The sequence below is a fragment of the Sorangium sp. So ce834 genome (assembly GCF_051521425.1).
In the GTDB taxonomy this organism is placed as follows: Bacteria; Myxococcota_A; Polyangia; order Polyangiales; family Polyangiaceae; genus Sorangium; species Sorangium cellulosum_D.
In genome coordinates this window covers 4137672-4368357 of sequence record NZ_CP150351.1, presented here as the reverse complement: position 1 = coordinate 4368357, position 230686 = coordinate 4137672, and the positions used below count along the sequence as shown (strand labels likewise).

At 71.9% G+C, this 230686-nt stretch carries 175 protein-coding genes and 2 pseudogenes (2 of these 177 only partly in view); 76 read left to right on the top strand and 101 right to left on the bottom strand.

What is annotated here, in order from left to right:
- The 4 genes from WMF20_RS15985 to WMF20_RS15970 form a co-directional block, all read right to left on the bottom strand.
- Positions 1-336 carry the 5' end (the start) of a hypothetical protein gene (locus WMF20_RS15985; protein WP_437614552.1) on the bottom strand. The gene continues 1173 nt to the left of window position 1, outside the view, so the window shows 336 of its 1509 coding nt (coding positions 1-336); the start codon lies at positions 334-336; its stop codon lies off the left edge, out of view.
- A gap of 195 nt (positions 337-531) precedes the next feature.
- Positions 532-1758, bottom strand: a complete 1227-nt coding sequence (locus WMF20_RS15980; RefSeq protein ID WP_437617133.1) for a cytochrome P450 — start codon at positions 1756-1758, stop codon at positions 532-534.
- 491 nt (positions 1759-2249) lie between these two features.
- Positions 2250-2822, bottom strand: a complete 573-nt coding sequence (locus WMF20_RS15975; protein WP_437614550.1) for a sigma-70 family RNA polymerase sigma factor — start codon at positions 2820-2822, stop codon at positions 2250-2252.
- A 430-nt stretch (positions 2823-3252) separates the two neighbouring features.
- Positions 3253-4671, bottom strand: coding sequence for an RNA polymerase sigma factor (locus WMF20_RS15970; protein WP_437614548.1), 1419 nt, complete (start codon positions 4669-4671; stop codon positions 3253-3255).
- 563 nt (positions 4672-5234) lie between these two features.
- Here WMF20_RS15970 and WMF20_RS15965 point away from each other — a divergent pair.
- Positions 5235-6497 (top strand): hypothetical protein, encoded by a 1263-nt coding sequence (locus WMF20_RS15965; protein ID WP_437614546.1) that lies wholly within the window; start codon positions 5235-5237, stop codon positions 6495-6497.
- A 115-nt stretch (positions 6498-6612) separates the two neighbouring features.
- Here the strand turns inward: WMF20_RS15965 and WMF20_RS15960 are convergent, their stop codons facing one another.
- Positions 6613-7647 (bottom strand): hypothetical protein, encoded by a 1035-nt coding sequence (locus WMF20_RS15960; protein ID WP_437614544.1) that lies wholly within the window; start codon positions 7645-7647, stop codon positions 6613-6615.
- A 652-nt stretch (positions 7648-8299) separates the two neighbouring features.
- On the opposite strand from WMF20_RS15960, the gene WMF20_RS15955 reads away from it, so the two are divergent.
- Positions 8300-9118 (top strand): hypothetical protein, encoded by an 819-nt coding sequence (locus WMF20_RS15955; RefSeq protein ID WP_437614542.1) that lies wholly within the window; start codon positions 8300-8302, stop codon positions 9116-9118.
- 78 nt (positions 9119-9196) lie between these two features.
- Here WMF20_RS15955 and WMF20_RS15950 read toward each other — a convergent pair whose 3' ends face one another.
- From WMF20_RS15950 to WMF20_RS15930, 5 genes are all read right to left on the bottom strand, one after another.
- Positions 9197-9826 (bottom strand): class I SAM-dependent methyltransferase, encoded by a 630-nt coding sequence (locus WMF20_RS15950; RefSeq protein ID WP_437614540.1) that lies wholly within the window; start codon positions 9824-9826, stop codon positions 9197-9199.
- A gap of 14 nt (positions 9827-9840) precedes the next feature.
- Positions 9841-10794, bottom strand: a complete 954-nt coding sequence (locus tag WMF20_RS15945) for a LysR family transcriptional regulator (RefSeq protein WP_437614538.1) — start codon at positions 10792-10794, stop codon at positions 9841-9843.
- 403 nt (positions 10795-11197) lie between these two features.
- Positions 11198-11854: a glycine-rich domain-containing protein gene (locus tag WMF20_RS15940; protein ID WP_437614536.1), complete on the bottom strand. Its 657-nt coding sequence runs from the start codon at positions 11852-11854 to the stop codon at positions 11198-11200.
- A gap of 14 nt (positions 11855-11868) precedes the next feature.
- Positions 11869-12885: a hypothetical protein gene (locus WMF20_RS15935; protein WP_437614534.1), complete on the bottom strand. Its 1017-nt coding sequence runs from the start codon at positions 12883-12885 to the stop codon at positions 11869-11871.
- Positions 12882-13538: a hypothetical protein gene (locus WMF20_RS15930; protein ID WP_437614532.1), complete on the bottom strand. Its 657-nt coding sequence runs from the start codon at positions 13536-13538 to the stop codon at positions 12882-12884. Before WMF20_RS15930 ends, WMF20_RS15935 begins: the two co-directional genes overlap by 4 nt.
- A 274-nt stretch (positions 13539-13812) precedes the next feature.
- On the opposite strand from WMF20_RS15930, the gene WMF20_RS15925 reads away from it, so the two are divergent.
- On the top strand, positions 13813-13965 hold the full coding sequence (locus WMF20_RS15925) for a hypothetical protein (protein WP_165374012.1): 153 nt from the start codon (positions 13813-13815) through the stop codon (positions 13963-13965).
- Positions 13966-14242: 277 nt separating this feature from the next.
- Here WMF20_RS15925 and WMF20_RS15920 read toward each other — a convergent pair whose 3' ends face one another.
- From WMF20_RS15920 to WMF20_RS15870, 11 genes are all read right to left on the bottom strand, one after another.
- The gene (locus WMF20_RS15920; RefSeq protein ID WP_437614530.1) at positions 14243-16372 is read right to left on the bottom strand and encodes an ATP-binding cassette domain-containing protein; all 2130 of its coding nucleotides are present in this window, start codon (positions 16370-16372) and stop codon (positions 14243-14245) included.
- On the bottom strand, positions 16369-19107 hold the full coding sequence (locus tag WMF20_RS15915) for an ATP-binding cassette domain-containing protein (protein ID WP_437614528.1): 2739 nt from the start codon (positions 19105-19107) through the stop codon (positions 16369-16371). Before WMF20_RS15915 ends, WMF20_RS15920 begins: the two co-directional genes overlap by 4 nt.
- Positions 19104-20255: an HlyD family secretion protein gene (locus tag WMF20_RS15910; RefSeq protein WP_437614526.1), complete on the bottom strand. Its 1152-nt coding sequence runs from the start codon at positions 20253-20255 to the stop codon at positions 19104-19106. The genes WMF20_RS15915 and WMF20_RS15910 overlap by 4 nt, the downstream gene beginning before the upstream one ends.
- A 1-nt stretch (position 20256) precedes the next feature.
- The gene (locus WMF20_RS15905; protein WP_129575171.1) at positions 20257-21222 is read right to left on the bottom strand and encodes a sigma-54 interaction domain-containing protein; all 966 of its coding nucleotides are present in this window, start codon (positions 21220-21222) and stop codon (positions 20257-20259) included.
- Positions 21223-21913: 691 nt separating this feature from the next.
- The gene (locus tag WMF20_RS15900) at positions 21914-22351 is read right to left on the bottom strand and encodes a hypothetical protein (RefSeq protein ID WP_437614524.1); all 438 of its coding nucleotides are present in this window, start codon (positions 22349-22351) and stop codon (positions 21914-21916) included.
- 110 nt (positions 22352-22461) lie between these two features.
- Positions 22462-22899: a hypothetical protein gene (locus tag WMF20_RS15895; RefSeq protein ID WP_437614522.1), complete on the bottom strand. Its 438-nt coding sequence runs from the start codon at positions 22897-22899 to the stop codon at positions 22462-22464.
- A 267-nt stretch (positions 22900-23166) separates the two neighbouring features.
- Complete coding sequence (locus WMF20_RS15890) at positions 23167-26025, bottom strand: CHAT domain-containing protein (RefSeq protein WP_437614520.1); 2859 nt, start codon at positions 26023-26025, stop codon at positions 23167-23169.
- A complete protein-coding gene (locus WMF20_RS15885; RefSeq protein ID WP_437614518.1) occupies positions 26022-27110 on the bottom strand; it encodes a hypothetical protein in 1089 nt (362 codons plus the stop codon). Before WMF20_RS15885 ends, WMF20_RS15890 begins: the two co-directional genes overlap by 4 nt.
- Entirely contained in the window at positions 27107-27844 is a 738-nt protein-coding gene (locus WMF20_RS15880; RefSeq protein ID WP_437614516.1) for an RNA polymerase sigma factor, read from the bottom strand. The genes WMF20_RS15885 and WMF20_RS15880 overlap by 4 nt, the downstream gene beginning before the upstream one ends.
- A 298-nt stretch (positions 27845-28142) precedes the next feature.
- Complete coding sequence (locus WMF20_RS15875) at positions 28143-28358, bottom strand: hypothetical protein (protein WP_437614514.1); 216 nt, start codon at positions 28356-28358, stop codon at positions 28143-28145.
- Positions 28359-28438: 80 nt separating this feature from the next.
- Positions 28439-28972 carry an LEA type 2 family protein gene (locus WMF20_RS15870; protein WP_129575164.1) on the bottom strand — a complete coding sequence of 178 codons (534 nt, stop codon included), beginning with the start codon at positions 28970-28972 and terminating at the stop codon, positions 28439-28441.
- A 203-nt stretch (positions 28973-29175) separates the two neighbouring features.
- Between WMF20_RS15870 and WMF20_RS15865 the strand changes: the two genes are divergently transcribed.
- A complete protein-coding gene (locus WMF20_RS15865; RefSeq protein ID WP_437614512.1) occupies positions 29176-30204 on the top strand; it encodes a phosphotransferase family protein in 1029 nt (342 codons plus the stop codon).
- A gap of 110 nt (positions 30205-30314) precedes the next feature.
- Here WMF20_RS15865 and WMF20_RS15860 read toward each other — a convergent pair whose 3' ends face one another.
- Positions 30315-30581, bottom strand: a complete 267-nt coding sequence (locus WMF20_RS15860) for a hypothetical protein (protein ID WP_437614510.1) — start codon at positions 30579-30581, stop codon at positions 30315-30317.
- Complete coding sequence (gene ltrA, locus WMF20_RS15855; protein ID WP_437614508.1) at positions 30578-31789, bottom strand: group II intron reverse transcriptase/maturase; 1212 nt, start codon at positions 31787-31789, stop codon at positions 30578-30580. The genes WMF20_RS15860 and ltrA overlap by 4 nt, the downstream gene beginning before the upstream one ends.
- 1244 nt (positions 31790-33033) lie before the next feature.
- Between ltrA and WMF20_RS15850 the strand changes: the two genes are divergently transcribed.
- The gene (locus WMF20_RS15850) at positions 33034-34470 is read left to right on the top strand and encodes a nucleotide-binding protein (RefSeq protein ID WP_437614506.1); all 1437 of its coding nucleotides are present in this window, start codon (positions 33034-33036) and stop codon (positions 34468-34470) included.
- A 633-nt stretch (positions 34471-35103) separates the two neighbouring features.
- Positions 35104-37284, top strand: a complete 2181-nt coding sequence (locus WMF20_RS15845; RefSeq protein WP_437614504.1) for a hypothetical protein — start codon at positions 35104-35106, stop codon at positions 37282-37284.
- A gap of 214 nt (positions 37285-37498) precedes the next feature.
- On the opposite strand, the gene WMF20_RS15840 is transcribed toward WMF20_RS15845, so the two are convergent.
- Positions 37499-37690 (bottom strand): hypothetical protein, encoded by a 192-nt coding sequence (locus WMF20_RS15840; RefSeq protein WP_437614502.1) that lies wholly within the window; start codon positions 37688-37690, stop codon positions 37499-37501.
- A gap of 62 nt (positions 37691-37752) precedes the next feature.
- On the opposite strand from WMF20_RS15840, the gene tnpA (WMF20_RS15835) reads away from it, so the two are divergent.
- Genes tnpA (WMF20_RS15835) through tnpC (WMF20_RS15825) form a run of 3 tightly spaced genes read left to right on the top strand, consistent with a single transcriptional unit; the run spans position 37753 to position 40167 of the window.
- Positions 37753-38088, top strand: coding sequence for an IS66 family insertion sequence element accessory protein TnpA (gene tnpA / locus WMF20_RS15835; RefSeq protein ID WP_437606002.1), 336 nt, complete (start codon positions 37753-37755; stop codon positions 38086-38088).
- Positions 38082-38558 carry an IS66 family insertion sequence element accessory protein TnpB gene (gene tnpB / locus WMF20_RS15830; protein WP_437605159.1) on the top strand — a complete coding sequence of 159 codons (477 nt, stop codon included), beginning with the start codon at positions 38082-38084 and terminating at the stop codon, positions 38556-38558. The genes tnpA (WMF20_RS15835) and tnpB (WMF20_RS15830) overlap by 7 nt, the downstream gene beginning before the upstream one ends.
- Complete coding sequence (tnpC, locus tag WMF20_RS15825; RefSeq protein ID WP_437606001.1) at positions 38500-40167, top strand: IS66 family transposase; 1668 nt, start codon at positions 38500-38502, stop codon at positions 40165-40167. Before tnpB (WMF20_RS15830) ends, tnpC (WMF20_RS15825) begins: the two co-directional genes overlap by 59 nt.
- A gap of 291 nt (positions 40168-40458) precedes the next feature.
- Here tnpC (WMF20_RS15825) and tnpC (WMF20_RS15820) read toward each other — a convergent pair.
- From tnpC (WMF20_RS15820) to tnpA (WMF20_RS15810), 3 genes and pseudogenes are all read right to left on the bottom strand, one after another.
- Positions 40459-42042: pseudogene (gene tnpC / locus WMF20_RS15820) on the bottom strand (IS66 family transposase); the annotation flags it as partial.
- Positions 42043-42185: 143 nt separating this feature from the next.
- Complete coding sequence (gene tnpB, locus WMF20_RS15815; RefSeq protein ID WP_437614500.1) at positions 42186-42527, bottom strand: IS66 family insertion sequence element accessory protein TnpB; 342 nt, start codon at positions 42525-42527, stop codon at positions 42186-42188.
- An 11-nt stretch (positions 42528-42538) separates the two neighbouring features.
- Complete coding sequence (tnpA, locus tag WMF20_RS15810) at positions 42539-42847, bottom strand: IS66 family insertion sequence element accessory protein TnpA (protein ID WP_437614498.1); 309 nt, start codon at positions 42845-42847, stop codon at positions 42539-42541.
- Between the two features lie 648 nt (positions 42848-43495).
- Here tnpA (WMF20_RS15810) and WMF20_RS15805 point away from each other — a divergent pair.
- From WMF20_RS15805 to WMF20_RS15785, 5 genes are all read left to right on the top strand, one after another.
- The gene (locus tag WMF20_RS15805) at positions 43496-44275 is read left to right on the top strand and encodes an alpha/beta hydrolase family protein (RefSeq protein ID WP_437614496.1); all 780 of its coding nucleotides are present in this window, start codon (positions 43496-43498) and stop codon (positions 44273-44275) included.
- Between the two features lie 9 nt (positions 44276-44284).
- On the top strand, positions 44285-44800 hold the full coding sequence (locus WMF20_RS15800; RefSeq protein WP_437614494.1) for an anthrone oxygenase family protein: 516 nt from the start codon (positions 44285-44287) through the stop codon (positions 44798-44800).
- A 236-nt stretch (positions 44801-45036) separates the two neighbouring features.
- Positions 45037-46545 carry a serine/threonine-protein kinase gene (locus WMF20_RS15795; RefSeq protein WP_437614492.1) on the top strand — a complete coding sequence of 503 codons (1509 nt, stop codon included), beginning with the start codon at positions 45037-45039 and terminating at the stop codon, positions 46543-46545.
- Positions 46535-47533 carry a hypothetical protein gene (locus WMF20_RS15790; protein ID WP_437614490.1) on the top strand — a complete coding sequence of 333 codons (999 nt, stop codon included), beginning with the start codon at positions 46535-46537 and terminating at the stop codon, positions 47531-47533. The genes WMF20_RS15795 and WMF20_RS15790 overlap by 11 nt, the downstream gene beginning before the upstream one ends.
- Entirely contained in the window at positions 47533-48360 is an 828-nt protein-coding gene (locus WMF20_RS15785; protein WP_437614488.1) for a hypothetical protein, read from the top strand. The genes WMF20_RS15790 and WMF20_RS15785 overlap by 1 nt, the downstream gene beginning before the upstream one ends.
- Positions 48361-48411: 51 nt before the next feature.
- Here WMF20_RS15785 and WMF20_RS15780 read toward each other — a convergent pair whose 3' ends face one another.
- Complete coding sequence (locus tag WMF20_RS15780) at positions 48412-49020, bottom strand: nuclear transport factor 2 family protein (protein ID WP_437614486.1); 609 nt, start codon at positions 49018-49020, stop codon at positions 48412-48414.
- A gap of 327 nt (positions 49021-49347) precedes the next feature.
- The gene (locus tag WMF20_RS15775; protein WP_437614484.1) at positions 49348-50481 is read right to left on the bottom strand and encodes an STAS domain-containing protein; all 1134 of its coding nucleotides are present in this window, start codon (positions 50479-50481) and stop codon (positions 49348-49350) included.
- Positions 50482-51257: 776 nt separating this feature from the next.
- Between WMF20_RS15775 and WMF20_RS15770 the strand changes: the two genes are divergently transcribed.
- Positions 51258-53087 carry a PQQ-dependent sugar dehydrogenase gene (locus tag WMF20_RS15770; RefSeq protein WP_437614482.1) on the top strand — a complete coding sequence of 610 codons (1830 nt, stop codon included), beginning with the start codon at positions 51258-51260 and terminating at the stop codon, positions 53085-53087.
- 7 nt (positions 53088-53094) lie between these two features.
- Here WMF20_RS15770 and WMF20_RS15765 read toward each other — a convergent pair whose 3' ends face one another.
- The 3 genes from WMF20_RS15765 to WMF20_RS15755 all read right to left on the bottom strand — a co-directional run bounded on the left by WMF20_RS15765 (position 53095) and on the right by WMF20_RS15755 (position 55754).
- Positions 53095-54129, bottom strand: coding sequence for a zinc-dependent alcohol dehydrogenase (locus tag WMF20_RS15765; RefSeq protein ID WP_437614480.1), 1035 nt, complete (start codon positions 54127-54129; stop codon positions 53095-53097).
- Positions 54130-54635: 506 nt separating this feature from the next.
- Positions 54636-55238 (bottom strand): GrpB family protein, encoded by a 603-nt coding sequence (locus tag WMF20_RS15760; RefSeq protein WP_437614478.1) that lies wholly within the window; start codon positions 55236-55238, stop codon positions 54636-54638.
- Positions 55239-55346: 108 nt separating this feature from the next.
- The gene (locus WMF20_RS15755; protein WP_437614476.1) at positions 55347-55754 is read right to left on the bottom strand and encodes a hypothetical protein; all 408 of its coding nucleotides are present in this window, start codon (positions 55752-55754) and stop codon (positions 55347-55349) included.
- A 318-nt stretch (positions 55755-56072) separates the two neighbouring features.
- On the opposite strand from WMF20_RS15755, the gene WMF20_RS15750 reads away from it, so the two are divergent.
- Both WMF20_RS15750 and WMF20_RS15745 read left to right on the top strand, forming a co-directional pair.
- Complete coding sequence (locus WMF20_RS15750; RefSeq protein ID WP_437614474.1) at positions 56073-57869, top strand: glycoside hydrolase family 15 protein; 1797 nt, start codon at positions 56073-56075, stop codon at positions 57867-57869.
- 23 nt (positions 57870-57892) lie between these two features.
- Entirely contained in the window at positions 57893-58936 is a 1044-nt protein-coding gene (locus tag WMF20_RS15745; RefSeq protein ID WP_437614472.1) for a glucose 1-dehydrogenase, read from the top strand.
- A 63-nt stretch (positions 58937-58999) separates the two neighbouring features.
- Here the strand turns inward: WMF20_RS15745 and WMF20_RS15740 are convergent, their stop codons facing one another.
- Entirely contained in the window at positions 59000-59860 is an 861-nt protein-coding gene (locus WMF20_RS15740) for a hypothetical protein (RefSeq protein ID WP_437614470.1), read from the bottom strand.
- Between the two features lie 493 nt (positions 59861-60353).
- On the opposite strand from WMF20_RS15740, the gene WMF20_RS15735 reads away from it, so the two are divergent.
- Positions 60354-60761, top strand: coding sequence for a hypothetical protein (locus WMF20_RS15735; RefSeq protein WP_437614468.1), 408 nt, complete (start codon positions 60354-60356; stop codon positions 60759-60761).
- Between the two features lie 85 nt (positions 60762-60846).
- Entirely contained in the window at positions 60847-61407 is a 561-nt protein-coding gene (locus tag WMF20_RS15730; protein ID WP_437614466.1) for a tyrosine-protein phosphatase, read from the top strand.
- Positions 61408-61431: 24 nt separating this feature from the next.
- Here the strand turns inward: WMF20_RS15730 and WMF20_RS15725 are convergent, their stop codons facing one another.
- Positions 61432-62982 (bottom strand): outer membrane protein assembly factor BamB family protein, encoded by a 1551-nt coding sequence (locus tag WMF20_RS15725; protein WP_437614464.1) that lies wholly within the window; start codon positions 62980-62982, stop codon positions 61432-61434.
- A gap of 259 nt (positions 62983-63241) precedes the next feature.
- On the opposite strand from WMF20_RS15725, the gene WMF20_RS15720 reads away from it, so the two are divergent.
- Entirely contained in the window at positions 63242-64330 is a 1089-nt protein-coding gene (locus WMF20_RS15720) for a HisA/HisF-related TIM barrel protein (RefSeq protein ID WP_437614462.1), read from the top strand.
- Between the two features lie 13 nt (positions 64331-64343).
- On the opposite strand, the gene WMF20_RS15715 is transcribed toward WMF20_RS15720, so the two are convergent.
- Together WMF20_RS15715 and WMF20_RS15710 are read right to left on the bottom strand one after the other, a co-directional pair.
- Positions 64344-65813, bottom strand: a complete 1470-nt coding sequence (locus WMF20_RS15715) for a protein adenylyltransferase SelO (RefSeq protein WP_437614460.1) — start codon at positions 65811-65813, stop codon at positions 64344-64346.
- A gap of 140 nt (positions 65814-65953) precedes the next feature.
- Entirely contained in the window at positions 65954-66382 is a 429-nt protein-coding gene (locus WMF20_RS15710) for a hypothetical protein (RefSeq protein ID WP_437614458.1), read from the bottom strand.
- Between the two features lie 517 nt (positions 66383-66899).
- On the opposite strand from WMF20_RS15710, the gene WMF20_RS15705 reads away from it, so the two are divergent.
- Genes WMF20_RS15705 through WMF20_RS15695 form a run of 3 tightly spaced genes read left to right on the top strand, consistent with a single transcriptional unit; the run spans position 66900 to position 69520 of the window.
- Positions 66900-68546 carry a di-heme-cytochrome C peroxidase gene (locus tag WMF20_RS15705; protein ID WP_437614456.1) on the top strand — a complete coding sequence of 549 codons (1647 nt, stop codon included), beginning with the start codon at positions 66900-66902 and terminating at the stop codon, positions 68544-68546.
- 34 nt (positions 68547-68580) lie between these two features.
- Positions 68581-69258, top strand: coding sequence for an FAD-binding protein (locus tag WMF20_RS15700; protein WP_437614454.1), 678 nt, complete (start codon positions 68581-68583; stop codon positions 69256-69258).
- Positions 69230-69520 carry a hypothetical protein gene (locus WMF20_RS15695; RefSeq protein WP_437614452.1) on the top strand — a complete coding sequence of 97 codons (291 nt, stop codon included), beginning with the start codon at positions 69230-69232 and terminating at the stop codon, positions 69518-69520. Before WMF20_RS15700 ends, WMF20_RS15695 begins: the two co-directional genes overlap by 29 nt.
- 76 nt (positions 69521-69596) lie before the next feature.
- On the opposite strand, the gene mnhG is transcribed toward WMF20_RS15695, so the two are convergent.
- From mnhG to WMF20_RS15660, 7 genes are read right to left on the bottom strand one after another with little or no spacing between them, the layout of a single operon-like run.
- On the bottom strand, positions 69597-70214 hold the full coding sequence (gene mnhG, locus WMF20_RS15690) for a monovalent cation/H(+) antiporter subunit G (RefSeq protein ID WP_437614450.1): 618 nt from the start codon (positions 70212-70214) through the stop codon (positions 69597-69599).
- A complete protein-coding gene (locus WMF20_RS15685; protein ID WP_437614448.1) occupies positions 70211-70477 on the bottom strand; it encodes a monovalent cation/H+ antiporter complex subunit F in 267 nt (88 codons plus the stop codon). Before WMF20_RS15685 ends, mnhG begins: the two co-directional genes overlap by 4 nt.
- On the bottom strand, positions 70474-70947 hold the full coding sequence (locus tag WMF20_RS15680; RefSeq protein ID WP_437614446.1) for a Na+/H+ antiporter subunit E: 474 nt from the start codon (positions 70945-70947) through the stop codon (positions 70474-70476). The genes WMF20_RS15685 and WMF20_RS15680 overlap by 4 nt, the downstream gene beginning before the upstream one ends.
- On the bottom strand, positions 70944-72455 hold the full coding sequence (locus WMF20_RS15675; RefSeq protein ID WP_437614444.1) for a proton-conducting transporter transmembrane domain-containing protein: 1512 nt from the start codon (positions 72453-72455) through the stop codon (positions 70944-70946). The genes WMF20_RS15680 and WMF20_RS15675 overlap by 4 nt, the downstream gene beginning before the upstream one ends.
- Positions 72452-72799 (bottom strand): Na+/H+ antiporter subunit C, encoded by a 348-nt coding sequence (locus WMF20_RS15670; protein ID WP_437614442.1) that lies wholly within the window; start codon positions 72797-72799, stop codon positions 72452-72454. The genes WMF20_RS15675 and WMF20_RS15670 overlap by 4 nt, the downstream gene beginning before the upstream one ends.
- Positions 72796-73215, bottom strand: a complete 420-nt coding sequence (locus WMF20_RS15665) for a Na+/H+ antiporter subunit B (protein ID WP_437614440.1) — start codon at positions 73213-73215, stop codon at positions 72796-72798. Before WMF20_RS15665 ends, WMF20_RS15670 begins: the two co-directional genes overlap by 4 nt.
- A gap of 3 nt (positions 73216-73218) precedes the next feature.
- Positions 73219-75507 carry a putative monovalent cation/H+ antiporter subunit A gene (locus tag WMF20_RS15660; RefSeq protein ID WP_437614438.1) on the bottom strand — a complete coding sequence of 763 codons (2289 nt, stop codon included), beginning with the start codon at positions 75505-75507 and terminating at the stop codon, positions 73219-73221.
- 407 nt (positions 75508-75914) lie between these two features.
- Here WMF20_RS15660 and WMF20_RS15655 point away from each other — a divergent pair, with 407 nt between their 5' ends.
- Positions 75915-78869: a UPF0182 family membrane protein gene (locus WMF20_RS15655; RefSeq protein WP_437614436.1), complete on the top strand. Its 2955-nt coding sequence runs from the start codon at positions 75915-75917 to the stop codon at positions 78867-78869.
- Between the two features lie 325 nt (positions 78870-79194).
- Here WMF20_RS15655 and WMF20_RS15650 read toward each other — a convergent pair whose 3' ends face one another.
- The 7 genes from WMF20_RS15650 to WMF20_RS15620 form a co-directional block, all read right to left on the bottom strand.
- The gene (locus WMF20_RS15650; RefSeq protein ID WP_437614434.1) at positions 79195-80265 is read right to left on the bottom strand and encodes a PDDEXK nuclease domain-containing protein; all 1071 of its coding nucleotides are present in this window, start codon (positions 80263-80265) and stop codon (positions 79195-79197) included.
- The gene (locus WMF20_RS15645) at positions 80262-80720 is read right to left on the bottom strand and encodes a restriction endonuclease subunit S (RefSeq protein ID WP_437614432.1); all 459 of its coding nucleotides are present in this window, start codon (positions 80718-80720) and stop codon (positions 80262-80264) included. The genes WMF20_RS15650 and WMF20_RS15645 overlap by 4 nt, the downstream gene beginning before the upstream one ends.
- Before the next feature lie 248 nt (positions 80721-80968).
- Positions 80969-82036, bottom strand: coding sequence for a hypothetical protein (locus WMF20_RS15640; protein ID WP_437614430.1), 1068 nt, complete (start codon positions 82034-82036; stop codon positions 80969-80971).
- A 49-nt stretch (positions 82037-82085) separates the two neighbouring features.
- Positions 82086-82595 carry a hypothetical protein gene (locus WMF20_RS15635; RefSeq protein WP_437614428.1) on the bottom strand — a complete coding sequence of 170 codons (510 nt, stop codon included), beginning with the start codon at positions 82593-82595 and terminating at the stop codon, positions 82086-82088.
- 72 nt (positions 82596-82667) lie between these two features.
- Positions 82668-84137: an FG-GAP repeat domain-containing protein gene (locus tag WMF20_RS15630; RefSeq protein ID WP_437614426.1), complete on the bottom strand. Its 1470-nt coding sequence runs from the start codon at positions 84135-84137 to the stop codon at positions 82668-82670.
- Between the two features lie 316 nt (positions 84138-84453).
- Complete coding sequence (locus WMF20_RS15625; protein ID WP_437614424.1) at positions 84454-85905, bottom strand: sigma-54-dependent transcriptional regulator; 1452 nt, start codon at positions 85903-85905, stop codon at positions 84454-84456.
- A 331-nt stretch (positions 85906-86236) separates the two neighbouring features.
- Entirely contained in the window at positions 86237-87631 is a 1395-nt protein-coding gene (locus WMF20_RS15620; protein WP_437614422.1) for an SGNH/GDSL hydrolase family protein, read from the bottom strand.
- A gap of 266 nt (positions 87632-87897) precedes the next feature.
- On the opposite strand from WMF20_RS15620, the gene WMF20_RS15615 reads away from it, so the two are divergent.
- From WMF20_RS15615 to WMF20_RS15605, 3 genes are all read left to right on the top strand, one after another.
- Positions 87898-89427 carry a sigma 54-interacting transcriptional regulator gene (locus tag WMF20_RS15615; protein ID WP_437614420.1) on the top strand — a complete coding sequence of 510 codons (1530 nt, stop codon included), beginning with the start codon at positions 87898-87900 and terminating at the stop codon, positions 89425-89427.
- A gap of 100 nt (positions 89428-89527) precedes the next feature.
- Positions 89528-91093 (top strand): serine/threonine-protein kinase, encoded by a 1566-nt coding sequence (locus WMF20_RS15610; RefSeq protein WP_437614418.1) that lies wholly within the window; start codon positions 89528-89530, stop codon positions 91091-91093.
- A 10-nt stretch (positions 91094-91103) separates the two neighbouring features.
- Positions 91104-91964: a hypothetical protein gene (locus WMF20_RS15605; protein WP_437614416.1), complete on the top strand. Its 861-nt coding sequence runs from the start codon at positions 91104-91106 to the stop codon at positions 91962-91964.
- A 46-nt stretch (positions 91965-92010) separates the two neighbouring features.
- Here the strand turns inward: WMF20_RS15605 and WMF20_RS15600 are convergent, their stop codons facing one another.
- The gene (locus WMF20_RS15600; RefSeq protein WP_437614414.1) at positions 92011-92493 is read right to left on the bottom strand and encodes an SRPBCC domain-containing protein; all 483 of its coding nucleotides are present in this window, start codon (positions 92491-92493) and stop codon (positions 92011-92013) included.
- A 172-nt stretch (positions 92494-92665) separates the two neighbouring features.
- Here WMF20_RS15600 and WMF20_RS15595 point away from each other — a divergent pair, with 172 nt between their 5' ends.
- Entirely contained in the window at positions 92666-92989 is a 324-nt protein-coding gene (locus WMF20_RS15595; protein ID WP_020735210.1) for a helix-turn-helix domain-containing protein, read from the top strand.
- 337 nt (positions 92990-93326) lie between these two features.
- Here the strand turns inward: WMF20_RS15595 and WMF20_RS15590 are convergent, their stop codons facing one another.
- The 3 genes from WMF20_RS15590 to WMF20_RS15580 all read right to left on the bottom strand — a co-directional run bounded on the left by WMF20_RS15590 (position 93327) and on the right by WMF20_RS15580 (position 97947).
- Entirely contained in the window at positions 93327-95072 is a 1746-nt protein-coding gene (locus tag WMF20_RS15590) for an ABC transporter ATP-binding protein (protein WP_437614412.1), read from the bottom strand.
- 511 nt (positions 95073-95583) lie between these two features.
- Positions 95584-96477, bottom strand: a complete 894-nt coding sequence (locus WMF20_RS15585) for a sigma-70 family RNA polymerase sigma factor (protein WP_437614410.1) — start codon at positions 96475-96477, stop codon at positions 95584-95586.
- Between the two features lie 168 nt (positions 96478-96645).
- Positions 96646-97947 carry an MBL fold metallo-hydrolase gene (locus WMF20_RS15580; protein WP_437614408.1) on the bottom strand — a complete coding sequence of 434 codons (1302 nt, stop codon included), beginning with the start codon at positions 97945-97947 and terminating at the stop codon, positions 96646-96648.
- A 406-nt stretch (positions 97948-98353) separates the two neighbouring features.
- On the opposite strand from WMF20_RS15580, the gene WMF20_RS15575 reads away from it, so the two are divergent.
- Positions 98354-98833 carry a carboxymuconolactone decarboxylase family protein gene (locus WMF20_RS15575; protein ID WP_437617132.1) on the top strand — a complete coding sequence of 160 codons (480 nt, stop codon included), beginning with the start codon at positions 98354-98356 and terminating at the stop codon, positions 98831-98833.
- Positions 98834-98977: 144 nt separating this feature from the next.
- On the opposite strand, the gene WMF20_RS15570 is transcribed toward WMF20_RS15575, so the two are convergent.
- Positions 98978-99436, bottom strand: a complete 459-nt coding sequence (locus WMF20_RS15570) for a DUF6968 family protein (protein ID WP_437614406.1) — start codon at positions 99434-99436, stop codon at positions 98978-98980.
- A gap of 275 nt (positions 99437-99711) precedes the next feature.
- On the opposite strand from WMF20_RS15570, the gene WMF20_RS15565 reads away from it, so the two are divergent.
- Positions 99712-100095 carry a M48 family metallopeptidase gene (locus tag WMF20_RS15565; protein WP_437614404.1) on the top strand — a complete coding sequence of 128 codons (384 nt, stop codon included), beginning with the start codon at positions 99712-99714 and terminating at the stop codon, positions 100093-100095.
- 129 nt (positions 100096-100224) lie between these two features.
- Here WMF20_RS15565 and WMF20_RS15560 read toward each other — a convergent pair whose 3' ends face one another.
- The 3 genes from WMF20_RS15560 to WMF20_RS15550 all read right to left on the bottom strand — a co-directional run bounded on the left by WMF20_RS15560 (position 100225) and on the right by WMF20_RS15550 (position 105468).
- Positions 100225-100581: a hypothetical protein gene (locus tag WMF20_RS15560; RefSeq protein WP_129575119.1), complete on the bottom strand. Its 357-nt coding sequence runs from the start codon at positions 100579-100581 to the stop codon at positions 100225-100227.
- A gap of 382 nt (positions 100582-100963) precedes the next feature.
- Positions 100964-101350: a fucose-binding lectin II gene (locus tag WMF20_RS15555; RefSeq protein WP_437614402.1), complete on the bottom strand. Its 387-nt coding sequence runs from the start codon at positions 101348-101350 to the stop codon at positions 100964-100966.
- Positions 101351-102117: 767 nt separating this feature from the next.
- Positions 102118-105468: a PQQ-dependent sugar dehydrogenase gene (locus tag WMF20_RS15550; RefSeq protein ID WP_437614400.1), complete on the bottom strand. Its 3351-nt coding sequence runs from the start codon at positions 105466-105468 to the stop codon at positions 102118-102120.
- 491 nt (positions 105469-105959) lie between these two features.
- Between WMF20_RS15550 and WMF20_RS15545 the strand changes: the two genes are divergently transcribed.
- Together WMF20_RS15545 and WMF20_RS15540 are read left to right on the top strand one after the other, a co-directional pair.
- Positions 105960-106697: a dienelactone hydrolase family protein gene (locus tag WMF20_RS15545; protein ID WP_437614398.1), complete on the top strand. Its 738-nt coding sequence runs from the start codon at positions 105960-105962 to the stop codon at positions 106695-106697.
- A 333-nt stretch (positions 106698-107030) separates the two neighbouring features.
- A complete protein-coding gene (locus tag WMF20_RS15540; RefSeq protein ID WP_437614396.1) occupies positions 107031-107774 on the top strand; it encodes a hypothetical protein in 744 nt (247 codons plus the stop codon).
- 95 nt (positions 107775-107869) lie between these two features.
- Here the strand turns inward: WMF20_RS15540 and WMF20_RS15535 are convergent, their stop codons facing one another.
- Both WMF20_RS15535 and WMF20_RS15530 read right to left on the bottom strand, forming a co-directional pair.
- Complete coding sequence (locus WMF20_RS15535; RefSeq protein WP_437614394.1) at positions 107870-108370, bottom strand: MGMT family protein; 501 nt, start codon at positions 108368-108370, stop codon at positions 107870-107872.
- Positions 108371-108462: 92 nt separating this feature from the next.
- The gene (locus WMF20_RS15530) at positions 108463-109230 is read right to left on the bottom strand and encodes a thaumatin family protein (protein ID WP_437614392.1); all 768 of its coding nucleotides are present in this window, start codon (positions 109228-109230) and stop codon (positions 108463-108465) included.
- Positions 109231-109537: 307 nt separating this feature from the next.
- On the opposite strand from WMF20_RS15530, the gene WMF20_RS15525 reads away from it, so the two are divergent.
- Positions 109538-110179: a hypothetical protein gene (locus WMF20_RS15525; protein ID WP_437614390.1), complete on the top strand. Its 642-nt coding sequence runs from the start codon at positions 109538-109540 to the stop codon at positions 110177-110179.
- A 38-nt stretch (positions 110180-110217) separates the two neighbouring features.
- On the opposite strand, the gene WMF20_RS15520 is transcribed toward WMF20_RS15525, so the two are convergent.
- The 6 genes from WMF20_RS15520 to ptsP form a co-directional block, all read right to left on the bottom strand.
- Positions 110218-111384: a hypothetical protein gene (locus WMF20_RS15520; protein WP_437614388.1), complete on the bottom strand. Its 1167-nt coding sequence runs from the start codon at positions 111382-111384 to the stop codon at positions 110218-110220.
- Entirely contained in the window at positions 111381-114134 is a 2754-nt protein-coding gene (locus WMF20_RS15515) for a family 20 glycosylhydrolase (protein ID WP_437614386.1), read from the bottom strand. Before WMF20_RS15515 ends, WMF20_RS15520 begins: the two co-directional genes overlap by 4 nt.
- Before the next feature lie 9 nt (positions 114135-114143).
- Complete coding sequence (locus WMF20_RS15510; RefSeq protein ID WP_437617131.1) at positions 114144-115154, bottom strand: SIS domain-containing protein; 1011 nt, start codon at positions 115152-115154, stop codon at positions 114144-114146.
- Between the two features lie 16 nt (positions 115155-115170).
- The gene (gene nagA / locus WMF20_RS15505) at positions 115171-116268 is read right to left on the bottom strand and encodes an N-acetylglucosamine-6-phosphate deacetylase (RefSeq protein ID WP_437617130.1); all 1098 of its coding nucleotides are present in this window, start codon (positions 116266-116268) and stop codon (positions 115171-115173) included.
- Positions 116268-117995 (bottom strand): N-acetylglucosamine-specific PTS transporter subunit IIBC, encoded by a 1728-nt coding sequence (gene nagE, locus WMF20_RS15500; protein ID WP_437614384.1) that lies wholly within the window; start codon positions 117993-117995, stop codon positions 116268-116270. The genes nagA and nagE overlap by 1 nt, the downstream gene beginning before the upstream one ends.
- 75 nt (positions 117996-118070) lie before the next feature.
- A complete protein-coding gene (gene ptsP, locus WMF20_RS15495) occupies positions 118071-120650 on the bottom strand; it encodes a phosphoenolpyruvate--protein phosphotransferase (protein WP_437614382.1) in 2580 nt (859 codons plus the stop codon).
- Positions 120651-120772: 122 nt separating this feature from the next.
- Between ptsP and WMF20_RS15490 the strand changes: the two are divergent.
- Both WMF20_RS15490 and WMF20_RS15485 read left to right on the top strand, forming a co-directional pair.
- Positions 120773-122644: pseudogene (locus WMF20_RS15490) on the top strand (glycosyl hydrolase family 18 protein).
- Positions 122645-122884: 240 nt separating this feature from the next.
- Positions 122885-123262 carry a DUF1304 domain-containing protein gene (locus tag WMF20_RS15485; RefSeq protein WP_437617129.1) on the top strand — a complete coding sequence of 126 codons (378 nt, stop codon included), beginning with the start codon at positions 122885-122887 and terminating at the stop codon, positions 123260-123262.
- A 43-nt stretch (positions 123263-123305) separates the two neighbouring features.
- On the opposite strand, the gene WMF20_RS15480 is transcribed toward WMF20_RS15485, so the two are convergent.
- From WMF20_RS15480 to WMF20_RS15465, 4 genes are all read right to left on the bottom strand, one after another.
- Positions 123306-124418, bottom strand: coding sequence for a hypothetical protein (locus WMF20_RS15480; RefSeq protein ID WP_437614380.1), 1113 nt, complete (start codon positions 124416-124418; stop codon positions 123306-123308).
- Positions 124419-124532: 114 nt separating this feature from the next.
- Complete coding sequence (locus tag WMF20_RS15475; protein WP_437614378.1) at positions 124533-125081, bottom strand: hypothetical protein; 549 nt, start codon at positions 125079-125081, stop codon at positions 124533-124535.
- An 83-nt stretch (positions 125082-125164) separates the two neighbouring features.
- Complete coding sequence (locus WMF20_RS15470; RefSeq protein ID WP_437614376.1) at positions 125165-126469, bottom strand: extracellular solute-binding protein; 1305 nt, start codon at positions 126467-126469, stop codon at positions 125165-125167.
- A 554-nt stretch (positions 126470-127023) separates the two neighbouring features.
- On the bottom strand, positions 127024-128481 hold the full coding sequence (locus WMF20_RS15465) for a right-handed parallel beta-helix repeat-containing protein (RefSeq protein ID WP_437614374.1): 1458 nt from the start codon (positions 128479-128481) through the stop codon (positions 127024-127026).
- Between the two features lie 439 nt (positions 128482-128920).
- On the opposite strand from WMF20_RS15465, the gene WMF20_RS15460 reads away from it, so the two are divergent.
- Complete coding sequence (locus WMF20_RS15460) at positions 128921-130093, top strand: hypothetical protein (protein ID WP_437614372.1); 1173 nt, start codon at positions 128921-128923, stop codon at positions 130091-130093.
- On the opposite strand, the gene WMF20_RS15455 is transcribed toward WMF20_RS15460, so the two are convergent.
- A complete protein-coding gene (locus WMF20_RS15455) occupies positions 130090-130668 on the bottom strand; it encodes a TetR/AcrR family transcriptional regulator (RefSeq protein ID WP_437614370.1) in 579 nt (192 codons plus the stop codon). The genes WMF20_RS15460 and WMF20_RS15455 overlap by 4 nt on opposite strands.
- A gap of 129 nt (positions 130669-130797) precedes the next feature.
- Between WMF20_RS15455 and WMF20_RS15450 the strand changes: the two genes are divergently transcribed.
- The gene (locus WMF20_RS15450; RefSeq protein ID WP_437614368.1) at positions 130798-131817 is read left to right on the top strand and encodes a hypothetical protein; all 1020 of its coding nucleotides are present in this window, start codon (positions 130798-130800) and stop codon (positions 131815-131817) included.
- Positions 131818-131883: 66 nt separating this feature from the next.
- Here WMF20_RS15450 and WMF20_RS15445 read toward each other — a convergent pair whose 3' ends face one another.
- Positions 131884-134115 (bottom strand): ATP-binding cassette domain-containing protein, encoded by a 2232-nt coding sequence (locus WMF20_RS15445; protein WP_437617128.1) that lies wholly within the window; start codon positions 134113-134115, stop codon positions 131884-131886.
- Positions 134116-134461: 346 nt separating this feature from the next.
- Positions 134462-135475 (bottom strand): hypothetical protein, encoded by a 1014-nt coding sequence (locus WMF20_RS15440; protein ID WP_437614366.1) that lies wholly within the window; start codon positions 135473-135475, stop codon positions 134462-134464.
- A gap of 95 nt (positions 135476-135570) precedes the next feature.
- Here WMF20_RS15440 and WMF20_RS15435 point away from each other — a divergent pair, with 95 nt between their 5' ends.
- Positions 135571-136218: a TetR/AcrR family transcriptional regulator gene (locus tag WMF20_RS15435; protein ID WP_437614364.1), complete on the top strand. Its 648-nt coding sequence runs from the start codon at positions 135571-135573 to the stop codon at positions 136216-136218.
- A gap of 61 nt (positions 136219-136279) precedes the next feature.
- Here the strand turns inward: WMF20_RS15435 and WMF20_RS15430 are convergent, their stop codons facing one another.
- Positions 136280-137917 (bottom strand): hypothetical protein, encoded by a 1638-nt coding sequence (locus WMF20_RS15430; RefSeq protein ID WP_437614362.1) that lies wholly within the window; start codon positions 137915-137917, stop codon positions 136280-136282.
- Between the two features lie 300 nt (positions 137918-138217).
- Here WMF20_RS15430 and WMF20_RS15425 point away from each other — a divergent pair, with 300 nt between their 5' ends.
- Positions 138218-139534, top strand: coding sequence for a sensor histidine kinase (locus tag WMF20_RS15425; RefSeq protein WP_437614360.1), 1317 nt, complete (start codon positions 138218-138220; stop codon positions 139532-139534).
- Between the two features lie 179 nt (positions 139535-139713).
- Here WMF20_RS15425 and WMF20_RS15420 read toward each other — a convergent pair whose 3' ends face one another.
- Positions 139714-140118: a hypothetical protein gene (locus WMF20_RS15420; RefSeq protein WP_437614358.1), complete on the bottom strand. Its 405-nt coding sequence runs from the start codon at positions 140116-140118 to the stop codon at positions 139714-139716.
- A 195-nt stretch (positions 140119-140313) separates the two neighbouring features.
- Entirely contained in the window at positions 140314-142302 is a 1989-nt protein-coding gene (locus tag WMF20_RS15415; RefSeq protein WP_437614356.1) for a PAS domain-containing hybrid sensor histidine kinase/response regulator, read from the bottom strand.
- A gap of 396 nt (positions 142303-142698) precedes the next feature.
- Here WMF20_RS15415 and WMF20_RS15410 point away from each other — a divergent pair, with 396 nt between their 5' ends.
- Entirely contained in the window at positions 142699-143535 is an 837-nt protein-coding gene (locus WMF20_RS15410; protein ID WP_437614354.1) for a hypothetical protein, read from the top strand.
- 54 nt (positions 143536-143589) lie between these two features.
- Here WMF20_RS15410 and WMF20_RS15405 read toward each other — a convergent pair whose 3' ends face one another.
- Entirely contained in the window at positions 143590-144075 is a 486-nt protein-coding gene (locus tag WMF20_RS15405; protein WP_437614352.1) for a hypothetical protein, read from the bottom strand.
- A gap of 237 nt (positions 144076-144312) precedes the next feature.
- Between WMF20_RS15405 and WMF20_RS15400 the strand changes: the two genes are divergently transcribed.
- The 4 genes from WMF20_RS15400 (at position 144313) to WMF20_RS15385 (ending at position 147613) form a co-directional block, all read left to right on the top strand.
- Complete coding sequence (locus WMF20_RS15400) at positions 144313-144771, top strand: hypothetical protein (RefSeq protein ID WP_437614350.1); 459 nt, start codon at positions 144313-144315, stop codon at positions 144769-144771.
- A gap of 86 nt (positions 144772-144857) precedes the next feature.
- On the top strand, positions 144858-146102 hold the full coding sequence (locus WMF20_RS15395) for a winged helix DNA-binding domain-containing protein (protein ID WP_437614348.1): 1245 nt from the start codon (positions 144858-144860) through the stop codon (positions 146100-146102).
- Positions 146099-146554 (top strand): ADP-ribosylation/crystallin J1, encoded by a 456-nt coding sequence (locus tag WMF20_RS15390; protein WP_437614346.1) that lies wholly within the window; start codon positions 146099-146101, stop codon positions 146552-146554. Before WMF20_RS15395 ends, WMF20_RS15390 begins: the two co-directional genes overlap by 4 nt.
- Before the next feature lie 105 nt (positions 146555-146659).
- On the top strand, positions 146660-147613 hold the full coding sequence (locus tag WMF20_RS15385) for a class I SAM-dependent methyltransferase (protein WP_437614344.1): 954 nt from the start codon (positions 146660-146662) through the stop codon (positions 147611-147613).
- Between the two features lie 58 nt (positions 147614-147671).
- Here WMF20_RS15385 and WMF20_RS15380 read toward each other — a convergent pair whose 3' ends face one another.
- Positions 147672-148667, bottom strand: a complete 996-nt coding sequence (locus tag WMF20_RS15380) for a TetR/AcrR family transcriptional regulator (protein WP_437614342.1) — start codon at positions 148665-148667, stop codon at positions 147672-147674.
- A gap of 90 nt (positions 148668-148757) precedes the next feature.
- Between WMF20_RS15380 and WMF20_RS15375 the strand changes: the two genes are divergently transcribed.
- Positions 148758-150110 carry a hypothetical protein gene (locus tag WMF20_RS15375; protein WP_437614340.1) on the top strand — a complete coding sequence of 451 codons (1353 nt, stop codon included), beginning with the start codon at positions 148758-148760 and terminating at the stop codon, positions 150108-150110.
- A 59-nt stretch (positions 150111-150169) separates the two neighbouring features.
- Here the strand turns inward: WMF20_RS15375 and WMF20_RS15370 are convergent, their stop codons facing one another.
- The 3 genes from WMF20_RS15370 to WMF20_RS15360 all read right to left on the bottom strand — a co-directional run bounded on the left by WMF20_RS15370 (position 150170) and on the right by WMF20_RS15360 (position 153523).
- A complete protein-coding gene (locus WMF20_RS15370; RefSeq protein WP_129575065.1) occupies positions 150170-151375 on the bottom strand; it encodes an MFS transporter in 1206 nt (401 codons plus the stop codon).
- Positions 151376-151551: 176 nt separating this feature from the next.
- Positions 151552-152661: a Kazal-type serine protease inhibitor family protein gene (locus tag WMF20_RS15365; RefSeq protein WP_437614337.1), complete on the bottom strand. Its 1110-nt coding sequence runs from the start codon at positions 152659-152661 to the stop codon at positions 151552-151554.
- Between the two features lie 136 nt (positions 152662-152797).
- Positions 152798-153523 (bottom strand): hypothetical protein, encoded by a 726-nt coding sequence (locus WMF20_RS15360; RefSeq protein ID WP_437614335.1) that lies wholly within the window; start codon positions 153521-153523, stop codon positions 152798-152800.
- Positions 153524-153648: 125 nt separating this feature from the next.
- On the opposite strand from WMF20_RS15360, the gene WMF20_RS15355 reads away from it, so the two are divergent.
- The 3 genes from WMF20_RS15355 to WMF20_RS15345 all read left to right on the top strand — a co-directional run bounded on the left by WMF20_RS15355 (position 153649) and on the right by WMF20_RS15345 (position 160134).
- Positions 153649-158796 carry a sigma 54-interacting transcriptional regulator gene (locus WMF20_RS15355; protein ID WP_437614333.1) on the top strand — a complete coding sequence of 1716 codons (5148 nt, stop codon included), beginning with the start codon at positions 153649-153651 and terminating at the stop codon, positions 158794-158796.
- A 323-nt stretch (positions 158797-159119) separates the two neighbouring features.
- Positions 159120-159566 (top strand): BON domain-containing protein, encoded by a 447-nt coding sequence (locus WMF20_RS15350; RefSeq protein ID WP_437614331.1) that lies wholly within the window; start codon positions 159120-159122, stop codon positions 159564-159566.
- Positions 159567-159588: 22 nt separating this feature from the next.
- Positions 159589-160134, top strand: coding sequence for a DUF3341 domain-containing protein (locus tag WMF20_RS15345; protein WP_129575061.1), 546 nt, complete (start codon positions 159589-159591; stop codon positions 160132-160134).
- A gap of 69 nt (positions 160135-160203) precedes the next feature.
- Here WMF20_RS15345 and WMF20_RS15340 read toward each other — a convergent pair whose 3' ends face one another.
- Positions 160204-160803 (bottom strand): cysteine hydrolase family protein, encoded by a 600-nt coding sequence (locus WMF20_RS15340; RefSeq protein WP_129575060.1) that lies wholly within the window; start codon positions 160801-160803, stop codon positions 160204-160206.
- A gap of 232 nt (positions 160804-161035) precedes the next feature.
- Here WMF20_RS15340 and WMF20_RS15335 point away from each other — a divergent pair, with 232 nt between their 5' ends.
- Entirely contained in the window at positions 161036-161974 is a 939-nt protein-coding gene (locus WMF20_RS15335; protein WP_437614328.1) for a Ku protein, read from the top strand.
- Between the two features lie 118 nt (positions 161975-162092).
- Positions 162093-163316, top strand: coding sequence for a putative sensor domain DACNV-containing protein (locus WMF20_RS15330; protein ID WP_437614326.1), 1224 nt, complete (start codon positions 162093-162095; stop codon positions 163314-163316).
- Positions 163317-163334: 18 nt separating this feature from the next.
- Here the strand turns inward: WMF20_RS15330 and cheB are convergent, their stop codons facing one another.
- From cheB to WMF20_RS15295, 7 genes are read right to left on the bottom strand one after another with little or no spacing between them, the layout of a single operon-like run.
- The gene (gene cheB, locus WMF20_RS15325) at positions 163335-164369 is read right to left on the bottom strand and encodes a chemotaxis-specific protein-glutamate methyltransferase CheB (RefSeq protein WP_437614324.1); all 1035 of its coding nucleotides are present in this window, start codon (positions 164367-164369) and stop codon (positions 163335-163337) included.
- Positions 164366-165196 (bottom strand): CheR family methyltransferase, encoded by an 831-nt coding sequence (locus tag WMF20_RS15320; RefSeq protein WP_437614322.1) that lies wholly within the window; start codon positions 165194-165196, stop codon positions 164366-164368. The genes cheB and WMF20_RS15320 overlap by 4 nt, the downstream gene beginning before the upstream one ends.
- A gap of 10 nt (positions 165197-165206) precedes the next feature.
- On the bottom strand, positions 165207-167564 hold the full coding sequence (locus WMF20_RS15315) for a HEAT repeat domain-containing protein (RefSeq protein WP_437614320.1): 2358 nt from the start codon (positions 167562-167564) through the stop codon (positions 165207-165209).
- Positions 167561-170098, bottom strand: a complete 2538-nt coding sequence (locus WMF20_RS15310) for a methyl-accepting chemotaxis protein (RefSeq protein WP_437614318.1) — start codon at positions 170096-170098, stop codon at positions 167561-167563. The genes WMF20_RS15315 and WMF20_RS15310 overlap by 4 nt, the downstream gene beginning before the upstream one ends.
- Complete coding sequence (locus WMF20_RS15305; protein WP_129575053.1) at positions 170088-170525, bottom strand: chemotaxis protein CheW; 438 nt, start codon at positions 170523-170525, stop codon at positions 170088-170090. The genes WMF20_RS15310 and WMF20_RS15305 overlap by 11 nt, the downstream gene beginning before the upstream one ends.
- A complete protein-coding gene (locus tag WMF20_RS15300) occupies positions 170522-172732 on the bottom strand; it encodes a chemotaxis protein CheA (protein WP_437614315.1) in 2211 nt (736 codons plus the stop codon). Before WMF20_RS15300 ends, WMF20_RS15305 begins: the two co-directional genes overlap by 4 nt.
- Complete coding sequence (locus WMF20_RS15295; protein ID WP_129575051.1) at positions 172729-173112, bottom strand: response regulator; 384 nt, start codon at positions 173110-173112, stop codon at positions 172729-172731. The genes WMF20_RS15300 and WMF20_RS15295 overlap by 4 nt, the downstream gene beginning before the upstream one ends.
- 532 nt (positions 173113-173644) lie before the next feature.
- Here WMF20_RS15295 and WMF20_RS15290 point away from each other — a divergent pair.
- Complete coding sequence (locus WMF20_RS15290) at positions 173645-176182, top strand: hybrid sensor histidine kinase/response regulator (RefSeq protein ID WP_437614313.1); 2538 nt, start codon at positions 173645-173647, stop codon at positions 176180-176182.
- Positions 176183-176240: 58 nt separating this feature from the next.
- Here the strand turns inward: WMF20_RS15290 and WMF20_RS15285 are convergent, their stop codons facing one another.
- The 3 genes from WMF20_RS15285 to WMF20_RS15275 form a co-directional block, all read right to left on the bottom strand.
- Positions 176241-176765, bottom strand: a complete 525-nt coding sequence (locus tag WMF20_RS15285; protein WP_437614311.1) for a hypothetical protein — start codon at positions 176763-176765, stop codon at positions 176241-176243.
- A gap of 527 nt (positions 176766-177292) precedes the next feature.
- Positions 177293-177673: a response regulator gene (locus WMF20_RS15280; protein WP_129575048.1), complete on the bottom strand. Its 381-nt coding sequence runs from the start codon at positions 177671-177673 to the stop codon at positions 177293-177295.
- Positions 177674-177757: 84 nt separating this feature from the next.
- Entirely contained in the window at positions 177758-180916 is a 3159-nt protein-coding gene (locus WMF20_RS15275; RefSeq protein WP_437614309.1) for an ATP-binding protein, read from the bottom strand.
- A 227-nt stretch (positions 180917-181143) separates the two neighbouring features.
- Here WMF20_RS15275 and WMF20_RS15270 point away from each other — a divergent pair, with 227 nt between their 5' ends.
- From WMF20_RS15270 to WMF20_RS15245, 6 genes are all read left to right on the top strand, one after another.
- A complete protein-coding gene (locus tag WMF20_RS15270; RefSeq protein ID WP_437614307.1) occupies positions 181144-182430 on the top strand; it encodes a P1 family peptidase in 1287 nt (428 codons plus the stop codon).
- 307 nt (positions 182431-182737) lie between these two features.
- Complete coding sequence (locus WMF20_RS15265) at positions 182738-183811, top strand: hypothetical protein (protein WP_437614305.1); 1074 nt, start codon at positions 182738-182740, stop codon at positions 183809-183811.
- A 349-nt stretch (positions 183812-184160) separates the two neighbouring features.
- The gene (locus WMF20_RS15260; RefSeq protein ID WP_437614303.1) at positions 184161-185657 is read left to right on the top strand and encodes an SBBP repeat-containing protein; all 1497 of its coding nucleotides are present in this window, start codon (positions 184161-184163) and stop codon (positions 185655-185657) included.
- Between the two features lie 217 nt (positions 185658-185874).
- The gene (locus WMF20_RS15255; RefSeq protein WP_437614301.1) at positions 185875-187512 is read left to right on the top strand and encodes an FAD-binding protein; all 1638 of its coding nucleotides are present in this window, start codon (positions 185875-185877) and stop codon (positions 187510-187512) included.
- Positions 187509-187844 (top strand): 4Fe-4S dicluster domain-containing protein, encoded by a 336-nt coding sequence (locus WMF20_RS15250; protein WP_129575035.1) that lies wholly within the window; start codon positions 187509-187511, stop codon positions 187842-187844. The genes WMF20_RS15255 and WMF20_RS15250 overlap by 4 nt, the downstream gene beginning before the upstream one ends.
- Positions 187845-188062: 218 nt before the next feature.
- A complete protein-coding gene (locus tag WMF20_RS15245; protein ID WP_437617127.1) occupies positions 188063-189826 on the top strand; it encodes an ABC transporter ATP-binding protein in 1764 nt (587 codons plus the stop codon).
- 60 nt (positions 189827-189886) lie between these two features.
- On the opposite strand, the gene WMF20_RS15240 is transcribed toward WMF20_RS15245, so the two are convergent.
- Positions 189887-190912 (bottom strand): phosphatase PAP2 family protein, encoded by a 1026-nt coding sequence (locus WMF20_RS15240; RefSeq protein WP_437614299.1) that lies wholly within the window; start codon positions 190910-190912, stop codon positions 189887-189889.
- A gap of 1384 nt (positions 190913-192296) precedes the next feature.
- On the opposite strand from WMF20_RS15240, the gene WMF20_RS15235 reads away from it, so the two are divergent.
- Positions 192297-192686: a KGG domain-containing protein gene (locus WMF20_RS15235; RefSeq protein ID WP_437614297.1), complete on the top strand. Its 390-nt coding sequence runs from the start codon at positions 192297-192299 to the stop codon at positions 192684-192686.
- A gap of 124 nt (positions 192687-192810) precedes the next feature.
- On the opposite strand, the gene WMF20_RS15230 is transcribed toward WMF20_RS15235, so the two are convergent.
- Positions 192811-194718 carry a PE-PGRS family protein gene (locus WMF20_RS15230; protein ID WP_437614295.1) on the bottom strand — a complete coding sequence of 636 codons (1908 nt, stop codon included), beginning with the start codon at positions 194716-194718 and terminating at the stop codon, positions 192811-192813.
- A 508-nt stretch (positions 194719-195226) separates the two neighbouring features.
- Here WMF20_RS15230 and WMF20_RS15225 point away from each other — a divergent pair.
- From WMF20_RS15225 to WMF20_RS15195, 7 genes are all read left to right on the top strand, one after another.
- Positions 195227-196525 (top strand): endonuclease/exonuclease/phosphatase family protein, encoded by a 1299-nt coding sequence (locus WMF20_RS15225; RefSeq protein WP_437614293.1) that lies wholly within the window; start codon positions 195227-195229, stop codon positions 196523-196525.
- Positions 196526-196670: 145 nt separating this feature from the next.
- Positions 196671-198323 (top strand): FAD-dependent oxidoreductase, encoded by a 1653-nt coding sequence (locus WMF20_RS15220; RefSeq protein ID WP_437614291.1) that lies wholly within the window; start codon positions 196671-196673, stop codon positions 198321-198323.
- Positions 198324-198538: 215 nt separating this feature from the next.
- Positions 198539-199576 carry a hypothetical protein gene (locus WMF20_RS15215; RefSeq protein ID WP_437614289.1) on the top strand — a complete coding sequence of 346 codons (1038 nt, stop codon included), beginning with the start codon at positions 198539-198541 and terminating at the stop codon, positions 199574-199576.
- A gap of 17 nt (positions 199577-199593) precedes the next feature.
- Entirely contained in the window at positions 199594-201033 is a 1440-nt protein-coding gene (locus WMF20_RS15210; RefSeq protein WP_437614287.1) for a hypothetical protein, read from the top strand.
- Positions 201034-201064: 31 nt separating this feature from the next.
- Positions 201065-202657, top strand: coding sequence for a thrombospondin type 3 repeat-containing protein (locus WMF20_RS15205; RefSeq protein ID WP_437614285.1), 1593 nt, complete (start codon positions 201065-201067; stop codon positions 202655-202657).
- Positions 202658-203132: 475 nt separating this feature from the next.
- Positions 203133-204212: a hypothetical protein gene (locus tag WMF20_RS15200; RefSeq protein WP_437614283.1), complete on the top strand. Its 1080-nt coding sequence runs from the start codon at positions 203133-203135 to the stop codon at positions 204210-204212.
- Positions 204213-204460: 248 nt separating this feature from the next.
- Positions 204461-205807 carry a hypothetical protein gene (locus WMF20_RS15195; RefSeq protein WP_437614281.1) on the top strand — a complete coding sequence of 449 codons (1347 nt, stop codon included), beginning with the start codon at positions 204461-204463 and terminating at the stop codon, positions 205805-205807.
- Positions 205808-205848: 41 nt separating this feature from the next.
- Here WMF20_RS15195 and WMF20_RS15190 read toward each other — a convergent pair whose 3' ends face one another.
- Both WMF20_RS15190 and WMF20_RS15185 read right to left on the bottom strand, forming a co-directional pair.
- Positions 205849-210216 carry a hypothetical protein gene (locus WMF20_RS15190; RefSeq protein ID WP_437614279.1) on the bottom strand — a complete coding sequence of 1456 codons (4368 nt, stop codon included), beginning with the start codon at positions 210214-210216 and terminating at the stop codon, positions 205849-205851.
- Between the two features lie 279 nt (positions 210217-210495).
- Positions 210496-211122, bottom strand: coding sequence for a TetR-like C-terminal domain-containing protein (locus WMF20_RS15185; RefSeq protein WP_437614277.1), 627 nt, complete (start codon positions 211120-211122; stop codon positions 210496-210498).
- A gap of 77 nt (positions 211123-211199) precedes the next feature.
- Between WMF20_RS15185 and WMF20_RS15180 the strand changes: the two genes are divergently transcribed.
- The 7 genes from WMF20_RS15180 to WMF20_RS15150 all read left to right on the top strand — a co-directional run bounded on the left by WMF20_RS15180 (position 211200) and on the right by WMF20_RS15150 (position 221338).
- On the top strand, positions 211200-211676 hold the full coding sequence (locus tag WMF20_RS15180) for a hypothetical protein (RefSeq protein WP_437614275.1): 477 nt from the start codon (positions 211200-211202) through the stop codon (positions 211674-211676).
- Positions 211677-211681: 5 nt separating this feature from the next.
- On the top strand, positions 211682-212260 hold the full coding sequence (locus WMF20_RS15175; protein WP_437617126.1) for a hypothetical protein: 579 nt from the start codon (positions 211682-211684) through the stop codon (positions 212258-212260).
- Positions 212257-213129, top strand: coding sequence for a hypothetical protein (locus WMF20_RS15170; protein WP_129575022.1), 873 nt, complete (start codon positions 212257-212259; stop codon positions 213127-213129). Before WMF20_RS15175 ends, WMF20_RS15170 begins: the two co-directional genes overlap by 4 nt.
- Before the next feature lie 124 nt (positions 213130-213253).
- Positions 213254-213436, top strand: a complete 183-nt coding sequence (locus WMF20_RS15165) for a carotenoid oxygenase family protein (protein WP_437614273.1) — start codon at positions 213254-213256, stop codon at positions 213434-213436.
- 512 nt (positions 213437-213948) lie between these two features.
- Positions 213949-214872: a transposase gene (locus WMF20_RS15160; protein ID WP_437617125.1), complete on the top strand. Its 924-nt coding sequence runs from the start codon at positions 213949-213951 to the stop codon at positions 214870-214872.
- A gap of 426 nt (positions 214873-215298) precedes the next feature.
- Positions 215299-219426 carry a transcription-repair coupling factor gene (gene mfd, locus WMF20_RS15155; RefSeq protein WP_437614271.1) on the top strand — a complete coding sequence of 1376 codons (4128 nt, stop codon included), beginning with the start codon at positions 215299-215301 and terminating at the stop codon, positions 219424-219426.
- Positions 219427-219568: 142 nt separating this feature from the next.
- The gene (locus tag WMF20_RS15150) at positions 219569-221338 is read left to right on the top strand and encodes a metallophosphoesterase (RefSeq protein ID WP_437614269.1); all 1770 of its coding nucleotides are present in this window, start codon (positions 219569-219571) and stop codon (positions 221336-221338) included.
- Between the two features lie 82 nt (positions 221339-221420).
- On the opposite strand, the gene WMF20_RS15145 is transcribed toward WMF20_RS15150, so the two are convergent.
- On the bottom strand, positions 221421-221687 hold the full coding sequence (locus WMF20_RS15145) for a hypothetical protein (RefSeq protein WP_129575019.1): 267 nt from the start codon (positions 221685-221687) through the stop codon (positions 221421-221423).
- Positions 221688-221986: 299 nt separating this feature from the next.
- On the opposite strand from WMF20_RS15145, the gene WMF20_RS15140 reads away from it, so the two are divergent.
- Both WMF20_RS15140 and WMF20_RS15135 read left to right on the top strand, forming a co-directional pair.
- On the top strand, positions 221987-222430 hold the full coding sequence (locus tag WMF20_RS15140) for a PA2169 family four-helix-bundle protein (RefSeq protein ID WP_129575018.1): 444 nt from the start codon (positions 221987-221989) through the stop codon (positions 222428-222430).
- A 67-nt stretch (positions 222431-222497) separates the two neighbouring features.
- Positions 222498-223472, top strand: coding sequence for a hypothetical protein (locus WMF20_RS15135; protein ID WP_437614267.1), 975 nt, complete (start codon positions 222498-222500; stop codon positions 223470-223472).
- Between the two features lie 134 nt (positions 223473-223606).
- On the opposite strand, the gene WMF20_RS15130 is transcribed toward WMF20_RS15135, so the two are convergent.
- The 4 genes from WMF20_RS15130 to WMF20_RS15115 all read right to left on the bottom strand — a co-directional run bounded on the left by WMF20_RS15130 (position 223607) and on the right by WMF20_RS15115 (position 228497).
- Complete coding sequence (locus WMF20_RS15130) at positions 223607-224335, bottom strand: hypothetical protein (RefSeq protein WP_437614265.1); 729 nt, start codon at positions 224333-224335, stop codon at positions 223607-223609.
- Positions 224336-224972: 637 nt separating this feature from the next.
- The gene (locus WMF20_RS15125) at positions 224973-225437 is read right to left on the bottom strand and encodes a single-stranded DNA-binding protein (RefSeq protein WP_237245348.1); all 465 of its coding nucleotides are present in this window, start codon (positions 225435-225437) and stop codon (positions 224973-224975) included.
- A 270-nt stretch (positions 225438-225707) separates the two neighbouring features.
- Positions 225708-226736 (bottom strand): recombinase RecA, encoded by a 1029-nt coding sequence (gene recA / locus WMF20_RS15120; protein WP_129575008.1) that lies wholly within the window; start codon positions 226734-226736, stop codon positions 225708-225710.
- A 156-nt stretch (positions 226737-226892) separates the two neighbouring features.
- Positions 226893-228497: a YifB family Mg chelatase-like AAA ATPase gene (locus WMF20_RS15115; protein WP_437614262.1), complete on the bottom strand. Its 1605-nt coding sequence runs from the start codon at positions 228495-228497 to the stop codon at positions 226893-226895.
- A gap of 525 nt (positions 228498-229022) precedes the next feature.
- Between WMF20_RS15115 and WMF20_RS15110 the strand changes: the two genes are divergently transcribed.
- Positions 229023-229502, top strand: a complete 480-nt coding sequence (locus tag WMF20_RS15110) for a hypothetical protein (RefSeq protein WP_437614260.1) — start codon at positions 229023-229025, stop codon at positions 229500-229502.
- A gap of 356 nt (positions 229503-229858) precedes the next feature.
- Positions 229859-230686, top strand: partial view of a hydantoinase/oxoprolinase family protein gene (locus WMF20_RS15105; protein ID WP_437614258.1) — the 5' portion only. The gene runs 1233 nt beyond the window's last position; 828 of the gene's 2061 nt are visible here — the first part of the coding sequence; it begins with the start codon at positions 229859-229861; its stop codon lies off the right edge, out of view.

Below are 230686 nucleotides of genomic sequence, written 5' to 3'. Positions count from 1 at the left end.
CATGGGCCGGTGGGTGAGCCGAGAGGTCGAGCCGTCCGGATTCCGGATCTGGCCGTCGTACACCGACTCGGGCACGTCGACGCCAGGAGGGCGCGGAGCGAGGGTGATGTCGCCGTGGGTGACGAGCACGAAGAAGCCCGCCTGCGTCGTCGCCGCGGCGCCCGGCAGGAGCGCCGGGTTGAAGAACGCGGCCTCCGGTCCCCGCGCGAGCGCCCGCGCGTTCAGCCCATTGGCGCTCGTGGGAGCGCCCGTGAGCTCGAGCGCGCCCGACGCGCGCGCGGTCCCGGCCTCGAGGAGCAACGCGGATGCCAGCGCGAACGGTGTGGTGATGCACAATTTTGGCAGCATAGGTCCGCGAGGCGCGGGAGTCTGCCGGGAGGCCGGTCGCGAGGTCAAGCCCTGCGCGTCGGCCCGGCGGACCGCGCGCTTCGGCGGGCCCCTCTCGTGGCCCCCTCCTCCGGTGCATGATCCGCGACAGGGTGAACGGCTCGCCCGCGCCGGGGCCGGCCGACGCCTAGGACGCCGAACGGGTCAACGGACGATCACGCGCACCGGAGCGCCAGGCAGCCCCTGCAGCCCCACCGGCACTGGCTTCTTGGACACGAGCTCGAAGCTGTAGCGCCGCAGCAGCGTGCCCAGGATCAGCTTCATCTCGTACAGCGCAAAGGCGGCCCCGATGCAGCGCCGATTGCCGCCGCCGAACGGCAGGAATTCGAAGGGGGAATAGGTCCGCTCCAGGAATCGTTCGGGCCGAAACACCTCCGAATCCGGAAATACCGCGGGATCGTGGTGGGCCCAGATGATCTGCGCGAACACGCCTGCTCCGGCCGGCAGCTCGTAGCCCGCGATCTGCATCGGCCTATTCAGCTTGCGTCCCACGCCCGGCGTGGGCGGGCGCAGGCGCAGCGTCTCGTTGCACACCGCTTCCAGGTACGGCGCCTTGGCCAGCGCCTCGGGCTCCGGATCCGCGCCCAGCGCCGTCAGCTCGTCCTGCAGCCGGCGCAGCGCGGCGGGCGCGTGTCCGAGAAAATAGAGCACCCAGGAGAGCGCGCCCGCGGTCGTGCTGTGCCCGGCGAAGAGCAGCGTGTGCAGCTGCTCGAAGATCTGCTGGTCGTCGAGCGCCGTCCCGTCTTCCTGGCGGGCTTCCAGGAGCAGGCTCAGGATGTCGGTGCGCTCGGCGGGCTCGGCGCGGCGGCGGGCAATCTCCGGATCGAGGAAGCTGCGCAGGTCCTGGGTCGCGCGCAGCCTGCGCGCCCACGGGCCGAAGCCCCCGAACTCCCGGCGCAGCGCGGGGATGACGAGGGTGACGTTCAGGCCGATGGAGAAGGACTTGCGCAGCTCCTCGAGCAGCGTCTCGAGGCGCGCCACCTCCGCCGGCGCGGTGACCCCGAACACGAGGTGGATGATCGTCTGCAGCGAGATCTTGTGCATGAGGTCCTGCGCCGAAAGCTGCAGGCCCGGCTTGAGGTCCTGGGAGCACTGCAGGGTCAGGTCGCAGATCTGCTTGCCATACAGGCGCATGCGCTGCCCGTGAAACGGCGGCATGAGCAGCTTGCGCATGGCCGCGTGCCGCGCGCCCGAGAGCGCGAACAGCGACGACTCTCCCATCGCCGCGGTGAAGCTCTCGCCCAGCATCTGGTCGAGGGCTTCCGGCGGCACCGCGAACACGGAGCGCAGCCCCTCCACGCTGCCGGTGGCCAGCACCGGTTTGCCGTTCATCTTCGGGAGCGACATCGGATCGCCGTAGCGCTTCCGCATGCGCAGCGTGAAGCCGATCGGGTCGAGGATCCCCCGCACGTTCATCAGGAGGCTGCTGGTGAGGCCATCGGGCAAAGCGGTCATGGGGCGCGTCCCTTCGGTTGTACGGCTTCCGCTGTTCGATGCAGGTGACGTGGGCGCAGAATCGCTGGCGATCGCCGATCGTCGCCCGTCGATGTGGATTGTTCCGGGCTCGATCGCGGGGCGGGATCCTCCGCGAGATCGCCCGCCCCGTCAATCCGACCTGCGGAGCTCGCCGAAAGCGCGGCCCCGCCGCCACCTCGAGTCGACGACGCCGCGCTCGAGGAATTCCGGTGCAGCGCCGAGAAGGCTTGTCGCGGACATCGGGCGATGATGAAGGATGCTCCGAGCGCGTGTCTGGCCGAGAGAGAGCGCCGGCGGCTGACTCCGTGCTTCGTCGTGTCGTCAGAGAGGAGCTGCCTCGCGCGTCACGGCCGACGAAGCGTTCCGGAGCGGCGGCGGCGCCTGGATTACCAGCTACGCCGCGCGATCCGATCGGCGAGCGCCCTTCGGGCGGCCTGCAGCCTGCGGGCGGTGGTGGCCGGGTTCAGCCCGTGCGCCCTGGCGCGGGCGGTGATGGTCTGGGGACCTGCCGCGGCGAGGAGGAGCTCGCCGTGCTGCGCGGGCAGCTCGACGAGCGCGCGGAGCGCGGCGCGGGCCAGGAGCCTCCCCTCCAGGTCGACGCAGCCTTCGCCGACCAGCGCGCGCGGGTCGTCGACCGGGATCTCTCGGCGGACGTGGGCGCGCTCCAGGTGATGGCCCGCCTGCCGCCACGTGATGCCGTGCAGCCAGCCCTGGAGCGCGCGGCGCGGATCGGCCCGCGGATCAGGGCGGTATCTGCCCTCCTGGACGCCTCTCCAGGCGGCCATGAGCACGTTCTGGAGCACATCCTCGCGATCGCGCGCGTGGACGCCGCAAGCGACGACCATGGCCGCGATCAGGCGCCGCTCCGCGACGAGGGCGTCGATGGGCGGCGAGGCCGCGGGACGCCGCGGCGTCGAGCGCGCCGGAGCAGGCGGCGCGCCGCGCGTGCGACGGCTCATCGGGATCTCCGGCGCACCGCGCCTCGGCTGGCCGCCGGCAGGCAGCGGGGCGAGCGTTCGCGATGGAGAGTGGGTCTTCCGGCGGCGCGCCGCAGCACGCCGGTGTTGCGTTCCAGGGTGATCCATCGCCGCTCGTCGAATGACGCATCCATGCGCGCGAGTTCCCCGGCGATCTCGCGCTTCGCTGCGAAATCGATCAGGCACGCTCGTTTTCACGCCCGTGACGCCGGCGCGGCGCTCGCGCCGGCGCGGTGACGGATCGAGCGCGATCTCGGGCGGAACGGGCCAGAGGGAGACAGAGAGAGGGTCGAGAGGCATCAAGACGTCATCGACGCCCGCCGGAGAAGCAGATCTCCTGGTGCTCACGGTGCCTTGACGGCTCGCTGTTGCGATCGAGGACGCGAGCGGGCGTGGGGGCGTGGGCTCGCCTTCACGGAGCGCCGTTCAACGCGTCCTCGATGGCGGGCAGGTAGGCGCTGCCGGGGAACGCCTCGCGGAACCGGGCGGCTCGCGCCGCGGCCTCCGCGCGCCGGCCGCTCTGGTCGAGCGCCTGGATCGCCAGGGTCTCGCGTTGCTGGGCTCTCGGGCTGCGCGGGTAGCTCCGCGCGTGGCGGTCGAGCGCCTCGAGCGCCTCGGTCGCTCTTCCCGCTCCGAGCGCGGCGATCGCGCGCTGGATCAGGGTCAAGTCGGTGTCCATCGGCGGGACGGCCGCCTTGGCGCCGGTCGCGGCAGGCGGCGCCGGCGCCGGCGAGGACAGGGCCGCCGGGACGTCGGCGAGCGCGGCCGTCGCGCCCGCGCGCGCCGGGAGCGCCGCGAGCACGTCGCCGCGGACGAGGGCGCTCTCCGGCGGGGCCGGGCGCGGGAGGGCCGCGTAGAGCGCGCCGGCGCCGGTGCCGGCCCCGCCCAGGAACAGCGCCGCGCCTGCTGCGGCGAGCTTCGCCCGCGTGACCCGGATGCCCGCCCGCGCGAGGCTCGCCGGGGCGCGGCGCGCTTCCCACCCCAGGACGGCCTCCGCCGCGCCGTCGCCGGGCGGGAAGGCGCGCGCAGCCTCGGCGGCCGGCGCGCCCCCGTCGCCCTCCGGGAGGGCGAGCCGCGCCTGAAGCCGCGCCCAGAGCAGCTCGCCGTGGCCTTCCGGCAGGTCGAGCCGGGCGTCGCCGAGCTCGAGCAGCAGCGGCCCGTGGGCCAGGGCGAGCGGCGCCAGCGCGGAGCGCGCGTGCACGCCGAGCGCGTCGCGCTCCTTCGCGCCGAGCCGCATGACCGCGGCCGCGAACTCCTTGCGGGCCCGCCGCAGCCGGTCCCACGCGGTGTTCTCCGGGATCTCGAGCGCCGCGGCGATATCGCGCATCTCGATCCCCTCGAGCTCGTACAGGAGGAACACGACGCGCCGGTCGCCCTCGATGCGCTGGACGAGCGCCCGGACGATCCGCTGCGTCTCGGCCTGTGCGAACCGCTGCTCCGCGTCGTCGCTCGGGTCCACGACGTCGATGCGCTCGGCCTCCGAGCGCGCGAGCAGCTCCCGCCGGTTCCGGGAGAGCCGCTGGTGCCGCAGGGCGAGGTGCGACGCGATGCTCGCCACCCACGCCTTCATGGAGAAGCGAGGGTCGTAGTCCTCGAAGCGGCGGTGGACGACCAGGAACACCTCCTGGGCCACATCGCGCAGGTGCCGCGCCGGAACCCCCATCCGCCAGAGCACCCGGAGGACGTACCGGAGCAGGCCCGTGTAGACCTCCTCGAAGGACGGCCGCGGGGGCGGCTCGGGCGCCGGTCCGGGGTCGGTGTCGGCTGCCGGTCCGGGGTCGGTGTCATGGGCGGGGGCCAGCGGAGGCCGGGGGGGTTGAGGCTCCGTCATCGCTGCTTCTTCCCGCTAGACTGGCCGGATTGTGGCGAAATCGTACGCGGGGCAGAAAAAAAATCGGGGGTGCGCGGCCTTGGACGGTGGCGGGGGGGCATGACGCCTGAGCTCGGCGGCGGTGGACTCGCCGGGGGAGCACGTGGCACCTCGCGCGCGGCGCCCTATGGACTGGACAGAGGGCCGCTCTGGCGGCCCTGCCTCGCTCGTGAAGAGCTCCTCCCCAGACGTTGCCCTGCTTCCTCGTGCGTTGTCGTATCGCTCTAAGTCTCCTCGTTTCGCTTCAAAATCGACCCGACGCACGCGCAGGAGCGTACTGAGGAGACTCTCTCGGAGCAGTCCCGCGCGCTCGATGTCGCCCGGCGTCCGCAAGGGCGGTACGCGAGCGCTGTCGAGCAAACCGATCTGAGAAAAGCAGTTCGAGCTCCGCAATGCGGAGACGCGAAGCTCGCGAGGCGCCGGTCTTGTCGCGAAGCTCGCCTTGTGGTCTCGTGGCTCACGTCATCGACCTCGGTGCGTCGGATCGGTGGTGACGCGAGCTTGACAAGGGAGACGGCAACGACATGCCAAGGCTGAATCGTCGCTGGAAGTACGGGATCGTGGCGGCAGGGGGCGCCGCGTCGCTCGGCCTGGGGGCGTTGGCTGGCGGATGCGAGGTCCATGGGTACGGCACTTTCGTGGACGTCTGCGAGGATCCGACCCTCCCGGGTGCCACTGACCCGGGCGGTCCCTGTTATGATGCCCGCACCGACGCGTCCGCGTGCGGGGATGCCGGCTCGGACGCAGGAGAGGACTGCGCGGACGGGGATGCCGGCACCGATTTCGACAGCGCGACGGTCCCCGAGCTCGACACCAGCACGCCGGCGGCCTGTCCGGGGCAATGCGTGCCGAGGGAGCCGTTCGGCTGGTCCGAGCCGGCGCTGCTCTGGATCGGCCCGGAGGACCGAGCACCGGGGTGCCCCGCCGCCGCGCCCATCGTCGCCTACGAAGGCCGCGCGGACTTCACGGCGGGGGGGCCGCGCCCATGCCCGGCCTGCCTGTGCGACCCGCCGGACGCGTCGTGCGAGCTACCGGCGGCGTGGAGCACCTACGCCAGCTTTCCGTGCGACGTCCCCGGCGCCGCCGAGACGCCGTTCGCTGCTCCCGGAGGTTGGGACGGGTCCTGCACCTCGGCCGGCGCGATCGCCGCCGGACAGATGTGCGACGGCGCCCTGTGTGCGCAGTCGCTCGAGATCCCGGCCCCCCGCGTGCTCCCGGGGAGCTGCGCGCCGAGGATCGCGGAGGGACCCGGGGAGCCGGAGGAGCTTGAAGGCGCCGGGAGCTTCGCGACCTTCGCCCGGGCGTGTACCGGCACCGCGTTCGCGCCGTGCGCCGATCCCGGGATGACCTGCACCCCGGCGCCGCCGGCCGGCGATGCCGCACCGCCCGAGGGGTTCCTGACGTGCATCCACCGCGAAGGAGAGCGGGACTGCCCGGCGACCTACCCGGACCGGCACGTCTTCTACGCGGGCGCCGAGGACACGCGCGGCTGTGCCCCCTGCGGCTGCGCCGAGCCTACCGGCGGCACCTGCAGCGTCCTGGCGTCGGCGTTCAGCGATGAGGCGTGCTCGCAGCTCGCCGTCGGCGTGGTGGTGAGCTCCGCGGCCCCCTTCTGCGGCGCGATCTCCCCCGGGACGGCGCTCGGGAGCAAATCGGCGAGCGTCGTCAGCCTCGATGCGGGGACGTGCGAGCCGACGGGCGGCGGGCCGACCGGCGGCGTCGCGCTGCTCGGCGCAGCGACGCTCTGCTGCCGCCCTGCGCCGATCCCTGATCCGGTACCTGCCTGAGGCGGGTGGACCTGGGTCCTCACGGCTGCGTCCACGCGGAGCCTCATCCACATCCTTCCAGCACACGCGATGCTCCAGGCCCGCGCGCTCCGATCGGCGAACAACCGAGCCCGGATCAGAACGAAGCGACGAGGTGCAAGCCTCCCGCCGTGGAGGTGCCGGCCACGGACAAATTCTCACCGCCAGCGAGATGAAGCGTGGGACGCGCGAGGTTGGCCACGAGCTCGCCAGTGAGCCGCGCGGCAAGGTCGTCCGAGAACGGCACCTCAACGCCGCCGCGCAGCCCGAGCGCCGCGTAGGGCTGCAACGCCTCCCCCGCGACGTTGACCATACCGAAGTGCCGCACGCGGCCCGCCGTGGCGAGGCCGCAGCCGAAGAGCCAGGCCACGTGCCCGCAGGGGACGACCGAGCCGCCAAGCGAGGACACCCCGAAGATCCTCCCCTGATACGGCTTGGCGGCGACCGGCAGGTCCACGCGTCCCTCCAGCGAGAGCGAGAACGCCTCCCACCGGCCCCCCACGAACCCCGAGAACCCGACCGCCGGGGCCGGCGCTAATCCCTCGCTGATCAGCGCCCCCACGCCGACCTGAAGCCGCAGCCCGGCCAGCGCGGCGTCACGGCGCTCCACGGGCCGCGCCGGCGCGACGGGCCGGCACGGCGGGGCCGGCGCTGCGGCCGGCGCGTGCGGCGAACCCGCCGGCGCCGCTCGCGGGGAGGCCGTCTCGGGCAGCTCCGGCGCGGAGGCTGTCTCCGGCGGCGCCGTCGCCTCCGGCGCCGCCTGAGACGGCGCCGGCTCCCGCGCCGATCGCACCGGGCGCAGCACGATGGCGAGGGCGGTGCCGACGTCCTCCACCAGCGCCCCGCAGGCCGCGCTCGTGAGCTCCTGGCCGCCGAGCCGCCGGCCGTCGCCGTCGTACAGCGCGATCTCTCCCAGGAAATGCCGCCCCTTGCGCGCGAGGACCACCTCGACCCGCCGGCCGCCGCCGCCGTCCACGAACGGATCGGTCCCGCCGAGCTGCGCGGCGACGACATCCCGGAGCGCCTGCTCCTCGGGGCACCCCTCCGCGCCCGGGCCGCGCGTGTAGGACAGCCGCGCGCCGCCCGGCGGGACCTGACCGAGGGCCGGCGGCGCGGCCAGCGCCAGGGACACGGCAAGACTCCACCCGATGGCGTTCAGACGTGGATGGCGCAAGGGACTCCGCTCGAGCGTCAGGCAAGGGCCGCAGGTCGACGGCGAGGGGCCACGGCCGGCTGCGACCTGCACCGACTGGAATTACGGACCACGACCCGCATCCGGCAACGGATTTTTCCGGGCCGCGGCGACCCGCCACGCCCGCGCCGGCGGGCGCCGGAGGCCTCGAGGTCTGCCGGACGGGTCGATCACCCGTTCCGGGAGGCCTCCCGGCCTCTCCAGCAGGTCGACGACCTCCGGAAAGAGCCCGATCGGCCCGCGCCAGCGCGACGGCGACCCGTTCCGAGACGCCCCGGGGTATCTCCCCGCCTGCCGGCGACCCGTCGAGCGACCCCCGGGGTATCTCCCCGCCTGCCGGCGACCCGCCGAGCGACCCCCGGGGTATCTCCCCGCCTGCCGGCGACCCGCCGACGAGTCTCCGGAAGCGGGTGGCCCCCTGGCGACCGCCCCGCCCTCGTCCGGGATCGCCCCGGCCCTCCCCGCCCGTGCGAGGCCCCGCGCTCCAGCACCTCGGTGGACATCCGCTGCGCCGCGCACCCGCGCGGCCGATAGCACATTAACGACGACAGGAGCGCTGGACGTGGGAGAGCGCCATGCTCATCGTGCCACGATGGACTCAACGTTTGATGCTTCGATCTACGTTCGCGCTCCCATCATCAACATCGCCAATGGCGTGACCCTCGCCAACGCGCTGGTCGCAGCCTGTCCGGAGGTGGTGCCCGAGAACGTCGCCAAGGCGTGTACGAAGCTGAAGGCCGCCGGGGAGGCAGGCCAGAGGGCGCTCACCGCGCGCCGCCGGGTGAACGGCGCCCTGTCCGAGGACGACGTGCGGGGGCTCGACCGGGAGGCCGACGGGAGCTTCGGGGCGCTGCGCATGCGCCTCATCGCGACCTCGATGCTGCCCGAAGCGCGCTACCCGCAGGCGCGGCGCGCCGGAGAGCTGGTCAAGGAGCTCTTCGGCGATGACGGCCTCTCGTTCCTCACGGCCGAGTACTCCGTGCAGAACACGGTCATGGCCTCCATCCTCGCGCACATCGAGGAAGCGGGCCTGAAGCCGGAGATCGACGCGCTCGCCGGGCCCGAGTTCCTCGAGCAGATCGGCAATGTCCTGCCGCGCTACGACGCGATGGTGCGGGACAAGCTCCAGAAGGAGGCCGCCACGACATCGAACCTCGCCACGCACGTGCGCGCCATCCAGACTGCCATCGTCAATTACGCGACAAAGGTCGCCGCCATGGTCGATGAGGACGAGCCCGCGACCATCGAGGCCGCCCGGAAGGCCCTCCGCCCGCTCGACGTGCACCGCGAGGCCGGCGCGCGGCGGGCCCATGGCGGCGCCAAGGGCGAGGCCACGAGCGGCGCCCCGCCCGCGCCGGCCGCCCCGCCGGCGACCGGCGCGGCCGCCGACGGCGCCGGCGAGCCGGCCTGACTCGCGCGCCGCGTGCGCATGCGCGACGCCACCATCGCGATCGCCGGCTCGCTTTCTTCGGTCGCAGCGAGCTGCGCGCTACCCCGGCTTCTTCGCTACGACGAACGCAACCATCCCCCCAGCACCAACCTCCCTCTCCTCGATCTCGACGAACCCTACCTCGCGCATCTCGCGGAGGATCGTCTCGCGATCGTAGACATAGACGACCGGCGCCTTCCCGAACCAGCGCATCACCGTGATGATCACGCCGTAAGGCACCCAGGTGCTGCCGAGGCAGACGTTGGACGAGATGAACGAGCCGCCAGGCTTGAGGAGGTCGAAGATTGCCTTGAGGGTGCGCCTCCGATCGGGGACGAGGTGGAGGAGGGAGTAGGCCCAGGCGCTGTCGAAGTGCTCGGGCTCAACCGGAGCACGTCCGTCGAGCGTGCCCTGGCGAAAGGTGACGTTGGTCACGCCTTGGACCTGCTTCTTCTGGTCGGCGATGCGGATCATCTCGGACGAGACGTCCATCGCGTGGATGTGGCCGGCGAACGGCGACATCTCCAGGGCGAGCGAGCCGGTGCCGCAGCCGATCTCGAGGACCGTCGAGCCCGGGCGCAGGTGCTCGCGGGTGATGGCCTTCTTGCGCTCGAAGGCCGTGACGTTCCCCACCGGCTTGGCGGCGTACTTCTCGGCGATGCCGTCCCAGAACTTGGCGTCGGTGCTCATCGTGGTCGACGATTCTATGCACGCGGCGCGTCTGCGCCCGGTGCAAGTTCGTGACGCAGGGGCGCAGTTTCGCGCCACCCCTCGGCCTCGCCGCGGAACAGCGCTGCGCGCTCTGTCATCGCCGCGGTGATGCCGTCGCGCGCGGCCCGCAGGCGCGCGTTGTCCCGGAGGTCGCGGTGGCTGAGGAGCCAGAAGTCGCCGACGTAGCGCAGGTCCGGCTTCGCGAGGCGGTGGAGCCCTGGCTCCGGATCGCCGGCGTAAGTGGGTAGCATCACGAAGCCGAGGCCCGCGTGTGCGGCCTCCATCATGATCGCCATCGACTCGAACGTGCCCCAGATCGGAACCTCGGGATAGCTCGACGACGCGACGAGCTCCTCGGCGATCTTGCGCAGGTTGGATCCGAGCCAGCGCGCGGGCCGCGCGCCGCGCTCGGGGTCGAGCTGGGCAGCGTGCGCGGTCGCGACGTAGTTGCAGAGGGTGATGGGGACGAGCCGCCGCCCGATCAGGTGCTCCGGCGGGGACGCGCTCGGAACGAGCGCGCGCACCGCGATGTCGGCCTCGCGCTTCGACAGATCCAAGTTCTTGGCATCGGCATCCAGCTCGAGCTCGATGCCGGGATGCTGCTCGCAGAGACCGGCCAGGGCGCGGAGGAGGATCTTCGCGATGAAGGGGTCGGTGCAGGTCACCCGCACGGGCCCCTCGAGCCGCGCGTCTTGCCCGGCGAGGCCGCGCTCCAGCGCGGCCATCTCCCGCTCGACGCGCTCCGCCCCCGAGACCATCTCGTTGCCCGCGTCCGTCAGCAGGTACCCATCGCGGTGCCGGTCGAACAGCTTCACGCCGAGCCGCGTCTCGAGGGCCTCGACCCGCCGCGCCACGGTCGAGTGGCTCACGCCGAGCATCGAGCCCGCCGCGCGAACGGAGCCCGTTCGAGCGAGCGCGAGAAAATGGCGCACGTCATCCCAGTCCACGATGCCCGCCAGCATACCCCTCGCGGGTGCGCGCGACAGATGCACACACGAGCCGCCGTGACCGAGGGCGCCGAGGCGCCGCGGGTCGACGTGGCGGCCGAGGCGCGCGTCAAGAAGAACGCCCAGTCGAGGAGGAAACCATGTGAACTGGGTGGAGTCCGCTCACGTACAGCGATGCGCGCCAATTTATCAATACAGCGGCACTTTCCCAGGAGCGAGCGGATCGCGTAAGGGATCTTCTGTCCCCCTGAGGTGAGCACGGCAATTTGCCCTGGACATCCTCGATTCCACCCCCAGCGCCGGACAGGCGAGCAAGCTACGGCCGATGGCCGGGCCGGTTGCCCGCGGCGGTTCACCGCGAGCGGCTTCACCAGAGCCGCTCCTTGCGGCGCGACGGCGCGGGCTACGGAGCGACGCGGAGCGTCCGCGACGCGACGAGCGCCCGGCAGAGGGCGATCCGGTCGTCCAGGTCGAGCCCGGGGAGCTCGCGCACGTAGAAGATGCCGTGCCGGGCGATGAACCGCAGCGCGGGCTCGCCCCAGGCGTCGACGCGCACGAGCACCGCCTCGCCGTCGACGAGCTCCGCCTTGCCGCCGTTCAGCCGGACCGACACCTCGCGATCGCGGATCACGCGCCGCGGGCCGCAGACCGACGCCGCGTCGCTCCACACCTCGGGCGGCGGCTCGCCGTAAAGAGCGCTGTACGCGGCCGCGAACTCGTCCCACGTCGCCTCGGGGACGGCGTGCGCGACAGGCGCGTTGGCGGGCGCGTGGTGCAGGAAGCGACCGAAGAAGCGCTGACAGAAATCGGCGTACTCGATCGTGAAGAGGACGAACTGGTGCCAGGCCTCGTCGACGCGCAGCGAGAACATCGGGTAAGCGCGCGTGCGGTCGGACTCGACGAGCCAGAGGTAGCGCGCGAGCTCGCGGAACAGCGCCTCCGCCTCGCGCTCGGTGGCCACCGTCTTGTTCATGAGCAGCTTGTCGAGCACGAATTGCGCCCGGTAGGCAAAGAGATCGGGCCGCCTGCGCGCGCTCGCCGTCACCACATCGGTTTGCATGGGTTGCATCATGGTCAGTTCTCCTGGGCTGCGAAGGGCTGAAATGTCCCCCAGTCGACGAGCGCGCGGGCCAGCGCGAGCTGCTCCGCCTCGGCGAGGCCGGGGATGTCGCGGGGCCTGAGCTCGCTCGCCGCCGCGAGCGCGCGGAGCGCGGGCTCGGCCCACGCCTCGACCCGCACGAGGAGCTGCGCGCGCTCGCCGCAGCGCGCGCGGAGCTCGGCGCGACCCGCGCTCCGGATCACGTCGAGGTCCACGCCCGGCCAGCGACGCACGAGCGCGGCGCGGGCGTCGAGCTCCTCGGGCCGGCCGAGCGCGCGGGCGGCGCGCGCTCGGGTGCCGGCGTCGCCGCGGGCGTGGAGGCGCGCGAGGAGCGCGGCGGCGCGCGGGCCGCGCTGGGCGAGGGCGTCGATCTGCGCCCGGCGGACGCACTCGCGCTCGTGCGCGAGGAGCGCCGCCGAGAGCGCGTCGTCCGCGGCGGCGGGCCGCGGGGCCGCGGGGGTCAGCCCCTCGACGGGGCCCACCTGCGCCTCGAGCACCGGGCCGTCGCTCGGGCCGAACAGGTGCAGCGAGATCGACCAGCTCGCGGTCGGGTTCCGCGGGTCGTGGATGCACGGCCCGTAGATGTGGCCGACCCGGCCCGCCTCCGCGGAGAAGAGGCGCTTCGGGACGAGCCGCCGGGCGCGGGCCGTCGCGTCCCAGTCGAAGGTCGCGACGTCGAGCGCGTTGTGGAACACCGCCGTGACCGTCCAGTCCGAGTGCTCGTGCGCGCCGGCCGCGCGCCCGGGCCGCCAGTACGCGAACGCGACGCGGACGCCGACCTCGGGGACCACGTGAAACGGCGCGAGCTCCGGCGCGCCGTCCCGACGCTCGATCTCGAGCGCGAGGAGCTCCAGCGGGAGCTCGTCGTCCGAGAGCCCGGCCCGGACCGCGCCCTCGACCGCGCGCACGTGATCGCGCGGCGGGCGGGCGTGGCCGTCGGACCGCGGGAAATCGAGCTGCCCGAAGAGGGCGGTGAGCTCGGCGAGCCTCATGGCGCGATCCGGAGGAAGTCGCCCTTCACGAGCGGACGGCAGAGCGCCACGCGCTCCGGGTCGTCGAGGCCGGGGAGCTCGCGGACGTAGAAGTGATCGCAGTCGACGATGAACTGCAGCGCGTCCTTCGCCCACGCGTCGATGCGCAGGAGGACGCGCGGCGGCTCCAGCGACCACACGAGATCCGCCCTCCCCTCCTCGACCCGCACGAAGATGGGCCGGCCGAACTTGACGCGGATGAGGCGCGTGTCGGGCGTCACGGCGAGCTCGTCCCTCCACGCCGGGGAGATGGGCCCGAAGAGCGCCTCGTACTCGGCGCGGTACTGGTCGAAGGTCATCTCGGGGCGCGCGCCGAGCTCGCCGCGAGGGGCGGTGTTGGCGGTGTGGTGCACGAACTCGCCGAAGAAGCGATGGCCGAACGCCGCGTACTCCTCGGTGAAGAGCACGAACTGGTGCCAGACCTCGTCGATCCTCCGGGAGAACATGGGGACTTGCCGGGTCCGGTCCGCCCTGCAGACGAAGATGTATTTCTTCACCTCGTCGAAGAGCCGCGCCGCCTCCTCGCAGGAAGGAGCCATCCGGTCCTTGACCAGCTTCTCTTCGAGCCACGGCGCACGGAACGAGAGCAGCTCGGGGATCATCGATGTGTCCATCGGCTGACGCTAATGCCAGTTTCATGCCCGCCCGCACGCGCCGCGCTCGGGGGCCCTGCGCGCCTCAAGGGAACATCGGTTCCCGAGGCGCTTCCCCAATTGGGAAACGGGTTGCTCAACGGGGGCCGCCGCCCTGCGAAAACAGGCCTCCGCGGCGCGAAAACAGCGGCCTTCGCCGCGGAGAGACGGCAGTGGCACGGCCGCTGCAATAGCCCATCTCGCGAGACGTCGAGTCCGCAACCGAAATAACCAACCCAGCTACGGAGCAATCACCATGAACGAGCAGATCAAGGTCGAGGTCGAGGTCGAGACGAAGCAGGAGACCGTCGAGGAGCGCCCTGCGCGCCTGACGGTGGAGGTCCCCACGGAGCTCCAGGCTGGCGTGGGGCCGGCCGTCTGCACCTGTCCGCCCGGCTGCTGCTGCTGAACCGCCCGCGAGGGGCCGGGGGCCGCATCCAGCGGCGACCGGCCCCTCGATCCTGACGACACGACCGCGGAGGCCCGCGCTGCGATGAGCAGCGGCGGGCCTTTCGCGTTTGGCACGCCCCGTTGGTTGCCCCTACAACGCCGATCACGTTGAAGATTCATGGGAAGAGGACCGCAAGGGCGCAAGGGGCGCAAGGGGAAGAGATGAATACAATTTCATCTCTGTCCCATTGCGCCCGTTGCGCCCCTTGCGGTCTCTCCTCTTACTGCATGGCTGGTCAGGGGTGCGCGATGACGACCAGCGCGGGGGCCCGCTCGAGCACGGCGCCGACGCACTCGCGGGCCGTGAGCGGATCCAGCGCGCCGAAGCTCTCGTCGAGGATGACCGCGTCCGCGCGCTGGAGCAGCGCGCGCGCCAGAAACAGCCGGCTCCGCTCGCCGTGCGACAGCTGCCACCCCGTCTCGCCGACGACCTGATCGAGCCCCGACGGCATGCGATCGAGCAGCGGGCCCAGGCCGAGCTTGCGGCACACGAGCTCCGCCTCCCGCCGGTCCTCCGGCGACGCGGGCCACGCGCGGCCCATCAGCAGGTTGAACCCGAGCGTCCCCGAGAGCACGTGGTTGTCGTGGAACTGCGGCGCGCTCGCGACGCGGCTGCGCCACGCGGCGCCGCCCAGCGTCCGCCGATCGAGGCCGCGGAGGAGCACGAGGCCCGACGAGGGGGCGTGGAGGCCGCTGAGCACCGCCGCGAGCGTCGACTTGCCGCCCCCGGAGCGCCCCTCGAGCAGCAGCCGGTCGCCCTTCGCGAGGACCAGGCCGCAGTCGCGCAGGACGGGCTCGCCGCGCTCGCCGCCATAGCGGAACGAGACGCCCCGCGCCTCGAGCACGACGTCCGACGCCGCGGGGCGCCCGAGCACGGCCTGCGGGATCCCGGGCGGCTCGCGGGCCTCGGCCGCCGCGAAGAGCCGCGCGATCGAGCGCCACGAGACGGCGGCGGAGAGCAGCGCGCCGAGGCTCGTCGCAAGCGTCGCGAACGCCGCCTGCGCCTGCAGGATGCCGCCCGTGGCGACGACGAGCGGGCCGACGCCCACCCCGCCGAGGACCGCAGGGACCAGGCCGAGCAGCCCGAGCGCGAGCCACCCGCGCGCCGGGAGCGACGCGAGGAGATCGCCCACGCGATCCATCGCGCGCGAGGCGGCGTGGTAGCGCTCGAGCACCGCGTCCTCCTCGACGTGGTGGAGGTGCGGGGCCTGCTGGGCGACGCGCGTCCGGTGCCCGACGACGTTCTCGACGAAGCCGCTCGTGATCGCGAACCGCTCGCGCGTCCACGCCGCCCGCCGCCGGGCGAACCGGCGGGCGAGCAGCGCCACGGAGGCCGTCCACCCGGCGAGCAGCGCGACGTGGAGGCCGCCGCCGGCGCCGGCGGAGAGGACCAGCGCGGCGCTCGCGAGCTGCACGAGCGCCACGACCGCCCCGAGCGCGCCGCCGAGGCCCGCGGTCTCGACCGCCTCGGACTCGGACACCATGGCGAGGAGCTCGCCCGCGCCGCGCGCCCGGATCGCGGCCGGATCGAGGCGGAGCGCGCCGCAGAGCAGGCGCTGCTTGAGGAGCGCGGCGACGTCGATCGTGAGCAGCCCGCCCGTCCAGGAGGCGAACAGCTGCACGAGGATGGCCGAGAGCGACAGGAGCACCCACGCGAGCAGCCAGCCGGGCTGCACCGCGCCGTCGAGCGCGCCGGCGCCGATCAGCCACCAGGCGAGCACCCCGAGGGCGACCTGCGCGGCGGCGGCGGCGAGGAAGAGCGCGCCCCGGCGGAGCGCGCCGCGCATCGAGAGCAGGCGCCGGAAGCTCGATCCGGGATCGGGGCGGAGCAGCCACATGCCCGCGATGGGGCGGTCCGCGACGAGCTGGGCGAGGAGCTCGGCGCGCGCCCGCGCGGCGCGCCGCGGCGGGATCTGCGCGGCGGCGAGCCACTTGTCGACGTGCGACGCGGGGCGGTCCTCGAGGTGGGCGGAGAGCGCCCGGCGCACGGCCTCCAGCGGGATCCGCGCCCGCGTGAGCGCCGGCGTCAGCACCGAGAGGCCCCGGCGGCCCGCGGAGACCACCGCGAGGTAGCCGTGATCGAGGCGGACGATCGAGGGGCCGAGCGACGCGATCGCGCGCGGCAGATCGGCGAAGCTCGACTGGACCGCCTCCGCCTCGACGCCCATGCAGCCCGCGTAGGCCTCGATCCACGCGGTGGGGTCGCCGTCCGGCGGCGCGCCGGGCGACGGCGCCGCGCCGCTCGCGAGCCCGCACGCGGCGGTGAGCGCGCTCATCGCGTGCCCGAGCGCGGCGGGCTGCCACGCCACCTCGGCCAGCGCCGCCGCCGGCGCGGCCGCGTTCGAGCTCGTGTCCGTCGCCTTCATGCTGCCCCTTCGATGAGCCGGCCGCTCTCCATCGTCGCGCTCCGGAAGCGCCCCTTCGACCAGACCTCGTCGCGCGCCCGCGCGTCCGCCTCGGCGAGCGCGCGGTAGCGGCTCCGCGGGTCGTCCATGAGGGCGCGCGGCGCGCCGTCCTCCACCACCCTGCCCCCCTCGACCACGAGCACGCGATCGAAGCCGAGCGTGTCCATCACGTCGTGGCTGACGAACACGAGCGTCGCGCGCGCCCAGCGCTCGCGCGCGCGGGCGAGGAGCGCCCGGCGCCGCTCGCGCTCGAGCCCGCGGAACGGCTCGTCGAGGAGCACGAGGCGCGCGTCGGCCTTCATCAGCGCCCGCGCGAGGCGGACGCGCTGCCCCTGCCCCCCCGACAGCCGCGCGCCGCCCTCGCCGATGGCCGAGAGGAGCCCGTCGGGCAGGCTCTCGAGCACGCCGGTGAGATCGGCCTGGCCCATCGCGAGGGGCACGCGCGCGAGGGCGTCGCCGGCGTGGCCGAAGGTGATGTTCTCGAGGAGCGTGCGGTTCCAGAGCTGGACGGCCGGGTCGACCCACGCCGTCGCGCCGCGCAGGCGCGCGACCGCCGCGTCGTCGAACGGCTGCCCGTCGACGAGCACCTCCCCCCGGGACGCCCGGAGCCACCCGAGCAGCAGCGAGAGCAGCGACGACTTGCCCGCGCCGGACGTGCCCACGATGGCGACGTGCGACCCCGCCGCGAGGCTCAGCGAGACGTCGGACAGGAGCGTGTGGCCCCCGGCCTGGACGCTGACGCCGCGGAGGTCGATCGACGCGGCGCCCGGCGCGGCGGCGCCGGCATCCTCGGCGACGGGCGCGCGGGGGAGGTCCATCTCCGGCGCCGCGAGCGGCGCGAAGAGGCGCACGGAGGCGTTGCGCACGTTCTTCCAGCCGACGAGCGCGGCGACCAGCTCCTGCGCCACCACGGGGAGCCGCAGCGACCAGAACACGAGCAGGAGCAGCGCCGCGGCAGGGCCGCCGGAGACGACGTAGCCGCCGACGATCGCGACCGCCACGGCGGTGCTCGCGAGCCCCTGGACGGCCTGCATGGCGGTGGCCTGGGCGTGCGCGAGGCGGCCGGTCCGCGCCCACTCGACGAGCAGCGCCTCGTGCTCGCGCCGCACCGCGCGCTCGGCGCCGTGGACGCGGATGGGCACCGCGCCGAGCAGCGCGTCGAGGTAGAACCGCTCGAGCGACGCGGCGTGCGTGCGCAGGCGCATGAGGCTCTCGACGAGCGGCCTGCGCGCGAGGTACGGGGCGGCGAGCGCGACCGCCGCCGCGACGAGCGAGAGCCACGCGCCGCCCGGGTACAGCCAGAGGACGCCGACGAGCGTCGCGGCGAACGACAGCGCCGCGCGGGCGATGCGCGAGAAGAGCGCCGGCGCCTCGCGCATCAGGTGCATCGCGTGGCCGCGCGCGGTCATGTCCGAGGTGGGCCGGCTGCGCAGGTAGCGATCCTCGAGCCGCGGCAGCTTCTCGAGGAAGGCGGCCCGGAAGCGCACCTCGAGGGCGCGCCCGAGGCGCGACACGGCGTGGGCCGCGAACAGCTCGAGCAGGAGGGCCCCGGCGGCGAACGCGACGAGGGCGAGGAGCCCGAGCGCGCGCTGGTACTCGACGGTGACGTGCTTCACGGCGTCGAACAGCCCGCGCAGGACGACCACGTCGATCGCGGCGATCGCCGCGCTCGCCGCGAGCGCCACCCCGACCAGGGCGAGGGCCCGGCCCGCGTCGGCGCGGAGCATCGACAGGAAGAGGCGCGAAGGCGACGGCGACGGCCGCTCGAGCTCGCGGCGGACGGGCGCCGGGAGCACCGCGGTCGCGACCGCGCGCGGCGCCTGCTCGACCGGCGGGGCCGCCGGCGCGGCGCTGCCGCGGTAGCTCGGCGGGGGCGGCGGCGCGGCCGGGCGCGCGGCGCCTTCGGGGGCGCGGGCGGGCGCGGGGGCGCGGGCGGCGAAGTGGACGATGACGGCGCCGTGCACGAGCAACTTGCCCGGCGCCTTGCCCTCCGTGGCCCAGAAGAACCCCTTCGGGATGGCGCCCGCCTCCCCGGCGAGCGCGCGGTCGAAGACGCCCTCGAGCACGCGCTGCGCCTCGCCTCCGCGCGCGATCGCGCCGCCGCGGACGAGGCGCGCGGCCATCCGCACGGCGGCGTCGAGGGCCGCGAACGAGCGCCACCCCGGGTCGGCGTCGGCCCGCGCGATGAGCGCCTCCCCGCGCGCGCCCAGCGCCCGCAGCTTCGCGCGGAGCGGGGCGAGCGCGTCCTCGGACGACGCCCACCGCCGGAACCGCTCGATCGAGATCGGGATCGGGAAGTGCGGCATGTCCTCCAGGAAGCGCTCCGCGCGCACCCAGCGGCGCCCGCTGCCGGGGTCGAGGATCTGCACGAACGGCCCGAGCCGGCGCCAGACGACGAGGAAGTGGAGCGCGTCGCCGGCGCCGCGCTTGACCACGATCGCGGGGAGGCAGTCGGCCTCGGGCAGGAGGAAGCTGTCGTGCGGGACCACCACCTCGGACGTCGCGAGCCCGAGCTCCTGCCCGAGCGCGGCGAGCGCGTCGATCGAGGTCCCGTCGACGTCGGTCTGGCAGCGGTCGCGGAGCCACTCGTAGTGCACCTCCACGCCGAACCCCTGGAGCACCGCCTTGAGCGCGGCGGGCCCGCAGTCCATGAGCGACGTCTGGAGCACCTCGGGGACGAGGAAGGCGCGCTTCATCGCGGGCCTCCCGGCGCCACGGCGCGCAGGAGGAGCGTCCACGGAGAGACGCGCTCCACCTCGACCTCGGTGGTCCCCGGCATCCCGTGCTGCACCGGGATCGACGCGGCGCTCTCCGGCCGCACGAGGAGCTCGACGCGGATCGCGCCGTCGAACGGCTCGCTGGCGACGTTGGAGACCTCGCCCTCGAGCATGCCGAACTGCGTCCACGCGAACCCGTCGAGGCGCATCCGCGCCTTCTGCCCGGGGACGATGCGCCCGACCGCGTCGGACGGCGCGAAGAGCGCGACCGCGTGCACGTCCTCGCCCGGGACGACCGTCGCCACGAGGTCGCCGGGCTTGAGCACGTCGCCCGCCTGGAGCGCGGCGATGTTCCCGAGCTTGCCCGCGATGGGCGCGCGGATCTTGCGCCGCTCGATCTGCGCGAGCGCCGTGTGGACCGCGGCCTCGGCCGCCCGCTGCTCGGCCACGAGGTCGCCGAGCGCGCGCTCGAGCTCGGCGAGGTGGGCCGCCGCCTGCCGCTCGTCGTGGCGCCGCGCGACCGACAGCCGCTGGAGATCGGCGCGGGCCCCCTCGGCCTTGAGGAGCTCGTCGGCGGCGCGGGTCTTCGCCTCCAGGTGATCGGCGGTCGACGCGAGCCGCTCGTCGTGCAGCCGCTCGGAGATGGCGCGGAGCTCCTCGCCGTGCGCGGCGGAGAGGTCGCGCTGGCGCAGGTCGATCCGGGCGCGCGCGATCGACGCTTCGGAGAGCTTCTCCTGCCAGGCGCGCACCTCCTCCTCGACGGCGATCTGGCGCCGCAGCGCCTCGAGCTTCGGCGCGAGCACGGCCACCCGCGTGCGCTCCTCCTCCAGGCGCTTCTCCTCGACGGACGCGTCGAGCTCGACGAGCACCTCGCCCGGGGCGACGTCGCGCCCGAGCTCCACCCGGACGACCGCCACGCGCCCGGCCTCGGCGGCGGCCACGCGGTGCGCCATCCGGCTGACCTCCAGGCGCGCCTTCGCGGTCGTGGCGTAGACCGACACGCGCGCCGCGTGCATCCAGGCCGCCCAGGCGCCGAGCACGGCGAGGGTCGCGGCGAGGCGGATCCAGGTCCGCGCGCCGCGCTCGAGCTCGAGCGACCGCATCGTGCGGTGGAACGGCGAGGCCACGTCAACAGCCCTCCAGCGCGATTTTCTTCCGGGGCCGCGCGATGCCGTAGGCGTTGAGCTTGTTGGTGAGCGTGCGCCGCGACACGCCGAGCAGCTCGGCGGCGCGCGTCTGGTTCTGGCGGGTCCGGTCGAGCGCGGCGACGATGCGGTCCCGCTCGAACGAGCGCAGATCGCCCCTGATCCCGGCCTCGGCCTGCGCGCGCGGCGCCTCCAGCATCAGGTGGTCCGCGACGATCGGCCCCCCCTTGGACATGACCACCGCGCGCTCGATCACGTGGCGCAGCTCCCGGATGTTGCCCGGCCAGGTGTGCGCGAGGAGCGCCGCCGTCGCCTCGGGCGCCAGCCGCGGCGCCGGGCGGCCGAGCCGCCGCGCGAGGCGCGCCGCGAAGAGCTCCGCGAGCGGGAGGATCTCGGTGGTGCGGGCCCGGAGCGGCGGGATCCGCAGCGTGACCGCGTTGAGGCGGAAATAGAGGTCCTGGCGGAAGTCCCCGTCCCCGACCATCTGCTCGAGATCGCGGTGCGTCGCCGCGATCACCCGGACGTCCACGCGCCGCGGCCGCGTGCTGCCGACGCGGACGATCTCGCCATACTCCAGCGTGCGGAGGAGCTTCGCCTGCGTGCGCGGGGACAGCTCCCCGACCTCGTCGAGGAAGAGCGTGCCCTCGTGGGCGGCCTCGAACAGCCCTTCGCGCGGCGCCACCGCCCCGGTGAACGCGCCGCGCTCGTGGCCGAAGAGCTCGCTCTCGACGAGCGACTCCGACAGGCTCGCGCAGTTCACCTTCACGAACCGCTCGCGCGGGTGCCGCGACATGCCGGCGATCCACTCCGCCACGACCTCTTTGCCCGTCCCCGTCTCGCCGAGGATCAGGACCGGCAGCGGCGTGGGGGCCACGGTCTCCAGGGCATCCCGCAGGCGCCGCATCTCCGGATCGATCGCAAGAAAACCGGGTTGACAGTCATCCACCATGAACGCTCCTCATCACGACGAAAGGGCGTGATTCATGTCTCTCACGTTCCGTCGCCGCCGGGGTCCGGCGCTGACGCCGGTACCGGCTGCGGCTCCGATGACGATTCCGATGCTGCGAACGACCTTGTGAGGCGGCGTGGGCGGTGCCTCCGCGAGGGCCGCGCTGGCGCTCGGTGCGTCGCGGCGGCGACGGGACGGGTGCGACTCGAAGCAAGTCGGTGGCCAACGCCTCAGCCCGCCGGCGGGCGCGCGGCGCGCCGTGGAGCCAGCGGAGCCCTCCGGTCGAGCCTGGACGACGAGTTGCGCAAGGATGCGCGACGAGTTGCGCAAGGACGGCGCAATCTGACGCAAGGCCGCACATTCCGTGCTGCCCTCGCGGAACGCCGCGACGCGACCCCTGGACCGGAAGGAAGCGCGGCGGCGCTCCGGGGCTGTCTGTGGCGCGGAGCACCGCCGCTCCGGTGAGGGCGTGTCCGGCGAGATGTCCCGAGCGGCCCCGCGCGTCGAGGTTCGTCGCCCCCCTGGAGGCTGGAGCCTCCACCTGAGGGCTGACGCCACCACCAGCGCGGATGGCTGGAGAACGTGAGAGGAGAGGAATGGAGACGAGGGCGGCGCGGGCGCGCCGCTGTCATGGAGTCGAGCTCAGCGTCGATGTGGCTGGCCGGCCGGCCGGCCGGCCAGCCAGCGCAGGCTACTCATCGCATTGCGGCCCGGCGCCATCGACGGTGACCGCCACGGTCCGGACGTGGCCGTAGGGGTTCGTCCAGCGCGCCACGCCCGAGCCGACGTCCCTGGTCGGCCCTTGCGGCACGGAGTACACGACATAGGCCTTGTCGGCCTGGATCGGCTTCAGCGATCCATAGGTGCCCGCGCCGCTGCCGTCCGGCTCGTAGAGCTCGAGGACGACCGCCGGTATCTGATCGAACTTGGCGACGGACACGTAGAGCAGCCGATTCTGCATGTTGTAACAGGCGCCGCACGGGGTCGTGGGAGGCTGGATGTCCGGCGGGATCTCCAGGACCGAAGGCCCCGTCTCCGCCGCCGCGGCCCCGGGGCCCGCGAAGCCGAGGGCCGTCACGGCGGTCCCGGCGAGAAACAGACCCGCTGCTTTGATGCGTCGCAGAATCATCCCTGGCTCCTCCTGGCGTTCGCTCGACGGTCGTCCCCGTCCCTCTTCGCTCGCCGGCGCGCGAGCCCGCGCCCGTCCTCGCGCCGCCCGGCCTCGTCCTGTCGATCGTTCTACTGCGCCCCGCCGCTGGTATCCACGGAGACCCCCATGCGTAGATACTTCCCGTTCGAGCTCGTCCAGCGGATCGAGCCCCCTCCGACGTCCTCGATCGGGCCTTGCGGCACCAGGTACACCACGTAGCCGTTCTCCACGCGGTACGGCGCCAGCAGCTCTCGATAGGTCCACTGGCCGTCGCGCGGCGCGTCGAGCTCGAGCGATATCGCCCTCGCGCTGCCGATGGCATCGAGGGACACATACAGCCGCTGCTCCTTCGTCCTGTAACAAGCGCCGCACGGGGTGACGATGGGATTGGGATCGTCGGTCGCCGGTCCGTGGCGCACCGTCGACGCTCGCGCCGCCGCCATCGCGTCGGTGGCGGCGATGCCGAGCGCCGACACGACGCCCGCGGCGAGAAGGAGACAAGCTGCTCTGAGACTGTTCCGAATCATGGCGAGATCCTCCGTGGCGTCCGGCCTGGGATCGTCGTGTCCCCCGCCGGCCGCCGGCGCTCCTCGATCCGCGCAGCGGGTCGATCCCGCTGCGCGGCCCCGAGGTTCGCGGGGCTTGATGGTTCGAGACCCGCGATCGATACGCGCCGCCGCGCCGGATCCTTCCGCGGCTCCCCCGCTGCGCCGGAGCCGCCCCGGTGAGCCTGCCGCCGCCCGCCGGCGAGCCTCCTCGCGCCGGTCCGCGGGGTCGCGCCTGCCGCGGCCCGCTCACGGCACCAGCGCCCGGAAGCTCGCCCAGTCGGACGAGGGGGTCGCGCGCAGCGCCGCGAGCGTCGCCTCGCGCAGCTGCGCGCCGGGGTCCTCCTGCCCGGCGGCGACCAGCGCCGCCATCATCCGCTCCGCCAGCGCGTCGTCGACCGGGCGCGTCGCCGCGATCACCGACCCGGCGCCGGCGACGAGGAACGCCTGCGCCAGGCCGAGCCCGAGCCCCCGGGCCCCGGGCGCCGCCCCGGTGCGCGCCGTGTCGCAGCCGGACAGGACGACCTGCGCCGGCGCCCGCCGCAGCGCCAGGATGTCGCTCACCGCGAGCTGGCCCCCGCCGGCGAGCGGGAGGCCGCTGTCCCAGCCGTCGATCCCGCCGAAGGAGCCGTGGCCCGCGTAGTGGAACAGCGCGATCCCGGGCTGCTCCAGCGCGAAGGCGACCGCGGCGTGCGTGGCCAGGCCGCCCGAGAGGCGCTCCACCGCGCGCCCCTGCCCTTCGAGCGCCGCGGCCACCGCGTCGGCCTCGCGCCGCGCGGCCGGCAGATCGCGCTGCGGATCCGCGACCACGAGCGCCCCGCGCGCCGCGCCGGCGCTTCCCGCGCCCCGGGCGGCGCCGCCCGGCAGATCTAGGCCGTACACGACGGGCATCCGCGCGACGAGCGGCGCGCCGTCCCAGGGCAGGGCGTGGACGTCGATCCGCTCGAGCTCGCCGTAGGCCGAGACCCGCAGGCGCCCGGCCGCGCGGAGCGGCGCCTCGAACGGCCCGAGCAGCCGCGCGGCGAGCGTCGCGGCGGGGGCCGCGAGATCCAGCGCCGGCAGCCGGCGCGCCGCGACGCCGTCCCGGGTGACCGCGAAGCCGGCCCACCCCTCGCGGATCGGGTGGAAGGCCAGCATCAGCTCGCCCTCGGCGACGAGCGGGGCCTCCGCGAGCTCGGCCGCCGCCGGCTCCCCGCGCCTCACGAGCAGCAGCGCCTCGTCGAACCGCGCCCGGATCGACCGGCCGCGCGCCTCGCGGGCCGCCCGCGCCGCCTCGAGCTCGCCCGACGACAGCCGCCAGTCGTCGCGGCCCTCCTCGTCGAGGGCGGCGCGCTCGCGGCGGTACGCCGAGAGCGCGGCCTCCCAGCGCGCCCGCGCGTCGCCGTCCAGCGACGCGATGCGGTCGACCCACCGGAGCGCCGCGAGCGCGAGGGCGCGCGACCGCCGGGCGGCCGCGAGGGCGCGGCCCGGATCGCGCTGGAGCAGGAGGTCGACGGCGCGGCGGGCGCCCTCCTCCAGGCGGCCGAGGAAGGCGCCCCTGCCCTCGCCGAGGGGCGCGAGCAGGCTGAGCTCGCCCCGCAACGCCTCCGCGGCCTCGTAGGCCGCGAGGGCGCGCTCGGGCTGCCTCAGGGCCTCGAGCGCCCGCCCGCGGCCGAGCGCCGCCCGGTAGCGCCCCTCGGAGAGCGCGCTCGCCTCCGCGAGCCGGGCGAGCCGCTCGTACCGCCGCAGCGCCCCCGCGGCGTCGCCGCTGGCCAGCGCGAGGCGCCCCTCGATGTCGAGCCAGTACATCGCGACCCCGGGGTCGGGGCTCGCGTCGGTCCGGCGCGCCTCGTCGAGGAGCGCGCGCGCCCGCGCCGTCTGCCCGGCCGCGAGCTTCGCCAGCGCGAGGTTGGTCAGCGCGTTCGCCCGCTCGGCCGGCCTCGGGCACGGCCCGCCGTACAGCGCGAGCGCGGCCTCGAGCGCGGCCTCGGCGTCCGCGAGGGGCGCCCCGGGCGAGGCGTTCGCCCACGCCACCTGGAGGGCGCCCCAGCCGAGGTTGTTCTGCAGGGCGGCCAGCTCGCACGGCGGGCTGCCGGCGGGCAGGGACGCCTCCACCTCGCGCAGGAGCGCCTGCGCCTCGAGCGGCCGACCCAGGATCTGGAGGCCCTCGGCGCGCTTCTGCAGGACGTGGCGCCGGTGGTCGCGGAGGCCCAGGCGCTCGGCGGCCGCGGCCGACGCGTCGAGCTGCCGGAGCGCCGCGCGCAGATCGCCGGACTCGAACGAGAGCAGCGCGGCGTAGTACGGCTTCAGCGCGCGCCCCTCCGGGTGGCTCGCCTCGAGCGGCGCGAGCGGGTCGAGCGCGGCGCGCGCCTCCGCGAACCTGCGGCCGTTGTAGAGGAGGGTGTAGGCCAGCGCGAAGCGATCGAGGAACTCGTCGGACAGCCGCCCTGCGGCGCGGTGCGCCCGGATCGAGGCCTCGAAGCGCGCGATCGCCTCCGGGATCCGCCCGCGCGCGAGATCCACGCGCGCGAGCTTGCCGATCGCCAGGGCCTTCAGGGTGGGATCCTGGCCCGACGCGAGGCCGCCCAGGGCCGACGCCGCCTCGTCGAGGCGGCCCTGCCGGCGCAGCGCCTCGGCCTGCGTCAGGGCGGGCGCGGCGAGGGGCGGGAGCAGCGGCAGGCGAACGACCGCGCGCCCGCCGTTCCGCTCGGCGGTCACCGAGACGGCGGCGGCGCCGTCGGGCACGGGGACCCGGACGAGCAGGCCGCCCTGGATCGGCGCGCCGTCGAGCGGGATCGGGGTCGCGCCGGCCTCGACGGCGACGCGCGCGCCCTCGGGGGCCTTGATCCAGAGGCGGATCGCCCGATCGTCGGGGAGGGCGCAGGCGGGGCCGGCGAGCACGGCGCCGCAGCCGGCGAACTCGACCTCCAGGGGCGGCGGTGGCGCCGCGGGGGTCGCCGGGTCGTGCGCGTCGCCGGCGGAGGGCGCTGCAGGGTCGCCCGCGCCGCCGGAGGGGGCGGCGCCGCCGAGGGCGCCGCTCCTGGAGACGAGCGCCGCCGCGCCGAGCAGCGCCGGGACGAGGAGCGCCGCGCCGAGCCCGGCGGCCCGGATCGCCCGGCGGCGGCTCATGGAGCCTGCGGCGGCGGGGCGGGCGGCGGCGGCGCCGCGCCGGGCAGCAGGCGCACCTTGAGGCGCAACACGCGGAATGCCTTGGGGTTTTCGCCTTCGCCCGGCGGCCCGTCCGCGAGCTCGGCGGGCCTGTCCGGCAGCGCCTCGGGCCGCCCGATCGCGATCGCGATCTCCCATTCGCCCTCGGGCACCCCGCGGAAGAGCGCCTCCGTGTCGCCGGCGATGCGCGCCGCGCCCTGCGCCGACACCTCGGCGCGCACGTCCCAGGGGAGCGCCTTGTCCCCCGCGATCAGGAAGGCGCGCACCGCGACGGGGCCCTCGACCCGGGTCGCGGGCCGGAGGGCGATCTCGAGCCTCGACCCCGGGCCGAGGCGCGCGATTCCGGGCGCGACGGCGTCGCCGTTCGCGGACCGTTGCCCGGCCTCGCCGCCCGCGATCGAGACGGCGTAGTCGGGCACCGAGGCGGGCGCCGCGAGGAGGGTCAGCGCGCCCGGCTCGCCGCCGGTCGCGCCGGCCTGGTGGCGGCCGGGACCTAGCCGCGCGACGAGGACCCACGCTGCGGCCGCCGCCAGGACCGCCGCGGCGGCGATCCAGCGCCCGCGACCCGGCGCAGCGGCCAGCGGGATCACCCGGCCCGCGGGGGTTGCCTGGGGGCTCGCGGCCGACCGCGGCCTATCGGTCGCCTCCGCGCGTGGATCGCCGGTCGTCTCCGCGCGCGGCCCGTCGGTCGTCTCCGCGTGCGGCGCGCTCGCCGCCGGCCCGCCCGCGCTCGCCGCCGGCCCGCCCGCAGTCACCGCCGGCCCGCCCGCAGTCGCCGCCGGTGCGCCGCGCTCCGCTCCGTTCGCCTGCAGCCCGGCCAGGATCCGATCGGCGATCCGCGCCCGCGCCTCGCCGTCCAACGGGCGCGACGCCTCCCAGGCTTCGCGGTCCTCGGCGGAGCGCTGCGCGAGCGCCTCCAGCGCGTCGAGCTCGCCCTGCGCGAGCGCGCCGTGCACCCTCGCCGACCAGCGCGGATCGCTCGCCCGATCCTCCGCGCGCGCGGCGCTCGCCAGCGCCTTGAGCAGCTCCTCGTCCCTGTCGGTCATCGTGCGCGCTCCGGGGTGGTTGGGTCTGCCGCGGGCGCCCGTCCCGGCGCCTCGGCCTCGGCGGCGAGCTCCGCGGCGATCTGCCGGACCAGCCGGCCGATGCGGCTCCGCCAGGCATACACGGCGTCCGCCGTCATGCCGGTGAGGGCGCACGCGTCCTCGGTGGATCGCTCGTCGACGAGCAGCAGATAGAACAGCTCGAGCCCGCGCTCGCTCAGCCGGTCGCGCAGGCGGACGGCGAGGGTCGCGAGCAGTTCGCGCGAGATCGCCGCCGGCTCGGGCGAGACGGACGCGCTATCGGCGCGCTCGAGCGCGTCGTCCTCGGTGGGCTGCTCGGTCCAGGGGTTCCGGCGGCGGCTGCGCAGGATCGAGCACGCCTCGCGCTCGGCCACGAGCCCGACGAAGCTCGTGAGCGAGAGCCCCCGGGCCGGGTCCCACTGGCGGAGCGTGCGCCCGCCGTCCGCGAAGAGCGCGAGGAACACGCTCTGGGTCATGTCCTCGACCTCCTGCCGCACGTCGCGGTGCCCCGCTGCCCGGCGGCGGCGGAGCAGCGGCCGCATGACGCGCTCCTGGATGGTGGGCGTGAGCAGATCGACGAGCGCCCTGACCGCCGCCGGCTCCCCGCCCACGGCCCGCGCGATCAGCGCGAGCGCCGCCTCGGCGGTCGCCGCCGCCCCGGGCTCCCGCCAGGGGCCGTCGGCGGGCGTCCACGGCTGCGCGGGCGAGGGGGACATCGATGGCATCAACGCACACGGATAGACGCGCGCAACACGCCCGTCAATCGAAGCAGGGTCTCGCCGGACGACTCGACCCCTGCGAGCCCGCGATTTTTGTCGAGCCCCGTGTCAGAAACCGCGGGGGCGCGGCGAAGCGATCTACGGACGGATGGACATTCAGGCAGGCAGAGGGCTCGGACGAGCCTGGGGTCGGCCCCTGTCCATCGTTCGTCGTTTCGTCGTTTGGTCGTTGCAGAGGGGCGCCGCCCGGGGCGCGAGCGGTGCATGGCGAGGCTCGATGCGATGCGGACTCACGTCATCCAGGATAGGCTGTCTTGCGCTTCTCGCCGCCTCGCACGCTCTCCCACTCCCAGAACCACATCACGATGCCGTCGGCCGCCGCGGCGCCGGTCATCGTCCATCTCCCATCGGCCCTCACGTGGTCGGGCTCCTGCGGATCGTCGCAATAGGCATTGCCGTTCGCGAGCCTGCCGTAACGTCCCAGGGTCGTCGCTCGTATCACGCCGCTCATGCAGCCACCGCCTTTCGTCGCGTCGTGGGGGCGCGCCCGGCCGCCTGCTCGCGGGCGTCCGGCGCTCTGCGCCGCGGAGCCTATCGCAGGATGCCGAGGGCGAGCTCGATCTGCTGGCGGGAGAAGACGCCGTGGTCGTCGACCGAGTAGTCGTCTGCCTCGAGCCGGAAGGTGCGCGTGGCCGTGACGTCCGCGCGGCCGCTGAAGCGGTACGGGATGACGGGCGAGGCGAACGACTCGCGGACCAGCTGGAGGCCGAGATCGACGGGGATGCTGATGGGGACCCGGACCTGGGTCGTGCGGTCGGAGGGGAGCCAGACGCCGTCGCCGTCGGCGCGGAAGTCGACCGGCAGCGGGTAGCGGCCGGCGAGCACGACCTGACCGCGGACCGCGCGCACGGCGACGTCGTACGAGTTCGGGTTGTGGACGTTGACGACCACGGTCATGAGGACGCCGAGGCTCGGCGGGAAGCCGATGCGGATGCCGGTGATCTCGGCATGATCGAGCTGCATCGTCGGCTTGCTGACGCAGGCGGGACCGGCGATCGCCGTCAGCGCTGCGAACGCGAGCGCGGGCAGGCGGCGCAGGAGGTGGTTCTTCCGGGGGCTCGGCACGGGCGGGAGCTTAGCCGCGCAGGGACGCGCCGTCACCTCGCAGCGTGGCGGCGGGCGAGGCGCCGGCGAGGGGGCGGCGTTGACGCGCGGCCCTGCGGCGGGGATGCTCCGGCGCGCGTCGAGGCTCGCGACGAGATCCCCCTGCCCTTCGACCCCTTGCCCTCTCCGGCGTCCCCGCGCTCCGCGACCTGCGAGGAGATTTGATGGAGCTCACGACGATCGAACGTGCGCCCGCGGACGCGCATCGCGCGCTGACGGCCGAGCAGATCGCGGCGATGTGCCGGCGCGCGTTCGGGGAGAGCGCCCTTGTCGCGTCCGCCCGGGAGCTGGGCGGCGGCACCTTCAATACGACGTACCTGGTCTCGCTGGCGCTGGCGCAGGCCGAGGAGCGGCGGGTCATCCTGCGGGTCGCGCCGCCGGACTCGGCCGCGCTGTCGTGGGACGAGGCGGCGCTCATGCGCCGCGAGCTGCACATCCAGCCGTACTTCGCCGCCCTCTCGACGCTGGCGCCGCGCACGCTCGCGGCGGACTTCACGCGCCAGCTCATCGATCGCGACTACGTGTTCCAGACCTTGCTCCCCGGTGAGCGCTGGGACGACGTGGCCGACGCGCTGTCGCCGGACGAGTCGCTGTCGCTCTGGGAGCAGTTCGGCCGCATCACGAGGACGATCCACGGGACGGCCGGCTCCGCGTTCGGCGGGCCGTTCCCGGTGCCCGAGTTTCCCGCGTGGAGCGAGGCGGTGCTGTACCGCCTGGGCTGCTCGCTGCGAACCGTGGCGGGGGCGTCGCTGGACGTGACCGACATGGCGGCGGCGATCGAGATCATCCGCGGGGGCGCGGCCGTGCTCGACGAGATCCGGGAGCCGCGGCTCTTGCACGGCGATCTGTGGCTGTTCAACCTCCTGATCGAGCGCGGGGCGGAGGGTCCCAGGATCGTCGGGGTGATCGACGCCGATCGGGCGTTCTGGGGCGATCCGATGGCCGACTGGACGATGTTCGTGCTGTCCAAGTCCGCGTCGCCGGCCAACCGGCCGCTGTACGATCGCTTCTGGGAGGCGTATGGCCGGCCGCCGCAGACGCGGGCGAGCGCGTTCCGGGCGGCCGCGTACGAGGCGATGAACGTCGGGATAGCGCTCCCCTGGGCGGCGCGGCACGGCCACGGCGACCTGGTGGAGCGGGGGATGCGCGAGCTGCGCGAGGCCCTGGAGGCGCTGCGGCGGCTCCGGCCGTAGGCCGTCCGGATGCCGTGGAGGATGCGCTGTCCGGGGGCCGTCGCCGGGGGAGCGGGGCAGCGAAGGCTGGAGCTGGAGCGCACGCGCTGGATGGCGTCGTCGCGCGGCGGTCAGGACGAACGCCCGGGGGGAGCGGCGGAGAGGGCGTCGTCCACCTCCTCGCGTGTTCCCGTGCCGGCGAGGACGAGCCATGTCCGGAGCGTAGGCAGGTCGCGCATGGCTTCGACGGCGGAGCGAAGCGATGGAGGCATGGGGCCGAAACGAGCTTCGTACAGCGCGATGGTCCCCTGGGCGATCCCCAGCGCCACTCCCTGCGCCATCCCCTGTGTGCGTCCCTGCTCGATGAACTGCTCGACGAGCTCCTGGGTGGTCATCACGAACGACTGCGTAGTCCCCGTCTGGCCTCATGGATCAGGAGCGCGATGCTCCGGAAGTTACCATTGACGCCAAAGTAGTTGCAGTGCTCGACGATGCGTCGTGTGAGCGCGGCGTGCTGCTCCTTGAGCGGCCGGTGCCGATGGCGTCGGCAGAAGTCCGCGACGGCCGTGATGGCCCGTCGGAGGCGCGCCTTGCGTGTCTTCATGCCCGGCATCCATCGGCCCGATCGGCTCCGCCGCCAGTAGTGCGTGAAGCCGAGGAAGTCGAAGGTCGCCGGCCCCTTGCCCCCGGGCTTCCGGCTGTCCGGGCGCCCGAAGGGCAGCAGGCGGGTCTTGTCCGCGTGCAGCTTCAGTCCGTACCGCTCGAAGCGCCGTCCCAGCACCCCCATCACCCGCTTCGCGTCGTCCTCCCTCTCGAAGCCGATGATGAAATCGTCGGCGTAGCGGATCAGGGTGGCCTTGCCCACGAGCCGCGGTAGCGCGTCGCGCTCGATCCAGAGGTCGAGCACGTGGTGAAGGTAGACGTTGCCCAGCAGCGGCGACAGGACCGAGCCCTGCACCGTCCCGTCCTCCGGCTCGGAGAGCTCCGTTCCGTCGAGGACTCCCACATGCAAGCACTTGCCGACGAGCCGCAGCAGCGACTTGTCGGCGACCCGGGCCTGGAGCATCTCCATCAGCTTCGTGCGGTCGATGCTGTCGAAGAAGGACTCGATGTCCGCCTCGAGGATCCATTCCACCCCGCTCAGCAGCATCCGGTTCAGGGCTCGCAGCGCGTCGTGCGCGCTGCGACCGGGCCGAAACCCGTACGAGATGTCTCGGAAGACCGGCTCGTAGACGGCCTCCAGTACCTCACGCACCGCGGCCTGGACGATCTTGTCCTCGGTGCATGAGATGCCGATCGGTCGCGTCTTGCCCCGTTCCTTCGGGATGTTCACCCGCCGGATGGGCTGGTGCCGGTAGCGCATCGACTTCATCCGCGCGTGCAGATCGCCGAGATTGCGCTCCAGGTCCTGCCCGTACTGCTCCTTCGTGATGCCATCCACGCCCACCGCCGCCTCCTTGCGAAGGCCGCGATATGCTCGCTGCAGCGCCTCCTCGTCGATGAGGTGCGCCAGCGCGAGGAGGACCCCATCCGGGTCTCGCTCCGCTCTCTCCCTTACCTTCAACAGTCCCGGTGACATGGCTTCCGCCGTCGTGGCAGCGGTCATGGTTCCCTCCTGAAGTTCCTCTCGACACGGGTCCGCTTTGCTCGACGGGCTCCGGTGCCTTCCGTTCGCCCGCGTCGTCGCTCGTACTGGACACTCCGACTCCCTCGTCTCCGTCGGCTTCGGCTCCGGTTCCCCTTGCTGTGGGCCTACCGCGAGGCGGATGCGCGCTTTCTTGCGGAGCCACTGGGCTCGGCCGCGAGGCACGCGCATCCGCTGCGCGCCTCGCCCCGGGGACGGATCACCGGCTCCCCGTCGTACCGGCGTTTCTCGTGGAGAGACGAGGGCCTCCCAGGTGCCTGGGCCGTCCTCTTGCTGCGCGCCGCGGCCAACTACCCCGCCGGGTGTGTCCCCCTCCCGCCCTGACGAGGGAGGACACTGTTGCCTTCGGGCAAAAGAACACCCTGGGCACCCGGAAACCTAAAGATTTCGTGGCTGGCACGCCGCGGCTCGCCCACTCGCCTGCCTACGCATCGCCGTACCCCTCACGCGGTCCGTCGCAAGGCTGGCTTCCGGCTGGTCGGGCGTGACCTTGGCCGGGCGGGATTCGCACCCGCTGGACGACAACCCCGATTTCAGAAGCTACCGCTCACTCCTTTCCCTCGGGACCAGCCTTGCCTGGTCGCACTCTTCTTGCTTTTGTGTGACCTGCGTGTGACCTGACAAATTTCGACGACGCTGGATTGGGGCGGGTCCGGTGTGAGCGAGACCGCCGGGAGCAGGCGCGGCAGGTGACGCGAGGGTATGGGGCTCCACGGAGCTCCTCGGCGGGCACCAGGCCGACGGGACCGACCCCGGATCCGAGCCTGCGGCGCCGAATCCCGCCAGCGAGGCCGAGCAAGCGGACACGGATGCGCCGGGTGATGTAGGCACCTGTGCGGTCGCTTCCCTACCGCCCGCCCCCTACCCCTGGCGGTGGCTCCCTGCTGCCGGACGGGCCCCTCTTGACACGGGACGGTATCTCCGCTGGCCTTGGAGAGCGGGGTAGCTATGTGGATAGCTGGACGCGTGGCGAGGATCAAAGAGATATTTTCGGACGCTCGCACGAGGCGGTGGAGAGCCCACACCGTCGCTCAGCTGAAGCGGCTGGAACCGCGGCGACAGGATGGCCCTCGTTCGGTTGTTCGCCTAACCGAAACGCCACCGATCGAAGATAATCGAGCGCCAATTCCGTGACCTCGACGCAATGCGGGCGCCGAGCGCCGCCACCCTTCGCCTCGGTGCCCCCATTAATAGCAGGCCAAGCGATGATTGATTCGGACACGACGACCAGCCGACACCAGAAGATCAAAGCGGTTGAGCGTATCATATCACTCGGTCGTCAGACACTACATCAGGACAGGGAGGCCAGGCTCAGGCGCCTTACACCAAAAACTTTCCAAGTGGCGGCAGACGAGTGGCGGAAGAAGGCACTGGAGCAACTTAACGCTGCCGCCATCTCGGAGCAATGGAAGAGCGCCATCAACGAAGCTCCACCGACACACATCGGCGTAAAGCTTGCGCTCGAGAACCTGCATGTATTGAAGTGGCGACTCAGAGACCGAGGCGACGATACACTGAGCGACGACGAACGCAAAGCGATTAGCATCCAAGCGTGGCTAGACACGTGGGGCTCGATACTAGTCGCACACGCATGCAGACACAACCCAATGGAGCACATCTGGGACGAATGCGCCGCATTCGCCACCGAACTTCGCTCAGCTACGGAAGCAGCGACAAATTTCGCGAGCAATCAGGGCCAGCCTATCTATGACATCATGGCGAAGTCAGTAGCGATCATAAACAATCGCTACGACCAACAGAGCCCTCCCTACCAGTTGCGCGCAGTCGATGCTTGGCACGTCGGGTGGGCGATGATGGAACTCGCTTGGCTGCTTGCTGATACCGCAGGACGGACGCTCCCATACGGCAACAATCGCGCGTGCACGTTTCCCGAAGCCCAAGCCGCACGCATTACTTATCGAGACACCGGAATCATTCTATGTCCTCGATGTGGGATCAACCTAACTCCAGTCCATCGCGCCCGAACATTGCCAAGACCCGACTTCAACACCACTGCCGCCGAATGCAAATCATGTGAACTAATGATACATTTCCCCGATCAGGCGCTCCCTGATAGCGTCTGGAACGGTCCGCGCCTCAGCCCTGCAGCGAAGATTGAGACACAGATCAGTGGAAGTGTAGATTCCAGCGCCATGCCCCCACAAGAAGCAAGACCAACACACAAGCCGCGCATATTCATTGGGTCATCTGTCGAGGGCTTGAACATCGCTGACCACATCCAGCTTGGCTTAGAGCACTACGCCGAGTGCACTATTTGGCACCAAGGGGTGTTCGGCCTATCTGATGGAACACTGGACAGTCTCATCAAAGCGGTCAAGAATTTTGAATTCGCCGTGTTGGTTCTTACCCCTGACGATCTCGTACACAAACGCGGCACTGCAAAGAATAGCCCACGCGACAACGTTTTATTCGAATTGGGCCTATTCATGGGGGCGCTAGGACGAGAGAGGACGTACATTGTATACTGTCGCGACGAAAAACCTGATCTCCCGACTGATCTAGCAGGCGTCACGCCCGCCACTTTCGCCAAACGCTCCGACGGAAATCTGCAAGCTGCCCTCGGTTCCGTGTGTACGCAAATTAGGCTCGCGATCGGTGCAGCGAAGTCGGGCGAAGTGTAATGGTCTCCCTCTCCGCGCACACCGCACTGGCATAGCAGCCGTTGTACCACCCACAAGACGGCACATGTTTCGGCTTCCCCACGTGGGAATGCTCCGGGCGGGCGACATGGGCAGTGCTCGGCAACGTGAACCTGCCCCCGCCCGCTGGCACGCAACCGGCGTCCCCGTCCCGCCGATACCTCGGACATGATCGACCCTGACGAGCTCGACGCCATCGCTGAAGCTGTCCTCGCGGAGGAAGACGAGACCCTCTCCCTGCCCGTCGCGCCCGGCCTCGTGCTGGACTCGCCTACGACAGCTCCGGCCTGTTCGCCGCGACCTGGCGGGCCGGGTCATCGTGGCGGGCGATCGAGATCGGGGAGGCGTGAGGCCTTGGCCTTGCGGCGGGAGCCGGGAAGCCACGTATGCCCACAGCGTAACGACCCAGGAATCGGTCGCCGGGAGCATGGCGGCCGGGCGCCCCCTGCGGGAGCATCCGTGCCGGAGGTACCGGAGGCGGGCCGCTCTTGACACGGAGCGTTGTCTCTACGGGCCTAGGAGAGGAACACAACCATACGTGTATTCGGCCAAGGTCGATCGTCGACAGAAGCGACAAGAACCAGTGACAACTAGTCTATTTGAGGAACCCAAGCAGTGAAGAAGAACCGCACCAAGAAGGCTCCGGGCGAGCACACACCTGTCGCGCTTGCTTCTCTCGATTCTGCCTTGATTGCAGAGGACGAGCGTTTGGGAACTGTGGCACTTGGCGACTTAGTTGCGAATCACGCAAACTGGACACGATTGCTTGCTCGTCTCAAATCACTATCTGATCCGGCGAACCCCAAGACTGATCCGGAGACAACAATACGACGCTGCATGGTCTTATTCAAGTCCGCCATAAATATTTCCGAATCCGCATCCATATCGGCATCAGATATACTTTGGGTCAAAACGCTCGCCATTACCACAATCAGAAACATCGCATCGTTGGCGCGGCTTCGAGAGCTACTGAGAACATTGACATTTTTCTCGGACTCTTTGTCCACACAGACTTTCCGTCTAGCCGTGCTGCTTGAGCATCAGCATCGTCAATTACATAAGCTTGCCATTGAACGTGGCCTAAGCCAAGGCACATACCATCCGTACGCTGTTCTCGATCATTTTCTTCCAACGAGGACCGGTGGCAATGCGAATCTTCTTGGTGCGTACGAGGAGTTGGTAGAAGCGGTCGAGCTTGCACTTCGATACTCCCATCACTCCGCTCCACTCACTGTGCGCAACGGTCCACTCGTCCCGAAGGTTCCATTCTTGGACCCGGATCTGCAGCGCACAATCATCGCAGCAGGAATCTGGCGCGCAATTGTCGATATCCATGGTGCGGTCAAGTATGCTGGCTGGTCCACGCATGAATTGTCTTCCGACCATGCCTGCTACGCACCGCGCGATGAGGCCGAATACCTTCGCCACCGGGTCGGCGACGTACGAGAGCAAGCAATACTTACACAGTTCTCCTCCGAGGCGACGGATCTAACACAGGTGCGCGCACACCACCGAGCACTTTTGGCAATAAGACCGATGATCAAGTATCCAGGCCCCGGAGAGACGTGGAACGGCAAGTACCCAAAGGAGCTAGGCACATTAATAAAGGGAGAAACAGAATTTTCGGCTGCAGCTCTAGCGTGGATCAGGTTTCGTCATTACGAGCCGTTTGCGCGTGCCATTCGCATCGATGGGGGTAAGGTAGGTTGGGAGCCATGGTTCCTCGCAAGGAGTGCAATAAACGTTCTTGCAACACTGTTTGCTTTCTACTTGTCACCGCCAGGTCAAGAACGCGCCGACGACGACTGGCGTCGATACGTTGTCATCGTTCGCAAGAGAGATCTCGTTGAGGTCGCTCGAGAATCTGGTATCACAAAAGGAGAAGCTGAGGCCGCCGTCGACTCAATGACGTTTGACCAAAAGAGGACGTCGTTAGAGCTATGGGACCAACCACTGCTGCCGATCTCAGGGGAACGACTGATTCTTGTTCCTAGTCTTCTCAGCGCGGCTAGTCCCACCCGCTTACTAGAAAATAGCATTGCTCAATGGGCTCCAGGTGCGAGCGCATCTCGCGGCATACCGTTCGAGGGAGATATTCTCCGAGACGTGCAAAGTCTAGGTTTCGGCGCCGCGGCAAAGAATGTCATAATCAGAGATGTCGATGGTAAAGAGATTCAGTACGACGTAGTCTGGCTGTGGGACGGCCATCTGTTTCTCATGGAAACAAAGTGTCTGCAATCTGTGCATGAGTTTTCAGATCATGCACGGGCGAAAGCAAGTATTGAATACGGGTTTACGCAACTGGCACGCCGAAAGCAAGCGGCGAAGACTCAGTGGGAGCAGCTTCGTGGCGCCATCCCTCAGCTTCAACTTCCACAATATTGCCCGTCAGACTCAAATATTACGTGTATTGTTCTAACCAATATAACGTCGTTTACGACGTGGGTAACGTCCGATGGATTTATTGTGACCGACGACATATGCTTTCGTCGATATTTTGGCGACCCCGCTATCAATGCGCGTCGCCTCGGTTCAGGCGCTGAAGAGGAGTCTGTTGTCCACCTCGGCGATATTCGTGATTCGGCGCCATCTCCCGAAAAATTTGTGTCCTATTTACATGATCCGCCGCAATGTAGGAGTGTTCGCACTCGACTGCAGGCGAAGATGGTGGAAAACATAGCTAGCGAAACGCACTTCCCGATCTGGCAGATGATGGTGGAGTATCACCCAGATCTCGGCGAATGGTATGTATCGAGAAAAACTCCAGCTGCTGCCGAGGTGCAAGTGTCACAATAGCTATACACCAGCCAGAGCAGTTCTAGGAGGGCGCGCGCCGTGACCTCCCCGTGAGGGACGGGGGCACGAGCCCTGCGGGCGACGTGGGCCAGCGGCTCGGGAAGGGCGACCTCGCGACGGCGGTAGGGTTTCTTGTGGGTAAGCGCTGCGCGAAGCGCCGTAGCCCCCAACGTCGGTCAGCTGGTGCAGGATGGGCGCGATGGAACCGGCCCGGTCAGCTCGTCGCGCGCTGCTCTTCCGCGGGAAGCGGGGGCGGGACGGTGATCGGCCCGAGGGGCAGCTTCATCTCTTCGGCGACGAGGCGAGCGCGGGCGCGCGCCCAGTACCGAGGGGCGAGCTCGAGGTAGCGCTCGCGCGGCCAGTAGGGCATCACGCGGATGACGTCGGCGAGTAAGCGCCCGACCAACGCCATCGTGACCGCCCGTGCGGCGCCGGTTAGCTGTTCCCATCGCGACGAAGGAGGAAGCGATGGCGACGAGAGTGGAGTGGGCCGAGCGGGTGCAGCGATGGGAGCGGAGCGGACTGAGCGCCGAGCAGTTCGCACGGCGCGAGGGGTACAAGGCCAAGCAGCTGTACTGGTGGCGCTGGAAGCTGCGGGCTGAAGTGGCCTCCCAGCCGTCGCCTCCGTCGGTGGAGGCGCCGCGCTTTCTGCCGGTGCACGTGGTGGCCGACACATCGCCGGCGGCGGCAGAGCCGATCGAGATCGCGCTGCCCAACGGCCGGGTGGTCCGTGTTCGGCCGGGCTTCGACCCGGCCACGCTCGAGCGAGTGCTGGCGCTCGCTGCCGAGGAGGTGCCGTGCTGACGCTGCCGCCGTCGGTGCGCGTGTACGTCGCGGCCGAGCCGACCGACCTGCGGAAGAGCTTCGATGGCCTTTCGGCGCTGGTCGCGCAGTGCTTCGGAGCCGATCCGCTCTGCGGGCATCTGTTCGTGTTCAGGAATCGGCGAGGCGACCAGATCCGGATTTTGTTCTGGGATCGCACTGGGTACATGCTTGTGGCGAAGAAGCTGGCGTGCGGAAGGTTCCACTTGGCGCGCGACGTGCCGCAAGGGGCGACGCACGTCGAGGTCGAGTCCGCGGAGCTGTCGCTGATGCTCGAAGGGCTGGACCTGTCGACCGCGACACGGCGCAAGCGCTGGCGCCCGACGAGGGCCGAGACGGAGAAAACTCCGTCTGAAAACGGAACGCCTTGTTTGTCCGGCGCGCCGTGGATACATGGCGCGCCCGATGACCGAGCCGCCCGCACCGCCCGCCAAGCTACCCGTCGACATTGAGGATGTCCGGCGCAAGCTCGAGCAGCTGGCAGCCGAGGGGCGCATCGCGGACCTCATCGAGCTGGTCGTCCAGCTGCTCGTCGGGCAGCGAGACACCAACACCGCGCTGAGCGTCCGGCTGGCCAACGCGCTTCGTGAGCTGTACGGCCGCAAGAGCCAGAAGGTCAGCTCCGAGCAGCTGTCGCTCATGCTCGCGGCGCTCGGCGACGCGGAGCAGAAGGGCGGCGAGCCCGCGCCCGCTCCCTCGAACGAGGCGGCAGCGACAGAGCCGGGCGACGGCCCCATACCGCAGCCGCCTGATCCTCCGAAGCCTCCGCGCGGCCGCGGTGGCCGCGCGCCGCTGCCCAAGGACCTGCCGCGCGAGGAGCGCGTCATCCAGGTCCCTGAGGCCGAGCGCGCCTGCGAGCAGTGCGGGGAGACGAAACAGTGCATCGGCTATCGCACCAGCGAGGTCCTCGAGTTCGTGCCGGCCCAGTTCCGGATCATCGAGGAGAAGCGCGAGAAGCTGGCCTGCCCCGCCTGCCCCGAGGAGGGCGTCGTCACCGCGGCGAGCGAGAAGGTCATGGATCGGGGCCGACCGGGACCGGGCCTGCTCGCGCACATCCTCGTGCACAAGTACCACGATTCGACGCCGCTCTACCGGCAAACGCAGCAGTACGAGCGCAGCGGCGTGTCGCTGTCGCCCTCGACCCTCGGCGACTGGGCGGCGTTCGGGGTCGACGTGCTCACCCCGGTCGCCGACCGCATCTTCGAGCGGGTGGTCGAGGCGTTCTACCTGCATGTGGACGACACGGGCCTGCGCGTGCTCGATCGCGATCATCCCAACGGGGTCAAGCGCGGGCATGTCTGGTCGTTCGCGGCCCAGGTCGATGATGGCACCAAGCTGGTTGCGTTTCGTTATGCCCCGGACTGGAGCTCGAAGCGGCCGGCCGTGATGCTCGCCGGCTTCTGCGGGTACATGCAGGGCGACGGCTACGCCGGCTATGACGCGATGGAGGACGAGGACGGCGCCCCCGTGGTGCCTGACGAGCGCCGTCTCGGCTGCGGCATGCACATCCGCGCCAAGTTCGAGAAGGCGGCGAAGAGCGGCGATGCGCGCGCCGCCATCGCGCTGTCGTACTTCAAGACGATCTACCGGGTGGAGGCCGCCTGCAAGGCCGAAGGACTGGGGCCCGATGCGCGCAAAGAGCGACGCGACGAGCAGTCGCTCGGTGCGGTCGATGAGCTGTATCGGTGGATTCGCGAGCTGCACCCGCGGCTCGTACCGAAGACACCGCTCTACGAAGCGACCCGCTACGCGCTCGGTCAAGAGGCGGCGTGGCGGCGCTGCTTCACCGACGGTCGATTCGAGATCGACAACGGTGAGGCCGAGCGAAGCCTGCGGCGTATCTCGATCGGCCGGAAGAACTACCTGTTTGCCGGCTCGGACAAGGGAGCAGAGCGCCTCGCCCGTGCGTATACCGTCTTCGGCTCCTGCCAGCTGAACGGCATCGACCCGCTGGCGTGGGCCACGGACGTCATCGGCAAGCTGCAAGCCGGCTGGCCGCTGTCGCGCCTGGACGAGCTGCTGCCCGACGCCTGGGGCAAGTCGCCGGCGACCGACGCGTGAGCCGAGGCCCCCCCGGGGGGGGGCGGCGGCTGATCGAACAGATCGCGGGGAGCGCGAGAGCCGCCGCCTGGTGCGCTGCGGCGGCGCGGTCGCGTATGGCCGCGGACGGCCGCGGCTGCGCCGGGCGCCGCTCCGCGCGGGCCTCGCCGCCTGCGAACGCGCGCGCACGGCTCGCAGCGGCGAAACGGCGGAGCGTGCTCGCGGGAGCGCGACGGCACAAGATGGCGCCTGTCGGGCGGTTACGTCGGCGAGGTAGGCCTCGGGGTCGAGGTGGTGGAGCTTGCAGCTCGCGACGAGCGAGAAGAGGTTGGCGGCGGCGGAGGCGTGGTCGTCGCTGCCGAAGAACAGCCACGCCTTCCTCGCAACAGCGATGGATCGCAGAGCCCGCTCGCTCGCGTTGTTCTCCAGGCGCAAGCGGCCGTCGTCGAGGAAGCGCCGCAGGGGCTGCTCCTGGTTGAGGGCGTAGCCGAGCGCGGTGGAGACCAGGCCGCGCTCGCGGGGACGCGCGTGCTCGGCCTTGACCCAGGCGAAGAACGCGTCGACCAAGGGGCGGACGGCCGCGTCGCGGCGCACCTTGCGCTGCGCTGGCGCGAGATCCGCCAGCGCGCGATCGGCGGCGAACAGGGCATTGATCCGGCGCAGCCCCTCGACGCCGAGCTCGTGCTTGCAGACCGCCGCCTCCCAGAAGTTGGTGCGGCAATGCGACCAGCATCCGACCTCGGTCGGCGGCGGTCCACGTCCCTCGTCGGCAGAAGCGCCCCTTGGGGGCGTGCCGCGGAAGAGGGCGTCATAGATCGCGTGGGCGTCCGCCTGGATGTATCGCGAGAAGCCGCGGAACATCTCGCAGACCGCGGCGCTGGTATGCTTGGGCTGGTACTCGAAGAAGACGTGATCCTTGTCCGCGAGGACGACGAAGAAGTGTCCTTTGCGGCACGGTCCTGGCTTCTTGTCCTTGCGCTCCTGGATGGGCCCGGGCTGGATGGAGACCCCGGTGGCGTCCGTGGAGAGGCAGAAGGCGGTCTCGAAGGCCTCTTTCCGCGCGGCCTCGACGATGGCGCCCAGGGTCGCGCCCACATCTTCGGCGTACCGGCACATCGTGCCGCGATCGAGCGACGCCCCCTGAAGCTCCAGCTGCTGCTCCAGCCGATAGAACGGGACACCGAGCAGGTACTTGCTGGTGAGGATGTGCGCGATGACCGACGGCGCGAGAAACGACCGCCGGAACAGCTCCTTCGGAAGCGGCGTCGTGATGAAGACCGTGCAGGTCTCACCCGTCGGCGCCGGCGGCGGCGTGTCGAGAGCTGCGGACGAAGCGCTCGGGTCGCCGGCCGCGGCCGCGTCCTGCGGGCTGACGCTCACAGCGGGCGTCGGCGTCGGGACTTCTTTCGCGACGACCTGGAGCGGGGCAGCTTCCCCCTCGCCCGAGCTGCTCGCATCCGTGACGGACCTTTCGGCCTTGTACACGACGCGTGCGAGCACGATGCGGCGCATGCCTCCACGCTCGTAGCCGAGTCGCGAGGTCTCCTCGACCCCGATGCGCGTCGCCGTCGCATCGAGCTCGGGACAGGAGAGCTCGATGCGGACGACGGGCAGGTCGGACTCGGACAGGTCGCGGCGGCCCTTGCCGCCGGGCCGTCGTTTCGGCCCCTTGGCGTCGTCGTGCTGCCGCTCGTCGCCGCTCTTGCGCTCGGCGGCATCCAGGGCCTTTTCGAGGCGCTGGACCTCGAGGAACATCGAGTCGAACGCGAGCTGCTCCGCGCTCACCTCGGCGCGCTCCGCCTTCGCCACGAACAAGCGGCGCCGCAGCAGCTGGAGCTGCTCGAGCGCATGCGTGTAGGCGCGCCGGAGCTGCGCGAGCGCGTCGCGCGCTCCCATGAGCTCACTCTTCGCCGCGGCGAGCTCCGCTTCGAGCTGCGCGATGCGCTGCTGCTCGGGCGTCCGCGTCGGCTTGTCCGCAGCGTCGTGCACGGCGCCGCTCTACGTGCGCCGATCGTACTTGTCGAGCAAATTCGTCGGAGTCAGTGAACGCGGCGCGGAGCGCGCCTTGTGGGCTTCGGCGCGGGCGCGATCTCGATGCCGTCGAGCAGCGTCTCGAGCGTCGCGTCGTCCACCTCGACGTGCGTCGCGCCCTCGGCCGGCGGGTCGGGGAGCGCGAACGTGCCGCGATCAAGGCGCTTCGAAAAGAGGCAGAGTCCGCTGCCATCGAAGAATACAATCTTGATGGTGGTCCGCCGCTTTCCGATGAACGCGAACAGCGCGCCGCATCGCGCCTCGTAACCCACGCGCTCGCGAATGAGACCCGAGAGCCGCTCGAAGCCGTAGCGCATGTCCACCGGCTCCAGCGCGACAAACACCTGCACGCCCGCCGGAATCATCGCGCTGCACCGCCCAAGGCGCGGACCACCTCGGCCAGGAGCGTGGGGTCGAACCCCGCGACGACGCGCACCCGCGCGCCGCCAACCTCGACGACGAGCTCCGGAGCGCTCATCGCCGTTGGCGCCTTCGGCACCAGCCGCAGAAAGCGCGGGCGCTCGGCCCGCGAGAGCCGGCTCGACCAACCGTGCAGCGTCGATGCTGCAAAGCCGCGGCTCCGCGCGAACTCCTCGGCCGACTCGCCGCTCTCGCGCCACGCCCGGACTCGATCCGCCCATTTTTCTTCTGTCGACGATGTCCTTGTCATGCGCGCCATCATGCGCTGGACGTGGCGGCTGGGGAGCGACGGCGCTTCATGCAGCGCTTACTCTTGTGGTACTTCCCGGCCTGTTGGATGGCGCCAGCGTCCAGCGCGGCCACGGAGGCGTTTGGGATGGGCTCAGGATCGCGCGAGTCGGGCGCTAGCGAGGTCGACGACAGGCGCCACCCGCGGCGTCGCCTGAGGGCCGCTGAGAAGCTCCGAGAGGGTGCGAGCGGCGATCTGCGCGGTCGCGATGTCGCCCGTCGCGTGGGCAGCGGCGACGGTCTGCGTGAGGGTCGCGACGAGCACCTGGCGCGGGCTGCTCGCCGGGGGCGTGGTCGGGGCTGCTTCGGGTCTGAGAGGGGTCGCCAGCGCCGCCTCAGGCATGGGCGCCGAGGGCGCCGCCGGAAGCGTCACCGAATCGTCCAGCCGACCAGAGATCGCGGGGTTAGCGCCCGCGATCGGCGTGATAACGTCGACCTCGATCCCCTCGATACCCGCGTAGTTCCGCTCGATCGTGTCATCCCGCTCCCCCAGACGAGGGGAAGTAGGCCCAACCCTCTCCGTCGAGGCCCGCCCCACGGCGCGGCTCGCACCGCGCCCGTCCTTGCGCCGCCCTCGACGCCGGCCCCTCGGCCGTGGCATGACGCCCCCATGCCCGAGCGAGCCCTCTCGATTCCCCTCCCCGACGGAAGCGCGGTCTCGGGCGTGCTCCACGCGCCCGCCGCGCGCGCGAAGCGCTCCGGCGTGGCCGTGGTGCTGGGCCACGGGGCCGGCGGCGACATGCACGCGCAGCTCCTGGTCGACGTGGCCAGGGGGCTCAAGGACCGCGGGCACACGGCGCTGCGCTTCAACTTCCCCTACAAGGAGCTCGGCCGCAGGGCGCCCGACAGGCCGGAAAAGCTCGAGATGGCCTACGAGGCGGCCATCGCGCGGCTGCGAAAAGACAAACCCGAGCGGCTCTTGATCGGCGGCAAATCCATGGGCGGCCGGATCGCCTCGCTCCTCGCCGCGCGGGGCGTCCCCTGCGACGGGCTCGTGTTCCTCGGCTACCCGCTGCACCCCGCGGGCAAGCGCGCCCCGCTCCGCGACAAGCACCTCTCGGCCATCGAGGCGCCGATGCTCTTCCTGCAGGGCACCCGGGATCCGCTCTGCCGCCTCGATCTCCTCCGGCCGGTGCTGAAGCGCCTCGGCGCTCGCGCGAGCCTGCATGTGGTGGAGGGCGGCGACCACTCCCTCGAGCTCCTGAAATCCGCGGGACGGACCGCGGACATCGTGCTCGCCGAGATCCTCGCCGCCATCGACGCCTGGCTCGCGAAGCACGCCTCCGGCAGAAGCGATGAGCCGCGCCCGCCGGAAGCCGGGGGCGCCCGGCGCAGGCGAGCCGCCGGACGCCGGCCCGCGGCGCCGCGGGCCGCACGCCGACTGCCATGATCCAGCCGGATGGAGGGTGTGAAGCCGATGATCCCGCAAGCGCTGTTCTTCCTGACCCTCGCGTCGACGCTCGGGTGTGGGCTGATCGCGGGGGTGTTCTTCGCGTTCTCGAGCTTCGTGATGCCCGCGCTGGCCAGGCTCCCGCCGGCCGAGGGCATGGCGGCGATGCAGTCGATCAACGTGGTCGTGCTGAATCGCTCGTTCCTGGGCGTGTTCGTGGGGACGGCGGCGGCGTGCCTGATCCTGGCCATCGTGTCGACGCTCCGCTGGTCGGAGGCGGGCTCGGCGCTCCGCATCGCCGGGAGCGCGCTGTACGTCGTCGGCACGTTCCTGGTCACGGTGGCGCGCAACGTGCCGCTCAACGACGCGCTGGAGCGGGTCCCGCCGGAGGCCGCTGCGGCCGCGGAGACGTGGGCTCGCTACATCCCCGCGTGGACGACGTGGAACACCGCGCGGGCGCTCGCGGCCCTCGCGTCCGCCGCCCTGCTCACGCTCGCGCTCGTCCAGAGCGCGCGCGCCGGGTGATCGCGAGTCCGACAGGGAACGCGGCGCTGCGTCGTTGACGCCGGAGACGGCATGACGACCCGCGCGCCGTGGCGTCCAACCGAAGGCAACAGCCGAGTCGGGACGCCGCGACATCGCAGCGAGCCCAGCGCACGATACGTCCACGATCGCTCGAACGAGAGACCGAAGCGGTTGAATTGCAAAAACCGCTCAGCATGGCATATTGGACGTCCCTGCACAACCCCGTTCGGTCCGCCATGTCCACCTCCACCCCCGACGAGCTCTCGATTGGAATTGCCCCAGGAGACGTGCTTCTCGGCAAGTATCGCGTGGAGAGCGTCCTCGGGCGGGGTGCCATGGGGCTCGTCGTCGCCGCGCGCCACCTCGCGCTCGACGATCGCGTCGCGATCAAGGTGCTCCTGCCGAGGTACGTGCAGGATCCAGAGATCCTCCAGCGCTTCCTGAGAGAGGGGCGCGCCGCGGTGCGCATCCGCAGCCCGCACGTCGTGCGCGTCGCCGACGTCGGCACGCTGGAGAACGGCGCGCCGTACATGGTCATGGACCACCTCGAGGGGAAGGACCTCGCCGCCGTGCTCGCGGAGAGCGGGCCCCTCGCGGTGCCCCTGGCCGTCGACCTCGTGCTCCAGGCGTGCGAGGCGCTCGCGGAGGCGCACGCGCAAGGCATCGTCCACCGCGACGTGAAGCCGAGCAACCTGTTCCTCACGCGGAACGCGGACGGCTCGCCGTGCGTCAAGGTGCTCGACTTCGGGATCTCGAAGATGTCGCACGCAGAGGACCACGCGCTGACGCGGGTCGGGGGCGTGCTCGGCTCGCCCCTCTACATGTCCCCCGAGCAGCTCCGCTCGGCGAGCGACGTCGACGGCCGCGCGGACATCTATTCGCTGGGCGTCGTGCTCTTCCAGCTGCTCACCGGGCGAACGCCGTTCGTCGCGCACGAGCTCGCGCAGCTCGTCTATCTGGTCACGCAGGGCGAGCCGCAGCGCCCGCGCGCGCTGCGCCCGGACCTGCCGGAGCCCCTGGAGCAGGTGATCCTCACGGCGATCGCGCGCGATCGCGATCGCCGCTTCCCCACCGCCGCGGACTTCGCGCTCGCGCTCGTGCCCTTCGCCCCGCCGCACCTGCGCGCGGCCGCCGAGCGCCTCTTCGGCGCGCTGCGCGGCGCGCTCCCGGCACCAGCCCCGCCGCACGGCGGCGCTCCGCTCGCCGCCTCGACGGCCGGGGCCGCCGTCGCCGCGGCGGCCATGCCCGCCGACGGTGCGCTCACGATCGCGCCGGTCGGCACGACGAACCGCAGGCCAGCATCGCTCGATCGGCGCGTCCTCCCCATCGCGCTCGGGCTCGGCCTCGCGGTCGTGGCCAGCGGCGTGTTCCTCTGGCGCCTCTCGCCCGGGACCGCGCCGACCGAGGGCTCGCAGGGCGCCCAGGCGGAGCCCCGCGCCGCGCCGCCGAGCGCCGCGCCCTCCGTGGCCATCGAGCCCTCCGCGAGCGCCGCGCCGCCCCCCGCGGCGGCCGAGCCATCTCCCGCGGCCGAGCCCCCTCCGGCGGCGGCCGAGCCTTCCGCGAGCGCCGCGCCGCCGCCCGGCGCCGCTCCCGGCGCGTCGGCCGAGGGGCAGCGCGAAGCGGCGCGCGCCACGGCCACCGCGCCGAAGCCCGCGAGGCCGAGCGGCTCGGCTCCCCCGCGGCGCAGCGCGCCGCCGCCGAAGCGGCCCGCCAGCGCGGATCCCTTCCAGCGCGATGTCTTCTGATACCCTCGCCGGGACGATGACGCCGCCGCAGACGACGAGCCGAGCGAAGCGCGGGCCCAGGTGGGTCGCCTGCCTCTGCGCGCTCGGCGCCGGCCTGGCGGCGACGCTCGCGGGAGGCCCCGCGGCGAGGGCCGACGACAAGGCGGGCGCCGTGGCGCTGTTCCGGGAGGCCGGGGAGCTCGTCGACGCCGGCCAGCCGGCGCGCGCCTGCCCCAAGTACGAGGAGAGCCTGCGGCTCTACGACAGCGTCAATACCCGGTACTTCCTCGCCGATTGCTACGAGCGCGTCGGCAAGATGGCGTCCGCGTGGGCGCAGTTCCTCGAGGTCGCCGCCCGGGTGCGCGCGAGCGGCGACCCGGCGAAGGAGGCGAAGGCGCGCGAGCGCGCGGCGGCCGTCCAGCCGAAGGTCTCGCGCCTCACGGTGGTCGTCGAGGCCGCGAGCACGCCGGGCCTCGAGGTGAAGCGCGACGGCACGCCGGTCGGCCCCGGCCAGTGGGGCGTGCCCATGCCGGTCGACGCGGGGACCCACGTCGTCGAGGCGAGCGCGCCGGGCAAGCGACCGTGGACGGCGCAGGTCGAGGTCGAGCCGGGCGGCGCGACCTCGACCCTCGTCGTGCGCGCGCTGGAGGGCGACCCCGCGTCGGCGGACGCGGGCGGCGACGGCAGCGGGCGCCGCACGCTCGCCCTCGTGACGGGCGGCGCGGGGATCGTGGCCGTGGGCGTCGGGACGGCGCTCGGCTTCGCGGCGAAGGCGCGGTTCGACGAGTCGCGCCCGTTCTGCAACGGCGACCGCTGCGACCAGCGCGGCATGGACATCCGCGACGGCGCCGTGGCGCGCGCGAACGTCGCGACGGTGGTCTTCAGCGTCGGCCTCGCGGCCATCGCCGGCGGCGGCGTGCTCTGGCTCACCGCGCCGAGCCCGTCGAAGGGCGCGTCGGTCGGGCTGACGCCCACGGTGGGCGGCGCGCTCGTGCGAGGCAGCTTCTGATGCGCCTCCGGGGGCTCGCCGCCGGCCTCGGCGCGTCGGTGCTCGCGACCGGGTGCGGCCTCGTCCTCGGCATCTCGTCCGGCGAGTACGACCCCGACCCGTTCGGCCTCGATGCCGGCGCCGCGGGCGCTGGCGGCGCCGCGGGCGCTGGCGGCGCTGCGGGCGCTGGCGGCATCGCGGGCTCGGGCGGCACCGCGGGCGCTGGCGGCACTGCGGGCGCCGGGGCCGAGCCGCCCCCCTGCACGGCGCTCCTGGACGACCTCGAGGACGGCGACGGCGCGATCCTCCGGTGCCAGGGCCGCGTCGGCAGCTGGTACACGTACAACGACGGCACCCGGAGCGGCACGCAGACGCCTCTGCCCGGCCGCCCGTTCCTACCGGTCTCGCCCGGGCACGGCCCGAGCGACTACGCCGCCCACGTCGCCGGAAGCGGCTTCGTCTCGAGGGGGGCCGGGATGGGGTTCGACCTGAACCTCGCCCCGGGAGGAGCGAAGCTGAGCTACGACGCCTCCGCCTACGCGGGCCTGACCTTCTGGGCCAAGGCGGCGGCGCCGACGCACATCTACGTGAACTTCCCCGATCGCAACACGGATCGCGAAGGCGGCGTGTGCGAGGGGTCGGGCTGCGGCGACCATTTCGGCAAGGGCCTCGACCTCACGACCGAGTGGGCGCAGTACACCGTCATGTTCTCCGCCCTCAGCACGGACGGCTGGGGCGTCCCGGCGCCCCCGGCGCTCGACGCCGCGCACGTCTATTCGATCGAGTTCCACACGGCGAAGTCGACCGTGTTCGACATGCTCGTCGACGACATCGCGTTCGTCCCCTGAGCTCCCTTCGCTCCGGGCGCCGCGGCGGCTGCGAGCGCGCGCGGCGCTCGCTCAGGGCTCCGGCGAGTCGATGCGCATGAACGAGAGGGTGCGGAACGTGCGCTTGCTGAGCTTCCAGCCCGAGTTCGTCAAGACCGCCTCGTTCTCGTAGGTGCCGTGCGCGACCTGGACGCTGCTCAGCGGGTCGTAGACGTGCGTCGCGATCAGGTAGGAGGTGATCTTCGCCCGGCGGCCGCCAGGGAGGATGTCGATACGAATGTTGCTGATCAGGTGCTGCGTGCCCACATAACCGGACTCCGCGAACAGGACGTCGATGAAGTCGGCCCAGGCCTCGGCGCTGGGCACCGAGACCACCGGGGGATCGCCCGGATCGGCGCCGGCTTCCCAGATGATGACGGGGGCGTCGTTCGTGAAGCACCTCGCGTAGATCGCCTTGCCCGTCGCCAGATCACCGCGGCCGATCGCGTCGGTCCCGGCCGCGTAGCAGTACTCTAGCTGCTCGATCTCCTGCAGCGCCTTGAGCTCCGGCAGGCCGTTCGGGGGCGTGCCCTCCGCGGGCTTCGCGATCGACATGGTGACGGCGCCCGCCAGCGCGAGCGCGGAGGCCGCCGGCAAGGCGCGACGCAGAAAGCCGCTGAAACGATCGCCGTTCGTGCTCATGGAACTCACCCCTTTCGCTGGGCGCACGCAAGCTGGGCGCACGCAAGTCGCCAAGGATCAAAGATATAATCTAAATATCTTAACAAACCCAGTCAAGCACAGTTTGCCGCGAGCTTCAGAATCCGGCGCGAGGCCATCGGGACATCGGGTCATCGGGTGGGTCATCGGGTGGCAGGTTCGACGGTCGAGCTCCGCAGGTTCGGGCGCACGTGCGGGGCCGTCGCCTGCAGGGCGCTCGCCGGCGACGTCGGCGCACGCTGTCAGAGTGTCCACCTCGCGCCACCTCGCGCCGCACGGCCGGCGCGGGTGGGCCGCGCTACACGCGCGCTACGTGGCGCTGCGGCGCATGCTTCGAATGCAGTGCTCGAGCCCCTGGCGCAGCGTCGAGCGCGTCTCGATCGACGAGAGATCCACGCCGAGCCCGACGATGGTCTGGGCGATCGCCGGGTGGATCCCCGTGATGATCCCCTCGGCCCCGAGGAGCTTGATGGCCGCGGAGAGCTTCAAGAGGTGGTTCGCCGTCTCCGTGTCCATCGCCTCGATCCCCGTGAGATCGAGGATGGCATAGCGCGCCCGAGTGCGGACGACCTCGCGGAGCACGCCCTCCATCACGTCGGCGGCGCGCGTGCTGTCGAGCATGCCGACGAGGGGCAGCGTGAGCACGCGGTCCCACACCTGGATGATCGGCGTCGACAGCGCGCGGATGACCTGCTGCTGCCGCTCGATGAGCTCGAGCTTCGCGCGGAGCTCCTGCTCGGTGCGCTTCGAGGCCGTGACGTCGAGGGTGACCCCCGCGACGTGCGTGACCTCGCCGAGCTCGTTCTGGATGGGCAGATACCAGGCCTCCCAGTGGACGCCGTCGATCTCGTTCACGAAGGTCGACATCGTGCCCTCGAGCGCCTTGCGCAGGACCGCCGTGCCCGACTCCGGGTAGAGCTCGAAGATGTTGAGGCCGACGAACTGCCCCGGCTTGAGCCCCGCGGACTCGAGCCCCTTCCCGTCGTGGAGGACGAAGTCCCCTTGCGCGTCGATCGCCCACAGGCAGACGGGGAGGTGGTCGTTGATCGCCCGGAGGAGCTTGAGCTGTATCTCGTGCTTGATGCGCTCCTCGGCGTCGCGGAGCGTTCCATAGACCTCTTCCTTCTCGGGCACCCATCGCGCGGCGCACTGGAAGTACTTGAAGGATCCGTCGGCCGTCTTCAGCCGCACGTCGACCGCCACGGGCTCCGCCGCGGCGCGGACACGCCTCCACGCCTCGTCGAACGAACGCCTGTCGTCCGGGTGAACCAGGGGGCCGAGCCCCGCTGCCGACTCCCCGTCGAGGAGCTCGGCGCTCATCGCGCGCGTGAGCGCGCGGCTCGTGCGGAGCAGCGCTCCGCCCTCGCTGGCGATGAAGACCAGCTCCGTACAATGCAGGAAAAAGTCGTCGAGCGTGCTGGTCGTGCTGTCTGGCGGTGACATGTCCAGCCTGGCAGGCTACATCGATCGAGCCGTCAGTGTCGAGGATCCATGTCGAGGAGAGCCCCCTCGAAGGCCTCCCGAGCGTCCCCTCACGCTTCGCCCGCCGCGGGGCGGACCTGCGGTGTTCTGTATGCTGTCATACTCACGCAGCGACCGGCTTGGCGCGTCGGAGGGCGCGATCGCACGCCGACATCCATCGAGCGGCCGGCGTACACCATGGTGGGACAACGGCGCACTATCCCTCGCTGCCACCGCCTCGTGCCCGCCAGCCGTGGAGCGAAGACACGTACACGACAACTGTGCAGCTTCGCCGGCGCCGGCGGCCGTCGCCCACGATCGCCGGCGGAGCTCGGCAATGGGACGTGGCACGGCAGCGCCGCCGGGTGAGGCATTTTGCTCCACAGAGCGCTCGGTGAGGCGCTTTTGCGCCATGCAATGCTCGTCGGTTTATCGAGCGAGAACGGGCGCTGAGGATCATTGGCTTCGCGGCTGAGGCCGTCGGAGCGAAACAAGGCGATGACATTGCATCATGAAACCTTCTGGTTCCAGGCCATGGAAACCCGTTGCGCACGTGGTCGAGCATGGTAAGCAAAGCAGGCTTCATCGTCGTAGCCGCGCGATTAACGTCGATCCACGTCGATCACCGTCGATTGTCAAATTCCGTCGCGAGCCAGGTCGGACGAGGCCCTACGAAATCGATGCCAGGACGTCGCTTCGGCCTCGCCCGGGATGACCTTTCGGCGAGCCAACGGGCTGCCAACATGGATGAAACGATCATGAAGAGACATGGATGTTCACGGTACTTGTTGACCGGACTGGCCACGCTGGCGCTCTTCCCTGCCGGCTGCATCGACGACCCAGGCGCAGACCCGGAGGCGCTCGACACCGACGAGGCGGCCGCCGTGACGGGCGCCCCGTTGACCAGCGTCGCGTCCGGGAAATGCCTGGATGTGAAAGGGAGGAGCACCACGCCAGGGACCGGCCTGCAGATCTACACCTGCAATGGACAGGACAACCAGAGCTTCAATTTTACATCCGCCGGTGAGCTCCAGGTCTACGGCGGCACCCGGTGCGTCGAGCCGGCGAACGGCGCGACGACCGCGGGGACCAAGGCTGTGATCGCCAGTTGCAGCGGCCAGGCTCGCCAGAAATGGACGAGGAGCTCGGCCGGCGCCATCATCCACCAGCCGTCCGGGCTATGCCTGGACGTGGAGGGACGGGGGACGACCAACGGCACCGCCGTTCAGCTCTGGACCTGCAACAATCAGATGAACCAGCAATGGTCGTCGCCCGTCGAGGTCGACGATCAACCGCCGACGGCTCCGACAAACCTGACCGGCGCCGCGTCGGGGACCAGCGTGACGCTCCGGTGGACGGCGGCGACCGACAACGTCGCGGTCACGGCGTACGACGTCTACCGCAATGGCGCCAAGGTCGGCACGGTCCCCGGCACGGCCTCGAGCCCCCCGGCGACGACCTTCGTGGACAGCGGCCTCTCGTCGGCGACGGCCTACACGTACCACGTGATCGCGCTCGACGCGCAGAGCAACGCTTCGCCCGCGAGCGGCTCCACCTCGGTGACCACGGGGTCGACCTGCAGCTCGGCGGTCTGCGAGGTCGTCCAGGTCGCCACGGACACCGACCTCCCGTGGGGTCTTGTCTCGCTGCCGGACGGCACGGTCCTTTACAGCCGGAGGGACGCGGACGACATCGTCCAGCTCAACCCGAGCACCGGCGCGAAGACCTCGATCGGCACGGTGCCGAACGTCGCGGGCACGGACGGCGAAGGGGGCCTGATGGGGCTGGCCATCGCGCCGACGTTCGAGGCCGACCGCTGGCTGTACATCATGCACACGTCGTCCACGGACAACCGGATCGTGCGGATCAAGGTCGTCGGCAACCGGCTCGACACGTCGACCGAGCAGGTGCTGATCTCGGGCATCCCCCGCAACAAGTACCACAACGGCGGCCGGCTGCGGTGGGGGCCGGACGGCAAGCTCTACGCCACGACGGGCGACGCGCAGAACGGGAACCTCGCGCAGGACACGAGCAGCCTCGCCGGGAAGATCCTGCGGCTCGAGCCCGACGGCAGGGTCCCGTCGGACAACCCGTTCGGGAACTACGTGTGGAGCTACGGCCACCGGAATCCGCAGGGGCTGGCGTTCGACTCCACGGGTCGGCTCTGGGAGCAGGAGTTCGGCAACACCGTGATGGATGAGACCAACCTCATCCAGAAAGGCGGAAACTACGGCTGGCCGAACTGCGAGGGCACCGTCTCGCAAGGCGGCAGCGGGTGCAGCACGGCGGGCTACATCGCGCCAAAGCTCACGTACCGGACCGCCGAGGGGTCGTGCAGCGGGATCGCGATCGTGGACGACGTCTTCTACGCCGCGTGCCAGCGGGGGACACGGATGTACCGCGCGGTCATCAGCGGGAGCAGCCTCACCAGCGTGCAGCAGCTGTTCGTGGGCACCTACGGCCGCCTCCGCACCGTCGAGCCCACCCTCGATGGCAACCTCTGGCTGACGACGACAAACACCGGGGGCACGGACAGCGTGCCCAACAACAGCGACGAGCGGATCTTCCGCGTGATCCTCGGCAACTGAGCCTGGATCAGAACGGCGTGCCGCCGTCCTCCGGGACGATGATCGATTTCAGCGCGCCGTCCTGGCAATCCGCCTGCAGGCGGAAGCCCTTCTCGGCGTCCGACAGATCGAAGCGGTGGGTGACGATGGAATCGACGTCCACCGCCCCCTCGGCGACCATGCGGATCGCCCGCGGGTACACGTGCCCCATGCGCCGGGAGAACTTCACCTTCAGCCCCTTGCGGCGGCACAGCGCCGCCGGCAGCGCGTAGCGGTCGCCCTCGGGGATGCCCGCCAGCAGGATCCGCCCGCCGATGCGCGCGGCCTCGGCCGCGTGGTGGAAGCCGTCGGGCGAGTTCGTCGCCTCGATCACGAGATCGGCGCCCCGGCCGCCCGTCCATTCCGGGACGGCCGCGAGCGCCGGCGCCGCGTCGTGCGCGCCCAGGCGGCGCGCCGCCTCGGCCCGGTAGGCCACGGGGTCGACGGCGAAGACGCGGGCGGCGCCCGAGCGGCGCGCGAGCTGGACCAGGCCCAGGCCGATCGGCCCGCAGCCCAGCACCACCACCGTCTCCTGCAGGTGGGGCCGGGCGAGGTCGATGGCGTGAATCGCGACGCCGAGCGGCTCGAGCATCACCGCCCGGCGCACCGAGAAGCCGGCCGGGACGGGCACGACCTGATCGGGGTGCACCGCCACCCGCTCCGCCATGCCGCCATGGAGCGGCGGCGCGCCCAGAAACTCCACGAAGGGGCACAGGTTCACGTGGCCGCGCTGGCACCACTCGCAGCGGCCGCAGGAATGGGCGGGGTCGACGGCGACCAGCTGCCCCCTGGACAGGCCCAGCTCCGGATGGTCCTGGACGACCCAGCCGGCGAGCTCGTGTCCCGGCACGAAGGCGCCGTGGATCTGCGCCGAGCCGATCCCGCCCTCCAGGTAATAGTGCAGATCGCTGCCGCAGATCCCGCAGCCGGCGACCTGGATCGTCACCATGCCCTCGCGCGGCTGCGGAGCCTCGACCTCGCCGAACCGGACATCACGAACGCCGTGGATGATGGCTGCGCGCACCGCTTCACTCTTCCCTTTCGCCGCCCCGCCGGTACCCGGCCTCTCCGAGCTGAACAATTGTGCGGGCGCGAATGCGCATGTAGCTTTCCCCGTGATCGCTTGTCAACATCCGTTCCGGATCGCCGTCGGCCCGAGCGCCGGAGAGCGCGAATGACGAGCGCCGCCTGTCGACCTTCGCCAGGGAGCAGGCGCGGGCCATCGCCGCAGGCATGGAGAGCCCGGGCGGCCCCGCACCGCGGGGCGATCCCAGCGGGCCGTGGGAGGAGCCACGTCGATGCGCGATGCAATGATAAAGTAAGTTAGTCTAACTATCCTTTCGAGGACGTCGGGCCGCATGACAGGAGCTACGGTAGGGGACGCGGCGCTCGGCCTCTTCCAGTCGCAGGGCGCCGAAGAGGTTCCCGCGCTCGCCACGGGGGCCCAGCGGCTGCGCGCGGGTTGCGGGGGCGGGTTCCTGGGCCGAGCTGGACGTTCCTGCCCCCGCCCCCTGCGCCGCGAGTCTCCCGTCAGCGGATGAGGCCGTTCGCGCGGAACATCCGCTCGTAAATCGCGCGAATCACGGGCTCCTTGTGCTTGTTGTAGTCCATCACCATGCCGCTCGCCGCCGAGATCTCGGACGCAGCCGCGAGCTTCGCCCGGCGGTATAGCTCGAGATCCTCCGGGTGCTCGGTGAGCCACTGGCGGAACATGCGGTGGCGGATCACCTCCGGACAGTCGGGGCCGAAGACATGCACGTTGCTGTTCGGCTCGGCGAGCTGGAGGCACCGGTGCTCGTGCCAGTCCGGCTCGCGAATGACCAGCGTGAATCCGGCGCTCGACAGCGCGGGGACGTACGCGAGCTCGTCGGCGGGATCGGTGACGGTGAGGTCGACGTCGATCGTCGGCTTGGCGGCCAGCCCTTTCACCGAGGTCGAGCCGACGTGCTCGATCGCGAGCGCGGCGTCGCCGAGGGCGGCGCGGATCTTCCGCGCGACCACGTCGAACAGCCACGGCCAGCGCTCGTCGTAATCGACGACGGCGATCGGCGCCGGCGCCGGCGGGCCGTTCACCCACGGGTCCTGACCGGGGGCGGGCGCGTGGTGCTTCGTGATCTCCTCGGCGGTGGGCACGGCGCGAGTATAGGCGTGCCGCGCTCCGCGTCCCGCGGAAAGATCGGCTGAAGCGCTGAGCCCGCGGCGAGGGGGCGGGAGATGGGGTCCGCGCCCCCGAGGCCGCGATCAGCGATAGCGCGACGGCGCAGCGGCGAGGTAGGCCAGCAGCTCGTCCTCGTCGTCGCTGATGATGCGGTCGACGCCGTCCTCGCGGCTATGGCGCCGGACCTGCAGCGCCCCGGCGGAGGTCCCCACGAGGACGGCCACGCACCCGAAGCCGCGCGCCGCGGCGGTCCGCAGGCGCAGCGTCGCCTCTTCGAACTTCGGGTCGTTTCGCCCCGGCGCCGCGCGGATGTCCAGGAGCAGCGACATCGCGCTCCGGTGGACCGGGGCGAGCGCCGCGGTGACCTCCATGCACCGCTGCTCGATCTGCTCGAGGGAATCGAACGGCGCGGCGGTCCGCGTGACCCGCACGATCCTCGCCGTGGGATCGACGGCCACGATGAAATGGACGTTGCGCAGGACCTCGGGCATGAGCGCTCCACCATCGTACCGTGAATCCCCTGCCGCGCCGAGCCGCAGCGCCCGTTCGGACGCCCGCGCCGCGCGGCGATTACATCGAGCGCGGTCCCGGGTTCTGAGCAGCTTGGGAGTCTCCACCGCGCCCGCTCACCATGTTTGGGCCCGGCCGCTGCCGAGCACGGCGGTCATGCCCGGCGGTCGTCGCTGTGCACGGCGTGGCCATCCGCGCCCGGGCAGCCGCCCGGACCCGCGGCGCGGCGCGTGGCATCCTCCGTGCTCGCGCCGCAGCCGTGGCGCCGGCGCTCGTCGCCGCGTCGGCGGGGAGGTCGCATGCCGCTGCGGATCGAGGACTATGCGCTGCTCGGGGACACACAGACCGCGGCGCTGGTCGGGCGCGACGGCTCCATCGACTGGCTGTGCCTGCCGCGCTTCGATTCGGCCGCCTGCTTCGCCGCCCTGCTCGGCGCGCCGGAGCACGGCCGCTTCCGGATCGCGCCGAAGGACCCGGCGCCCCGCGTCGCGCGCCGCTACCGCGAGGGCACGCTCGTGCTCGAGACCGAGTTCACCACGGCCGAAGGCGCGGTGCGGCTCGTGGACTGCATGCCGCTGCGCGGGAGGGCGCCCGACGTCGTGCGCGTCGTCGAGGGCGTGCGCGGCCGGGTCCCGGTCTCCCTCGAGCTCGTCATTCGCTTCGACTACGGCTCGATCGTGCCCTGGGTGCGCTCGATTGGCGGCGCGCTGCGCGCGGTGGCCGGGCCCGACGCGCTGATCCTGCGTGCGGGGGTGCCGGTCCGCGGCGCGGGGCTCTCCACGGTCGCCGACTTCGACGTCCACGAGGGGCAGCGCATCCCCTTCGTGCTCACGTGGCACCCGTCGCACGAGCCGCCGCCCGAGGCGCTCGACGCCGAGCGCGAGGTGAAGAGCACCGAGGCGTGGTGGCGCGCCTGGTCGAGCCGCTGCGCCCACGCCGGACCGTGGAGGGAAGCGGTCGTCTCGTCGCTGGTCGCGCTCAAGGCGCTCACCCACGCGCCCACCGGCGGGCTCGTCGCGGCGCCGACGACCTCGCTCCCCGAGCGGATCGGCGGCGTGCGCAACTGGGACTACCGCTACTGCTGGCTGCGCGACGCGACCCTCACGCTCTACGCGCTGCTGCTCGGCGGCTACAGCGAGGAGGCCGCCGCCTGGCGCGACTGGCTCCTGCGCGCCATCGCCGGCGACCCCTCGAAGCTCCAGATCCTCTACGGCGTCGCGGGCGAGCGGCGCCTCCGCGAGATCGAGCTCCCCTGGCTGCCGGGCTACGAGGGCTCGCGGCCGGTGCGCGCCGGCAACGCCGCGGTCTCGCAGCTCCAGCTCGATGTCTACGGCGAGGTGATGGACACGATGTACCAGGCGCGCCGCTCCGGCCTCGCGCCGGAGCCGGACGCCTGGCGCCTGCAGCGCAAGCTGATGGACTTCCTCGAGTCGAGCTGGCGCCGGCCCGACGAGGGCATCTGGGAGGTGCGGGGCGGGCCGCGCCCGTTCACCTACTCGCGGGTGATGGCCTGGGTCGCGTTCGATCGCGCCGTGAAGACCGTGGAGCAGCTCGGGCTGGAAGGCCCGGTCGACCGCTGGCGCGCGCTGCGCGACGCGGTGCACGCCGAGGTGTGCGAGAAGGGGTTCGACCGGGGCCGGGGCGCGTTCACGCAGTCGTACGGCAGCCAGGAGCTCGACGCGAGCGCGCTGCTCATCCCGCTCGTGGGCTTCCTCCCGCCGGACGACCCGCGCGTCGTGGGCACGGTGCGCGCGATCGAGCGCGAGCTCCTGCGCGCGGGCTTCGTGCTCCGCTACCTGAACGGCCCGGCGGGGACGGCCGACGGCCTGCCCGGCGGCGAGGGGGTGTTCCTCGCGTGCAGCTTCTGGCTGGCGGACTGCTATGCCCTCATGGGCCGCGCCGCCGAGGCGCGGGCGCTCTACGAGCGGCTGCTCGCCCTGCGCAACGACGTCGGCCTGCTCTCGGAGGAGTACGACCCCGCGAGCGAGCGGCTGCTCGGGAACTTCCCCCAGGCGTTCAGCCATCTGGCGCTGGTCGACACCGCGTTCAATCTTGCCCTGGACCGCGCAGGGCCCGCGGCCCATCGATCTCGTTGAGGCTCAAAAGAAAGGAGAGCTCGATGCGCGCAATCACGGTCGAGCCCGGCAAGCCGAGCTCCGGGCGCCTGGAAGACATCCCCGAGCCGCCGAGCGCGCACGGGTCGGTGCTGGTCAAGACGCTCGCCGTCGGCGTGTGCGGCACGGACGTCGAGATCGTGAGCGGCGGTTACGGGTGGGCGCCGCCGGGCAAGGCGCGGCTCGTGATCGGGCACGAGTCGCTCGGCGAGGTGCTCGAGGCGCCGCCCGGGAGCGGGCTCGACCGGGGGGACTGGGTGGTGGGGATCGTGCGCCGCCCCGACCCGGTCCCGTGCGCGAGCTGCGCGGTGGGCGAGTGGGACATGTGCCGCAACGGCCGCTACACCGAGCGCGGCATCAAGGAGATCGACGGCTACGCCTCGGAGCGGTACCGCATCGAGCCCGAGTTCGCGGTGGTCGTCGACAAGAAGCTCGGCGAGCGCGGCGTGCTGCTCGAGCCGGCGAGCGTCGTGGCCAAGGCGTGGGACCAGATCGAGCGCATCGGCGCGCGGACGACCTGGAAGCCGCGGAGCGCGCTCGTCACCGGGGCGGGCCCCATCGGCCTGCTCGCGGCGCTGCTCGGCGTGGAGCGCGGCCTCGAGGTGCGCGTGCTCGACCGGGTGACCGAGGGGCCGAAGCCCGGCCTCGTGCGCGACCTCGGGGCGACGTACCACGCGAGCAGCGTGCGGGAGGCCGGGGCGGGCGTGGACGTGGTCATCGAGTGCACGGGCGTCGGGCGGCTCATCTACGACGCGATGCAGATCGTGGCGCCGGTCGGCCTCGTGTGCCTCGCCGGCGTGTCGTCGGGCGGGCGGACGCTCCCGGTCGACGTGCAGGGCCTGAACCGCGAGATGGTGCTCGAGAACACGGTCGTCTTCGGCACGGTCAACGCGAACCGGCGGCACTACGAGGCGGCCGCCGCGTCGCTCGCCCGGGCGGATCAAGGCTGGCTCGACCGCCTCCTCACCCGCCGCGTCCCGCTCGACCGCTGGGCCGAGGCGCTCGTGCGAAAGCCGGCGGACGTGAAGCCCATCATCGCCTTCGCGTGAGCGCGCCGGCGCCGCCGGAGGAGGGACCTCTCGGGCCCGCGGAACAGGGGTCTTTATGGATGATCACTCGATGCCGCAGTCGGGCGCCGAGCTCGGGTCGGCGACCCACGCCGCGAGGCGCGCGGTCCCGGCGTCGCCCCACGCGTCGTGCGCCAGCCGATTGAGCCGGCACCACTCATGGCGTGTCTGCTGGACCGCGAGCGACTTCGCCGCGAGGTGCTGCGCCGTGCGATCCGTCAATGAGGTCTTGTCCTTGCTGAGCTCGTCGTGCGTCATCGCGACCGGAGGCGGACAGTAGTTCCCCGGCTCGTACTCGACCGTACCCGAGACGAGGCCATATTTATTCGTCCGCTGGACCCGGACCGTCACGATGGCGTACTCCGGGTACGGGGCGTCGGCGTGGCGCGTCACCGCCGCCCGCTTCGGCTTGTCGCCCTGCACGACGATGAAGCCCGTCGACGGGATCGCGGAGTACGGCGCGAGCGCGGGGAAAGCGGTGAGCGACTGGTCCACGAGGACGTCGCCGCCGAGCTCGACCCAGTTCGTGTGTGCGTAGAAGTCCTGCACCGCGTGAAGCGAACGCCCGAAGGCCAGCATGGCCAGGGCATCCCCATCCAGGAGCGGGATGCCCGGGCCCAGCGCGCGCACCGCCTCGGCTTGCTTCGCGGCGACGAAGGCGGCGCCTCCGCTGAAGTTGCAGTCATCGAAATGGGCGGTATTGCTGAAATGGTACGCGACGTCCGTGGACACGTTTCCGACCTTCAGTGCGGTGAGCACGGAAGGCTTCAGGAACGACAGCGCGGTGACGGTGATCTCTTCGTGGTTCGGCTCACCGGGCGCCGTCGAGAATGCATCGGCGCTCTCGTCGAGCGCCTCCGCGATTTCAGCTTCGCCGACGCAGCCGAGCGTCAGCGTGAGACCCATGATTGCCAGTCCGAGAGAGGTGTGTCGATGCATGTTCCGTGAGATTGCAAGTCACGATCCAGGCGTGCGAGCTGAGCGTCTGTTGAAAGAAACGCACGAGAGGGGTTTGCAACGACGCGCAGCGCCCCATGAGGACATGTCATCACGTGTCGTTACCTTTCGCGCGCGGGCTGCACGCGCGCCCCACTGAGACAATTCGCCACGTGCTTTGCTCAGGGAGCGTGTTGGTCGAGACACTCCAGGGACATCTGGCCGGCGCGATGGCGCGATGGCCAGATGGCGAGGGAGATCCGAGCGCCGGCCGCGCTCGACCTGCGGATTGCCTGCGGATCGAGATGACGCCCGCGGGTTGTGAGAGCCAGCGCGGGCTCCAGCCCCGGACGCCCTCCGCCGCCCTGCGCCGGTCTCCTTGACACGGCGGGGCGTTCGTCAGCTACGCTACGGTTCCACGATGACCAGGGGCGGTAGGCAATTCCGTGAGCTGGGTTGCGCGATGGCCCACGGACTGGCCGGGTGGCTCGCGCTGATCGCCGCCAGCTGGATTCGCCACTGGACCACCAACGCCGCAGGGCCGATCCCGACCGCCCCGTGGGTGGCCGGGGCGCTCGTGGCGACCGCGATCGCGGTGTACGCCCGCAACCTCGCGCAGAGCCCCGGTCGTCTCGCCTTTGCTGCGCTCCGGACGGCTGCCCATCTGCTGTTCGGCATGGGGGCACCGGCGGCGGCGTTGCTCATGGCCCTCCTCGCCGCCCCCCACGGGATGTCGGCGCTCCCCCGGCTCGGTCTCCCGCTCCTAGCGCTATGGACGGCAGCGATTGTGGGTCACGTTCTTCTCTGGTTCATCATCGTTCCGCGCGACTCCACCCAGACCGCGCCGGACCGGCCGAACGCAACGTCCTGACCTGCATGGTGGAGAGGCACCGCTCCCCGGTGGAAGCGCTGGAGCTCGCGTGCGGCCCGTGGTTCGGCCGAGGGAAGGGCAGCGCATGAGCGCGGCGTTCAGACCCGCCAACTACCGAGACGTGGGTGAAATGCTCGGGCTCTGGTTCGACGTGTCGCCGATCCCTGCGGGCTGGCTGCTCCGCGGCGGGCGCTTCGATCTCATGACGACGCCCGGCGATCTCGGCTCGCCCGGTACGATCCTGAACCTCCGACGCGGCCCCGATCCTGCGCATCTCCCGGGCGTCAGGTACGTACATGTCGCCGCGGAGGATGACCTCGAGAACTACGACACCCGGCAGCGCCGGGTGAGGAGCTGGCTCGGCAAGGCCCTCTCCGTGCTCGCGACTCCCGATCTCGCGTGGCCGGTCTACGTCCACTGCACGTCGGGAAGAGACCGGACCGGCGTCGTCATCGCGGCGGCGCTCCTCGCGATCGGCGTGCCACGGCAGGTCGTCGCGGAGGAGTACATGCTCAGCGACGGCGCCGACCCGATCGCGATCGATCGGGCCATCGACGGTATCCTGGACTGGCTGCCGCCGACCGAATTCGACCCGACGAGGCTGCGGGCCGCGCTCGCCTCGGGCGGACGCGGCCGAGCCGGCTGAATCGACGGCGAGCCCGGGGCAGCGCTACGGCAAGGCGAACGCGAACAGCGTGTTGCCCGGCGTGCCGATCCCGAAGCTCTCGTAGCCGCTCCCCCAGTACACCGTGCCGCGCGCCACCGCCGGCCCGGCGCTGACCGAGCCGTCGGCCGGACGGCTCCAGAGGATCGCGCCCGTCGCGGCGCTCAGGGCGTGCACGTTGCCGCTCATCGAGCCGGCGTAGAGCACGCCGTTCGCGACCGTCAACGGCCCCCGATCCTGCGCGCCCGGCGTGGGATCGGGCGTCTGCCACAGGATGTCGCCCGTGGCGGCGTCGAGCGCGCTCCACGATCCCCACGAGACGACCTGGCCGGAGGGCTGCAGCGTGTACTCGACCCCACCGTTGTTGCCGATCGGCACGTAGATCCGGCTCTCGTCCACGGCGACTCCCCACATGATGCCGCCGAGCTCCCCGCCGGGGCCGACCAGCGTGCTCCACACCACGCTCCCGTCGTCCCGGTCGAGCGCCCAGAAGATGCCGCTCTTCTGGCCGGCGCCGACAAGATCGCGGCGCGCCGCCCCCGCGCCGGCCGAGAACAGCGTCGCGCCCGTGCCGAAGTCGTAATCCGGGCCCGCCGGATCAGGGCACCAGTCGCCGCCGAAGTAGCACGCCCCCGTCCAGGCATCGAAGCCCTGGAGCCGCCGCGCCCACTTCAGCGCGCCGGTGTCGAGGTCGAGCGCGAGGACGGCGTCGATATAGTTGTCGGCCGGGAGGCAGGCCTCTACGGCGAGGGCGTCGTCGCCGGCCGCCTCCACGCACGCGGAGACGGCCGGAGGCACGGTGTAGTTGTTGCCGGTGGTCACGTACAAGGTGCGACGCCCGAGGTCGATCGCGGGCGCGCCCCCCCAGACGGCGCCGCCGGTGAAACCGGCGGGGACCAAGTAGCGCTGCCAGAGCACCTCCCCGGTCACCGCGTCGAGCGCCACCACGCTGCCGCGGAACGAGCAGCACGGATACGCGTTGTCCGCCGCGAAGAGCTCCTCGCGCGAGGAGACGCCCACGTACACGCGCCCGCCGTGCACGACGGGAGACTGCGTGATGATCGCCGCCGGGTGCGGGTCGAGCTGCGTCTTCCACAGGAGATCGCCGGTGCGGCTGTCCACGGCGAGCATGTGCGCGCCGGCCTGGGTGCCGACGAACAGCATGTGGCCGTGGAGCGCGGGGCTCGTGCGCGAGACCGCGTCCGCCGTGCCCGTGAGGCTCGGGATCGCGCGCGTCCAGATCGGGACCCCGGTCTCGGCGTCGAGCTTGTACAGGTTGCCGCCCCCGTCCGGAAAGTACACCGCGCCGTGGTCGACGGCCGGCGTCGCGGGGACGATGCCAGTCGTCGTGAAGGCCCACTTCACGGAGAGCGAGCCGACGTTCGCCGGCCCGATCTCGCGCTCGTCGGACGCGTGGTGCGTGTTGGCGAGATCCTTGCCGTAAACCGTCCAGCGCCCGGCGCCCGTGCCCATGGCGGTGCGACCCTGGACGACATAGAGCACGGCGAGACATGCGGCGGCCGCGACCGCGGACCGCGCCCAGAAGATGCGCTTCATGATGATCCTCCTGGGGCATCGAGGTGAGCGGCGATCGGCGGCCCGGCACGCCCGTTCCATCCTCGCTGCAACAAGACACCCCGGACATACGTCACGCGGAATCGAGCTGCGTGTCAATCGGATAGAGAGGATGGCCGAAGCACCCGTGACATGGCCCAGATCCGGTTACCGCGACGCAGGTTTGAGCACCTCGGGACAATCGACCAGACGCGTGGTCATCGTTGTAGGGAAAGAGGCAGCGAGTGCTAAACATCGGCCCGTGACCTCACCCCTGCTCTCGCCTTTCTCCTTCCCGAACGGCCTCACCGCCAGGAACCGCGTCTGGCTCGCCCCGCTCACGAACGGGCAAAGCCACGACGACGGCTCCCTGGGCGACGACGAGCTCCGCTGGCTCTCCTGCCGCGCGCAAGGCGGCTTCGGCGTGGTCGAGACCTGCGCCGCCCACGTCGCCGAGGACGGCCATGCCTGGAAGGGCGAGCTCGGCGTCTTCGCCGACCGGCTCTTGCCCGGCCTGCGCCGGCTCGCGGCCGCGATCGCCGCCCCCGGCGCGCTGGGCCTCGTCCAGCTCTTTCACGGCGGCCTCCGCGCCAATCCGCAGGTGTCCGGCCTGCCCACGTGGAGCGCCAGCGCCGTCGCCGAGCCGGACCTGCCCGTCCCCCGCGCCGCCACCGAGCAAGACATCCTCGCCGTGATCGACCGCTTCCGCGACGCCGCGGCGCGGGCGCTCCTCGCCGGCTTCGCGGGCGTCGAGCTGCACGGCGCGCACGGCTACCTCCTCGGCCAGTTCCTGTCCGCCACCCAGAACCGCCGCACGGATCGCTGGGGCGGCGCGTGGGAGAACCGGGCGCGCCTGCTGCGCGAGACCCTCCGGGCGGTCCGCGCCGCGGTGCCCGCGTCCTTCGTGGTCGGCGTGCGCCTGTCGCCCGAGGACTGGGGCCAGGCCAAGGGGCTCGACCTCGACGAGAACCTCGAGCTCGCCCGCTGGCTCGTCGAGGACGGCGCCGACTTCCTCCACCTCTCGCTGTGGGACGCGAGCAAGCCTTCGCGGAAGCGCCCGGACGCGCACCCGCTGCCGCTGTTCCGCGAGGCGGTGGGGGCGAGCCTGCCGCTCGTGGTCGCCGGCGGCGTCTGGACGCGCGCCGAGGCCGAGGCGCTCCTCGACAAGGGCGCCACCGCGGTCGCGCTGGGGCGCGCCGGCATCGCCAACCCCGACTGGCCGCAGCGGATCGCCGATCCCACCTGGGAGCCGCGGCGGCCGCCGCTCACGCGCGCCGAGCTGCTCGAGCGCGGCGTCTCCGAGACCTTCGCCGGGTACCTGCGGCGATGGAAGGGCTTCGTGGCCGACTGAGGGGCCGCCCCGCTCACGTCCCGCAGAACGTGTACTGCACGCGCTCTTCCAGCTGCGGGGGCTCGCTCAGGTGGGCGAGCTCCGGCTGATCCTCGTACGGTCGCTCGAGCACCCGCACGAACGTCTCGAAGGGCTCGAAATCGCCGCGGACCGCCGCCTGGATGAGCGCCTCGATCCGGTGGTTGCGCGGGATGAACGCGGGGTTGACGAGCCGCATCGCCCGCGCGCGCGCTCCGCCGTCGACGTCCTCCCTGGCGAGCCGCCGGCGCCACGCCTCGGCCCAGTCGCGGAAGGCGCCGGGCTCCGCGAACAGCGAGGCCACCTGCGCGTCGGCGGCCGGGTCCTCCGCCGACGCGCACAGCCGGCGAAAGAAGAGCGTGTAATCGACGCCGTTCGACGCGAGCCGTTCCAGCAGATCGGCGGCGAGCGCGAGGTCGTCGTCCTCCTCGCGCGCGAGCCCCAGCTTCGCCCGCAGGACGCGCTCGTGCGCCTCCACGAACAGGCCGGTGAAGCGCTGCACGCGCTCGGTCGCCAGGCGGACGGCCTCGTCCTTGTCGTCGGCGAGGAGCGGCAGGAGCGCCTCGGCGAGCCGCAGCATGTTCCACTGGGCGATGCCCGGCTGGTTCCCGAAGGCGTAGCGGCCGCCGCGATCGATCGAGCTGAACTTCTTCTCGGGATCGTACTCGTCGAGGAACGCGCACGGCCCGTAGTCGATGGTCTCGCCGGAGATCGAGGTGTTGTCGGTGTTCATCACGCCGTGCACGAAGCCGACGCCCAGCCAGCGCGCGACGAGGCTCGCCTGCGCCTCGATGACGCGATCGAGCAGCGCCAGCGCGTCGTTGCCGCTGCCCGCCGCCTCGGGGTAGTGCCGGGCGAGCGCGTACGACGCCAGGGTGGAGAGCGCCTCGCGGTCGCCGCGCGCGGCGAAGAACTGGAACGTGCCCACGCGGAGGTGGCTCGCGGCCACGCGCGTGAGCACCGCGCCCGGGAGCACCTCCTCGCGGAAGACCGGCTCGCCCGTGGTCACGGCGGCGAGCGCGCGCGTCGTCGGCACGCCGAGCGCCGCCATGGCCTCGCTCACGACGTACTCGCGCAGCACCGGCCCGAGCGCGGCGCGCCCGTCTCCGCCGCGCGAGAACGGCGTCCGCCCCGCGCCCTTGAGCTGGATGTCGCGCCGCTTGCCGTCCTTGCCGACGACCTCGCCGAGCAGGATGGCCCGGCCGTCCCCGAGCTGATTCACGAAGCTGCCGAACTGGTGCCCCGCGTACGCGAGCGCGATCGGCTCCGCGCCCTCGGGCAGCGCGTTGCCCGAGAGCACCTCTGCCCCCTGCGCGGACGCGAGCTGCTCCGCGTCGAGCCCGAGCACCTCCGCGAGCGCGCGGTTGACCTTCACGACGCGCGGCTCGCGGACCTTGGCGGGGGAGACGCGCGCGTAGAACCGGTCCGGGAGCCGGGCGTAGGTGTTGTCGAAGGCGAGCTTCATCGGGGAGCCTCGGGGCGGGTGGGGGCCAGCAGCGTCCTCGGAGGCGTCGCTCTGCCGGCGTCTGCCGAGGTTCTACTGCAATCCGCGCCCTCGCGCCGCCCCGCAAACGGGCGATCGCGGCGGCGCCGGGGGCGCCCCGATCACTCGTACCACGTCGGCACGATCGCCCGCACCTCGGGCAGCGCGGCGATGCGGCAGACCTTGTCCCAGGCCGCGTCCTCGAGCGCGCCGTGGCGCGCGGTGCACTCGGCGTCTCCCGTGGGGAAGAAGTACAGCGTCTCCGCGGGCACATCGCACCCGGCGCGCCCGCGCGACGAGCCCGCCTGGATCGTCGGCGCGATGTCGCGCACGCGGGCGAGGAGCGCCTCGTCGCCCGTCGGCAGGCAAAACTCGACGGATCCGTCGTTCGCGCACCCCGTCTCCCTGGTGAACGCGAGCTTCTCGGTCGGGCACGAGGCCGTGGGCGGCGGAGGCCCCTCGACCTGCCCTTCCCCCGGCGCGGACGGCGGCGCGGACGTGCAGCTCGAGAGGCACGCCATCAGCAAACCGGGGATGGTGAATCGTCGCATGGATCTCCTCCCGGGTCGCGTCGCCGGCTCGCCGGTCTCGACAGTGTAGAGGCGGCCTTCACGTGGCGCTCGCGCGGCGCGCCCCCGGGCGCGCTGCGAGGTCGCCGAGGGCGACCGCGACGAGCTCCTCCTCGAACGCCGGGTCGAAGAGGGCCGCGGACGGCCGGCCCCCGGCGGCCGTCCGCGGCGTCTTCGCGCCGTGCGCCGCGCGCGGGGCGCCTCGGATGTCCCGACCATCGCAGCATCGGTGTGGGGGCCTCTCATCTCGTCTGCTTGACGCCGGCACATCGAGCCGTAGGCTTGCTTCATACAGGCCGCGCTTCACGCGCTCTGTTCGAGGCGTACTGCGACGGCGCGGTATAGGCACCACGTGCCCTGAAGAGGGCTGATGACGAGAGAGCGCTGCTGCTGGATCGTGACATGAGACGTGGCGGCGAGGCGATCACCTCAGCCGGCGCGGCATCGCCGACGGATGCGCACCGCCAGACATGGCGGGCCTGACAATTCGGGGGGGATCATGTCCACGATTCGGATCGGCGCCATCGCGCTCGCGATGCTTGCGACCTCGGTCGGATGCGCGCATTCCAAGGGCCGCCGGCCCGAGGCGCGCGCCGTGTTTCTCGACCAGGGATGGGGTCGAGAGGAACGCCAGATCTTCTATCATAGGTCCCAGGGGACCAGGCTCCTGCCGCTCGCGTGGTTCCTGGCGCTCGAGCAGCAGGATAGCGCGCGGCCGTTCGTCGCGAGCGACTATGTGACGCGCTATCGCTTCATTCCAGATCCAGATATCGAGAGCAACCCGGAGCGCTTCCCGGTGGGCCTCGCCAAGGACGTCGACCCGGCGACCCGCGAGGCGTACGTCGGGTTCACCTGCGGGGCCTGCCACACCCGCGAGATCACCTACCGCGGCGCGCGCATCCGGATCGACGGCGGGCCGGCCGGGATCGACGTTGTCGCCTTCACCGATGCGGTCCTGAGCGCGCTCGCCCTCACCTACAGGACGCCGGAGAAGCTCGATCGCTTCGCCAGGGCGGTCCTCAAGGACGGGTACAACGAGGCTTCCCGGCGCGGCCTCGAGGAGCGCATGAAGGAGGCGCTCGCGCCGGCCCGGCTGCGGGCGCTCACCGGGGGCGAGGCGGGAGCCCACGCCACGGTGTCGGGCTTCGGCAGGCTGGACGCGCTCGGGCGCGCTGGCAACCTGCTGTTCGGGTCGCTCAGCCCGGAGAACCTGCGCGCGACGAACGCGCCGGTGGACTACCCCCACCTATGGGACACGTCGAGCTACGACTGGGTGCAGTGGAACGGATCCATCATGCAACCCATGGGGCGCAACATCGGGGAGGCCCTGGGCGTGGGCACCCACACGTCGTTCCGCATGGCGTCGCAGGGCTCGACGGTGCGCGTCGAGTCCAGCATTCGCGTGGACAACCTGCACCTGCTCGAGCAGCAGGTGGAGAAGCTCCGGTCTCCGCGGTGGCCCGAGCACCTGTTCGGCCGTATCGATCCGGAGCGCGCCGCGCGCGGCTGGGGCCTCTTCACGACGCACTGCGCGCGCTGTCACGAGCCGCGCCTGAGCCCCCCCGACCCGCACGGCAAGCGCTTCCGGATGGCGACGATGACTCCGCTCGACGAGATCGGCACGGATCCCACCCACGCCGTCAGCTTCAACGAACGCACGGCGGATCTGAGCGCGCTCGGGCGCGGAACGATGGGAATAGCAGACGCGCTGGAGCGCGCGACCTCGGCGATTCGTAAGACGAAGTACGACGAGCTCGGCCTGTCCGCGGAGCGTCGGCTCGAGTGGGACGGGTATCGCCCGAACCGGTGGCGCGCGCCGCTCGCGTACAAGGCGCGCGAGCTGAACGGGATCTGGGCGACGGCGCCCTACCTCCACAACGGCTCGGTCCCGAGCCTGTACGAGCTCCTCCTGCCGGCAGACCGGCGCTCCAAGCGGTTCCACGTTGGCAGCGCGGAGTTCGACCCCAAGCGCGTCGGCCTCCGGGTCGAGCCGTCCCAGCGGGCGTTCGAGTTCGCGACGGACGTCACCGGCAACTCGAACGCAGGGCACGAGTACCGGGACGGGCCGCGGGGCCGCGGCGTCATCGGGCCCGCGCTGACCGAGCAGGAGCGATGGGACCTCGTGGAGTATCTGAAGACGCTGTGACCGGCGCGCCGCGGGGCCTTCTTCAGCGTACCGGATGCACCAGGACCGTCACGAGCGCCGGGTTCCCGAACGTGAGGACCGGGTACCGATTCCTCCGCCCGTGTACGCTCGCTCCGTGCGCTCCCCGCAGCAGCTCCGCGACCTCTTCTCCGCGTTCGCGCCGCGCGTCGTCTCCGGCCCGATCTCCCATTTCGGCCGGCTCCGGCAGAGCGCCGACACCTTTTGCGAGATCGCCCCCGCCTCCTCCGCCGAGCTCGCCGACGCCGTCGGGACGGCCCACCGGCACGGCGTCCCCGTGCGGATCCGCGGCCAGGGCCACGCGCTGAACGGCGCCTCGCTGCCCGCCGCGCACGAGCTCCTCCTCCGCACGGAGCGCCTCGGCGACGTCCGCTTCGAGGTGGAAGGCACCGACGCTCGACCTCTGCCCGCTGGACACCGCGGCTCCCCCGCCCTACCCGGCCGGCGCCAGCGTCAGCCGCGAGCGCATCGCCGCCTCGCCGGAGCTCCTCGGCCCCGGTCCGGACGAGGCCGAGCGCGACGAGCGCCTCCTGTGGTTCACGCTGTTCACCCCGGGCAGGAGCCTCGCGAAGGCGCAGGCGCGGCTCGCCGCCCTCGAGGCGGAGCACGCGGGCCTGCTCTCGTACCGCCGGCGCTACGCGTACCCGATCCGCCAGCGGCGCCCGGTGCCGGCGCTGGTCTACCCGCGCGATGAGCCGTTCTTCGCGCTCGGCTCCTGGGGCGCGCTGCGCCTGCCTTCCGGGGACGCCGCGGACCCGCTGCGCGCCTATGGCGAGGCGCTCACGCGCGCCGCCATCGAGCTCGGCTGCCGCCGCTACATCCAGTCCGAGTCGACCTCCGGCGCCGACGCCTATCGCGCGTGCTTCGGCGAGGAGACCTACGCGGCGCTCCGCGGCCTCAAGGCGCAACAGGACCCGGGGGGCATCCTGAACCGCGGCTCCGTCTTCGCTCCTTGATCCGCAGAACCACGGACGCGATCGCCTCGCCCGCCCCGCCCGCCGACGCGCGCGCTCCGCCGGGCAGCGTTGCGTATCACGGATCGCCGTCCGGATCGTCCGTCGCCGTCGTCGCGGCCTGGGCCAGGAAGATCTCGCGCACGCGGCCGATCTCTGCCGGCTCCGCGAGCACGTCGAGCCTGTCGCCGGCCTCGAGGATCGTTTGGCCCCGGGGCACGACGGTCGCGCCCTCCCGGTGAATGGCGCGAATGAGCACCCCGGCAGGCAGGCCGAGCTCGGCGATGCGCTTGCCGACGACGGCGGCCCCGGACGCGAGCTCGAACGTGCGGGCCCTCGGCTCTGCGCCGGCGAGGGTATGGGTCGTCGGATCGTAATGGCCCGCGAGCTCGTTCACCACGGTCTCGGGCGAGAGGGGCGTGTTGGTCGTGTAACCGGCGCGAGCGAGCAAGTGCGTGGCGACGGGCATCGTCAGCACCACGAATGCGATGATGACGATGGCCCGGGTGGTGACGGCCGGGTCACGGAAATGAAGGGCGGATGCGGAGATGATGCACGTCATCCCGAACACCGAGGCCTTCGATGTCACCTGGAGGCGCGTGAACAGGTCCGGCATGCGCAGGATGCCCACGGCCGCGAGCAGCATGAAGATGCACCCGATGACGAGGAGCGCGCCCTCGAAGAGCTCGAGGATCATGAACCCTCCCCCTGTCGCTCGAGGTAATACGCGAACGCGATGGTGCCGAGGAAAAAGATGAGCGACAGCACCATCACCGCGTCGAGGAGGATGCCTTGGTCGGTCACCATCGCGTAGAGGGCGATGCCACCGCTGCCGACCGTCGCCATGAGGTCCATGGCGACCACGCGGTCCGGGAGGCTCGGCCCGAGCAGGAGTCGGATGAACGCGACGACGAACGCCACCGTGACGACGGCGATCGTGACGAGCAAGAGCGGGGTCATCGGAAGAGCTCCTTCACGCGGCGCTCGAGGTCGTTCTTGATGGTCGCGCGCAGCGCGTCGGCGCTGTCCACGAACATCGCATGGACGAAGAGGACCGTGCGGTCGCCCGAGACGTCGAGGCCGAAGGTGCCGGGCGTCAGGGCGAGGAGGTTCGTCAGCACCGTGATCTCGAGATCGGTCGTCAGATCCAGGGGGACCGCGACGATGCCGGGGCGGCTCTTTCGCCGGATCGAAATGACGTCGCGGGCGACCCTGATGTTCGCCCGCACCATCTCTCGCGCATAAAAGAGCAGGAATGACAGCACCCCTGGCAGCTTCTCGAAATAGGTCGTGGGGCCGAGCAGGCGCCGGAGCCCCAAGAGCAGGAGGTACCCGAGGAGGAAGCCGAAGACGAGGCCCCCTGCGGTGACGCGGCCGAGCAGGGTCACCCAGACGATCGCCAGGAACAGATTGAGGACGAGGGCTCTCATGGGTTCCCCTCCCCCAGCACGGTGCGCACGTATTCGGTCGGCTCGGCGAGCTGCGCGGCGGCCCGCCGGACGACGTCGAGGAGCGGCTCGGGCGCCATTCCGAGCGTGAGGCCCAGCGCGGTCAACAGGACGACCGGCACGTACAGGAGCGCGCGACGCCGCGCCCCGCCCTCGCGCGGGGCGAGGTCGGCCTCGGCGGGCGCGGGCTTCCAGAAGGCCTCGTTCCATATCTTCGTCATCGAGATGAGGGTGACGAGGCCGACGGCGAGGCTCGTGGCGACGACGGCCGCGGCCCCTCGCGAGCCGACCTCGAGCCCCGACCGCACCAAGATGAGCTTGGCCCAGAACCCCGACAAGGGCGGCATGCCGGCGAGGGAGAGGGCCGTGACGAGGAAGCAGGCGGAGAGCCCGGGGCTCCGCGCGAGGAGCCCGCCCTGAAGCTCGAGGGGGACGTCTTTCCTGTCGGAGCGCATGATGCCGCTGATGAGGAAGAGGTTCGACTTGATGATGGCGTGGTGCAAGACGAAGAAGATCGCCCCCGAGAGGGACGACAACGTGAACAGGCCGAGGCCCATGACCATGTAGCCGACCTGGCTCACGCTGTGGAACGCGAGGATCCGCCGGACCTCCCGGTGGGACACCGCGCCGAGCACGCCGACGGCCATGGTGAAGGCCGCTATCCCGAGGAGGAGCGCGTGGGTGGCTCCCTGGTCGACCACGAAGACGAGGGTGAAGATACGCACGAGGGCGTAGACGCCCACCTTCGTCAAGAGCCCCGCGAACAGCGCGGTGACCGTCACGGGAGGCGTGTGATACGAGTCCGGCAGCCAGAAGAAGAGGGGGAAGACAGCAGCCTTGATGCCGAACGCGACGAGGAAGATCATCGCGAGCGTGATCCGGATCGACGGCGCGAGGCTCGGCAGCTTGAGCGAGAGGTCGGCCATGTTGAGGGCGTGCACGGATCCGTACAGGATGCCGAGGCCGGTGAGGAAGAGGGCGCTCGCGATCAGGTTCATCGCGACGTACTTGATCGCGCCCTGCATCTGCGGCCGCTCGTTGCCGAGCACCAGGAGCACGAAGGACGCGATCAGCGTCACCTCGAACCAGACGTATAGATTGAAGAGGTCGCCGGTGACGAAGACGCCGTTCGTGCCCATGAGGAGCGCGTGCATGAGCGGGTAGAACCCGCGCGCCCGCCGTTCCCGGTCGATGTCCGACACGGAGTAGATCGAGGTGACGACCGCGATGATGCCCGAGAGCAGGACCATCAGCGCCGAGAAGAGGTCGACCACGAAGGTGATGCCGTACGGCGCGGGCCAGCCGCCGAGCTGGGTCGACTGAATGCCCCCCCGGTGCACCGCGCGGAGCAAGGCGACGCCGACGGCGAGCTGAAGGACGCTCCCGATGAAGCCGAGCGCGGGCTGTCTCCCTGTGCGCTGGAAGATAAGGAGCGAGAGGGCCGCCGTGGTCATGGGGACGAGGACGGGCAGGACGAGGAGCACCTTCATGGGAGGGTCGATTCGAGAGAGTCGATGTCGTCGCTGCCCATCGTCCGATGAACGCGATGAAGGAGGACGACGGTGAACGCGACGACCGCGAAGCTGATGACGATCGCCGTCAGGATCAGCGCCTGGGCCACGGGATCGGCCGGCGGCGCCTGGAAGCCCCCTCCACCCCTGGGGATGAGCGGCGGGCGGCCGCGGACGACGCCGCCTGCCGTGAGGATGAGGAGGTTCGTCCCGTGCCCGAGCAGCACGAGGCCGAAGGCGAGCTTCACGATGCTGCGCCGGAGCATGAGAAACAGCCCCGACGCATAGAGCCCGCCGACGACGATCGCGAGGAGGACCGTCATGAGCTCATCTCCGCGGTCATGAGGACGATCATGAGCACCATGCCCATCACGGCGGCATACACGCCGACGTCGAACATCACCGGCGTCCCCACCGCGACGTCGCCGCGCCCCGGCACCGGGACGGTCGCCCACACGCCTTGCAGGAAGGCTCCGCCGGCCACGAGCCCGATGACGCCCGAGAGCAGGATCGTCGAGAGCCCGAGCCCCATGAGCGTCTGGGGCGCGACGCGGAGCAGCCGGCGCGTCGAGGGGACGTCGTACGCGAGGACGTGGAGCGAGAACGCCGACGCGATGATGAGCCCGCCGACGAACCCGCCCCCGGGCTCGTGGTGACCGCGGAGGAGCGCGTAAATCGAGACGATGATCAGGAGCACCATCAAGACCGGCGTCGCGGCGCGCAGGATCAAGGAGGGCATGGCTCAGGCGCCCTTCCGCGTACGGGTCGCGAGCAGCGCATAGACCCCGATCCCGGCCATGCAGAGGACCGTGCACTCCCCCAGCGTGTCCATCGCCCGGAAATCCACGAGGATCACGTTGACGATGTTCCGCCCGTGGGCCTCGGCGTATCCCTTCTCCACGAAGAACTCGCTCAGGCTCGGCTCCGGGGAGAGCGTCGACGACATGAGGATCAACAGGGTCACCGTGGCCCCGAAGATCACGGAGACGATGGCGTCCGGGAGCCACACGCGCGCGGAGGATCGGGGCACGAAGCGCGGCAGGTGGTGCAGGACGAGGACGAAGATGACGATCGTCAGCACCTCGACCATGATCTGCGTCAGCGCGAGATCGAGCGCGCTGAAAATCACGAAGACGAGCATGACGCAGATGCCGATCGCGCCGAGCGCGGCGACGACGGCGAGGCGCGATTGCGTGCGCGTCGCCATGGCCGCGGACCCGAGGATCACGCCCGCGAGCACGAGCTCCGGGAGCTCCACGTTGAGCGACGGGACCTCGAAAGGAAGGCTCCGGAGCAGCGGCGTCCCGACGAGCACGACCGTCGTCAGGACGGTGACGAGCAGGTAATGGCGCAGATGCCCCGTCTGGAGGCGCCTGGTCAGCCACTCCGCGAACCGGAGGAGCCCCGCGAAGGCAGCGTCGTACACGCGCGCAGGGCCCCACGCCCCGAGGCGCGAGGCGGCGTCGAGGAGGCGCCCTTCCCGGCCGGAGAGGGCGCGGAAGAGCCCGAGGCCGGCGAGGAGGGTCGCGACGCTGAGCCCGAGCACGGGGGTCAGGCCATGCCACAGGTGCAATTCGAGCGGCGCGGGTCGGCCGAGGATGGCGGTCGCCGCGAGGCCCGGGAGGTCGCCGAGGAGCCGCGGCGCCACCCCGAGGACGAGGCTCGCCGCCGCGAGCACGGCAGGCCCGAGCCACAAGGACGGCGGCGCTTCGTGGGGGAGCGTGGGCGCCGCCGGGGGACCCCCGAAGAAGGGGCGATGGGCGACGACGAGGCTCACGACGACCAGCAGGGCGCTCGATAGGACCGCGGCCCCGGCGAGGACCGCCGTCATCGAGGGCGACGCGAGGACGGCCTCGTAGAAGAGCTCTTTCGACAGGAAACCGAGGAGGGGCGGCGCCCCCGCGCTCGAGATCGCCGCCAGCGCGGCCGCCGTCGCGGTGATCGGCATCCGCCGCGCGAGGCCCCGCAAACGGGTGACGTCGCGGGTCCCGGTCTCGTGATCCAGGGTCCCCGCGGTCATGAAGAGCGCGCCCTTGTACAGCGAATGCGCGACCAGATAGACCACCGCCGCGGAGACGGCCGCCCGGGTCCCGATGCCGAGGAGCATCGTGAGGAGGCCGAGGACGCTTACGGTGGAATAGGCGAGGATCCGCTTGAGATCCTCCTGCGTGACCGCGAGCGCCGCGCCGGTCACCATCGTGGCGGCGCCGAAGCCCGTCACGACGAGGTGCCATTCGCGCGTCGCGCCCAGCGTGGGATGCAGGCGCGCGAGCAGATAGACGCCGGCCTTCACCATCGTGGCCGAGTGCAGGTAGGCGCTGACCGGCGTGGGCGCCTCCATCGCCCGAGGAAGCCAGAAATGAAAGGGCACCTGCGCCGATTTCGTGAAGGCTCCCGCGAGGACGAGGAGCAGGATCGGCAGGTAGAGGGGGCTCTCGCGGACCACGTCCCCCGAGAATCGCGAGATCTGCGTCTCTCCGGTGACGACGACGAGGAGGACGAGGCCCGCGAGCATGGCGAGCCCGCCGCCGCCCGTCACGAGGAGCGCCGTCAAGGCGGCTTTGCGCGCCTCCGGCCGCTCGTGGTCCCACCCGATGAGGAGATACGAGCTCACGCTCGTGAGCTCCCAGCACACGAAGAGGAAGATGACGTCGTCGGCGAGCACGAGGCCCACCATGGATCCCGTGAACAGGAGCAGATAGGCGTAAAACCGCCCGAGCCGCGGGTGCGAGCGCAGGTATTCGCTCGCGTACACGAAGATCAGCGCCCCGATGCCGCAGATGAGCCCCAGGAACACGAGCGAGAGCCCATCCAGCCTCACCGCGAGCTCCACGCCGAGCGACGGGATCCACGGCAGCGACGCATGGTGGGCCTCCCCCTCGGCGAAGAGCCTCGGGACGAACTTCATCGCGATCACGAGCGCACCGAGCGTGAGCGCCGCGAAGAGCCAGCCGGCCGAGCGACCGAGCCGGCGATAGAGGGCCGGCGCCAGCAGCGCTCCGACGAATATGCTCAGGACAGCCCACAGCATCGCAGCAGGTTCCCGTTCGATGCCGGCGAGGGCCCGAGGCGGGCCCCGGAGCGCTGCGCGTCAGCGGAAAAGTCGGTCGCGAGGACGAGCGTCATGCGCGTGGCTCCCGTTCCGAGCGAGCACGAGCGGCTCCAACCGCCCTGTCGACGAGATGGGTGGAGCCGGAGCTCTCGGGGCGCAAGCTCCACCTCGGCGGCCGCCTGCGCCTGGCCGGCAGGCGGGCGCGTCAGCCTCTACCGGTGGTCCTCGCGCGGCGGAGAGATCCATCCTGCCCTGTGGTCCCGGCGGGCAGCTCGCCTGTCCGTGCGTCGCCGACACGCGTTCGCAGCGCTGGATCGGGCGCGGTCCTTGCGCGCCGAGGGCGCACAGTCGCGCCCCGCGTGGGGCCCCGCCAAGGGAGGCATAGAATGTACGTTCTTTTCATCCTGGTGCTGCTCGGCGCCGGAGCAGCCCTGATCGCGTGGGGGATGTGGATGCGCAGGCGCCTGCCCGTCGCGGCGGGAGCGCTGCTCGCGGCAGGCACGCTCGCGTTCTTCGGGTTCCTGAGCTTCTGGGGCGAGTACCTCTGGTTCGCCGAGCTCGGTTACACCGCGCGCTTCTGGAAGGCGACGCTGGCCCGGTTGCTCTCGGCGCTCGTGGCCGCTTCGCTCGGCGGGCTCCTCGTCTTCCTGCTGACGCGCCCTGCGCGGTCGCCCGGCGCGCGCCGCGTCCCGACGCTGCTCGGCGCGGCGCTCGGCGCCCTCTGGGGCTTCTTCGGCTGGGAGGTGATCCTGCGCTTCCTCGCGCAGGTGCCCACGGCGCAGCGCGACCCCATCCTCGGCCGGAGCACGTCGTTCTACCTGTTCTCGCTGCCGTTCTACGATGCTGTTTACTTCCTGCTGTGGGCCCTCGCGCTCTTCGCGCTCGCCGGGGCGGCGGTCGACGCGGGCCTCGCGTCGGCGCGGCGGACGGCCCGTCATCCCACCGCGGAGCACGCCGCGGCGCCCCCTGCGGGGCACGTTACGAGGCCCCCTGCGGACCTCGCCGCGGAGCACGCCGCGGCGCCGAACATCGTGGCTCCCGCCGCGGACGCCGCGCCTGCCGGCGCCGCGCGGTACCGCGCGGTCTTCTTCTCTCTCGGAGCGCTCGCGCTCGTCGTCGCCTGGGGACGGTGGCTCGCGGCCTATCACCTCATGTACTCGTCGTCGGGCGTGGTCGTGGGCCCGGGCTGGACCGACGTCCACGTGCGCCTGCCCGCCACCCGCATCGTCGCCGTCATCGCGGCGCTCGTGGGCATCGCGCTCTTCCTCCCGCCCGTGCAGCGCGCCCTCTGCCGCGCCGCCGCCGTCGAGCGCGGCGCGGGCCGGCGCGCCCTGGCGTGGCTCGTCGCGCCGCCGGCGCTCCTCGTGGCGGTGCCGTGGGCGCTCGGCATGCACGCGCTCCCGGCGCTCGTCCAGTGGCTCAAGGTCGTGCCCAACGAGCTCGCGCTCGAGCGCCCCTACCTCGCCCACAACATCGCGTTCACCCGCGCGGGGTTCCGCCTCCACGACGTCGAGGTCACCGAGTTCCCCGTCTCCGACCGGCTCACCCGCGAGACCCTGGCGAACAACCGGGATCTCCTGGCCGAGGTGCGCATCTGGGACCCGCGCGCGCTCGACGCCGTGATCCAACAGTTCCAGGCGATCCGCCTCTATTACGAGATGCCCGGCATCGACATCGATCGCTACGCCGTGGGCGACCGCTACCGGCAGGTCATGCTCGCCCCGCGCGAGCTCAACGCCGAGAACCTGCCGCGCGATCACCAGACCTTCGTCAACCGTCGCTTCAAGTACACGCACGGCTACGGCGTCGCGATGGCCTCGGCGCACGACTTCACGCGCGACGGGCAGCCGAACCTGCTCGTGAAGGACATCCCGCCCGTCTCCGCCTCACCCGAGCTCGCGATCGAGCGGCCGGAGATCTATTACGGAGAGACCACCCACGGCTACGTGGTGGCCAACTCCAGGGAGCCGGAGTTCGACTATCCGAGCGGCTCGGAGAACGTCTACACGCGCTACGCGGGCACCGGCGGGATCGCGCTCGACGGCCTCTTCCGCAAGCTCCTCTTCGGGTGGAAGCTCGGCGGCACGAGCCTCCTCGTGTCCGGCATCCCCACGGACGACAGCCGGGTGATGTTCCGCCGCGAGGTCCGCGAGCGCGTGGGGGCGATCGCCCCCTTCCTGGCCCTCGATCGCGATCCGTACATCGTCGTCGCCGGCGGGCGGCTCCACTGGATCCTCGATGCGTACACCACGTCGAGCTACTACCCCTACAGCGAGAGCTTCTTCTCCGCCGAGGGCGCCGGGATGAGCGGGGCGCGCGCGCCGGGCGACGCGGGCGGGCGGGCAGGGTTCACGCACCACCTCCGCCGCGCGAACTACGTGCGCAACTCGGTCAAGGCGGTGGTCGACGCCTACGACGGCTCGGTGCGGCTCTACGTCTTCGAGCCGGAGGATCCGATCGTCCAGGTCTACAGCCGCATCTTCCCCGGCCTGCTCCTGCCGCGCGAGGAGATGCCGGCGGAGCTCCGCGCGCACGTGCGTTATCCGGAGGATTTCCTCCTCGCGCAGGGGCTCGTCTACGCGAAGTACCATATGAAGGATCCCGAGGTGTTCTACAACCAGGAGGACCTCTGGGCGCGCGCGACCGAGAAGTATTACGACGAGGTCCAGCCGGTGGAGCCCTATTATGTGATGTGGAAGCCGCCGGGCGAGGGGCGGCCCGAGTTCACCCAGATCCTGCCGTTCACGCCGAAGGACCGTCAGGTGCTCATCGGCTGGCTCGCCGGCATGTCCGACGGCGACAACTACGGGCGCATGCTCGCGTACAAGTTCCCGAAGGACACGCGGGTGCTCGGCACCCAGCAGATGGACACGAAGATCGATCAGGATCCGGTGCTGTCGGCGCAGCTCTCCCTGTGGAGCCAGCGCGGTCAGAAGGTGATCCGCGGCAACGCGCTGGTGATCCCTGTCGAGGACACGCTCCTCTACGTCGAGCCCATCTTCCTCCAGGCGGACACGGCGGCGTATCCGGAGCTCCGCGTGGTGGTGGTGATGCACGGCGACCGGATGAGCTACGCGAGCTCGCTCGACGCGGCGCTGCGCGGGCTCGTCGAGGGCGGGCCGCCCCCGGAGCCGGCCGCGGCGGGCCTGCCCGGCGTGCCGGAGGCCCCCGGCGCGCGCGGCGTGGCCGACGCGCTGGCGCAGCGGGCCAACGACGCGCTCGCGAGCTACCTGCGCCTGCTCGGCGAGCGTCGCTTCCACGAGGCCGCCGCATCGCTCGAGGCGCTGAGCCAGACGCTCGAGGCGCTCCAGGGGCCGTCCGCGTCGCTCGACGAGCGATAGCGGGAGGGCGCCGGAGCGGGGACGAAGAGCCGGCCGGGGCGGACGCGCGGAGCTTCGAGAGCTGCTGCGTCTTCGAGCCCCCCGCGCCGGTGACGGCGCCGACCACGGCGCTCACCTGGGCGAACTGCTTGATATTCTGCTGGATCTGCTCGTCGAGGATGCGGCGATCCGTGACCACGATGCCACGATGATCGAGTAGAAGGCGTCCTCGTCGTCCCTCTTCACCGCGGCGAGAGGAGGTCGATCCGCCCGGTCATGGCGCGGACGATGTGGGATTCGAGGCCCTTCTCGCTGGTGTCGATGGTCACGCGGTCTCCTCCTCGGCTCAGGTCGAAGGTTCACCCCCGCTCGTGATCGGCCGCGGTGCGGCGCCGATCTGCGCGCGCGCGTGGGCGATGGCCTCCAGGAGCTTCTTCTCGAGGAGCGCGCGCGGGGGCAGCTCCGTCAGGTAGCTCGCCACGCGGATCGAGCCCTCGCTGAGCTGGAGTAGCTCGATCTGCTCCTCGTTCTTGTCGGCGCAGAGGATGAGGCCGAGCGGCGGGTTCTCGTGGGGCTGGCGCTCATGCTTGTCGAGCCAGCGCAGGTAGAGCTCCATCTGCCCCTTGTCGCGGGCGTCGAAGCGGCCGAGCTTGAGCTCGACGGCCACGAGCGCCCGCAGCGAACGGTGGAAGAAGAGCAGATCGAGGTAGTAATCCTCGGCGCCGATGCTCATCCGCTTCTGCCGCGCGATGAAGCTGAAGCCCTGTCCCAGCTCCAGGAGGAAGCCCTCCAGCTCCCGCAGGATGGCGCCCTCCAGCTCACGCTCGCCAAAAGAGGCGGGCAGACCGAGGAAGTCGAGGACATACGGGTCGCGGAAGATGAGGTCGGGCGTCATCCGGCCGCTCGCACCGAGCGCGGACAGGGCTTCCTGAACGACGGCCTCCGGGCGCTTCGCGATGGCGGTGCGCTCGAAGAGCATGCCGGCGATCTTCTCCTGGAGCGCCCGGGTGCTCCAGCCCTCGAGGCGGCAGAGCTCGACGTAGAAGCGGCGCTGGAGGGGATCGTCGAGGGCGATGATCTCCCGGAGATGGGTCCAGCTCAACTGTGCACGCAGCGCGTGCACAATCTCCGGGTCGGGGAAAACCTCAGCGAAGCGCAGCATGTGGTGAAGGTTGCGCTTGCCGAAGCCGCGGCCGTACTCGGCCGAGAGGGCGGTGGCCACGTCGGCGACGACCTGCTCGCCGTACGCCGCCCGGCCCTCGCCGACGACGTGCTCGCGAAGGCGGCGGCCGACCTGCCAGTACAGCCAGACGAGCTCGCTGTTGATGGATCGGGCGGCGGCGGTGCGGCTCTGGTCGATGAGGCGGCGCAGCTCGTCGACGAGGGTGGCAGGGACGGGGGCGAGCGGGGCGGTCATTCGGGCTCTCCCTCGTCGAGGTCGTCGTCGGTGGCGTCGTCGTCGAGATCGGCGGCGGCAGGTTCGTCGGGGTCGGAAGCAGGGAGGCGTGCGGCGGCGTCGCGGACGTCGAGCTGGCCAGTGATGACATCGGCGATGAGGCGGGTGCGGTATTCGCGGAGAAGGTCAATCTCGCGGCGGGCCCGCTCACAGGCATTGGGAAGGTCCGCGGTCCCCTGAGTATTGACCGGTGCCTCTTGCAGCAGCTCATATCTCATCGCCAGCAGCTCGGGTATGGGAGGCCCGGTCATCTCGATCCGATCGGCGATGTGCGCCTTCACCCGCCGGTCGACGACGATCAGGCGGTGCGCGTCGGCGAGGGCGAGCAGCTCGTTGCGGGAGAGGAGGTCGAGGACCTGGCGCGGTGTCGGCATGCGCAGAGCAAGACGGTAGGTCGGGGCGACGACCGATCGCAACGGAAAGATCGCGGCCGGTCGTCGGGCGGCGCGGCATCGCCGGGAGGCCGGACCGCCGCGACGCGTCCCGGGGGTTCGACTCTCTACTTTCGTCAAGTTTTTCGTCAGCGCCGCCTCGACTCCCAGACCGCCGCCGCGGGGATGATGCGCGATCGCGGACGCGCCCAGCCGAGACGGTCCTGCATACCGCATCTCATCCCGAAGCCCCTGAGCCTTACGAAGACGCCCCTCTCCGCCCGCCGCCTCGCTCACCCGAACAGCGCCACGTACGGCGTGATCCCGAGATACGCCTTCGCCTCCAGCGGCGCGTCCGGCCGGTAGACCAACTTGAGCATGACGCCCTGGCGCAGCCGCGTCGGCCACCCCCGGCCCGGCCAGGGCCGCGCGTCCGCCGGCCAGGCCAGGATCGCGTCACGCTTGTCCGGCAAGCACGCGCCGAGCGCGACCAGCCGGTCGAGCGCCGTCGCCCAGCGGACGTCCACGATCGGATAGGAGATCTCCAGGCCCAGCATCGGCTCCACCGCCGCGCCGACGTCGAGGTGGAAGCCGACATGGCTCGTGAACGGAACCATGCTGTCGAGGAGCGCCTCGATGTCCGCGATCGATCCCGGCCAGTCGATTCGCGCCAGGTACGCCGGGACATCGGTCTTCGCCATCGCGACCACCAGGCGGACCGCGGCGCGCCCCCGCACGGCGAGCGGGGCCACGTGCATCGCGCGCCCGCTCGGCGGCAGCCGCGCGATGCACCGGAGCAAGGCGCCGTCGACCGCGGGCGGCGCGGGCTCCCCCAGCAGGAGCGCGAGCGCCCGCCGGATCACGCCCGCCTGCTCCGGAAGCCCGGCCCCGTCGCCCGCCCGGCCCACCTCCCCCGGCCGCGCCGGCGCGACGCCGCCCGGCACCGCGGGCTCGACGCAGGGAAACGGATACGGCGCCGGCACGGACGAGGGCACCCGCGCCCCGTCGTCAGGAAGGTCGAGCTCGATCCAGAGCAGCGGGACACCGCGGTAAAGCGGCGAGCCAGGGTCCGCCCACTCCGCGCAAAACGCGACCACCCGCGCCCACGCCGGCGTCGAGAGCAGGTCCAGCTCGACGCGCCGCCGCACCAGCGCGCGGTGCCCGCCCTCCGCCGCCGTCAGACAGACCAGCAGATCGACCCGCGCGGAGCCGCCGAGTCGGCACTCGACGGCAGCGCAGGAGGCCGCCGCGGGCAGGCCGACCGCCGCCGCCGCGAGCCGCGCATGCGCCGCCGGGGAGACCAGCGCCGGCGGGAGCAGCGTCGCGCCCTCGGCCAAGAGCTCGTGCACCGGGACGATCACCCTCGCCCTCCCCGCGATGCCGCGCCGCCCCGGCCGCCGGGCAGGCCGCTCACGCCGGCGTCTGGCGAGCGCGCTTCACGTCGAACGCCCTCGGCAGCGTGCTCTCGGCCCGCCGCGACTTCGCCTGCACGCCGTACGGGCCGGGGAGCGCGTTGGCCAGGTTGAACCGCACATCCATCCTCGAGTTCATCCCCGTGACCACGTTCGAGACGACCCCGGAGATCACCGCCGTGCCCTGCACCAGCGAGCACGCCATCGTGCTCTCGAAATACGTGCCGTACACGACCGTCTTGACCTCTTGCCCGTGCACGCCGCTGTTCGGCTCGACGGCCGTGACGTGGAGCACCGGGCCGACCCAGTTGGCCACCGGGTCCACCGACCGGATCGGCAGGGCCTCGACCTCCTGCGCGACCGCGTGGGCGATGCGCTTCGGATCGCGGGTCCGCAAGAGCGCCTTCTGCTCGTCCGAGAGGCCGGCTTGCGCCATGGCGCGCTCCGGATCCTCGCTGAACGCGGCCTGCAGGTTGGGATCGCGCGCGAGATCGGCGATGAAGAACATCAACGTGAGAACCGCTCCACGGCTAGGGTGATGGACGCGGCAAGGGCCCTGCGCCCACGGGCCGCCCGGCGCTCACCGGGACGACGTCCGATAATAGTAGATGTAATTCGATGTATCCCAGTTCGTCTCGACGATGTCCAGCTCCGTCGAGTACGAATAGCGGACCTCCACCTCGTCGCCGGGCCGGAGGCGCTGCGCGAACGAGATCCAGCTCCCGCCCGGGAGCGCGGCGACGTCGCGCCGCGCGACGGGCGCGCCGTTCCGGCGGATCTCGTCGATCTGCTCGATGACCGGGCGAGAGAGCGTGACCACGGCCTGCTCGCGCTCGATGCGGAACGTCTCGGTCGCCGACCGCAATGCCTCCCGGCCCAGGTCGGCGAGCGCGATGGTCTCCTGCACCGTCATCGTCGCCGACGACCAGACGGGCTCCCGGGTGAACCCGCCGCCCTGCCCGAGGTAGATCTGGAGCGGTGCGCCGAGCGCGCTCGGCGGCGGGGCCGGGCCCCAGCGGCCGGCGATCAGATCGAGCACGCCGTCGCCGTTCACGTCGGCCAGCGCGACGCCAGCCCCCCAGCCGGCGCTCGCCGACCTCCAGGTCGAGCCGCGCTGGAGCTCTGGCGCATAGGCCTCGAATCGCGTCGAGCTCGCGCCCGCGCCCGCGCCCGCGCCCGCTGCCGCCCGCCCGGGCGCGCCCGAGAGCCGCGCGCCGCCAGCACCGAAGTCGCTGTACGAGACCACGAGCCCGGAGGAGGTGCCGAGTCGCCCCGCGTCCAGGAACATCGGATACTGGATGGACTCGCTCGCCGTCCAGGCCGGCTCCCGCGGGAGGGAGATGACGCCGCGATCCCGCAGCACGCCGCGGAAGATCGGCACGCCCGGCATCGCGACGGCGAGATCCAGGAGGCCGTCCCCGTCGATGTCGGCGAACTCCATGCCAAAGCTGTGATCGACCTTCGCGCTCTTCCAGCTCGGCAGCGGGGACAGCGCGCCGCCGACGTTTTCATAGATCCGCGCGGGGCCCGGCGCATACCCCTCCTCGAGCGCCACGGAGGCCGCGAGATCCAGATCCCCGTCACCGTCCACGTCGCCGAGCGCGCAGCCGACGCTCGAGTACCCGTCCGCGCTGCGGTAGCCCGGCGTCGGCTCCAGCGCGCCGCCGCGGTTCTTGTACACCTTGACGTGCCCGAGCTTCACGGTGCCCGGCTCCCGGGGGCCGACGCTCACCGCGACATCGACCCAGCCGTCCCGATCCATATCGCCCACGGCGAGCCCGGTGTTGTAGTCGGCGTCCGCCGACGACCAGCTGGGCTCCTGCGGGAAACGGCCCGTCCCATCGTTGTAATAGACGACGATCGGCTTTGTCTCCATGTCGTTGCCGTTCGCGACAACGATGTCCTTGAAGCCGTCGCCGTTGATGTCGGCCAGCCCCAGGCCCATCGAGTACTTCACCTTGTCGTCGTGGGCCGACCGCCAGCCCGGCTCCGTCGAATAGGGCAGCGGCCGCGCGACGAACGGCGAGAGCGCCTGCGCGTCCGATTGCACCGGGTCCAGCGGCGGGGCGAGGCCGGCCCGGGTGGTGGCCTAATTTGAACATGAAGGCGGGAAGGCGGGAAGAAAAGATCAATGATCTTCCAGCCTTCCCGCCTTCATGTGAATCACTCCGGGGCAAACTAGGCCACCACCGCCCTCGGCCTGGAGCGCCGCGTAATGGGCGATGTGCGAAGGCCGCGAATCGTCGCCTCTATGGTTCGATTTTTCTCTTCGAAGACTTGGCCCGCGAGCCGACGGAATCGTCGTGCGAAGGGGCACGGCCGGAAGCGTGTTCTGATAGAGAAAGATCGTCTGGGCGCGTCGGGTGCTAGCGCGGCCGAGGGATGCCGAGCCGCTGGCGGCGCTCCCAGAGGGCCTTGCGGCTGATGCCGAGGCGGCGGGCGATCTCGGTCTCGGTCAGCTCGTGCTGGTGCTCGAGGACGAAGCGGCGGAAATAGCCCTCGAGCGAGTCGGACCGGGGCTCGCTCTCGTGCGCGGCCGAGGAAGGCGCCGCCGGCGCGGGCTGCGGCGCGTCGTCGAGCCCGAGCAGGCCCACCCCGATCTCGCTGCCCTCGGCGAGGACCATGGCGCGGTGGATGGCGTTCTCCAGCTCGCGGACGTTGCCCGGCCACGGGGCCGCCGCGATGGCGGCGCGCGCCTCCGGCGACAGCGCGAGCGGCCGCTGGCCCGTCGCCCGCGCGCGCCGCGTGAGCAGCGACTCCGCGATGCGGACCGAGTCGCCCGGCCGCTCGCGCAGCGGCGGCAGGCGGATCTCGAGGACCCGCAGGCGAAAGTAGAGATCGCTCAGGAAAGACCCCTCGCGCACCATCGCCACGAGATCCCGCTGGGTCGCCGCGATGAGGCGCACGTCGACGCGCCGGGCCTGCGCCGCGCCCACGCGCCGCACCTCGCCGGTCTGCAGGAAGCGGAGGAGCCGCGCCTGCACGCGCGCCGGCAGCTCGGCGATCTCGTCGAGCAGGAGCGTCCCTCCCTCCGCGGCCTCGCAGAGCCCCGCGCGCGCCGAGAGCGCGCCCGGGAAGGCGCCGCGCTCGTAGCCGAAGAGCTCGCCCTCGATCAGCCCCTCGGGGATGGCCGCGCAGTGGACGCGCACGAACGAGAACTGCCGCCGCGGGCTGAGCCGGTGCACGGCGCGGGCGAGCGTCTCCTTGCCGGTGCCGCTCTCGCCGAGCACGAGCAGCGTCGCCTCGCTCGGCGCCACCTTGCGCACCCGCGCGAACACCTCGCGCATGGCCGCCGAGCCGCCGATCATGCCCTCGAGCTCCTCGTCGTCGGGCGCGGGCGGCATGGACGCCGGCGCGGGCGGCATGGACGCCGGCGCGGGCGGCACGGACGCCGGCGCGGGCGGCACGGACGCCGGCGCGGGCGGCATGGACGCCGGCGCGCTCTCCGCGGGCGCGCCCTGCGCAGCGCGCGCGCCGGCGAGGTGGTGGTCGACCAGGGCGACGAGCTCGGCGTGATCGAACGGCTTCGACAGGTAATCCGCGGCGCCGCGCTTCACCGCGTCGACGGCCGCCTTCACGGTCGCGTAGCTCGTCATGAGCACGACCGGCGCCCCGCCGCACCGGCCGACGAGCTCCGTGCCGGGCGCGCCGGGCAGGCGCACGTCGGCGAGCACCAGATCGAACGCGCGCAGATCGTGCGCCTCCTCGGCCTCGGCGATCGACCCCGCCTCGACGACGTCGTGCCCGTGGCGCGCGAGCAGCCGCCGGAGCTCCATCCGGATGACGACCTCGTCCTCGATCAACAGGATCCGGCTCACGGCGCCACCTCGGGCCCGCCGGCGCGTGGAACGAGCCCGCCCGCCGCCACGAGCACGGGCGCACATTCCGTGGCGACGGCCTCCGCGTCGTGTCCTCCGCGCATGGGATGAAGGCTACTCAGGAGCGCAACGGATGAACATGTGTGGACGCACAACGCAACGCGTCAAAACCGGCGTCCAGCGATCTGCTTTACCGATGGGGTGTCTCCCCCCCGTGTCCTCGATCGCAGCGCTCGGCGATCGCCACAGCTCCCCGCCGGGGAAGCGGGGGTCTCGGCCGGGCGCGCGGGATGTCGCGCGCCCGGCCGTGCTCCCCCGTGCTCGGTTCGCATTATTTGGTGAACAGCGAGAGGTCGACGGCGTTCGCCATCGCCTCGAGGCCAGTCGGGTTCAGGTGAAGCCCGTCATTCTCGAAGTCGAGGTCATCTTGCAGCTTGGCAGGATCGTTGGGGTCGACGACCGCCGGGTCCAGGTCGATGACCGCGTCGTACTCGCCGCTCGTGCGGATCCAGGTGTTGACCTTCTGACGGGCGGCCTCGTGCTCGGCGGAGTAGTACCCGTTGCCCTTGAACGGCAGGATGGGGATTCCGTAAACGAGCATCCCTTTGTCGTGCGCCTTGTCGATGAAATCGCTATAGGCCGCGATCAGAGCGTCGGCGACGTTCGGCGCGCTGTCGCCGCCGATGTCGTTCACGCCGATGAAAATGACCGCCCAGCGAGCCCCGCGCTGGTCCAGGATGTCGCGCTGGTAGCGCAGCTTGGCGGTCGGCCCGAGCCCGCCGGCCAGCACGGTGCCCCCGCCGATCCCCAGGTTCAGCACGGCGACGTTCTCGGTCCCGGGATTGGCCCGCAGCCGGCGAGACAGGAAGTCCGGCCAGCGCGTGTTCCCGTCCGTGACCGAGCCGCGGCCGTCCGTGATCGAGTCGCCGAGGATGGCGATCGCCGCGGCCGAGGGATCGGCCATGACGTCGAGGCCCGTGATGTAGTACCAGTGCGCGGTGCTCACCGGCGACGTCAGCGTCGGCGACGAGACCCCATCGCCGGTCTGGATGTACGAGTTCGTCCGTGAGCCCGGGTGCCCGGTGATCCCGGCCGGGACGGCGCCGAACCGGATGGTCACCGCGAGCTTGCTGTTGGGCTTGAGGTTGTAATCGATCGGATCGGAGAAGACCGTCTTGCCCACCGGGATGGTCACCGAATCGGCGCCCATGAATTTCAGGGCCTTGTCGGTGTCCGCATTGATGCCGTCGGCGTTCGTCGAGTCCGCGATGTGCACGGAGCTCATCGTCACCGGCCCGTCGCCGAACTCGTTCGAGAGCAGCAGCCGCACGTTGCTGCCGCCGATCGAGGTGTAAATGACCTGGCGCAGGGTGTTGTTGGCGAGGCCAGGCGCGGGCGGGTTGTTGTTCGTCTCGGTCAGCTGCGGGCCGGTCGTCCAGGTGCCGACCCAGCGCCTCTCCCCGGAGCTGCCGCCGTCGCCGCCGCCGCCGCCCTCGCCCCCCGTGCCCCCGGCGCCGCCGGTGGCGCCCGCTCCGCCTCCGCCAGCGTCGTTGCCGCCGCCGCCGCCGGTGCCGGAAGCCTCCGACCCGCTGGAGCTCGTCGCAGCCCCGGAGCCTCCCGAGCCGCTCGTCGCGCTCGACCCGGTGCTCGTCGCATCGGATCCGGGCGAATCGTCGCCGCAGCTGGTGATCGATAGAAACAGCAGTGCGTAAAGAATTTTCCGCATGGTCCTCATCCGACGCTATTCCCCTACAAGTGGCGCCCACGGTGCCACACGCAGCGCCCGAGTGACACCATGTTTCATCACCGGGCAAGCGCGCTGGACGCCTCGATCCGCGGCATCGCGTTACGATCGGTAACACCGGGGCGGGCGCGCGTTACGCTCCGTAGCATCCGGTCACGCCGGAAACCCACCGTGTTCGCGGACCGGGCGCGCGCGGCCGCGCCGCGGCGCCGCGTGACGCCGGCGCGGAGGCCTGCTGAGATGGGGGCATGCCCCCGTGGAACGACGACGACGCCGCCTCCACCGAGCTCGTGCCCGGGCCGATGCGCCCCGCCGCGGCCGCGGCCGAGAGCTTCGCCCTCTCCGTCATGGCGGGCCCGGACGAGGGCCTCCGGTTCACCGTGGCGCCGGGGCTGCCCGCCCGCGTGCTCGCCGGCACCAGCCCGGCCTGCGACATCACCCTCACCGACCGGCTCGTCTCGCGCCGCCACGCCGCCTTCGAGCTCGCCGGCGCCCGGCTGCGCGTCACCGACCTCGGCTCGACCAACGGCACCTTCGTCCAGGGGATCCGCGTCGGCGACGCGTATCTCCAGGGCAGCGAGCTCGTCCGCATCGGCGAGACCGTGCTCCGCGTCGAGGCGCTCGGCGTCACGCAGGCGGCCGAGCTGTCGCGCGCCGTGCGCTTCGGCAAGCTCGTCGGCGCCAGCGAGGAGATGCGGCGGCTCTACCCGCTCTGCGAGCGCCTCGCGGCCTCGAGCGTCCCCGTCGTGATCGAGGGCGAGACCGGGACCGGCAAGGAGGTGCTCGCCGAGGCGATCCACGAGCAGGGGTCGCGCGCCGCCGGGCCGTTCGTGGTCTTCGACTGCACCGCGGTGCCGCCGACGCTCGTCGAGTCGGCGCTCTTCGGGCACGAGCGCGGCGCCTTCACCGGCGCGAACGAGACCCGCCGCGGCGTCTTCGAGGAGGCGCACGGCGGCACGCTGCTGCTCGACGAGATCGGCGATCTCGATCTCGGCCTGCAGGCGAAGCTGCTCCGCGCCATCCAGCGCTCGGAGGTGCAGCGCGTCGGCTCGAACCGGTGGATCCGCGTCGACATCCGGGTGCTCGCGGCGACGCGGCGCGATCTGGAGCGCGAGATCCAGGCGGGGCGGTTCCGGGACGATCTGTTCTTCCGGCTCGCGGTGGCGCGGATCGAGCTGCCGCCGCTGCGCAAGCGGCGGGGGGACGTCACGGTGCTCGCGCACCACTTCTGGCGGCAGCTCGCGGATCGCGGCGCGCCGTTCCCCCAGGGGTTCGCCGAGCGGCTCGAGGACTACGACTGGCCGGGCAACGTGCGCGAGCTCTACAACGCCGTGGCGCGCCGGGTGGCGCTCGGCGAGGCCGCGCCGATCGAGACAAGCCGGGCCGGGCTGGCCTCTCCGGGCGCGCCGGCCCCGCCCTCCGGGCCCGCGTCGGCGCCCCAGGCCGCCCCGGCGACGCCCGCGTCGGTGCCCCAGCCGGCCGCGTCGACCGGGCCCGCCTCCTCGGCGCTGCGGCCGGCCACGCCCGCGCCGCCGGCCTCCGCGGGCGCCGGGGCCGGCGAGGGGGCCGAGGCTGCGACATCCAACGACATCATCGAGGAGATCCTCGCGCTCGACCTGCCCCTGCCGCGCGCGCGGGAGCGGATCGTCGAGCACTTCGAGCGGCGGTACGTGCAGCGCGTGCTCGCGCAGCACGGGGGCAACGTCCGGAGCGCGGCGGCCGCGTCGGGCCTCGCGCGGCGGTACTTCCAGCTCCTGCGCGCGCGGCGGTCCACCTGAAGCGGCTGCGCGCGGCGCTCCGGGGCAACGCGCCGCGCGCGCGGCGATCCGGCGGACATGCCGCCGCGGCATCCGCCGCGGGCGTGTTATCGTCGCCCCGATGATGCGGGCCCAGGGCGGCGCGTCGGCTGTCGTCCGCTACCTGCTCTTCGACGAGATCGGGGCCGGCGGCATGGCCACGGTGCACCTCGGGCGCCAGCACGGCTCGGCCGGGTTCCGGCGGACGGTGGCGGTCAAGCGGCTCTACCCGCAGTTCGTCCGGGATCCCGAGCTCGTGGCCATGCTCCTCGACGAGGCGCGCGTCGCGGCCCGGATCCGGCACCCGAACGTGGTCGCGACGATCGACGTGGTGTCGAGCGGCGGCGAGGTGCTGCTCGTGATGGAGTACGTGCACGGCGAGTCGCTGGCGCGGCTGCTGCGCGCGGCGACGAAGGACGGCGGCGCGCCCCCGCCGCGCATCGCCTGCGCGGTGCTCGCCGGCGCGCTCCACGGCCTGCACGCGGCGCACGAGGCGACCGCGGAGGACGGCGCCCCGCTCGGCCTCGTGCACCGCGACGTGTCGCCGCACAACCTGCTCGTCGGCGAGGACGGGGTGGCGCGCGTGCTCGACTTCGGCGTGGCCAAATCGGCCGGGCGCGCGCAGATCACGCGCGACGGGCAGCTCAAGGGCAAGCTGGCGTATATGTCGCCCGAGCAGATCGCGGGCGAGCCGCTCGACCGGCGCGCGGACGTGTACGCGGCCGGGGTGGTGCTGTGGGAGACGCTGACGGGCGAGCGCCTGTTCGAGGGGCGCGGCGAGGCGCTCTCGATCCTGCGGCTCTTGCAGGCGGGCGTGGATCCGCCGAGCGCCCGCCGGCCCGGGGTGCCGCCGGAGCTGGAGGCGATCACGCTGCGCGCGCTCGCGCGCGGCCCCGAGGACCGGTTCCCGACGGCGCGCGAGATGGCGCTCGCGCTGGAGGCGACGGGCCTCGCGGCGTCGACCTCGGAGGTGGGCGCGTGGGTGGCGTCGCTCGCGGGCGAGGCGCTCTCGCGGCGCGCGGCGCTGATCGCCGCGATCGAGCCGGCGGCGGCCACGCCGAGCACGGCGCCGGAGCTCGGGGCGGCCCTTGGGGCGACCGGGGCGGGCCCGGCGGAGGCGGCCGTGGCGAGCGCGCCGCAGCCGGCCGCCGCCAGCCCGGGCCGGCCGCGCTGGGGCGCGTTGGCGGCGGCGGGCGCGGCGCTCGCGATCGCCGCGGCGGCGATCGGGTTCGCGCGCGCCGAGGCGCCGCCGCGCGCCCGCGCGAGGGCCGGCGTCGCGGCGGCGGCGCGCGCGCGGGTCGCGGCGCGGCCGGCGGCGCTCGCGCACGGGGCGCCGTTCGCGGCCGGCGCGGCCGGCGCGGCCGGCGCGGCCGGCGCGGCCGGCGCGGGCGCGCCGGATGCGTCGGCGACGCCCGCCGCGCCCACGGCGGCCGCCGCGACGGCTGCGCCGGCCGCGCTCATGACGGCCGCCGCGACGGCCGCGCCCACGGCGGCCGCCGCGACGGCTGCGCCCGTCGCGCCCACCGCGAAGGCGGCCGGCGCGGGCGCGCGGCGGCTGCCGCGCCGCGAGCCCGCGCGCGACGGGTGCAATCCACCGTTCGTGATCGATGGCCAGGGCCACAAGCGCTACAAGCGCGAGTGCTTCTGATGGAGGCCGGATGAACCAGCGCACCTCTCGCCGCTTCCTCGTCGCCGCCGCCCTCTCGGCGCTCGCGTGCCTGGAGCCCGCCCGCGCTCGCGCCGGCGACGCCGAGGCGTGCTTCACGGCCTCGGAGGAGGGCCAGCGCCTGCGCGACGAGGGCCGGCTGCGCGAGGCGCGGGCGCGCTTCATCGCGTGCGGCGGCGCCGGCTGTCCGGATCTCGTCCAGTCGGACTGCGCGGGCTGGCTCACCGACGTCACGGCGCGCGTGCCGACGTTGATCCTGAGCGCCCAGGACGAGCAGGGCCACGACGTGGCCGACGCGCGGGTGACGATCGACGGCGCGCCGCTCGCCGCGCGGCTGGACGGCAAGGCCGTCGAGGTCGACCCGGGCGAGCACGTGCTCCGCTTCGAGCGCGCGGGCAGCGCTCCCGTGGAGCTGCGGCTCGTGGTGCGCGAGGGCGAGAAGCTGCGCCGCGTCTCGGCCCGCCTCGCGCGGCCGGGCGCGGGCGCCATCCCGCCCCGCGAGGACCGCGACGCGCCGTCGCCCGCGAGCGCGCTCTTCCTGCCCATCGCGCTCGGCGGCGCCGCGGCCGTGAGCGGCGTCGTCTACGCGGCGCTCGGCCTGAGCGCGCGCGCCGACGCCGACCGCCTGCGGGCGACGTGCGCCCCGCGCTGCACGGAGGCGGACGTCGACGCCGTGCGCGCCAAGATCCTCGGCGCCAACATCGCGTTCGGCGTCGGCGTGGCGGCGCTCGGCGGCGCCGTGGCCGCGCTCGTCCTGCGCCGCGCCGAGCCCGCGGCGCCCGCCGCGGCCACCGCGGTGCACGTCCTCCCCTTGCCCGGCGGCGCCGCCGCTGCGCTCGGCGGCCGGTTCTGAGGCGCCAGGCTCGCCGCGGGCCCAAGGCCGCGGCCGGGCTTCCCGCTCAGAATGAGCCCTCGCGCAGGTTGATGCCGTGCTCGAGGTACGCCTTCAGGCAGCAGGCCATGTGCATCCAGCCCTGACAGTTGCCGTAGGAGGCCTGCAATCCCTGCTCGGTCTCCTTCCAGCCCGACTCGGCGATCCGGACCATCGTCGAGCTCGGGCCCAGGGCCTCGAAATGCATCTCGACCCGCGTGTTGTAGGGGAGCTCGTTCACCGGGTTCCCGTCGCCGCCGTCGCCGGGCTCGCTGGCCGCCCACTCGAAGGCGATGAGCTTGTCGGCGATGACCTGCTTGACGTAGACCGGGAACGGCTTCCCGCCGTCGAAATCGGCGAAGCTCCACATCACGGTCTTCCCTTCGTCGAGCGGCCCGCTCGCGCCGCCCGTGGTGAAATACCCGCTGAGCTTCTTCGGGTTGTAGACCGCATCGAAGACCTCGTGGACGGGCTTCTGAACCTTCGTCTGCACCTGAAACTTGAGCTCCATGACGCCTCCTTGTCGCGGCGATGCCTCGGCCGCGGACCGCGCATGACGCGCGGGCACACCGAGGCGCCCGCGCCCGAACACATCGGCGCGCGGACGCACCGATGCGCCGCCCGTACGGACCCAGCTTCGCGCGGCGATTGACCGCCCGCCCATCATGTTATATTCTTATAACATGTCAAGCGCGGATCCGGACGACCTCGTCTTCAAGGCGCTGGCCGACGGCCGGCGGCGAGAGATCCTGGACCTGCTCAAGGACGGGCCGAAGACCACGGGCGAGCTCTGCGCTCATTTCGCCGACTGGGATCGCTGCACGGTGATGCAGCACCTCGGCGTGCTGGAGAAGGCCGAGCTGGTGATCGTCAAGCGCGAGGGGCGCCACCGCTGGAACTACCTGAACGTGCTGCCCGTCAAGCGGATCCACGACCGCTGGATCAGCCGCTACGCGTCCGCCGCGGTCGACCTGCTCGACCGGCTGAAGCGGGATCTGGAGACGTGACGCGGGGGCCCGGCGCGCGCGGCAGGCGCACGAGCCGCGGCCTGGCCGGCGGGGCTGGGGTCCGGCGGGCCGGGCGCCTGCCGCGCGCGCCGGGCAGCCTCCAGGTTGAATTTCAATTCTCCGGGGACGCTCCGGGCAGCCTCCAGGTTGAATTTCAATTCTCCAGGGACGCTCCGGACAGCCTCCAGGTTGAATTTCAATTCTCCGGGGACGCTCCGGGCAGCCTCCGGGTTGAATTTCAGCTCTCCCCGGAAGCTCTCGGCAGCCTCCGGGTCGAATTTCGTGAGCCCGTCGGCCCGGACCTCCGCGTCCGGATGACGAGGCGGCCGCCGCCGGCTCAGTCCACGTAGTAGCTGGCCTGCTTTGTGAACATCTCGTGGTACTTGCCCTTCAGCCCCATGAGCTCTCGGTGCGATCCCGCCTCGATGATGCGCCCCTTTTCCAGCACGACGATCCGGTCCACGAAGCGCGTGAGCGCCAGCCGATGGCTCACCACGATCGACGTCTTCCCGCCCATCATCTCGCGGATGAGCTGTATGATGTGGTGCTCTGCATCCGGGTCGATCGCGGACGTGGGCTCGTCGAAGATGAGCAGATCGGCCGTCTTCGCGTTCAAGAGCGCCCGCGCGATGGCGAGCCGTTGCCACTCCCCCCCCGAGAGCTCGGTACCCCCATCGACGCCCTTCCAGAGGACCGTGTCGAGCTCTCCCGCGAGACCACCGAGCCCGACCCTCTTCAGGGCCAACCTGATGTCATCATCGCTGGCCCCGGTTTGCCGCACATCGACGTTTTCACGAACGGACAGGGGGAACCTCGCAAAATCCTGGAAGACGGCGCATATCCTGCTCGTGTCTCCGCGCCCGTCGCCGGCATCGAGGTTCGCGGCGGCTCCGTCCCACTGGATCTGTCCCGACGTCGGGCGGTAGAACCCGCAAATCAGCTTCACCAGGGTAGATTTGCCCGACCCGTTCTCTCCGACGACGGCGATCTTCTCTCCTCGAGCGATCAGCAGGTTCACGTCCCGAAGCGCGAGCTCCGCGCTGCCAGCATACCGCAGGGATACGTCCTTGAGCCGGATCCCCGGGACAGGATACCGCTCTGCCTCCGGGCGCGCGTCCCCGCGCGGCGGGTCGGGCAGGTTCAGCAGCTCGGTCAACGGCTTGGTCGCCAGCAGGGCGCCGATGATGTCTCCACCGTTATAGATGGTGACGGCCAGCCCGTTTCGTATCTGTACGATGACACCGATGAGCAGCGACACGTCTCCGACCGTGAAGCCTCCATTCAGCGCCTCTTTGACGACGTACACGAACGGGACCGACATGCCCAGGCCGCTCAGCAGAGACCAGAGCGATATCTGATACGCTCCTCTCTTGCGGACGGCCATGAGATCCCTGAGGAACGTCTCGTACAAGCAGCTCCATCGCCGGAGGACCCACTCCTGCATGGCGAAGAGCCTGAGATCCTTCGCGAACTCTTGCTGCGTGAGGATTCGCTCGCCGAGCTGTAGCCGATTGAACGTGGACGCGTGAAAGGTCTCGATGTCCCAGCTCTTGCGCTCGTTGGTCGCCTTCACGTACAGCACGGGGGTCATGCTCGACACGAGCACCAGCGGGATCCACCACTTCAAGCTGGCTGCCAGGACGAGCGCCGGGACCATGCCCAGGACGCCCATGAGCGTATAGGACGACGTATGGACCAGCTCGTTGATCGAGCTCAAGCTGCGGCGCGCGAGGATCACCAGATGATTCAGCCTCGGCTCATCGAAGAAGGTGAGCAGCGGTTGCTTCGATATCTCCTCGTTGATCTTCAGCGACACGTTCCTGCGTACACGATCCTTGAACGAGTCGCCGACGAAGCCCTCCATCGCCTCCAGGACGTCTCCGAGAGCGTTCAGCAGGACGACCAAGACGGCCAGGAGCAACGCCGAGTAGGCCAAGAGCTCGTACGAGGTCTTGGGTCCGGCGCCAGCGATCTTGTCGACGATCATCGCGTTCAGCCAGACCGTGAGGCTGGGGGTAGCCCCAGCGAGCGCCTGAAAGAGGACGAGCGCCGCGAGGCTCCCCCAGGAGGGACCGACGAGCACCTTGAACAGGAGCGGCAGGCGACGGAGGGCCGCGCGGTGAGGATGTTCCTCGTCCGCGATGGCGCCCACGTGGTCGCCGTCGTCGATCGCGTCCTCCCGCGCCGGACCGTCGCCTTCGTTGCCTCGTTCGCCGTGCGCTTGCTTCATGCCAGCCATCAAACAAGCTCCACTTCAGCGATCGGCCCAGGCCCTCTCAGGCTGCATCTCCTTCCGGGGTGGTCCACGGGGGCGCAGACGTCGATGTGCTGGAAGAACGTCTGGATGTCGGAAACTCCATTCTCTCCGACCCTGGAGGACATCATCCGGGAGTCCAAGCACGCTTCGTGCCGCAGCTCGAGCGGCACCAGCCCGGAGACCAAGCCCGCTCGTCCATGTCGTAGTGCCGGCCTCCCCTTTCAAACAGGTTTTCCAAGGATGGACGCGATCCCGCAGATCGTGGCGGCCGGGCGGCAGGAGCTCACGGCCGCTCGCGCCGACCTTCGGGAGCGGCGATCCGCGTCGCCGACCGGCTTTAGGTTTCCGGGTGCGGTCCGTCGTCGAGAGCCGACAGGTCGAGATCGCGCAGCTGCTCGGGGTCGCCGATGACGTCGATCTGGGCGATCTTCCCCTGCGCGAGCGTGAAGCGGAGCACCCGGAAGAGCCGCCCGCGCGGGGCCACGACGACGCCCACCGCGCCGTCCACGAGGGCGGGGCGGGCGAGCTTGGCGCCGCGCGCGCCGGAGAGCGCCCGCTTGGCGCAGGCGCGCGCGCCGCGGAGCTCGATGCCGGCCGGGGGCGCGGCCGTGGCGTCGCCGCGGAGCACGACGTCCGGGTCGAGGATCGACACGAGCGCGTCGAAGTCGCCGCCGCGCATGGCCGCGAGGAAGGCGTCGACGACCTCGCGCTGGCGGCCGACGTCGGCGTCCGGGGACGGGGGCGCCCCCTGCACGCGGCGGCGGGCGCGGCTCGCGAGCTGCCTCGCCGCGGCCGGGGAGCGGCCCACGATGGTGGCGATCTCCTCGAAGGGAACCGCGAACAGGTCGTGCAGCACGAACGCGAGCCGCTCGGCCGGGGTCAGCGTGTCGAGCACCACGAGCAGCGCGAGGCCGACGGAGTCGGCAAGCACCGCCTCGCGCTCGGGGTCGGTCCCGGTCTCGCGGTCCGCGGCGGGGTCGGGCGCGACCATCGGCTCCTCGCGCCGCGCCTTGCGCGAGCGCAGCATGTCGAGGCACACCCGCGCCACGACCGTCGTCAGCCACCCGCCCAGGTTCTCGACGCCGCTCGTGTCGGCGCGGCTCAGGTGGAGCCATGCCTCCTGCACCGCGTCCTCCGCCTCGCCCACGGAGCCGAGCATCCGGAACGCCACCGCCCGCAGGTGGGCCCGGTGGGCCTCGAACCGCTCCGCCAGCCAACGATGTTCATCCATCCGTCACACTCCCTCGTCCTGCTTCGTCATGGCTGTGACGAACGAACCCTAGCCGATGTGACGACGCGAACGGGCGTTCAGCGTCCGGTCACGTTGGCGAGCCCACCCCTCCCCCTCGAGAGGATCACGATCCTGCGGAAGGCACGGAGGAAGATCCCCGCGATGAGCTCAGCGTGTTTGGAGCGTGTCCCGGCGCGCGGCGAGCCATACGGTCCCGGCGGCGGCCAGGAGGGCGGTGGCGCCGAGGAGATAGAGCCGGCGCAGGGCGACCGCCGTCTTGTCGGGATCGAAATCGGTGAGCGAGCTCCGCGCGCCGCGCGGCAATACCCAGGCGTCGCTCCCGCCGCCGATCGCGCGCACCGCCCGGCCGAGCCTGCCCTCGGGCGCGATCCGGCCCTGAGCGTACAGGATCCAGCGGCCCAGCGGCGTATGCCCCTTCGGCTTCTGCTCCATCGACGCGATGACGCGGCGGAGCTCGGCGGCCGTCTCGGCCGCGCTCCCCTCGCCCGGCAGGCGGGCCCATTCCCCGTGGCCCGGCAACACCCACGCGAACCTCAGCCATCCGGCCTCGGCCGCCGCGAGCAGATAACGCGCCGATCGGGTCTGGCGCTCCCAATCCTCCCAGCATTGCAATCGATGCGCCACGAGTCGACCCAAGACGCGCGAATAGCTCAGGTGATCGCCGGTGAACAGGAAGCGGCCTCGGTACAGGAGGCATAGCGAGCCCGGCGTGTGTCCGGGCTGCGGCACGATCACGATCTCGGCCTCTTTGGCCGCCTCTCTCGAGAGCGGCTCCCCCTCGGGGGAGAGCGCGCCGAGCTCGTCCCCGAGCTTGATCTCCACGTCGCCGGTCGAGGCCATGTGCTCGGTCTCACGGAGGTTCACGTCCGCGGCGCCGATGATGCGGCGGCAGCCCGGGAAGCGGCTGGCGAACTCGGCGTGGTGGTGCGCATGATCCCGGTGCGTCAGAAAGAGCCATCGCACGCCGCCGTGCTCCGCGAGCCAGCGGAAGACCTCCTCGCTCGGCTTCGGGGGATCGATCAGCACCCCGCCTCCGTCCCGCTCGATGAAATAAGACAGGGCGCCGATGTTCTTGATGGATGGCTGTCCGACGATCCAGACGTGATCCTCGATGAGGCGCGGAAAACCCCGCCAGGGCGATCCGAGGGCGCCCCGGCGGACCCGCGACGCGCCCGGCTTGAGCTTGAGGGCGCCGAACGGGCACGCCGCGACCGCCGTCCGCGCCGCCATCAGATCTTCCTTGCTCCGCGGCTGCCGCAGCACCCCCGTGAAGGCGCCCGCCTCGTAGGAGCCCGGCAGCACCGAGAGGCGGCGGCCTTCCGGGAGGTCGCTGGCCGGCACCACCTCGCCCAGGAGCTCCGGCGCGTAGTTCCGGCACGTGCCGGCGCCGCAGCACTTGCGCGTGACGAACAGCTCTCCCCAATCCTCGACCTGCATTTCGTCTTGCATCGCGGTACCTCGTGGACGGCAATCGCTGGTGGAGCGTCGCTCAGCCGACGCTCGGCGCCCGAATCGCGCGCGAGCGCTAGGAAGGTGCTCGCCGCGCGGCCCGCGCTCGCCGCGGCAGTGTCGAGGACGACGGTAGCTTCTCCGGCTGCGCTTGACCAGGCGGCGACGTGCTGCGCGACGCCTCCTTATCTCGAGCCAGCATCGCCTCGCGCTCCGGGTCGCGGGCCCGGTGGGCCTCGAACCGCTCCGGCCGCCAACAATTTTCATCCATCGGTCACACTCCCTCGCGGCGCTTCGTCATGGCTGTGACGAACGAACCCTCGCCGATGTGACGACGCGAACGGACGTTCAGCGTCCGGTCACGGTCGGCGAGCCCACCCCTATCCTCGAGAGGATCATGATCATGTTGAAGGCACGGATGAAGAACCCCGCGATGCTCATGCCCGAAATCGTGCAGCCCATCCACGCCCTGCTCGGCGCGGCGAAGAAGAGCGGCGTGCCGGCGCGGACGCTCGAGCTCGTCCACCTGCGGGTGAGCCAGATCAACGGGTGCGGCTTCTGCGTCGACGTGGGCGCGCGCGACCTCAAGAAGGCGGGCGAGACCGACGAGCGCATGTTCGCCGTGGCGGCCTGGCGCGAGACGCCCTATTTCACCGACGCGGAGCGCGCCGCGCTGGCGCTCGCCGAGGCCGCGACGAGGCTCAGCGATCGCGCGGATCCGGTGCCCGACGACGTCTGGGAGGAGGCGGCGAGGCACTACGACGAGCCGGCGCTCGCGGGGCTGATCCTGCACGTCGCGCTGGTCAACTGCTTCAACCGCTTCAACGTCACCACGAGGCAGATCGCCGGCTCGGTGAAGTGGGAGGCGCGGGCGGACGGTCGCTGAGGAGGCGGGGATAGGGGCCGAGGTTCACCGGCGTTCATTGCGTGGCGAGCGAGCGCATTCTAGGGCGCCGTGTAGGTGGATGCCGCCCACGATCCGCAGGTCGCGGACGTGATCTCGCCCCTGGTCGACGATCTCAGCCCGGAGCTACCGGCCCCCGCGCGCATTCTTCTCGTCCACGAGCTTCTGGATCTCCTCGTCGATGAGCTGCTCCATCCTCTGGGAGAATGCGACCCCGAAGGCGTAGTGCGTCAGCTTCGGGAACCCCGCGTCCCCCGGCTCCCCACCCTCCCACGATATACGAACCCCGGAAGCTTCGAGCGCGAACCGGATGGCGTGGAGGGCGTTGAGGAGCGCCGAGACGCCATCGATCCCGAGACCTCGATCCGACCGAGGCTCGGGGACGCCGTCGATGGTGGACGGGCACGCCCATTCTCCCGGCTGAACCTCCCGAGGCTGGCCGATCGCCACCATCAATCCCGTGAAGATCAACTCATTGGAAGAGGACCGCAAGGGCGCAAGGGACGCAAGGGGAAGAGAAGAATAGATTTCCATCACCGTTCCCTTGCGCCCCTTGCGCACCTGCGGTCTCTCTTGCTGCTGCATGCCGTGCCCTTCCAGCTTGCTTCCCGCAGCGATGTTCCGGCGGACGGATCAACGGGCTGCGGCGCGATGTCGAGCGATGTCGTGCCGATGGTGCAGAAGCGAACCGTTCTCGAACACCTCACGCGCGACGAGCTGATCTCCATCGCCGACGCGTTCGACGTCCACGTCCAGGATCGGCGGAGCAAGGAGAAGCTGGCGGAGGCCGTGGCGGCCTCCAGGAGCGCCACGCTGGCCGCCGTTCTGCCGTCGTACTCGCGGGACCGGCTGAAGGAGCTTTGCTCCCGCGGGGGCTCGCGCCCGAGCACCGCGGCGCGTACGCGCGGGCGGCGCTGCTCGACTGGTACAGGCGGCGCGCCGCGGAGCGCCTCCCCGCGTGGGCCGCGCCGTGGGCGCAGAAGCTCGGGGTGGCGTGCCGGCGCCTCGTCGTGACGGACCAGGCGAAGCGCTGGGGGAGCTGCTCCCGCGGCGTCCTCCGGCTCAACTGGCGCATCGTGCAGGCGCCGAGGGCCCTCATCGACTACGTGCTCGCCCACGAGCTCGCGCACCTGATCCACGACCACCATGGGCGGGAGTTCTGGGCGACGCTCGGCAGGGTGATGCCCGACTACGAGGCCAGGAAGGCCCGCCTGGGAGAGCTCGGGCCGGCGCTCCTGTGGTGACGGCGTCTCCCGCGGTCGGCGGCCGCCATGCTCTCTTGGAACCTCTGGGCTGCATAGAACCCGCGCCGGAGCTGTCGATGAATGAGAGAGCGCGCACCAGGCGCATAGCCGCTGCCCGCCGCTTCGACGTCACTGACCTCCCTGTCCGGCCGGTGATGTGTCACTTTCTTTCAACGCGCGCGCGCACCGTTCCGCCAGATCATGGATCTCTCGCGCGGCTCGACGCGCTTCGTCGCTGTCCAAGCCCGGCGCAACCAGCCGATTGATCCGCTTGACCAGCTCGAGATTGTCAGCCGAGAAGTCGGCCGTTCCGACGCCGAGCTTGCCCGCCGCGTGCAGCTCGACGAGCCGCTCATACGCCTTCTCGAACGAAGCGAGACTTTCAAGGACGGTCTGTCGGTTTGCGACCACATAGGCCCACGCAGCTACGACATCGACCGTGTGCGCCCCGCTGTAGAAATCAACCAGCACATCCTGGATATCCATCACAATCCTCCCCGGCGGTGCTCCCGCTGTAGTTCTCTCGCAGGCCGACCTATCCGCAACCCAGGCTCCGCCATGCCTAGTTTGCGCCAGGGGCTCGCGCTTCCTTCGGCGTGCCTCGCTTGACCTCCGGCAGCTCCCGCCGGCGAAACAGCTCCCCGGGTGGGGCGCCGAGCACGTCGGTGAGGTTCACCAGGACGGCGACCCCCACGTTGATCTTGGCGCGTTCGACCTTCCGGAGGAAGCCGAGGGCGATTCCGGCTGCGGTGGCGAGCTGCCGCGCTCCCGCTCCGCCAGCCTGGCACGACGCGCCGCCGGAGCTCAGGGAGCCCGCAGGCCGCCCGTCAACCGCCCCGGCGCCCCGCCTCCGGATCTCCCGCCAGGACTACAGGGGCGTGCTCCAGCTGAGCTCGAGCACGCTGTCGTTGTAGTCGCTGTCGTCTCCGTTCTCGGCGACGATCACCAAGAGATTGTAGCTGCCGATCGTGTAAGGACCGCCCGATTTCAGCTGGCGCGACTTGATCCACTCTGCGTTGATGTCCGTTTGATACTCGAACTTCACCTGCAGCTTCGCCCTCGAGTTGGCGACGATGGTCGACTGGCCCGTCATGGCATTGCGCTCGCCAGAGCCCGCGAAGACGCACAACACCTCATCGTTGCGAGTCACCGTTATCCGTTGCGTGTGCCTCGAGTTCGTCGTCACCTTGATGGTCACGGTCACACCATCCGGAAGCTCGTCGATTTCACAGGTGTTGCCGTTCAATTGAGGCATCTGCTCATGCTCCTTCGTGGGGATCGCGCGCCGCGGCCGGGAGGACGACCGTCGAGAGCGGGGACGGTCTCGCGGCGTCAGAGGATGGCTATCAAACCTGCCGCAAGCGTGCAACGGCAAACCTCTTCCTGCGCTGGACGCGGTCACAGGCCGACCGATCCGGCTCAGCCGGAGCACGGCGCGCCGCCCCGCGGCGGGGCAGGCGGGTGCCCCGCGGGCCAGGGCGGCTCGCCTTGCGCCGTCCCCGCCGGGCTCGGCGTCCGGTCGCGGAGCCGGTCGGGTGTGGGCGCGGCGGGTACGATGGAGGTTGGGGCTCCCCCTTGAAGGCGCGCCGCTCCGCTCCGGCGGCGGGACACCCCTGTCGCGGCGCGATGCAGAGCGGCTATGCTGCGCGCCATGCACGACCCGGATCCCAGGCACGGTGTCCTCGAGCTCCGCGAAGAGGCGAACGGATCCTTCGTGTCGCGGTCCATGGAGACCTCTCGGAGGAGATCGCGCGCTCGATCGCCACAGCCTCCCAGCGCATCGCGGAGAGCGGCCGAGAGGTCCTGGTGCTCGTCGACGTGAGCCGCCTGGAGGCCGTCCCGGATGTCGTTCAGTCCCAGCAGGAGCTGTCGGCGGCGCCCAGGATCGCGCTCACGCCGGAAAGATCACCGTGTCAGCACAACCTCCCCAATTGTATTCTTCTCTTCCTCTTGCGTCCCTATGTGCCCTTGCGGTCCTCTTCCCATGAATCGACTTTCGCCGAATATGACGTGGGCGGCGTCCTACGGGCAGCCCGTCAGGCCGTCGATCCATTGCTCTAGCAGCGCCGCGCCTTCATCGTCGGCGAGCTTGCTGCCGATGGGCGGCATGAAGCTCGCCGAGCGCTGGCTCATGCGCAGCCAGACCACCGACGCGTCGTGCGCGCCCGGCTCGATCAGCGCGAGCCCCGGATAGTCGGTCAGGATCGACTCCTGGTCGCAGAGGTTCTTGCCGGCAAACGGCGTGTCGTAGCGATAGTCCGCGGTGCCGTAGCCGGGGCCGCCCGGGCGGTGGCAGTTCGAGCAGTTGACGTGCAGGTAAGCGTCGGCGCGCATCTGCAGCGACGCGCCGGGCTGCGCGTGCGGCGGGAACGGCGGCAGGCTGGTGAGGTTGCCGCTCAGCATGCCGATGCCGTTCAGCGTGTCGAACTGGTTCGCCGTGCGGCCGGTCGACGGGTAGAGCTGGCTCACGTTGAGCTGCCGCGTCTCGAGGCCCAGGCTGAAACCGGCGGCGCTGCTGTGGCACTCGAAGCATTGCGCTTCGGTCGGGTAGCTCCAGACGTGGCCGCCGGCGAGCGTCTTGGAGGCGCCGTCGATCGGATCGACCAGGAAGGCTTCGTCCTGCGCGTCGTTCCACCGGTACGTGTAGGCTCCGTAGGCGCCGTTCGTGAAGCGCACGAAGAAGCGCGTCTCGAAGTACTGGCCCTGCCACTGGAAGCTCTTGATCGTGACGGCCCCGGGCGGCAGCTCGAAGTCGCCGTCGTCCTTCACGTCGAGCGTCGTGCCGTTCGGCAAAGCGAGGTAGCGCGACTTCAGCGCGCCGTCGGACCAGAACGGCTCGGCGATCGCGTACGGGATCACCCCGGGAGCGAGCGCCGGCGGGTTCGCGACGCTGGTGAAGCAGGGGTGGTCGCTGAGGAGGACCGGCGGATCGATCGCGCCGTCGCCGGCCACGCAGGCCGTGTTCGACGGCCGCGCGTCGAGGCCGAGCTGACTCCCCATGCAGGTGTCGCAATCCCATGGGCAGCTCGCGCACGTCTCGCTGCCGTTGCAGGCGCGATCGCCGCAGACCGGGCCCGCGTCGGGGAAGCCCCAGATCTCGATCTCGGCGAGCTCGACCGGCCCGCCGACGTTTTGCATGCAGACCGACACGCGCGTGACGCCGGGCACGTCGGCGAAGTCCACGGTATTCCAGGCCGGCATCGCGCTCGGCGTGTCGGTGTACGCGAAGGCGTCCACGTAGCCGCTGCCGGTCTGATACTGCACCTTCCAGGTATCCGTATGCCAGGCGCCGTCGTTGTCCTCGAGCAGGCGCGCCGAGCTGATGGTGTAGGTGCCGCCGAGATCGTAGGTGACGCAGCTCGGCGAAACCGCGCTGCTCACCTTGGCGGTCAGGTTGCCGTCGGCGAGGCCGGCCACGCTCGACCAGCCGCCGGTGTCGCTCACATGGACCAGCGTCAGCTTGGCGGGTGTGCCGCTGCACGTGCCGCAGTCCGCCGCGCAGCTGCCGCACGTCTCGCCCGCGTCGCAGGAGCCGTCGCCGCACGCGGGGCCGGCGCTGCCGCAGGCGGTCGCCTCGAGATAGAAGCGCTCCCAGGACGTGGCGTCTCCCGTCACGCAGCTCGTGCCGTTGCCGCCGTCGCCGCTCTTGATCGGGCCGGTGGTGGTGGTCGCCTTCCAGTGCGGCGCCGCGCCGGTGAGCGCCGCGTAGCCCTTGCCGTTCGGGTAGAGGCCGCCGCTCGAGCAGTCGTATTCGGTGAACGCGCCTGCGGTCGTCGACGTCGCGTCCATCGTGAGCTCGTTGGCGACGACGCGCAGGTAATTGCCGGAGCTGCTCTTGAACTTGAAGGCGGCGCCCGACGGCACCTTCTCGAAGATCTGCGCGGCGGCCAGCGTGCCGCCGGGAACTACCTTGTTGGCGGCGTCGAGCACCAGGTAGTTGTTCGTGCGCTGCGAGCGTATCTTGACGCAGCTGTTGCAAGTACCGTTGTCCACGTACTGGCACATGCCGCTCACACACGAGTCCGTGGTGCAGGTCGAGCCGTCGTTGCAGGTCGCCGAGCTCGTGCAGCACTGGCCGTTGTCGGTGTAGGTGCAGCCGCTCGTGGCGTTGCAGCCGTTGGTCGTGCAGGGGTCGTTATCGTCGCAGCTCAGCGGTGTGCCGGCCTGGCACTGCCCGGCGACGCAGGTCTCCGCGCCGGTGCAGACGTCGCCGTCGCTGCAGTCAGCGTTCGTGGCGCAGGCCGGCTGCGCCATGTAGATGCGCCCGACCTTGGCGCCGCTGCCGCGCTGCAAGTAATAGAGCGAGCCGTCCAGGCCGACATCGAGGTCGACGGGGTTGTTCAGCTCGCCGTTCGAGTCGTCCGCGAAGACGGTGACGCCCGTGCCGTCCTGGTTCATGGACCAGATCTGGCTGGAGCAGTAGTCGGCGAAGAAGTACTTGCCGACATAGGACGACGGGAAATTCACGACCGTGGGGTTGTAGAAGGTGCCGCCCGTGATCGCGCAGCGCCCGGCGTCGCGCGGGTAGGAGTACACCGGCGGCACCGGCGAGGGGCCGCCGCCATGGCCGTAGTTCGAGCCGCGCGTGATGAGGTCGATCTCCTCCGGATCACCGCCGCCCACGTCGTTGGCGAAGATCTTCCCTGACGCGCGCTCGACGGAGAAGGTGAACGGGTTGCGCAGGCCGTACGCCCAGATGGCGCGCGCGAGGCCTGTGGAGGTGCCGTAGAAGGGGTTGTCGGTGGGGATGCTGCCGTCGGCGTTGAAGCGATGGATCTTGCCGAAGGCGTGGTTCAGGTCCTGGGCGTGGGCCGTTTCGGCGTTGTCGCCGTGCGCGACGTAGAGCTTGCCGTCGTTGCCGAAGTGGAGCGCGCCGCTGTTGTGATTGCCTGCCGCGCTGAGCGGGGGAAAGTCCACGAGCACGACCTCGCTGCCGGCCACCGCCGCGTCGCCGCTCGCCGTGAAGCGGCTGACGCGGTTGTGCGTGCTGCCGCTGGTCGAGGTGTAGAAGAGGTAGACGTAACCGTTGCTCGCGAAGCTCGGGTCGGGCGTGATGCCGACCAGGCCTCGCTCGTTGACGCTGTCGACCGTGACGGTGACGAACGGCGCGGCGAGCAGCGCGTCGTTCTTGATGACGCGCACCTGCCCCGTCTGCTGCGTGACGAAGATGCGACCGTCTGGCGCGATCGCCATCGCCGTCGGCTGGCTGAGCCCCGTCGCGATCACCTGGTGCTGGAACCCCGAGGGGATGACGATGGGCTGCCTCGCTTCGTCGGTGCCGTCTCGATCGAGCTGTTCGGGACCCTCCGAGGCACACCCCAGGGGGACGAGGCCGACGACGAGCGCCGACGACAGCAGGATGTGCCTGGTCACCGATCCGAACCCATGGGCGCAGCTGCGCAAAGAGCGCAGACGCGCTGCGGCCCATGGCATGGGGGCACGAACGTTATTCTTGCGCATGATAGATGTACCTCGACCATCATCGTCAGAAGGGTTCACGCGCTCCCGGCGTCCCCGCTTCCTCTCACACGCCTCGTTGCCGGCGCGGGCGGCTTCCGTGATCGAGTCGACGTGCCACCTGAAGATTGTCGCAATGGCCAGAGAGGCGCGATCTTTTCGACACAGCTGTCCAACGCTCGTCAAAGCACAGCAGTTTCCCGCCAACGTTTCACATGTCTGCCCTCATGCTCGCGCCCGGCTCGCCGTCCTCCCCTGGCGCGGGCGAGCGCAGCCGGAGCCCGCTTCGGCGCCGGGCGAGAGCGGCGGCCTCATCGAGACGGCGCACGGCACGGCTCCGCGTGGAAAGCCACGCTGGTTGCATCGGTGCCAGCGCGCCGATATAGGGGTATCCGTGGAGGTGCGCGATGAACGGAACCAAGATCGAGATCGAGACGAAGGACGGCGTCGCGGACGCCTATGTATCGCATCCCGGGGGCGAGGGGCCGTGGCCTGCGGTGCTGTTCTACATGGACGGGCTGGGCCTGCGGCCGTCGCTCTTCGCGATGGCGGATCGCCTGGCGTCCAGCGGCTATTACGTGCTGTTGCCGAACATGTATTATCGCTCCGGCGCGTACGCGCCGTTCGAGCCCGCGACGGTGTTCGCCGGAGGGTCGGAGCGCGAGCGCCTGATGGCGCTGGTCAACGCCTGCGATGACGCGGGCGCCATGCGCGACACGGCCGCGTTCCTCGACTTTTTCGACGGGCAGCCCCTCGTCTCGAAAGGCAAGATCGCGAGCAACGGCTACTGCCTGGGCGGCGGGCTGTCGATGTGCGCGGCGTGCAACTTCCCCGACCGGCTGGCGGCCGCGGCGTCGTTCCACGGCGGCCGGTTCTTGACGGATCCGGCGACCCCCGCGCAGATCGCGGCCAGCGTGCGCGCCCGCGTGTACATCGGAGTCGCCGAGGGCGATCGGGCGCACACGGCCGAGGTGACGGCGCGCCTCGAGGCGGCGCTCGCCGCCGCGAAGGTGCCGCACGCGATCGAGCTCTATCCGGGCACCACGCACGGCTTCGCGGTGAGCGACATGCCCGTGTACGATCAGGTCGCGTCGGAGCGGCACTGGGACCGCCTGCTCGGCCTGCTCCGCGAGGCGTTCGCGTGACAGGCTGACCGGCGTGTGACGGGGGCTCACGCGTCCGCCAGCGTTCGCTCGGCGCGTCGAGGGGGTGACGGGCTCGTCAAGCCCGTCGTCGTCGGGAGCGTCGAGGCCCATGGCGTGGCCCCGGCCGGCGCGGCGAGGACGGCATGGGCGCTCGGATCGGGTTCCTTCCGGCCACCCTCGCAGGTATGGTTGGGCCGGCTGTCCTGGCCGCCCTCGTCGCCGACTCCCGGCGCGACGACCGGCGAGCTCCGGGCCCGCCCAGGTCACCTTCCACGGGAGCTTCTGATGAGAGAGCGCGCAGCATTCCGGACGACAGAGGCGCTCGCGACGGCGATGGCCGCGGGGCTCGCCCTCGCGTGCGGGAGCGCGGCATGCAACGCGATCTCGGGGGTCGACCAGCTCGACTTCTCGGGCACCGCCGGCGCGACGGGCGGCGGCGCCGCCGGCAGCGGTACGGCCGGGGGTGACGCGGGCAGCGGCGGCACGGGCGGCGACGGCGGCACCGGCGGCGACGGCGGCACCGGCGGCGACGGCGGCACCGGCGGCATGGGCGGCGCCGGCGGCACGGGCGGCGCCGGAACGGGCGGCGCCGGCGGCACGGGCGGCGACGGCGGCACCGGCGGCACGGGCGGCGCCGGCGACATCGCTTACGACATCCATTGCGGGAACGGCAACATCGCTGTCGGCGTCCACGGCCGGAGCGGCGGCTCGCTCGACAGCGTCGGCCTGATCTGCGCGCCGCTCGCCGGCGACGGCACCCTGGGCACCGCCTTCCAGACCGTGACCGCCGGCGGCAACGGCGGATCGCCGGGCAGCGTGATCTGCCCCGCGAGCCAGGTCCTGGTCGGGATCAACGTCTGGGTCGATGACAACCGGGCTTACCGGGTCGAGCTGCTGTGCCAGACGGTCGAAGCGTGGAAGATGAGCGACATGAACCTCAATGTCGGCTCCGGCATCGGCCCCGCCAATGGCACAGGTTTCGGGGTCAAGTGCCCGATGGGGACCGCCGTCGTGAAGATCGCCGGCAACGCCGACAGCCTCGTGCGCTCCATCAATCCAAGTTGTCGCACGCTGTGACGGGCCCTTCTCTCGCCGGGCTGCGGCGCTCGTGAGAGCGCCTTACACGATCGGACCGAGCCAGCGACAGGAGACCATGGCAAGGAGCAGCCGCCTCACGATCGCCGCTTCCGGGGCGCCGCGCCCCGGGCCTTCTTCGCGGGCGCGGCGACAGGCGTGCTCCGGAACCACCCGAAGCGATCGAGCGACACGTTGCCGCGATCGTCGAACTCGACGCCCTCGGCCTCGAGCAGCATGCGCTGGAGCGCGCCGCCCACCGGATCCTTGATGGTGACGGCCGCGCGGTGGCGCGGGCGGCTCCCGAGCACGCGCTGCCACGGCACGCCCGCGCCGTCGCCGGTCTCCTTGAGCGCGGCGAGGGCATAGCCGACGTGGCGCGCCGCGCGGGCGTGCCCAGCCATCGCGGCGACGGCGCCGTACGTGCACACCCGCCCGGCGGGGATCCGGCGAATGACCCGGTAGAACGCGGCCCACCAGGAGATCGTGTCGGGGAGCGCGGCCGGCTCTCGACGCCCCCGGCGCGGCCCCGGGGCCACCGCGAGGCGGCGGCCGCCCTCCGGAGCTTGCTTGCGCGCGCGGCGGTCCTTGGTGGCCACGCGGCTGGCCTACCACGGCGGGGCGCGCCTGGGGATCCCTGTTCGGTCATGCCCCAGGATGGGTCCGAGGCGCGCGAATGCGAGGGAGCAGATCAAGGGCAGAACACGATGTCGTAGTCTTCCCCCGCGCAGGCGGCCATCGACTCCTGGTCGTCCCCCGACCAGGAATAGGCATCCTTGCATCGCTCTTCGAAGTACACGGCCACGGGGTTCGTGGGATCGTCCCGGTCGGGGCTCACGCAGGAGATCGTCGCGCCGCTCGCGTCCATGTAGCGGCCCACCTCCGGGCACCGCGCGAGCAGGCTCTCCGGACACGACAGCGTCCGGCAGTCCGGCAGGCCGACGGGCACGATCGCCAGGGGGAGGTTGTGCGCGTCCACGTGGCTGATGTTGTACCAGTCGAAATCGTTGAAATCGGTGTTGAGGGTCATCTCGGCCAGCGTGTGTCGGCCGCCGCCGGGGTCCGACCCGGCATACGCCCAGTAGCGCAGCGACGACAGCGGCTCCTCGCTGGTGCCCACGTCGCGGCACGCGAACCGCCCCGGGCCGAGCTCCCCGCCCTCGATGAGGCTCCCCAGGAACTGGAGCGGCTGGTCGCACCGGTTGACGAAGGCGAGCGTGGACTTCCCGTCCCCGGGGATGCGGCAGTCGACCTCGACCGGGTCGCCGGGCGGCTGGCCCGTCGAGGCGCTGCTGGCCTCGCTCGACGCGGCCCCGCCGGTCGAGCTGGACGCGGCGCTCACCGAGGTGGCTCCGCCGCCTGTGGCGCCGGGCGAGGCGTCCTGCCCGGGGTCGGCGCAGCCGGCGTCGAGCAGCGCAAAGGCGAGCGGCACGGCCGCGATCTTCCAAGGTTGCGACATGGCGGTCTTCCTGGCGGCGTGTCTCGGGAGGAGACTACAGAACGTCTGGGACGATGTCCCGCCCGCCGAGCTCGACGCATGGCAGCGGAGCCGGCGACGAAGGCCCGCTGGCCGGCTGCGACGCGGCCCCTGGGCCATCGAGCTCCCTCGCGTGTGCCACGGCACAATCTGGCACGCAGCTCGATCGTGCACCGAGCGGTTGAGTCGCCGCGAGCAGCGCTTTTCGCATTCTCCCGCTCTGGCACCGGAGCTGCATGGCGGTACCGCCATGAACACCCGATCGGCCTTTGTCGCTTTGATTCCACTCATGCTGACCGCCTGCGACCCTGCTTTCTGGGACGGCGGCTCGATCGATATCTCCGACGTCTTCAACGGCGGCGCGCACGATCCGCCGGATTCGAGCGATCCCCCGGGGCCGCCTGGCACGGGCGGCGCGGGCGGCGGCGGGGGTAGCGATCCGGGCCCGCTGACGGCGGCCGTCGCGATGACGCGCGCGCAGCGCGAAGCGCTCATGCAGGCGTATTACGATCAGATCATGAACGAGACCGGCAGCGTGGTCTCGACCGCGGCGGCCGGCGGGCAGCCCGACCAGGATCCCAACGATCTCATGCTGCACATCTCGGACATGGGCGAGTCCTGCGACGTCTATCCCAGGTCCCTCCCCTGCGGTGGGCACTGGCAGCTGCGCTTCGTCTTGCCGATCGCCTACCAGCAGGTCGGCGTCTACGATCTCGACGATTTCGCGCTCCACGCCTCGATGTTCGAGACGGGCGCGCCCTACTCTCCGGCGCCGGACGACTGCCCGAAGGGCGGCGGCACGCTCCTCGGCTCGGGCACGCTCGAGATCCTCGCGATCGACAGCACCGAGGTGCGGTTCCGCGTGACCACCGGCGCGGCGCTCATGGGCGGCAACCCGAGCGGAGAGTACACGGCGCCGCGCTGTCCGTGACGCCGCGGCGACGACCGATGCGCCCGGTCCACACGGCACTACCGCGGCACGCGCACCACGCGGCCGCCGCCGGCCTCGTCGATGGCGTAGACGCAGGCGCCCTGCACCGCCACGGCCGCGGGGCGCGTGAGGCCCTCGGCGAGCACCTCGGGATAGCCGCGGCAGCCCGCGGTCGGACAGCGCATGACCGTGCCCCCGCCGCGGTCCGCCCAGTACGCGTCGGCGCCGTCGATCACGAGCGCCGCGGGCTCGCGCAGCGGCCGCGATGGCTCGGCCTGCGGCGCGAGCTCCGCCGCGGCGCACGCGTCCACGAGGTCGCAACGGGAGACGCCGCCCGAAGCGCCGTCCGGGTGGGCCCAGGTCCAGAGCACCTCCGCGTCGCCGAGCGCGATCCGGTCCGGATAGTCGAGCAGCACCGCGATCTGCGCCGCGACGGCGCCGGACGCAGCGCCCTTGTCGAGGCGGAGCACCCGGCCGAAATCGGCGCCCGTGCCGCGCTGGACCCAGACGACGCTCCCCGCGTCGCCCGGGGCGACCGCCACGCCGCGCGGGTGCGACTGGCTCGGCGCGAGCAGCTCCGGGGCCGCGCCGCAGCCCTCGGCGACAGGGCAGCGCAACAGCTCGCCGGCGGTGCCGCTCGGCTCGTCGCGCGTCCAGTACACGTGCCGCCCGTCCGTCGCCAGGCCGCGCACGACCTCGGCCTCGCCCGCGCCGAAGGCGAGGAGCGAGGTCGCGCCCGCCGCGCAATCGGCGACCGCGCACCGCCAGAGCCCGTTGGCGGCGACCCAGACGACGAGCTCGCCGGCGACCGCCAGCAGGCCCGGCGACGGCATGGACGACACGAGATCCTCCACCGCGCCCGTCGCCGGGTCGAGGCGGCGGAGGCGATCGCCCGCGCGGCTCGTCCACACCACATACGAGCCGGCCGCGGCGATCGCCGCAGGGCCGCCGGCCTCCTCGGCCGCGGCGACCACGCACGGGCCATCGCAGTCCGCCGGCGCGCAGCGCCCCGGGTCGCCGGCGTCGGGCCCGGCCAGGCCTCCGCCGCCGGCGCCCTGGCTGGCCCCGCCGCCAGCGCCCTGGCTGGCCCCGCCGCCGGCCCCCCCGCCGGTCAGGCCGTCGAGGTCGATGTAACAGCCGGGCAGCAGCGCGAGGAGGGCCAGCGCGGCCCCCCGCCGCGCCGCAGTGCTGGACCGACCCCTCACCTCCCCGCCTGCCCCCCACCCGACGCGTCCGGATCGAGGACCGACGTGCGGCTGCCACGCCCGCGCGTGTCGAACGTCCTGAGCTTGACCACGCCGCTCACCGCCACCGGCCCCTCATAGACGGCCGAGTCGGCGTCGGGCTCGGCGCCATCGGTCGTGTAGCGGATCTGCAGCCCCGGGAACGCCACGTTCGCCAGGAGCTGCCCGTCCTCGATGCGCGCGCCCGGCAGCGGAAGCCGGTAGTCCACACCGCCGCTCAGGCGGTCGAGCCGCGGCAGCTCGCGCTGACCGAGGCTGTTGGCGAAGCGATTCCACGCCTCGGCGAGCAGGCCCGCGCGCGTCGCCCCGTCCTCCTCCGCCGCCCACGCCGGGTCCGGCGCCCAGGCCCGCTCCGCGAGGGCGATCAGCTTCGGGAAGATCAGGTACTCCATCGCCCGCTGCCCCTTCGCGTTCTCGCCCCAGAGCTGCCCCTGGATGCCGAGGACGTTGGCCCGGCCGGCGTCGGTCAGCCTGACGTGGTCCCGGAACATCTGCGCCTGGTCGATCGGATTGCCCATGCGGTCCGCGTGGGCGCTCTTGTAGACGTCGAGCGGCACGAACTCGTACGGCTTGCGCGTGTCCACGAACCCGGCCCAGTAATAGCCCGGCTCCGCAGGATCCTTGTCATAGGCGAGGTCGAAATACAGGTTGGTGGAATTGGAGAGGACCACCGGATAACCCGCGTTGGCGAGCTTGTAGCCGTTGTCCTCGTCCCCCCACCCCCAGACGTTGTTCCAGACATATGGCCTGAAATTGCTGCTCAGGAACTCGGGGTTCGCTTCCTTGTCGACGCCGCCCTCGGCCTGCACTTTCCTCAAGGCGATCTCCTCCCAGCCTCCGGTCACCAGGCCGTGGGACGCGACGATCGCGCTGAGCTCGCGGAGGAAATGGCTCGCCAGGTCCTCCACGGACTCGACGCCGCCAGACGCCTGGCCGAGGAGGGCCTGGCACGACGGGGACCGCTCCCAGACGCCGTCCGGCACCTCGTCGCCGCCCGTATGGATGGTGGTGAGCGTCGCGCCGGCCTCGGCGTAGATCGCGACGAGGTCGTCCACGACCTTCCGCAGGAACCTGTAGGTGGACTCCCGGCAGGGGTTCACCACGTTGTCGTGCCACATCTGCACGGACATGTACTGGGAGGCGTCCTCCAGGTCGCTGAGCAGGAACTCCTCGGCCTTCTCGAGGTCGCCCTCGGCCGCGAGCCTCGCGTAACGCGCCTCCATGGCCTTGACCGCCGCGCGGGCGTGGCCCGGCATATCGATCTCGGGGATCACCTCGATGTGGCGCGCCTTGGCATGACGCAGGATCTCCACGAGCTCGGCGCGGGTGTAATGGCCGCTGCCGCTCGACGCCGGCGACGCCGGGTCCGGGCCGGAGCCGAACGAGGGGACGATCTTGTCGCGGTCGTCGAGCGTATGGCCGCGCCGGGCGCCGACCTCGGTGAGCTCCGGCAGGCCGCTCACCTCGAAACGAAACCCCTCGTCGTCGGTCAGGTGGAAATGGAACTTGTTGAGCTTGTAGAAGGCCATCACGTCGAGCAGCTTCAGCACGGCCTCCTTGCGCTGGAAGTTGCGCGCGACGTCGAGGTGCATGCCGCGGTACCCGAAGCGCGGGGCGTCCTCGACCGCCACGGCGCCGATCGCGATCTCGGGCTTCGCGGTCCGGTACGCCTCGACGGGCGCGAGGGCGCGCAGGCTCTGGATGCCATAGAAGACGCCGGCCGCGTCGCTGCCCACGATCTCGACCCCCTCGGCGGTGACCGTGAGGCGATAGGCCTCGTCGCCCGCCTGCTTCGGCTGGCCGCCGACGCCGATCGCGCCCGTCGACAGCGCGATCGCCGCCGTCCCCGGCGGCGGCGCGCCCTCGCGGACCTCCGGCGCGGCGCCGAGGAGCGCCCCGAGCGCCTCCGCCAGAAAGGCCGCTTCGCCCTCGAGCCCGGCAGCGTGGTAGATGGGCACGGCCGACGAGAGCAAGAGCTCTCCGGCGCCCGCCTCGAGGAGCACCGGCGTGGGCACGACCCTGTCCACGTCGCCCGCCGGGAACAGGCGGACAGCGAGGTTCTCGTCATAACGAGACGTCGCCGTCGGCACGGGCGTCATGTCGCCGGGAAAACGATCCGTCTGCTTCTTCTCCACGAACGGCGCGACGGCCTCGGAGCCCACCGCCTCCGGCGCCGATGCCACGCCCTCGCCGTCCGTGAACACGAAGTAATAGCCCGCGGGCGCGTCCGTCTCCTTGATGGCCCAGTACGATCCATCGAAGGGGATCACCACGCTCTGCCCCGGTTCCAGCGGCTGGAACGCCTCGGTCGGCTCCAGCTTGAAGAAGTCGCCGTTGATGTGGGTGACCTTCACCCCCGCCGGCAGGCTCTCGGGCAGGATCGAGCGCACGAAGTTGAAATACAGCGCCCAGCCGCTGTTCCCGAGCGCGACCTTCCCGTGGTTTTCGATCGTCAGCTCCGAGCCGAAGCTCACCGCGGGGTTCTTGTGGTTGTCCAGCACGCCCCAGGTGACGGCGAAGTCCGCGCCCGACGGGCGCTCCTGCGCCGAGCCGCCGCCACCTCCGGTGCCGCCTCCGCCGCCACCGCCGCCATTGCCCGTGCTGGTGCTCATCGTGGTGCTCGCCGTGGACGAGGATGTCCCGTCGTCGCCGCACCCTGCCACAAACAGGGCGCCGGCGAGCAGCCCAAATCGGAAAACAGGCCTTCTCATGACGCACTCCTACAGTGTTTTGGTGACCTTCTTGAGCCGCCTCGGCGCGTCGGGATCCAGCCCTCGGGCCTCGGCCAGGGCAGCGGCCGCCAGGTAAAACGCCAGGATCTGACAGAGCGGGTCGAGCAGCTCGTGAGGAGACGCGGGCACCGCGAGATCCACGCCCGGCAGCCCGGCCGGACCCACGAGGATCACCTTCGCGCCCTGCCCCCGGAAATCCTCCGCCACGCGGGCGAGGCCGGCCTGCGCCGGGCCCCGCGGGGCGAAGACGAGCAGCGGGAACCGCTCGTCGATGAGGGCCATCGGCCCGTGTTGCACCTCGGCGACCGTGAACGCCTCGGCGTGGACGCCGCACGTCTCCTTGAACTTGAGGGCCGCCTCCAGCGCGATGGAGAAGCCCGGGCCCCGCCCGAGCACGAGCAGGCGCTCCTCGCCCGAGAGCGCGTCCACGAGCGGGCCCACGTCGCTCTCGCTCGCGGCGGCCAGGGTCTCCGGCAGCGCCTCGAGCGCGTCGAGCAGCGCGGCGTCCTCGCCCCAGATCCCCACCACCCTCGCCATGGCGCTCAGGCTGGCGATGAAGCTCTTCGTGGCGGCGACGCTGCGCTCGGGGCCGGCGCGCAGGGGGATCGTCGTCGCGGCCGCCTGGTCGAGCGGCGAGCCGAGCTGGTTCACCAGCGCCGCCGTCGTCGCGCCCGCGGCGCCGCACGCCGACAGCGCGCCCACCACGTCCGGGCTCTGCCCCGACTGCGACACCGCGACCGCCAGGCCGCCCGGGAGCCGCAGCGGCGCGCGGTAGAGGGTCACCACCGACGGCGGCAGGCTCGCGACCGGAACGCCGAGCTGCGTCATCACGAGGTACGCGAGGTAGCTCGCGGCGTGATCCGAGCTGCCGCGGGCGATCGTGACCACGGACGGCGGCGGCGCCGCCCGCAGCCGGGCCCCCAGCTCACGGTAGGCGTCCTCGTCCTGCGCGAGCTGCTGCGCGACGATCTCCGGGGCGGAGCGGGCCTCCGCGGCCATGTTCGAGGTCGTTCGGTCACTCAAGGGGCTCCCCCTCCACGAGGACCTGCCGCAGGGCGAGATCCTCCTCCAGGACCAAGAGATCCGCGAAGCAGCCCGGCGCGATGCGCCCTCGATCCTCGAGGCCGAGGTGCTCGGCCGGGAACTGGCTGCACCGGCGCGACGCCTCGGCGAGCGGGAGCCCGAGGTCGACCAGGTTCTTGAAGGCCTGGTGCATCGTCAGGCAGCTCCCCGCGAGCGTCCCGTCGGGGAGCCGCACGCTGTTCTGGCACTTCGCGACGGCGTGCGCGCCGAGCTGGTACGGCCCGTCCGGCATCCCCGAGGCCGCGGTGCCGTCGGTCACGGCGTAGAGCCGGGGGATGCAGCGCAGGGCCGCCCGGATGGCGCCCGGGTGCACGTGGACGAGATCCGGGATCAGCTCGGCGAAGTCGCCGTGGGCCAGGGCGGCGCCCACCGCGCCGGGCTCGCGGTGGTGCAGCCCGTTCATGGCGTTGAAGAGGTGCGTGAAGCCGCTCGCACCGGCCGCGAGGGCCGCCACGACCTCCTCGTAGCTCGACAGCGTGTGCCCGATCTGGACCCGCACCCCGAGGCCGGACAGGCGGCGGACGAGCTCCAGGTGGCCGGCGAGCTCCGGCGCCAGCGTGAGCACGCGGATGGGCGCGATGGCGCTCAGCGCGAGCGCGGTGTCGACATCCCCGCCCACCACGCACGGAGGCTGCGCGCCCAGCCGACCCGGGTTGAGGAACGGGCCCTCGAGGTGGACGCCGAGGACGCGCGCCTCGCCGCGGCGGCGCGCGTCCATGGCGGCCCGGATCGCGCGCAGCGCGGCGGCGATCTCCGGGAGGGGCGCCGTCATCGTGGTGGCGAGCAGGCTGGTGGTCCCGGTCGCGGCGTGCGCGCGGGCCATCGCGCGGGGCGCGTCGCCGCCCTCCATGACGTCCCGGCCGCCGCCGCCGTGCACGTGCAGATCGATGAAGCCGGGCACGATGCGCGGCCCCGGGCCGGGCCCTTCGGCCGGCGCGCCCGCGATCTCCTGGACGCGCGCGCCGAAGTACAGGCGCCCGCGGAGCCAGCCGTCCGGCGTGAGGATGTTGCCCACGAGCTCCACGCCCATCACCCCTTGAGCTTCTGCGCGAGCGCGGCGGCGTACCGCGGCGCTTCCGGGCCGACGAGGAGGTGGACCACCCGGTCGGGCAGGCGCATCACGCCCTTCACGTCGGCGGCCTCCAGCGCCGCCTCGTCGATCGGGTCCGCGTCGGCGAGCTCGACGCGCACGCGCCCGCTCGAGAACCCCTCCACGGACCGGATGTTGGCGGCGCCGCCGAGCGCCGCGAGCCAGCGGTCGATCCACGCATTTTGCCGCGCCGCGGGCGCGGCGGGCCACAGCTCCGGCCGCGCGGCGACCGCCGCCCGCGCGCGGCCCGCGAGCTCCCGCATCTCCTTGGCGATCGACTCGGCCATGGGGCCGAGGATCACCTGCAGGCTGTCGGTCCCCGGGCGCACCACGCCCTTGGCGCCGAGCGCCCTGAGGTCCGCGTCCTTCACGCGATCGCGGTCGGCCATGACCAGGCGCAGGCGGGTGATGCACGCGTCGATCTCGCGGATGTTGCCGTGGCCGCCCAGCGCCCGCAGGAGCTGCCCGGCGAGCCCGCCGGCGCCCGCCTCGGCCCCGCCGCCCGCCTCGACCCCGCCGCCCGCCTCGGCCCCGCCGGCCGGCGCGCCCTCGGAGGACGCCGCCGCGGCCTCGCGGCCCGGCGTGGCCAGGTTGAACCGCTCGATGCAGACGACGAAGAGGCCGTAATAGACGGCCGCGTAGGCGAGGCCGATCGGCACGATCATCCAGCCCTTGGTCGAGAGGCCGTAGTTCAGCGCGTAATCGATGAACCCGGCGGAGAAGCTGAAGCCGTGCTTCACGCCGAGCACGTCGAGCAGCGCCAGCGAGAGGCCGGTCAGCACCGCGTGGACCGCGTAGAGGGCCGGCGCGAGGAACATGAACGCGAACTCGATCGGCTCGGTGATCCCGGTCAGGAAGGCGGTCAGCGCGGCCGAGAACATCACGCCGAAGGTGGCCCTGCGGTTCTCCGGGCGCGCGGTGCGGTAGATCGCCAGGCACGCGGCCGGCAGGCCGAACATCATCACCGGATAGAAGCCCGCCATGAACACCCCCGCCGAGGGATCGCCGGCGAAGTAGCGGTTCAGATCGCCGGTCACCGCCCCCTTCGCGCCCTGGAACGAGCCGACCACGAACCAGGCGAGGTTGTTGAGGATGTGGTGCAGCCCGGTCGGGATGAGCAGGCGGTTGAGGGCGCCGAAGAAGAAGGCGCCGACCGGCCCCGAGGCCACGATCCAGCCGCCCACCGCGTCGATGCCGGCCTGGATCGTCGGCCAGACGAAGCCGAGGACGAGCGCGAGGGCGAGGCTGGCGCCGCCGGTGACGATGGGCACGAAGCGGCTGCCGCCGAAGAAGCCCAGGAAGGAGGGCAGCTTCGTGTCGCGGAAGCGGTTGTACATCGCCCCCGCGAGGACGCCGGCGAGGATGCCGGCGAGGACGCCCATCTTGATCTTGTCGTCGATGCTCTTCACCCCGTTCGTGATCACGAGGTAGGCGATCATCCCGGAGAGCCCGGCCACGCCGTTCGTCTCGCGCGCGAGGCCGACCGCGATGCCGACCGCGAAGATCAGCGCCAGGTTGTCGAAGATGGCGCCGCCCGCCTGGGCGACGAACGCGATGTCCAGCACGTCGGGCTGCCCCAGCCGGAGCAGGAGGCCCGCGACCGGCAGCACCGCGATGGGCAACATCAGCGCCTTGCCAACGCGCTGCAGCTCGTTGAATCCTCTCATACGACGCTCCTTCTCCGTTGGGCGGGGCGGCCTCCGCGTCGCGCCGCCCCCGGTCTGCTTGCTGGGCTCTCGAGATCAGCCGGGCCGCGCGCCCGGCGCGAGCAGCGCCCGCACCTCGGCCGCGGTCCCCAGGTCGAGCGCGGCCCGCGCGATCTCGCGGCACCGCGCGGCGTCGAGCTCGCGGATCCTCGCCTTCACCTCGGGGATCGCCTGGACGCTGACGCTGAGCTCGGTCACGCCGAGGCCGACCAGCACGGCCACGGCCTCGGGATCGCTCGCCACCGCGCCGCAGATCCCCACGTGGCGCCCGCGCCCCTTCGCGGCCTGCACGGCCCTGTCGATGAGCCGGAGCACCGCCGGGTGCAGCGCGTCCTGCCGGCCGGCGAGCCGCGGGTGCGTGCGATCCATGGCCAGCGTGTACTGGGTGAGATCGTTCGTGCCGATCGAGAAGAAATCGACCTCCGCCGCGAACCTGTCGGCCTGGACCGCGACCGACGGCACCTCGACCATCACGCCGAGCTCCACCGGGGGCGAGCCGGCGCGCCGGCGCTCCTCCTCGAGCACCTGCTTCGCCTCCCGGAGCTCCTCGAGGCTCGAGACCATGGGCAGGAGGATGCGGTGCCCGGCCGGGGCCCGGACCGCCAGGATGGCGCGGAGCTGGCTGCGCAGGAGCGCCGGGTGGAGCGCGCCGATGCGCAGGCCGCGGATGCCGAGGAGCGGGTTGTCCTCCGCGGGGAGCGGCATGTACGAGAGCGGCTTGTCGCCGCCGACGTCGAGCGTGCGGACGACGAGGGGGCGCTCGCCCAGCGCGTCGGCGATCTCCTGGTACGCGGCGGTCTGCTCGGCCTCGGTCGGCGCGGCGTCGCGATCGAAGAACATCAGCTCGGTGCGCAGGAGGCCCACGCCCTCGGCCCCGAGCCGGACGGCCTTGCGCGCGTCGTCGGCGCTCGCGATGTTGGCCAGCACGGCGACGTGGACCCCGTCCCGGGTCACCGCGCGCTCGCCCGCGGCCGCCTCCTGCCGCTCGCGCAGCGCCTTGCGCGCCCCGAGCCGGCCGCGGTAGGCGTCGAGCTCGGCCTCGGTCGGGTGGAGCAGCACCACCGCCCCCTCGGCGTCGAGCACGGCCGCCGCGCCCGCCTCGACGGCGAGCAGCGACGCCGAGGCGCCGACGAGGTACGGGAGGCCGAGCGAGCGCGCCAGGATCGCCGCGTGCGAGGTGGTGCCGCCGAGCACGCTGACCAGGCCGGCGACCCGCTGGTCGGCGAGCCGCACGACCTCGGAGGGCGTCAGGCTCTCGGCGACGACGATGCTGCCCGCGGGCGCGGCCTGCGCCTCGCCGCCGCCGACGAGGTGCCGCAGCGCGCGGCCGCCCACGTCGCGCAGATCGTTGGCGCGCGCGGCGAGCAGCGGGTTCGAGAGGCGCGCGAGCTCGCGGCACGACGACATCACCGCCTCGCGCCACGCGAACGCGGCCGACTTGCCCTCCACGATGGCGACCTCGGTGCGGGTGATCATCTCCGGATCGTCGAGCATCGTGAGGTGCGCGCTGAAGATCTGGGCCTGCTCGACGCGCTTGCCCGACGCGGCGACGAGCTGCTTCAGCTCGAGCCGGGTGTGGCGCAGCGCCTTCTGCAGCCGCGCGAGCTCCGCCTCCGTGTCGCTCGCGTGCTCGTCCACGTCGGCGGCGAGCGGGTCGATCTTGCAGATCGGGCCGATGGCGAGGCCGGGCGAGGCGCTCACGCCGTGGACGTGCCGCGCGTCGTCGGCCGCGCGCGGCGTGGAAGAAGAAGCGGCGGCGCGCTCGGGCTCGGCTGGGGGCGCGGCGTTCGCCGCGGAGAGGTCCTCGCCCAGCCCGCTCCGGACGAGCTCGACCAGGCGGGCCACGGCCCGCGCCGCCTCGCTGCCGCTCCCGACGATGCGCAGCTCGGCGCCGGGGCCGGCGCCGAGGTTCATCAGCGCGACGACGCTCTTCGCGTTGGCGTTGCGGCCGGCGAGCTCGACGCTGATGTCGGCGGCGAACGACTTCGCCTCGCTGGCGAGCACCGCGGCCGGCCGCGCGTGCAGCCCGTGCGGGTTGGGCACCACGACGAGGGCCGACGTGACGCCGACCGTGGCCCGCGGCGGCGGCCTGGACGCGCCCGCCTCCCCCGCGCTCGATGCCCGCGGCGCTTCCCCGCCGGCCCGCCGCCGGGGGCTCACGGCCATGAGGCGGCTCACGCCGGCCCTGGCCACGCCGCTCGCGCGCTCGACGATGGCGCTCGTCTCGCCGCTCAGGACGACGACCTGGGTGAGCAGGCTGGGCGCCTTGCGGAGGAGGAGATCGGCGTCGAACTCGAGGAGCGCCTGGCCCGCCGAGACCCGGTCTCCCTGGCTCACCCGCGCCGTGAAGCCCTCGCCCTTCAGGCCGACCGTGTCGATGCCGACATGGATCATGATCTCCACCCCGCCCGCGGCGCTCAGGGTGATGGCGTGCCGCGCCGCGTGGAGCTGGGTCACCGTCGCGTCGCACGGGGCGAGCAACGTCTGGGAGATCGGGTCGATCGAGATGCCGTCGCCGACGATCTTGTCGGCGAAGACCGCGTCGGGGACCGACTCGATCGGCACGATGGGACCGGAGAGCGGTGCGAGCAGCGTCAGCGATTCGCCGGGGTGCATGTCGACCGCGATCCTACCCGGATGTGGCTCGACAGGTTCCTGGCCGAGGGGCTCGATGGTTCCGTCCACGGATCGAGACGAGAGCAAGCGTCGTGCCCTGCGCCTGGGCTGCCTGCTGCGGGATGGAGGTGATCGAAAAAGGGCGCTGCGCCCGGGGATCGCCGGCGATCTCTCGGCAATCGCGGGGGCGGCGAGGGGGCGATCCGGGAGCGCTCCTGCGATCGGGGGGATCGCCCGGCGATCTCCGGGATCGCCCCCCTGCTCGCCGGGATCGCCGGGCGCGAGCGCGGCGAGTCCCCTCCTGGCGGCGCGCAAAAACGGGCCGAGGGGGCGCTGTGGTGCCGATCGTCGAGGTCGTCGCCGCGACCGGTACGCCGATTGCTCGTTGGACCAGCAACGACCGGCAACCGGCAAACCCAAGGAGATCCGTTATGAAGCTTTATGCCCTCACGACCCTGCCGCTCTTTGCTGTGATCGCCCTGGCCGCCTGCGGCGGCATCGATGGCGACGACGCGGAGCGCTTCGGCCCCGATGGAGCAGAGCTCGAGTCGACGGAGCAAGCCGCCGTCGCCGCTGCGTGGGCGCCGTATACCGCATATGCGGTCAACGCCGAGGTGACCTACGGCGGCGTCACGTACCGCTGCATCCAGGCGCACACCTCCCTTCCGGGCTGGGAGCCGCCGATCGTCCCGGCGCTGTGGCAGCCGGTCAGCGGCACCAGCAGCACCACCACGAGCAGCAGCACCACGAGCTCCAGCACCAGCGGCGCGGGCGGCAGCGGCGGCTCCGGCGGCAGCGGCGGCTCCGGCGGCGGCGGCGGCGGCTCCGGCGGCTCCGGCGGCGGCGGCGGCGGCAAGAAGGTGATTGGCTACTTCGCGGAGTGGGGCGTCTACGGCCGCAACTACCACGTCAAAAACATCGACACGAGCGGATCGGCCGAGAAGCTCACGCACATCAACTACGCCTTCGGCAACGTGGTTGGAAACCGGTGTGCGCTCGGCGACACCTATGCCGATTACGACAAGGCCTACAGCGCCGCCGACAGCGTCGACGGCGTCGCCGACACCTGGGACGCCGGCGCGCTCCGCGGCAGCTTCAACCAGCTCCGCAAGCTGAAGCGCAAGCACCCGCACCTCAAGGTGCTGATCTCGCTCGGCGGCTGGACCTGGTCCGCCGGCTTCTCCGACGCGGCGCTGCCCGCGAACCGCGCCTCGTTCGTCGCGTCGTGCGTCGATCTCTTCATCAAGGATCCCCGCTGGGCGGGCGTGTTCGACGGCATCGACATCGACTGGGAGTACCCGGCCGCCTGCGGCAGCACCTGCAACCAGCGCCCCGAGGACACGCAGAACTTCACGGCGCTGCTCGCCGAGTTCCGCAGCCAGCTCAACGCCGCGCGCCCCGGGCTGCTGCTCACGATCGCGGCGCCCGCCGGGCTCGACAAGATCGAGAAGATCCAGGTCGGCCAGATCCACCGGCACCTCGATTTCATCAACCTGATGACGTACGACATGCACGGCGCGTGGGAGCGCACGACGAACTTCCACTCTCCGCTCTACAACTCCGGCTCGAACCCCGCGAAGGCGCTGAAGTACAGCACCGACGAGGCGGTCACGGCCTGGCTGAACGGCGGGACGCCGGCGAGCAAGCTGGTCGTCGGCGTGCCCTTCTACGGCCGCGGCTGGACCGGCGTCACCAGCGCGAACCAGGGGGTGTGGCAGTCGGCCGCCGGCGCCGCCCCGGGCACGTACGAGGCGGGCATCGAGGACTACAAGATCCTGAAGGCGAAGGGGCACCCCGGCTTCACCCACCCGGACACGAAGGCGTTCTACACCTTCAACGGGACCGAGTTCTGGAGCTACGACAACCCGGCCTCGCTCGGGGTCAAGATGCGTTACATCAAGGACAAGGGGCTGGGCGGCGCGATGTTCTGGGAGCTGAGCGGCGACACAGCGAACGGCGAGCTCGTCACGGCGGTGAAGAACGGCCTGCGGTGACGCCGTGAAGGGCCGAGGGGCGAGCCGGGACAGCGTCCCGGAGCTCTTCCCTGGCTCCGTGAGAGAAGGCACCTCAGGGACGCCGAGGCTCACCTCCAGCAGCCCGGCGTCCAATGGCCACGAGCGCCACGCCTCACGCTCTGTGCGCCTGCGGGGGCTCAAGTCCATCGAGGTGCGATTCTAGAGCCGCGGGTGCCGGCGCGCGCACAGCACCCAGGCGCGTGTGTTATCGTGCGCCGCATGCTGACCGCTTCTCAGATCGTCGTCACGCTGATCGGGATCCTCCACATCTACATCCTCGTCATGGAGATGTTCTTGTGGCGCTCGGAGCGAGCGTACAGAGCGTTCGGCACGACGCCCGAGGTCGCCGCGATCACCGCGCCCTTGGCGGCCAATCAGGGGCTCTACAACGGATTCCTCGCCGCGGGCCTGCTCTGGGGCGTCATCCATCCGAACAAGGCCTTTGCATGGCAGATCCAGACATTCTTCCTTCTCTGCGTGGCCATCGCCGGTGTCTACGGCGCCGCAACGGTGAAGCGCTCCATCCTGTTCGTGCAGACCGTCCCGTCGGTCATCGGCCTCGCCCTGGTGCTGCTCGCGAATCAGGCGGGCGGTTGAAGCGAATCGGCTCGGCCGGCGAGCGCGCCGCCGCGCGGCCGCGCTACGCGGCCACGCCGAGGGTGCCGATCTCCTCGAACTCGCGGATCATCCGATCGAGCCTGCCCTCGTCGACCCCGAGGCCCAGGGCCGCCGCGGCGTGGGCGAGGAGCTTCCGCTCCCGCAGCGACGCGACCTTGTCCACCGCCGCCGCGATCTCGAGCGCGCGCAGCAGCGGCGCGCGCGCGCCCTCCGGCACGCCGCGGAGGTGCTCGATCCAGGCGATGTCGTCGGCGAGCCGCTCGTTCAGGCCAGCGCGCGCCGAGGCCGGCAGCTGCCGCAGCACGGCCGCGAGCAGCGCGGTCTCCTCCGGCTTGAGGCGGCCGTCGGCGGTGAAGATGAACCAGAGCCCGTCGAACAGCCGATCGAGGTGCGGGCGCAGCGCCTCGTCGCAGAGCGCCCCGTCGAGCGCGCGCCGGTAACGCAGGTATCGGCGCCCGGTGTCCCCGAGGCGCCGGGTCACAAGCCAGCTCGTGATCGACGACGAGGCGACCGAGAGCACGGGCACCAGGTTGCGCGCCACGCTCTCGCCGGCGAGCCGCGCCGCGAGCTGCTTGGCCACGTCCGAGCCGCGCTCGCGCGCCGAGCGCACGAGCACGCCCGCGGGATCGTCCGTGTCCTGGGGGTGCTCCCCGACGCCGAACGTGAGGGCGAGCAGCGCCCACACGTCGGCCGGCTCGTCCGGATCGAACCGGAGCCCGAAGAGATCCGCGAGCTCGCAGAGCATCTGCACGTGCAGGAGCAGCCGGAGCACCGTCTCGCCGCCGAGCGCGAGCACGGCGGCCGGGATCGCGACGAGCCCGCCGACCCCGTTCGTCTCGGCCGTGGCGGCGGCCGCGCCGGTCGAGAGCGCCCCGGTCGCGCCGCCCGCGAGCGCCGAGCGGACGCAGGCGCGCCGGATGACCGCGCGCGCGTCGGTCGGCTCGGTCACGCCGGTCGACGCCGCGATGATCTCGTGGCGAGGCCGCCGGTTGTAGCGGCGCACCGCGCGGGACAGGAGCTCCTCGAGCCATGCGTGGACCGGGCGCGCGCGCGCGCCCGCTCCGCTCGTCGCCTCGGTCAGCGGGAGCGCCGCGGCCCCCGCTGCGTCACCAGGATGCGCAGCCTCGTCGCTCATGCCGAAGGGCGGTTCAAGATGCATTCCGCGCCCAGCGGCCGACGGGGCCGAGCTAGCTCGCAGCCCTGCCGAGACCGGCTATAGGACATCCCGCGAGCTCTCGGCGTGCCGAGATCACTCGCCGGTATCGAACTCGCACTCAGCGACCTCGGGCGCGCACGCGCCGTCCACCTCGGCGGCCGCTGCGGCGAGGCAGCCGTCGCACTCGGCGCTCCGCGCCTCGGCGGCGCCGCACGCGCCATAGCAGGGGGAGCCCGCCACCGCGCCGCATTCGGCGCAGAGACACTCCATGAGCACCCCGTAGATCGCGGCCGACCACTCGCACAGCTCCGCCGGATCCGCGGCGTCGTAAGGGGGCAGCGAGCAGGTCGCGCACCCGGCGCTGCCGCCGACTCCGCCCCAGCCGCCGACCTCGCCGCCCGCGGCGCCGCCGACCTCGCCGCCCGCGGCGCCGCCGGCCTCGCTGCCGCCCGTGCTGCCGCCGGCCTCGCCTCCCGTCCCGCTGCTGCCCGCGCCGCCGCCGGCGCCGCCGCCTCCGCTCCCGCCCACCAGATGGTAGCCGTCCTCCAGCCCGGCCAGCGCGGCACACCCGCCGGCCGCCGCAGCCGCGAGCCCGATCAGCGCCATCGCCAGGGACGCGTCCGCCCGCTTCGAGCCCGCCATGGCGACGGAGCATCACCCCCTTGCGCCCCCGGCGTCAAGTGACCGTACGGCTGGTGAAGCCACCGAAGCTGGGTCAGCCGGGCTCAGGGAGCGGATGTCAAGGTCGCAAGGATGTCATCTCGCATCTCGCTCCTGACGTCGAGGAGCCCGCCGTTCGGGAAGCTCTTTCCTTCCTCCGTCAGCGCGTTGATGGCCTGGTAAAAGGGATCCGCGCTGATCGCGGGCGCCGAGTACGCGTCGAACGTCCCTGCCATGAGGTAGCGTGGAACACGGGTCTCCTGCGGCGCGTCCTCGCTCGCGAGGATCCACGCGAAGGTGCTCGCCGCGCTCATATAGGCGACGAACGCGGCGGCAGCATCGGCGCAGGCGTCCGTGCACCTCGCGCTCACGACGAAGCTGTCCGTGAAGAGCAGCGGGTGGTTGCCGTCCCCGAGGGGCGCCGAGGAGAGCTTGATCTCGGCTGGATCACCGCCAGGAGGAAGGTTCTTCAAGATGGTGTGGAGCCGCTCGGAATAACCGAAGGTCGCGTCGACCTCCCCTGCCGCGAATCGCTTCGCCGGGAGATCGACGTTCTCTTCCAGATCGTAGGTGCCGTCGAGGCATGGGTTGCTCCCCTCGCTCTCGCACGTCCTCGCGAAGATGCCGAGCGCATCGAGGGTCGCCGCGTCGTACATCGTGGTGGAGATCGCGGATGCGACCCCCTCAGGCCCGTTCGTGTCTGCCCACGCGTCCAGGTACAGCGCGGGTAGGTTCCAGCTTCCGAGCAAGTTGCCGGCCATGTCCGGCGCATCCGTCTGGAGGTCGACCAGCGCCGACGCCAGCTCGGCCGCGGTGCCAGCGCTCTCCACGGACGTGTCCCTGGAGAAGGTGAAATGGCCACAGAGCCAGTGCGGGACGCCATAGATCTCGCCGTTGTAGGTCGACGCCTCGATGCCCGCCGGGTGCCAGTCCGCGGGAGGAGGCTCCTGCCAGGGACGGATCGTGCCCGTGGCCACGAGCTCGCCGAGCAGGATCATGTCCGTCTCGATGACGTCAACCGAACAGTCGGCGTCCTCCCCGGCGAGGCCCGTGGCCAGCGACGCGGGATCGTAAACGTCACCCGTAAAGCAGGGCGGATTCACCACGAGATCGATCCCGGAATGCGCTTCCTCGAACTCGGCCTCGATGCGGAGCGCCATCGCCGCGAGCTGATCTCCCGCCGCGTCGGGGATATAGGGATACAGGCGAACCCGGAGCACGGTCTGCTCCCCGGCGCTGCCACCCTGGCCGCCGCTTCCGTCCTCGCCCCCGCTCCCGCCCTCGCCCCCGCTCCCACCAGCGCCAGCCGACGAGCCGTCATCCATGCCGCTCGAGCAGCCCAGCGTCGAGAGCAACGTCAGACCAACCATCCGGGCCAGGTTGCGCGCCATCGAGGCCGATAGCCCCGACGGCGACGAGTTTCCGATTCTATATTCCCTCGTTCCCATGGTGACACCTCGTCTTTCGATGCTGGCGATGACTCCCCGGAAGTTCGAGGCATGGCGCTCCGCACGCACCCTGAACAAGACAGAAAATGATGATTGCAGGCCCATGGCTCTCGCTCTTAGCGCGTAGCACGCGGTGTACCATGGCCTGATTTCGTGGAGCAAGCGCCATCCAGGGGACTGGACTATCGATCGCTCGAGGGCCGGGAGTGCTGTGTGGACATCCCTCGCTCCTTCGCCGTCGGTCTGGTTCGCCGACCTCGAACGCCTTCGGGTGTGCTGCGTGCACGAGCAGTCGCGGGTCGCACGGGCCTCATCGCGCAATGCCAAAAGAAAGACATGACAGAGCTCCTCGTGCGCCCCCCCGGCAGGCTGTGGAGTAAACGCGGCCTGTTCGATGCATGGACACGTTGTTGATACAGCGCCACTTTCCCAGGCGGGGTCGCGTGGTGCGACCAGGCGAGTCCGCGGGCCCCGCCTCAGCGCTCGTCGGCGCCGATGTCGATGCGCGCCCCGCGCGTCCGCGCGTCGCCGTCGATGTCCGACGCTCCGCCCTGCGCGCCCAGATCGACGCCGGCGTCGACGGCCGGCGAGCCGCTCGTCAGGTGGAGGTCCGACGGCGGCCCGGCCAGGAGCGGGTCGACGAACCGCGCGCGCGGGTCGGTGAAGGCGCCGGCCGAGGTCTGGCTCGCGCCGAAGAAGATGTTGCTCTCGACCCGCACGTTCTTGTTGTTGCGTCCGCTGCTCACGTAGGCGTTCTTCGCCCTTCCGTAAAGGATGTTGTTCTGGATGAGCACGCCGTCCGAGTTGTTCTGGAGGATGATCTCGCCGCCGGTGGCCTGATAAAGCGTGTTGTTGAGCACCGAGATGTTGGCCGCGCTGCCCACGCTCGTGGAGTAGCCGCCGATCATGACGTTGCCCTGGTAGCTCCGCGACACGAAGTTGTTCCGCACGGTGATGTTGCTCGTCGTCCGGCCCCGGTGCTCGCTGGCGACCTCGATCCCGATGTCGCTGTTATCGACCTTGTTCCGCTCGATCACGATGTCCCTGCCGCCGTCGACGTAGATGCCGTCGGCGGACCGCTCGCCGTCGTAGGCGGGGTTCCGGGCCGAGGTGATGTTGTAGACGACGTTGTCCACGCACACCCCGTTCCTCGCCTGGTCCGAGCCCGCGGGGCCGACGCCCTCGAAGCCGATGAAGTCGATACCGATGTTGTCGTTGTCGTGGACCTTGTTGCGCGAGACCACGAAGTTCGTGACGTTGCCGTTGAGGACCAGCGACTCGCTCGAGCCGAGCTTGCAGTCCCGGATCTCGTTGCCGTCGACGAGGATGTCCGTCATCGGCGTCGCCGACGTGCCGTAGAGGGCGATGCCGTGGGCGTCCTCGGAGCTCTCGATGTGGTGCACGACGTTGTCGCGGATCTCGAGGAAGCTCGCGCTCCCGCTCGCGCTGATGCCGATCGGCGTGTCTCCGCCCTTGAAGTTCTGCACCGTCATGCCGGCGACCCGGATGTAGCTCTTGCTGGCGATCTCGATCCCGGCGCCGCCCCTGCCCGTCCCGTCGAGGATCGCGCCTGCCTCGCCCTGCAGGGTGATGCAGCCGGCGACGGCCGTGCCGCTCCTCCCGAAGGAGACGTTCTCCCTGTAGGTGCCCGCCTTGACGAGCACGGTGTCGCCCGCCGCCGCCGCGTCGATGCCGGCCTGGATCGTCCTGTGATCGCCGCCCGAGGGAGCGACGGTGATGATCTTGCCGCTCGAGCGATCCCCGCACGGCCCGACCGCCGCGGCGAGCCCGGCCTCCAGCGCGTCTGCGCCGGAGTCCTCGGGGCCGGACGGCGCTGCGCACGCGGGAGACAGCCCGGCGGCGAGCAGCAGGATGCCGGACGGAGCGAGGCGATGCGCCGCGTGCGGCGCGCGGATTCTCTTCGATCGATTCATGAGCCTATGTCCTCGAAGTGTTGCCTGTCACGTTGAACTCGCGACCCTGGCGCGTGCGCCGGGCGCTTCGACGCGGGGACATTGCAAGCGGGCGGCCACACCGCCCGCCGCGGGAGGACGCCGAGGTGAAGGCCGCAAAGGCCCTTCGGCGCCTCGGGCCGATCACGAGATCTTGCGCAAGGATCGTACAGCTGCGCAGCGCGCGGACAGCCGCCCGCCGGCGAGGCGACGGGGGGAGAAAGAATCCAGCCATGCCGAACAGGGCGCGGCCCGGGCGTTGCGGCCCGCTGGCCCCCTGAGGCCGTGTGCCCGCCCGCTCGCGGCGCAGCGCCGCTTCACGCAGGCGCCGTGCGCAGGCGCGAGCGGAGGGCTCGCTCGCGCTGGTTTCCTCCGCTAGCATCGGCGGCGCGCTGCACGGGTAGGCGCGCAGGAGGTTTCCTTGATCAAGGCGACGAAGCACAAGCCTCTCGCAACGACCATCACCGGCTCTCTTCCGCGGCCGTCCTGGTATGTCTCCGGCCTCGCGGGCCGCAGGTTCTCGACGGCCATGGCCGATCTCGTGTTCAGAGAGCAGTACACCGACACGCTCGCCGTCCACATCACCGATCAGGTCAGGGCCGGGCTCGACATCCTGACCGACGGCGACGCCCGCTTCGACATGGATGTCGGGGGCCGCTCCTGGTTCAGCTATCTGGCCGAGCGCATGGAGGGCATGGCCGATCCCGGCCTCCGCCCCCAGCCCTGGACGTCGCCGAGGGAGCGGGAAGCTGGCGATATCCTCCACGAGGTGATGGAGGCCCGACTCCCCTTCTTCGTGCGCGGCCCCGTCGGCCGGGGAGGGCTGGAGTACGCGCGCGTCTGGAAGGCGGCGCAGCGCATGACGAGCAGGCCCATGAAGCTCGGCACCTGCTGCGGCCAGCTCCTCGAGGCCGTCGTCCTCAACCAGCATTACGCGAACCGCCGCGAGCTCCTCTTCGCCATCGCCGACAGCCTCAATCAGGAGCTGCACGAGGTCGCCGACGCGGGGTGCCCCGTCGTCCAGCTCGAGGAGCCGATGCTCCATTACGTCGCCGGCCAGGACGAGGGGGCGGAGCTGACCGCGGCGCTCTACGTCGACGCCTTCAACCGCGAGGTCGCCGGGCTGCGCGACAAGACCGAGGTCTGGGTGCACACCTGCTGGGGCAACCCGGCGGCGCAGCGGGTGGAGGTCGCGACGAGCGGTTACGAGGGCGCGCTGGCGCTGCTCGACCGGCTCGACGTCGACGTCATCACGTTCGAGGCCGCGAGCGACGGCGGCGCGGCGCTCCCGGCGATCGGCAAGGCCATCGGCAAGGACAAGAAGGTCTGCATCGGCGTCGTGCACCACCGCAGCCTGGAGGTGGAGACCCCCGAGCAGGTCGCGGCGCTCGTCCGCAAGGCGCTCCGGTTCATCGAGCCGGAGCGGCTGATCCTCAGCAGCGATTGCGGCTTCGGCCGACAGGGCATGAGCCGGATGCACGCGTTCCACAAGATGGTGTCGCTGGTGCGCGGCGCGAACCTCGTCCGCCGCGAGCTCGGCCTCGACCAGGCGCCGTGCCTCGCGGCGGAGCAGCGCTATTCGATGCTCACCTAGCGCGCCGAGGTCGGTCCGGGGGCGCCTCGACCGCGGATCAGCGGGAGATAGACCTCGTCGACGATCTCGACGAGCACGCTGTCGGGCACGCTCGGCGCGCCGCGGGTGATGAACTCGTTGCGCAGGAGGACGACGGCCACCGTGGCGACGCGGGGGTGCAACGCCTCGGGCGACGCCTCGCCGCGCGCGACCGCGCGGCCGAGGACGCTCAGCCACAGCGCGCTGCCGCCGTCGTTCGACGCCTCCTGGAGCTGGCTCAGCAGCTCGGGCTCGCCGCCGATCCCTGCCAGCAGGCCGCGGAGCACGTCGCCGAGCGGCGACGACCAGTGCCGGTTCGCCCCCCGCAGCAGCTCGAGCGCGTCGGCGCGCAGCGACCCGGTGTCCGGCAGCTCCGCGCTGTCGGCCGCGAGCTGCCGGTACGCGGCCACGGCGAGCGCGGCCCGGCTCGGCCACCGGCGGTAGATCGCGTTCTTGTTGGTCCCCGCGCGCCTCGCGACCCCATCCATGGTCAGCCCCGGGAAGCCGACCTCGGCGAGCTCCTCGGCCGCGGCGCGCAGGATCGCCAGCTCCAGCACCGCTCCACGCCGACGTTCGGCCGCCACGCTGTCACCCGCTCTCCGGCATGTAACTCACCTTACGTTGCGCGCACGCCGGGACGATTTAAGGTACGCTCAGTACCTTAACCGGCGTGAGGGCCACCGACCATGCGAGCCTACGGCATTTGCTACGACACCGGCTTTCTCAACAAGGGCAACAGCACCCACGAGCCGTTCGATCCGGACCGCGTGCAGCGGGACATGCAGGTCATCCGCGGCGACCTGCGCTGCACCGCGGTCCGCGTCACCGGCGGCGATCTGGACCGGCTGAAGGTCGCCGCCACCCACGCCGCCGCGGCGGGCCTGGAGACCTGGATCTGCCCGTTCACCACCGACCTGACCGGGGACGAGCTGCTCGCGTTGCTCGCCGAGTGCGCCGAGCACGGCGAGCGGCTCCGCCGCGAGGGGGCCGAGGTCGTGATCGTCACCGGCTCGGAGCTCAGCCTGATGAACAAGGGCTTCGTGCCCGGCGAGACGTTCCTCGACCGGAGCAAGGTGTTCACCGGGCGGGGGCCGGAGCTCCGCGAGCTCCTCGCCGCGATCCCGGCCCGGCTGAACGAGCTCCTCGCCAGGGCCGTCGCGGTGGTCCGCGCGCGGTTCGGCGGCAAGGTCACCTACGCCTCGCTCTCGTTCGAGGGCGTCGACTGGACGCCGTTCGACATGATCAGCACCGACGCCGCCTACCGGTACGCGCAGAACGCCGACCGGTTCCCCGAGCTCATCCGCGCCTTCGTCGCCCAGGGCAAGGCGCTGGGCAAGCCGGTCGCGATCACCGAGTTCGGCTGCGCGACCTACGAGGGCGCGGCCGCCGCCGGCCCGCGCGGCAGCGACATCATCGTGTGGGACGAGGCGACCGCGACCCCGCTCGGGCTGAACGGCGAGTACGCGCGCGACGAGGCCGAGCAGGCCAATTACCTGCGCGAGGTGCTCGAGGTCCTCGACGCCGAGGGCGTCGACGCCGCGTTCGTGCACGCGTTCGCCGGATACATCCTGCCGCACGACCCGGGCGAGCCGCGCAAGGACCTCGATCTGGCCAGCACCGGCGTCGTGAAGGTGCTCAAGGACGGCACCTGGGCGCCCAAGGAGGCGTTCTCGATGCTCGCCGGTTACTACGGCCGGCGGAGCTAGTAATTCCACCCCACCGGGAGTCCGGACAGGGATGCGGAGAGGCGGCCCGCCGCGCCGTCGGCGCCCTCAGATGAACTTCGCCGTGATGCTCCGCGCGCAGCCCTTGAGCTCGGACGGCGGCCCCGCGAACAGCACCTCGCCGCCGGCGCTGCCGCCCTCCGGGCCGAGGTCGATGATCCAGTCGGCCTGCCGGATCACGTCGAGGTGATGCTCGATCAGGACCACCGTGTTCCTGGCGTCCACCAGCCGGTCGATGATGCCCATGAGCAGCCCGATGTCGGAGAGGTGAAGCCCGGTGGTGGGCTCGTCCATCACGTAGACGCTGCCCTGCTTGTGGAGCTCGGTCGCGAGCTTCAGGCGCTGCCCCTCCCCGCCCGACATCGTGCTGAGCGGCTGGCCCAGCTTCAGGTACCCGAGCCCCACGTCGTTCATGGCCTGCACCACGGCCCTGATCTTCTTCTCGCCGAAGAACGCCAGGGCCTCCTCCACGGTCATGTCCAGCACGTCGCTGATCGTCTTGCCGCGCAGGCTGTACGCGAGAACCTCGGCCTTGAACCGCTTGCCCTCGCAGATCTCGCACGTGGAGACGATGCCCTCCATGAACGCCAGATCGGTGTAGACCACACCCAGACCGTTGCAGTTGGGACAGCTGCCCTCCGAGTTGAAGCTGAAGAGCGAGGCGCTGACCTTGTTGGCCTTGGCGAACGCCTGCCGGATGTCGTCCATGATCCCGGTATAGGTGCACGGCGCCGAGCGGCTGTTGGCCGTCACCCGGGACTGGTCGATCACGATCGCCTCCGGGTGCTGCTCCAGGAAGACATCGTTGATCAGCGTGCTCTTGCCCGAGCCGGCGACCCCGGTCACGACCGTCAGCACGCCCGTGGGAATGCCCACCGTGACGTTCTTCAGGTTGTGCAACGTGGCGTTCTTGACGAGCATCTGCCCGGTGGGCTGCCGGACCTTCCGCTTGATCGGCAGGTGCTGCTTCAGGGACCTTCCGGTCAAGGTGTCGGCGTCCTTGAGGGCCTCGTAGCTCCCCTGGAAGACCACCTGGCCGCCGTGCACCCCCGCTCTCGGCCCCATGTCCACCACGTGATCCGCGATCGCCACCACGTCCGGATCGTGCTCGACGACCAGCACGGTATTGCCCTTGTCGCGCAGCTTCTGGAGCAGGCGGTTCAGGCGGGCGACGTCGCGCGCGTGCAGCCCCACGCTGGGCTCGTCGAGGATGTACAGCATCTCGGTCAGGCTGTTTCCGAGGTGCCGGATCATCTTCACGCGCTGCGACTCGCCGCCGGACAGGGTGGCGGTCTCCCGGCCGAGGCTCAGGTAGCCGAGGCCGATGTCCACGAGGTGCTGCAGGCGCTCGATGAGCCGCGCGGCCAGCCGCACGGCGACCGGATCGGTGAGGCCTCGCAGGAACGCGATCAGCTCCGTCGCCTCCAGCTCGGAGAGCTCGGCGATGTTCCGGCCGTGGATCCTGCAATTCAGGGCCGCCTGGTTGAGCCTCGCGCCGCGGCACGCCGGGCACGTCTGCGAGGTGGTGAACTGCTCGAAGACCGCCCGGCTGCGGTCGGACATCGCCGCGGCGTCCTTCTTGAGGTACACACGGGTGAAGCGCTCGACGAGGCCCTCGTACTTCGAGCCGAACTCGCCGAACGAGACCTTCACGTCAGCGCCGTACAGCAGCGCGCGGAGCTCCTCCTCCGAGTAGTCCTTGATCGGCTTGTCGCTGTCGAAGAGCCCGGAGAGCGGGTACATCTTCCACATCCATTTGCCGACCTTGAAGTCCGGGTGGAGGATGGCCCCACCGTTCAAGGACTTGCTGCGGTCGAGGAACTTGTCCAGATCGAGCTGAACGGTCTTGCCGATACCCTCGCACTCCGGGCACATCCCCTGCGGGGTGTTGAACGAGAAGGCGAAGGCCGGCCCCGCAGCCGGCTGCCCGACCCGCGAGAAGAGCAGCCGCAGCAGCGCGGCGATGTCGGTGTAGGTGCCGGCCGTCGAGCGCGAGCCGCCGCCGACCCGCTTCTGATCGATGATGATCGGCGCGTTCAGGTGCTCGATGCGATCGACGTCGGGCTGGCCGTAATGCGGCAAAAAGCCTTGCACGAAGGCGGTGAAGGTCTCGTTGAGCTGGCGCTGCGCCTCGGCGGCGATGGTGTCGAAGACCAGGGAGGACTTCCCGGAGCCGGATACGCCGGTGAACACCGTGATCTTCTGCTTGGGGATGTCCAGCGAGACGTCCTTGAGGTTGTTCTCGCGCGCGCCGCGCACCTGGATGAACTGGCGATCCATCACGATTGCCTCCTTCTCCGAGCCCGAAACGCCCGACCGCCGCAGTCTCCCCGAAGGCCACGATCAGAGACCGACGCGGCTCTCCACCTCGCGGATCCGAGACGATCGAGCGTCGAACATGTCCGCGTGGGCCCCCCAGGCGGCATCGCGCGCGCCGGACGCAGTCCACGCCTCGAGGTCGGCCGGCTCCTCTAGCGCGAGGGGTCAGGAAATGCAAGGCGAATCGGAAATGTCAAGGGGCCGGAAACGGCCGTTTCCACTCCCGCGGACCGCCCCCGCGGACGGCCGGGGCCCCATCCCGCGGGCGCGCGTCCGGCGGCCCGGCGCTCAGGCCAGCGCGCGGCGTTCAGGCCAGCGTGCGGCGGACGCGCGCGCCGAGCTCCTCGAGCCGCGCGACGACGCTCGCCGGGTCGAGCACGCTCTCCGGGTTGTAGAGGCCCGGGCCGACCGGGGGACCGCCCGCGAGCCCGAGCAGGCGCTCCGTCGCGATCGCGGCGCCGTACGCGCTGAGGCGAGAGAGGTTGTCCGTGTCGATGATGTCGTAACGCAGCCGCGCCCCCGACCCGTCGTGACGCCGCCCCGACACCTCGACGATGAGCTCCGTCCGGGGGCCCGCGCCGCCGGTCGCCCTGTCGCGCGCGGCGAGGTCGACCCGGATCGATCGCGCGTCGGTCGCCGCCGCGAGGCTGACCACGTCGGGCAGCGGCAAGGCCTGGCCGACGTGCGCCGCGCCCCCGGCGTCCACGACGCGCCGGGTGGACGCCTCCCCGCGCAACCAGGTCCATTTCCCGTCGTCGAGCACGAGCGCGGCCTCCCCGGCCTGCCGGAGCCGCTCGTAATCGGCGCTCGACGCGGGACCGCCGTGATCGTCCGCGCCGATCACGGCCGCGATCGCGATCGCGTCGACGCCCCGGAGCTCCTGTGCGAGGTGCAGCGCCGCCAGCGTCGCCGCGCCGCCGAAGGTGTGGCCCAGCATGAGGATGGGTGCGCGCGTCGGGCGCGCCACGTAATGGGCGACCAGGGGGCCGATCTCCGAGACGAAGTCCGAGAAGGCGATATAGGCCACGCCGTCCGCCTGCGCGCGCTTCAGCGCGTTCGACGACTCGTCCTTGACGAGCGTGACGATGGCGCTGAACGACGCGCCCGGCTCGAGGCCGAGGTCGCTCCTCTGGACGTCGACCGTCACCGCCGTCGTCGGACCGCCGACCTCCGCGGCGACCGCCGCCGCCTTGCGCCCGTCGCGCCCGCCGATCGCGATCCGAAGCTCCGGATGCAGGCGCCGCAGCGCCCTCGCCGCGCGCGCGCCGACGTGGCCTGAGCCGCCGATCAAGAGAACTGGAGACATCGTCCGTGTGCTCATGGGAATGGACTCCTCCCGCCGGGTCGCGCGAGCGCCCGGGCGTGCTCGAAGCAACCTACCACCAGTAAGTTACCTTTGGTAATATGCACCTACCCGTGGTAGTGTCAAGGCGCATGGCGAGGACGAGCGCAGCGCGAACCGCGACCCGGTCGAGGGGCGAGGCCCCTGGCAAGCGCCTGCCGAAGGCGGAGCGCCGCGAGCAGCTGCTCGAGACGGCCGAGCAGATCGTGCGCGAGGAGGGCACCGAGGCGCTGACGCTCGGCCACCTCGCCGAGCGCGCCGGCGTCAGCAAGCCGATCGCGTACGAGCACTTCGAGACGCGCTCTGGGCTCCTCATCGCCCTCGCGCGGCAGATCGACGACCGCCAGGTCGCGGCGCTGCTCGACGCGCTGAAGCGGACGCAAAAGCGCCTCGAGGACGTCGCGCGCGTCGTCAGCGCCGCGTACATGCACTGCTGCGCGACGGTCGGGCCCCAGTGGTTCGCGATCCTCGCGGCGCTGAAGGGCGACGAGCAGATGGACGCCGCGGAGCGGGAGCTGCTCGACAGGTACGTGACGATCTACCGGGACGCGCTCGCGCCGTGCGTCCAGCTCTCGAAGCGCGACCTGCACCTCCGCTGCGTGGCGATCATCGGCGCCGCCGAGGCGCTCGCGGCCGAGATGTTCCGCGGCCGCGCCGACGAATCCGCCGCCGCGAAGGCGCTCGAGTCGCTGATCGTGCGGTGGCTCTCGAAGGGCGGCTGAGCGGCGCGATCCGCGCTGGCCGCGAGGCGGCGGGCTCCCCGCCGCCGGCTGGGCCGATCGCTCAGAACCGATAAAGGACGTTGGCCTTGTCGCCGGACACGTAGATCGCGCCCGACGGGCCCACGGCGACGCTGCTCATCCCGAAGGTCGGCGGCGTCCCGGTGATCGCAGGGAGCCCCACGTCGAGGTGCTTTGCCAAAACCGTGATCTCTCCGGTCGACGGGTCGATGCGCAGGAGCTTTCGCCTCCCGCTCTCCACGACGAGCAGGGTGCCGTCCAGATCCACCGCCATCCCCTCGGGCTGCCACAGGCCGGCGGCCACCTCGAGCGGCGGAGAGAGCGTCACGCCGCCGGACACCAGCTGAAGGACCTCGCCCGTGGCCCAGTCGGCGGCCCAGAGGTCGCCGCCCGCCACGGCGAGGCCCGACGGCACGGCGAGCGACGCGAGCGTCACGAGGCCGGCGCCGGTCTGGCGGACGACGCGCCCCGCGCCCGGCCCCGCGCCGAGCTCGGCCACCACGAGATCGCCCTGGAACCTCACGGCGTTGAGGGGCGTGGCGAAGTCGCTGTGGGTCTCGACCACCGAGCCCGTCGCCGTGTCGTAGATCTGAACCACGCTGGAGAACCACGAGCTGAGGATCAGCTCCGGGCCGTCCGCCGATACCGTGACGGGCCCGTGCAGCTCGGAGATGCCCAGGAACGGCCGCTCGACGCCGAGCGGCTCGCCCGTGTCTCCATCGAACGATCGGAGCGCGGCCATATCGCCGACATAGACCGACTCGGACCCTCCCTCGCTCAGCACGGCCACGCCGCCGGGCAGGATGAGGCCACCCGGGAGCAGGGAGCGCACCTGCCCGTCCGGCTCGATCCGGACGACGAAGCTGTCGGTGGCGCTCGAGACATAGAGCTTGTCCTGCGCGTCGATGGCGAGGTTGTCGAGGCCGGGCGGGAGCACCGCGAGGACCTCCGTGTCGCCGGTCGCGACGTCGATCCGCACCACCTCGCCGTTCTGATCGACCGCGTGGAGCCGGCCGAGCCCGTCGAACTTGACCGCCGCGGGGATGAAGAAGCCGTCGGCGACCGTCTGGATGTCGCACTCCGCCTCCGGGTCGACCGCGCCGGTGCAGGAGTCGACATCGATGCTGACCACCCTGCCCTGCGTCCAGATCGGCCCGTACAACCGGCCGTCGGGGCCCCAGTCCATGCCGTTCAGGAAGCCGAGGTTGCCCGCGATGAAGCGCGGCGGCGCCGACAGATCGGGATCGAGCTCGTAGAGGCCGTCGCCGAGGAAGTCGAGGGCCACGAAGAGCCTCCCCGTATCGGAGAAGGTGATGGGGTTGACCCCGAGCGCGACGTTCTGCGCGGTGATGTCCCCCGAGGGCGAGCGCCGCACGACGTTCCCGGTGAGGAGCGACGTCCAGTAGAGCGAGCCATCCGGGCCGAACGCGAGGTCGTCCGGGCCATCGACGCCGTCCGACCCGTCGAGCCGGTCCACGACGCCTCCGCTTTTACGGTTCACGACGGCGATCTCGTCGCCGAGCAGGCTCGCGACGTACAGCCGGCCATCCGGCCCCACGTTCATCCCGTTGGCGCCGTGGAGCCGCGCCCCCTCGACGAGGGCCGACGGCGTCGCGCGAGCCGGCGGCGAGACCCCGAGAGCGATCAACCCAGCAAGCACGAATGCGAAGGACCTAGGCATAGTTCTCCTTTCACCGTCGCGCGTGGACCCGAGACCCCAGGATCATGTCGTCAACCGCGGAACCAGCGCGACGGAGCGAACCCCCGGTGAATTGTCGAATCAAGCAGATCGCTTCACACGATAGCACGGCGATTGAGGAATATCCATGGACGCATGGGCCCGCTCCGCTGACGTTCGGCGCGTTCGGCGCGGGCGAGCAGAGCGGCGTCGGCCGAGGTGCATGAGCTCGCAGGCCGCGCCGCGCGCGGCGCCAGGGGCCGCCTTGTCGGGCGGGGGACCAGGCGTTAGAGCATGCCGCGCATGAAACCAAAGGGCCCAGGAGATGCAGCCCGCTCGAACGGTCAGGATCCGACCTTCCGGGAGAATCACGGCGCGGAGCGCCTGCTCTGCGCCGTGGGGGAGCTGTGGCGCGCGCCCGATCTCCCGACCCTCCTGAGCGTCGCGGCCCGCGCCGCCCGGGAGCTCACCGGCGCCGACGGAGCGTCGTTCGTCCTCCGCGACGGTGAGCTCTGCCACTATGCCAGGGAAGACGCGATCTCCTCGCTCTGGCAGGGCAGGCGATTCCCGATGTCGAGCTGCGTCAGCGGGTGGGTGATGCTGAATCGGAGGCCGGCGATCGTCGACGATATCGCGCTCGATCCCCGGATCCCCCTCGGCGTCTACAGGCCGACGTTCGTGCGGAGCATGGCGATGGTGCCGATCCACGCGCGCGCTCCCCTCGGGGCGATCGGGAGCTACTGGCGCTCGACGCGCGTGGCCACGGCCCACGAGGTGACGCTGCTCCAGGGGCTCGCGGACGGCGCCGCGCTGGCGATGGACAGCATCGCGCTCCGCGAGCGCATGGAGAAGGCCGAGGCGCGGATCGGCGAGCTCGACGCGCTGACCCGCGATCTCGCGGAGCGGCACGAGGCGCTCGCGGAGAGCCAGCGGCAGGGCGACGCGCTGAACGAGCTCCTCGCGCACGACCTCAGGAGCCCCGCCGCCGGCGTCGTGCTGACCGCCAGGGCCCGGCTGCGGGAGCCGGCGCTGGAGGAGCGGGAACGGCGCCGCTGGAGCCGGGTGCTCTGCTCGGCCGAGCTCATCCAGCGCACGGCGATGAACCTGCTCGACACCTCGAGCCGGCAGCCGGGGGCGCTCGTGCCTCGGTGGGATGAGCTCGACCTCACGGCGCTGCTGGAGGAGGTGACCGAGATCCTGGAGCCGCTCGCGGCCTCGCGCGACCAGCGCATCGCGCTCCGCCCCGGCGCGCCGCGCTGCTGCCGCGCCCGGGGCGACGCGGACCTGCTGCGCCGGGTGCTGCAGAACCTGCTCGACAACGCCCTCCGCCACACCCCCGCGCGCGGCGCCGTGCACGTCGAGGCGCGGCCGGTCGACGCGCGCTGGGTGGAGGTGGTCGTGTGCGACGAGGGCCCCGGGATCCCGGTCCACCTGCGCGACCACATCTTCGACAGGTACGTCCGGCTCGACGATCCGAACGTCGCCTCGCGCTCCGGCCGTGGGCTGGGACTGACGTTCTGCAAGCTGGCCGTCGAGGCGCACGGCGGCACGATCGAGGTGCGGGACAACGTCACCGAGCGCCCGGGGACCTGCTTCTGCGTCCGCCTCCCGGCGTGCTGAAGCGCGCCGCCCAGCGCTAGAGCGGCGGTCACCCGCTTCGGATACGGGCCCATCTCGACGTTTTCGGTGCTCAGCGCACCGGAGTGCGCTTCCGCGCCGAAAACGCCGAGCTGGACCCGTCTCCTGTGCGGGTGAACGCCGCTCTGTAACGCATGTACTAGAGATGGGTGAAAACCGCGCTAGGCGGATTGGTCGATCTCCCGTAGCGTCTCGCGGAGCGCCTGGGCCTCCGCGCCCTCGAGGATCACGGATGCGGACAGGGGCGTGGGCACGTGCTCGCGGAACTCCACGGGCTGGAAGGCGGCGAGAGCACCGGACGCGGTGTAGGCGAGATCCAGGCGCACGGCGGAGGTGTCCGGGTCGCCCTCCTCGTCTAGGGCGAAGGGGAGCTTCGCGATGGCGGCGAAGTCCCGCCTCGCCAGGGCGGCGGTGAGGGCTTCGACAGGGCAGGTGAAATAGCGGAAGCCCTCCTCCACCTTCTCACGCGTAGGGAGGTAAACGAGCTCGCTCAGGATCAGCCATTTGCGACGGGTGGTGAAGCGAGGGTCGGCGCGCAGGGAGTCGGATAGATCTTTGATCTCCATGAGTCCGTTCATACCGCAAGCGGGCCCAGCAATCGTCACTTTTCCAGGAGGGATGCGGATCGAGTAGGGTTTTCTATGTCAACCAGCGCGTGCAGGGTGGCTCTATGGTGGATGGTGGGAGCGGTGGTGCCGCGGGCCCTTCACCGCGGGCGACGCGGCGGCGGAGGGCGCCCCGTTGGGCCACGCCGGAGGGAGCTAGACCTGCCCTCGCCCGAGCTTCCGGACGAGCCTCACCAGGTCTTCCGGGTGGACCGGCTTTCCGAGGTGCTCGTCGTATCCCGCCTCGAAGGCGAGCCGCTGGTTCGCGCCGCTCGTGTGCGCCGTGAGCGCGATCGCGGGCGTCGCCCCGCCGTCGTCCCGCGCCATCGCCCGCACGCTCCGCAGGAACGCGTAGCCGTCTTGGTCGGCCATGCCCAGGTCGCTCACGATGACGTCCGGCCTCACCGCGGCGAGCGCGGAGAGCGCCTCGGACGCGGAGCTCGCGAGGTGCACCTCTGCCCCTCTCGGCCGGAGCACCGCGCTCACGAGCTCGCGCGCGTCCGGCTCGTCGTCGACGACGAGGACGCGGAGGCCGTCCAGCCGCGTCTGCGTCGGCACCGGAGCGGCCGGCTCGGGAGGTCGGTCCGCGTCCTGCTCGGGCGCGGGCGCCACCGCCCGCACGGGCAGCGAGACGAAGAAGCTGGCCCCTCGGCCCAGCCCGGCGCTGCGGGCCGAGACGGTGCCGCCGTGGAGCTCGACGATGTGGCGGACGATCGACAGCCCGAGCCCGAGGCCGCCGAACCTGCGGGTGATCGAGCTGTCGGCCTGCCAGAACCGCTCGAACACGTGGGAGAGCATCGCCGGATCGATGCCGCGCCCGTCGTCGTGCACGGCGAGGTGGATGCTCGCCCCGGCCTGCTCGAGCTCCACGCGGACATGCCCCCCGTTCTCGGTGAACTTCACCGCGTTGGACAGGAGATTCCACACCACCTGCTGGAGCCGCGCCGGGTCCCCGAGGAGCATGAGCGGGCGCCCTCCCCCCTGCACGACGAGCTCGATGCCCTTGGCGTCCGCGGCCGGGCGGACGACCTCGATCGCCTGGTCCACGATGGCCGCGAAGCTCAGCGGCCTGGTCTCGATGCGCATCTTGCCGGTGATGATGCGCGAGACGTCGAGCACGTCCTCCACGATCCTGGCCTGCGCCTGCGCGTTTCGGCGGATCGTGTCGAAGGCCTTCGCGATCTCGGGGTCGCTCACGCTGTCGCACAGGAGCGACGACCACCCGAGGATCGCGTTGAGCGGCGTCCTCAGCTCATGCGAGATCGTCGCGAGGAACTCGTCCTTCATGCGGTTCGCCTCCTGCGCCTGGACGAGGCGGAGGCGCTCCTCCTCGGCGCGGCGCCGCTCGGTGAGGTCCCTCGTGACCTTCGCGAACCCGACGAGCTCCCCGTGGGTGCCGCGGAGCGCCGTGACGACGACGCTGGCCCAGAACAGCGTGCCGTCCTTGCGGACGCGCCACCCCTCGTCCTCGACCCGCCCCTCGCGGGCGGCGATCGCGAGCACCCACGCGCATTTGCCGGCGCGGACGTCCTCCTCCTGATAGAAGCGAGAGAAATGCTTCCCGAGGATCTCCTCGGCCGTATACCCCTTGAGCTCCTGCGCCCCGCGGTTCCAGGTCGTGACGACGCCCTGCGGATCGAGCATGAAGATGGCGTAGTCCTTGACGCTCTCGACGATCAGCCGGAAGCGCTCCTCGCTCCGACGGAGCGCCTCCTCCGCATGCCGGCGCTCCGTCAGATCCCGGGTGATCTTCGCGAAGCCGATCAGGGTGCCATCGCGGTCCCGCAGCGCCGTGATGACGACGCTGGCCCAGAACAGCGTGCCGTCCTTGCGGACGCGCCACCCCTCGTCCTCCACCCGCCCGAGCGCGGTCGCCTGCTCGATCTCGCGGTCGCACTTCCCCGCGGCCACGTCCTCCGGCGGGTAGAAGGTCGAGAAATGGCGGCCGATGATCTCCGTGGCCTCGTATCCGTTGATCCGCTCCGCCCCCGGGTTCCATGTGGCCACATGACCTCGGTCGTCCAGGATGAAGATGGCATAGTCCTGGATGGTCTCGACGAGCAGCCGAAAGCGCTCCTCGCTCGCATGAAGCGACTCCTTGACGCCCGGCTCGGCCAACCCGCTCGGCTGTAACAAAACAGACATGATGCAGAGAGGATGCTCGATCCACGCCCTGCTGACCACTTCCGCGACGAGCGTGAGCGAGCCGAACGGCAGCGCTTCCTCCTCCGGAAGCGGCGCCCCCGCGCAGGTCACGTCTCGAAACGCCACGGCACGCCGCGGGCCGAAGCGCTGGTCGGCATTCCGCCCTGTGCAGACATTTCCACTGCTCACTCTGAATCAGGATTTGGATGAGGCCGCTCGGAGCGCTTCATGCCGAGGCGGAGCCCTGACGCCGCGACAGGAGAGGAGATCCAGACACGGAGACACACCGCAGACAGCGATCGCCGGATCGGCAGACAGCGATCGCCGGATCGGCGCGCGACGAGGCCGTGACCCGCGGGAGGGATGCCGTAGAGTGGTGCGGCAGGAGGCTTGGCCATGAGGCTCTCGAAGATCGCATTTTCACGCTGCTGCTCCTCGGCGCTCTCGCTGCTCGTCGCAGCGTGCGGGAGCTCGCCTCTGGGCGGCGGCGGCGCCGACGGTGACGGCGGCAGCGCGAGCAGCGCCGGCCATGGCGCCAGCGCGTCGAGCGGCCCCGGCGCCGAGTGCGGCGGCCCGAGCCCCGTCGGCTGCCACGCCCAGGGCTGTCCGGAGGGCCAGACCTGCGTCGACGAGGGCTGCGCGCCGTCGCGCTGCGGGTGCGATCCAGAGACCGGCACGTGGTACTGCACCGACGACTGCGAAGGCGGGACCTGCGTGCCCGACGAGCCGAGGTGCAGCGGTCCCAGCCCGGTCGGCTGCCACGCCCAGGGCTGTCCCGAGGGCCAGACCTGCGTCGACGAGGGCTGCGCGCCCTCGCACTGCGGGTGCGATCCCGAGTCCGGCGCGTGGTACTGCACCGAGGACTGCGAAGGCGGCACCTGCGTGCCCGACGAGCCCACCTGCAGCGGTCCCAACCCGGTCGGCTGCAAGACCCAGGGCTGCCCCGAGGGCCAGACCTGCGCCGACGAGGGGTGCGCGCCCTCGGAGTGCGTGTGCGATCCTGCGACCGGCGCGTGGGCCTGCACCGAGGACTGCGGCGGCGGCACGTGCGTGCCCGACGAGCCCGCGTGCAACGGTCCCAGCCCGGTCGGCTGCAAGACCCAGGGCTGCCCCGAGGGGCAGATCTGCGCCGACGAGGGGTGCGCGCCGTCGGTGTGCACCTGCGATCCCGACAGGGGCCACTGGCTCTGCACCGCCGACTGCGGCGGCGGGACCTGCGTCCCCGCGCCATGAGCCGGTCGCCGCGCCGGCGCGGTCCGGAGGCCATCGCGCCGGCGGCGAGGAGGGCTAGAGGCTGTTCAGATGGTCCCAGCCCAGCCACGTGTTCACGAGGGGGATCAGCCTCTCGTGGATCGCGCCGGTCTTGTCGCTCCAGCGCATCACCCCCCATTGCGCCACGTCCGGCGTGGGCCCCCCCGGGACCGAATAAGCCATCTTGCCGCGGCCGAAGTACGCGCCCGACTTGAGCACATAGGTGCCGACGAGCCCGCGGCTCTGAGAATAGAAATCGAGGCGCATGTCGGGCGCCGTGCCCTCGCTCGAGAGGATCGCATAGAGCCTCTGCTCCTGCACGCCGTACACGGCGCACGCGCCGCACTGGGGATCGGACGGATCCATCCCTCCGTCGCCGTCCGTTCCCTCCACCGCGGCGAGCTCGACGTCCGGCGCCGGCTCCGCGTCGGGGATCGCCGGCGCGGCCGCCGGAGGCCTGGAGATCGTGGCGCTGACGCGAGACTTCCTCGGGCGCGTGCACGCCTGAACGCCATCGTGCATGCCATACAAAAGAGATCGCCCGGCGTGTCGATCCGGCGGCATCTCGTTCGTCGTCACGGTAGAACCAGCGCCCGTCCGGTCGGGGCCGTCCGGGCGCCCGGCTTTGAGCCAGAAGGAGACACGACGATGCGAGCCATGAACACCTTGGGACCGGCGATGCGCGGCGCGCAGACGGAGGCAGAGCTGCCTCACCGCTCGCCACCTCCAGGTCGCCGGAGGAGCAGGGACAACACGATCGTGAAGCGCATTTCGATGGTCGCGTGCCTGTTCGTCGCCGCGTGCGGCGGTGGGGAGGACGGCGAACCGGAGCCGGTCGCGTGGAAGGACATGAGTTTCGAGGAGCGCACCGAGTACATGACCGACGTCGTCCTGCCGCGAATGGCGACCCTCTTCGCGGAGTACGACGCGAAGTACGAGACCATGACCTGCATGACGTGCCACGGCGACGACGCGAACGGCGGCACTTATGCCATGCCGAACCCGCAACTCCCCGCGCTCCCCAGCACCGAGGAGGCGTTCTTCGAGTGGGTCGCGGACCCGGCGCACCCGGAGCGCGAGAAGTTCGGCACCTTCATGTACGAGCGGGTCCTGCCCGAGATGGCCGACGTGCTCCGGGTCCCCGTGTTCGATCCCGAGAAGCAGCCCGACGGGTTCTCGTGCAGCAGCTGCCACCCGATGGCTACCGCCGAGCCGTGAGGCCGCGGGGCCGCGCCGGGCTCGACCCGGGGGCGCGCGCGGCTCGTGGGAGGTGAACCTCGTTTCGAGTAAGCTCGCCGGGCGGCATGCCCACCACGACGCTGACTCGAAGAGAGCTCAACCGGGCCACGCTCGCGCGACAGATGCTGCTGTCGCGCGAGCGGACCACGGCCGTCCGCGGGATCGAGCGGCTGGTCGCCCTCCAGGCGCAGCTGGCGCGGCCTCCGTTCATCGGGCTCTGGTCGCGGCTCGAGGGGTTCCGGCGCGAGGAGCTGGTCCGGCTGGTCCTGCGCCGCGAGGTCGTCCGGGCGCCGTTCCTGCGCGGCACGCTGCACGTCGTGAGCGCGAAGGATTACCTGGCGCTGCACCCGGTCATCGCGCCGGTGCTCCACGCCGCGGTGCGATCGATCCTCCGCGACCGCGCGGACGCCCTCGACGTCGCCCGGCTGGTCGCCGAGGCGCGCGCGTATTTCGACGAGGAGCCGCGGACCATGGACGAGCTGCGCGACCACCTGGCCGCGCTCCACCCCGAGGGCGACGTGCGGGCCATGGCCCTCGCGGTCCGCATGCACCTGCCGGTCGTCCAGGTGCCCGCCGAGACCGCGTGGGCCTACCCGGGAACGGCGGATTTCGCCCCGGCGGCGTCCTGGCTGGGCGCGCCGTTCGGCGACGGCGGCGGGCCTCGCGCGCTCGTGCTCCGGTACCTCGCGTCGCTCGGTCCGGCGACCGCGACCGACATGCAGACCTGGTCCGGCCTGACCGGGATCAAGGACGTTCTTCGATCCCTGGGCGACCAGCTCTGCACGTTCCGCGACGAGCGGGGCCGGGAGCTCTTCGACCTGCCCGACGCGCCGCGGCCGCCCGCGGACACCGCCGCGCCGGCCCGGTTTCTCCCGGACTACGACAACGTCCTGCTCGCGCACGACGACCGCACGCGGATCATCGCGGGCGAGCATCGCGCGCGGATCGTCCTGTCGGCCAACCTTCGCATCCTGCCGACGTTCCTCGTGGACGGCTTCGTGGCCGGCACCTGGGGTATCGAGCGGAAGAAGGCCTCGGCCACGCTCGTGATCGAGCCGTTCGAGGCCCTCTCCAGGGCGGCGCGCGAGGAGCTCGCCGAGGAGGGGGAGGCGCTCCTTCGCTTCGTCGAGGAGGACGCGGGCGCGTTCGAGGTTCGCTTCGACAAGGGTGGGGCCGCGAAGGCGCCGGCGGCCAGGGCCAAGCGCGATGCCGCTACGAAGGCGCCGGCGGCGCGGGCGAAGGGCGCTGCCGCCGCGAAGGCGCCGGCGGCGCGGGCGAAGGGCGTAGCGAAGGAGCAGAGACGACGATGATCTTGTATCGCCCCGTGGGCCTCGCCGAGCTCCGGCTGATCGCAGAGTCCGGTTTTCGGGCCTTCCCGCCGCGTCTCTCGCATCAGCCCATCTTCTATCCGGTGCTGACCGCGGAGTACGCGCGCAAGATCGCCCGCGACTGGAACACCACCGATGAGACCTCCGGGTTCGCGGGGTGGGTGACCCGGTTCGTGGTCGAGGACGACTTCGCCCGCAGGTATCCGGTGCAGATCGCGGGCGGACGCTCGCACGAGGAGCTCTGGGTCCCCGCCGAGGAGCTCGAGGAGTTCAACCGACACATCGTTGGGACCATCGAGGTCACCGAGGTGTACTGCGGGCCGAAGTTTCAGAGGGACATCGACCCGGCGACCCGGCTCCCTCTCGACTGGGCCCGGGATCCCCACGACCGCGCCGGGCTCGACGCGAAGGCGCGTGCGGCTCGTGGGGGGTGAACCCCGCTTCGAGTAAGCTCGCCGGGCTGCACCCACAGGCGGGCGCGGTCGGCGGGCGCGGGGCCACGCGCCGAGCCGGCCGCGCCGCGCGCAGGAAGGAGCACCATGCTGGACACGATCTGGGATCGCCATCGCGCCGCCGGGCTCGACGCAGCGGCAGCCGCTGTCGCCGCGCCGTCGCCGGAGGATCTCTGCTACCTCGCGATGCTGGCGTTCTCCGACGAGCGCTACGCCGACGCCGCGGCCTTCGCCGCCCGCGCCGCGGCGGCCTCGCCGGGGGACATCCTGTTCGAGGCGGCCGCGGAGCACCTCGCGCGGGTCGCCCGGGAGGGCAAGCGCAACGTCTACGTGTCCGCCGAGGGGTTCGCCGCCTTCATCCGCGGCGGCGGCAACGTGCCGCTCTACCGGGAGACCAGCGCGGCGCTGGCCGGCGAGTACCCGGAGGCGCCGTTCGATCTGCTCGATATCGGCGCCGGCGACGGGATGGCGCTGCTGCCCGCGCTGACGCCGGCGGTGCGGCGGGTGACCGTCGTCGAGCCGGCGGCGCCGCTGCTCGAGCGATGCGCCGCGGCGCTGTCCGGCCGAGGGGTCGACGTCGAGGCGTTCGGCGGACGGCTCCAGGATCTCGCTGTAGACCCGGCCATGGCGCCGCGGCGCTGGTCGGTGGCGCAGGCGACGTTCTGCCTTCACGCGATCGCCCCGGCCGAGCGGCCGGCGCTGCTCCGCTGGGCGCGCGCGCGCTGCGATCGGCTGCTCGTCGCCGAGTTCGACGCGCCGCGCATGGACGAGCCGCTCTCGCCGGACACCGCGCGGCACGTGCTCGAGCGCTACCGCGAAGGGCTCTTGGAGTACGCCGGCGCCGAGCGCGACACGGTCGCCCAGGGGTTCTTGATGCCGGTGCTCTTCGGCTACGTCGACCGCGGCGCCACCCGCACCACGTTCGAGCACCCCATCGACGACTGGGCCGCGCTGCTGCGCGACGCCGGCTTCGCGCGCGTCGACCGACGGCTGCTCCACCGGTACTGGTGGGCCCCGGCCTTCCTGCTCTCGGCGCGCTGAGGCCGCTGGCCAGCGCGGGCCTCCAGCGGCTCGGGCGGCCGGGCAGGACGAGCGGCGGTCAGCGCCGATCCGACGCGTTGCGCGCCCGGTAAGCGCGCTGCTGGCAAGCCCGCGAGCAGTACGCCCGCGGCCGCCCCGTGGCGGGCTGGTCGATCGCGCCGCCGCACTGCGCGCACGTCGGCGCCTCGTCCTGCGGCGGGGCCTGGTCCGGAGTTTCGTCACGAACCTGCGCCGTGGGGCGTGACGTTTCGCGACTTTCGTCACACCGCCCAGAGCGCGACCGGACGAGCGCCTCGATGCCGTCGAGAACGCGCTGCAGGCCGAACAGGAACATCTCCTCCGTGAACGGGTGCTCGTCGAACGCGCCCGACCCCATCATCTTCGCCATCGTCGGATAGCGGGCCGGGTCGAAGAGCTTGTCCCAGAAGTACGCGCGCTCGGACCACCACTGCTCGTCGGTGACGCCGGTCTCCTGCTCGGCCTCGGCCCGGTCCACCGAGAGCCGCCCCGCGCCGCGGGTGTAGCTGTCGACGAGGTGGACGGCGGCGAGCGCCTCGCGGTCGGTGAGGCCGATCCCGGCGACCGCGCGGAGCGTCGCCTCGTACGCCGCCATCCCCTTCGGCCCCATCACGGGGCGCACCGGCGTCACGTGCAAGAACCACGGGTGGCGGTGGTAGAGCGCCCAGTCCGCGAGCGCCGACGCCTCGAGCTTGGCCCGCCACCCCCCGGGGACGCCATCGACGAGGGACATCTCCCCCGCCGCGGTGTCCAGCATGAGGTCCAGGAGCTCGGCCTTGCTCGGCACGTACCGGTACAGCGACATCGTGGTGAACCCGAGCTTCGCGGCGACCCGCTGCATCGACAGCGCCGAGAGCCCCTCGGCGTCGGCGAGCTCGATCGCGGCCCGCACGATCTGATCGAGGCTCAGGCCGGGCCTGGGCCCCCGGCTCGGCCGCCTCCGGACCCCCCAGAGGAGCTCGAGGCTGCGCACGGCGTCGCCGCCTCCGCTGTACTCGGTCGCAGTTTTTCGTCGCCGCTTGGGTTTGACAGCCATTCAACAACTGCGTATACCACACACAATACCGTGTACGTCATAAACAGTTTTCTGGAGGTCCGCGTGATGCAGCACGACGAGAGGCGACCGATGCGATCGAAGACCCTGCTTTTCCGCGCGCGCGGCCTGGCGGCCACCGTGCCGCTCGCGCTTTCGCTCGGGTGCGCGGCCAAGGAGCCGGCGACGGCGCCGGAGCCGACATTCTGGGAGGACGTCGCGCCGATCACGTCATCCAAGTGCACCGCGTGCCATCAGGAGGGCGGGCTCGGGCCCTTCCGGCTCGACGACTACAGCTCGGCGAAGGCGCGCGCCGGCGCGATCGACGACGCCGTGCAGGGCGGCCACATGCCCCCGTTCCTCGTGAAGCACGACGGCTCGTGCGGCGACTTCAAGGACGAGGCGACGCTCACCGCCGAGGAGCTCGATATCATCCATCGCTGGGCGACCGGGGCGCGCGCCGAGGGGGAGCGCGCGGGCGCGCCGCCCACCCCGCCCGTGCCCACGCTCGAGGGCGGCGTCGACTACATGACACCGCCGATCACCCCCGTCGCCGACCCCACCGATCCCCTCGCGGCCTACGACGAGTGGCGGTGCTTTCCTGTGGACCCGGGCCTCGACACCGACCGCTTCATCACCGGATATCAGGTGACGCCCGGGGTCCGGTCCATCGTTCATCACCTCACGGTCTACCGGGTGACTCCCTCGGAGCCGTCGCTCGTGGAGGGCAAGACGAACCAGGATGTGATGACGGAGCTCGACGACGCCTCGCCGGACCGGCCCGGCTGGGAGTGCTTCGGCGGCCCGTCCGACGCGCTGCCGTTCCAGCCGCTGTTCGCCTGGGCGCCCGGGCAGAACGTGGTCGAGTTCCCCGGCGGCACCGGGGCGCCGGTCTCCTCGAAGGACCATTTCGTCGTCCAGGTGCATTACAACCTCCATGACCACGCGGGCGCATCCGCCGAGGACTCGACGCGCCTCCGGATCCGATACGAGGACACCGTGGAGCGGCGCGCCGTGTTCATCGGGGACGACGGCTTCATGACGAGCCTCTTCGAGCCGGACGGCCCGGACACGCTGCCTCCCCGCCAGAAGGACGCCGCCTACACGTGGAAGAGGACGCGGGCGGAGCTCACGCTCGATCCGGCGCTGCCCCCGATCGAGGTGCTCGGCGTGATGCCGCACATGCACGAGCGCGGGCGCACCTTCGATATCCGCGTGACGTCGGAGGGGCAGGAGACCTGCATCGCGCGCGTGGACGACTGGGACGTCCACTGGCAAGACGTGTATTGGTACCGCACGCCGCCGCTGCTCGACCCGAGCTCGTCGCTCCAGGTGACATGCACCTTCGACACGCGCGACGCTCAGGCCCCCGTGCTGCCCGGGTGGGGCACGCAGAACGAGATGTGCAATGCGAACCTCCTGGTCGCGCTGCCGATGACGCCCTGACCTCGCGACCGCCGCCTCCCCGCGGTCCCCCGGAGGAGCGCAGGTCGCCGCGCAGCCCCTCAGCCCCCGCCGGCCGCGCCGTTCGCCGCCCGCGCGGACCCGGCCCACAAAAGGCCGAGCGCCGCCGCCGACATCGCCCCGCCCGCGGCGCACACCCCGATCCACCCCCAGCGCGTCCAGGCGGCGGTGCCGAGCCACGCCCCGGCCGCCCCGCCGACGAAATAGGTGGTCATGTAGATCGTGTTCATCCGGCTGCGCGCCTCGGGGCGCAGCGCGTACACGCGCGCCTGGTTCGAGATCTGGTTGGCCTGCGCGCCCAGATCGAGCAGCACCACGCCGAGCGCGATGCCCGACAGCCACCCTCCGAGCAGCCAGAGCACCCCGAACGACGCGAGCAGCACCCCGAGCGCGAGCGCGTTGATCCGGCGATCGCCGCGCACGTCGGCGTACCGGCCCACGAGCGGCGCCGCGGCGGCGCCGGCCACGCCGACGAGGCCGAAGAGGCCCGCGACCTGCGGGCCGTGGCGCGCGGGCATGCTCTGGAGATAGAGCGCGAGCGTCGCCCAGAAGGCGCTGAAGGCGCCGAACGAGAGCGCGCCGAGCGCGGAGTGCAGCCGCAGCGCAGGCTCGCTCCGGGCGAGGCGCCCGAGCGAGCGCACGAGCTCCGGATACGACATCGCCGCGGCCGGCGGCTGCGCCGGCAAGGCCAGGCGCAGCACCGGGCCGAGCGCGATCATGAGCCCCGCCGCCGCCCAGAACATCGCGCGCCACCCGAGGTGCGTGCCGACGACGCCGGCCACCGTGCGCGACAGGAGGATGCCGATGAGCAAGCCGCTCATCACCATCCCCACCACGCGCCCGCGCTGCTCGTCCGGCGCGAGCTGCGCCGCGAACGGCAAGATCAGCTGCGGAACCACGCTGGTGATGCCCACCGCGAAGCTCGCCGCGATGAGCCACGGCAGATCCGGCGCGAGCGCGGCGCCGCACAGCGCGAGGCTCGCCAGCGCCGCCATGACGACGATGAGCCGCCGCCGCTCGTGGCTGTCGCCGAGCGGCACGAGGAGGAGCATTCCCGCCGCGTAACCGACCTGCGTCATCGTCGGCACGAGCCCGAGCGAGCCGCCCGCGCCGCCGAGCTCTCGGGCGATGTCCCCGAGCAGCGGCTGGTTGTAATAGAGGTTCGCGACGGTGGCGCCGGCGACCGCCGCCATCAGCCAGACGAGCCCGCGGCGGAGCGACCGGGAGGGCGAGGAAGAGGTCTGCATGGGGAAAGGGAGGGCAGCGCAGGCATACGCCGCGTGCCCTCCCCCATCAATCGCACAACCCCGTCCGGCCGTTCCTGATCCGCCGGACGCGGGCTGCCCCCCGGGGACGAAGGGGCGAATCACCTACCGAACCGGCGCCGCGGGGGCGCGGCGCGGCCGGCCCCCGCGATGCTCGCTCACCGGCGCGGGCACTCGCCGCGGAGCGCCACCGAGACGCCCGCCGCGTGCGCGTTGCACGCGTTGCTGTACGTCTTGTCGTCGCAGCCGCAGACGGGGTTATAACTGTCATCGCAGACCTCCGGGATCGTCTCGCAGACGCCCGTCTGGTCGGCCGCGCCGCAGATGGCCTCCAGGCTGTAGTTGCAGAACTCGCCGGGGTCGCACGCGAGGCCGGCGAGGCCGCCGCAGTGCTGCACCTCGGAGGCCGCGCACTCGCCGCGCGACGCCACCGACACGCCCGCCGCGTTCGCGGCGCACGCGTTGCCGTAGGTGTTGCCGTCGCAGCCGCAGACCGGGTTGTACTCGAACGTGCACGCCCCCGGGATCGGCGCGCAGGCGCCCGGCAGATCGGTCGCCCCGCACGCGGCCTCGGGCGCGAAGTCGCAGAAGAACCCGGGCTCGCACGCCGCGGCGCCGCGGGTGCCGCACACCGCTCCCGGAGCCGACCCGCACTCGCCGCGCGACGCCACCGACACGCCCGCCGCGGCCGCCATGCACGCGTTGCCGTAGGTGTTGTCGTCGCAGCCGCAGACCGGGTCGTACTCCTTCGTGCACCCCTCCGGGATCGGCGCGCAGACGCCCGTCTGGTCGGCCGCGCCGCACATGGCGTCGGGCGCGTAGTCGCAGAACTCGCCGGGGTCGCACGCGAAGCCGGCGAGGCCGCCGCAGATCTTCGCCGGGGGCGGCTCGCACTCGCCGCGCGACGCCACCGACACGCCCGCCGCGTTCGCGGCGCACTCGTTGCCATACGTCTTGCCGTCACAGCCGCAGACCGGGTTGTACTCCTCCGTGCACGCCTTCGGGATGCGCTCGCAGGTGCCCGTCATGTCGAACGCGCCGCACATGGCCTCGAGCTCGTAGTCGCAGAAATAGCCCTTCTTACAGCTGAGGCCGGCGAGGCCGCCGCAGGCGCGTCCGTGACCGCCGCCCGACACCTCCTCCGAATTGGTGCCGGTGTTGTCGCCGGCCACCTCGACCTGACAGCCCACCGTGAGCGGGATCATCGACAGCGCGAGCCAGAGAACGGAACCGATACGGCTGCTCTTGATGCGATTCTGAACGTTCATGATGTTCCTCCAACACACGGCCTCGCCGCCGCCGGCGAGGCGATAGACATGCACGAGCCCCTCCCCTCCCGAGGAAGGGCGCCCTTGCGCCGCGCGCGAGCGCGGCGCGTGATCCGTGGGTCGCTTCCCCGACCGATCAGTCGGGGAGCGTGAGCGTCAGCGCGCGGCGCCCGGGCTCGGGCGCCGTGACGTCGAGGAAGAGCACGTCCTCGCGCTCCTCCCCGTCACCGTCCGCGCGCACGGTGACGACGGTGGACCCGCCCGGCGGCACCACGAACGGCGCCTCCGGGCTGACGCTGAACGGCGCGCCGCCGCGGCGCAGGCGAGGCGCCTCGATGGACACGTCCTCGGCACACCCGTTGCGGATGACCACGTCGCGGGAGCCGCCTTCGGCCTCGAACGTGACCCACGCGCCCGGCGTGAGCGCGAGGCACGGCAGGTGATCGAGCGTCTTCTCGGTCGAGCTGGGCCCCGCGAGCCGCAGATCGGCCGGCTCCGACCGGAGCTCGCCCTGCTTCACCTGCATCCGCAGGACGTGCTCGGTCCGGGCGAGCACGGTGGCGATGAAGCTCCCGTCGGGGTTCACGTCCGCGACCACCGGCGCGTCGAGGGTGTCGAGGTTCGTCACCACGATCACGCCCTCCGCCGGCCTGACCGCGCCCGGCTTCCCTTCGAGCGCGATCTGGTCGCCCAGCACCATGGGCTCGTCCTTCACGCCGACGAGCGCCCCGTCGAGGATAGGATCGTGGACGGGCGGGCTCGGCTGCGGGCTCACGACACAGCCGCCGAGGAGCACCGCGAGGAGCGCCGAGACGACCGCGCCCCGCCGGTCCCCGTGTCTGCCTGTAGTCCGCATCGCCATGCCCGAGCCTAGAGCAAACCTGGTGCCGACGGAAAAACATCGGAAATCGTCTTGAAATCGCGGGCGAGAGTGTCTCATCGATCGTCTCACTGTCTCATGTGGCACATCCGTGAGACACTGCGCGGATGATCCCAGCCGAAGGGACCCTGGTCGCGCGCCGCTACCGCCTGATCCGCCCGCTGGGTCGGGGGGGGCTGGCCACGGCGTGGCTCGCGCGCGACGAGGCGCTCGGGCGCGACATCTGTCTCAAGCTGCTCGGCCGCGCGCGCAGCGCGGAGCGGGCGGCGTTCCGCGGCGAGTTCAGGATGCTGGCGGGCCTGTTCCATCCCCACCTCGTCCGGGTGCACGACTTCGGCATGCTCCGGGAGACCGGCGAGCCGCGCTTCTACTTCACGTCGGAGGCGGTGCTCGGTGCGCCGCTCGACGCGTACGTGACAGGCCGGCGCTTCGAGGAGGTGCGGGCCGCGATCGTCGACGTGCTCGACGCCCTGCGCTTCCTCCACCGGGCGCGCATCCGGCACGGCGACGTGAAGCCGGCCAACATCCTCGTCGACGCGTCGGGGCGCGCGGTGCTGATCGATCTGTCGTGCGCGGCGCGGGTCGGCGAGCGGCCCGACGACGGGATCTCCGGCACGCAGGGCTACGTGGCGCCCGAGGTGATCCGCGGCGAGGCGGCCGACGGGCGCGCGGACCTGTTCGCGCTCGGCCGCACCCTCGGCGCGATCGCGCCGCTGCTCGCGGAGCCGCTGCCGGAGGCGATCTCCGCGCTCGCCGAGCGCCTCGTGCGGCCCGAGCCGCGCGACCGCCCCGCCGACGCGGGCGAGGTGCTCGACTGGGTGGGCGCGTCGCCGCGCGCCCTGGCCCCGCCGCCGCCGGAGCCGCCCCACCTCGTCGGCCGCGACGCCGAGCTCGGCGCGGTGGCCGAGGCGCTCGCCGCGCTGGAGCGCGGGGAGAGCGGGCCGCGGCTGTGCGTGATCGCCGGGGAGCCCGGCTGCGGGAAGAGCCGCCTCCTGCGCGAGGCGAAGTGGAGCGCGGAGCTCAGGATGGAGGCCGTGGAGGGGTTCGCGCGGGCCGGGGCGCAGGTGGGCTCGGTCCGCTCGATGCTCGGCCGCGCGACCGGGGAGGAGGCGCTCCCCGCGGGCGCGCTCGGCGCCCTGCGCGCGCACGAGCGCCTGACCCGGGCGCGGTCGGGCTCGGGGGCGGAGCCGCTGGTGCTCGTGCTCGACGACGCCGACGAGGTGGGCGGGGCGGACCGGGAGATGCTCGAGGCGCTGGTCCGGCTGCTGGGCCCCGATGATCCGGTGCTGCTCCTCGCGGCGGAGCGCATCCCGCACGGCGGGGGCCGGGCGCCGCTCGCCGCGGTGGCCGCGGAGGCGGGGCGGAGCGCCCGCGAGGTCGCGCTGCCGCCGCTCGGGCGCGAGGCGGTGCAGCGCTGGATGGACGCCATCGGGCTGGGCGACGCGACCGAGGCGGTGCTGCGCGCGAGCGCCGGGTGGCCCGCGGATCTGGTGGTGACCGCGGGGCGGCTCGCCGAGAGCGGGGACCTCGCGGGGCTCGACGCGACGACGCCGGGGGCGAGCGCGCGGTACGCGCTGCGGCTCCGGGGGCTCGGGCGGCCGCTGCGCGACGCGGTGGCGACGCTGGCCGTGCTGGGCGGCGCGGCGGCGGACGAGGCGCTGCCGTCGCTCGGGCTGCCGGTCGCGCACCTCGCCGAGCTCGCGGCCCGCGGCGTCGCGGCGCGCGCGGCGGGGGGCTGGACGCTGACGCGGGCGGGGCCGATCGCGGCGCTCCTGGCGGCGCTCGGCGGCGAGGCGGTCCGCGCGGCGCACGCGCGGGCGGCGGCGGCGTTCCCGGCGCGGGTCGAGCAGCAGGCGCTGCACCTCGCGCTGTCGGGCGACACGGCGGCGGCCGAGCGCCTGTTCCTCGGGCGGCGCGCCGAGCGCGAGGCGGACCCGGGGGCGTGGGCCGCGGCGGCCGAGGCGCTGCTCGAGGCGGCCACGGCGGCGGAGACGCGGCTCGAGATCGCGTCGACGCTCCAGCGGGGCGGGCGCGCGGCGCGGGCGCGCGAGGTGCTGGAGCAGCTGCTCGCGGAGGGGCAGGCCGCGGCGCTCGGGGCGCGGCGGGGGCCGGCGCTCGTGCGGCTCGGCGCGTGCCTGCTCGAGCTGGGCGATCCGACGGCGGCGCTCGCGCGGCTCGAGGAGGCGGAGCAGGCGTCCGGGGAGGCGCCGTCGTTCGCGCCGCGCGAGCGCGCGTGCCTCGCCGATCTCGCGAGCCGGGCGCTGTTGAGGCTCGGGTCGCACGCGGAGGCGCGGGCGCGGGCGGAGCCGGCGCTCGCGTGGTGCGACGAGCCGGAGGTGCTGGCGAGCCTGCACGAGGACGTGGGGGTCGCGGCGAGCTACCTCGGCGAGCGGCGGCTCGCGGGGCTGCACCTCGGGCTGGCGGCCGGGCTGCACCGGGACCGGCGCGCGCCGCGGGCGCTCGTGCGCGCGCTGTCGTACCAGGCGATCGACGCGTTCCGCGCGGGGGAGGTCGAGGCGGCGCTCGTCGGCTACCGGCAGGCGCTCGCGACGGCGGAGGAGCACGGGCTCGGGGATCTGGTGGCGCGCTGCAGCCTCAACGTGGGTACGGCGTGCCACCAGTCGGGCGAGCTGGGGGAGGCGCTCGCCGCGTACGAGCGCGGGGCGCGGCTCGCGTCGGCGCTGGGGCAGGCGGACCTGGTGCTGGTGCTCGATTTCGATCTGGCGAAGCTCTGGGCGGACGTGGGGGCGTTCGAGCGGGCCGGGCGCGTGGCGTCGCGGGTGGAGGCGGAGGCCGCGCGGCGGGGGGCGCCGTTCTTCGCGGCGGCTGCGGCGTCGGTGCTCGGGGACTGCGCGCTGGCGGCCGGGGACGCCGAGGAGGCGGCGCGCTGCTTCGAGCGGTCGCGGCGGGGGTTCGAGGCGCAGGGCGCGCAGCGCGAGGTGGTGGAGGAGGAGCTGGAGCTGTGCCGGGCGCACCTTTCGCGCGGGGCGCTGGGCGACGCGCGGGCGGCGCTGGCCCGGGCGCGCGAGCACGGGGCGGTGCGGGAGGCGCCCGACCTGGGGGCGCGCGCGGCGCTGCTGGAGGGGCGGCTGGCGCTGCTCGACGGGGACGGCGGTGAGGGGGGCGGCAACCTGGGTCAGGCGGGCGTCGAGCCGGGGGAGCCCAACCTGGGTCAGGGCGGGCTCAACCTGGTTCGGCCCAACCTGGGTCGGCCCAACCTGGGTCAGCCCGCCCTCAACCCCGGTCAGCTCAACCTGGGTCAGCCCAACCCCGGTCAGCCCGCCCCCAACCCCGGTCGGCCCAACCCCGGTCAGGACCTCGCCGCGGCCCGGGAGCTCCTCGAGCGCGCCCTCGGCCTCGCCGAGCGCGCCGCCCAGCCCGACCTCATCGCGGATGTCCGCCTGGCGCTCGCCGACGCCGCCGAGCTCGCCGGCGAGCCCGAGGCCGCGGCGGCGCAGCGGCAGCGCGCCACCGCCGCCTGGACCGCCATGGCGCGCTCGCTGCCGGAAGCCCTCCAGCACGCCTTCTGGATGCACCCCCGCCGCCGCGCCGCTCGGCCCGCCCCGGCCGACGCCGCAGCCCCGCCCGGGGCGGCCGCCGGCCCCGCGGCGCAGCCCGCGACCGAGCGCGCCGCCAAGCTCGAGCGGCTCCTCGCGATGTTCCGCAAGCTCAACTCCTCCGTCGAGATCGCCGACATCCTCGCCATGGCCATGGACGCCGCGATCGACCTCACCGCCGCCGAACGCGGCTTCGTGCTGCTCGAGCAGCCCGGCGGCGAGCTGCGCGTGGCCGTCGCGCGCAACGTCGACCGCGAGAAGGTCGGCAGGAGCCACCTCAAGTTCAGCTACAGCATCGCCGAGCGCGCCATCGCGGCGCAGGAGCCCGTCGTCACCGTGGACGCCCAGGACGATCCGCGGTTCCGCGAGCACGCGTCGGTGCACGCGATGCGGCTCCGCTCCGTGATCGCCGTGCCGATCCGCTCGCCGGACGGCGTGCTCGGCGCGCTCTACCTGGACAACCGCTTCCGGCGCGCCCGCTTCGCCCCCGCCGACGTCGACCTGCTCCTCGCCTTCGCCGACCAGGTCGCGCTCGCGCTGCGCAACGCGCGGCTCGTCGACGACCTGCGCCGCCGCACCGTGGAGCTCGAGGCCGAGCGGCGCCGCGTCGAGGAGCTCCTGCGCGGACAGGCCGCCGAGATCGATCGGCTGCAAGAGGAGGTGCTCGTCCGCCAGCAGGCCCTGGAGCACCGCTACGACTACGGCGCCATCGTGGGGCGCGGCCCCGCCCTCCGCGCGGTGTTCGCGACGCTCGACCGCGTGGTCGACACGCCGGTCAGCGTGCTCGTGACCGGCGAGAGCGGCACCGGCAAGGAGCTCGTCGCGCGCGCCATCCACTTCGCCGGCCCGCGCAAGAGCGGCCCGTTCATGGGGATCAACTGCGCCGCGCTCCCCGCCGCGCTGCTCGAGTCCGAGCTCTTCGGCCACGTCCGCGGCGCGTTCACGGGGGCCGACCGGGACCGGACCGGCCTCGTGGTCGCCGCGCGCGGCGGGACGCTGTTCCTCGACGAGCTCGGCGAGATGCCGCTCGAGGTGCAGGCGAAGCTGCTCCGGGTGCTCCAGGAGCGCGAGGTCCGCCCCGTCGGCAGCGCCGAGGCCGTGCGCGTGGACTTCCGCCTCGTCTGCGCGACGAACCGCGATCTGCTCGCCGAGACCGCGCGCGGGCGCTTCCGCGAGGACCTCTACTACCGCGTCGCGGTGGTGCAGATCCGGCTGCCGCCGCTGCGCGACCGGCTGGAGGACCTGCCGGAGCTCGCGCTCCACTTCGTGCGCCGCGCCGCGGAGCAGCTCGGCCGCCCGGCCCCGCAGCTCTCCCGCGAGGCGCTGCGGCGGCTCGGCCAGCACGGCTGGCCCGGCAACGTGCGCGAGCTGGAGAACGTGATCACGAAGGCCGTCGTGCTCTGCGACGGCCGCAGGATCGGCCCCGACGACGTGGACCTCCCGCGCGCGCGCGAAGGCGGCGGCCGCGGCGCGCCCCGCTCCCTCCCCGACGAGCGCGCCGCACTGCTCGCCGCCCTCGAGCGCACCGGCTGGAACGCGCTGCAGGCGGCGCGCGACGCGGGCATGTCGAGGGCGACGTTCTACCGGAAGCTGCGGCGGCTCGGAATCCAGCGACCGGCAGGGTCTCCGGCAGAGCGCCCGACCGAGCGCTCGGCAGAGCCCCCGAGCGGCGGCCCGACGAGCGCCCGCGGCGACTGAGCACCTCCGCCCACATTCCTTATCCGCCGCAGGCAACCTCGCGCGGCTCGGTTTCGTCCGAGAAGGCAAGTTCTCCTGAATTTGACGCGGCCGGCACGGGGCAGTTCGCCCCACCTGAGGCACTCCGGCCTTCATCATTCATGAGCTCGCCAGCCGCTCCGCGTCGCTCTCGCGCCGCGCGAGCGAGCCGCCCACGATGCGGCGCAGAAAAAAGACAACTCATGTTCAGGGGGAACGGCGTCCATGTTCCGCCCCGGCCACAGCCGTGGACCGACAGGCGCTCTCGGCCCGAGGTGGCCCGGGGCTTGCGACGGGGTCCGGGCATGAACACAGCGAAACTCTTCCTGCTGATGTCTCTCTCTGTCGCTGCCGCGGTTGGCTGCGACAGAGCAGAAGGCACCACTCGTTCGGACAACAACACCGCGACGGTGCCGGGCGAGGTTGCCCAGAGGGCGAACAACCCCACGCCCGCGGCCGCCGACAACACGGACAAGAACGATCGCGATCGCGATCCCGCCGCGCTGACCCCCGGGGATCAGGGCGAGAACGAGGCCGATCGCACGATCACGCAGAAGATCCGTCAGGCGGTCGTGGCGAACGACACGCTCTCGATGACCGCCAAGAACGTCAAGATCATCACCAACGGGCAGGTCGTCACGCTGCGCGGCCCGGTGAAGAGCGACAAGGAAAAGGCTGACATCGAGGCGGTCGCCAAGGGGATCCCGGGCGTCCAGCGGGTCGACAACCAGCTCGAAGTTGACGTTGACTGAACCAGTCTGAAAGGAAGACACCATGGCAACGAAGAAAGCGGTCCTGGGCCTCGTGAGCACGCTCGCTCAGGCAGACATCATCGTCGGTGAGCTCCAGCGCGCCGGCTTCATGACCAGCGATATCTCGGCGCTGTTCCCCGACAAGCACGGCACGCGGGACTTCGCGCACGAGAAGAACACGAAGGCGCCCGAGGGCGCGACCGCGGGCGCCAGCGCCGGCGGCGCGATCGGCGGGACCATCGGCCTGCTCGCCGGCATCGGCGCGCTCGCCATCCCCGGGCTCGGGCCCTTCATCGCGGCCGGCCCGATCATGGCCGCGCTGAGCGGCGCCGCGGCGGGCGCGGCGGTCGGCGGCGTGACCGGCGCCCTCATCGGGCTCGGCATTCCCGAGGTCGAGGCCAAGCAGTACGAGGGCAAGATCAAGGGCGGCAACATCCTGATCTCCGTCCACGTCGAGAACAGCAACGAGCGCGCGCTGGCCAAGCAGGTCCTGGAGCGCGGCGGCGCGACCGACATCGCGGTCCTCACCGAAGAGGGCCTCTCGTCGAAGCAGCGGGCCGTCGCCTGAGCGTGACGCCCCTGCGGGACACCTGACCTCGGGCAGCTGCCCGTCCGACGCCCGGTCCCCCCCAAGGCGTCAGGCGGGCAGCCGCTCGAGGTCGACCTCGTCGGACGGCGCGATCTCGGCCTTGAGGAAGCGCTGCATCTGGCGGAGCGCGTAGCGGTTGTCCTCCTCGCTCTCCGAGGCCACGCAGTCCGACGGGACGACCAGCCGGTAATCGCGCATGTAAGCGTCGTTCGCCGTGAACAGGACGCAGATGTTCCCCGCCATGCCGGTGAGGATCAGCGTCTGCACGCCGAGCGACTCGAGCAGGATCTCGAGCGTGGTGCCGTAAAAGCCCGAGTGCTTGGGCTTGAGCACGAAATAATCCTCCTCTCCGGGCCGCAGCAGCGCCGCGATCTCACGGCCGCGGACGCCCTCTCCCAGGCAGTGCTCGATCTGCCGGTGGAAGTTGGACTGCCAGCGGCCGAAGTTGTCGTTCACGTAGACCGCGGGGATGCCCGCGTCGCGACACCGCTGCTTCAGCGCCCGGATGCGGTGCGCCATCGGGAGGGCGTGGGCGAGCAGCTGGTCGCCTTCCGGGAAATCCAGGTCGTTGATGACGTCGATGAGGAGGAGCGCGGTCCGGCTGTTGTCCGGCGCAGCTCCGTGGAGGTCGTGGGTCCGCCGCGGCATAGAGATGGTGGGTTATACAGCGGGCCAGGGCCAGCGGGGCAGCAATCGCCGCTCCGCTCGGCCCGCTGTGGCGAAACGCGACGCCGGCCGCGGCGGCGACGCAGCGCGGCCGGCCTGGAGCGGCCTGGACGGGCGCGGCGCGCGGGACCTCCGGGATCGCGCCGTCGGCCGCTGGCTTGCATTGCCTCCCGACACGGACCTGAAACGGACCTCTCGGGTCGAAGGAGAGCGCATGCCTCGCAGCATCTGGAAAGGGAGTATCAGCTTCGGGCTCGTGCAGATCCCGGTCGCCCTCTACCCCGCGGAGGAGCCCAACGAGCTCCACTTCACGCAGCTCGACCGGCGCAACATGACGCCGATCCGCTACGAGCGCGTGAACCGGGAGACGGGCGAGCCGGTGAGCTGGGACGATATCGTCCGCGGCTATCCCTACGAGAAGGGCGAGTATGTGGTCATGTCCGACGAGGACCTGCGCCGCGCGAACGTGGAGGCGACGCAGACCGTGGACATCCTCGACTTCGTCGACGCCTCGGAGATCGACCCGATGTACTACGAGAAGCCGTACTACCTCGCCCCCGCGTCGACGAACAGCAAGAAGAAGTCGTCCGTGACGGCGTACGTGCTCCTGCGCGAGGCGCTGCGGAAGACGGGGAAGGTCGGGATCGCGAAGGTCGTGATCCGGACGCGCGAGCACATCGCCGCGGTGCGGCCGCACGGCCGCGCGCTCGTGCTGAACCTGCTGCGGTTCGCGCACGAGCTCCGCTCCGATGAAGAGCTCGACCTGCCCGAGATGGATGTCGACGCAAAGGGGCTCGGCAAGCGGGAGCTCGAGATGGCCGAGCGCCTCGTGGCCGAGATGGCGACCGAGTGGAAGCCGGAAAAATACAAGGATGAGTACCGCGACGACGTGATGAAGATGATCGAGAAGAAGGTGAAATCCGGTCAGACCACGACGCCCGCGGAGCCGGAGGAGGAGGAAGAGCACCGCCGCGACACCGGCACGGTCGACCTCATCGCGCTGCTCAAGAAGAGCCTCGGCCAGAAGGGCGCGAAGGTCGCCAACGACGCAAACGACGCCAACGACAACAAACGGGCCGAGAGCGCCGGCGCGAAGCCGCGAAAGGCGGAGTCCTCGAAGCGAAAGGCGAGCGGCTCTCGCCGGGCCGCGTGATGCCGCGCGACGTGGGCGGACCGCGCGCCGCCGCGGCGCTCAGCGCCGGGGCGGCGGGCCAAGCCCGCATGCAGCCGTCGGCCTGACCGTCGACGGCGCAGGATGGTATACCGAGCTCATGCGCCTCAAGTATCCTGCGGATGTCACGGCCGCATTTCTCGATCTGCAGGAGCAGCCCCAGCTCACGGCGCAGACGCTCTCGTGCAGGGGCAAGGTCGACCCGGACGCGGCGCCGCCGCCCCCCTTTGCCGCCGTCCTCACCGAGCTGATCGAGACGATGTTCTTCGCGTCCATGGCGACGGAAGAGGGGCGGCTGAACCCGGTCGGCGTCGTGTTCGCCGGGAGCCTCGCCGACCTCGAGCTCGACGAGCCCGCCTGGGATCTCGTGCGGTTCGGCTCCGCCGTGGCGTTCGACGTCGAGCACGTCGCCAACCTCGCCTCGGCGTGCGCGTGGCCGCGCTCCTTCCTGTCCGTGGTGCCGCAGGGCGGGTCGCTCGTGGTCGCCGGCATCGCGACGCCGCATAGCCGGCGCTCCTTCGAGCTCGATCAGCTCGTGCGCGTGGTGGTGCCGAAGCCCGGCGTCGTGGCCGTGTACCGCGGTGAGTGGGAGATCGTCCGCTACGAGCGCGGCGCCGTGCGGACGTGGATGCCGAAGAACCGGCCCCAGCTCGACTCCATCGAGCGGGCCGTCGTCCGGGACCTCGCGAGGCCGCACGGCCGCCGCGTGAGCAAGTATCTCCTGCGCATCGTGGAAGGGATGGTCGAGCTCGGGCGCGGCGGGCTCCTCGTCGTGCTCGGGCCGGGCGAGGGCCTGCCGCAGCTGTTCGGCGAGGAGGGGAATCCGTTCGACACCGAGGTCAAGCGGCTGGATCCCGCCCTGTGCCTCGGCTCGGCCATCCTCGATATCTCCGCCTCCGCAGCGCGCGAGAGCCAGCCGCCGAGCGAGCCGCGGCAGGCAGACGGGAAGAAGCCCGCGGCGGAAGGGGCGGCGCGCGGCCCGGACCACGGGTTCAAGAGCTCCGAGCGCCTCAACCGGCTGCTCGACCTCATCGTCCGGCTGACGACCGTCGACGGCGCGGTGGTGATGAGCCACGGCCTCGACGTGCTCGCGTTCGGCGCGAAGCTGCCCCCGCCGCGGTCGATCATCTCCGAGGTGTACGCCGCGACCCCGGATCAGCGGATGGACGTGAGCCTGAGCCTCGACGCGCGCGGCACCCGCCACCGCGCGGCTGCGGCGTTCGTGGCGGGGTACCCGGAGCGGATCGCCTTCATCGTCTCCCAGGACGGCAATGCGGCCACGTTCCAGGAGATCGAGGGAAAGGTCGTTTACTGGCCGCTGTGACGGGCCGGCCGACCGGCGTCAGAGGTGCCGCAGGATCGCCGCGTGCATCCCGTCGATCGGCGCCTCGGCCGCGGCGAGCCCGGCCTCCAGCACGCGGCGGGGCATGCCGTGGACGACGCAGGACGACTCGGCCTCGACGAGGATCCGGCCGCCGGCCTTGTGGATCGCCCTCGACCCCTCCAGGCCGTCGTCGCCCATGCCCGTCAGCACGACCCCGAGCACGCCCGACCCGAACTCGGCGGCGGCGCTCGAGAAGAGCAGATCGACCGACGGGCAGTACAGCGACGCCCTGGACGCCTCCGCGAAGCGGACGCTGGCGCGGTCCCGGTGGCGCCGGACCTCGAGGTGCGTCCCGCCGCGCGCGATGACCGCGAGCCCGGGCCGGAGCTGGAGATCGTCCGAGGCCTCGACGACCGAGAGGGCGCTCGCGTCGTTCAGGCGGCGCGACAGGGACTCCGTGTACCCGGCGGGGATGTGCAGCGCCACGACGATGGGGACCGGGAAATCGCCGGGCATCGCCGCGAAGAGCCGCGTCAGCGCCTGGGGGCCGCCGGTGGACGTGCCGATCACGACGACGCGCGCGCGCGGCAGCGCGGGGATCGCGCCGGGCACGGGCGGCGGCTGCGGGCGCGGCCCGTCGCGGTGGACCCGCGCCTCGGCCGCGGCGAGCACCTTGCGGACCAGCTCGTCCGAGAGCTCGAAGAGGCGATCGGTCGCGAGCGACGTCGGCTTCTCGACGAGATCGACCGCGCCCTGCTGGAGCGCCCTGACGCCGAGCTCGCTGTCCGCCTCGGAGTTGCTCACGACGACGACCCGCGGGGCGCCCTCGCGCGGCAGCGACGCGAGCACGCCGATGCCGTCGAGGTTCGGCATCACGAGGTCGAGCGTGACCACATCGGGCTTGTGCCGCGCGATCTTCTCCAGCGCGTCCAGGCCGTCCATCGCCGTGTCGACGACCTCGATCGCGGCGTTCGCGCCGAGGAGCTGCCGCAGCACCTTGCGCACGAAGGCGGAGTCGTCGACAACGAGCACGCGGACAGCCGGGTTCTTCATTGAGCGGTCTTCCGGTAGAGAAACACGCCCCCCCGCTCCTCGCAGGCGAGCGCGGTGCCAAGCCGCAGCAGCGACTCGGAGATCCCGACCAGGAGGGCCCCGTCCGCGGCGAGCGCCCCCGCGAGGTTCGTGATCACCCACCGCGCCGTGTTGTCGTGGAAGTAGATGAGCACGTTGCGGCAGACGATGACGTCGAACTGCCCGAGCGACGCGACCTCGGACGCCTCGAGCAGGTTGATCCGCCGCCAGTCGATCGCCTCCTTCAGCTCGGCGCTCACGGCGACCCGATCGGGCGTCACCTCCAGCCACCGGGTGGCGAAGGGGGGCGGCGGGGCGTTGCTCCGGAGCGAGCGCGGCCCGTACACCCCGGCCCGGGCGCGCGAGAGCGCCCGCGCGCTGATGTCGCTCGCGACGAGATCGACCTTGCCGAGCAGGCCCCGCTCGGCGAGGAGCATCGCGATCGTGAACGGCTCCTCCCCGGTCGAGCATGCCGCCGACCAGATCCGCGGCCGCTCCCCCGCCAGGGCGCGCGGCGCGACGAGCTCCGCGACCGCGACCTCGAGCTGCGCGAGCTCGCGGAAGAAGTACGTCTCGCCCACGACCAGCGCGTCGATCAGCGCGTCCAGCTCGGCCGCGCCCGCGGGGTCGTAGCGGAGGAAGTAGTAGTAATCGAGCAGCGAGTCGAAGCCGGCGTCGAGCGCGCGCACCGAGACCTTGTCGCCGAGCAGCTCGCGATCCCCCGCGTCGTAGTGGATGCCGATCTTCTCGGCGATGAGCGCGCTGAAGATCGCGAAGACCTGCGGCGAGATGGGGAGGCGGCTCGTCATACCCACGGCGTCATGCCCACTGCGAGAGGACCGACGCGGCCACGCGCCGCACCTCCGGGTCCGGATCGGTCCGCGAGGCGTGCTCGACCGCGGCGAACCCCTCCCGCGTGGCCACCGCGGCGAGCGTCGTGGCCGCCGCCTTCCGCGCCGGCGCGGAGGCCAGGCCGAGCGCCTCGAGGAGCGCGGCGTGCCCCGCGGGCTGCCGCATCCGCGCGAGCGCCGCGGTGAGGACGGGCGAGAGCTCGTCGTCCGCCGTCCCGAGCGCCTCGAGGATGCCCTCGACGCGCCCCGGCACCGGCGTGGACAGCGCGGCGAGGAGCGAGCCCTGCGCCGGCGAGGCCGCGAGCAGCGCGATGAGGCTCCGCGTCGCCTCGACCCCGGCCCGCCCCGCGATGAAGCCGGTCGCCGCCGCGCGCACGCTCTCGTCGGGGTCGCCCGCCGCGCGCACGAGCGCCGGCAGGACGTCGGGCGACGAGAAGCCGGAGATCGCCGAGACCGCGACGAGCCGGGTCGCCACGTCCGGCGACGAGAGCGCGCCGAGCAAGGTCGGCAAAGACTCCGCCCGCCCGGCGATGCCGAGCCCGATCAGCGCCGAGCGACGCATGTCCGTGTCGCTCGCCTGGGCCGCCTGCTCCAGCGCCGCGAGCGCGAGATCGCCCTTGATCGCCGACAGCGCCTCGATCGCCGCCACGCGCACCTGGCCGCTCTCGTCCCGGAGCCGCTCGGCGATGAGCCCGGCCGCCGCCTCGCACCCGAGCTTCCCCAGCGCCTGGCAGGCGTAATAGCGGACCCACGCGTCCTCGTCGCCGAGCCCCGCGAGGAGCGCGTCGACGACGCGCGGCGCCCGCTGCGACTGCCCGAGCGCCCGCATCGCCACCGCCCGGACCCGCTCCGACGCGTCGGCGGCGAGCGCGGCGAGCGCGGCGAGCGCCTCCGGCTGCGCGAAGGACGCGAGGCCGTGGATCGCGCGCTCGCGCGTCCGCAGGTCGGGGTCGCGGACGCCGTCGAGGAAGATCGGCAGCGCCGAGGCGGGCGCGAAGTAGGCGAGGATCCGCAGGGCCGTCCGCCGCACGGACGGGGTCCCCTCGCGGGCCGCGGCGATCGCGAGCGCCTCGACGTCGGGGCCGCCGAGGCACTGGATCGCGGTCGTCGCGGCGTGGACGACGCGGGGGTTCGGGTCGTCGAGGAGCCGGAACAGCGCGCGCGCCGAGCTCGGCTCCGAGATCCGGGCGAGGGCGTCGCACGCCGCCGCGCGGACCTCCGGGTCCGGATCCGCGAGGCAGCGCTCCACGTCGCCCGCGGCCGCGGCGCCCCGGACGAGCGGCAGGAGCAAGAGCCGGCGGGAGCTGTCGCCGTCGCGCAGCGCCGCGAGCACCCGGGAGTCGGCGCTCCGGGAGAGCTGGAAGAGCGCCTCCGCCGCGGCGCTCGCGACGGGGGGCTCGGCGTCGAGCAGGCGCGTCAGATCGAGCAGGACGTCTTCGCCCCCGATCGCGCCGAGCACGCTGCAGATGAGGACCTGCTCGGCCGTATCCGCCCCGGCGAGGCTCTGCGAGAGCCGCCGCGCCGCGCCGGGCGCCGGCGCCTCGCCCCGGAGCGCCTCGTCGATCGGCCCGGCCGTCCCGTAGCGCTCGCGGTATCGCTCGCGCAGCTCGGCGAGCGCCACCGCGGCGACGCGCGCGACCGCGTCGCTCGGGCGCCCGAGCAGGCGCATCAGCGGCGCCACGGCGCTCCGGCTGCCGGTGCGGCCGAGCGCCCGCGCCGCCTCGAGGAGGTAGCGCGGATCGGCGAGGAGGGCCGAGAGCGGGCCGATCGCGCGCGGGTCGCCGCTGCGGCCGAGCACGTCGATCGCCGGAAAGACGCGGAAGAAATTGCCGCTCGTGACGGCGCTCACGAGCGCGTCGACCGCCGATCGGCCGCCGACCCGGCCGAGCGCCTCGATCGCGGCGACCGCGACGTTGTCGTCGGCGTGCGACGTGAGCTCCGCGAGCCGGGGGACCGCCTTCGCGCTGCTGCGGCGCCCGAGGATCTGCGCCGCGTCGGCGACGATCGCGGGGCGAGGGTCCCGCGTCAGCGCGAGCACGGCGTCGTCAATGTCGCCGAGCGACGCGACGAGCGCGTCGACGTTGGCGGCGACGCGCGCCTCGCTGTCGCGCCGCGCGGAGAGGCACGCGCAGAGCGGCCCCACGGCCGCGTCGCCGAGCGCGGCGAGCGACGCGACGACGGACCGCCGCACGGTCCAGCTCGGGTCCGCGAGCATCTCGATGAGCGCCGGCACCCCCGCGGGCCCGGAGGCGGCGAGCCGATCCACCTGCTCGACGCGCTGCCGCTCCGCGTCCGAGACGGAGAGCGCGGGGCGCCGGGAGATCACGAGGTCTCCGGCGGGGCGTGGGGCAGGCTTCCGTTCGCCCTGAGGTGCGCGACCGCGGCGGCGACCCCCGCGACCGCGTCCGCGTGCTCGGCGCTCGCGTGCCGGATCCGGCCGACCTGATCGAGCACGTGGCCGGCGTCGGCCGCGACCGCGCCGGAGTCCCGCGCCTGCCGTGCCGCGGCGGCGGCGACCTCCCGGACCGGCTCGCGCAGGCGGGCGAGCGACGCGGCGTGCTGCTCGCTCCGGGTCGACAGCTCGGCGGCCGCCCTGACGACGCCCTGGAGCGACGCCGCCTGCCGGCCCGCGCCCGACGCGAGCGCCGCGACGGACTCGGCCTGATCGGCCACCGCGCGCGCCGTCTGCTTGGCGATCCGGCGCACGGAGTCCCCCTCCTTCGCGAGGGACGCCGTCGCCTTGCTCTGGTCCGCCGTGGCGGAGGTCACCGCCGCCGCGAGCCGCGCGACCTGGCGGGCGGACGCCTCCAACTGCTTCGCGGCCCGCGCCTGCTCGCCGATCCCCCGCGCCGACTGGGCCGACAGCTTCCGGACGTCGTCCATGGCGCGCGCGACCTCGGTCGCGCCGCCGGCCTGCTCCGCGAGGCCGGCGACCATCCGCTGCGACGCGCCCGCGGCCTCCTGGGTCAGCGCCGTGACCCCGGCCAGGGCGCGGGTCTGCTCGACCATGGCGGTGCTGGTCTGATGCGTCAGCGAGCGCATCTGCGCGGCGACCTTCGCGAGCTGCGACGCCCCCGTCGCCTGCTCCTCCATCGCCCGCGACACGCGCTCGGCGCTCGACGTGAGCTGCCCGTTCAGCTTCACGGCGTCGCGCAGCGCGCGCGCCTGCTCGGCGGTCGCCTCCTTCGTCTGCCGGGCCATGCGCCGCATCTCGGCGCTCCCCTGCGCGAGCGCCTGGACCGCCTTGGTCTGCTCGGCCGCGGAGCGCGCGATCGCCCTGCCCTCCTCGCTCATGCGCGTCGCGGTCTGCGTGAGGGCGCCCACCGCCTGCACCTGATCGGCGTTCGCCCGGTCGATGTCGCGGATCGAGCGGCCGAGCTCCTCGACCCCCTGCAGGATCGACGCGAGCGCCCGGTCGGCGTCGCCCGCCAGCCGGGTCCCCTCGTCCGCGACCTTCACGCCCTCGGTCGAGGCGGCCACCGCCTCGCGGGCGCTCGCCTGGAGCGCGCGGACGATCTTGGCGATCTCGGCGCTCGAGACGGCGGCCCGGTCCGCGAGGTTCCGGATCTCCTCGGCGACGACGGCGAAGCCCCGGCCGTGCTCCCCGGCCCGCGCGGCCTCGATGCTGGCGTTGAGCGAGAGGAGGTTCGTGCGGTCGGCGATCAGGTTGATCGTCTGGACGATGTCGCCGATCTCCTCGGCCCGCTTGCCCATCTCCTTCATGACCGACGCGGAGTCGACCATCGCCTGCCGGATGCTGCCGAGGCCGGCGATGGACCTGCCCACCGTGGCCGCGCCCTGGCGCGCGGTCTCGACGCCCTGCTCGGCGGTCGTGCGCGCGGTCTCGACGATGGAGACGATCCGCCGCGTGGTGGCCTCGACCTGCGACGAGGCGGCGGCGTTGCCGGCCGCGAGCCCGCTGATCTGGTCGGCGCTCTGCGCGACCTGCTGCGCGGTCCGCGCGAGCTCCTCGGCGGCGACCGCGTTGGCCTCGATGGTCGCCGCGTTCTTCTCGGCCGTGGCCGCGACCTCCTCGACCGAGCTCGCGATCTCGGTGATCGTGCTCGCGGTCGACGACGCGCTCGCGTCGAGCGCCTTCGCGCTATCCGCCACCCCGCGGATCGACCGCGCCATCTGCTCCGCGGTCGCGGCGGTCTCCTCGACCGCGCTCGCCATCTCGGTGGCGTCGCGCGCGACGCGGTCGAGGGAGCCGCTCACGCCCGCGACGGCGCCGGCCATGGTCGAGATCTGCGACCCGACCCCCCGGGCGTCGGCCGAGAGGCGCGCGATGCCCTTCGACATCTCCTCGATGGTGGCCCCGATCTGCTCGAGCGCCGCGGCGCTGCCCTCGCCGCGGGCCGCCGCCTCCTCGGCGGACCCGCTCGTCACCGAGACCGAGCTGAGGAGCTCCTCGCTCGAGGACGCGAGCTCCTCGGCGCTGGCGCTCACCGACTTCACCGAGCGGGCCATCTCCTCGAGCGCCGCCGCGGTCGTCTCCGCGGAGCCGGCGAGCGCCTCGGCGTCGCCCTTGACGCCGGCGAGCGCGGGGGCGACCGCCCCGAGGCCGCTCGTCATGCCCTCCGTGCCCTGCGCGACCTCGGCGACCGCGTCGCTGACGCGCTGCCCCGACCGCGCGAGCGCCTGGGCCGCGGCCGCCGCCTCCTCGATCTCGCCCGCGAGCGCGCCCGCCGCGGCGCCCTGCTGCCTGCCGGCGGCGGCGTGCTCGGCGCCGGCGGCGGCGAGCCGCGCGGCCGCCTGCTCGACGCCGGCCACGGCCGTGATCGCCTGACGGAGCGAGCGCTCGGTCTGCTCTGCCCGCGCGAGCGCGCCGTCGATGTCCGCGATTGCATCAACTGCCATGATCCTGCTCCTCACCGATGATCCTGCCGACGTCGACGAGCATGACGAGCCGCTTCCCGAGCTTCGCGACCGCCCGCACGAACCCGGCGCTCTCCTCCGCCATGACCTCGGGGGGCGCCCGCAGCTCGTCGGCGGCGATGTTGACGACCTCCCGCGCGCTGTCCACGAGGAGGCCCACGGTGCGGCCGCCGCGCTGGACGACGATGACCCGCGAGTCCAGCGTGGGCTCCACGGTGGGGAGGCCGAACCGGGCGCGCAGATCCACGACCGGCACGACGCGGCCGCGGATCTGAATGAGGCCGCCGACGTACGGCCGCGTGCCCGGCACCCGGGTCGCGCCGGTGAACGACTCCATGTGGAGCACGTCGGCCGCCGAGATCGCGTACTCGGTGTCCGCCACCTTCAGGACCACGTGCAGGTCGCTCATGAAGCCACCCGGACCAGGCCCGCGCGGCCGCCCTGGCCGGCGGAGAGCCGCCCGCTGAGGCTCACGAGGTCGAGGACGAGCGTGGGGCGGCCGTCGCCGAGATCGGTCGAGCCGGACACGCCCGGCACCTTGACGAGCGGGTCCTCGAGCGGCCGCACGACCACCTCCTGCTGACCGAGCACGCGGGTCACGCCGAAGGCGAAGGGCGCGCCGTTGCGCCGCACGACGAGCGCCCGTGTCGCGGACGAGGCCCCGAGCTCGAAGAGCGCGCCGAGGTCGACCAGGGGCACGACCTCGCCGCGCCGCTCGATCAACTCTGTACCGCCGCGGGCGTGGCCCGGCGCTGGCAACTCGGTACCTCCCCGCGCGCGGCCCGGCGCTGGCAATTCGGTACCTCCCCGCGCGCGGCCCGGCGCTGGCAACTCGATACCTCCCCGCGCGCGGCCCGGCGCTGGCAATTCGGTGCCGCCCCGGGCCGGGCCCAGGGCCGGCAGCTCCGTACCGCCCCGGGCGCGGCCCGGCGCCGGGCCGCGGAAGATGCGGGCCGCGTCGATCTCCATGACTTCCTCCACGCCCGCGACGGGCGTCACGAACGGCTGGTCTCCGCACAGGAAGGAGAAGGCGTCCACGATGGTCAGCGTGAGCGGGATCCGGAGGGTGAAGGTGGTGCCGGCGCCGCGCGCCGTGCTCACGGAGAGCTCGCCGCCGAGCTGCTCCACGGCGATGCGCCGCACGATGTCCATCCCGAGCCCGCGGCCGCTGGTCTTCGTCGCCTGGTCGAGCGTGGACAGCCCGGGCAAGGTGATGAGATCGAGCAGCGCCGCGTCGCTGTCGGGCGCGGGGCGGCCGGCCCGCGCCGCGACGAGCGCGCGGTCGATGCCCCGCCCGTCGTCGGCGACGCTGAGCTCGAGCTGGTTGTTGGAGCGCTCGAAGCAGGAGACCCGGACGACGCCCTCCTCGGGCTTGCCCAGCCGCCGCCGCTCCGCGGGCGGCTCGATCGCGTGATCGACCGCGTTGCGGAGCAGGTGCACGATCGCCGGGAAGATGCGCTCCGCGACCGCCTTGTCGAGCTCCGCCTGGCCCGCGTCGATCTCGATCCGCACCTGCTTGCCGGTCGCGCGGCCGAGGCCGCGGACGACGAGCGGCACGCGCTCGAGGAGCTCCGTCACCGAGATCATCCGCGCGCGCATGATGGCGCCGCGGAGGTCGCGCAGCTGGCGGTCGTGCTCGCGAAGGATCTCCGCGAGGTCGCGGATGTCCACCCCGCGGGCGCGCAGATCGGCGGCCGCCCGGGCGAGCCGGAACCGCGTGACGACGAGCGCCGACAGCTTGTCGAGGGCGTCGTCGAGGCGCGCCACCTCGACGCGCACCACGCCGCGTAGCTGGGGCTCCCGGTCCGCCGGCTCCTCCGGCTCGGCCTCGGCCAGGGCCGCGACGGCCAGCGGGACGGGCGGCGCCACCGTGAGCGGGCGGACGCCGTCGGCGCCCGCGGCCCGCGCGATCTCCTCGTCGGGCGCGCTCGTGAGGACGAGGAGCGCGAAGGCGATGCCGCCCGGCGCCCTGTCGCTGGCCGGGACCGACAGCGGGACGACCTTGACGATCTCGGCGAGCTTGCCGACGCGCTCGCGGACGTTCGTGATGTTCATCCCCTCGGCCGTGCGCGCCGGCGACGGGACGAAATCGACCCGCAGCGCGCGCCGACCGGCGGCCACGCCCTGCGCGAGCTGCACCCGCTCGCCGGGCCCGAGCTTCGCGAGGATCTCGGGGTCGGCGCTGATCGTCGGCGCGGGGGGCGACGGCGCGGCGGCGAGATCGAGCGCGGAGAGCGCGTCGAGGAGCGCGGGCGCCGCCGGCGGCACCGGCTGCTTCCCGGCGAGGGCGCGGGTCCGCTCCTCGATGGCCCGGAGCCCGCGGAGCAGCACCTCGATCGACGGCGCGGAGAGGCTGCCGGCCGCCCTGTCCACCGCCCGGAGCACGGTCTCCATCGCATGGGCGATGTCCACGATCGGCTCCACGCCGACCATGGCGGAGAGGCCTTTGATAGTGTGAAGAGCGCGGAAGAGCTCGCGGATCGCCCGCGGGTTCGACTCGCCGGCGCGGAGGGCCGCCTCGGCGGCGAGGAGGTTCGCGGTCGACGCGGAGAGGTGCTCTTCCACCTCGACGAGGTAGCCGGCCACGAACTCGTTCACGTCGAGCGCGTCGCTCATCCCGCGCCCGCGACGCGCTCCCCGAGGAGCGCTCGCACGCTGGCCAGGATGGCGTCGGGCGTGAACGGCTTCGTCATGAACTCCGAGGCCCCCGCGCCGAGCGCGCGGGCGCGCGACTCCTCATCGCCCCGGGTGGTCACCACCAGAATCGGCAGGCTCCGCAGCTTGTCCTGGCCCCGGATGAACTCGATGACCTCGAGCCCCCCGATATCGGGCATATTCAGGTCGAGCACCACGAGATCGAACGGCCTGAGCGAGAGCGTCTCAATCGCCTCGAGCCCGCTCGCCGCGTGCGCGAACGTGTACTGCTCGGCCCGCAGGCAGGCCACGATCATCTCACGCATTACCCTGCTGTCGTCGACGACGAGGATCTCTGCCACAGCGACACTCGGCCGAGGGCATAGCTGGCCCGCGTGCTGGGTGTCAATCGCGCGCCGGAGCGAGCCCGAGCGAATCAGGGAAATCCCGTCGGACCGGCCCCGAGGATCGCGATGCGCAGACGAGGAGCGCACGTTCGGGCCTACGCCGGCTGCGCCGCGTCCGTCCGGCTCCGGCGCCGAGGGGCGCTCGCTCGGGCCAGGGCGCGCGGGGCGCCGCAGCGCCGCGCGGCAGCCCGCGCGCGGCCGTCCGCAGCACGCGGCGCCCGGCTCGGCGATCGCCGCGCGCGGCAAACCGGAGAACCCGAGCGCGGCCCAGAGCGGCGGAGGCGCCCATCGAGGCGCCGCGAAGCGGCGGAACGCGGCAGCGCGCTTTTCCGCGCGTGGGGCTTGCGTCGATGTGGGCTCTCGATCAGATGAGACTGGGCGGTAACGACTCGCGGAGAGCCAATTCCCCTCCGCGCCCCGGTTTCAACCCGGAGTGCGGCCTCTCGCCGGAGAGGGTCGTTGAGGTCCCTGCTGCTCCTGGAGAACCATGAACCGGCCGACAACGATGGATTTCGTGCTCGCGGACGCGGCGCGCGAAGCGAGCACCTCGCCGCGGCGCGCTGCGGCTCCGGCGGGGCGAGGCGCCCGGGAGGCGGGCGCGGAGCCGCCGCCGAGCGAGCACGCGCTGCGCGCCGTCGTGTGGATCCTCGACGACTCGCCGCTGGAGGCCGAGATGGCGGCGCGCTCGCTCGCGGCCGGGCACGAGGTCCAGGTCTTCACGGACGCCGCGGTGATGCTGGAGCGCGTGACGAGCAGCGATCTCCCCGACGTCCTCGTGCTCGACCAGGTGATGCCGGGCATGTCCGGCACCGAGATCTGCGGCCTGCTCCGGTCGCGCCCCGCCACGGTCGGGCTCCCCATCCTCATCCTGACCGTCGCCGGGCACGAGCAGGACCTCGTCGAGGGGCTCACCGCGGGCGCCGACGACTACGTGGTCAAGCCCTGCCCCGCGGCCGCCCTGTCGGCGCGCGTCGGGGCGCTCCTCCGCTCGAAGCGGCTCCGCGAGCGGGCCGAGCGGGCCGAGCGCATCGCCGCGGTGGAGCGCGATCTGCTGCGCGCCCTCATCGATCAGAGCGGCGACGGCATCATGGCCGCGGACGAGCGCGGGGTGCTGCGCATCTGCAACGGCGAGGCCCAGCGCCAGCACGGCGTCTACGCCCGGGACGCGAGCGCCGCGATCGAGGCGCTCCGGGCGAGCGGGCTGCTCGCGCTGGACGGGCGGCCGCTGCGCCCCGAGGAGGACCCGCTCTACCGCGCGATCCGGGGTGAGAAGGTCGAGAACGCGCGCTGGCTCGTGACGCGCCCGGACGGCTCGATCCGCGCGCTCGCCGGGACCGCGTCGCCGCTGCGGCACGCCGACGGATCGCCCGCCGGCGCCGTGCTGATCACGCGCGACGAGACCGACGCGCTCGAGGCGGAGCGGGCGCTCCGGGACAGCGAGGAGCGCTACCGCGTGATCATCAGCGCGCTCGAGGAGGGCATCACGCTCCAGGACGAGCGCGGGGTGATCCGCACCGCGAACGCGAGCGCCGAGCGGATCCTCGGGCGGCCCGTGGCGCAGATCGTCGGGTCGACGATGCTGGATCCCGCGTGCAGGTTCGTGCGCGAGGACGGCTCGCCGTTCCCGTTCGAGATGTACCCCGCGCAGGTCGCACTCCGGACCGGCGCGCCCCAGTCGGCCGTCCTGCTCGGCATGGAGCGGCGGGACGGCTCGGTCCTGTGGCTCTCGGTGAACGCGCAGCCGCTCCGTCGCGCGGACGGCGCGGTGGCCGGCGTCGTCTCCTCGTTCTTCGACATCACCGCGCGCAAGCGCGCGGAGGAGGAGCGGCAAGGCCTGCTCGCCGCGGCGCAGGCGGCGAGGGAGGAGGCCGAGGCCGCGAGCCACCTGAAGGACGAGTTCCTGGCGACGATGAGCCACGAGCTGCGCACCCCGCTCACGGCGGTCCTCGGCTGGGTCCGGATGCTGCGCACCGGCAAGCTCGCCGAGGATCGGCGCGAGAAGGCGCTCGAGACGGTGGAGCGCAACGCGCAGGCGCAGGCGCAGCTGATCGACGATCTGCTCGATATCTCGCGCATCATGGCCGGCAAGCTCCGGCTCGAGGTGCAGCCGGTCGAGCTCGTGGCCGTGATCGATGCCGCGCTCGATGTGGTGCGTCCGGCCGCCGACGCCAAGGGGGTGCGGCTCGAGCCGCTGCTCGAGCCCGGGGTGGGCCCTGTGGCGGGGGACGCGGGCCGGCTGCAGCAGGTCGTCTGGAACCTCCTCAGCAACGCGGTGAAGTTCACGTCGCGCGGAGGGGCCGTGCGCGTCCGGCTCGAGCGCTCCGAGGCGTCGGCCGAGATCGTCGTGTCCGACACCGGCCAGGGCATCGATCCCGCGTTCTTGCCCTACGTGTTCGAGCAGTTCCGGCAGGCCGAGAGCGGCACCACCCGCAAGCACGGGGGCCTGGGCCTCGGGCTCACGATCGTGAAGAGCCTGGCGGAGATGCACGGCGGCACGGTCCAGGCGCTGAGCGACGGCGAGGGGCGGGGCGCGACGTTCGTCGTCCGGCTGCCGCTCGCGGTGGTGCCGAGCCACGCCCGGGATCGCCGGGGGATGTCGCTGCCCGGCCTGGGCGGGACCGATCGCCCTCCGGAGCTCGAGGGGCTGAACGTGCTCGTGGTGGACGACGAGGACGACACGCGCGAGCTCCTCGTCACGATGCTGGAGCAGTGCGGCTCGCACGTGACGGCGGTGGCCTCCACCGCCGAGGCGCTGCTCGCGCTCAAGGCGCTGCGGCCCGACGTGCTCGTGTCCGACATCGCCATGCCCGGCGAGGACGGCTACGCGCTGATCCGCAAGATCCGCGCGCTCCCGTCGGCGAGCGGCGGGCGGACCCCGGCGGTCGCGCTCACGGCCTATGCGCGCACCGAGGACCGCACGCGCGCCCTGCGTGCCGGGTTCAACACCCATGTCCCGAAGCCGATCGAGCCGGCGGAGCTGCTCGCGGTGCTCGCGAACATCGCCGGATCGAGGGGAGAGGCCTAGCGACCGCGTCGCCCGCCGGCCGGGCGCGGCGCGAGGCCGCCCTCTCGATCTCACGATCTCACAGGCACTCGGACACGCACGTGATGTACGCGGCGCACCCCTCGTCCGCGGCGCATTGCCCCGCGAACGTATCGAGGCACTCGTCTTCCCGGAGCCCGTCGACGCAGTTCAGGCACGCCTCGTTCCCCCGGAGCCCCTGCAAGTTGGCGGATCCATCGTCCCCGCAGGCGTCGGTCTCGGCTTCGGTCGTGTCGCAAGAGCTGACACACGTAGCGCCCTCCGCACAACCGCAGGCCTCGAGCGTCAGCTCGAGGAACGCCACGGCTCCCTGCTGATTGTCCTCGAAGCACTGCGCGGCGCAGTCGGCGCTGCCGCCGCCGCCGCCGCCGCCGCCGCCGCCGCCCTCGCCGCTGCCGCCCGTCCCTGTGCCCGTCGTGACCGTCGAGCTCGAGGAGGACGTGGTGGTGCCGGACGCGCCGCCCCCACCGCCCGCCCCGCCGTCACCTTCCGGGCCGCCCTCATCCGAACAGGCCGCCACCGCGCACACCGTGACCAGAATCGCTGCGAAGCTGAGGCTCTTCATCGAGGTTTCTCCTGACAACAAAGGTTACGCTGCCCCGACTCGAACGAGACGGCGAGCGCCGTCGCCCCTGCGGAGCGTCTTCTTCTTCGCGCTCTGGCACCGTGCCATGGCCCGAGCGCCTACCCACATCAGCGCTTTACAGGATGGTTTCTACCGCGTGCGCGCCAGCATCTCTTGTCGCTGCCATTGGCCACCTGCCATCAGCGCACCACGGTGAGCATTCACACAACAGTCCAGCAGATCCGCCAGCGACGTCCTTGTACAGAAGAGTTGATCTTAGCACGTCGAAAACGTGTGCCATTCCGATTCACCGCGTGGAGAACTTGCTCTCCATGGCGGACTGAAGGGTGGAACGCTCACGGAGTGTGATGCGGGCGGATGAGCTCGCGACAGGCGCCGTGGCGACGAGGCCTCCTGCCTATTTGCCGCTGCTGTTCACGACAGCCGAGCTCGCGGTCGTAGGGATCCCGCCGTGAGGCCCCCGCCCGCGCCGCACCTCGGCAAACTCGATAGCTGCCGCACGCGGCTCACTCCCTCCGGCAGCTCCGCTCGATGGTGTCCATCAGCTTGAGCACGTCGAACGGCTTGCTGATCACCGCGTCCGCGTCGATGCCGGCGCGGTCCGTCCCGCCGCGCGCGGTCATCACCACGATCGGCATGGAGGCGAGCATCGGGTCGCGCTTCTGCTCGGCCCGGAACTGGAACCCATCCATGACCGGCATCATCAGGTCGAGCAGGACCAGCGAGATGGACGACGGATCGTCCCGCAGGTAGTCGAGGGCCTCGCGCCCGTTCGCGACCGACGCGACCAGATACCCCTCCTCTTCCAGGAGCTCGCTCAATGTCTGGCGGATCGCGGCGTCGTCATCGACGATCAGGATGCACTTGTTGGGACGGCTCATCGTCATGCGCACTCGCCCTCTTCCCGAGGCAGCAGGGTCCTGTGGCGCTCCGGCCAGGCGCGGGCCCGCGGCCCGCTCGCGCCGATCGCCTCAGGCGCGCCCGGAGCCCGGCCCGCCCCCCGGCAGAGCGGCGGCGGGGCCGGCCAGCGGCAGCGTGACCTTGAAGGTGGAGCCCTCGCCCAGGACCGAGCTCACCTCGATCGAGCCGTCCAGCGCCTCGACCAGCTGCCTCGAGATGTAGAGCCCCATGCCCAGACCGCCATAGTGCCGCGCCGACACGGCCCGCTCGAACCGCCCGAAGATCCGGCCGAGGTGCTCCGGCGCGATCCCGATACCGTGGTCCGCGATCGTGAGCGTGGCGCTCGATCCCGCCGAGTCGACGGCGATCTCGATGGGTTTTCCCTGACCGTACTTGAGCGCGTTCGAGACGAGGTTGTCGACGACCTGATCGAGCCGCAGCCGATCCCAGTTGCCGGCGCCGTCGTCGCCCGCGCTCACGGTCACCCGGGAGCCGGACTCCGCGATCTCCCCGCCCTCGTGGAAGCGGGCCACCACCTGCCGGGCGATCTCCGACAGCCGCACGGGCTCCAGCTCGAGGGCGAGGCGCCCCGCGGAGATGCGGGAGATGTCGAGCAGGTTGTCGACGAGCCGCCTCAGCCGCTCGCCCTGCCGGCGGACGAGCCCGAGCCGGTCCGTGAGCCACGTGAGGCGCTCCTTGTCGGGGCAGAGCTCCGGCGCGCGGCGCGTCAGGATCTGGATCTGCAGCGACAGCGGGGTGAGCGGCGTCTTCAGCTCGTGGGAGGCGATCGAGAGGAACTCGTCGCGCAGGGCGATCGCGCTCTGGGCGTCCTTGTACAGGCGCGCGTTGTCCACGGCGAGCGCGCAGCGGCGCGCGAGCTCCTCCGCGGCCGCGAGGTCCTCCCGGCTGTACCGGCGCCCGGACTGCGCGGCGATGAAGGTGAGCGTCCCGAAGAGCCGACCCCGCCGCGCCAGCGGGACGCACATGTACGAGCGCCCCCCGATGGCCCGGATCACCCGGAGGTGCTCCTCGTCGTGCGCGATGGCGCGCATGTGCTCCTCCGTGAGGTGCTCGACGAGGAGCGACTCCCGCTGGATGAGCACCTTCGTCGGCGGGTGCTCGCGGTTGCCGTCGAGCCTGAGCGTGAAGCGCTTCGCCTCCTCGGCCAGGGCGGCCTGCGAGGGGTCCGAGCAGGCCACGCCCACCCGCCGGAACGTGCCCTCCTCCTCGTCGAGCAGGTCGACGAGGCAGAAGTCGGCGAGGACGGGCACCGCGAGCTGCGCGACCCGGGCGAGGGTCGTCGGGTAGTCCAGCGAATCGGCGAGCACCACGCTCGCCGCGTCGAGGAAGCGGGGCAGCTCCAGCGCGCGCTCCCGCTCCGCGGCCTCGGCCGCCCTCCGCCGCATCCGCGCCATCTCGATCTGCGTCCGGACGCGGGCGAGGAGCTCGCGCGCCGAGAACGGCTTCACGAGGTAGTCGTCCGCCCCCGTGTCGAGGCCCTCGACGACCGCATCCTCGCCCGCGCGCGCGGACACGAGCATCACGGGGACCATGCTCGTCCTCGGATCCGCCCGGAGCTCGCGGAGGAGGGAGACGCCGTCGAGCCTGGGCATCATCACGTCGCTCACCACGAGGTCCGGCGGGCGCGCGAGCGCCGCCTCCAGGGCCGCCCGCCCGTCGGAGGCCGCCTCCACGCTCCACCTCGGCGAAAGGAGGTGGACGAGGTAGTCGCGCATGTCCGCGTTGTCGTCGGCGACGAGGACGCTTCCATCGCGCTCCCCCGACGCCGCCCCGGCGCGTTCCCCCGGCGCCGCCCCGGCGCGAGCCTCCGGCGCCGCCCCGGCGCGAGCCTCCGGCGCCGCCCCGGCGCGAGCCTCCGGCGCCGCCCCGGCGCGAGCCTCCGGGCCTCCGGGCGCCGCGCCGTTGCGCGCCTGCGGAGACCACTGCGACGCCTCGATCACGTGGAGGCTCGTGCCCGCCCGCGAGGGCGCGGCCTCCACGGCGGCCGCGGCGACGCGCTCGGCGGGCAGGTGCGCGTGGCCCCTCGGGATCGACACGGTGAACGCGCTCCCCCGGCCCAGCTCGCTCGAGACGCGCACGGCCCCCCCGTGGACCTTGACGAGCTCCTGGACGAGGGCGAGCCCGATGCCGGTGCCCTCGATGCTCCGGCAGCGCGCGCCGTGGACGCGGTGGAACCGCTCGAAGATGCGCGGGAGCTCGTCCGCCGGGATCCCGGTGCCGGTGTCGCGCACGCACAGCTCGACGTGGTCCGGGTAAGGGTGCAGCGAGACGGCGATCTCCCCTTCGAACGTGAACTTGAAGGCGTTCGACATGAGGTTCGACACGATCTTCTCCCACTGCGCCCGGTCGACGTGGACGGGCTCCGGCAGCGGCGGGCAGTCCACGACGAGCGACAGGCCCGCGCCCTCGACCAGCGAGCGAAAGGAGCTCGCGAGCTCCGCGGTGAGCCGCGCGAGGTCGGTCGGCTCGAACGTCCGCTGGAGGCGCCCCGCCTCGATGCGGGAGAAGTCGAGCAGCGTGTTGACGAGCCGGAGGAGCCGCAGGGTGCTGCGGTGCACCGCGGCGAGGCCATCGCCCGAGAGCGAGGCCCCCGGGTGGGCCAGCGCGTCCTCGACGCGCCCGAGGATGAGGGTGAGCGGGGTGCGGAACTCGTGGCTCACGTTGGCCACGAACTCCGTCTTGAGGCGGTCGAGCGTCGCGAGCTCGTCCCTGTGCCGCGCGACCTCCCGCTCGAGCCGCCGCTGCTCGGTGACATCGCGCCCCTCGGCGATCATGAAGACGACGTTGCCGTGCCGGTCCTTGACGGGCTTGAGGTTGAAGTCGATCGTGATGATCTCCTCGCCCCGGTTGCCCCCGAGGATCTCCACGTCGTACCGGACGAACTCGCCGCGCGCCGCGTGCCGCACCGCGTCCTTCAGCCGCTCCTGGGCCTCGGGCGCGCCCTGCCACCAGCGGCAGTCCCAGAACGGCGCTCCGTGCACCTGCCCGAGCTCCACGCCGGCGCCGCGGACCGAGGCGTAGTTCGACTCCCAGTTCGTGCCGCGGGCGTCGAGCAGGCCCCAGAACTGGAAGGCGCAGTTCATCGCGACCCGCGCCGCGAGGAGCCGCATCAGCCCGGACTCGCGCCCTGGGCTGGCGCGCGCGAGCTCCTGCTTCAGGAGCTCGGTGTCCTGGAGGAGGCGTTCCTCGGAGTCATCTACGGGTCTCACGATCGTGAGGTCTTCCAGGCGTTCGATGAAGTCGCGCCCTTCCGCTCGTTCCTCGCTGCACCGCTGTTTCATCCCGTCGCTCATCCCGCCTGCGGCTCCGCTCCACGCAGGGAACAGCTCATCGTGAGGCGCTTAGTGGAGATCGACGACCGCGCAAGGTCGGATCGCCTTGGGCCGGGCGAGCGAGCCTTCGCGCGCGGCCATCGACTATCCTCTATCCTCGCCCGATGCCCCGTCCCCTCCGCCTCGCCGCCGGCGCGGCGCTCGCCGCCGCGCTCGTCTCCTCGCCCGGCCTGCTGTCGTGCGCCGGGCCCCGGTCCCAGCCCTCCACGCCTTCCCCTTCCCCTCCCGCCGCGCACTCCGCGCAGCCGGCGGCGGCGCCGCCGGCCGACGGCGCGCGCCGCCGCGCCCGCGAGCTCGGCGTCGTCATCGGCCGCCTGCCGACGGGCAGGCTGAACGCCATCACCGACGTCCCCGGGGTGCGGGTCGGGCACGTCACCCACCGTCGGGGCGCTGGCCGGCTCGACCCGGGCAAGGGGCCGGTGCGGACCGGCGTGACGGTCATCCTGCCGACGTCGGACGACTTCTGGCACCACAAGCTCCCTGCCGCGAGCTTCATCCTGAACGGCAATGGGGAGATGACCGGGCTGCACTACGTCAACGAGTTCGGCGTCCTCGAGTCGCCCATCGTCTTCACCAACACGCTCGCCGTGGGCCGCGCCTTCGACGGGGCGGTCCAGTACATGCTCCGGCGATACCCGGCCATCGGCGTGGACGAGCCCACGGTGGCGCCGATCGTCGGCGAGTGCGACGACAGCGCGCTGAACGACATCCGGGGGCTGCACGTGTCGGCAGAGGACGTGCTCACGGCGGCCGAGCAGGCCGCGGACGGGCCTGTCCAGGAGGGGTCGGTCGGCGGGGGCACGGGCATGATCTGCTACGATTTCAAGTGCGGTATCGGCACGGCCTCGCGCGTCGTGCCGGCGTCCGCGGGCGGGTTCATCGTCGGCGCCATCGTGCAGGCCAACTTCGGGGCGCGGGGCGAGCTGCGGATCGACGGCGTGCCGGTCGGCCAGGAGATCCGCGACCTCCTGCCCGTGCCGGACTACCACGGCGAGGGCTCGCTGCTCGCCGTGGTCGCGACCGACGCGCCCCTTTCCGCGCGGCAGCTCGGGCGCGTCGCGCGCCGCATCTCGCTCGCGGTGGGGCGCACGGGCACGATCTCCCGCGACGGGAGCGGCGACCTGTTCCTGGCCTTCGCGACGGGGAACCGGATCGAGGCCGAGCCGAGGGAGCTGACCCGGACGCTCCGCGAGGTGGACGACGGGCGCCTCAACCCGTTATTCCAGGCGGCCGAGGAGGCGGTGGAAGAGGCCATCGTCAACGCGCTGACCACGGCGACCACGACGTTCGGGCAGGACGACCACGTCGCCCACGCCATACCGCTCGACCGGCTGCGCGAGGTGATGAGACGATACGGCAGGCTCAGCGAACCGGAGCGAGAGCGACGCTGAGGGGGTCTGCTCCGCAGGTCTCGTTCGACGAGCATCCTGCGCCTTGCCGCCCAAGAGGGCGCTGCTGGTGGCGCCCGGGGACCGGGGACGGCGGTGTGCGATGGGCGCGGCGGCCGGGAAGCTGAAGCCGAGGTCCGGTCCGCGGCGCCGGGCTGTTCGTTCCTGCGAGCCCGCGGAGCCGCGGGCGTCGGGCGGAGAAGGCGTGTGAATGTTCGAGCCCAGAGGCGCATCTAACTCGACCACCCGCCTCAGCAGCGAGCTCTAGGCGTGCTGGCGTCTCATCAATTCTTCTGGAGGTAATGTTGATATGACAATCGGCAAGACGAGGACGAGCGTTCTGTCGGCGATGGGTCTGGTCCTCTGCGCCGCGCTGCTGCCGGTCAGCGGCTGCGCGCAGCACGGCGACCCCCTCGACGCGGGAGGAGCCGACGGCTCCCGCCTGGGGATCGCGCGCCTGAGCGTCCAGGCAGCGCCCACGACCGCGGGCGACATCACGCGGGTCACCGTCACCGTTCTGAGCGGCCCCGAGGCCGAGCTCGCGCGCGATGCCGACGGCAACTTCAGCGGCACCCTGCTCTTGCCCGAAGGCTCGCACCAGATCGTGGGCAACGCCTTCGTCGGAGACCAGCTCGTCGGCTCCAGCGCTCCGGTCTCGGTCGAGATCCAGGGCGGCGCAGCGACGCAAGCCATCCTCCGGATCCTCGATCTCGCGGAGTCACACGACATCGAGCACAGCCCGATCGTGCTGAGCCTGACCTACCCGCTCTCGACCGTGGTGAACCAGCCGGCGCAGCTCTCCATCTCGGCCGTCGATCTGGATGACGACGCGCTCGCCGTCGAGTGGACCAGCGACTGCGCCGATGGGGTGTTCTCGGCACCCACGGCGTTCGTGACCGACTTCACCAAGCCCGCCGCCGGCACCTGTGAGGTGAGCGTGAGCGTGACGGACGGCGAGCTCTCCGCGAGCGAGACGTTCTCGATCATGATCTTCGAGGAGAGCCAGGCCCAGGGCGCCGTGATCATCGACGGCCGATTCATCGCCAGGCCAGTGATGCGCCTTACGTTGCAGTGGCCTGATACTTCCTGCTCCGTCAACTCGTACTTCGCGGACGGCACCTGCCAAGAGCCCATCACGGCGCCCGGTCGCGTCGAGCTGCTCTTGCGCGTCGAGTGGGGCAATTCGTCTCCTGGGCCCGTCGAGGTCAACGACAGCTGCGGTGGCGCCATCACGTACACCGGTCTCTCTTACTATCACATGTACGACTGGCAGCCGCCGACGGTTCAGTCTGCGTGCTCGATCATGGCTCGCTCCACGAACAGCGACGGCCTGAGCGGCCTGCTGTCAGCCGCCGTCCTGGTAAGCCCGGAGCAGGCTGAGTAGCGGGAGGCGCGGGCGACGGCCTGGCTGTCGGATTCTTGCCGCGCTCGACGAAACGGTTGACACGACCTACTTCGTGTTCTCTAATACAAACATTCACGATTCTTCGTAGTTAAGCGCCGCAGAGACCGGCCTGCCTTGCAGATCGTGCCGCGCCGTCGTGCGCGAGATCCGCCTTCCGCTTGCCAGGTGCCGAGGAGAGCACCGGATCGGCAGACGGCGGATCCCATGAACGCGCCGCGCGCGCTCGTCGCGTCCGCCGCCGAGCCGTGCCTCGCGAAGCGCGCATCACGGCTCGGTCGCGTCGCTGTCGGACAACCCACGATCGCAGTGAAGGAGGAGCTTGATTGTCATGAATCGAATGAAGCGACTGTTCATGGTCAGCCTCGTGTGCGTAGCGCCCGCGACCACGGCTTGTAGCGGCATGTCCTCGGGTGACGATGAGCCCGGTCCCCTGGAGAGCGTCGCGACGGCGAAGCAACCGCTGACCCACGGCTGGAGCAAGTCGTTCGGCGACACGGAGTGGGAGCAGGCGCACGACGTCGTCGTGGATGGATCCGATAACGTCATCACGCTCGGGTACCTCGGATACGGCAGCACCGTCGATTTCGACGGCGCAGGCGGAGCGCCCGCCCTGAGCGCGACGAACGGGGCCATTTATCTCGCGAAGTTCGACGAGGACGGCGATCACGTCTGGAGCAAGAAGTTCGAGGACGTCTACTTCGGCAAGCTCGCGGCAGACAGCGGCGGCAACGTCTACCTCGCCGGCTACACACGGGCGGCCTCCGTCGACCTCGGCGGAGGATCCATCTATGTCGGCGACGGCCAAGGCGTGGCCGTCGTGAAGCTCGACAGCAGCGGGGCACACGTCTGGAGCAAGGTCTTCAGCGGTCCCGACTCATGGGATTCCGCTAATGGCAGAGGCATCGCCGTCGACTCTGCGGGAGACGTGCTCGTCACCGGCGCCACGACCGGTTACATCGAGTTCGGGACCGACACCAATTCCACAGGCGCTGTCGACGGCTATGTGACGAAGCTCGACGGCAGTGATGGAAGCCCGATCTTCGCCGATTTCTTCGTCTCTGACGGCATCGTGGTACCCTCTGGCATCGCGGTGGATCCCGACGACGACAGCTTCGCCATCACCGGGCGATTCGGCGGCTACGCGGATTTCGGCGGTACCCCGCTGCTAAGCAACAGCGCATGGGCCTCACCCTACTGGGAGACCGGCTATGACGCGTTCGTGGCGAAGTTCGAGTCCGACGGCGATCACCTCTGGAGCAAGGGATTCGGCGACGACAATAGTGCAGAGGGCACCGATATCGTGATCGACAACTCCGGAAACGTCGACGTCATCGGCTGGTTCGACGGCGACATCGACTTCGGGAGCAACACGGCGACGCTCACCCACCCGGGTGACGATGAGGGCGATATGTTCCTGGTGCAGTTCAGCGCCGCCGGCACCGATCTGTGGAGCCAGCAGTTCGGCGACACGGGCTTCGACAACCAGGAGAGGGGCACGGGCGTGGCGGTCGACAGCGCAGGAAACGTCAGCATCATCGGGTACTTCAGGAACAGCATCAACTTCGGCGGCACGACGCTGACCAGCGCAGGAGCCACCGATGTCGCCGTCGCCCAGTTCGAGGACGACGGCACCCACATCTGGAGCGCCAGTTATGGCAGCGAATCCAACCAGCTCGGCAAAGGCATCGCTGTGGACAGCTCCGGGAAGGTGACGATCACGGGCGACTTCTACCGCACGCTGAACTTCGGCGGCACCACCCTGACCGACACGGCCACGGGGTATTTCGGATCGGGCGATATCTTCCTCGCCCAGCTCGTCCCCTGAAGCGCGGGCCCCTCGACCCCTCGATGCTGCGCCGGGGCACCCGCCGCCCGGGTGCTCCCGGCCTGCCACCCCGCTCGCCGCTCCTGTCCTGCGCGCGACGCAGCAGCCGATCACCACCCGGCTGCTGCTGAGGCAGCAGCGGCGCCCCCCACCGCACGTCCACGCCGGCCACAGGGCTGGCCCGATCGATGCTTGGGCCCGCCGCGGCGGATCCCCGATGAGCACCCCTGCGACGCCGTCCCCACCTCGCGCCTCCGAGATCGACGACGTCGCCGACGTCCTGGTGATCGGCGGCGGCCCCGCCGGCGCGTGGGCCGCGCTCGGGGCCGTCGCGAGCGGCGCGCGCAGCGTGGCGCTCGTCGACAAGGGATATTGCGGCACCTCCGGCGCCACGGCCCCCGCGAACACCGGCGCCTGGTACGTGACGCCCGAGGGCGACGCGCGCGAGCGCGCCATCGAGGCGAGGTTCGCGCGGAGCGGCGGGCTCGCGCACCGCGACTGGATGGCGCGCGTCCTCGACGCGACCTGGGAGCAGATCAACCTCCTCGCCGCGTGGGGCTATCCCTTTCCGCTGGACGACAGCGGCCTTCAATACCGCGCCAACCTGCGGGGCCCCGATTACATGTACTTCCTGCGCCGCCAGCTCCGGCGCGCGGGCGTCCGCATCCTCGACCACGCCCCTGCCCTCGAGCTCCTCGTCAGCGACGGCGCGGTCGCCGGCGCGGCCGGCCACGCCCGCCAGCAGGACGCGGCGTGGCGCATCCGCGCCGGGGCCGTGGTCCTCGCGAGCGGCGGCTGCGCGTTCCTGAGCAAGGCGCTCGGCTGCGACGTCAACACGGGAGACGGCACCCTGATGGCCGCCGAGGTGGGCGCCGAGCTCTCCGGGATGGAGTTCTCGGCGCAATACGGGATCAGCCCTGCCTACGCCTCGGTCACCAAGGGGCTCCCCTATTTCTGGGCGACCTTCACCACCGAGTCGGGCGAGGTCATCGACAGCCGGGGCAATCGCATGCTCGCGCTGGCCAGGGCGCTCCGCCACGGGCCGGTGTACGCGGTGCTCGACCGCGCCGGCCCCGAGATCCAGCGCTGGCTGCGCGACGGACAGCCGAACTGCTTCTTGCCCCACGACCGGCTCGGGATCGACCCGTTCAAGCAGCGGTTCCCCGTCACCCTCCGCTCGGAGGGCACGGTGCGCGGCAGCGGCGGCATCCGCATCGTCGACGACGCGTGCGCGACGGGCGTCCCGGGGCTCTACGCCGCGGGCGACGCGGCCTCGCGCGAGCTCATCGTCGGCGCTTCGAGCGGCGGCGGGAGCCCCAACGCGGCCTGGGCCATCTCGAGCGGCACCTGGGCGGGCCGCGGCGCGGCGCGCTTCGCGCAGCGCCTCGGCGACCGCGCCGCCGCGAGGGCCGTGCGCCCCGCCGGGACCGTCGGCCTCCGGCCCAGCGGGACAGCGGGCGGGCTCGACGCCAGGGAGATCATCGACGTCGTCCAGCAGGAGGTGCTGCCGCTCGACAAGAACCTCTTCCGCCGCGGCGATCGGCTGGCGGCCTCGGTCGAGCGGCTCGAGGGCGCGTGGCGCGACGCCGAGGCGCACCTCCACGCCGCCGGCGCCGCCCGGGTCCGGGCGCGCGAGGCCGCCGCGCTGCTGGCCACCGCGCGGTTCTGCTACGGGAGCGCCCTCGCGCGCGCCGAGTCCCGGGGGCTGCACCAGCGCACCGACCTGCCGCACACCGACCCGGACCAGGCCCATTGCCTCGCGACCGGCGGGCTCTCGTCCATCTGGGTCGAGCCTCGCCGGCCCCCGCATGGGTCCGGTCCGCCCGCCCCTGCTGACCGAGGAGACCTCGCATGATCGAGCTCTTGAGCGACGCCCGCTGCATCGATTGCAACCTCTGCGTCAAGGTCTGCCCCACGAACGTCTTCGAGGCGCGGCCGGGCGAGGCGCCCGTCATCGCGCGCCAGGAAGACTGCCAGACCTGCTTCATGTGCGAGCTCTACTGCCCGACCGACGCGCTCTACGTGAGCCCGCTCGCCGAGGGCCGCGATCCCGTCGCCGAGGAGCGGCTCGCGCAGGACGGCCGCCTCGGGAGCTACGCGCATCACCTCGGGTGGCGCGCCGCGCGGCCCGGCGGTACGGATCGCGACCCCACGTTCCGGTTCCGCGCCGTGACGGCCGGGCAGTGAACACAGCGTGACGCTCCCCGCGCCGGCGCCCTCCCCTGCGGGGCGAGCGCCGCCGGGAGAGCAGACCGTCGGCCCATGAGGGCGCACGAGGCGCCCAGGACAATGCGGTGGAATCCAAGACCTCTCTGCAGCGCGCGCCCGGCGCTCCGGCGCTCCCGGACACGCCCTTTCGGTTCATCCTCCACTTCATCCGCCGTTACCGCGCCTGGTATCTGGCGATGTTCGTGTTCGAGTCGGCCCACGCCTCGTTCGGGATCATGATCCCTTATGCCATCGGGCAGGTGATCAAGGGCGTGACGCAGGCGCCGGACGGCGATCGGGCCGCGATGAGCGGCCAGCTGCGCAGCCCGCTGACGCTGTTCGTCGCGCTCATCGCCGGCGAGTTCCTGTTCAGCCGCGTCGCGGGCCTCTGCCAGATCCTCGTCGGGCCGTGGCAGCGCCAGAACGTGACCCGCAACCTCTACGCCTACCTCCAGCACCACTCCCACCGGTACTTCAGCAACAACTTCGCCGGGGCGCTCGCCCACCGCATCAGCGAGACGTCGATGGGCGTCTCGCAGACGCTGTGGGCCATCCTGTTCGACTTCTGGCCGATCGCCATCGTCTTCTCCGTCTCGATCGGCCTGCTCTACCGCGCTCACCCGGAGCTCGCGGCGTTCGTCTCGGCGTGGGCGGTGCTGTTCGTCGGCATCTCCTACTGGCTCGCGACCCGCTGCCAGCCGCACGCGGTGCGGGCCGCGGCCGCGCGGAGCGAGACGACGGGCAAGCTCGTCGACTCGGTCACGAACCTCACGAGCGCGCGGCTCTTCGCCCGGCTCGGCTTCGAGCGCGAGTACCTCGACGAGCAGCTCGTCAGGGAGCTCCGGGCGGTGCGCCGGTCGAACTGGTACTCCGAGCGCGTGCGCTGGTTCCAGTTCGCGTCGGCCGCGCTGCTCAAGGTGGGGACGCTCTACTACGCGCTCTCGCTCTGGCAGCGCGGCGCCATCGGCGTCGCCGAGTTCGTGATGGCGACCAGCCTGTCGCTCCTCATCATCAACGAGGCGCGCAACCTGAGCCGCCGCTTCCTCGAGTTCTTCGAGTTCGTCGGCAACGTCGCGAACGGGGTGAACACCATCGTCCGCTCCCACGAGCTCGTCGACCAGCCCGGGGCCGTCGCGCCGCGGATCGAGCGCGGCCGGATCGAGCTCCGGAACGTCACCTTCGGCTACACGCCGGATCACCCGATCTTCGAGGGGCTCAGCGTGACGATCCCGCGCGGCCAGCGGGTCGGGCTCGTCGGCTTCTCCGGCTCCGGCAAATCGACCTTCGTCAACATCATCTTGCGCCTCTACGACATCGACTCCGGTCAGATCCTGATCGACGGCGTGGACATCCGCGACATGACGCAGGACGCGCTGCACGCGCAGCTCAGCCTGATCCCGCAGGACCCGAGCCTCTTCCACCGGACGCTCCTCGACAACATCCGCTACGGGCGCCTCACCGCGACCGACGAGGAGGTCGTCGAGGCGGCGCGCAAGGCGCGCGCGCACGAGTTCATCGCGCAGATGAAGGACCAGTATCGCTCCATGGTCGGCGAGCGCGGCGTCAAGCTCTCGGGCGGCCAGCGCCAGCGCATCGCCATCGCGCGGGTCATCCTGAAGGACGCGCCGATTCTCATCCTCGACGAGGCGACGTCGAGCCTCGACTCGATCACCGAGAAGGCCATCCAGGACACGCTCGACGGGGTCATGAAGGGCAAGACGGTGCTCGTCGTGGCGCATCGCCTCTCGACCATCGTCCACCTCGATCGCATCCTCGTGTTCGAGGACGGCCGGATCATCGAGGACGGCACCCACGCCGAGCTGCTGGCGCGGAACGGGGCCTACAAGCGGCTCTGGAGCAAGCAGTCGGACGGCTTCCTGCCCGACGGGGCCGCCGAGGAGCGCCGGGGCGCGCCGAGGGCCCAGGCGGCCCCGGCGCAGAGCGCGGTCCCGGTCACGTGAGGCGCGGCGCGCGGGCGGCTCAGGCGGGCGGCGGAGGCGCCGCCGCCGGAGGCGCCGCCGCTACCGGAAGCTCCACGGCTGCGGCTGGTCCAGGCGGGCGCGGAGGCCCTCCTCCCAGCGGACGAGCCGCGGCGTGAGCCACGCCGCCCCCGTGGCCAGCGCGACGCCGGCGACCACGTCGACCGCGTAGTGCCAGCGGAGGAGCATGGTGGAGATGATGATGTTGAAGGAGAAGAACGCGGCCACCACGGCCAGCCAGAAGAGGCGCCGGTCCGTGCGCGCGCGGTGGAACGTGTAGAGGGCGAACCAGAGCGGCGCGGCCGTGTGCAGGGAGGGAAAGACGTCCTTCATGGCGCCGCCGGCCTGCACGATGCTGCTCACGCACCCCCAGAAGAAGCCGCCGTCGAGCGGCCCCTGATAGAGGTGCTTCAGCGCCTGGATCGGGCCGTACGCGGGGACCGCCATGTAGCCGAGCTGGCCAACGCAGTAGACGATCGACGTGCCGACCGCGTACTCGGTCGTGCCGCGGCCGGGGCGGGCCACCCAGACCGCCAGCACCATCGAGGTGAAGCAGATGAAGAAGTAGCTGAAGTAGAAGAAGGAGAACCACTCGACGACGGGGCGCGTGTTGAAGCGCTCCATCCAGAGCGCCGGCTCGAACCGGAAGAGGAGGTGGTCGAGATGGAGGAGCTCCGCGTCGAGGCTGTCGCTCCGGACCGTCGGCAGGATGGTCCGGAGCGAGAGGTAGTTGAGGAGGAAGGTGCCGACGAGCGCGAGCCGGTAAACCACGCTCCGCAGCAGGCGAGGCACGAACGTCGCGCGGCGCACGAACACGCAGAGGGACACGAGCGCGGCGATGGCGGCCAGATTGCGGTGCACGCACTGCGCTTGCACCTCGGTCGGCGGCGCGCCGAGCAGGCAGATCGTCGTCACGACGAGGTAGCCGATGAGGATCGCGTCCTGGAGGGCGAACACGGCGACAAAGCCGCGCAGCGCGTCCTTCAGGAGCGCGCCGGAGCGCTCGATGTCGACCAGGCCGCGGGAGCCGGCGACTTTATCACAGTCCGTTGTCAGCCTCTCTTGCATACGGGAATGTTCCAGGGATGGCGTGATGCGCGCGTGGGTCGCCTACGTCGGTTGCGTCCGTTGCGTCAGGTCGCTCTGTATCACGTGTGGCGTCGCCGTGACATCCGTGACGAGCGCGCACCCGGGGAGCAACTCGGAGGCCACGCGGACGTCGAGTTTTTGACGGGCTGCTCCGCGTTGCGCGACAGCCGCGGGCGCCGCGCCGCGCGCCGGAGCGACGCGCTCCGGGCGCAGCCGCCGCCGCGCCGCGGGCCGCGCGCGCATTCGCACGCGCAGGGCGCCGCTTCGCGCGTGCGAACGCGGCGACGCAGCGGCGCAGCTCCTACGCGTCCCACCGTGCGCTTTCGCTTTCTGTTGCGCACTGCCGAGCTCCGGAGCGCGCAGAATCTGCGCGACTGCGGCTCCGCAGGATCTGCGCGCTTGCCGTACCCACCGCGCCTGTCGGAGGCCGGTGATGCGGTGATGACGATCGCGAGCAGCGCAATGTCAACCTGCCGACGGCGCGCCCGGGCCAGCGTCGCTCCGCGGCGTGCGTGTCGCGCTGCGCGCCTCCCCGAGCGGCGTGCGCCGAGCGGCGTGCGCCTCGGCCTGGCGATCGGCCTTGAGCGGCGTGCCCGTCGCGATCAGGACGCGCGGCAGCTCACGCTCGTCAAGGTCAACGCGCTGGCCGCGGCGCCGGCGGTCCTCACGGCGCCGCGGCGCCGTGACGGCGGCGCGGTACGGTGTCGCGCGGTAGCGCGTGACGGCAGGTAAGCCGCGGTGATGCGACGCAGATGATTTTCCCGCCTTCCCACCTTCTCGTCTTCTTCTGCGATCTCTCCGGGCGAACGGCGGCGCACCGCCGGCCGCGCGGCGCCGACGTGAGCGCCTGGCCGTGCTCGTCAGCGCGACGGCGAGCGCTGAAGGCCAGACGAAACGCGCTGAGCTCGTGAGCTCGGGCGCGTCCGCTCGCCGCGGATCTCGGCGGCGCGCGGCCGCGGACGAGGCGTGATGGCCCGCGCGCCCACGGCCGGTGGGGCAGTCTGCCGCGAGGCGGATCCCCTGCTGAAAGCCTGGATCGGCCAGGCTGAGCAGCGCGCGTCGCGAGCTGAGCGGCTCAGAAGCCCGCGATCTGCGTCGCGACGCGTTTGCGCCGGGCGCGCACCGTTGTCGTTCGCCCTGGTCAAGACGCGCCCGGGACCACCGCGAGCTCGCGCCGCGATCCCGGGGAGCTCTCGCTGGATTCGCGCTGGAGAGGCCCAGTTTCCGTGGGTTCTTCTCCATGGCATCCACGTTGCAGTCACCCCTCCTGCCGACATCGTTCAGCGAAGATCGGACGGGGTGCCGCACCTGCGTTGTCCCGCGCCGGCGCCGAGCGATGCGCCAGACACCAAGGAGACCTATCATGGCACAGCAACAGGGGCAGAGCAGCAGTCGTGGTTTCGCGGCCATGGACCAGAAGCAGCAGCGCGCGATCGCGAGCATGGGTGGCAAGGCCGCGCACGAGAAGGGCACAGCCCACGAGTTCAGCTCCGAGGAGGCCCGCGCCGCGGGCCGCAAGGGCGGCGCGGCCGTGAGCCGGAACCGCGAGCACATGGCCGCGATCGGCCGCAAGGGCGGCGCGGCCGTGAGCCAGAACCGCGGGCACATGGCCCAGATCGGCCGCAAGGGCGGCGAGGCGCGCGGCGACGGCTCGAGCGGCGCCAGCGCCGCGCAGGCCGAGGGCGAGCGCGAGCAGGGCGGCGGCCACGAGCAGCACGTCAACGCCGGCCAGCAGAGCCACGAGGCCCACTGATCGGCGCTGCTGCCGGCGGCCGCCGGCGAGCGGGTACGCGCGGCAGCTGGACGCGCCAGCTGCTCGCGCGCACCGCCCGGGCGCCGCGGAGCTCGACGAAGCCCCGCGCGTCCGTTCGGGGACGTCAGGGCGACAGGGTGACGAGGAAGACGTCGCCGTTGTTGCGATCGCGCGCGGGCGCGCTGTGCTCGAGGGCGGGGAGGCCTCCGCCGAGCTCGAGGCGCTCGCCGAAGAAGAGGCCGGCCACCGCCGTGTTTCCGCCGCCGGTGACCGCCTGCGCGGTGGCGTACGAGAAGAACTGATCCCGGTACACATCGGACCAGAGCTCCTCGGAGAAATCCGGGCTGAGCTTCGCGACGAACGCGTCGCCCGACGAGGGCGCGCCGACCGAGACGGGCTCTCCGCCGAGGGAGAGCGAGCGCGTGAAGTAGCCGCTCAGCACGTGGTTGCCCCAGGGATCCTGCGAGAAGCCCCAGACGAACTCGTCGCCGTCGGACACGAACGCGCGCGCGGCGAGCGGCTCCCCCGCATCGGCGTCGAGCCGGGCGACGTAGAGGTCGTATCCCGACGCCTCGGTGTGCTCGACGTCGATGGAGCCGACCTGGAACGGCGCCCGGTGATTGCCGAGGACCACGGGGTGGCCGTCGACGCCGACGCTGACGTACTTCGCGTACTGCTCGCCGGCGGCGCCCAGCGGGCGCGCCCAGACCAGGCTGCCCGACGCCAGATCGAACCGGGCGACGAGCCCGTCGATGCTGTAGATGGGCTCGCCGCCGCCCCCGGCGCCGCCAGCGCCCGACGTCACGCCGCTGACGGCGCTCTCCAGGAGCCGGTCGTCGATCGCGAGCCTGCCGCCGAACGCGCCGGCCACGTAGAGGGCCGAGCCGCTGGCCGCGAGGCTGGCGAGGCGCTGCCAGCTCTCGAGGGACCCGAACCGCTTGCTCCAGAGGTGGCCGCCGGCGGCGTCGAGCTTCGCGACGACGGCGCTGTCGCTGCCGGTGCCCGTGAGCTCGGCCCCGGGATCCTCGCTGAAGTTGATGGCGCCGTCGGCGACGCCGAGGACCACGATGTCGTCCTCCGCGGTGACGGCCACGGCCGAAGCGTACTGGTCGAGCGCGTCGCCGAAGCGCTCGCTGAAGAGGTGGTTGCCGTCGGGGTCGAGCTTGGCGACGAAGATGTCCCGCTCGCCGGCGCTCACGAGCGCCGTGCTCGGGTCCGCGCCGAAGTTGAGGGTCCCCTCGAACTCGCCGGCGATAACGATGTTGCCGCTCGAATCCGTGGCCACGGCGATCGCGTACTGATCGGACGCGTCGCCGAAGCGCTTGCTCCAGACGTGGCCTCCGGCCGGGTCGAGCTTCACCACGAAGATGTCGTGTTGGCCCGCGCTCACGAGGCGGTCGGCGTCGCCGCCGAAGTTGATCGCGGTCTGGAAGCCGCCGATCAGGACGACGTTCTCGTCCTGATCCGCCGCGATCGCCTCGACGCGCTCGCCCCTCTCCTCGCCGGCGCTGGCGCCCCAGAGCGCGTCTCCGAGGAACTCGGGAGGTTCGCCGCCGCCGCTGCCGCCTTCGCCGCTGCCGCCCGCGCCGCCGAAGCCGCCGACGCCGCCCGGCCCGCCGATGCCGCCCGCGCCGCCCTCGCCCCCGAAGCCGCCTTGCCCGCCGGCGCCGCCGAATCCGCCAAAGCCGCCCGCGCCGCCTTGCCCGCCGGCGCCGCCCGCGCCGCCTTGCCCGCCCGCGCCGCCCTCGCCCCCGAAGCCGCCTTGCCCGCCGGCGCCGCCGGATCCGCCAAAGCCGCCCGCGCCGCCTTGCCCGCCCGCGCCGCCCTCGCCCCCGAAGCCGCCTTGCCCGCCGGCGCCACCGTCGCCGCCGCTTCCGCCCGCGCCGCCGTCCCCGCCGATGCCGCCTTGCCCGCCGACACCGCCTTCGCCGCCGCCGCTCGATGAAGCGGTGGTGCCGTCGCCAGGCTCCGAGTCGCAGCCGTCGCAGCCCAGGGGGAGCCCCATGCTCGTCAGCAGAGCAATCTGGGCCACTCTCGTCACGAAGCGCTCTCTCATCATTCCTCCATGTCTCGACGAAGAACCCTCGCCGCGGGGCGTTCGGTGGAGCCAAGGATGGTCTGGTACCCATCGCTGTGGGGTGTCCAACGTCCTATCCGCTGTGTCGTGAAGCTGGAGTACGCGTGCCCGCCGTTCGAATCAACAGCTGTCTCGGCGAAATCCGGGGCGACAACCTGCTACCCCCGGTTCCGCCTCCACGGCACATCCCGAATCCACAGCGCGCCCCTCACGAGCGCGCCCGCGCGTCGTTCCCTCACAGCGACGCGCGCCGGCGCTCGACGCGCGCGCGCCCCGCGCGTCGCTCCCCACAGCGATGCGCGCCGGCGCTCGACGCGCGCGTGCCCCGCCCGGTGCAGCTTTGTCCCATTGTGGCGGAATGCCTCACCGCGCGCACGCGCGAAGGCGTCGCGTCCTCGGCCGAAGCGTGCCGTGCGGGGCGGCGGGCGGCCGCGGTACGCGATCTGCATCGTCCAGCAGCCTGATGCGGACGGCTTGGCTTCGGAGCGCGACGATCCTCGGTGCGCTCGCGCTCTCCGCGTGCAGCGGCGACAAGAGCCGCGCGCGGGAGAGCGCCGGCGCGCCCGAGGGCGGCGTCGCACTGCCGGCCGCCGCGCCGCAGGCGGGCGCGCCGGACGACGCGGCGCGCGGCAGCGCCGGGCCGAAGCAGGCATCGCCGTTTCGCGTGGCCACCTACAACGGCGGGCTCGCGATGGGCGTGCTCAAATACGTCGACGAGCGGGCGGAGCCGCTCATCCGCGCGCTCGCCGAGCAGCCCGTGGACCTGCTCTGCGTGCAGGAGTTCTGGCTCGAGGAGCACTGGCAGCAGCTCGTCTCCGCCACGTCCAGCGCCTTGCCGAATACCTTCCGGCTGCCCGCGGGCCACGAGGACGGCGGCTGCACGCAGCAGGAGACCGACCCGCTCGTCGCGTGCGCCGCGAAGAGCTGCGCCGGCCTGACCCAGCACGCCTTGCTCCCGTGCCTCCTCCAGAGCTGCTCGGCGAGGCTCACCAGCCTGTCGCCCGACTGCTTCAACTGCCTCTCCGCGACCCCGCGGCAGGGCCCTGACGAGCTTGCTCGAGCGTGCCTTCGCGCGCGCCCGAACAGCGCCGCCGGCGCGCGTCCCCCCGCGCGCGCCGGCGGCGCGACGGCCGTGGAGGCCTACGCCGGGGCCTCCGGCACCGCCATCCTGACGAACGCCGAGATCCTCGAGCGCGACGCGCTGGTGCTCCCGTCCGCGATCGATCGGCGCGCCGTGCTCTATGCCCGGATCTCGCCCCCTTCCCTCGGCGAGCTCCACGTCTTCTGCACCCACCTCACGGCGAGCCTGGAGGGCGTCCCGCACCCCCGCAACACGTCGTGGCAAAAGGACCAGTCCGCGCAGATCGACGCGCTCCTCGATTACATCGATCGCAAGACGGGCGGCCGCGGCGCGATCGCGCTCCTCGGCGATCTCAACACCGGCCCCGCCAAGGCGCCCTCGATCTCGGCGCGCCTGCCCGCCCATTACGACCGGCTGCTCGCGCGCGGCTTCGTCAACCCCTACGCGTCCCAGGAGGACGCGAAGTGCACGTATTGCTTCGACAACCCCCTCGACGGGGGGAAGGGCACCCGCGGGCTGCTCATCGATCACGTGCTGCTCCGCGGCTTCGAGGGCGACGCGCACGGGGCCCAGATCATGCGATCGAGCCTCACGATCGAGGCGGGCAAGAAGAAGAAGGTGAAGAGCGGCTTCTCCGACCATTACGGGCTGCTCGTAACCCTGTCGAGGCGCGACACATGACGCGCCCGGGCGCCCTTCTTCACCAGGCCCCCGGGGGCAGGGCGACACCGCGCCTCGCGCGAGGCGGGCGAGACGATCGATTGACGACGGATGACCGAGACCGAGCGCCGGGATGCAGCCCTCGGCGTCCACACGAGGAGCGTTTATGACGGAGCGAGCCTACGATAAGAACACCGTCTGGACCCACGCCGTCCTTCCTCCCATGGCCCCCCTCGCGACCGATCACACGGCGGACGTGTGCGTGGTGGGCGCCGGGATCGCCGGGCTGACGACGGCGTATCTCCTCGCCAAGGCGGGCAAGCGCGTCATCGTCCTCGACAACGGCGCGGTCGGCGGGGGCGAGTCGGGCTTCACCACCGCGCACATCACCCACGCGCTCGACCGGCGCTGGGCCTCGCTCGCGAAGCTCCACAACGTGAGCCACCTGCGCCTCGCCGCGCGCAGCCACACGGCGGCCATCGACACGATCGAGCGCATCGTCAAGGAAGAGGAGATCGACTGCGACTTCCGGCGCGTCCACGGCTATCTCTTCGCGGCCCCGGGGTCGCCCCCGATGACGCTCCGCGACGAGATCCAGGCCGCGCACCGCGCCGGGCTGGGCTCGGTCCATTACGTCGACCGGGCGCCGCTCGTCGATTTCGACACGGGCCCCGCGGTCTGTTTCCCCGACCAGGCGCAATTTCACATTCGCAGGTACCTCGCGGGGCTATCGCGGGCGATCGAGCGCGACGGCGGCAAGCTCTACACGCTGGCGCACGTGGTCGACGTCGACGAGGACGCGGCGCCGCACCAGGTCGTCGTCAAGACCGCGCGGGGCCTCCAGGTGGTCGCGAGCGAGGCCGTGCTCGCCACGAACTCCCCGTTCATCCCGCGCATCAGCGTGCACATGAAGCAGGCCGGATACCGGACCTACGCCATCGGCCTGCGCGTGCCCCGGGACGCTGTCGCGCCGGGCCTCTACTGGGACACGGCCGATCCGTTCCATTACGTCCGCGTGGCGAACGTCGACGGCGCGGACGGCCCGGACCAGGTGCTCATCGTGGGCGGAGAGGACCACAAGACGGGCCAGGCCAGCGACGCAGACCAGCGGTACGCGCGCCTCGAGGCGTGGGCGAGAGAGCGCTTCGCGGAGGCCGGCGAGGTGCTGCACCGCTGGTCCGGCGAGGTGATGGAGACGGTCGACGGGCTCGCCTACATCGGCCGCGTCAAGCGGGGCTCGAGGATCCTGATCTCCACGGGCGACTGCGGCAACGGCATGACGCACGGGACCATCGCCGGGCTCCTGATCTCGGATCTGGTGCATGGCCGGGAGAACCGGATGGCGTCGCTCTTCGAGCCCGCGCGCGTCAACCTGAGCGCGGCCGCCGTCTCGGAGTACGTGAAGGAGAACGTCAATGTCGCCTGCCAGTACGCCTCGTGGCTCGGCAAGGGCGATGTCGGCGACGTGGCGCAGATCGCGCCGGGCAGCGGCGCGGTCGTGCGCAGGGGTCTCAAGAAGCTCGCCGTCTACCGCGATCCGCAGGGGCAGATCCACGAGATGTCGGCCATGTGCTCCCATCTCGGCGGCATCGTGGCGTGGAACCCGGCGGAGCGCAGCTGGGACTGCCGCTGTCACGGCGCCCGGTACGACGCCATGGGCCGCGTCCTCCGGGGGCCGGCGACGGCCGATCTCGCGCCGGCCGCGCCGAGCGAGGCGCCCGCCGGCGCCGGAGAATCGGTGACGCCGAAGGGCGCGCCCGAGGTCGTCGCCGTCCCGGTGTCGGCCGTGAACCTGCCCCAGAGTCGCCCGGCCACCTGATCGGCGAGCGCCGCGAGCGCGCGAGATGCCATGAGCGCCATGCGCGCTCCACGGCGGATCGAGCGCTCCACGGCGGATCGAGCATGCCATCGCCGCGTGAGCGCCATGAGCGCTCGCGCGCGACGCGCCGCGTGAGGGCGCAGTTGACCCCCGCGCGAGCCGCGTGCGATCATGACCGGGTGGTCCGGGAGGTTTCCCGGCGGCTTGGTGATGAGATGAACTTCCTGCGCCCTCGTGCCCCCCGCGCCGCGGGCATCGCCTTGGCCGTCCTCGCGGTCGCCGTGGCGCTCCCGGCTCGGGCCGAGCCCTCGGCGGCCGATCGACAGACCGCGCGGACGCTCCTCATCGAGGGGCGCAAGAAGCGCGACGCGGGGGACGTGACGGCCGCCCGCGCGGATTTCCAGGCCGCCCACGCGCTCGTCCGCGCCCCCACGACGGGGCTCGATCTGGCGCGCGCGGACGAGGCGCTCGGCCACCTGCTCGAGGCCCGGGAGACGGCGTACGAGGTCGTCCACCTGCCGCTCGGGAAAGACGAGCCTGCGGCGTTCACGCAGGCGCGGGCGGCGGCCGCGGCGCTCGTCGAGCAGCTCGACGCGCGCATCCCGTCGCTCGTGCTGCGCGTCGAGGGCGCATCGCTGGACGAGATCGAGGCGCGGGTCGACGGCCAGCCGATCCCCCGCGCGGCGCTCCCGTACCCCCGCAAGCTCAACCCCGGTCGCCACGAGGTGGTGGTGACGGCGCCCGGCTTCCAGACCGAGCGGCGCGAGGTCGCGCTCAAGGAGGCGGAGCGCGCGCCGGTGGAGGTCCGCGTCGCCCTCGTCCCGGGGCGCGGGCCCGCGGCCACGGCCGGCGGCGCGGGCCACACGCCGCCCGAGAGCGCGCCCGCGGAGGCTCGCGCGCCCGTGCCGCTGTGGGCGTGGGCGGCGGGCGGCGTGGGGCTCGCGGCGCTCGCGGGGAGCGTGGCGTTCGCGGTCGACCACGCGGCCGCGCGCGATCGGGTCGAGCAGGACTGCCCCGGGTCCGTGTGCGATCGGCGCGCGTACGACCTCGAGAGCATGGAGGCGCTCCGGGCGCGCTGGAACCGGAGCCTCGGGCTGTCGGTGACGCTCGGCGCGATCGGCCTCGCCGGCGTCGGCGCGGCGCTCGGCGGCATCCTCCTGCGGCCCAGGACGGGCGACGAGCGGGCGGCGGGGTCGCTCGTGCCGCTCGTGACCCCGACGGCGCGGGGCGTGGTGTGGCAGGGGGCGTTCTGATGATGGCGCAGAATTTCATGGCAGCTTCGGCCGCGGTGGTGCTCGGCTGCGCGGCGCTCGGCGGCGCGGCGCTCGGCTGCGCGCCGGAGCTCAGCCTCTCGGCCGCGACGACGGGCTCGGGCGGCGCCGGGGGCGCGGGCGGCGAGGGCGGCGGCGCGCCGCCGGCGGGCGGCGAGGTGCAGTGGGCGCGCGCGCTCGGGGGCGACGGGGAGCAGGCCGGGGCGAGCGTGGCCGTCGCGGACGACCGCAGCGCGGCGCTCCTCGGCCGGCTCACGGCGGCGGAGGGCGTGGCCCTCGACGACGAGCGCGTGACGCCGATCGGCGTGGAGAACGTCTTCTGGGCGCGGCTCTCGGCGAGCGACGGGGCGGGGCTCGGGCTGAAGCGCTTCGGGGCGTTCGACCCGCAGATCGTGAACGCGGTCGCGACCGACGGGAACGAGGGCCTCCTGTTGGCGGGGGAGTTCTCGGGCAAGCTGGAGTTCGGCGGCGCGCCGCGGACGAGCGCCGGCGGGCGGGACGGTTATGTCGCGCGGCTCGACGCCGAGGGGCGGGAGCTGTGGCTGCAGCCGCTCGGGGGCATCGGCTTCCAGGCGGCGACGGGCGTGGCGGCGATCGCGGCGGGGCGCCTCGTCGTGGCCGGCCGCTTCTCGGGCGCGCTGAGCGTCGGCAAGGATCGGCTCCAGAGCGCGGGCGGCAGCGACGTGTTCGTGGCGAGCTTCGACGCCGACGGGACGCCGCTGTGGAGCGAGCGGTTCGGCGACGGCTTCGATCAGCAGGCCCGCGCCGTGGCGATGGACGAGCGCGGCAACGCGATCGTGGTCGGGGACTTCGCCGGGACGCTCGATCTCGGCGGCGATCCCCTGGTGAGCGCCGGGGATCTCGACGTGTTCGTGGCGAGCTTCGACGCGCTCGGCAAGCACCGCTGGAGCAAGCGCTTCGGCGACGCGGGGCTGCAGCGGGCCAGGGCCGTGGCGGTGGACGGCGCGGGCAACGTGATCGTGGGCGGGGAGTTCAGCGGGGCGATCGACCTCGGCGGGGGGCCGCGGGTGGCCGGCGAGCGGCCGGCGGTGTTCGTGGCCAAGCTCGATTCGAAGGGCGGGCACCTCTACAGCCGGGTCATCGGCGAGCAGGGCGCGACGCTGGGGCAGCTGCTCGTCGACGGGACGGGGGACGTGCTCGTGGCGGGGGGGTTCCGGGGCGAGGCGTCGCTCGCGGCGGGGCCCGTGAGGAGCGCGGGCGGCGACGACGTGTTCGTGGCCAAGCTCGATCCGGAGGGCGGCTACCGGTGGAGCCACCGCTTCGGCGGGGCGGGCGCGGACCGGGCGACGGGCGTGGCCATCGACCGGGAGCGGCAGGTGTTCGTCACGGGGGCGTTCACCGGGACGGTGGAGTTCGGGGAGAAGCAGCTCGAGGGCGGCGAGGGCACGGACGTGTTCGTGACCAAGCTGTCGCCGTGAAGCGGCGGTCGCCAGGAAGGATGGAGGCGCGATGAAGCGTGCGGGGACGAGGGGCGTGCGGTCGCGCGGGCGACGGTTGGCGATGGGGCTCGCGGCGGGGGTGATCGGGGTGATGCTGCCGGTCGCGGGGTGGGCGGTCGATGATACGGATGGCGATGGAGTTGCAGATCCGAATGACAACTGTCCCACGTTGAGCAATCCGGATCAGCAGGACCAGGATGGCGACGGCAGGGGCGACGTCTGCGACGACGACCTAGACGGCGACGGCGTTGTCAATCTCGTCGACAACTGTCCTCGTGTCCCCAACACGGATCAACTGGATCTCGACGGCGACGCGACCGGAGACGCCTGCGACCGCGACTTCGACGGCGACGGCGTCCTCAACGACGACGACAACTGCGAGAGCCTGAGCAACCCGGATCAGGCGGACTCCGATGAAGACGGCATTGGAGATGTTTGCGACGACAACACCTCTGCGCCGGACGAGGATGGCGACGGTGTCGCCGACGAGGTCGACAACTGTCCCTTCGTGGCGAACCCGCTCCAGGAGGACCGGGACGACGACAAGCTCGGCGACGTCTGCGACAACTGCCCCGTGACGCAGAATCCGAACCAGGAGGACAGCGACGGCGACGGCATCGGCGACTTCTGCGAGCCCGACATCGACGCCGACGGCGACGGGCTCGTCAACGCCGAGGACAACTGCCCTGCGGAGCGGAACCCGGACCAGACGGACACGGACGGCGACAGCCTCGGGGACGCCTGCGATCCGGACAGCGACGACGACGGCTTGCTCGACTGGGAGGACAACTGCCCCCTCGCGTCGAACATTTTCCAGGAAGACACGGACCGCGACGGCACCGGCGACGCCTGCGAGGACGACGACGACAACGACGGCATCGCGGACGAGCGCGACAACTGCCCCTTCGTGCCGAACCAGGATCAGGCCGACGGCGACGCCGACGGCCGCGGCGACGCCTGCGACCTCGGCGCGGACGCCGACGGCGACGGCGACGGCATCCCGAACGAGGCCGACAACTGCCCGGAGGTCCCGAACCCCGATCAGACGGACGCCGACGATGACGGCACGGGCAACGCCTGCCAGGACACCGACGGCGACGGCCTGACCGACGCGGCGGACAACTGCGACGAGGAGCCGAACCCCGATCAGGCCGACAGCGACGGCGACGGGCAGGGCGACGCCTGCGACGGCGACGACGACGGCGACGGCGTGCCCGACGAGGCGGACAACTGCGACGCCGTCCCGAACCCCGATCAGGCCGACAGCGACGGCGACGGGCAGGGCGACGCCTGCGATGTCGACGACGAGGACGACGACGATGACGGCGTCCAGGACGGCGACGACAACTGCCCGCTGGCGGCCAACCCGGATCAAGCGGACGCCGACGCCGACGGGATCGGCGACGCCTGCGACGGAAACGGCGGCGGCGCGGGCGGCGGCGGGACGGGCGGCGGCGGTCAGACCCCGGAGCCGGAGGTCTCGTCGGGCCTGGTCTGCGCGATGCAGCGAGGCGAGGGCGGCGGCGCGCTCGTCGGACTCGCGGCGTTCCTCGCGGGCGCGCTCGGCCTGGGCTCCCGCCGGCGTCGCGGCCGCGCGGCGTGATCGCCGCCGCGCGCGGCGCTGCGGCGCAGCGGCCACAGCCGCCTGAAGGGCGGCCGGCGCGCGGCACCGCGGTGGGGTCAGCCGAGCGTGAGGGCGGTAAGGTGGGAATTGCGCCGCTCTATCCTGTCTCTGGATGGATGAGAGAAGGAATCACAGAGGCGCAGAGGGCACAGAGGAGAGAGCCATGAAGCTCGGTGTCCGGCGTGCCTCGGTGGTTCTCATTCCTCCCCATCCACGACCAGGAAGAGGGAATCGACGCGAGCGCTCGCTCGGTGGCTACCTGGGAATTGCTGCAAGCACGGGGTGGGTCATGACCCCACGCCGGTTCCGGGCGGGCTCGGCCGCTTTCCCGATCTGAGCATTTTTCTGAGCCGTGGCTGCGCGGCGGTGTAACTGCTCCGACTGAACGCGCCGGCACCCTCGCTCCGCAGCCCGCGCTGCGGGTGGGTCGTCTGGAGCCACCTTTGGAGACACCATGCGCCTAGCTCTCCCGCTCTCGCTTTCGTTGCTGACCACCCTGTTCGGGCTCACGTTCGGCGCCGGCTGTAGCGATGGCGTCGTCGATGGCGCCGCGCCCTCCGGCGGCGCGGGCGCGGGCGACAGCGGCGGCGGCGCCGCGAGCGGCGGCGGCAGCGCAAGCGGCAGCGCCAGCGGAGGCGGCAGCGCCAGCGGCGGCGGCGGTGGGGCCGGGGCCGGCACCGGCGCCATGGGCGGCGGCGGCATCCCGACCCCGACGACCACCGTCACGTGCCAGGGCAAGATATACCAGTGCGGGGATCTCATCGACAACGACGGGGACGGGCTCCTCGACGCGCAGGACCCGGACTGCCTCGGCCCGTGCGACAACACCGAGGACAGCTACTACGGCGGGATCCCAGGGCAGGCAGGGCCGGCTTGCACCGTCGATTGCTACTTCGACCAGGACTCCGGGTCCGGCAACGACGATTGCCACTGGAACCATCAGTGCGATCCGAACGAGGTCGCGCCCGACTATCACCCCGAGTCGAACAACGGGTCGATGTGCGCGTACAACCCTGCGGCCTCGACGCCGGGCGCCCAGGGCAGGAGCTGCAGCCAGCTCAAGATGGAGCAGTCCGATGCCTGCCACGATTTCTGCGGTCCGCTCACGCCGAACGGCTGCGACTGCTTCGGCTGCTGCGAGCTGCCCGCGGGCAGCGGCCTCTACGTCTGGCTCGGCTCCGACGCCGACGGCACCGGCCAAGGCTCGTGCTCGCGCGACGGCATCTCCGACCCGAGCCGCTGCGAGCCGTGCACGCCCGTGGACGCCTGCCTCAACGAGTGCGGCCACTGCGAGCTGTGCCTCGGCAAGGAGACGCTGCCCGCCGACTGCTTCGAGACCGGCACCGGCGGCGGCGGCGGCGGCGCGGCCGCCGGCGGCGGTGACGGGGTCGGCGGCGGCGCCGCAGGGAGCGGCGGCGGCGCCCCGGGAGGCCAGTGCGCGCCGGGAGTCCAGCCGTGCGGGCTCGCCGGCCAGGAGCCTTGCGCCGCCGATCACTACTGCATCACGGGCTGCTGCCAGCCCGTCGTGAACTAGCACCGATTAAGACCGAGCTCTCTCTGGATTCCAGGCCAGGGATGGGCCCCTGAAAAGCGCTGAAGACACGGAGGTTGGTTACAACTCTCCTCTGTGCCCGCAGCGCCTCCGTGGTGTATTGCCTCCGTGCGAGCCGGAGACGAGCTTGGGGCGGACGCAGCGCTGACCGCCCACGAGCTGAGACATCGTGTCTGCGGTGATGACAAAATAATCGTTCAAAAGGAGACGAGTCGATGAGGATGCGCTCGATGGCCGTTGGGATGCTCTGCGCCTCGCTGGGGATGGGGTGTGGCGGCGACGACGAGGAGCAGCCGAAGAGCTGCTCGGTGGCCGAGCAGACGGGGTGCACCGCGCCGCAGGTGTGCGAGGAGGTCGAGGGCGCCGAGCCCGCCTGCTTCGATCCGGTGACCCTGAAGGGCCGCGTCTACAACTCGCTCGACGACAAGGGCATCGCCGGCGCGCGCGTGCTCGCCCGAGACGCCAACGACGCCGTGATCTCCCGGGTGGCGGTCACCGGCGCCGACGGCAGCTACGAGCTCGCCGTGCCCGCGCGGCGCGACGCCAGCGGGGCGCCGGTCAAGACCGATGTCACGCTGCGCGCCGACGCGCTCGCATACGAGACCTTCCCGAAGGCGCCGCGGGTCGCGCTGCCGATCGACCTCTCGACCGCGTCGGGCAAGCCGCTCGGGATCGCGTCGGCGGCCACCGAGATCGCGCTGTTGCCGCTGCCGGACAGCGACGGGCTCGGCTCCATCTCCGGGGTCGTCCGCGCCGACCAACCTGGCGGGACGCTGCTCGTCGCGGGCGGCGTCACCGGCGCGGCGGATCTCGACGGCAGCTACACGATCTTCAACGTGCCCGCGGGCGAGGTCACGGTGAAAGGCTATGGCGCCGGCCTCGCGCTCGACACGGCGAGCGCGACCGTGAGCGCGGGCAAGGTGACGGCCGGCGTGGATCTGCACGCGACCGGAGAGGCAACGGCGGTCGTGAGCGGCAAGGTCGCGATCGTGAACGCGCCCGGCGGGAGCGCGACCTCGGTCATCCTGGTCGTGGCCGATACGTTCGACGAGATGACCGCCCGCGGCGAGACGCCGCGAGGGCTCCGGCAAGGCAACGTGACCGGCGAGTTCTCGATCGCCGGGGTGCCCGACGGCGACTACGTCATCCTCGCCGCCTTCGAGAACGACGCGCTCGTGCGGGATCCCGACACGTCGATCGGCGGGACCGAGATCGTGCGCATCAAGGTCTCCGGCGAGGATCTGCAGGTGCAGGAGTCGTTCAAGGTGACGGGCGCGCTCGCCGTCGCCTCGCCCGGCGCGAGCTCGCTCGAGGAGGTGAGCGGGACACCGACGTTCGTCTTCGAGGACGACTCCAGCGAAGATCTCTACGAGGTGATGCTGTTCGACGCGCTCGGGGCGAAGATCTGGGAGAACGTCGAGGTGCCCAGGGTGTCGGGGAGCGAGAACGTCTCTGTCGAGTACGATGGTCCAGCGCTTGTGCCGGGGATGATCTACCAGTTCAGGGCCACCTCGAAGAAGGGCGGCACGCCCATCTCGCAGACCGAGGACCTGAAGGGGGTCTTCCTCTATCGGTGATCGGACCTTCGTGTTCGGGCTGACGCGGGCCGACGCCGCCGTCAGCGATGGCGGGCGCGGCGCGCGCTGCCGAGCGCGAGGAGGAGACCAAAGAGCACGAGCGCGCGGGACGGACCCGGCGCGCGCCCGGCGTCGCCGCCCACGGCGGCGACCGTGCAGTTGATGTTGACGTTGAAGCAGCAGCTGCATGCGCCCGGCGGCGCTCCTCCGCCGGCGTGATCCCCTCCCCCTGCTCCGCCGGCCGCATCCCGGCCGCCGCCGGCGCCGCCGGCGCCCGCTCCGCTCGCCTCGGCGCCCCCCTCCCCGGCAGCGCCCTCACCCCCGGCTGCGGCCGTGCCGCCGCCCCCCTCTCCTGCGCTGCCGCCGCCGCCGCTCGCGCCTCCGCCGCTCGCATCGCCCCCCTGGGCTGCGCCGCCGCCCGCTTCTGCGCTACCGCCCTCGCCTGCGCTACCGCCCTCGCCTGCGCCGCCGCCCTCGCCTGCGCCGCCGCCCTCGCCTGCGCCGCCGCCGCCGCTCGCTCCTGCGCCGCCGCCACCGCTCGCTCCTGCGCCGCCGCCACCGCTCGCTCCTGCGCCGCCGCCACCGCTCGCTCCTGCGCCGCCGCCACCGCTCGCTCCTGCGCCGCCGCCACCGCTCGCTCCTGCGCCGCCGCCGCCGCTCGCATTGCCCCCCTCGCCTGCACCGCCCCCCTCGCCTGCGCCGCCGCCCGCCGCGTCGCGCCCACCACCGACATTGCCGCCGCCCCCGGTGCCCTCGCCGGAGGTGCCCGGATCCGAGATCGGTAGATTGCGGCAGCCGATGAAAGGATGGCACTCGTCCGTGGTCGTTGGATCCCCATCGTCGCAGTCGAGGGGCACATCGCTCACGCAAGCCCCCTGGAAGCACCGCTCGATGCCATTGCAGACGTCGAAGTCGTCGCAGAGGTCCCCGTCCGGCAAGATCGCGTCCGCCGAGCAGTGCCCTGCGCCGTCGCAGTACTCCCCGGGATCGCAGGGAGAGGTCGACACGCGGCAGAGCACCGCGATCGGCTCGGCGGTGCACTGCGCCGAGCAGCAGTCCCCGTCGAGCCGGTTGCCGTCGTCGCATTGCTCGCCCCGCCCGAGCACGCCGTCTCCGCAGATCGCGGGCCGCACCGTGAAGACCGTCGGATCGGCCGCGCCGGCGAACAGGGGCTCGTCGGTCAGCGCGCTCGACTCGTTGACCCCGTCCGAGTCGGCGTCGAACGAGACGGTCCCCTGGTTCGTCACGACGAGCCCCTCGGTGAGCGGCCGGAGCGTCGCTTCTATCGTGATGAACATCCACTCTCCGGGCTCGATGACGCCGTCCCAGCCGATCGTGTTGGTGGTGGGATCGGACGTGATCATGCCTTCCTCGGCGACCGCGCCCTCGAGCAGGAGCTCCGGCGGGAGCACATCCACGAACTCGAACCCCGGGTTGTCGGGCTGCGCGCGACCGCCCTTGTTGTTGATGAGCAACGTGTAGGAGACGTCGTCGCCGGCTTTGCGCTCGCTGAGCACGGTCAGGTAGGCGATGAGGCGCGTCGGCACGGAGACGTTCGTCTTCGCCTCGCCCTGGTTGTTCTCCGGCGCCGGGTCGTGCTCTCGCGCGGTGACCTTCGCCGTGCTGCCGATATCGAGGGCGACCGCGGGCGGCGTGAGCGCGGGCGCGGTCAGGGTGACCGCGATCGACGAGCTCTCCTGCGCGGCGAGCGACGCGCGCCGGCACACGAGCCCCTCGGCGGCCAGCCTGCACGTCCAGTCGGTCCCTGAGGCGCCGACGAAGCTCGCCCCGGGCGGCAGGACGTACGTCACGACGAGGTCGCTCGCGTCGCCCGGCCCCTGGTTGGCGACGCCGATCGTCGCGACGAACTGCGCGCCGGGCGACACGGGATCCGGCGCGTCCGTCAGCGTGAGCGCCAGATCCGCCCCGCAAGCCCCGGTCGCGACCGGCACCGCCGCGAGCACGACGTTGTCGATCGCGACGCCGCACGGCCCGGGGCGCCCGATGTCCGTGCAGACCAGGCTGTCGTCCTGCGTGTAGTCGAACCGGAGCTGGACGGTCCGCCCGCGCAGCCCCGCGCCAGGGAAGCGGATCGACACGCGCTTGGTCCCGCCGGAGCTCCCCGACCAGACCGACTGATCGCCGAAGTATCCCGGGTCGTCCCGAGCAGGGAGGTGCTTGGGGAAATGGTGGCTCGCGCCCGTCAAGATCTCCTCGGCGAACGCCTCGGCCAGGACCGCGCGCGGCGCGGCGCCGGCCGTGAGATCCTCCACGCGCAAGGTCAGTCCGTCGAACGCCTCGACGAGCCGCTGCGGATCGTCCTCCAGCTCGTAGGTGAGATCGAAGTCGAGCGTGACGTGCGATTCTCCGGAGCTCTCCGGGATCGTCACGGCGGGAGACAGCAGCGCGACGTGCGACGTCTCCGGCTCCTCGTCGTGAAACGCGGCGTTGTCGCCGGGCGTCAGCGTCTGCGCGACGATCCACGGCGACGCGGAGGCCGCTCCGCCCTCGCGCACCGACCGCCAGCCGGAGGGGAGCGCGGGCGGGCTCGCGTCGTCGAAATCCTCCTCGAGGAGGACCTCCGCTTCGCCCGGCACGCCCGTCTCGAGCTGGATGGGCAGCTCGATCGTGCCCTGGGCGGAGCTCACCGTGAGCGTCAGATCGATCGGCGCGCCGGGGGTGAAGTCCCGCGCCGTGGTGATGAGGAACGGCGCGTCGCTCGCGACGACGCGGCGCGGCTCGATGTCGGGGTAGGTCGCGCTCGCCCTCGTGACCGTCACGGCGGGCGTCTCCGTCCCGAGCGTGGCCGTGATCCCGGAGACGGTGGTGCTGCCCGAGACCGGGTTCGCGACGTAGTTCTCGAGGTAGACGCCGACCTCGATGAGCTCCCCCGGATCGATGCGCTCGTTCGCGAGCGCGCCGCACGCCGTGTCCGCGATCCGGGTGCCCGCGGCGCGCAGCGGCGGGACGCGCGCGAACTCGTCGAGGGCGTCGAGGTGGATGTTCGGCGCGATCAGGGAGCTCGACGTCGGCTGTCCCTCGTCGAACCGCGGCTGGGCGGCCGTCATGCCGAAGACGCTGTAGAGCTCACCGGCGAGCGCCACGCCGCCGATGCGATCGCCGAGGTTCGGCCGGGAGACGTCGTTGCCGTGGCCCGCGTGAAACGGGTGGTCCGAGATCGGCGCAGGTGGGCTGAAGGAGGCGCCTAGATCGCTCGACGCGGTGTGCATGAGCTCGGTCAGATCGCCCGTGCCGGCGACATCCTGGTCGTAGTAGACGACGTGCGCGGTGCCCGTCGTTCGATCGACGGCGACGAAGGGGAAGATCTGGGCCCGATCGCGCCCTGGATCGCTGTTGAGGAGGACGGCGCTGCCGGCGGCGCACTCCTCCGTGAAGGAGCGCAGGGCGATGTCCCCCGTCCCCCGGTCGCCGCTCCGCTGATAGACCACGTAGACGCGCCCCGTGGCCTGGTCGACGTCGATCGACGGGGAGCTCCTCGCGTGGTCGACGCCGAGGACCTGATCTTCGGGGGGGTAGCCGTCGGCGTCGAGGAGGACGAGCGGTTCCCAGGTGGCGCCTCCGTCGGTCGAGCGGCGGCATCCGATGTTGCGCAGCGAGGTCCCCGGCTCGATGGAGCGGAAGACGGCATAGACGATCGACTCCCGGTCCGTGGTTGCGGGGAGGACGCGCGCGCTCGGCCCGTCGAGGTCGCCTCCGGCCGGCGCCTGCGCGAGCACGGCCGCGGGCGACCAGGTCTGGCCGAGATCGTCGGAGTGGCTGTAGAGGATCCTGGGCGACGCGCCGCCGCGCTGGACCCAGGTGACGGACAGGCGCCCGGTCGCCGCGTCGACGTCGACGGAGGCCTGCTCGGCGCTCTCCCCCGCGACGAACGCGGGAGCGACCTCCACCGGCGCGGACCACGAGGTCCCGGCCGCGCCGCCGGGGTTCGAGCCGTGGATGCAGAGGCCCTGGACGCCGTCGGCGGGGCGAACGTAGGTGGAGGCGCTGATGAACACGTCGCGGCTCGGATCGTGGACGACGCGGGGGTCGCCGAGCACCTGTCCGCCGGGGGCCGAGGGCAGCGCGCCCTCGCCGTTCGGGCCGAGCACCTCGGCGAAGGACCTCCCCCCGTCGTCGGAGCGCGCGACGCCGGACAGGCTCATCGGGCTCGCGAGCGCGCCGCGCGGATCGGTGTAGGTCACGACGAGAATGCTCGCGTCCGCGTTCGCGGCGATCGCCGGCTGGCTCTGGGCGCCGAGCGCGTCGGGCGCGTGCACGTCGCGGTCCTCGCCCGCGGCGATCCCGAGCCGAGCTGCGCCGGGCGCCTCCGGTTCGTCGCTGCCGCAACCCGCGCCGGCGACGAGCAATCCCCCGCCGATCCACAAAGCGATCCCGCGTCGCGCGCGCATAAGCACCTCCGAACGGAGATCGATGCCGCGAGCTCGCAGGACGTGCCGATTTCCCCCACATGGCACGGCCCATCCAGCGGAACGGCCCGATGCGCTGCGGTCGTTCTCGGGCAACGCCGACGCACGCCGCCCGTCGGCGGGGCCGGTGCGCCCGGCGCGAAGGCCTGCCTCGACGCCCTTTCCTGTTCTTCCCGTGCGGCGGGCCGGGCGCGCCGCGCGTCGCACGCGGAGGACGGCGCGGGCCCTCGGCCGCCGGCGGGCGCCTGGGGGTGGACCGGATCAGGCGCTGCGCCGCGGGCCGCGGTCGCCGGTCGCCGGCGGAGCGGGCGGCTCGGGGGGGCGGGCGGGGAGCACGAGATCCGCGAGCCGGCGCGCCGCGGCGAACGCCACCTCCTGGTCCGGAGCGGGATCCTCACCGAGGTTGGCGCGCCCGCTCAGCGCGAGCATCGCGATGCCGTGGAGGCCGGCGAAGAGCACGTGGGTGTCCTCCGCCGGCCGCGCGCTGCCGTACCGGCCCAGGAGCTCGACGAAGCCGCTCCACAGCGGGCGCGCGAGCCGCAGGCGCCCCTCATCGCGCAGGCGGGCGCGGTCGAAGCGGCGCTCGGCCATCAGCCAGTAGAGGTCCGGGTGGCGCAGCGCGAACTCGACATACGCGACGGCGAGCGACCGCGCGTCGGCGCCGGCGCGCGCCCGCGCCTCGAGGAGCCCCGCGAGCCGCCGCCAGCCGGCGCCGTCGACGCGGATGAGGAACCCATCGAGCGAGCCGAAGTGGTGGTACAGCACCATCGTCGTCTGGCCGAGGAACGCGGCGATCTTGCGGGCGGTGAGATCATCGCGCGCCAGCCGGCCCTCGCAGAGCGCCTGGAACACGCGCTCCACCGGCTCTTCGGCGTCCGTCACACCCATGCCCGCGATCCTGCCACGTCCGTGCTTCGCCCGTTGACGTGCCCAGCATAACACTGTTATCCCGGACGGATATGGGATTGTTTTGCGAAGAGGCTGCGGCGTCGGGGGCGCGCCGCGGGGGGCGCGCGCTCGCGGCGGGGCTCGCGCTCGCGGCGGGCGCGCTCTCTGGGGCGTGCACGTCGCGGCCGCCGGCGGCGGACGACGCGCCGGTGGGGCCGTACGCGGTGGTGGACGGGTGGCTGCGCGTCCCCGAGGGGATGGTGTTCGGGCCGGCGCTCGACGTGGCGGTGGACGGGCGCGGGCGCGTGCTGGTGAGCCATGCGGCCGGGCGCACGTCGGGCAACGACGCGCCGATCGGGGAGGCGACCATCCTGGTCTTCGATCCGGAGACGGGGGAGCTGCTCGACGCGTGGGGTGAGGGGTTGTTCGTCTATCCGCACGGGATCGAGGTCGACCGGAATGGCTTCGTGTGGGTCACGGACTCCGAACAGAACCGGGTGTTCAAGCTGACGGCGGAGGGGGAGGTGGTCATGACCCTCGGCGAGGTGCCGTGAAGTGGATGTTCGCGTCGCTCGCGGTGCTCGGGTGCGCGGCGAGCCCGGAGCAGCTCGATCGGCCGACGAACGTCGCCTTCGGCCTGGACGGCGACGTCTATGTGGCGGACGGCTACAACCACGCTCGCATCGCGCGCTTCTCCGCGGGCGGCGAGCTCCTGTCGGAGTGGGGGGAGAAGGGCTTCGGGCGGGGGCAGTTCGATACGCCGCACGGGATCGCCACGGACGACGAGGGGCGGGTCTATGTGGCGGACCGGGAGAACGCGCGCGTGCAGGTCTTCAGCGCGGACGGCGGCTACCTCGCGCAGTGGAAGAGCGCCGCGCTGGGGCGGCCATGGGCGATCGCCTTCGGGCCCGATCGGCATGTCTATGTGGTCGACGGTGGCGACCAGGATCCGGAGCGGCCGCGGGGGCATGTGCTGCGGATCGACCTCGATGGGGAGATCGTGGACCGGTGGGGAACCTCGGGGGACGGCCCCGGGGAGATCGACTGGGGGCACGGGATCGCGGTGGGTCAGGACGGGAGCGTCTACGTGACCAGCCTGAGGGGTCGCGGCGTGCAGAAGTTCCGGAGGACGAAGTGAGGGGGCGAGGGCGCGCGCTCGCGCTCGCCGCGGTCGCGGCCGGCGCGCTGGTCGCGGCGCCTGCTCGGGCGCAGGGCGTGGGCGACATGCCGATGCGGCCGGAGGACCGCGGGTATGTCGCGCTTTATGGAGTCTTTTCGGCCTCGCCGCAGGACGGCGAGCAGGCGACGGCGCACGTCGCCCCGCAGGTGGCGGCGGGCGCTCGCCTGAACGGGTGGCTGAGCGCGACCGCGGATGTGACCGCGGCCTGGACCACGTTCGAGGTGGAGGGCGAAGCGCGGCGCTCGTCGTTCCGGTTCGGGAATCCGTTCGTGACCCTGCAGGCGGCGCTGGTCGAGGGGCGAGGGCGAGCGATCCATGCCGGGCTCGGGGCTGCGCCGCCGCTCACGACGTTCCCGGGGACGATCCCGGCGAACACGGAGGTCGAGTACAACTACGCGGTCGCGAGCGCGGCGCGCGGGTTCGCGGATCCCTGGATGTGGGCGCCGAACGCGATCCCGGTCGTGCTCCTGCTCCGCAGCCGGGCGGAGCTCTTGGCGCGCGTGGTGCTCGGCGCCGAGCTGGATCCTGCGGTGCTCGTCTCGGTGAACTCCAATCCATCGCGCCTCGCGATCGTGGCCGCCGCGCACGCCGGCTTGCGGCTCGGGCCGCTGACGCCGGGGCTGCGGGTGCAGATGTTCGCGCAGTCGGCGCCCCTCGCGGGGCGCAATTTCTCGCAGTGGTCGGCGGCCCTGTACGCGCACGCGGAGCTCGAGGCGGTCTTTGTGCGCGCGCAGGGCGTGGTCAACGTGGATGCGCCGTTCGGCCTCGCCGGGCAGCGAGGGGCCACCGTGTGGGGGGCGTCGCTGGGCGGCGGGCTCCGCCTGTAGCGGAGAGCACGGGGCGGTCCTGCACGAGGCGCGAGGCGCCATCGCACCTCGCTTCCCTCCTCCGGCGCTGCGCACCATCCGGCTCACGCGTTCCCGGCAGTGTCACGACCGGTCGAGGATCTTCGTGCCTGGGGCTCGCCGAGGCGCTGCGGACACCGGGGACGAGGGGTACCTGATGACGTTCGCGCACGATCGCGGTCGCGGCACGAGCTATCTCGCGATCCTGGACGCGGCGAACGTCGAGGCCGACCCGATAGCCGAGGTCCACCTCCCGGTCCGCGTCCCCGCGGGGTTCCACGGCAGCTGAGTGCCAGGCTTGTAGGGGCCCGGCGGCCTCGTCATCCGGCGGGGCGGCGGGGCGCCGGGGCGGGGCGGGGTGGGGTGGTGGGTGGTCGCAACCACGGTCGGCTTTGGGGTGGTCGCAACCACGGTCGGTTTGGGGGGATGAGGCGGGCTGAATCGCAACCACGGTACATTCGCGCCCGGGGCCGAGGACGGTCGCAACCACGGTCGGTTTGGGGGATGAGGCGGGCTGAATCGCAACCACGGTACGTTCGGGCCCGCGGGCCCGCGGGCCCGGGCCGGGCGGGTGGATCTTCAGATCTTTTGGACCTTTGGACCTTCGATCAACGTAATACTCCCCACATCTCATCACAGCTTAGCATTTGTTAGCCTGCTCACATCGATCGATCAGCGAGTTCGTCGGTCGAGTGGCGAGATGTGGCGGAGCGGGTGGCGGCCGCCACCCGCCCGAGCGCCATCGTCGTCCTCATCAGCCGCTTTCACCGCGTGGCACGACTCTTGGTATCGCCCACGAACATGAGTCAGCCCCGCGCGATCGTCCCTGGCGCTACCTACCTTCTCACGCGCCGTGTCCTGCGAAGGCACTTCCTCCTCCGCCCCGATTCCGCCATCACACGACTCGTGATCTATAGCCTGGCGGTCTCGGCACAACGCTATGGGATCCTCGTACATGCGCTCTGTGTGATGTCCACCCACCTTCATCTTGTTGTTACAGATACACGTGGTGAGCTCCCACGCTTCCTTCAGCGGTTCCACCGCATTGTCGCGCTCGGAGCGAAAATTCTGCGAGCCTGGGAAGGCCCAATATGGGACCATGCGACAACGAGCGCAGTACACCTATCAACAAGGGATGCATTAGTGGAGAAAATCGCCTACACACTGGCCAACCCGGTAATTGCCGGCATCGTGGAGCATGCGCACGAATGGCCAGGTGCGAAAGTACTCGTCCGCGAACTCGGCTGCGGCGCACTGCGCGCCCGACGCCCTGAGATTTACTTCAATCCGAAGAACCCAGAGTGGACCGAGGAAGCCACCATACAAATCACACTTCCACCCATGATTGCGAACAGCGACGCCGAGCGGTTTCGGAGTGATATCGCAGCACAACTCGATCTACACGAGAAGCGAGCTCGTGCTACCCTGAAGCGACAAAGACGTGGCTTCCTCGGCCCTGCACGTGCAGGCAAAGTTTCGCCTTACAAACGCGCGACAACCATCGAACCGATCCGCGACATCAACCCAACATTCGCGGTTGGCCGCGGACAACCAGATGCGCGAAACAACGCCATCGCCGCGATACATGCCTTTCGCACCTCATATCGTAAATCACTCGAGCAATGGCGCGCTGGCGTACGCAATACAATGTTCCCCATCGGGACATGGTGGATGCGTGTGTTCCACGGGGTCAGCGTTGGTAACGGCGAGCTCGCCGAAGCATAGGCAGGGCGAGCGTATCCTGAATCTCAACGACGAGGGAGCGTCGGCCGCGAGCGTTACCTCTCCCGTCGTACGACCATAAGCTGGAGCGTGCTGACCTAATCTATGGATGGTGCGCAGGCTCGCGAGGTGCACGCTCACTCGGCGTGCTCATAGGCTCGCCATGTCCAGTTCGGCGTCTTGGCTACCGCGGCGTGGGGCAGCTCTCTGCTCGCCTGACTCGGGCGGACCGCCGCGATTGTCGAGTTGGGTGGAAACCCGGTCGCGTTCGGATCCGGCTCCGACATGACGATGTGCCGGGCCTCAGGCCGCGCTCAGCCGCTCCGCGCCACCTCCACGCACCGATCATAATCGACCTCTAGTTCCGGTCGCGAGCGCCGTAGGTTGTGGTTGAGGGTGCGCCGCGACCTGCGGCGGCGGCGCGCTCCAATGACGGTCGGGTCCGAGGACCGGCGCAACCACGGTCGCGGAGGACGCGCAAGGACTGCGCAACCACGGTCGGGTCGGTCTAGTTCACAATTTCGCAACCACGGTCGGGTCCGCGCGCCGGGTCCGGCGCGCCGAAACCACGGTGAGGTCCGCGCGCTGCTGCTGCTGCGCTGCTGCTGCTGCCGCAACCACGGTCGGGTCCGCGCGGGTCCGCGCGCGCGGGGTCCTCGGGTGCCGTCGGGGTCCGCGCGGAGGTGGTCCGCGGAGCCGGTCCGGGACGGGTGGATGGATAGCGCCCGGTCGGGTCGGATGGTGCCGCCCATGCTAGACCGCGCTGCGCCGATGCCCTCCGAGCGCTCCCTCCTCTCCTCCGCAAGCTCCCCACTCACCGCTACCCTCAGCGAGCTCTCAGGCGACCTCGACGACGCCGCCTCGAACGACACGTCCGCCAGCGGCCCCCCCGCCTCCACGCCCGCCGACCACGAGCCGCTCCCGTCGTTCGACCTCCCCTCGGACCGCCGGATCGTCACCCCCCGCGATCTCGCCGCGGAGCTCGCCGCAGCGCCGCCTGGCACATTCCACGTGACGGGCTCAGCCGGCTCGGCCGGCGCGCTCGTCATCCGTCGCCTCGTGGCAGCCGCCGCCGGCCGCCGCATCCTCGCCCTCACCCCTGACGTCGACAGCGCCCGCGCCCTGGCAGCCGACGCCTCGTTCCTGCTCGCCGACCGAAACGCCGACGACGCCGAGGCCACCGGCTCCACGGCCTCCGGTCGCGTCCTTCTCTACGTGCCGAACGAGGCCAGCCCCTACGCGGACGTCAACCCGGACCGCCGCGGCGCCCAGACCCGCCTCGCCACGCTCTTCCACCTCGGCATGGACCTGCCGTGGTCGGTCCTCGTCTGCCCCGTCGCCGCGCTCGCCCGTAAGGTCGTTCCCAAGGACGAGGTCACCGAGCACGCCGAGCTCGTCATCGCCGAACAGGAGATGGATCGCGACGCGCTCTCCGCCCGCCTCGGCGCCGCTGGCTACGTTCGCAGCCCCCTCGTGGAAGACCCTGGCTCCTTCGCCGTCCGCGGTGCCCTCCTCGATGTCTGGGCGCCCTCGGCCGAGCTGCCGGTGCGCATCGATTTTTACGGCGACGTCATCGCGTCGATCAAGACCTTCAACCCCGACGATCAGCGCACGATCGCCGACGTGAAGGAGGTCTGGCTGCCGCCGGCCCGCGAGGCGATCCTCACGCCAGGCAACGTCGAGCGCGCCCGCCAGCGCGTCCGTGCCGCCTGCGACGCCATCGACTTCCCCTCGACCAAGGCGCGCGCCCTGGTCGACGACGTTGCCAGCGGCCGTGCCTTCTTCGGGGCCGAGGGCTATTTGCCGGCGTACATCGACCTCGCCGCCTTCACCTCGTACCTGCCCGGCGACGCCCTCGTCGTTCTCGAGGATCCGGCCTCCCTCACCGCCGCCCTGCGCGACGAGCTCGGTCGCGCCGCCGCCGACCGGAGCCACAAGGATCGCGAACCGCACTTCCCGCTCGGCGCCTTCTACGAGGACGAGGCGCACGTCGCGTCGTGGCTCGGCCACCGCACCGTGGTTGCGCTGCATCGCACCGGGGTTGAGGGTGCCGTGGAAAGTCAGGACTCGCTGGAACGCTTCGAGGTCGCCCCCGAGGATGCCCCCTCGATCGCCGCGCGGGACCAGTCGGACCTCGAGCGCGCCATCAAGGCGGCCCGCGCGTCACGAGGCAAGCACGGCGCTCTGGACCCGCTCGTCCGCCGCGTCGTCGCATGGCAAGAAGCGGGCCTGCGGGTGCTGATCGCCGCGCGCGCACAGACCCAGGTTGAGCGCTTGGTTGCGCTGCTCCGCCACCGAGACGTGCGGGTGAAGGCCAACCTCGGTCCGTTCGACCCGGCGTTCCTCGACGGCAACAGCTCGACCGCTCCACGCGACACCGCCCTCGTCGTCACAGGCTCCCTTGCGCGTGGCGTCATCGCTCCGGCGGAGGGGCTAGCGCTGGTCACGGAAGAGGAAATCTTCGGGGCCCGCGCCCACCGCCGCGCCGCTCGCGCCTCCGCCTCCGCCACAAAACCCGCGCAGGCCTTCCTCGAGGACCTCCGCAACCTGGGCGTCGGCGACTACGTCGTCCATGTAGAGCACGGCATCGGCCGGTACCTCGGCCTCGTCCACAAGCAGGTCGGCGCAACCACGGTCGACCTCATCGCCGTGGAGTACGCCGGCGGCGACAAGCTCTACCTGCCGGTCTACCGCCTCAACCAAATCCAGAAATTCAGCGGCGGCGAAGGCGCCCCCAAGCTCGATCGGCTCGGCGGGCAGACCTTTGCCAAGACGAAGGCGCGGGTCGAGAAGAGCGTCCGCAAGATGGCCGACGAGCTCCTGCGCCTCTACGCCGAGCGCCGCGCCGCCACGGCCACGCCCATTCCGCTCCAGGACGACGATTACCGTGCCTTCGAAGCGACGTTCCCCTTCGACGAGACGCCCGACCAGGCGCGGGCCATCACCGAGGTTGCGGCCGACCTCGAGTCCGGCCGTCCCATGGACCGCCTCGTCTGCGGCGACGTCGGCTTCGGCAAGACCGAGGTTGCCATCCGCGCCGCCTTCCGCGCCGCCAACGCCGGCAGGCAGGTGGCCGTCCTCTGCCCAACCACGGTGCTCGCCCAGCAGCACTACCTCAGCTTCAAGTCCCGCATGGCCTCCTACCCCATCGAGGTCCGCGCCATGTCCCGCTTCCAGACCAAGCAGGAGCAGGACGAGGTCTCCCGCGGCCTCCGCGACGGCAGCGTCGACGTCGTCATCGGCACGCACCGCCTCCTCTCCAAGGACATCCACTTCAAGCGGCTCGGCTTGCTCGTCGTCGACGAGGAGCAGCGCTTCGGCGTCACCCACAAGGAGCGCATCAAGGCCCTCAAGACCAACGTCGACGTCCTCACGCTCTCGGCCACCCCCATCCCCCGCACCCTCCAGATGGCGGTCTCCGGCCTCCGCGACATGTCGATCATCACCACCCCCCCGGTCGACCGCCGCGCCATCCGCACCGTGGTTACCCGCCACGACGAGGCCGTCATCCGCGAGGCCGTCCTCCGCGAGCTCGGCCGCGGCGGCCAGGTCTTCTACGTCTACAACCGCGTCGAGGGCCTCTACGAGCGCGCCGCCCGCCTCGCCGAGCTCGTCCCGAGCGCCCGCATCTGCGTCGCGCACGGCCAGATGAGCGAGCACAACCTCGAGCAGGCCATGCTCGACTTCGTCGAGGGCCGCTACGACGTCCTCTGCGCCACCGCCATCATCGAGAGCGGCCTCGACATCCCCCGCGCCAACACCATCCTCATCGACCGCGCCGACATGTTCGGCCTCTCGCAGCTCTACCAGCTGCGCGGCCGCGTCGGCCGCTCCAAGGAGCGGGCCTACTGCTACCTCATCGTCCCGCCCCCGAACGCCATGACCGACGAGGCCCGCGCCCGCATCGAGGCCCTCGAGCGCCACACCGAGCTCGGCTCCGGCTTCCAGATCGCCTCGCTCGATCTCGAGCTGCGCGGCGCCGGCGATCTCCTCGGCGCCGAGCAGAGCGGCACCGTCGCCCAGGTCGGCTTCGAGCTCTTCTGCCAGATGCTCGACGAGGCCGTCCACGAGCTCCGCGGCGAGCCCGTGGTCCACGACGTCGACCCCGAGCTCTCCTTCGACGCCGATGCGCTTCTGCCAGAGGAATACATTTCCGACGTGGGCGTACGCCTCTCCCTCTACAAGCGCTTCGCCGGCGCCAGCTCGGCCGAGGACGTGCAGGACCTCGCGGTCGAGATGGAGGATCGCTTCGGCCCGCCGCCGATCGAGGCGCGCCGGTTCGTGCACCTCATGCGGCTCAAGACCGAGCTGCGCCGGCTGAAGGCGCTCGCGTGCGAGGCGAGCGCCAAGGGGGTCACGCTGCACCTGCGCGAGGACACCCCGCTCGACCACGCCAAGGTGCTCCGGCTTGTCCAGCCGAAGGGCTCGCCCTACCGGCTCTCTCCCGACATGCGGCTCTCCCGTCGGCCCAGGGACGGCGAGGTCTTCACGAGCGGGCTGGAGGCGACCGACAAGCTCCTCAGCGAGCTCGCCAACTGCCTCAAGGACGGCGCCTGATCGCGCGCCGCCGCGCGGCCTCCCGGGTCGTCCGGCTTACCCGGGTGAGCTCGCGACGCGGGATTGAGCACGATCCGGCGCGCGGCGCGGAGGCGACGCCGCGCTCCGGCGGTGATACCGTCGGCAGGACGGGAGGGAATGGATGACCGATCGCCGGGATCGCGAGCGGCTCGAGGCGCTCCAGCGGATCACCATGACGAGCTGGTACAGCCCGTTCCAGCTGGCCCGCGCCGCGCTCGACCTGACCGTCTCCCGCCTGATCGGCGCGCGCGGCGATTTCCGCCTCATCGAGGCGATCGCGGGGCCGCAGCCGCCCTTCGACTATGCGGTCCGACACGGCGTCGCGCGCGGCGAGATCTGGATCGACTACGTGGCGGACACGGGCGACGGCTTCAACTCCACCTATGCGATCGCGAGCCTGCTCGCCCGGCCGACGCTCTCGCTCGGCGGCCGGGAGACGCGGCGCGGAGAGGTGCTGATCATGGGCGGGGACCAGGTGTATCCCTCGGCCACGCGGCAGGCGTACTGGACGCGCCTCGTCGAGCCCTACGCGGCCGCGCTCCCGAAGGCCGACGTGAAGGAGCCGCCGCACCTGTTCGCGATCCCGGGCAATCACGACTGGTACGACGGGCTGATGAGCTTCATGCGCCTCTTCGGCCAGAAGCGCACGCTCGGCGCGTGGAAGACGCTCCAGTCGCGGAGCTACTTCGCGCTGAGGCTCCCCCGCGGCTTCTGGCTGCTCGGCGTGGACATCCAGCTGGAGTCCGACATCGACCAGCCGCAGATCGAGTATTTCTGCAAGCTGGCGAGGCACGACATGCGCGACGGGGATCGCGTGGTCCTCTGCACCGCCGAGCCCGACTGGGTGAAGGGCGCCATCTACAACCCCGATCTCCAGAGCAACCTCGCCTTCTTCGAGAAGCAGCTCGCCGACGCGCGGCCCGGGATCGAGGTCGTCGCGCGCATCGCCGGAGATCTGCACCACTATCGACGCCACGAGTCCGCGGACGGCCGGCAGAACATCATCGCCGGCGGCGGCGGCGCGTTCCTCCACCCGACCCACGGCGAGCCGGTCGCCGTGGTCCGCTCCGGCGCGGGCGCGGACCAGCGCCCCTACACCTTGAAGGCGTCATTTCCGTCAGAGTCGGAGTCGCGCCGCCTCACCTGGCGCAACCTCTTGTTCGCCCGGTACAACCTCGGCTTCTGGCCCGTCGCGGCGTTCGTCTACATGCTCTCTTCGCTGACGCTGCCCCGGCCCGGCCCTGGCGCCGTCGCGTGGGTCCTCGTCGTCCTGCTCGTGTTCATCGTCTTCACCGACACGCACAAGACCTGGTATCGCCGCCTCGCCGGCTCGCTCCACGGGCTCGCGCACCTGGGGGCCGCGCTGGGGCTCGCTTATGCCGGCGGCGCGCTGCTCGGCGTCGACGTCCGGAGCCTCCAGTCGATGTGGAGCATCGTCGGCGTGACGCTCTTCGTCGGCGTGACCGGCGCCGTGGTCGGGTCGACGCTGATGGGCATCTACCTCCTGATCTCGCTCAACGTCGCGCGGCGCCATGGCAACGAGGCGTTCTCGGCGCTCCAGATCGAGGACTATAAGAACTTCTTGCGGATTCACGTCCACCGAGAGGGCCTCACCATCTACCCCGTCGGTCTGCGGAGGGTGCCTCGCGCGTGGAAGGTGGCCGAGGATCGCAGGCCCGGCGAGCCGCGCCTCGTCCCCGAGGGCGGCGCGCTCGCGCCGGAGCTCATCGAGGAGCCCATCACGATCCCGATCGCGCCGCAGCATCGCCGGGCCGACCGGTCCAGCCTCGCCTCGGCGGACGCCGGGCTCCGCGAGTGCGCCGCCGGCGAGCCGCGGAGCCGCCCCCCCGCGGCCGGCTCCGCGGCGGAGGACGGCGCGCCAGAGCCGTAGGATCGTTCCTGCGGGTTGAGGCAGTTCGCCTCAGCCGAGACATTCTGCCGTCCTCGTGGCGAGCACGGCCTCGATCGGGCCGTCAGGGCGTGGCGGCGAGGTTGGGCAGCGTCGGCGGAGCGACCTTGGGACAGATCTCGCGTTGCTCCCCGGGGGGCGCGAGCGGATCCTGGCCTTCCCTCGGGCACGAGCGCGGGCCGTTCGCGATGGCGTCCTGCTCGCGGTCGTCCGGGGTCCATTCGCGGTTGATGCTCGGCGCGTTCGCGAGCCCCTCGGCGCACGCCGCGGAGGCGGCGACGAGGAGCAGCGCGAGCGCGGCGCGGATCGAGGAGCCAAGAGAGCGTTTCATAGGCACATCCCATCTCCCCGCGTGGCCGGCGCTGACCGCGCCGGTCCGCGGAAGTCCTCAGGGTTTCCCGACGGAGTTCACGGTCCGTGCCAGGTCGAGGTCGCCGGGCTGAACGGGGTGCCAGGCAGCCCCTCGCGGCCGCCGCCTCCCACGGCTCGTCGCGGGCCGTCGAGCCGAGCGCGGCCGCGGCGGCGCCAGGCTCGGCGCACGACCCGCGCGCGGCTTGCGTCCCCGCGCAAATGCCCAAGGTGGTCGGCGGGGGGTCCGTGAGGAGCGCGACCCCGGAAGGAGTGTCGATCATGGCGAGAGACGTCATCGAGGTGCTCAACGACCTCATCCAGCTCGATCGCGACGCGATCGCCGCTTACGAGCAGGCCATCAAGGCGTGCGAGCACGCTCAGACCAGGGAAATGCTCGCGAGGTTCAGGGACGATCACGGGCGCCACGTGGTGGATCTGAGCGCACACGTGACGTCGCTCGGCGGCGCCCCGGCAGCGAGCCGCGACCTCAAGGGCAAGCTCATCGAAGGGTTCACGGCGATCACGAGCATGGGAGACCAGAGCGCGCTGATCGCGATGCGCGGCAACGAGGAGCTGACGAACCGGCAATACCAGGCGGCGCTGAACGAGTCGCTCACGACCGAGGCGCGGGCCATCGTCGAGCGCAATTACGCCGACGAGCAGCGGCACCTCGCGTGGATCAAGGACGCGCTGTCGCGGAAGGTCTGGGAGCGGGCCGCCTAGGTGGGCGGTCGGCCTGAGACGGTGGCGAAGACGATCGGAAGCAGGTTCTACGTTGTTGGGGGGTATTATGAAGTCGAATCGGTCCATCCATCTCGCGCTCGCCATGGGCGCCCTCGCGGTCGCGCCGGCGCTCTCCGCCGCTCAGACGGGCAGCACGAGCCCGCCGCAGCAGCGCGAATCGGGCACGCCGGGAGCGGCCCACGGCGGCGCGCAGCAGCAGGGCGGCGCCCGCGGGACGGCGCAGGGTGGCGCGCACCAGGGCGGCGCGCAGCAGCAGGGCGACCAGCACGGCGCGAGCAGTGGGCAACGCGCGCAACAGCAACAGCAGCAGCAACAGGGGCAACGCCACAAGGCGATGACGCTCAAGGAGCAGATCTCATTTAAAGTCGAGGAAGGGTGCACCTACACGGCTTCCGTGAACGGCCGGATCGAGCCCGCCGCGGCGGGCAAGTCGCAGCAGCCGTCGGGGGCCCAGCCAGGCGGCGGCCCTCAGGGGCGAGGCGGCGCGGGCGCGCAGGGCCAGACCGGCGGTGCGGCTCAAGGCCCTGCCGGCGGCAGCCAGGCTCAGGCCGGCGGCGCTCAGGATCGCAGCCGTGACACCGGCGGCAGCCAGGCCCCGGCGGGTGGTGCTCCCGGCGGCAGCCAGGCCGGCGGTGCTCAGGGCGGCAGCCAGGCCCATGCAGGCGCTCAGGCCGGCGGCGCTCAAGGCGGCCAGGCGGGCAGCGCGCAGAGCGGGGGTCAAGCAGGGGCAAGGGCTGGCGACCAGGAGAAGGTGAAGCCCAACCTCACCGTCTCCGCCTCGATGAGCTGCCCGAACGCGCCCGAGCTCCGGGTCACGGACACGCTCAAGACGGACACGGCCGTCACGCGCTCGGAGCTCGAGGGCATGATCTCGCGCCGGGCGAGCATCGCGACCGAGAAGAGCGGGCGCTTCTGCATGTATGTGCCGCAGTTCGAGCTGACGGGCGAGAAGCTGAGCGGCCGCGGCATCGCGCAGCTCTGCCGCGTGCCCGCGGCGGATCAGAAGCAGGGAATGCGGTGAGCCCGGGGGCCTCCGCGCCCGCGAGCGGTGAGGACGTCCGAGCTCGAGGGGCGTGGAGCGACGAGAGCGCCCGTTGATCTCAGGCGCGCGCCGGCGCTCGGCAGGCGCGCGCCGGCGCGGCGCTCAGAGGCGGATCAGAGCAGGGGGCAGGATTGCTGCCTGGCGATCACGAAGGAGCGCACGGGGTAAGTCGTCCCGCTCTGCGCGTAGAAGGTGCCGCCCGAGGTGACGCTCCAGGTGTGTCCGGTCAGCTCTCCCGTCGTCGCATCGGCATAGATACGCATGAAGGCCGTCCCCACCCCGCCCCTGAACGTCCCGGTGCACGAGCCTGGCGCCGAGGCGGTGAAGCGGTCGTCGGGGAAGATGGTGCTGCACCCATGCACCGAGGTGGTGGAGTCGACGATCGGCAACGCCCATTGCGTGTTGGTGCCGATCTTCGGGTTGAGCGCGTTGATCTGCTGCGGCGCACCCGTGACGATGGCGGTGTGCCCGCTGTAGGTGCCGGTCGCGTCGATCACCAGGACGTCGCCCGCGGCGATGTTCGCGATGTTCGTGATCGGCGTGAAGTCATCGCCAGCGGCAGTGCCAATGACGTCGATGAGATCGACGGCGTTGTCATAGTAGACAGCGGAACTCGGGCTGGGCGACCCCCAGAGCACGCCGAGGTCCGAGGACGAATAACCCCAGACATTCTTCTGGATGAGCGTGAAGAGCGCGGCGCCGCTGGCGAGCGGCGTCTGAGCCGCGGCGAGATCGAGCGCCTCATCGGCGATCTCCTGGCACGCCTCGGCGGGCGCGGAGCCGAGCGCGACGAGAGAAGCAGCAGCAGAGACCATCAGGAAACGAGCAGCATTGCTGAGCATGAAGTACCTCGGTTGACGGTTACCACGTTGCCGTTCCGCAGGCCGAGCAGATTCGGTTGAGGAGGTCGATCGTGTACAGCAAGAGAATCGCACCTGGTCGGGTCGAGCCTAGCATCCACTGTTTACTGTCAATACACGGCATTCGTCAACATACTTCGAACGTTTCCCAACGCATTGATTCATTTTCATGTGCTCATGTAGGACACAAGAGCTCTTCAGCCGGCACCGCCGGATAGTGTCCACCGGTTGATGGCGACCCCGAGTCATCGACTCAGCTATCGCGCGGCTGACGCTGCGCGCCAGCGACCGCGACGGACGGCGTTGTGAGGCATCGGCCTTGGAAGCTCGTCCCGCTGGAATCCAGCAACACTCGACTCGCCGAGCGCCGTGCTCAATGCGTCTGCGATGGGGTGGGTCCCAGGGTGCCTGCCGCTGCTCAACGGGGATCTCTCGCTCGACGAGAGCGTGCTCGTCCCCCTCGCCGAACCGAGCGCGCGACGCTGGCCGACCGGCCCGACAGCGCAACGACCATTGGCGCGACCGCCCGTGACGTGAATACGACGCTCGTCAGGCGGCGAGGCGTGCTGGGAGCGCCGCGAGGCGGCTTCACCCAGCCGCCTCGCCCGTCTCTCCGCCCTCAGTACGGCAGCTCATCCAGCGCAGGCACCTCCGGCGGCCGCCCCCGCGCCCCGTTCTTCCCGGGCCGCGCGGTGGTCGGCATCGCGGCCCCGGGCTGCGTCGCCTCGCCGTCGTCCTCCAGCCCGGGCGGCGGCTGCGCCACGGACCGGCGCCCGGTGAAGCGGAGCTCCCGCGCGATCACCTCGGTGCGGTAGCGCCGGATCCCGTCCTTCTCGTAGCTCGACGTCCGCAGCCCGCCCTCGATGAGCACGCCGTCGCCCTTGGTCAGCACCTTCGCGAGCGCCTCGGCGCGCGGCCCCCAGAACACGATGTTGTGCCACTCGGTGCGCTCCTTGGGCTCCTTGTTCTTGTCGACGAACGACTCGTTCGTCGCCATGCGCAGCTGGAGCACCGGCGTGCCGTTGCCGGTGTACCGCAGCTCCGGATCCGAGCCGAGATTGCCCATGAGAATCACCTTGTTCATTCCCTCATTCATGACGCGCTCCAGATCGTGATGTTGTTGTCGTTGTCGTCGTTTGCTGTCGTTTGCTGTCGTTTGCTGCCGATTACGTCGTTTGCTGTCGTATTCCGCTGTCACCCGTCGCTCGATAGCGCTCGAGCGCCGTCCATCGAGGTCTCCTGCTGCCTCGCTCCTCTCTCGACGAGGCGCGGTGTCTCCCGCGAGCAAACCGTCGTTCGAGCCGAGCGGGCGGCGCGCCGCGGCCCGGGGCTGCCGCGCGCCGCCCGCTCGGGCTCACGCATCCATCGCTGCGCTGACGCCGGGCCGCGCCGGCGCCGCCGCGTCGACGGCCGCGCGGAGCGACGTGGCGAGGGTCGGCTTGCCGATCAGCGCCTCGCGGGCGCGCTCCCTCCCCTGCCCGATGTGCTCGCCCGCGAACGACAGGTGTGCGCCGCTCTTCTCCACCACGCCGAGCTGGCACGCGAAGTCGATGAGGTCCGCCGCGCCGTCGATGCCAGCGCCCCAGCGGATGTCGAACTCGGCCTCTTTGAAGGGCGGTGCCATTTTGTTCTTTACCACCTTAACGCGTGTCCTCGATCCTATGGCCTCGTCGCTCACCTTCACCGGCCCCACCCGCCGCACGTCGAGCCGCACGCTCGCGTAGAACTTGAGCGCGTTGCCGCCGGTCGTCACCTCGGGGTTGCCGAAGACGACGCCGATCTTCTGCCGGAGCTGGTTGATGAAGATGAGCGTCGTGTCGGTCCGGTGGCATATCCCCGTGAGCTTCCGCAGCGCCTGGCTCATCAGCCGCGCCTGGAGGCCCATGTGCGACTCGCCCATGTCGCCCTCGATCTCGGCCTTGGGCGTGAGCGCAGCCACCGAGTCGACGACGATCACGTCGACCGCGCTCGAGCGCGCGAGCATCTCGACGATCTCGAGCGCCTGCTCGCCGTTGTCCGGCTGCGAGACGAGGAGCCGGTCGATGTCGACGCCGATCGAGCGCGCGTACGTGACGTCGAACGCGTGCTCGGCGTCGATGAACGCGGCGACCCCGCCCATCCGCTGCGCCTCCCGCATCGCGTGGAGCGTGAGGGTGGTCTTCCCCGACGACTCCGGGCCGTAGATCTCCACGATCCGCCCGCGCGGGTAGCCGCCGATCCCGAGCGCCGCGTCCAGCGACAGCGAGCCGGTCCGGATCAGGCCGATGTCCCTGGTCTCGTTCTCATCGTTCAACGACATGATCGCCCCCTTCCCGAACTGCTTCTCGATGGTGCCGACGACGGTCTTCACGGTGCGGAGCTTCTCAGCGATCTCGGTCATCATCTCGGTCTCTTCCTTTCAAACTGCCTTCGTTGCGTGTCGCGTGCTTCGCGTGCGCGCCCCCGAGCGCGCGAACAGCCGATTCGGCGCGGCCGTCGGGGCGGCCGCGATCGCGCCTGCGTGGGTGCAGGCGCGATGGTCTTTTGTGGCGCGGCAGGCTCAGGCGCCGGCCGCGGCGGTGACGGGCGGAGGCCCGGAGGCGGCCTCGCGGTCGAACAGCCGCGCGCCGATCGCCTCGGCCACGTGCGCCGCGCGCACGGCAGCGCTCCTGTCCATGTCGGCGAGCGTCCGGGCGACCCGCAGCACCTTGGTGTACGCCCGTGCCGAGAGGCCGAGCCGCTCCACGGCCGACGCGAGCACGCGCGCCCCGGAGACGTCCGGCATGGCCACGCGCGCGAGATCGCGCGGGCCGAGCTCGGCGTTGTGCGTCGCCGCGACCTCCCCCGCCTCGAAGCGCGCGCGCTGCGCGGCCCGGGCCTCGACGACGCGCGCCCGCACCGCGGCCGAGCTCTCGGGCGCGTGCAAGGGCGCGCGGCCGTCGTCCTTCGCCGACCCGAGCGGCGCGCACAGGTGAGCGACGTCGACCGGCGGCAAGGCGATGTGCAGATCGATGCGATCGAGCAGCGGCCCGCTCAGCCGCGCGCGATAGGCGCGCACGCGGTCGAGGGAGCAGACGCAGCGATTCCCGCGATCCCCGTAGAAGCCGCACGGACAAGGGTTGATGGCGGCGACCAGGATCGGACGCGCAGGGAAGACGACGCGGGCGCGCGCGCGACAGAGGGCGACCGTGCCCTCCTCGAGGGGCTCGCGGAGGGCCTCGAGGACGCCGCGACGGAACTCGAGGAGCTCGTCGAGGAACAGGCAACCATGGTGGGCCAGGGAGACCTCGCCCGGGCGGATCGGATCGCCGCCGCCGACGAGGCCCGCGGCGCTCACGGTGTGGTGCGGGGCGCGGAAGGGGCGCGCCGCGACGAGGCCCCGATCAGGGGAGAGCAGCCCGGCGACCGAGTGGATCGCGGTGATGTCCAGCGCCTCCTCGTAGGACATGGGCGGCATGATCGTGGGCAGCCGGCGAGCCAACATGGTCTTTCCGCTGCCCGGCGGGCCCAGCATGATGAGGTTGTGTCCGCCGGCGGCCGCGATCTCGAGGGCGCGGCGCGCCCCGTGCTGGCCGCGGACCTCGGCGAGATCCACCGCCGCGGCGCCGGGCTCGGCGACGATCGTGGCCACGGAGCCGGCGCCGGGGAGGGCCTTGTTGCCGCGGAGATGCGCGACGACCTGGCCGAGGTGCTCGGCGATGAAGACGTCGACGCCGGCCACGCTCGCCGCCTCGCGCGCGTTGCCGTGAGGCACGATCGCGCGCAGGATCCCCTGCTCCGCCGCGCCGCGCAGCGCCGGCAGGACGCCGCGCACCGGGCGCACCGCGCCGCTCAACGAGAGCTCGCCGAGCAAGCCGATCTGGTCGAGCCCTCCGGCCGGGACCTTGCCGAGCGCGGCGAGCGCGGCGATGGCGATCGCGAGGTCGTACGCGCCGCCGCTCTTCTTGAGGTCTGCCGGGGCGAGGTTCACGGTGATGACATACTCGTCGAGCTCGATGCCGAGTTGCTGGAGCGCGGCGCGGACGCGCACGCGGCTCTCTCGGACGCTCGCCTCAGCGAGGCCCACCATCTGAAAGAACGAGGGGCCGCGGCCCGAATCGACCTCCACGCGGATGGGGTGGGCGTCGAGCCCGAGCAGCGAGAACGTGAGCGCCGTGGCCTGCATGTCCGAGCCCTTTCGCGAACAACGTGCCAGGCAGGGACGCACGCAATTTCAGGGACTTACGGGCAGCCAGGGGTGGCGGATGCGGCGGAGGGGGTGGCGGCCGCCAGGGGCGCCGGGACCGAGGCGCTCGCGGGACCTCCGGCGCACCCACGTTGGGTTCGCGGCAGGTCGACGCGGCCGCTCTCCGCTCCTCTGGCAGGTAGCCCTTGGCCCGTTCCGCACCTCCTTACGTGCGACAGGCGTGTTTGGTCAGGAATAGCAAGAAAGGTTCTCACGAATGCTCCGGCCGGTGGACGGGCCTCCTCGGACGAGCATCGATCTCGCGACTTGATGGCTCGCCAACTCTCCTCGCATCGAGTAGAGAGGAGCGGATGCCGGGAACACCGCACGAGGTGCTCATCGTCGCGCTGCGGGACCGTCCAGCGCTGCTCGCCGACCTCTTCCAGCGGCTCACCGGTATCCCGTTCGGCACGCCGGCGGAGGCGGTCGATGCCACCGTGCGTTTCACCAGGGCCATCGAGGTTCGTGGAGCTCACCGAGCAGCACCTCACCGACGAGCCGTTGCGAGACGCGCAAGCACGTGCGATCCTGGCCGTGCTGAGCGACGCCATGCTCGCCTCGCTCAGGGAGCTGGCCATGGATCCGAGCAAAGTCCCTGAAACCCAAGCGTCTCGACGTTTCCGGCTCTTCTTTGAGAAGCGCGGGAGAGCCGAGGGCAAGATCGAGGGCAAAATCGAGGGCAAGCAGGAGGCCCTGCTCGCCGTGCTCGACGCGCGCGGCCTGTCGCTGACGGCGGAGGAGCGCGCTCACATCAAAGCCTGCACCGTCCCGGCGGAGCTCGATCGATGGATCGCCCGCGCCGCAACGGCCGCCTCCATGAGCGAGGTGTTCGCGCCGGAACCGGTCAGGGCGGCACAGCGCTCGACCCCGGGGAATCGCTCGCGCGTCCCGGAGCGGAAGGGGCGTACGTCGCCGACCCCGCGGAAGCCGACGCGGTCGTCGTAACGAACGCGCCGGCTTCCCCGGCCGGCATCCGCGGGCCACCGACCGCAGGCTGCCGTCAGCACCGGAGAGGTCCTGGACGCGCTCGCCCTGCGTGTGCGCGCATCGGCGCGCCCTCCCCGCGCGGGGCGACTGCTGCTCGGCACGCATGCTCGAACCTTCTGCCGTCGCGCCTTACGCGCGTGCGCGAGCCCCCTCATTGACACGGCTGCGCGCAGAGCACAGAGAGCACAGGGAAGGTCCGAGCCAGAACGAATGCGCTGCCATGGTGCCCCGGCGGGGGCGATCCGGCGAGGCGGAGCGGCCGCTGATCGCCCCCCGCAGCCTCGATCGCCCGGCCCGCGCAGGAGGACGTGCTCATGCGTGTTGCCAGCGATATCGGCGGGACGTTCACCGACCTCGTCGCCTTCGATGAGGAGACAGGAGAGATCTCGCTCGCCAAGGTCCCCACCACACCGGACGATCTCACGCGAGGTGTCCTCGAGACCCTCGATCCGGCGCGGATCGACGCCGCCCGCATAGGGTCCTTCATCCACGGCACCACCCTGATCATCAACGCCCTCACCGAGCGCAAAGGCGCCCGGACCGGGCTGCTCACGACGCGGGGCTTTCGCGACGTCCTGGAGATCGGCCGGGCCAACCGGCCGGACATCTACAACTTCTCATTCCACAAACCCGAGCCCTTCGTCCCCCGAGATCTCCGCCTCGAGGTCACCGAGCGGCTGAACCACAAGGGCGAAGTGCTGACGCCGCTCGACGAGGACAGCGTGCGGCGCGGCGTCCGCGCGCTCCTCGACCGGGGCGCCCGCGCGATCGCGATCTGCTTCCTGCACGCCTACCGGAACCCGGCCCACGAGCGCCGCGCCGCCGAGATCGCCCGGGCAGAGGCCCCCGCCACGCCGGTGACCGCGTCGTCCGAGATCACACGGGAGTGGCGCGAGTACGAGCGCACGAGCACCGCGGTGCTGAACGCCTACGTCCAGCCCCTCGCCGCCGCGTACCTGAGCGGCCTGGAGAGCAGATTGACCAGGCGCGGCGCGGCCGGTTCATCGCTCCATGTCATGCAGTCGAGCGGCGGCATCACGACGTTCCCCGAGGCGAGCGCCGCGCCCATCCGCCTCGTCGAGTCCGGGCCTGCAGGCAGCGTCCTCGGCGCCATCGCCCTCGGGCAGCTCCTCGGGGAGCGC

Coding starts and splice junctions, on each gene's coding strand:
- WMF20_RS15980 (WP_437617133.1), bottom strand. CDS start 1,758: ATGCGGAAGCGCTACGGCGATCCGATGTCGCTCCCGAAGATGAACGGC.
- WMF20_RS15975 (WP_437614550.1), bottom strand. CDS start 2,822: ATGAGCCGTCGCACGCGCGGCGCGCCGCCTGCTCCGGCGCGCTCGACG.
- WMF20_RS15970 (WP_437614548.1), bottom strand. CDS start 4,671: ATGACGGAGCCTCAACCCCCCCGGCCTCCGCTGGCCCCCGCCCATGAC.
- WMF20_RS15965 (WP_437614546.1), top strand. CDS start 5,235: ATGCCAAGGCTGAATCGTCGCTGGAAGTACGGGATCGTGGCGGCAGGG.
- WMF20_RS15955 (WP_437614542.1), top strand. CDS start 8,300: ATGGACTCAACGTTTGATGCTTCGATCTACGTTCGCGCTCCCATCATC.
- WMF20_RS15950 (WP_437614540.1), bottom strand. CDS start 9,826: ATGAGCACCGACGCCAAGTTCTGGGACGGCATCGCCGAGAAGTACGCC.
- WMF20_RS15940 (WP_437614536.1), bottom strand. CDS start 11,854: ATGCAAACCGATGTGGTGACGGCGAGCGCGCGCAGGCGGCCCGATCTC.
- WMF20_RS15935 (WP_437614534.1), bottom strand. CDS start 12,885: ATGAGGCTCGCCGAGCTCACCGCCCTCTTCGGGCAGCTCGATTTCCCG.
- WMF20_RS15930 (WP_437614532.1), bottom strand. CDS start 13,538: ATGGACACATCGATGATCCCCGAGCTGCTCTCGTTCCGTGCGCCGTGG.
- WMF20_RS15925 (WP_165374012.1), top strand. CDS start 13,813: ATGAACGAGCAGATCAAGGTCGAGGTCGAGGTCGAGACGAAGCAGGAG.
- WMF20_RS15920 (WP_437614530.1), bottom strand. CDS start 16,372: ATGAAGGCGACGGACACGAGCTCGAACGCGGCCGCGCCGGCGGCGGCG.
- WMF20_RS15915 (WP_437614528.1), bottom strand. CDS start 19,107: ATGAAGCGCGCCTTCCTCGTCCCCGAGGTGCTCCAGACGTCGCTCATG.
- WMF20_RS15905 (WP_129575171.1), bottom strand. CDS start 21,222: ATGGTGGATGACTGTCAACCCGGTTTTCTTGCGATCGATCCGGAGATG.
- WMF20_RS15900 (WP_437614524.1), bottom strand. CDS start 22,351: ATGATTCTGCGACGCATCAAAGCAGCGGGTCTGTTTCTCGCCGGGACC.
- WMF20_RS15895 (WP_437614522.1), bottom strand. CDS start 22,899: ATGATTCGGAACAGTCTCAGAGCAGCTTGTCTCCTTCTCGCCGCGGGC.
- WMF20_RS15890 (WP_437614520.1), bottom strand. CDS start 26,025: ATGAGCCGCCGCCGGGCGATCCGGGCCGCCGGGCTCGGCGCGGCGCTC.
- WMF20_RS15885 (WP_437614518.1), bottom strand. CDS start 27,110: ATGACCGACAGGGACGAGGAGCTGCTCAAGGCGCTGGCGAGCGCCGCG.
- WMF20_RS15880 (WP_437614516.1), bottom strand. CDS start 27,844: ATGTCCCCCTCGCCCGCGCAGCCGTGGACGCCCGCCGACGGCCCCTGG.
- WMF20_RS15875 (WP_437614514.1), bottom strand. CDS start 28,358: ATGAGCGGCGTGATACGAGCGACGACCCTGGGACGTTACGGCAGGCTC.
- WMF20_RS15865 (WP_437614512.1), top strand. CDS start 29,176: ATGGAGCTCACGACGATCGAACGTGCGCCCGCGGACGCGCATCGCGCG.
- ltrA (WP_437614508.1), bottom strand. CDS start 31,789: ATGACCGCTGCCACGACGGCGGAAGCCATGTCACCGGGACTGTTGAAG.
- WMF20_RS15850 (WP_437614506.1), top strand. CDS start 33,034: ATGATTGATTCGGACACGACGACCAGCCGACACCAGAAGATCAAAGCG.
- tnpA (WP_437606002.1), top strand. CDS start 37,753: ATGGCGACGAGAGTGGAGTGGGCCGAGCGGGTGCAGCGATGGGAGCGG.
- tnpC (WP_437606001.1), top strand. CDS start 38,500: ATGGCGCGCCCGATGACCGAGCCGCCCGCACCGCCCGCCAAGCTACCC.
- tnpA (WP_437614498.1), bottom strand. CDS start 42,847: ATGACAAGGACATCGTCGACAGAAGAAAAATGGGCGGATCGAGTCCGG.
- WMF20_RS15805 (WP_437614496.1), top strand. CDS start 43,496: ATGCCCGAGCGAGCCCTCTCGATTCCCCTCCCCGACGGAAGCGCGGTC.
- WMF20_RS15800 (WP_437614494.1), top strand. CDS start 44,285: ATGGAGGGTGTGAAGCCGATGATCCCGCAAGCGCTGTTCTTCCTGACC.
- WMF20_RS15795 (WP_437614492.1), top strand. CDS start 45,037: ATGTCCACCTCCACCCCCGACGAGCTCTCGATTGGAATTGCCCCAGGA.
- WMF20_RS15790 (WP_437614490.1), top strand. CDS start 46,535: ATGTCTTCTGATACCCTCGCCGGGACGATGACGCCGCCGCAGACGACG.
- WMF20_RS15785 (WP_437614488.1), top strand. CDS start 47,533: ATGCGCCTCCGGGGGCTCGCCGCCGGCCTCGGCGCGTCGGTGCTCGCG.
- WMF20_RS15780 (WP_437614486.1), bottom strand. CDS start 49,020: ATGAGCACGAACGGCGATCGTTTCAGCGGCTTTCTGCGTCGCGCCTTG.
- WMF20_RS15775 (WP_437614484.1), bottom strand. CDS start 50,481: ATGTCACCGCCAGACAGCACGACCAGCACGCTCGACGACTTTTTCCTG.
- WMF20_RS15770 (WP_437614482.1), top strand. CDS start 51,258: ATGAAGAGACATGGATGTTCACGGTACTTGTTGACCGGACTGGCCACG.
- WMF20_RS15755 (WP_437614476.1), bottom strand. CDS start 55,754: ATGCCCGAGGTCCTGCGCAACGTCCATTTCATCGTGGCCGTCGATCCC.
- WMF20_RS15750 (WP_437614474.1), top strand. CDS start 56,073: ATGCCGCTGCGGATCGAGGACTATGCGCTGCTCGGGGACACACAGACC.
- WMF20_RS15745 (WP_437614472.1), top strand. CDS start 57,893: ATGCGCGCAATCACGGTCGAGCCCGGCAAGCCGAGCTCCGGGCGCCTG.
- WMF20_RS15740 (WP_437614470.1), bottom strand. CDS start 59,860: ATGGGTCTCACGCTGACGCTCGGCTGCGTCGGCGAAGCTGAAATCGCG.
- WMF20_RS15735 (WP_437614468.1), top strand. CDS start 60,354: ATGGCCCACGGACTGGCCGGGTGGCTCGCGCTGATCGCCGCCAGCTGG.
- WMF20_RS15730 (WP_437614466.1), top strand. CDS start 60,847: ATGAGCGCGGCGTTCAGACCCGCCAACTACCGAGACGTGGGTGAAATG.
- WMF20_RS15725 (WP_437614464.1), bottom strand. CDS start 62,982: ATGAAGCGCATCTTCTGGGCGCGGTCCGCGGTCGCGGCCGCCGCATGT.
- WMF20_RS15715 (WP_437614460.1), bottom strand. CDS start 65,813: ATGAAGCTCGCCTTCGACAACACCTACGCCCGGCTCCCGGACCGGTTC.
- WMF20_RS15710 (WP_437614458.1), bottom strand. CDS start 66,382: ATGCGACGATTCACCATCCCCGGTTTGCTGATGGCGTGCCTCTCGAGC.
- WMF20_RS15705 (WP_437614456.1), top strand. CDS start 66,900: ATGTCCACGATTCGGATCGGCGCCATCGCGCTCGCGATGCTTGCGACC.
- WMF20_RS15700 (WP_437614454.1), top strand. CDS start 68,581: ATGCACCAGGACCGTCACGAGCGCCGGGTTCCCGAACGTGAGGACCGG.
- mnhG (WP_437614450.1), bottom strand. CDS start 70,214: ATGATCCTCGAGCTCTTCGAGGGCGCGCTCCTCGTCATCGGGTGCATC.
- WMF20_RS15685 (WP_437614448.1), bottom strand. CDS start 70,477: ATGACCCCGCTCTTGCTCGTCACGATCGCCGTCGTCACGGTGGCGTTC.
- WMF20_RS15680 (WP_437614446.1), bottom strand. CDS start 70,947: ATGAGAGCCCTCGTCCTCAATCTGTTCCTGGCGATCGTCTGGGTGACC.
- WMF20_RS15675 (WP_437614444.1), bottom strand. CDS start 72,455: ATGAAGGTGCTCCTCGTCCTGCCCGTCCTCGTCCCCATGACCACGGCG.
- WMF20_RS15670 (WP_437614442.1), bottom strand. CDS start 72,799: ATGACGGTCCTCCTCGCGATCGTCGTCGGCGGGCTCTATGCGTCGGGG.
- WMF20_RS15665 (WP_437614440.1), bottom strand. CDS start 73,215: ATGCCCTCCTTGATCCTGCGCGCCGCGACGCCGGTCTTGATGGTGCTC.
- WMF20_RS15660 (WP_437614438.1), bottom strand. CDS start 75,507: ATGCTGTGGGCTGTCCTGAGCATATTCGTCGGAGCGCTGCTGGCGCCG.
- WMF20_RS15655 (WP_437614436.1), top strand. CDS start 75,915: ATGTACGTTCTTTTCATCCTGGTGCTGCTCGGCGCCGGAGCAGCCCTG.
- WMF20_RS15650 (WP_437614434.1), bottom strand. CDS start 80,265: ATGACCGCCCCGCTCGCCCCCGTCCCTGCCACCCTCGTCGACGAGCTG.
- WMF20_RS15635 (WP_437614428.1), bottom strand. CDS start 82,595: ATGTTCTTCATCGCCGATCTCGCGCGCGATCCCAACCTGCAGGCCGCG.
- WMF20_RS15620 (WP_437614422.1), bottom strand. CDS start 87,631: ATGCGGAAAATTCTTTACGCACTGCTGTTTCTATCGATCACCAGCTGC.
- WMF20_RS15615 (WP_437614420.1), top strand. CDS start 87,898: ATGCCCCCGTGGAACGACGACGACGCCGCCTCCACCGAGCTCGTGCCC.
- WMF20_RS15610 (WP_437614418.1), top strand. CDS start 89,528: ATGATGCGGGCCCAGGGCGGCGCGTCGGCTGTCGTCCGCTACCTGCTC.
- WMF20_RS15605 (WP_437614416.1), top strand. CDS start 91,104: ATGAACCAGCGCACCTCTCGCCGCTTCCTCGTCGCCGCCGCCCTCTCG.
- WMF20_RS15600 (WP_437614414.1), bottom strand. CDS start 92,493: ATGGAGCTCAAGTTTCAGGTGCAGACGAAGGTTCAGAAGCCCGTCCAC.
- WMF20_RS15595 (WP_020735210.1), top strand. CDS start 92,666: ATGTCAAGCGCGGATCCGGACGACCTCGTCTTCAAGGCGCTGGCCGAC.
- WMF20_RS15585 (WP_437614410.1), bottom strand. CDS start 96,477: ATGGATGAACATCGTTGGCTGGCGGAGCGGTTCGAGGCCCACCGGGCC.
- WMF20_RS15580 (WP_437614408.1), bottom strand. CDS start 97,947: ATGCAAGACGAAATGCAGGTCGAGGATTGGGGAGAGCTGTTCGTCACG.
- WMF20_RS15570 (WP_437614406.1), bottom strand. CDS start 99,436: ATGCAGCAGCAAGAGAGACCGCAGGTGCGCAAGGGGCGCAAGGGAACG.
- WMF20_RS15560 (WP_129575119.1), bottom strand. CDS start 100,581: ATGGATATCCAGGATGTGCTGGTTGATTTCTACAGCGGGGCGCACACG.
- WMF20_RS15555 (WP_437614402.1), bottom strand. CDS start 101,350: ATGCCTCAATTGAACGGCAACACCTGTGAAATCGACGAGCTTCCGGAT.
- WMF20_RS15545 (WP_437614398.1), top strand. CDS start 105,960: ATGAACGGAACCAAGATCGAGATCGAGACGAAGGACGGCGTCGCGGAC.
- WMF20_RS15540 (WP_437614396.1), top strand. CDS start 107,031: ATGGCCGCGGGGCTCGCCCTCGCGTGCGGGAGCGCGGCATGCAACGCG.
- WMF20_RS15530 (WP_437614392.1), bottom strand. CDS start 109,230: ATGTCGCAACCTTGGAAGATCGCGGCCGTGCCGCTCGCCTTTGCGCTG.
- WMF20_RS15525 (WP_437614390.1), top strand. CDS start 109,538: ATGCTGACCGCCTGCGACCCTGCTTTCTGGGACGGCGGCTCGATCGAT.
- WMF20_RS15515 (WP_437614386.1), bottom strand. CDS start 114,134: ATGAGAAGGCCTGTTTTCCGATTTGGGCTGCTCGCCGGCGCCCTGTTT.
- WMF20_RS15510 (WP_437617131.1), bottom strand. CDS start 115,154: ATGGCCGCGGAGGCCCGCTCCGCCCCGGAGATCGTCGCGCAGCAGCTC.
- nagA (WP_437617130.1), bottom strand. CDS start 116,268: ATGGGCGTGGAGCTCGTGGGCAACATCCTCACGCCGGACGGCTGGCTC.
- nagE (WP_437614384.1), bottom strand. CDS start 117,995: ATGAGAGGATTCAACGAGCTGCAGCGCGTTGGCAAGGCGCTGATGTTG.
- ptsP (WP_437614382.1), bottom strand. CDS start 120,650: ATGCACCCCGGCGAATCGCTGACGCTGCTCGCACCGCTCTCCGGTCCC.
- WMF20_RS15485 (WP_437617129.1), top strand. CDS start 122,885: ATGCTGACCGCTTCTCAGATCGTCGTCACGCTGATCGGGATCCTCCAC.
- WMF20_RS15480 (WP_437614380.1), bottom strand. CDS start 124,418: ATGAGCGACGAGGCTGCGCATCCTGGTGACGCAGCGGGGGCCGCGGCG.
- WMF20_RS15475 (WP_437614378.1), bottom strand. CDS start 125,081: ATGGCGGGCTCGAAGCGGGCGGACGCGTCCCTGGCGATGGCGCTGATC.
- WMF20_RS15470 (WP_437614376.1), bottom strand. CDS start 126,469: ATGGTTGGTCTGACGTTGCTCTCGACGCTGGGCTGCTCGAGCGGCATG.
- WMF20_RS15465 (WP_437614374.1), bottom strand. CDS start 128,481: ATGAATCGATCGAAGAGAATCCGCGCGCCGCACGCGGCGCATCGCCTC.
- WMF20_RS15450 (WP_437614368.1), top strand. CDS start 130,798: ATGCGAGCCTACGGCATTTGCTACGACACCGGCTTTCTCAACAAGGGC.
- WMF20_RS15445 (WP_437617128.1), bottom strand. CDS start 134,115: ATGGATCGCCAGTTCATCCAGGTGCGCGGCGCGCGCGAGAACAACCTC.
- WMF20_RS15440 (WP_437614366.1), bottom strand. CDS start 135,475: ATGAGCACACGGACGATGTCTCCAGTTCTCTTGATCGGCGGCTCAGGC.
- WMF20_RS15430 (WP_437614362.1), bottom strand. CDS start 137,917: ATGCCTAGGTCCTTCGCATTCGTGCTTGCTGGGTTGATCGCTCTCGGG.
- WMF20_RS15425 (WP_437614360.1), top strand. CDS start 138,218: ATGAAACCAAAGGGCCCAGGAGATGCAGCCCGCTCGAACGGTCAGGAT.
- WMF20_RS15420 (WP_437614358.1), bottom strand. CDS start 140,118: ATGGAGATCAAAGATCTATCCGACTCCCTGCGCGCCGACCCTCGCTTC.
- WMF20_RS15415 (WP_437614356.1), bottom strand. CDS start 142,302: ATGTCTGTTTTGTTACAGCCGAGCGGGTTGGCCGAGCCGGGCGTCAAG.
- WMF20_RS15410 (WP_437614354.1), top strand. CDS start 142,699: ATGAGGCTCTCGAAGATCGCATTTTCACGCTGCTGCTCCTCGGCGCTC.
- WMF20_RS15405 (WP_437614352.1), bottom strand. CDS start 144,075: ATGCACGATGGCGTTCAGGCGTGCACGCGCCCGAGGAAGTCTCGCGTC.
- WMF20_RS15395 (WP_437614348.1), top strand. CDS start 144,858: ATGCCCACCACGACGCTGACTCGAAGAGAGCTCAACCGGGCCACGCTC.
- WMF20_RS15390 (WP_437614346.1), top strand. CDS start 146,099: ATGATCTTGTATCGCCCCGTGGGCCTCGCCGAGCTCCGGCTGATCGCA.
- WMF20_RS15385 (WP_437614344.1), top strand. CDS start 146,660: ATGCTGGACACGATCTGGGATCGCCATCGCGCCGCCGGGCTCGACGCA.
- WMF20_RS15380 (WP_437614342.1), bottom strand. CDS start 148,667: ATGGCTGTCAAACCCAAGCGGCGACGAAAAACTGCGACCGAGTACAGC.
- WMF20_RS15375 (WP_437614340.1), top strand. CDS start 148,758: ATGCGATCGAAGACCCTGCTTTTCCGCGCGCGCGGCCTGGCGGCCACC.
- WMF20_RS15370 (WP_129575065.1), bottom strand. CDS start 151,375: ATGCAGACCTCTTCCTCGCCCTCCCGGTCGCTCCGCCGCGGGCTCGTC.
- WMF20_RS15365 (WP_437614337.1), bottom strand. CDS start 152,661: ATGAACGTTCAGAATCGCATCAAGAGCAGCCGTATCGGTTCCGTTCTC.
- WMF20_RS15360 (WP_437614335.1), bottom strand. CDS start 153,523: ATGGCGATGCGGACTACAGGCAGACACGGGGACCGGCGGGGCGCGGTC.
- WMF20_RS15355 (WP_437614333.1), top strand. CDS start 153,649: ATGATCCCAGCCGAAGGGACCCTGGTCGCGCGCCGCTACCGCCTGATC.
- WMF20_RS15350 (WP_437614331.1), top strand. CDS start 159,120: ATGAACACAGCGAAACTCTTCCTGCTGATGTCTCTCTCTGTCGCTGCC.
- WMF20_RS15345 (WP_129575061.1), top strand. CDS start 159,589: ATGGCAACGAAGAAAGCGGTCCTGGGCCTCGTGAGCACGCTCGCTCAG.
- WMF20_RS15340 (WP_129575060.1), bottom strand. CDS start 160,803: ATGCCGCGGCGGACCCACGACCTCCACGGAGCTGCGCCGGACAACAGC.
- WMF20_RS15335 (WP_437614328.1), top strand. CDS start 161,036: ATGCCTCGCAGCATCTGGAAAGGGAGTATCAGCTTCGGGCTCGTGCAG.
- WMF20_RS15330 (WP_437614326.1), top strand. CDS start 162,093: ATGCGCCTCAAGTATCCTGCGGATGTCACGGCCGCATTTCTCGATCTG.
- cheB (WP_437614324.1), bottom strand. CDS start 164,369: ATGAAGAACCCGGCTGTCCGCGTGCTCGTTGTCGACGACTCCGCCTTC.
- WMF20_RS15320 (WP_437614322.1), bottom strand. CDS start 165,196: ATGACGAGCCGCCTCCCCATCTCGCCGCAGGTCTTCGCGATCTTCAGC.
- WMF20_RS15310 (WP_437614318.1), bottom strand. CDS start 170,098: ATGGCAGTTGATGCAATCGCGGACATCGACGGCGCGCTCGCGCGGGCA.
- WMF20_RS15305 (WP_129575053.1), bottom strand. CDS start 170,525: ATGAGCGACCTGCACGTGGTCCTGAAGGTGGCGGACACCGAGTACGCG.
- WMF20_RS15300 (WP_437614315.1), bottom strand. CDS start 172,732: ATGAGCGACGCGCTCGACGTGAACGAGTTCGTGGCCGGCTACCTCGTC.
- WMF20_RS15290 (WP_437614313.1), top strand. CDS start 173,645: ATGAACCGGCCGACAACGATGGATTTCGTGCTCGCGGACGCGGCGCGC.
- WMF20_RS15285 (WP_437614311.1), bottom strand. CDS start 176,765: ATGAAGAGCCTCAGCTTCGCAGCGATTCTGGTCACGGTGTGCGCGGTG.
- WMF20_RS15280 (WP_129575048.1), bottom strand. CDS start 177,673: ATGACGATGAGCCGTCCCAACAAGTGCATCCTGATCGTCGATGACGAC.
- WMF20_RS15270 (WP_437614307.1), top strand. CDS start 181,144: ATGCCCCGTCCCCTCCGCCTCGCCGCCGGCGCGGCGCTCGCCGCCGCG.
- WMF20_RS15265 (WP_437614305.1), top strand. CDS start 182,738: ATGACAATCGGCAAGACGAGGACGAGCGTTCTGTCGGCGATGGGTCTG.
- WMF20_RS15260 (WP_437614303.1), top strand. CDS start 184,161: ATGAATCGAATGAAGCGACTGTTCATGGTCAGCCTCGTGTGCGTAGCG.
- WMF20_RS15255 (WP_437614301.1), top strand. CDS start 185,875: ATGAGCACCCCTGCGACGCCGTCCCCACCTCGCGCCTCCGAGATCGAC.
- WMF20_RS15250 (WP_129575035.1), top strand. CDS start 187,509: ATGATCGAGCTCTTGAGCGACGCCCGCTGCATCGATTGCAACCTCTGC.
- WMF20_RS15245 (WP_437617127.1), top strand. CDS start 188,063: ATGTTCGTGTTCGAGTCGGCCCACGCCTCGTTCGGGATCATGATCCCT.
- WMF20_RS15240 (WP_437614299.1), bottom strand. CDS start 190,912: ATGCAAGAGAGGCTGACAACGGACTGTGATAAAGTCGCCGGCTCCCGC.
- WMF20_RS15235 (WP_437614297.1), top strand. CDS start 192,297: ATGGCACAGCAACAGGGGCAGAGCAGCAGTCGTGGTTTCGCGGCCATG.
- WMF20_RS15225 (WP_437614293.1), top strand. CDS start 195,227: ATGCGGACGGCTTGGCTTCGGAGCGCGACGATCCTCGGTGCGCTCGCG.
- WMF20_RS15220 (WP_437614291.1), top strand. CDS start 196,671: ATGACGGAGCGAGCCTACGATAAGAACACCGTCTGGACCCACGCCGTC.
- WMF20_RS15215 (WP_437614289.1), top strand. CDS start 198,539: ATGAACTTCCTGCGCCCTCGTGCCCCCCGCGCCGCGGGCATCGCCTTG.
- WMF20_RS15210 (WP_437614287.1), top strand. CDS start 199,594: ATGGCAGCTTCGGCCGCGGTGGTGCTCGGCTGCGCGGCGCTCGGCGGC.
- WMF20_RS15205 (WP_437614285.1), top strand. CDS start 201,065: ATGAAGCGTGCGGGGACGAGGGGCGTGCGGTCGCGCGGGCGACGGTTG.
- WMF20_RS15200 (WP_437614283.1), top strand. CDS start 203,133: ATGCGCCTAGCTCTCCCGCTCTCGCTTTCGTTGCTGACCACCCTGTTC.
- WMF20_RS15195 (WP_437614281.1), top strand. CDS start 204,461: ATGGCCGTTGGGATGCTCTGCGCCTCGCTGGGGATGGGGTGTGGCGGC.
- WMF20_RS15190 (WP_437614279.1), bottom strand. CDS start 210,216: ATGCGCGCGCGACGCGGGATCGCTTTGTGGATCGGCGGGGGATTGCTC.
- WMF20_RS15185 (WP_437614277.1), bottom strand. CDS start 211,122: ATGGGTGTGACGGACGCCGAAGAGCCGGTGGAGCGCGTGTTCCAGGCG.
- WMF20_RS15175 (WP_437617126.1), top strand. CDS start 211,682: ATGTTCGCGTCGCTCGCGGTGCTCGGGTGCGCGGCGAGCCCGGAGCAG.
- WMF20_RS15160 (WP_437617125.1), top strand. CDS start 213,949: ATGAGTCAGCCCCGCGCGATCGTCCCTGGCGCTACCTACCTTCTCACG.
- mfd (WP_437614271.1), top strand. CDS start 215,299: ATGACGGTCGGGTCCGAGGACCGGCGCAACCACGGTCGCGGAGGACGC.
- WMF20_RS15150 (WP_437614269.1), top strand. CDS start 219,569: ATGACCGATCGCCGGGATCGCGAGCGGCTCGAGGCGCTCCAGCGGATC.
- WMF20_RS15145 (WP_129575019.1), bottom strand. CDS start 221,687: ATGAAACGCTCTCTTGGCTCCTCGATCCGCGCCGCGCTCGCGCTGCTC.
- WMF20_RS15140 (WP_129575018.1), top strand. CDS start 221,987: ATGGCGAGAGACGTCATCGAGGTGCTCAACGACCTCATCCAGCTCGAT.
- WMF20_RS15135 (WP_437614267.1), top strand. CDS start 222,498: ATGAAGTCGAATCGGTCCATCCATCTCGCGCTCGCCATGGGCGCCCTC.
- WMF20_RS15130 (WP_437614265.1), bottom strand. CDS start 224,335: ATGCTCAGCAATGCTGCTCGTTTCCTGATGGTCTCTGCTGCTGCTTCT.
- WMF20_RS15125 (WP_237245348.1), bottom strand. CDS start 225,437: ATGAACAAGGTGATTCTCATGGGCAATCTCGGCTCGGATCCGGAGCTG.
- recA (WP_129575008.1), bottom strand. CDS start 226,736: ATGATGACCGAGATCGCTGAGAAGCTCCGCACCGTGAAGACCGTCGTC.
- WMF20_RS15115 (WP_437614262.1), bottom strand. CDS start 228,497: ATGCAGGCCACGGCGCTCACGTTCTCGCTGCTCGGGCTCGACGCCCAC.